Source organism: Pseudorhodoferax sp. Leaf265, from assembly GCF_001422365.1.
In the GTDB taxonomy this organism is placed as follows: domain Bacteria; phylum Pseudomonadota; class Gammaproteobacteria; order Burkholderiales; family Burkholderiaceae_C; genus Pseudorhodoferax.
This window is the reverse complement of record NZ_LMMT01000036.1, coordinates 166000-391018: the sequence shown is the minus strand read 5'-3', so window position 1 is coordinate 391018 and position 225019 is coordinate 166000. Positions and strand designations below refer to the sequence as shown.

The following is a 225019-nucleotide window of genomic DNA, read 5'->3' as shown; positions in this document are numbered from 1 at the left end:
GCCGCGGCGGCCACGCAGCACATCGTCGCCGGGGCCGATGCGACGCTCCGTGCGCTGGAAGTAGGGCAGCAGCTCGGTGTGGCTCCAGCCCGGGTTGCCCTGGGCGGCCCAGCCGTCGTAGTCCTCCGGCTGGCCGCGGTTGTAGACCAGCCCGTTGATGGCGGTGGAGCCGCCCGCCGTGCGGCCCTGCGGCAGCGGGATGCGGCGCCCGCCCGTCCAGTCCGTGGGCTCGGAGCTGAACTGCCAGGTGAAGTCGGGGTTGAACAGCACCTTGATGAAGCCGGCCGGCACATGCAGCCAGGGATGCCAGTCGCGCGGGCCGGCCTCCAGCACGCAGATGGACAGCAGCGGGTCTTCGCCCAGCCTCGCGGCGAGGATGGCCCCGGCCGCGCCGCTGCCGACGATGACGTAGTCGAAGGTGTCCATCAGTGCCGCCCGGCCGCCCGAAGGCGCTGGTGCGCCCCCCCGGGGGGCAGCGATACGCGAAGCGATGAGCGTGGGGGTTTCATGTCAATGCTTGCCCAGGTAGGCCGCCCGCACCTGCGGGTCGCGCCGCAGCGCCCGGCCTTCGCCTTGCAGCGTGATGCGGCCGGTCTCCAGCACGTAGCCGCGCTCGGCCACGGCCAGGGCCTGGTTGGCCATCTGCTCCACGAGCAGGATGGTCACGCCCTGGGTCTTGAGGCCGCGGATGATGCCGAAGATCTCCTTGACGATCAGCGGCGCCAGGCCCAGCGAAGGCTCGTCGAGCAGCAGCAGCTTGGGGCGGGCCATCAGCGCGCGCGCGATGGCCAGCATTTGCTGCTCGCCGCCCGACATGGTGCCCGCCATCTGGTCCTGGCGTTCGCGCAGCCGCGGGAAGGCCGCGAACTGTGCCTCGATGTCGGCCTCGATCTCGGCCCTGGATGCCGTGCGGTGGTAGGCACCCAGCATGAGGTTGTCGCGCACGCTCTGGTCGGAGAACACCTGCCGGCCCTCGGGCGACTGCGCGATGCCCAGCGCCACGCGGCGGTGGCCCGGCACACGCGTGATGTCCTGGCCGGCGAAGCGGATGCAGCCCGCGAAGGCCGGCTCCAGGCCGGAGACCGCCTTCATGAGCGTGCTCTTGCCGGCGCCGTTGCCGCCGATGATGGTCACGACCTCGCCGGCGTGCACCTGCAGCGAAATGCCTTTCAGGGCCTCGATGGCGCCGTAGCGCACCTGCAGCGCGTCGATCTGCAGCAGCGGCTCAGACATGGCCGGCCTCCAGTTCCAGGTCGTCCTCGTCGGGCTCGTCGGTGCCCAGGTAGGCCGCGATCACGCGCGGGTTGTTCTGCACGTCGGCAGGCTTGCCCTCGGCGATCTTCTCGCCGTAGTCCAGCACGATCACGTGGTCCGAGATGGCCATGACCAGGTCCATGTGGTGTTCGATCAGCAGCACGGTGATGCCCAGGTCGCGGATCTTGGCGATCACGCCGACCAGGTCCTGCGTCTCCTGCGGGTTCAGGCCGGCGGCCGGCTCGTCCAGCAGCAGCAGGTGCGGGTGCGTTGCGAGGGCACGGGCCAGCTCCAGCCGGCGCTGCAGGCCGTAGGGCAGGCTGCCGGCCACCTCGTCGGCCTTGTCCAGGAGGCCCAGGAAGTCGAGGATCTGCAGCGCCTCGTCGCGCGCGGCCCGTTCTTCGCGCTGTGCGGCGGGCAGGCCCAGCAGGCAGGACCAGAAGCCGGCGTGGATGTGACGGTGCAGGCCCACCTTCACGTTGTCCAGCACCGACATGTCGCTGAACAGCTTGAGGTTCTGGAAGGTGCGGCCCAGGCCGATCGCACAGATGCGGTTGGGCACCATGTCCACGATGCTCCGGCCCGCGAAGTCGATGCTGCCGCGGTCGGGCGGAACGATGCCCGAGAGGATGTTGAGCAGCGTGGTCTTGCCCGCGCCGTTCGGCCCGATCAGCGAATGGATGTGGCCGGTGCGGATCTCCATGTCGATGTTGTTCGTGGGCACGACACCGCCGTAGGCCTTGTAGACGGCACGCGTCTGCAGCAGGGGCTTGTCTGCGCCGAGCCGTTCGGTGGCGCGCAGCTTCCAGCCGGTGGTGGGCGCGGGCAGCACCGGCTTGCGGGCCAGGGCCGGCACCAGCTTCTTGGCCAGCCGGCCGAGCGCGCCCGACAGCCCGTCGGGCATGGCGTACAGCGCGAACAGCAGCAGCGCGCCGTAGGTGAAGTGCTGGGCCGTGGGCCAGCGCGCGAGGAAGGCGTCCAGCAGCGTGAGCACCACGGCGCCCACCAGCGGGCCGTAGACCGAGCTGCCACCGAACAGCACGATCAAGAGGAAGAAGATCGACAGGCTGAAGTTGATGAAGTCCGAATTGATGTACTGGTTCTGCTGCGCGATCAGCGCGCCGGCCAGCCCGCAGGTGACGGCACTGATCACGAAGGCCAGCACCTTGAACTTGTAGACCGACACACCCACGCTCTCGGCCGCCACCTCGGCCGTGTTGACGGCCATGAAGGCGCGGCCGTACTTGCCCTTGAGCAGTGCGCGGATGCTCAGGTGCGCCACGATGCCCAGCGCACCGACGAACCAGACCCATTGGCTGTCGTTGAGAGCGCTCCCGGCGATGGAGGGCGGCACCACGCCGTAGATGCCGGCCTGGCCGCCGAACACGTCCTGCCATTCCGAGACCACCTTTTCGACCACGATGCCGAAGCCGATGGTGACCATGGCCAGCGCCGGGCCGCGCACGCGCAGCGCCGGCAGCGCGATCAGCACGCCGAACAGGGCGGCCATGGCGCCGGCCGCGACGAAGGCCAGCCAGGGGTTCCAGCCCAGGCGAGCGGTCAGCAGCGCGGCGGTGTAGGCGCCCACCGCGAACAGCCCCGCATGGCCCAGCGATTTCTGGCCGGTGTGGCCCACCAGCACGTTGAGCCCGGCGGCGGCCAGGTAGTTCACGCCGATCAGGAACAGCACCTTGAGGTAGAAGCCGTTGGTGACCAGCACCGGCGCCAGCGCCACGGCGGCGACGGCGATTGCCACGCCGATGGCATGTCCTTTGCCTTGCGCCATCAGACCTTCTCCACCACACGGCGGCCGAGCAGGCCTTCCGGTTTGAGCACCAGAACCAGTATGATCAGCATGAAGATGCTGATCTCGCGCAGCTCGGCCTGCCACAGACCGACCAGGGCCTCGATCAGCCCCAGCAAAAAGCCGCCCAGCATGCAGCCGCGCGCGTTGCTGAGCCCGCCCACGATGGCGGCCGAGAAGGCCTTGAGCGCCAGCGTGAGCCCCATGAAGACGGAGGCCGTGGTGATCGGCGCGATCAGCAGCCCCGCCAGGCCGGCCAGCGCCGAGCTGATCACGAAGGCCAGCACCACGATGGCCGAGACGTTGATGCCCATCAGCGTGGCGGCCGGGCCGCTGTGTGCCACGGCGCGCACGGCCTTGCCGATCTTGGTCTTGCGCATCACGAAGTCCAGGCAGACCATGACCAGGATGCTGGCTACCAGCACCAGGATCTCCTGCGGCAGCACGCCGGCGCCGCCGATGCGGATCACCGCGTTGCCCAGCGGCGAGGGCATGACCAGCGGCGCCGGGCCCCAGATCGCGAGGGCCGTGTTCTGGATGATGATGCCGAAGCCGATGGTGCTCATGACCCAGGCCATTCCGCCGCGGCCCACGAAGGGCTTGACGGCCGCGTGGTACAGCAGCACGCCCAGGGCGCCGAGCACGACGATGGAGACGATGAGCGCCGCGAAGTAGCGGCCCGGCGTGACCTCGATCTCCGACAGCGCGCCCGTGATCGGCTTGCCGGCCAGCAGCAGCACGGCCGATACGGCCACGTAGGCGCCCGCCACCAGGAACTCGCCCTGGCCGAAGTTGAAGGTCTTGGTCGTGTTGTGGGTGATGTTGAAACCCAGCGCGACCAGCGCATAGATGCTGCCCAGCGCCAGGCCGCTGAAGACGGCCTGCAAAAGTGACGCGCTCATGTCCGCCTTTCGAGAACCACGCGAGAGAGAAAGCCCACGCCGCGTGGCGTGGGCGGTGCCGGCCGGGAGGGCTTACTTCTTCAGGTCGGCCGGCGTCAGTGCCTTGGTGAACTGGTCTTCATAGCGCACCGGGGCGCCGTTCTTCCAGCGGGCCAGGTAGAAGTCGGCCACCGACAGGCCTTCGTGCGCGGTCTTGGTGAAAGGCTTGTTGTAGGTCTTGATCACGCCTTCCACGCCGGTCACGTTTTCCAGCGCGGCGGCGACCTTCTCGCCGTCGGTGCTGTTCGCCAGCTTCATCGCGGCGGCGATCAACATCACCGAGTCATAGGCCTGCGCCGAGCAGGGGAAGGTGGTCAGCGTCGGGAAGTTCTTGCGCACACGCTCGCCCAGCGCCTTGGTCTTGGCGTTGGTGTCTTCGGTGGTGGACGCGGCCAGGATCAGGTGCTCCGAGAGCTTCTCGCCGGCCATCTTGGGCAGCAGCGAAGACAGGTTGCCCCAGGTGCCCAGGGTGACCGGCATGTAGTTGATCTTCTCCATGCTGCGCAGCACCTGGGCCGTGCCGTCGGCGATGCCGTAGATGATCACCGTGTCGGCGCCGGCGGCCTTGATCTTGGACAGCTGCGAGGTGATGTCGGTGTCCTTGGGGCCGTACTTCTCGGTCGCCACGGGCGTCACGCCGTGCAGCGCCAGGATGTCGGTGGCGTCCTTGATGCCGCCCTGGCCGTAGCCGGTGGAGTCGGCCAGGATGGCGATCTTCTTGTCCTTGGAGGCCTTGACGGCGTAGGCGCCCAGCAGCGCCACCTGCTCGCGGTCGACCATGGACACGCGGAACAAATAGTTCTGCGGCTCCTTGGCGTAGCGCGTCGTGATCTCGGTGGCGGTGCCGATGGGCACGACGACCGGGATCTTCTTTTGCTGCGGCAGGTGCAGCCAGGCCAGCGCATTGCCCGAGTTGGCCGGGCCGACGACGGCGTGCACCTTCTCGGCGTCGATCAGCTCGGTCATGTTCTGGATGGCCTTGGGCGGCGTGCCCTGGTCGTCGCGGACCACGCCCACCACCTTGCGGCCCATGATGCCGCCAGCCTTGTTGATGTCCTCGATGGCCGCTTCGAAGCCCCAGCGGCCCGCGATGCCCAGTTCGGCCACGCCGCTGGCGGATTGGTCGGCCGTGTAGCCGATCTTGATGTCCTGGGCGTAGGCGGCGGCACCGGCCCACAGGGACCCGGCGATGGCGCCGGCGACGGCGAGCTTGGCGAAACGGTGGACCGATGGCATGGGTTTGTCTCCTTGGGAATGGACGTTGGGACGGGCGGCCCGGCTCTTGTCGTTGGCCCGGTGCTGCAGCCCCACTGTAGGGGAACTGTATCCGTGGAAGTAGGTACAGTTTGCCGGGACAGCGGCGACGGGCGGCGGGGGTGAACCCTGATGGATCAGGCGGCCTGCAGGACCAGCTCGGCCGCCTTCTCGGCAATCGCCATGGTCGGCGCGCCGGTGTTGCCCGAGGGCATGGACGGCATGATGGACGCATCGGCCACGCGCAGGCCGGCCAGGCCGTGCACGCGCAGCTGCGCGTCGACCACGGCGCCGGGGTCGCTGGCCGGGCCCATGCGGCAGGTGCCCATGAAGTGCCAGGCCGTGCCGCCGCGCTGGCGGGCGTGTTCGAGCAGGGCTTCGTCGCTGGTGGCGTCGGCCTTCGGCGCCTCGTCGGCCTGGACGTAGGGCGCGAGCTGCGGGCTGTGCAGCAGCCGGCGCGCGAGGCGCAGCGCATCGAGCAGGACCTCGCGATCACGCGCATCGTCGAGGTAGTTGGGCTGGATCTCGGGCGGCGCGAACGGGTCGCTGGAGCGCGCGTGCACGAAGCCGCGGCTGTGAGGACGCAGCTGGTACACGCCCAGCGTCATGCCCGGGAAGCTGTCGAGCCGGCCGGCGATGCCGGACGCGTAGCTGCCGGGCGAGAAGTGGAACTGCAGGTCTTCGATGGCCACCTCGGGCCGCGAGCGCGCGAAGGCGTACGCGACCGAGGGGCTGATGGCCAGCACGCTGGGCCGGCCCAGCGCCCAGCGCGCGATCTGGCCCAGCAGCGGCAGGCCGCGCGCCGTGCGGTTGATGGTGTCCACGCCCTGCACGCGCACGGTGGAGCGCACCATGAAGTGGTCCTGCAGGCCCTCGCCGACGCCGGGCAGCGCGTGCTGCAGCGCGATGCCCAGCGATTGCAGCAGCGCAGGCCCACCCACGCCCGACAGTTCCAGCAGCTTGGGGCTGTTGAGCGCGCCCGCGCACAGCAGCACCTCGCGCGTGGCGCGCACCGTGTGTTCGGGCGCGCCCGGCCCGGCGCGCCAGCGCACGCCGACAGCCCGCTTGCCCTCCAGGACGATGGACTGCGCATGCGCATGGGTGCGCACCGTGAGGTTGGAGCGCCCGCGCGCCGGCCGCAGGAAGGCCTTGGCCGCGCTCACACGCCAGCCTTTGTGGATCCAGCGCTGGTAGTAGCCCGCGCCGCCCTGCTGACCGCAGTTGTAGTCGTGCTGGCGCGGCGCGTTCAGCAGGGCCGCCGCGCCATCGATGAAGGCATCGCACAGCGGGTGGCGCCAGTCGCAGTCGGTGATGGGCAGCAGCCCCTCGCCGCCGCGCCACTGCGGGTCGAAGGCGCCGATGCGGCGCTCGGTGCGCTTGAACAGCGGCAGCAGCGCGGCATGGTCCCAGCCCGGGTTGCCGGCCGCGGCCCAGGCGTCGTAGTCGGCCGGCACGCCGCGCGTGTAGTTGAAGCCGTTGATGGCACTGGAGCCGCCCAGCGTGCGGCCGACCTGCACAGTCACCGCACGCCCGGCCGTCCAGTGCGTGGGCGCGGTCTTGAAGGGCCAGGTGTAGCGCGGGTCGTAGCCGACCTTGATGAAGCCGGCCGGGATGTGGATGAAGGGGTTGCGGTCGGGCGGGCCGGCCTCCAGCAGGCAGACCGTCAAGCGGCCGTCCGCGCTCAGGCGGTTGGCCAGCAGGCAGCCGGCCGCGCCCGCGCCGACGATCACATAGTCGTAGCTCTCTTGCATCTGCGCTTGTCTCCTGGGGCCGGCCTACACTGCGCCGGCTTTTTCTGTGTCAACCGGAAAACCATACCACCCGCCATGGACTGGCCCCTGATCACCGGCTGGGCGTTCTACGCCACGGCCATCCCCGCGACGCTGCTGATGGGCCTGTCCAAGAGCGGCTTCGGCGCCGGGCTGGGCTCGCTGGCCGTGCCCCTGATGGCACTGGCCATCCCGGTGCCGCAGGCCGCTGCCTTGCTGATGCCGGTGCTGCTGCTGACCGACATCCTGAGCGTGGCCGCGTTCCGGCGCGACATCGACAAGGCGCTGCTGTGGCTGCTGATCCCGTTCGGGCTGCTCGGCACCCTGGTCGGCACGGCGCTGTTCCGGGTGCTCGACGGGCGCACGGTGTCCACGCTGGTGGGGGTGTTCACGCTGCTGTTCCTGGCGCAGCGCTGGCTGTTCCCGCCGCGTGCCGACAGCCCGCCGCCGCCACGCTGGGCCGGCCGCTTGCTGGCCACGGTGTCGGGCTTCACGAGCTTCGTCTCGCACACCGGCGGGCCGCCGCTGAACGCCTACGTGATCCCGTTGCGTCTCGCGCCCGTGCAGTTCGCGGCCACGCTGGCCGTGTTCTTCTTCTGCATCAACCTCTCGAAGTGGGTGCCGTACACCTGGCTCGGCCTGTTCGATGCGCGCAACCTGGCCACCTCGTTGCTGCTGCTGCCGTTCGCGCCGCTGGGCGTGTGGGCCGGCGTGCGCATCGCGCGGCGCATTCCGGCGTCGCTGTTCTACAGGCTCATCAACATCGGCATGCTGCTGACCGGCCTCAAGCTGCTGTGGGATGGGCTGCGCTGAGGCTCAGGCGCTCGCACCGCGCCGCAGCGCGCTCTCCACGTTGCGCTGGGTGCTGCGGATGTGCTCGGCCAGCAGTGCGCAGGCGGTGTCGGCGTCGCGCTTGAGCGTGGCGTCCATCATGCGCCGGTGTTCGCTCGACTTGCGGCGCGCGCTCTGGCGGTTGCGCGCCGAGAAGCGGCGGTAGCGCTCGGCCTGGTCGAACAGGCTGGCGCTCCAGCGGCGCTGGCGCTCGGACGGGCAGGCCGCCAGCAGTGCCATGTGGAAGGCGCGGTGCACTTCGCTCCACTCCTCGTCCAGCACCTGCGGGCCGTCGGTGAGTCGCGATTCCACCTTCTCCAGCCGGTGGAAGGCCGAAACGATGGCCGCCTCCCAGGCGTCGTCGCCGGACGCGATGGCGCCGCGCAGCGCCTCCACGTCCAGCATCAGCCGCATGTGCGTGATGTCGTCCAGGTCGGCCTCGGAAAGCGCCGCCACGCGGAAGCCGCGGCGCTCGTCCGCGCGCACCAGGCCTTCCTGCGCGAGCCGGCTCAGCGCCTCGCGCAACGGGCTGCTGGAGTAGCCGTAGTGGCGCTGCAACTCGTCGAGCTTGAGCTTGTTGCCCGGCGCGAAGGTGCCGGCCAGCACGTCGTGGCGCAGGCTGCGGAAGGCTTGCTCGGTGAGCGGGGCACCGGCTTCTGTCGTGGGGGTGGTGGCGGTGTTCACGCCGGAATTTTATGCAGGCTGGCGGGTTTTCGTGCACGGTCTGGAAAACCAGCTGCTTCAGGGTAAACGAGCATAAAACTATAACTATGCTTAAAAATAGTTTTGTGCATAAAATTTGCCGCGTGCCACGGCTTTGCCGCCAACGGCATCTCCCCCATCCACGTCGAAGGTTCCTTTCCATGAAACTCCTGTCCTACCACCTCGCCGGCCGCGACACCTGGGGCGTCGTGCTCGGCGACGGCGTTGCCGAACTGGCGCAGCGCACCGGCCACGCCACCTTGGCCGACTTCATCGCCAGCCCGGATTTCGCGCGCCGCGACGCGTTGGTCGCGGGCCTCAAGGCCGAAGCGCAGCTGGGCGACATCCGCTTCCTGCCCGTGATTCCCCAGCCCGAGAAGATCGTCTGTGCCGTGCGCAACTACATGGACCACCACCAGGAGGTGCTGGCCGCCGGCATGCAGCGCGAGCTGTCGGAGCAACCGCCCATCTTCCTGCGCGTGTGGCGCTCGCAGACACCGCACAACGGCCCCATCGTGCGCCCACGCGTGTCCGAGTCGCTGGACTGGGAGGGCGAGCTGGCGGTCATCATCGGCGAAGGTGGCCGCGACATCGCCGAGGCCGATGCCTTCCAGCACGTGGCCGGCTACAGCTGCTACAACGATGCCAGCGTGCGCGAGTGGCAGTTCCATGCCAAGCAGATCGCCTCGGGCAAGAACTTCGAGTCCACCGGCGGCTTCGGCCCCTGGATGGTCACGGCCGACGAGATCGAACCGGGCCGCCAGCTGAAGCTCGTCACGCGCCTGAACGGCGAGACCGTGCAGTCCAGCCACACCGGCCACATGATCTTCAGCATCCCCAAGCTGATCGCCTATGCGTCCACCATCTTCACGCTGGTGCCGGGCGACGTGATCGCCACCGGCACGCCGGCCGGCGTGGGCTGGAGCAAGAAGCCGCCCCAGTTCATGAAGCCCGGCGACGTGGTGGAGGTGGAGATCGAGGCCATCGGCACACTGCGCAACCCCGTGGTCGCGCAGGACTGAACCCACCTTCCACCACAGGACGGCCCGCACGACGGGCCGCCGCGGAGACAAGCATGCACCGACGCGAACTTCTCGCCCTGGGCGCCGCCTTGGGCGCCAGCGCAGCCCTGCCGGCACGGGCCCAGGCCTGGCCCGAGCGGCCCATCAAGATCTACCAGGGCTTCGCCCCGGGCGGCAACGCCGATGCCATCGCCCGCGCCGTCGGCGTGGAGCTCGGCAAGACGCTGGGCCAGCCCGTGGTGGTGGAGTCGCAGGCCGGTGCCGGCGGCACCATCGCGGCCGGCAGTGTGGCGCGCGCCAAACCCGACGGCTACACACTGCTGCTGGCCACGGGCGGCCACGCGGTGGCGGGTGCGCTGTACCAGCACCTGCCCTACAAAACGGTGGCCGACTTCGAGGCCATCTCCACCGTCACCTTCTTCCCGTTCCTGGTGGTGGTGCGCGCCGACGCACGCTACCGCGGCTTCGGCGACCTGCTCGAGGCGGCGCGCGCCAGGCCGGATGCGGTGTCGTACGGCTCGGCCGGCATCGGCTCCACCCACCATCTGGCCGGCGAACTGCTGACCAAGATGGCCAAGGTGCCCATGCTGCACGTGCCCTACCGCGGCGACGCGGCAGCGGTCACCGCGCTGCTGTCGGGCGACGTGCCCTTCATCATCGCGCCGCCCACGGCCGTGATGTCCAACATCCAGGCGGGCAAGCTGCGCGCGCTGGCCACCACCGGCCCGCAGCGCTGGCCAGGCCTGCCGAACGTGCCCACCGTGGCCGAGCAGGGCGTGCCGGGCTACGACGTGCGTTCCTGGGCCGGCCTGCTGGCACCCGCCGGCACGCCGCGCTCCATCGTCGACCGGCTGAACGCCGACACGCAGAAGGCTCTGCTGGCACCGGCGGTGCGCCAGCGGCTGGAGGACATGGGCGGCGAGGCACGCGGCAGCACGCCCGACGAGATGAAGACCATGGTCGCCCGCGAACTCGAAAAATGGACCATGGTCGTGGCCGAATCGCAGATTCCACGCCAATGACCCAGATTCCCAAGCAATGACGCCGACGAAAGCTCTTTCATGTCCCTGATCGCCATCCGCAAACGCAGCCTGACCGTCGAGACGGTCTTTCACGAGGGCGGCCCGCCGCCCGCCGTGCCACTGAAGCTGGCCGCCGCCTGCGCCGTCATCCGCAATCCCTACGCCGGTCGGTACGAACCCGACCTGCTGCCCTTCATGGCCGAGCTGCGCAGCCTGGGCACCTTGCTGGCGCAAGAGCTGGTCGACACGCTGGGCCGCGACCGGGTGGAGGTCTACAGCAAGGCCGCCATCGTGGGCGTCAGCGGCGAGATGGAGCACGGCGCCGTCTGGCACGAGGCGGGCGGCTGGGCCATGCGCGCGGTGCTGGGCGAGCCCAAGGCCATGGTGCCGGCGGCCAAGGCCGTCGCCGCCACGGGCTACCGGCTCATGGTGCCGTTGCACCACATCCATGCGTCGTACGTGCGCAGCCACTACAACAGCATGGAGATCGGCATCCAGGACGCACCGCGGCCCGACGAGATCCTGTTCGCGCTGGTGATGGGCACGGGCGGTCGCGTGCATGCCCGGCTGGGCGGCTTGTCGCAGGACAAGATCGCCGTGCACGACGGGCAACGCTGATGCGCGCGGTCCAATTGCAGGCCCCGGGTGGGCCAGAGGTGCTGGAGCTGGTCACGCTGGCACTGCCAGAGCCCGGTCCCGGCCAGGTGCGCGTGCGCGCCGCGGCCATCGGCGCGGGCGGGCCCGACGTGCTGATCCGCAACGGCAGCTACAAGTGGATGCCGCCGATGCCGGCCATCCCCGGCAACGAGATGGCCGGCACGGTGGACGCCGTCGGCGCCGGGGTGGACGCTGCGCGCATCGGCCAGCGCGTGCTGGTCAGTGCGCGCGAACTGCCGCAGCGCGGCGGCTGCTATGCCGAGGCGATCTGCGTGCCGGCCGAGGCGCCGTTCGCGCTGCCCGACAGCATCGCCTTCGACGACGCCGTGAGCCTCGGAAACTTCCAACTCGCTATCGCGCTGTTGGCCAGCAACGGCAACGCGCCGGCGCAGGCCATCCTGGTGCCGGGTGCGGCCGGCGGCGTGGCCACGGCCCTGGCCCAGGTGGCGCGCGAGCGCGGCCTGCGCGTGCTCGGCACGGCCTCGACACCCGAGAAGCAGGCCTTCGCGCTGGCCAACGGCGTGGACGTGCTGGTCGATGGCGACCCCGCACGCATCGCCGAGCAGGTGATGGCGCAGACCGGCGGCCGCGGCGTGGACCTGGCCTTCGACCACCTGGGCGGCGCGCTGTTCACGGCCTGCCTGCATGCGCTAGCCCCGTCGGGCATGCTGGTGTCCTACAACATCGTGCAGGGCCCGCCCAGCGCCGATGTGTTCGAGACGCTGCGCCAGCTGCTGGGCCGCAGCCTGGCGGTGCGCACCTTCTCGATCCACGCGGTGGACGCCGACCGCACGCTGCGCCGCAGCCTCATGGAGCAGGCCATCGCGCTGATGGCCGCAGGCCGCGTGCGTGCGCCCCAGGCCAGCCGGTTCCCGCTGGCGCAGGCACGCCGCGTGCACGAGCTGCTGGACCAGGGCAGCACGCTCGGCAAGATCGTGCTGCACCCCTGACAAGAAGCCGGAGACACCATGGACCAGAGCTACCAGCCCAACCTGTCGCACTGCGGCATCTTCTGCCGCGACATCTCCGCCATGACGCGCTTTTACTGCGAGGTCTTCGACATGCAGGAGACCGACCGCGGCGTGGGCTTCACCTTCCCGTTCACCATCGTGTTCCTGAGCGGGCGCAACGACCAGCACCACCAGTTGGCGCTGGCCTCCAGCCGCGGGCCGGACAGCCCCAGCACGGTGATGCAGCTGTCGTTCAAGGTGCAGACCATCGACCACCTGCGCGAGGCGCGCAAGCGCGCATTGGCGCTGGGCGCGACGAAGATGCGCGGCCTCAACCATGGCAATGCGTTGTCGATCTACTGCCTGGACCCGGAAGACAACACGGTCGAGGTCTACCTGGACACGCCCTGGTACGTGAGCCAGCCGCATGGCGATCCGCTGGACATCGATCTGGACGACGCCACCATCTGGCTGGAGACCGAGCGCATCGTGCGCAGCGACCCGAGCTTCATGCCGGTTGCCGAATGGAGCCGACGGTTTGCAGAGCGCAACGCCGCGGCCCAGTCCGCACTGCGCGGCTGAACCCTTCTCAGAGCCATGACGCACACACCGACTTCGCTGGAACAGATCTTCCTGGACGCCCGCACGGCCAACGGCTTCACCGACAAGCCCGTGCCGCTGTCGCTGCTGCAACAGGTCTACGCACTGGCCCGCATGGGCCCGACCTCGATGAACACGCAGCCCACGCGCTACGTGTTCCTGACCACGCCGGCTTCGCGCCAGCGGCTGCGCCCTGCGCTGTCGGAGGGCAACCTCGACAAGACCATGTCGGCGCCTGTCACCGTGATCGTGGCCACCGACACGCGCTTCTACGAATTCATGCCCGAGGTGTGGCACCGCGAGGGCGCGCGCGAGATGTTCGCGGGCAATGCGGCGCTGGCGCAGGGCACGGCCACGCGCAACGGCACGCTGGGCGGCGCCTACTTCATGGTGGCGGCGCGCGCGCTGGGGCTCGATTGCGGGCCCATGAGCGGCTTCGACATCGCCAAGGTCAACGCCGAGTTCTTCCCGGACGGGCGCTGGCAGGCCAACTTCCTGATCAGCCTGGGCTACGGCGACGCTAGCCTGCTGTTCGCACGCAACGCGCGGCTGTCGTTCGAGCAGGCCTGCCTGGTCCTGTAGCTCAATCGCGCCAGCCGGGGGGGCGGCGCTGCGCGCGCTCCTCGCGTTCGCGCGCCAGCTGGTCCTCGAGTTCGCGCCGGCCCTCGCGTGCCACGGCAATCGTGCGCGCGCGGTCCTGGTGGTGCGGGTGCATGCGCTCGAACAGCGCCAGGTTGTGGTCGCGAAAGCGCATCACGCCGTGGCGCGCCTCGTGCGGCGGCGCGCCCAGCACCTCGAGCACGTTGCGCGCGCTGCGCAGGCTGGACTCGAACAACTCGCGCTCCACGCGCTGCACGCCCAGGTCGCGCAATGCATTCCAGTGCGGCACGTCGCGTGCCCGCGCCACGATCTCCAGCTGCGGGAAATGTTCGCGCACGAGGGCTGCAACGCGCAGGCTCTGCGCCACGTCGTCCACGGCCAGCACCAGCACGCGGGCCTGCTCGGCGCCGGCCACGCGCAGGACATCGAGCCGTGTGGCGTCGCCATAGAACACGCGGAAGCCGAACGGGCGGATCGCCTCGATCATGTCGGCGTCGTGCTCCAGCACCGTGCAATGCAGGCCCTGGGCGAACAGCGCGCGGCCGACGATCTGCCCGTAGCGGCCGAAGCCGGCAATGATGATGGGCGCGGCCTGCGGTTCGGCGATGGTCTCGGCAGGGGCCACGCTGCTGCGGTTGAAGCGCGGCAGCCAGTAGCGGTCGGCCAGCACCAGCAGCAGCGGGCTCAGCAGCATCGACAGCGCGACGGCGCCGGTCAGCAGCGAGGCCGTGTCGGGCGCCAGCACGCGCGCGCCCACGCCGGCCTGGAACACCACGAAGGCGAACTCGCCGCCCTGGGCCAGCAGCAGCGTGAACACGGGCCGCTCGGGCACGGGCAGGCGCATGGCGACCGACAGGCCGTAGATCACGGCGAGCTTGATGGACAGGAAGCCCAGCACGATCAGCGCCATGGTGCCGGGCGCGCGCCAGAGCACGCCGAAGTCGATGCTCATGCCGACGGCGATGAAGAACAGGCCCAGCAGCAGGCCCTTGAAGGGCTCGATGTCGGCCTCCAGCTCGCGCCGGTACTCGCTCTCGGCCAGCAGCACGCCGGCCAGGAAGGCGCCCAGGGCCATCGACAGGCCCACGCTGTGCATGAGGTAGGCGATGCCGACGACCAGCAGCAGCGCGGCGGCCGTGAAGATCTCGGCCGTGCGGCTGCGCGCGATCCAGCGCAGCACGGGGCGCAGCAGCAGCCGGCCGCCCAGCACGATGCCGGCGATCACGGCGACCGTCTTGGCAGCTTCCAGCGCCGGGTGGCCGTTGTCGGCGTCGGCCGTGGCCACGCCCAGCAGCGGCAGCAGTGCGAGGATGGGGATGGCGGCCACGTCCTGGAACAGCAGGATAGAGAAGCCGGCCTGGCCGCCGCGTGTGCCGAGCAGGTTGCGTTCGCCCAGCACCTGCAGCGCGATGGCCGTGGACGACAGCGCCAGGCCCAGGGCGGCGACGAGCGCGGTCTTCCAGGCGATGCCGCAGGCCAGCGCCACGGCGTAGATGCCCAGCGCGCAGACCGCGACCTGGGCCGTGCCGCCGCCGAAAATGGGCCGGCGCAGGCTCCAGAGCCGGCGCGGCTCCAGTTCCAGGCCGACCAGGAACAGCATCAGCACCACGCCGAACTCGGCGAAGTGCAGCACGTCCTGCACATTGGGCACGAGCGCCAGGCCCCAGGGGCCGATGGCCATGCCGGCGGCGAGGTAGCCCAGGATGGCGCCCAGGCCCAGCGCGCGCGAGATCGGCACGGCCAGCACGGCCGCGGCCAGGTAGATGAAGCTGTTGGACAGCCAGGCGGGTGCGTGTTCCATGGCGGTCTCAGCCTCGGGCCCAGTGCGGGTAGCTGCGCAGGCGCTCGGCGAAGGCCTCGGCGTGCGCGTCGATGTCTTGCCGGCTGGCGCCGTGGGCGCCGTGCAGCACCAGCGGTGGCAGGAAGCGCATGCCGCACACCGCGGCGGTCTGGCGGTAGGGCGGCAGGTAAGCCTCGAACGGCTGGCCGTTGTAGCTCTCGGCGCTGTACGACTCGGCCGGACCGCCCGTGGTGGTGACGAGCCAGCAGTCCTTGCCGCGCAGCGCGGTGCCGGGCGTGCCTGCGGGCGCCTGCTCGTGCGAGCCGGCCTCGGATGTGGCCGGGCCGAAGGCCCAGCCGTAGGTCAGCACCTCGTCGAACCAGAGCTTCTGCAGCGCCGGCATGCTGTACCACTGGATCGGATGCAGCAGCACCAGCAGCCGGGCGCGGTCGACGCGCGCCTGTTCGGCCGCGACATCGATGTGGTAGTCGGGATAGCTGCCGTACAGGTCCTGGATGTCCAGCGGCAGGGCGCCGGCCAGGGCTTGCGCGGCCTCCAGCAGGCGGCTGTTCACGCGCGATTCGCGCCAGGCCGGATGGGCAGCGATGAGGTAGATGCCTTGCATGTTGTCGAAGGAGTGCGCAAGTCGGGGTGGGTAACATACCCGAGCGGAGCCGAGTCCGCGGACACAACGAGGAGAGCGCATGCCGGTCGTGGTCGTTGCCAACCCCAAGGGCGGTGTCGGGAAGTCGACGCTGGCCACCAACATCGCCGGCTATTTCGCATCGCAGGGCCATGCGGTGATGTTGGGCGATGCCGACCGCCAGCAGTCCTCGCGGCTATGGCTGGGCCTTCGGCCCGAGGCGGCCCGACCGATCAGCACCTGGGAGATGACGTCCGACATGATCGTGCGGCCGCCCAAGGGCACGACGCATGTGGTGCTGGACACGCCGGGCGGGCTGCACGGCTGGCGCTTCAACGACGTCATGAAGATGGCCGACAAGCTGGTCGTGCCCCTGCAGCCCAGCGTGTTCGACATCTTCGCCACGCGCGATTTCCTGGACAAGGTGGCCGAGCACCGCCATGCCGGCAAGCTGGCTGTGGGCCTGGTGGGCATGCGCGTGGACGCGCGCACCCTGGCGGCCGACAAGCTGCGCTCCTACATCGCGAGCCTTGGTTTGCCGGTGCTCGGCGAGCTGCGCAACACGCAGAACTATGTGCACCTGGCAGCGCGCGGTCTCACGCTGTTCGACGTGGCGCCGCAGCGTGTCGAGAAGGACCTGGAGCAGTGGCAGGACCTGTGCCGCTGGCTGGACACCCCCTGAATTTCAACAACGAGGAAGACGAGACAGCATGAAGACCTTCAGCACCCTGGACGAACTGACGGCCCTGGTGGGCCAGGACATCGCCACCAGCGAATGGACCACGGTCACGCAAAAGCAGATCGACCTGTTCGCCGAAGCCACGGGCGACCACCAGTGGATCCACGTCGACCCGGAGCGCGCCAAGTCCGGCCCGTTCGGCGCGCCGATCGCGCACGGCTACCTGACGCTGTCGCTGCTGCCGCTGCTGTTCGCGAGTGCCGTCAAGGTCGAGGGCACGCGCATGGGCGTGAACTACGGGCTCAACAAGGTGCGCTTCATCACGCCGGTGCCGGCGGGCAGCCGCGTGCGCGGGCACCTGAAGCTGGTCAGCAGTGAGCCGGTCGCGGGCGGCGGCGTGCAGCAGGTCTGGGAAGTGACGGTGGAACTCGAGGGCGCTGCCAAGCCGGCCTGCGTGGCCGAGTCCATCGTGCGGCGCTACGTCTGATCCGCAGCGCCTGAGAAGCCGCACTGGCGCCAGGCCTCGAATACCGTGACCGCCACGGCGTTCGACAGGTTCAGGCTGCGCTGACCGGCGCGCATCGGCAGGCGCAGGCGTTGCTCCGGCGGAAAGCTGTCGCGCAGCGCGGCCGGCAGGCCGCTGGTCTCCGAGCCGAACACGAACCAGTCGCCGCTGTGGAACGCGAGCGTGTGCGCGCTGCGCGAGCCGCGCGTGGTCATCGCGAACATGCGGTCCAAAGGCGGCTGCTCGCGTTCGACCAACGCGGCCCAGTCCTTGTGCAGGCGCAACTCGGCGTACTCGTGGTAGTCCAGGCCGGCGCGGCGCATGTGCTTGTCGTCCATCGAGAAGCCCAGCGGCTCCACCAGGTGCAGCGTGCAGCCGGTGTTGGCCGCGAGCCGGATGACGTTGCCCGTGTTGGGCGGGATTTCGGGGGCGACCAGGACGATGTGGAACATGGGGCCATTGTCCGTGTGTCAGTGCTCCACAGGCGCAGGCGTGCGTGCCAGCACCAGCGCGGTGAGGCGCGCCGCGCCGGCCTGGCGCAGCACCTCGGCCGCCGCGAACAGCGAGGCGCCGCTGGTCATCACGTCGTCCACGAGCACGGCATCGGCTCCGCGCAGGCGGCCTGCGCGCAGCGGTTCCAGCGCGAAGGCGCCGCGCACGTTGCGCCGGCGTTGCGCTGCGCTCAGGTCCAGCTGCGGTGCTGTGTCGCGGATGCGCAGCAGCAGGCGGGCGTCGGTCTTGTCGGGCGCGAGCCGGCGGGCCAGTTCCAGCGCCTGGTTGAAGCCGCGCTGGCGCAAGCGCGCAGCCGACAGCGGCATGGGCAGCACGAGCGTGCAGCGTTCCAGCGCTGGCTCCACCCAGGGCGTGTGGCGCAGCAGCTCGGCCAGGGCACCGGCCCAACCTGGCTGCGCGCGGAACTTGAACCGGGCGATGCAATCGGCCCAGGGGTAGGCGTAGTCCACCGCACAGATGCAGGCGTCCAGCGGCGGTGGATGGCGCAGGCAGGCGCCACATTGCAGGGCACCCCCGGTGAGGGGCAGGGCGCAGGTCCGGCAGCGCGGCTGCGGCTGGGCGAAGCGCTGGATGCAGGCTTCGCACAGCGGCTGGTCCTGCCAGCTGCGGCACACCGCGCACTGGCTCGGCAGGCGCGAGAGCAGGGAGGCGAGCCCGCGGCGCAGCATGGTGCGGCTCAATATACTCGTCGCGCATTGCCATGAGCCAGCACCGTCCCCCCACCATCGCCCCCGTGGCCGCCGCGCGTTGGGCGCAGCAGCCCGTCCAGTCCGCGCCCTGGCTGCACGACGAGGTGGCGCGCCGCATGGCCGAGCGCCTGCAATGGATCAAGCGCAGCCCCACGTCGTGGGCCCATTGGCAGGCGCTGCGCGGCGGCATGGCGGTCCATGCCGAGCTGCGCAAGCGCTACCCGGGCGCCGAGAGCTGGGTCGTGGAGTCTGTGCCCACCCTGGCCCGGCAGGTACTCGACGCCAGCACTGAGGCCTGGTGGAAGCCAGGTCGCTGGAGCGCCGCGGCCCAGCACGCCGGCATGCCCCCGGCCGGCAGCGTGCAGATGGTCTGGTCCAACATGCTGCTGCACCAGGTGGCCGATCCGCAGGCGTTGATCGCCGACTGGCACCGTGCGCTCGCGGTCGACGGCTTCCTGATGTTCTCCTGCCTCGGCCCCGATTCGCTGCTGGAGCTGCGCCGCGTCTATGCCGCCCTGGGCTGGCCGCCGCCCGGCCATGCCTTCACCGACATGCACGACTGGGGCGACATGCTGGTGCAGGCCGGTTTCGCCGAGCCGATCATGGACATGGAGCGCATCCGCCTGACCTACGCCACGCCAGACAAGCTGCTGGAAGACCTGCGCGGCCTGGGCCGCAACCTGCATCCCGGGCGCTTCGGCGCGTTGCGGGGCCGCCAATGGCATGCGCAGCTGCGCGCCGAACTCGCGCGGCAGCTGGCGGACCCGGCCGAGCAGGGCCGCCTGACGCTGACCTTCGAGATCGTCTACGGCCACGCATTCCGCCCCGCGGCGCGGGTGCCGGTGGCGGCGCAGAGCGCGGTTTCTCTGGAGGACATGCGCGGCCTGTTGCGCCATGGCAAAGGCGAGGGCCAGTGAAGGTCTTTCGGGTGTCCGGCAGCGGACATTCGTGCAATATTCACGGGCTACAATGAAGGGTTTTTAAACGCATTTCGGGCTTCCCCACGAATGAACCAGGCGTTGTTCCGGCGGGTGTCAATACCCGCGGCGCGCGCCGCATTGATGGTTGAACGTTGTCTGTGTCGAAACTGGTCTATCGCTTCGCCACCGTCTCGGGCCAAGGCATCCATTGGCTGCTGAAGCGCAACTGTTCCATCACGCCGGGCCAGTTGGGCGGCCTGTATGCGTCGATCTGTGTGGTGTCGCTCGGGATCGGGACATTCTTCTGGTTGCAAGGTGCCAGGCTGGTCCTGCCGTTTGCGTGGCTGGAAGTGGTTCTGGTGGGCGTTGCCTTTCTGGCGTACTCCCGGCACGCGACCGATGGCGAGCGCATCTCGCTGCAGGACGGCCGTCTGGTCGTCGAACTCGAGAACGCGGGGCGCCTGGAGCGGGCCGAGTTCCGCAGGGAGTGGGTTCGTGTCGAGCCCAAGACCAGCGACCATTCGCTGATCGAGGTGTCGGGGCAGGGGCGATGCGTGGAGGTGGGGCGTTACGTGCGCCCGGATCTGCGGCCGGTGCTGGCGCGCGAGATCCGGATGGCGTTGCGCGGGGCCTGAGCAGGGTGGTTCATAAAAGGTTGAAGAAGTAGAGGCGACGATGAAAATGATCTGGAACAAGCTGACTTCCCTGCTATCTCGCACCGCGCTCGTTTCGGGGGCCTGGCTCGCGACGGCGGCCCACGCGGTCAACGACCTTCCAGGCGGCCCGGCCGTACGCCAGCTCAATCTCGCGCCTCCTGTCACCAAGATCGCCGAAGAGCAGCAGTGGCTGCACTGGTTCATGCTGATCCTGTGCACGGTGATCTTCATCGCCGTGTTCGCGGTGATGTTCTATTCCATCTGGAAGCACCGCAAGTCGGTCGGCCACAAGGCCGCCAACTTCCACGAATCGGTGGTGGTCGAGGTGATCTGGACCATCGTGCCTTTCGTCATCGTGATCCTGATGGCGCTGCCGGCCACCAAGGTGGTGGTCGCGCTGAAGGACACCAGCAATGCCGACCTGACCATCAAGGCCACCGGCATGCAGTGGAAGTGGGGCTACGACTACATCAAGGGCGAGGGTGAGGGCATCTCCTTCGTCTCCACGCTGGACAGTTCGCACCGCGCCATGTCCAACGCCGGCGGCCCGCCCAAGGGTCAGGCCGTGGACGACTACCTGCTCAAGGTCGACAACGCGCTGGTGGTGCCCGTCAACAAGAAGGTCCGCATCATCACCACGGCCAACGACGTGATCCACGCCTTCATGGTGCCGGCGTTCGGCATCAAGCAGGATGCGATCCCCGGCTTCGTGCGCGACACCTGGTTCCGCGCCGAGAAGACCGGCGACTTCTACGGCCAGTGCGCCGAGCTCTGCGGCAAGGAACACGCCTACATGCCCATCCACGTGAAGGTGGTGACGGCCGAGCAGTACACGGCCTGGGTCGATGGCGAGCGCAAGAAGGCCGCCGCCAAGCTCGACGACCCGACCAAGGTCTGGACGCTGGACGACATCGTCAAGCGCGGCGAGCGCGTCTACGCCGCCAACTGCGCGGCCTGCCACCAGGCCAACGGCAAGGGCGCCGGCCCGATCAAGCCGCTGGACGGCTCGGCCATCGTGCTCGACACCGACCACGCCAAGCAGCTCACCATCCTGCTCAACGGCGCAGGCAACGGTGCCATGCCCTCCTGGAAGCAATTGAGCGACACCGACCTCGCGGCTGTGGCCAGCTACACCAAGAACAACTGGTCCAACAAGACCGGGCAGATCGTCCAGCCCTCCGAAGTCGTCGCGCTGCGCGCGAAGTAAACCGGCGCATTCCCGCACAGAAGGAAACAGAGATGAGCGCAGTCCTCCATCCCCACGGCGACCACGACCACGCCCACGACGAACACCACCACGCGCCGACCGGATGGCGCCGCTGGCTGTTCGCCACGAACCACAAGGACATCGGCACGCTGTACCTGCTCTTCAGCTTCACCATGCTGATGGTGGGCGGCGTGCTGGCGCTCTTGATCCGCGCCGAGCTGTTCCAGCCCGGCCTGCAGCTGGTCAACCCTGAGCTGTTCAACTCGCTGACCACCATGCACGGGCTGATCATGGTGTTTGGCGCCATCATGCCGGGCTTCGTGGGCTTCGCGAACTGGATGATCCCGCTGCAGATCGGCGCGTCCGACATGGCGTTCGCGCGCATGAACAACTTCAGCTTCTGGCTGATGATCCCTGCAGCCGCGATGCTGGTCGGTTCGTTCTTCATGCCTGGCGGCGCACCCGCTGCGGGCTGGACGCTGTACGCACCGCTGACGTTGCAGATGGGCCCGTCCATGGACGCCGGCATCTTCGCGATGCACATCCTCGGTGCCTCGTCCATCATGGGCTCGATCAACATCATCGTGACCATCCTGAACATGCGCGCCCCCGGCATGACGCTCATGAAGATGCCGATGTTCTGCTGGACCTGGCTGATCACCGCCTACCTGCTGATCGCCGTGATGCCCGTGCTGGCCGGCGCCATCACCATGACGCTGACCGACCGCCACTTCGGCACCAGCTTCTTCAACCCCGCCGGCGGCGGCGACCCGGTGATGTACCAGCACATCTTCTGGTTCTTCGGCCACCCCGAGGTCTACATCATGATCCTGCCGGCCTTCGGCATCGTGAGCCAGATCGTGCCGGCCTTCGCGCGCAAGAAGCTGTTCGGCTACGCGTCGATGGTGTATGCCACCTCGTCGATCGCGATCCTGTCGTTCATCGTCTGGGCGCACCACATGTTCACGACCGGCATGCCGGTCACGGGCCAGCTGTTCTTCATGTACGCGACCATGCTGATCGCGGTGCCCACGGCCGTGAAGATCTTCAACTGGATCGCCACGATGTGGCAGGGCTCGATGACCTTCGAGACGCCCATGCTGTTCGCCGTCGGCTTCATCTTCGTGTTCACGATGGGCGGTTTCACGGGCCTGATCCTGGCCATGGCGCCGATCGACATCCAGCTGCAGGACACCTATTACGTCGTGGCCCACTTCCACTACGTGCTGGTGGCCGGTTCGCTGTACGCCATGTTCGCCGGCGTCTACTACTGGCTGCCCAAGTGGACGGGCGTCATGTACAACGAGACGCGCGGCAAGGTGCACTTCTGGTGGTCGCTGATCGCCTTCAACGTGACCTTCTTCCCGATGCACTTCCTGGGCCTGGCTGGCATGCCGCGCCGCTACGCCGATTACCCGATGCAGTTCGCCGACTTCAACGCGATTGCCACGGTGGGCGCGTTCTTCTTCGGCATCGCCCAGGTCTACTTCTTCCTGTTCATCGTGCTGCCCTGCATGCTGGGCAAGGGTGCCAAGGCACCGCAAAAGCCCTGGGAAGCGGCCGAGGGCCTGGAATGGGAAGTGCCGTCGCCTGCCCCATTCCACACCTTCGAGAACCCGCCCAAGCTGGACGCCACCGCCACCCGCGTGGTGGGCTGAGGACGTAGGCCGATGACGCCCGACAAGAAGAAGCAGAACCTGCGGACCGGCCTGATCCTGCTGTCCGTGGCGCTGGTCTTCTTCCTCGGTTTCATGGTCAAGATGGTCTACCTGGGCCGCTCATGAGCATCCGGCGCGCCAACGTCCGCATGGTGGGCAAGCTGGCCGTGGTGACGGCCGGCATGTTCGCCTTCGGCTATGCGCTGGTGCCGCTGTACAACGCCATCTGCGAGATGACGGGCATCAACATCCTGTCGCTGTCCGAGCGCCAGGTGCCCGGCGTGGTCTCCAAGGCCACGCCCGAGAACACGCAGGTCGACCGCAGCCGCACGATCACGGTGGAGTTCGATGCCAACTCGCGCGGCCCCTGGGAGTTCAAGCCGGCGATGCGCTCGATGCAGGTGCATCCCGGCGAACTGGCCACCGTGATGTACGAGTTCCAGAACGTGCAGAACCGGCGCATGGCGGCCCAGGCGATCCCGAGCTATGCGCCGCGCCAGGCTGCGGCGCACTTCAACAAGCTGGAGTGCTTTTGCTTCACGCAGTACACGCTGGACGCGGGGGAGAAGAAGGAATGGCCGGTGGCCTTCATCATCGACCCCAAGCTGTCCAAGGATGTGACCACGATCACGCTGTCGTACACCTTCTTCGAGGTGGGCGGCAAGACGCCGCCGGCACCTGCCAGTGCCGACGCGGCGGCGCAAACCAATAAAGAAACCAGGAGCTGAGATGAGTGCCACGACCCACGGATCCACGCCGTACTACTTTGTTCCAGGACCTTCGCGGCATCCGATCATGGCCGCGATCGGCCTGTTCTTCGTGATCCTCGGCGCGGGGCAGTGGATCAACGGGCACGACTGGGGCAAGTGGTCGCTGGCCTTCGGCCTGCTGTTCTGGTGGGTGGTGCTGTACCAGTGGTTCCGCGATGCGGTGACGGAGAGCGAGGGCGGCCTGTACGGGCGCAAGATCGACCTTTCCTACCGCTGGAGCATGAGCTGGTTCATCTTCTCCGAGGTGATGTTCTTCGGCGCTTTCTTCACGGCCCTGTGGTGGATGCGCGTGCATTCGGTGCCGGTCCTTGGCAGCCTGGACAACGCGCTGCTGTGGCCCGACTTCAAGGCGGTGTGGCCCAGCATGGCGGCCGGCGTGACCGGCTCGCCCGCCAATATCGTCGAACCGTTCCAGGCCATGACGCCGTTCTGGCTGCCCACCATCAATACCGCGCTGCTGCTGACCTCGGGCGTGACGTTGACGATCGCCCACCATGCCCTGCAGCATGGCGAGCGCGCCAAGACCATCGCCTGGATGTGGGCCACCGTGCTGCTGGGCATCGTGTTCCTGTTCGTGCAGGGCTACGAGTACGTGCACGCCTACCGCGACCTGAACCTCAAGCTGAACTCCGGCCCCTACGGCTCCACCTTCTTCATGCTGACGGGCTTCCATGGCTTCCACGTGCTGGTGGGCATGCTGATGCTGCTGTTCATCACGCTGCGGCTGATGAAGGGCCACTTCACCAAGGAACGCCATTTCGGCTTCGAAGGCGCGGCCTGGTACTGGCACTTCGTGGACGTGGTCTGGCTCGGCCTGTACGTGCTGGTGTATTGGCTTTGAGGCTGCCAGGCCTCGCATCGAAAGGGCCGCGCAGCGGCCCTTTTCATTTTTCTTCTTCTCTTACTTGCCGGCGGGAATGCCCGTCGGATGCAGATAGCCCAGTTTCCAGCCGATGAGGATGCACAGGAACAGCAGGATGGACAGTCCCACGCGCACCGCGAGCGCGCGCGCCATGTGGTTGGGGCGGGTCTTGCCGTCGGCATCCTGGCCGCCGCGCAGCATGAAGTACAGGGCGGCGCCCAGGCTGCCGAGAATGGCGATGAAGGCAACCAGTGCGAAGTAGCTCATGGGTGGATTATCCGGCGCGGCGCTTCGGCTTGCGCTTCTGGCTGGTGACCTTGGCGGCGCTGGTGGGCATCGCCGTCACGGCCTCGCTGGGGCGCTGGCAGCTGTCGCGCGCGGCCGAGAAGGAGACCCTGCAAGCGGCCATCGACTCCCAGGGCCAACTGCCCGCGCTCGATGCGCAGGCCATGCTGGGCGCCCCCGATCCGCTGGCGCTGCTGCACCGGCCGGTGCGCCTGCGCGGCTTATGGCTCGCCGAGCGGACCGTGTTCCTGGACAACCGGCAGATGCGCGGCCAGCCGGGCTTTTACGTGCTGACGCCGCTGGCGCTGGAGAACAGCGCCAGCGTGGTGATGGTGCAGCGCGGCTGGGTGCAGCGCAATTTCGTCGACCGCACGGCGCTGCCCAAGATCCCCACGCCGGCCGGGCTGGTGGACATCGAAGGGCTGGTCGTCCCCGCGCCGTCCAGGCTTTACGAGTTCGCGGGCGAGGACAAGGGCACGATCCGGCAGAATCTGGACCTCGGCGCATTCGCCCAGGAGACCGGGCTGCCTCTGTGGCAGCAGTCGGTGCAACAGACGGGCGAGGACGGAGCAGGGCTGTTGCGTGAATGGCCAGTACCCAGGACCGGCGTCGAGAAGCACTACGGTTATGCCTTCCAGTGGTTCGGGCTCTGCGCCCTGCTGACGGGTCTTTATGTCTGGTTCCAATTTGTCCGACGTCCCGCCGTTCGGCGCCTCGCGCGCCATGGCTGAAGCCGACCAGCCGCTGGGCTTGACGGTCCATTCGTTGCCGTCGCCCGCCGAGGCCGAAGCCGCGGGTGAGGCGGCGCAGCGCACGCGCAGCGGGCGCTTGAAGATGCTGCTGGTGGTCCTGGTCTGCGCCGCGCCCGTGATCGCCTCGTACTTCACCTACTACGTGGTGCGGCCCGAGGGGCGCAGCGTGTTCGGCGAACTCATCGATCCGCAACGGCCGCTGCCGGACCTGCCGGCCGTGGGCCTGGATGGCCAGACGCTGCGCCTGCCCAGCCTCAAGGGCCAGTGGCTGCTGGTCAGCGTGGCCGGCGGTGACTGCGACGCGGCCTGCGAACGCAACCTGTACCTGCAGCGCCAACTGCGCGAGAGCCTGGGCAAGGAGAAGGAGCGCGTGGACTGGGTCTGGCTCGTCGACGATGGCGCGCCCGTGCGCGAGACGCTGCGCCCGGCGCTGCAGAGCGCCACCGTGCTGCGTGTCGACCGCGCGGGCCTGGCGCAGTGGCTGACCCCGGCGGCGGGCCAGGCTTTGCCGGCCCACCTGTACATCGTCGACCCCATGGGCAACTGGATGATGCGGCTGCCGCCGGCGCTGGACGCCGCGAGCGCCGCCAAGGCCAAGCGCGACATCGAGCGCCTGTTGCGCGCCTCGAACTCCTGGGACAACGCGGGCCGATGACGATGGATGTCGCTTCTTACGACTGGAGTCCGATCGCCCGCATGATGCTGATGGGCGTCGTGCTCGCGCTCGGCCCGCTGGCCTGGGTGGCCTTGCGCAACAGGGGGGCTTCGCCCGCCAGGCGGCGGCGCGCGCTGACCCTGCTGACCTTGTTCCTGACATTCGACCTGGTGCTGTTCGGCGCCTTCACGCGGCTGACCGATTCCGGCCTGGGGTGTCCGGATTGGCCCGGCTGTTACGGCAAGGCCAGCCCGATCGGCGCGCACGCGGAGATTTCCGCGGCCCAGACGGCCATGCCCACGGGCCCGGTCACCCACACCAAGGCCTGGATCGAGATGGTGCACCGCTATCTCGCGACCGCGGTGGGCGTGCTGATCCTGGCCCTGGCCGCCGTGAGCTGGGCGGCCTGGCGCCAGCGCCCGCGCGATCCGCACGCCATCCACCCGGGGTGGCCGACATTGACGCTGTTCTGGGTCTGCCTTCAGGGCGCCTTCGGCGCCTGGACCGTCACGCTCAAGCTGTTCCCGGCCATCGTCGTGCTGCACCTGTTGGGCGGGCTCGCATTGCTGGCCCTGCTGTGCGCCCAGGTTGTGCGCGACGCGCGCCGCACGGGTGCGCTGCAGCCCGTGGTGCTGCCGCCCGGCTTGCGCGGCCTGCTGTGGGGCACGGCGGCGCTGGTGCTGCTGCAGATTGCGCTCGGTGGCTGGGTCAGCACCAACTACGCGGTGCTGGCCTGCAGCGATTTCCCGACCTGCCAGGGCAACTGGTGGCCCGCGATGGACTTCGCGCAGGCCTTCCAGGTCTGGCGGCCGCTGGGCCGGCTGGCCGACGGCAGCCACATCGCCTTCCCGGCGCTCACCGCCATCCACTACGTGCACCGCCTCGCAGCCTATGCCGTGCTCGCGGCGCTGGCCGGCCTGGCCTGGCGCCTGTGGCGTGTGCCCGGGCTGCAGCGGCCGGTGCGCTGGCTCGCGGCACTGGCCGCCTGGCAGTTCGGCACCGGCCTGTCGAACGTCGTGCTGGACTGGCCGCTGGTGGCCGCCGTCTCGCACACGGGCGGGGCCGCCGGGCTGGTCGTGGTACTGACCTGGCTGCTCTGCGCCACCGAGTCCGTGCGCACGGCCGTGCCGGCTCCGCTGCAGCGGACCTTGGAGGCGGCTCGATGAGCGCCATCGATCCGCACCCCACCGCCGTCGCACGCCCCAGCATGTCGCGCTTCCAGCAGTTCTATGTCCTGACCAAGCCGCGCGTGGTGCAGCTCATCGTGTTCTGCGCACTGATCGGCATGGTGCTGGCCGTGCCCGGCCTGCCGTCCTGGATGCAGCTGCGCCAGATGGTCGTGGCCTGCCTGGGCATCTGGCTCGTGGCCGGCGCGGCCGCGGCCTTCAACTGCCTGGTCGAGAAGGGCATCGACGCGCGCATGAAGCGCACGGCCTGGCGCCCGACGGCCAAGAACGAACTCGGCGATGGCCAGACGCTGCTGTTCTCCGCGCTGCTGTGCACCGGCGGCTCGGTGCTGCTGTACTTCAGCGTCAACGTGCTGACCATGTGGCTGACCCTGGCGACCTTCGTCGGCTACGCCGTCGTCTACACCGTCATCCTCAAGCCGCTGACACCGCAGAACATCGTGATCGGAGGAGCCTCGGGCGCCATGCCGCCGGTGCTGGGGTGGGCTGCGATGACGGGCGATGTGGGCCCGGAGGCCATGATCCTGTTCCTGATCATCTTCCTGTGGACACCACCGCACTTCTGGGCGCTGGCGCTGTACCGGGTGGAGGACTACCGCAAGTCCGGCCTGCCCATGCTGCCCGTGACGCACGGCAACGAATTCACGCGGTTGCAGGTCTGGCTCTACACGCTGATCCTGTTCGCTGCCTGCCTGCTGCCCTTCGTCTACGGCATGAGCTCGTGGCTCTACCTGGCGGTGGCCGTGGTGCTCAGCATCGGCTTTTGCGCCTACGGCTTCCGGCTGTGGCGCAACTACTCCGATGCGCTGGCGCGCAAGATCTTCCGCTTCTCGCTGGTTCACCTGGCCGCCTTGTTCGCGGCGCTGCTGCTGGACCACTACCTGCTGTGAACATGCTCCACCGACGCACCTTGATCGCGCTGGCCGCCGCCGGCTGCCTGGCCGCCTGCACCGACACCAAGCCCAGCTTCACGGCGGTGGACATCACCGGGGCGGACTATGCCAAGGACTTCCGCCTGACCGACCACAACGGCCAGGAACGCAGCCTGCAGGACTTCCGCGGCAAGGTGGTGGTGGTGTTCTTCGGCTTCGCGCAGTGCCCGGACGTCTGCCCGACCTCCATGGCCGAGCTGGCCCAGGTCAAGCAGTCGCTGGGCGCGGACGGCGACAAGCTGCAAGGCCTGTTCGTGACGGTGGACCCGGAGCGCGACACACCCGAGGTGCTGAAGGCCTACATGGCGAACTTCGACCCGAGCTTCCTGGCCTTGCGCACCTCGCCCGAGGGCCTGGCCGCGCTGGCCAAGGACTTCAAGGTCTACTACAAGAAGGTCGAGGGCAAGACGCCCACCAGCTACACCATGGACCATTCGGCCGGCAGCTATGTCTACGACCCGCAGGGGCGGCTGCGCCTGTACGTGCGCTACGGCTCCGGGGCCGATGCGCTGCTGGCCGATGTGCGGCAGCTGCTCAAGCAGGCCGGTTGAGCGGGTTGCCCATGCGCGCACCGTCCAGCCGCAAAGGCAAGTCGAAAGGGCGTTGGCTGCATTGGCTGGCCGCGCTGATCCTGTGCGGCGGCCTCATCGGGCTGGCCATTGCCTGGTGGGCGTATCAGCGCGTCGGCCGCACGCCGGGCGAGTTGATGGACTACGCGGAGCGTCGGTTGCAGGGGCATCCCAAGCTCGAGACCGTGGCGCTGCCGGCCATGGGGCTGTTGCGCGGCTGGTTCGATGCACCATCCATCGCCGAGCGGCGGCGCACCGTGTTTGTCGTTCCACCGGTACCGGAGCGGGCGGCTCCGCCGCTCACGGAGCAGCCGCTGCCGCAGGGCACGGTCTGGCGGGTCGGGCCGCAAGAGGCGCTGCTCTCGATCGCCGCCGCGGCAAAGCTGGCGCGCAGTGGGGATACCGTGGAAGTTCAGGCAGGCACCTACCGGGGCGACGTGGCAGTCTGGGGCCAGAAGCAACTGACGATCCGCGCCGTCGGTGGCCGCGTCCGGCTGATCGCCGACGGCCGCAGCGCGCAGGGCAAAGCCATCTGGGTCATCCGCAACGGCGACTTCGACATTTCGGGCTTCGACTTCGTCGGCGCGAAAGTCGCGGACAAGAACGGCGCCGGCATCCGTTTCGAAGGCGGGCATCTGCGGGTTGCGCACTGCCTGTTCTGGGGCAACCAGAACGGCATCCTGACCATCGGCAACCAGCCCGACAGCCAGCTGGAAGTCGTGTCCAGCGAGTTCGGCTACAACGGCGACGGCGACGGCCAGAGCCACAACATCTACGTTGGCCATATCGGCCGCTTCAGCATCACGGGCAGTTACCTGCACCACGCCGACACGGGGCACCTGCTCAAGAGCCGGGCGGCGGTGAACGAGGTGTTCTACAACCGCCTGACCGACGAGGAAGGCGGCCGGGCCAGCTATGAAATGGACTTTCCCAATGGCGGGGTGGTCCGCCTGGTGGGCAACGTGGTGCAACAGGGGCGCAGGACGGAGAACTCCGTCATGGTGAGCTTCGGCGCCGAGGGACTGGCCCACCAGCGCAATACGCTGGAGCTCGCCAGCAACACCCTGGTCAACGACCACCCGCATGGCGGTACCTTCGTGCGCGCGGCGCCCGGAACCGAACGGATGCTGCTGGCCAACAACCTGCTGGTGGGTCGCGGCGGCTTGCAGTTTCCGGTGGAACACACCGATGTCAACACCCGCCACACCGACTGGAGCGTCTTCGTGCAGCCTGCACGCTACGACTACCGGGTCAACGACCGCGGCATGGCTTTGGCATACCAGGGCGTGCAGGCCGAGGCGGGCGTGCCTTCGGCGCAGTATGTGCATCCCTTGCAGGTCCAGCGCCTGAGCGGCCCGCCGGTGGTCGTGGGCGCGCTCCAGCCGGACACGCTGCTCGCCCGGCCTTGAATCCCTGAGCCCGGATCGTGCACCCAGAAAGCAAAACGCCAGCGCTGTTGGCGCTGGCGTTTTGCAGGAGAAAGGCGGTGGTCAGGCGTAGTACGCCAGTGCCTTCTTCATCTTCTTCATGGCCGCCGATTCGATTTGGCGGATGCGCTCGGCGCTCACGCCGTAATCGGCCGCCAGCTCGTGCAACGTCATGCCGCCCGAGCCGTCGTCGTTGACCTTGAGCCAGCGCTCCTCGACGATGCGCCGGCTGCGCGGGTCCAACTCGGCCAGGGCCGTGCTGATGCCGTCGCTGGCCAGCCGGTCGCGCTGGCGCGACTCGATCAGCGCCGTCGGCTCCTGCTTGGCGTCGGCCAGATAGGCGATCGGGCCGTAACTGTCCTCGCCGTCGTCGGATGGGCCGGGATCGAGCATCACGTCGCCGCCCGACAGCCGGGCTTCCATCTCGATCACGTCCTCGCGCTTCACGTTGAGCTGCTCGGCCATGGCCTCGATCTGGCCCTCGCTGAGCGAGTCGCGGTGGGTCTCGCCCTCGGCCGCATCGGCCTTGAAGCCCTGCTTCATCGAGCGCAGGTTGAAGAACAGCTTGCGCTGGGCCTTGGTGGTCGCCACCTTGACCATGCGCCAGTTCTTCAGGATGTACTCGTGCATCTCGGCCTTGATCCAGTGCAGCGCGTAGCTGACCAGGCGCACACCCTGGTCCGGGTCGAAGCGCTTGACGGCCTTCATGAGGCCCACATTGCCTTCCTGGATCAGGTCGCCGTGCGGCAGGCCATAGCCCAGGTATTGGCGGGCCACGGACACCACCAGGCGCAGGTGCGACAGCACCAGCTTTCCTGCGGCTTCCAGATCGTTCTCGTTCTTGAGCTTGCGCGCGTACTCCTGCTCCTGCTCGAGGCTGAGCATCGGCATGCGGTTGACCGCGGAGATGTACGCGTCCAGGTTGCCCAGCGGCGGGACCAGCGACCATGGGTTCGCCGTGGCAAGCGCAACGGACGTGGTTCCAGTTTGAAAACTCATACCAGATTCCTTTCCTTCAGGGGAAATACTAGCACTCTCCGGTGGTGAGTGCTAAGAGCGCTGTCTGCGCCCTTGACGGGGGTGTGGATAACCCCCTTCCCGACCGAGGTTGGATGCCGGCGGACGCTGTTCGGTTCCGCGCCTTCAGCCTGGCTTAAGCCAGGGCGAAGCGGTAGACCCCGTCTTCGCCACGTCGGCGTTGCAACTGGCCGTCGAACCAGAGCTTGTGCAGGTGGGCCACGGCCTCGCCCATGGCGAAGGTGGTCTGGTGCAGGTCCAGCTTGCGCGTGAACAGCACGGGCAGCAGGTCGGCGCCGGTGCGCGGGCCCAGCGTGCGGCAGGCCTCCATGACGCGCTCCAGGTGCTGGCGGTGGTGATCGTGCAACTGGTCGACGCGGGTGTGCAGCCCCCGGAACGGCTTGCCGTGGGCTGGCAGCGTCAGGGTCTCGGGGGGCAGCGGCCGGAACTTGTCGATGGAGTCGAGGAACAGCTGCAGCGCATTGGCTTCGGGCTCGTTGTCGTAGACGCTGACGTTGGTCGAGATGCGCGGCAGCATCATGTCGCCGCCCACCAGCACGGCGGCCTCTTCGCAGTACAGCGCGATGTGTTCGGGCGCGTGCCCGTAGCCGCTGATGCAGCGCCAGTCGCGCCCGCCGATGCGCAGGTGCATGCCGTCCAGCAGGCGGGTGTACTGGCGCGGTACGTCCGGCACCATGTCGGCGTAGTAGTTCGTGCGGCCGCGCACCTGCTCCAGCGCTACCGGGTCCGTCAGCCCATGGCTGCGGAAGAAGTCAGCGGCCGCTTCGCCGCCGTTGCCGCTGGTGCCTTGGGTATTGAGACGGGCCACGTGGTAGTCGGTGGCACTGATCCACAGCGGCGCGTTCCAGCGCGTGCACAGCCAATGCGCCAGGCCGATGTGGTCAGGATGCATGTGGGTGACGATCACGCGCAGGATCGGCAGGCCCTGCAACTGGGTGGCGAACACCTCCTCCCACTGCGCCTTGGCCTCGCCGCGCGCGATGCAGCAGTCCACTACGGTCCAGCCGGCGCGGCCGTCGATTTCGTCGCGCAGCAGCCAGAGGTTGATGTGGTCCAGTGCGAACGGCAACGCCATGCGGATCCAGCGCATGCCGGGCACCACCTCCATGGTCTTGCCCGGCTCCGGCATCTGATCACCAAAGGGGTAGTGCAGCTGGCGTTCGAGTGCGTTCATGGGGTGTCTGCCGGTTGGGTTGACGTTGACGTAAACGTCATCTGTAATCCGGCGTCATTCTAGGAATGCGCCCGCTCTTTCACCTGTCACCTCCGTATGACCAGCCGATGACCGCCGATGCCTCCTGCCCCCCGCCGTCCGAAGAGACCGCCGCCGATGCCGGCACCTACAGCATCGGCGACCTGGCCCGCGAGTTCGACCTGACCACCCGCGCCATCCGCTTCTACGAGGACATGGGCCTGCTGCAGCCGCAGCGCAGTGGCCCGGGCGGCCGCGTGCGCGTCTACGCCGCGCGCGACCGCACGCGGCTCAAGCTCACGCTGCGGGCCAAGCGCCTGGGCCTGTCGCTGAACGAGGCGCGCGAGATCCTGGACATGTACGACAGCCCGCGCGACACAGGTCCCCAGTTGCGCAAGTTCCTGGACGTGCTGGCCGCGCACCGCCAGGCGTTGGAAGCACAGCTGACCGAGCTGCACGCCAACCTTGATGAAGTGAAGGCACACGAACGCGAGGCGCGCGCGCTGCTGGCGCGTTCCAGTTGAGCTGGCTATGATTGACGTTTACGTAAACGTCAATTCAAACCTGTCTGGAGCGCAGCGATGAGCACCCCCGTCTTCGAACCCCAGGTGGCCGACTGGTCCGCGCGCGTGCGCGACAGCTTCGCCCGCCAGGGCGCGATGCAGACGCTGGGCGCGCGGCTGGCGCAGGTCGATCCGGGCCTGGTGGCGATCGAACTGGACTGGGCGCCCGGGCTCACGCAGCAGCACGGTTTCCTGCATGCCGGCATGCTTGCCACGGCGCTGGATTCGGCCTGCGGCTACGCCGGCTTCACGCTGATGGCGGCCGATGCCGCCGTGCTGACCATCGAATTCAAGATCAACCTGCTCGCGCCGGCCAAGGGCCAACGCTTTCGCATGGAGGGGCTGGTGCTCAAGCCCGGCCGCACCATTAGCGTGGTCGAGGGCCGGGCGCTGGCCTTCGACGGCGGGCGTGAGAGGCTGGTCGCCACGATGAACTGCACGCTGATGGCCGTGGTCGGCCGCGAGGGCATTCGCCACTGAGTTCCAAGCCCCGTCCGCGAGCGCGGAAAATGCGGGGTTTGCTGCGGCGCAGCAGATCCATTCCAGATTCCACAGCTTTGCAAAGGGAACGATCCACATGAGCAACTCTCTCGAACACCTCCTCGCCAACAACCGCGCCTGGGCTGCCCGGGTCGAGCAGGAGCGTCCGGGCTTCTTCACCGGCCTCATGGCGCAGCAAAAGCCGCGCTACATGTGGATCGGCTGCGCCGACAGCCGCGTGCCGGCCAACGAGATCACGGGCCTGGACCCGGGCGAGGTGTTCGTGCACCGCAACGTGGCCAACGTGGTGGTGCATTCGGACCTCAACGCGCTGTCGACCATCCAGTTCGCCGTGGACCACCTGCGCGTCGAGCACATCATGGTGACCGGCCACTACGGCTGTGCCGGCGTGCGCGCCGCGCTGCTGGGCCAGCGCGTGGGCCTGGCCGACAACTGGCTGGCCCACATCGCCGATCTGCGGCTGCGCCACCGCAAGCGCATCGACCACCTGCCGACCGAGCAGCAGCGGCACGACGTGCTGTGCGAGATCAACGTGATCGAGCAGGTCGGCAACGTGGCCTTGTCCACCGTCGTGCAGGACGCCTGGGCGCGCGGTCAGCAACTGACCATCCATGGCTGGTGCTACGGCCTCAAGGATGGTCTGGTCAACGACCTCAAGGTCAGCATCAGCGATCCGGACTCCGTGCTCGACACCTTCCGCGCGGCCATCAAGCGCTATCCCCGGCACGACAGCGGCCAGCCGCTGCAGCCCGAGGAAGACGACGAGTAAGCCCACCGTTTTCTCAACCCCCATCCACCTTTGAAGGAGACCGCCATGTCCAGCACACAAGAAGATCCCATCGTCATCCTCGGCGCCGCGCGCACGCCCATGGGCGGGTTCCAGGGCGACTTCGCCGGTCTGGCGGCGCACGACCTGGGCGGCGTGGCCATCAAGGCCGCCGTCGAGCGCGCCGGCATCTCGCCCGACGTGGTCGGCGAGGTGCTGTTCGGCAACTGCCTGATGGCCGGCCAGGGCCAGGCGCCCGCGCGCCAGGCCGCGTTCAAGGGCGGCCTGCCCAAGGGCGCTGGCGCCGTCACCTTGTCCAAGATGTGCGGCTCGGGCATGAAGGCGGCCATGTTGGCGCACGACATGCTGCTGGCCGGCACGCACGAGGTCATGGTGGCCGGTGGCATGGAGAGCATGACCAACGCGCCGCACCTGCTGCCCAAGGGCCGCAGCGGCATCCGCATCGGCCACGACCGCGTGATGGACCACATGATGCTGGACGGCCTGGAAGACGCCTACGAGGCCGGCCGCTCCATGGGCACCTTCGGCGAGGACTGCGCCGCCAAGTACGGCTTCACGCGCGAGGAGCAGGACAAATTTGCCGTCGCCAGCGTGCGGCGTGCCCAGGAGGCCACGGCCTCCGGTGCCTTCCAGGCCGAGATCGCGCCCGTGACGGTCAAGACCCGCGCCGGCGATGTGCTGGTCGCCGTGGACGAAGGCCCGGGCAAGATCAAGCTGGACAAGATCCCCACGCTCAAGCCCGCGTTCAAGAAGGACGGAACCATCACCGCCGCCTCCAGCTCGTCGATCAACGACGGCGCCGCCGCGCTCGTGCTGGCCCGTGCCTCCACGGCGCAGCGCCTGGGCGCCAAGCCCATCGCGCGCATCGTGGCCCACACCACCCACGCGCAGGAACCCAACTGGTTCGCCACCGCCCCCGTGGGCGCCACGCAGAAGCTGCTGGCCAAGGCCGGCTGGAGCGTGGCCGATGTGGACCTGTGGGAGATCAACGAGGCCTTCGCCGTCGTGCCCATGGCGCTGATGACCGAGCTTGGCCTGTCGCACGACATCGTCAACGTCAACGGCGGCGCCTGCGCGCTGGGCCACCCGATCGGCGCCAGCGGCGCCCGCATCATGGTCACGCTGATCCATGCGCTGCAGGCCCGGGGCAAGAAGCGCGGCGTCGCCACGCTGTGCATCGGCGGCGGCGAGGCCACGGCGCTCGCACTCGAACTGCTCTGATGGCCACGGTCCTCGTGATCGGTGCCTCGCGCGGCATCGGCCTGGAGTTCGTGCGCCAGTACCGCACGGCCGGCGACCGCGTGATCGCCACCGCGCGCGACGACGCGGGCCTGGCCCGCCTGAAGGCCCTGGGCGCCACGCCGCTGCGCGTGGACGTGGCGAATCCAGCCAGCGTGAGCGGCCTGGCCTGGCAGCTGGACGGCGAGAAGATCGACACCGCGCTCTACGTGGCCGGCGCCTGGGTCACGGCCGATGCGCGCACGCCGCCCACGCGCGAGGACTTCGACCGGCTCATGCACACCAATGTGCTGGGCGCCATGCAGGCCATCCCGCAGGTGGCGCCGCTCGTCGAGGCCGCGCCGCGCGGGCGCTTTGCCTTCGTCACGAGCGAGATGGGCCGCATCGCAGGCGTGGACGACAGCATGGCCTGGGTTTACCGCGCCAGCAAGGCCGCCCTGAACATGGCGGTGGCTTCTGCGCAGCACGACTATCCGCAGGCCATCCTGGTCGCGCTGTCGCCCGGCTGGGTGCAGACCGACATGGGCGGCGCGGCCGCTCCTTTGCGCGTGGACCAGAGCGTCGCCGGCATGCGCGCCGCGCTCGACGGGCTCGGCCCCCAACACAAGGGCGCATTCCTCGACTACGACGGCAGACCTTTCGAAGGGTGGTGATGATTCAAACCTTGGAACAACTGCGCGGCCTGTACGCCGCGCCCGGCGAACGCGCGCTGCGCAAGCAGCTGGACCATGTCGATCCCCACGCGGCGCGGTTCATCGCGCTGTCGCCGTTCTGCATGGTCGCCACGGGTGGCGTACACGGAGCCCTGCTCGACGCCTCGCCGCGCGGCGGCGTGCCCGGCTTCGTCAAGCTGGCCGACGAACGCACGCTGCTGCTGCCCGATTCAGGCGGCAACAACCGGCTCGACACGCTGGAGAACCTGATCGTCGACCCGCGCATGGCGCTGATCTTCCTGATCCCCAACGTGCAAGAGACGCTGCGCGTGAACGGCCGCGCCCGGCTGCGCGACGAGGCCGAATTCACCGACCGCTTCGCCGAGGAGCGCCAGCGCCCCAAGCTCGTGGTCGAGCTGCAGATCGAGGAGGTCTACCTGCACTGCGCCAAGGCCTTCATGCGCTCGCAGCTTTGGCAGCCCGACACCTGGCCCCAGCGTTCCGCGCTGCCCACCATGAACCAGATGATCCACGACCAGATCGGCGCTGGCGCGCCGACCGAAACCCAGGAGCAGATGCTGGCGCGCTACCGCGACCAGCTCGCGCTGGAAACCCAAGCCTCCGCCTGAGACAACGGAACCGACCATGCTGCTGACCCCCGACCAGGAAGCCATCCGCGACGCCGTGCGCGCCTTCGCGCAGGCCGAGCTGTGGCCCCATGCTGCGCAGTGGGACCGCGAACACCATTTCCCCAAGGCCGCCCACCAGGGCCTGGCCGCGCTCGGCGCCTACGGCATCTGCGTGCCCGAGGAGCATGGCGGCGCCGGCCTGGACTACCTCACCTTGGCGCTCGTCCTCGAGGAGATCGCCGCCGGCGACGGTGGCACCAGCACGGCCATCAGCGTGACCAACTGCCCCGTCAACGCCATCCTGATGCGCTATGGCAACGCCGCGCAGAAGACGCGCTGGCTCGAACCCCTGGCCCAGGGCCAGATGCTGGGCGCCTTCTGCCTGACCGAGCCGCATGTGGGCTCCGATGCATCGGCCCTGCGCACCACGGCGCGGCGCGACGGCGACGGCTACGTGATCGACGGCGTCAAGCAATTCATCACCAGCGGCAAGAACGGCCAGGTGGCCATCGTCATCGCCGTGACCGACAAGGGCGCCGGCAAGAAGGGCATGAGCGCCTTCCTCGTGCCCACCGACACGCCGGGCTACCAGGTCGCGCGGCTGGAGGACAAGCTGGGCCAGCACAGCAGCGACACGGCGCAGATCAACTTCGAGGGCTGCCGCATCCCGGCCGACCACCTGATCGGCGCCGAGGGCGAAGGCTACAAGATCGCGCTGGGCGCGCTCGAAGGCGGGCGCATCGGCATCGCCGCGCAGAGCGTGGGCATGGCGCGCAGCGCCTTCGAGGCCGCGCTGGCCTACGCCAAGCAGCGCGAGAGCTTCGGCCAGCCGATCTTCCAGCACCAGGCGGTGGGCTTCCGGCTGGCCGACTGCGCGACGCAGATCGAGGCGGCGCGCCAGCTGATCTGGCATGCCGCGAGCCTGCGCGATGCGGGCTTGCCGTGCCTGAAGGAGGCCGCCATGGCCAAGCTGTTCGCCAGCGAGATGGCCGAGCGCGTCTGCAGCGCGGCGATCCAGACGCTGGGCGGCTACGGCGTGGTCAACGACTTCCCCGTGGAGCGCATCTACCGCGACGTGCGCGTGTGCCAGATCTACGAGGGCACGAGCGACGTGCAGAAGATTTTGATCGCGCGCGCGCTGGCGTGACGGCCTGTCCCTGCGGCCGCATGGATGCGCGCCAGCGTGCGCTGGCCTATGCCGACTGCTGTGGCCGCTACCTCGACGCCTTCGAGGCCACGCCCGCGCCCGATGCCGAGTCGCTCATGCGCTCGCGCTACACCGCCTTCGTGCGCGAACGGGCCGACTACCTGCTGGCGACATGGCACGCCAGCCACCGGCCCGCGCAGCTCGACCTCGACGCCGGCATGCGCTGGTTGGGCCTGCAGGTGAAGGACCGCAAGCAGATCGATGCCGAGCATGCCGAGGTCGAGTTCGTCGCCCGCCAGCGCGACGCCAGCGGTCGCGCGCACCGCCTGCACGAGCGCAGCCGCTTCGTGCGCGAGGGTGGGCGCTGGTACTACCTGGACGGTACGCTGCACTGAACGGCCCCAGACGCGTGGTCCAATGGTGGCCATGCGATTCGAAGCCATCTTGTTCGACTGCGACGGCGTGCTCGTCGATTCCGAACCCATCACCCACCGCGTGCTCGTCCAGGTCCTGGGCGAGCGCGGCTGGCAGATCACGCAGGAAGAGTGCATGCGCATCTTCATCGGCAAGGCCGTCAAGGACGAGGCCGCGTTGATCGAGCGCCACACCGGCCACCCCGTCACGCAGGAATGGCTGCAGGCCTTCTGGGCCCGGCGCAATGCGGCGCTGGTGAACGACCTCGTGGTCATCCCCGGCGCCGAGACGGCGGTGCCTGCACTGCATGCCGCGACGGGCGGGCGCATCGCCTGCGCTTCCGGCGCAGACCGCGCCAAGGTCGAACTGCAACTGCGCAAGGTCGGGCTCCACGGCTATTTCGAAGACCGGATCTTCAGCGGCCACGAGATGCCGAAATCCAAGCCCGCGCCCGATGTCTATCTTGCGGCCGCAGCCGCCCTGGGCGCCGATCCGCGGCGCTGCGCCGTGGTCGAGGACACCGTCACGGGCGTCACGTCCGGCGCAGCAGCGGGCGCCACGGTGTTTGGCTACAGCCCCGGGGGGCCGGGCCACAGCCCGGCCGAAAGCCTGCGTGCGGCCGGCGCCGTCCATGTGTTCACGGACATGGCCAGCCTGCCGGATCTGCTGGCGAACTGGGCTTGAGCTGCACGCTGACCCGGGCCTGCACCGCGCCTGTACCATGCGCCGCTTTCTTGTTCTGACCAGCCGGCACCGCGCCCCCTCGACCAATCTGGCACTGGGCCTGCTGCTGGCCTTCAACGCCGGTGCCATCAACGCCGGAGGCTTCCTGGTGCTGCACCAGTACACCTCGCACATGACGGGCTTCACCTCGCAGCTGGCCGACGGGCTGGCGCTGGGGCAGGGCCGGCTGGTGCTCACGGCGCTGGGCGCGCTGCTGGCCTTCGTCGCGGGCGCGGCGGCCACGGCCATGCTGGTCAACTGGGGCCGCCAGCGCCGGCTGGACAGCATCTACGCGCTGCCGCTGCTGTGCGAAGCGCTGCTGATGTTCCCGTTCGGCCTCATGGGCGCGATCACGCTGGGCTGGCAGACACCGTTCACGGTGCCGCTCACCGTGCTGCTGCTGTCCTTCATCATGGGGCTGCAGAACGCCGTGAGTTCCAAGACCTCGGGCGGCCGCGTGCGCACCACGCACATGACCGGCAACGTGACCGACCTGGGCATGGAACTGGGCAAGCTGCTGTATTTCAACCGGTCGGCCGCACGGCACGGCCCGGTGCGCCACGACCGCACCAAGCTGCGCCTCACGGGCGGGCTGCTGGCCGCCTTCGTGCTGGGCGGCATCGCTGGCGCGCTCGGCTTCACGCACCTGGGATTCGTCTGCGTCGTGCCGCTCGCCGCGCTGCTGCTGACGATCTCGCTGCCACCGCTATGGCGCGACCTGCACAAGCTGCGTCCGCTGCTGGCGCGGCCGCGCAGGCTCTAGGGGATCAGAACAGCACGCGCGTGCGGATGGTGCCGGGCACCTGGGCCAGCTTCTCGAGCGCGCGCTCGGAGGAACCGGCGTCCAGGTCGATCACCACATAGCCGATCTTCTCGTTGGTCTGCAGGTACTGGGCCGAGATGTTGATCTGGTTGTCCGAGAAGATGCGGTTGATCTCCGACAGCACGCCCGGCACGTTGTGGTGCACGTGCAGTAGCCGGTGCTTGCCCGGGTGCGAGGGCAGCGAGACCTCGGGGAAGTTCACCGACGAGGTGGTGGCGCCCGTGTCGCTGTAGCGCACCAGCTTCTCGGCCACCTCCAGGCCGATGTTGGCCTGGGCTTCCATGGTCGAGCCGCCGATGTGCGGTGTCAGGATCACGTTGTCCATGCCGCGCAGCGGCGACAGGAACTCGTCCTTGTTGCCGCGCGGCTCCACCGGGAACACGTCGATGGCCGCACCCAGCAGCTTGCCGGACTGGACCGCCTCGGCCAGCGGGTCGATCTCGACCACGGTGCCGCGCGAAGCGTTGATCAGGATGGCTCCCGGCTTCATGGCCGCGATCTGCTCCGCGCCCACCATCCATTGGGTGGACGGCGTTTCGGGCACGTGCAGGGTCACGATGTCGCTGGTGGCCAGCAACTCGGCCAGGCCGACCTGGCGCGCATTGCCCAGGGGCAGCTTGGATACGATGTCGTGGAACTGCACATGCATGCCCAGGGCCTCGGCCAGCACCGACAGCTGTGTGCCGATGGCGCCGTAGCCCACCACGCCCAGCGTCTTGCCGCGGATCTCGTAGGCGTTCTCGGCTGTCTTGAGCCAGCCGCCGCGGTGTGCGGCCGCGTTCTTGGCCGGCACGCCGCGCAGCAGCAGGATGGCCTCGGCGATCACGAGTTCGGCCACCGAGCGCGTGTTGGAGTAGGGCGCGTTGAACACCGCGATGCCACGCTCGCGCGCCGCTGCAAGGTCGACCTGGTTGGTGCCGATGCAGAAGCACCCGGCGGCGACCAGCTTGTGCGCGTGTGCGAACACCTCGGCAGTCAGCTGCGTGCGCGAGCGGATGCCGATGAAGTGCACGTCGGCGATCCGGCGCTTGAGTTCTTCGTCGGGCAGCGCCGAGGGCAGGGACTCGATCTGGCTGTAGCCGGCGGCGCGCAGCACCTCCACGGCGGAAGGGTGGATGCCCTCCAGCAACAGGAACTTGATCTTGGCCTTGTCCAGGGAAGTCGTCGGAAGCGTCATGGATGCGGTGGCGCCAGGGCGGAAAAAAGGAGCGCGATCCTACTATGGGGCCCTGCGGCTACCGGGCTGTGGCGGTGTTTGCCAATGCCGCCAATGCGGTCAAGGCCGGCGAACCGGCGTCGTACGCGTCAAGATTGAATTTTCAGTAATTACTGAAAATTCGATATGATCGCGTACCGTGCGCAGGCCCTCGACTTCTTCCCTATCTGCCAGCCCGGCCGGCATTGCCCTGCATGTGATGGCTGCCCTGCTGTGGTTGCCGCAGGCCGGGCTGCTGGCCTGGGCCGTGCAGCGGCTGGCCGACGGGCGGGGCGTGGCCGGCGTGCTGGTGCCGGCGGCCGGCGTACTGGCCCTGGGCCTGCTGCGCGCGGTCTGTGAGGGCGCTGCGCTGCGCCGGCTGTTCGATGGCGCGCGCGCCGAGATCGCGCAGCTGCGCGCGCAACTGGGCCGGGCCCTGGCACGCCGATCGCCGCTGGATGGCGCGCGTGCATCCTCGGGTCTGGCCGCCAGTGCCATGGCCGAGCAGGCCGATGCGTTGGCGCCGCAGCTGCTGCGCTATGTGCCGGCGCGCTGGCGCGTGGCCTGCGTGCCGCTGGCCATCGTGGTGGCGGTGGCGCCGCTGTCGTGGGTGGCGGCGTTGATCCTGGTGGCCACCGCTCCGCTGATCCCGCTGTTCATGGCCCTGGTCGGCTGGCGCGCCAAAGCGGCCAGCGAGGCGCAGCTGGCTGGCCTGGGCGACATGCACGGCTTCCTGCTCGACCGCTTGCGCGGTCTGGCCACCCTGCGCGCCCTCGGGGCCGTGGAGACGACCGCCCTGCGCCTGCGCGCCAGTGCCGAGCTGCTGCGCCAGCGCACCATGGCCGTGCTGCGCGTGGCCTTTCTGTCGTCCGCCGTGCTGGAACTGTTCTCGGCCCTGGGCGTGGCGATGGTGGCGGTCTACGTGGGCTTTCACCTGCTCGGGTCCTTGCCGTTCGGCGCCTGGGGAGGGCGGCTCTGCCTGGGCGAGGGCGTGTTCATCCTGCTGCTGGCGCCGGCCTTCTTCGAGCCGCTGCGAGAGCTGTCCGCCGCCTGGCACGACCGTGCGGCTGGCGAGGCGGCGCGCCAGTCCATCGTGCAGTGGTCCGCACCGGCGCCCACCTTGCTGGGGGCTTCGCAGGGCGCGGCCTGTCCGGCCGGTGCCGGTGCTGTGGCGCTGCGCGTGGAGCGGCTGCGCTTCACCCACGCTGGTGCGGCGCGGCCGCTGTTCGACGGCCTGTCGTTCGCGCTCGCGCCGGGCGAACAACTGGCCGTGGTCGGTGCCAGCGGGGCCGGCAAGTCCACGCTGCTCGCGCTGCTCGCGGGCCTGGCACCGACCGATGGCGGCCACATCGCCATCGACGGCATGGCCTTGGGCGAGGCCACGGCCGCGGGCCTGCGCGCGCGCATGGCCTGGGTCGCGCAGGCGCCGCACGTGTTCGCCGGCAGCGTGCGGCACAACCTCCTGCTGGGCCGCGACGAGGTGCCGGCGGCGGGGCGGGTGCTGGCGCAGGCGGCGTTCGCCGGTGCCGGCCGGCCGGCGCTGGCGCGCGCGATGGGCGAAGGCGGTGCAGGCCTGTCGGGCGGCGAACTGGTGCGCCTGGCGCTGGCGCGGGCAAGCCTGCAGGTTGGCGCGGGCCTGGTGCTCGCCGACGAACCCACGGCCCACCTGGACCGCGCCACCGCCGACGCCGTGATCGACGCGCTGCTCCAGCTGGCCGAAGGCCGCACGCTGGTGGTGGCCACGCACGACCCGGCGCTGCTGGCGCGCCTGCCGCGCCGCCTCGTTCTCGGAGCCGCCGCGTGACGCGCCGCCACCGTCCCGGCGCGCTGCGCGCCGTGCTGCAACTGCTGTGGCGCGACCGGGCGCGCGCGCTGCTGGCAGGCGCCGCGCTGGCCGCCACCACGGCGCTGGCGGGCATGGCGCTGCTGGGTCTGTCGGGCTGGTTCATCAGCGCCACGGCCTTCGCCGGCCTGAGCGCCGCCACGGCGTTGGCGTTCGACGTGTTCGCGCCTTCCGCCGGCATCCGCCTGCTGGCGCTGGGGCGCACCGGCCTGCGCTACGCCGAGCGGCTGGTCACGCACGACGCCACGCTCGCCGTGTTGGCCGGGCTGCGCGAGCGGCTCCTGCGCGGCTGGGCACAGCCCCGCGTGGCGCACCGGTTGTTGGCCCGGCCGGCGCGGCTGCTGTTCCGGCTCACAGCCGACGTGGACGCGCTGGACGCGCTGTACCTGCGCGTGGCCGTGCCGCTCGCCACCCTGGCCGCCACGGGCCTGGCGGCCGCGCTGGTCTGGGCGTTCGCGGCACCCTGGGCCGGACTGGGGCTGGGCGTGGCCGTGTCCGGTGGCGGCCTGCTGCTGGCCTGGCGCTGTGCGCGGCAGGCCCGCCGGCCCGCGTACCGGCGCGCCCAGGCCCAGGAACAATTGCGCGCCATCGCCATCGATCTCGTGGCCGGCCAGACGGAACTGGCCATGGCCGGCCGCCTGCCCGCGCAGTGCGCGGCCCTGGCGCAGGCCGATGCCCGGCTGGCCGTGGCGGAGCGGGCACTGAATCGGCTGGAGGCGCGCACCGCCACGGGCCTGGGCGCCCTGGCCGCGGCCGTGCTGACGGCGGGCCTGTTGCTGGCGGCCTGGTGCGTGGAGCAGGGCCGCACCGGCATGCCGGCCGCCGTCGGCCTGCTGCTCGTGGCGCTGGCGGCCACCGAGCCGCTGGCCGGGCTGCGCCGCGGCGCGCTGGACCTGGGCCGCGCGCTGCTGGCAGCGCGGCGCGTCGGCCCGCGGCTGGCCGAGGAGCCCGCAACCGCCGTTCTGCGCACTCCGCCAGCCGGCGTCGCATTGCACCTGGACGCCGTGGACGCCGCGCCTGCCGGCGCGGCGGCGCCGGTGCTGCACGGCATCGGCCTGCAACTGCGCGCCGGTGAGCGCGTGGCCCTGGTCGGCGCGAGCGGCGCTGGCAAGTCCACGCTGCTGGCGCTGGCGGCCGGCGAGTTGGTGCCCCTGTCCGGCGCGTGCAGCGCACGCACGGCCTGCCTGATGACCCAGCGCAGCGAACTGTTCGCCGACAGCCTGCGCGACAACCTGCTGCTGGCCCGCCCTGGCGCGGACGACGCCGCGCTCTGGCAGGCGCTGCACGCGGCCGGCCTGGACGGCCTGGTGCGCGGGCTGCCCCGCGGGCTGGACACCGTGCTTGGCGAGGGCGGCCTGGGCCTGTCCGGCGGCCAGGCGCGGCGGCTGGCGCTGGCGCGGCTGCTGCTGCGCGATGCGCCGCTGTGGCTGCTGGACGAGCCGACCGAGGCCGTCGACGCCGCCACCGCGCGCGACGTGCTGGCGCGCCTGGCCACGGCCGCTGCCGGCCGCAGCCTGCTGGTCGCCACGCACCTGCGCCGCGAAGCGGAACTGGCCGACCGGCTGGTGTGCCTGGCGCACGGCCGCATCGTCGCCGAGGCGCGCCGCGGCGAACCCCTTTTTGATCGGTTGCTGCAACAGCTGCGGCCGGACTAAGCTGTTCAACTGAACGAATCATCCAGAGAGACCCCCGCCATGGACCTCGACATCGTTTCGATCTCGCGGCTGCAGTTCGCAGTGACCGCGCTCTACCACTTCCTGTTCGTGCCGCTCACGCTGGGGTTGGCCATCCTGCTGGCGATCATGGAGACGGTCTACGTGATGACGGGCCGCACGGTCTGGCGCGACATGACCAAGTTCTGGGGCATCCTGTTCGGCATCAACTTCGCCATGGGCGTGGCCACCGGCGTGGTGCTGGAGTTCCAGTTCGGCATGAACTGGAGCTACTACAGCCACTACGTGGGCGACGTGTTCGGCGCGCCGCTGGCCATCGAGGGACTGATGGCCTTCTTCCTGGAAGCCACCTTCGTCGGCCTGTTCTTCTTCGGCTGGGACAAGCTGTCCAAGCGTGCCCACCTGGTCGTCACCTGGCTGATGGCGCTGGGCACCAACTTCTCGGCGCTGTGGATCCTGATCGCCAACGGCTGGATGCAGAACCCGGTGGGCGCGGCCTTCAACCCGCAGACCATGCGCATGGAGGTGGTGGACTTCTTCGCGGTACTGACCAACCCGGTGGCGCAGGCCAAGTTCGTGCACACGGTGTCGGCCGGCTACGTCTGCGCGGCGCTGTTCGTGCTGGGCATCTCGGCCTGGTACGTGCGCAAGGGCCGGCACCTGGCGCTGGCCAAGCGTTCGATGACGGTGGCCGCCTCGTTCGGCCTGGCGGCCTCGCTGTCGGTGGTGGTGCTGGGCGACGAGAGCGGCTACCTCTCGACCGAGCACCAGAAGATGAAGCTGGCCTCCATCGAGGCCATGTGGAAGACCGAGCCCGCGCCCGCCGCGTTCACGGCCTTCGGCTTCCCGGACCAGCAATCGCGTGAGACGCACTACGCCATCCACATTCCCTGGGCCATGGGCCTGATCGGCACGCGCTCGCTCACGCAGGAGATCCCAGGCATCGAAGACCTGGTCAAGAGCGCCGAAGGCCACATCCGCGAGGGCATCCTCGCCTACGACGCGCTGCAGCGCATCCGCGCCGCCGGTTCGGACGAGAAGATCGCGCCGAACGACCGCACGGCGTTCGAGGACCACGGCCAGCGCCTGGGCTACGCGCTGCTGCTCAAGCGCTACGTGGACGACCCGCGCCAGGCCACGCCCGAGCAGATCGCCAAGGCGGCCTGGGACACCGTGCCGCAGGTGGCGCCGCTGTTCTGGACCTTCCGCATCATGGTGGGCCTCGGGATCTTCTTCATCGTGCTGACGGCGGTGTTTTTCTGGCTGTCGGCGCGGCGCCGGCTCGACGCCCACCCCTGGTTGCTCAGGGTGGCGGTGTGGGCCATCCCGCTGCCATGGATCGCGGCCGAATGCGGCTGGATCGTGGCCGAGTTCGGCCGCCAGCCCTGGGTCATCGAGGGCGTGCTGCCCACCGCCGTGGCCGTCTCCAGCCTGGGCGTGCACACGGTGCTGTTCACGCTGGCGGGCTTCGTCGCCATCTACACCGTGCTGCTGGTGATCGAGCTCAAGCTGATGTTCAAGGCCATCCGCTCGGGCCCGCACGAAGAGCATCCGCCTGGCGTGGGGGCCGTGTCCGGCCCCGTCGTCCGCCCGTCTGCCACGCGGCTTGCCAAGGGAGCTTGAAATGGTCCTGCATGAATTGATTTCCTACGACGTGCTGCGCCTGGTCTGGTGGGCACTGCTGGGGGCGCTGCTGATCGGCTTCGCGGTGACCGACGGCTTCGACCTGGGCGTGGGCATGCTGCTGCCCGCCGTGGCCCGCACCGACCTGGAGCGCCGCGTGGCCATCAACAGCGTGGGCCCGGTGTGGGAGGGCAACCAGGTCTGGCTGATTCTGGGCGGTGGCGCCATCTTTGCGGCCTGGCCACCGCTGTACGCGGTGTCGTTCTCGGGCTTTTACCTGGCGATGTTCGCGGCGCTGGTGCCACTGATCCTGCGGCCGGTGGCCTTCAAGTTCCGCAGCAAGCGCGAGGAGCCGGCCTGGCGCGCGCGCTGGGACGCCGTGCTGTGCTTCTGCGGTCTGGTGCCCGCGCTGATCTTCGGCGTGGCCATGGGCAACGTGCTGCTGGGCGTGCCATTCCGCTTCGCGCCGGACATGCGCATCTTCTACGAGGGTGGCTTCTTCGGCCTGCTGAGCCCATTCGCCTTGCTGGCCGGCCTGGTGTCGGTGGCCATGGTGGCCATGCACGGCAGCGCCTGGCTGCTGCTCAAGACCGAAGGCCCGGTGGCCGAGCGCGCCCGCCGCATCGGCATGGGTGCGGCACTGGCCGCGCTGGTGCTGTTCGCGCTGGGCGGCGTGGTGCTGTGGAGCTTCGTGGAGGGCTACCGCATCACCAGCGTGATCGATCCGACGGGCCCGTCGGCGCCGCTGCGCAAGACGGTGGAGCGGGTGGCCGGCGCCTGGTTCACCAACTACGCGCAGCATGGCTGGACGATGGCGGCGCCCGCGCTCGGCCTGGCCGGCTGCGCACTGGCTGCGCTGGGCCTGGCCCTGCGGCGCGAGGTGCTGGCGCTGCTGGCCAGCGCGGGCGCCATTGTCGGCATCGTGCTGAGCGTGGGGGCCTCGACCTTCCCGTTCCTGCTGCCCTCGTCGCTGGACCCGCGCGCCAGCCTGACGGTGTGGGACGCCTCGTCGAGCCACCTCACGCTGTTCGTCATGCTGGTGGTCACCGCCGTGTTCCTGCCGCTCATCGTGGCCTACACCAGCTGGGTCTACACGGTGCTCTGGGGCAAGGTTGACGCCCGCGCCATCGCGGATGGCAGCGGCCATTCCTATTGAACCGAACCTGAGGAAACGCACATGTGGTACTTCTCCTGGCTGCTGGGCCTGCCGCTGGCCGCGGCCTTCGCGGTGCTCAACGCGATGTGGTACGAGCTGATGGACGACGAGGCCCAGCGCCGCGACAAGCTGGCCCGGCCCACGCCGGGCGAGGCGGGGCGGCAGGAAGCGCTCTGAGGGTGCTGCGGGGTCAGGGCTTGGGCGGCGGGGGCGGCTTGCGCCCGCGCACCGCGCCGGCCAGCCGGTCCTTGACGCCCAGCACCCGCGTGACGGCCGCTCCCATGCCCATGAGCTGCAGCGCCGTCTCGGGCGCCAGGCGCTGCACGTCGTCGAACCACTTCATGAGCCGGTCGATCAGATCGTGCATCTCGCGCATGCGCTGCTGGGCGTGGCGCTCCGCGTCGGTGGCGGGCGTCTCCAGCAGCGCGGCGCGCAGCATCGACAGCGTCGGCTCGATCTCGCGGCGGCGGCGCTCCTCGGCCAGGATGCGGAAGATGTCCCAGACATCCTGCGGCGCCTCGAAGTACTCGCGCCGGTCGCCGCTCAGGTGGCGCAAGCGCACCAGGCGCCACGATTGCAGTTCCTTGAGCCCCATGCTCACGTTGGAGCGCGAGAAGGCCAGCGCCTCGGCGATCTCGTCGGCGTTCATCGGGTTCTGCGCCACGTACAGCAGCGCATAGATCTGCCCCACCGTGCGGTTGATGCCCCAGCGGCTGCCCATCTCGCCGAAATGGGCGATGAACTGGCGGCTGAGCTCGGGCAGGTCGTCTGTGCGCATTCCTGAAATTGTATGGTTTTCAGGAATTTCTGAAACTCTTCGCCGGCGTGCGTGAGGTGCGCAGCCGGTGCGGCTCAGAGCCGCTTCTGGATCTTCACGCGGATCGCCACCACGTCCCAGCCGCGGTTGCGCAGCGCCTGCTGCAGCAGCGGCGCCAGGTGCCGCAGCTTGGCGGCAGCCGCACTGTTGTCCACCAGCAGGCACCAGCCGTTCTCGTCGATCGGACCCGGCCGGATGGCGGCCCGCATGGGGGGCGGGATCAGCGGCTGCACGGCGGCCAGGCGCTCGGCCGATTCGCGCACCAGTGCCGACAGCCGGGCCAGCGGCCCGGAATCGGCAACGGCCTGTTGCAGGGTGAACGAGCGGCGTGGGGCATGCATGGCCGGGGGATTATCGGGGTCGCCAGCGCCGCAGGACGCCCGGCATAAAATCGCCGGTTTGGCATGCGCCAGGCCCTGGGCCACCTGCGCACCTGCCGCCATTTCCGGATTCCACCGACACCAAGGGATTTCGGTCGCCATGCCACCGCGCCACGCCGGGCGGAGGCGGGCGATCTCGTATTCATGAACATCAATTTCCTGACCAAGATTTTCGGCAGCCGCAACGAACGGCTGCTGAAGCAATACCGCAAGTCGGTGCAGGCGATCAATGCGCTGGAATCCCAGTTGGAGAAGCTCTCCGACGACGAACTGCGCGCCAAGACCCAGGAGTTCAAGGACCGCGTGGCCGGCGGCGCCACACTGGATTCGATCCTGGTGGAGGCCTTTGCGGTGGTCCGTGAAGGTTCCAAGCGCGTCATGAAGATGCGCCACTTCGACGTGCAGCTGCTGGGCGGCATGGCCCTGCACATGGGCAAGATCGCGGAAATGCGGACGGGCGAGGGCAAGACGCTGACGGCCACGTTGCCGGTCTACCTCAATGCGCTGTCGGGCAAGGGCGTGCACGTGGTGACGGTCAACGACTACCTGGCCAACCGCGACGCCCAGTGGATGGGCCGGCTGTACAACTTCCTGGGCCTCACGGTCGGCATCAACCTGCCGCAGATGTCGCGCGAGGAGAAGCAGGCCGCCTACGCCGCCGACATCACCTACGGCACCAACAACGAATACGGCTTCGACTACCTGCGCGACAACATGGTCTACGAGGTGCGCGACCGCGTGCAGCGTGGCCTGAACTACGCCATCGTCGACGAGGTGGACTCCATCCTGATCGACGAGGCGCGCACGCCGCTGATCATCAGCGGCCAGGCCGAGGACCACACGCAGCTGTACCAGGCCATCCACAAGGCCGTGCCGACGCTGACGCGCCAGGAGGGCGAGGCCGACCCACGCACGGGCGAGGGCGTGACCAAGCCGGGCGACTTCACGGTGGACGAGAAGTCGCACCAGGTGTTCCTGACCGAGCAGGGCCACGAGAACGCCGAGCGCATCCTGTCCAGCCTGGGCCTGATCCCCGAGGGCGCCTCGCTGTACGACCCGGCCAACATCACGCTGATGCACCACCTGAACGCGGCGCTGCGTGCCCAGCACATCTACCACCGCGACCAGCACTATGTGGTGCAGGACGGCGAGGTGGTGATCGTTGACGAGTTCACGGGACGCCTGATGAGCGGGCGGCGCTGGAGCGACGGCCTGCACCAAGCCGTGGAGGCCAAGGAAGGCGTGGCGATCCAGCCCGAGAACCAGACCATGGCCTCGATCACCTTCCAGAACTACTTCCGGCTGTACGCCAAGCTGGCCGGCATGACCGGCACGGCCGACACGGAAGCCTTCGAGTTCCAGTCGATCTACGGCCTGGAGACCACGCTGATCCCGCCGAACCGCCAGAACCGGCGCGAGGACCAGCTCGACCGCGTCTACAAGACCACCAAGGAAAAGTACGACGCGGCCATCGCCGACATCCGCGAGTGCTACGAGCGCGGCCAGCCGGTGCTGGTGGGCACGACCTCGATCGAGAACTCCGAGATCATCGACCAGCTGCTGATCCAGGCCAAGTTGCCGCACCAGGTGCTCAACGCCAAGCAGCACGCGCGTGAGGCCGACATCGTGGCCCAGGCCGGCCGGGCCAAGATGATCACCATCGCGACCAACATGGCCGGTCGCGGCACCGACATCGTGCTGGGCGGCAACCTGGAGAAGGCCATTGAGGCGGTGCACGCGGCCAATCCGGGCCTGGGCGCTGCGGCTCTGCAGGCCGAGGAGGCCAAGGTGCGTGCGCAGTGGGAGAAGGATCACGAGCACGTCAAGTCGCTCGGCGGGCTGCGCATCATCGCCACCGAACGCCACGAGTCGCGCCGCATCGACAACCAGCTGCGCGGCCGTTCGGGCCGCCAGGGCGACCCGGGCTCCTCGCGCTTCTACCTGAGCCTGGACGATCCCCTGATGCGCATCTTCGCGGGCGACCGCGTCAAGGCCATCATGGACCGGCTCAAGATGCCCGAGGGCGAGGCCATCGAGGCCGGCATCGTCACGCGGAGCATCGAGAGCGCGCAGCGCAAGGTCGAGGCGCGCAACTTCGACATGCGCAAGCAGCTGCTGGAGTACGACGACGTCGCCAACGACCAGCGCAAGGTCATCTACACCCAGCGCAACGAGATCCTGGACGCGGGCGACCTGACCGAGCAGATCAAGGGCCTGCGCCACGGCTGCTTCACCGACCTGGTGCGCCAGTTCGTGCCGGCGGAGTCGGTTGAGGAGCAATGGGACCTGCCGGGCCTGGAGAAGACCCTGGCGGACGACTGGCAGCTGCAGGTGCCGTTGCAGGCGGCCGTCGAGGCGGCCAGCGACATCACCGACGAGGACATCGTCGAGAAGGTCATCACGGCCGCTGACGAAGCCTTCGCCGCCAAGGTGGCACTGGTCGGCGGCGAGCAGTTCACGCAGTTCGAGCGCATGGTGCTGCTGCAGAGCATGGACCAGCACTGGCGCGAGCATCTCTCGTCGCTGGACTACCTGCGCCAGGGCATCCATCTGCGCGGCTATGCGCAGAAGCAGCCCAAGCAGGAGTACAAGCGCGAGGCTTTCGAGCTGTTCGGGCAGATGCTGGACGCCGTGAAGAACAACGTCACCAAGCTGCTCATGACGGTGCGCATCCAGTCCAGCGAGGAGGCCGGCCAGGCCGCGCAGGACCTGGAGCAGCGCGGTGAGAACCTGGCCAACGTGACCTACACGGCGCCGACCGAGACCGGCGAGGTCCAGACGCGCACCGAAGGTCAGGCGGCCGGCGGCAACGCGCTCGCCTTCGACGGTCAGCGCGTGGGCCGCAACGATCCCTGCCCCTGCGGCAGCGGCAAGAAGTTCAAGCAGTGTCACGGGAAGCTGGCATAAGACGCCGACCCAAGGAGCCCCCATGCCCGTCCATCTCTCCCCCCCGAATCCCGCAGACCTGCACGCCGTCGCCGGCGTGCGCATCGGTGTCGCCGAAGCCGGCGTGCGCAAGGCCAACCGCAAGGACCTCACGGTCGTGCTGCTCGACGAAGGCGCGGCCGTGGCCGGCGTGTTCACGCAGAACCGCTTCTGCGCCGCGCCCGTGCAGATCTGCCGCAAGCACCTGGAAGCCGGTCACGGCATCCGCGCGATCCTCGTGAACACGGGCAATGCCAACGCGGGCACGGGCGACGACGGCCTGGCGCGCGCACAGGCGACCTGCGTGGCGCTGGCCCAGCAGCTGGACGTGGCGCCCGAGCAGATCCTGCCGTTCTCCACCGGCGTGATCATGGAGCCGCTGCCCAGCGAACGCATCATCGCGGGCCTGCCGGCCGCGCTGGCCGATGCCAAGGCGGACCACTGGGCGCGTGCCGCCGAAGGCATCATGACCACGGACACCGTGCCCAAGGCCTTCAGCACGCAGGTGCTGCTGTCGGGCGTGCCCGTGGCCATCACCGGCATCAGCAAGGGCGCGGGCATGATCCGGCCGAACATGGCGACCATGCTGGGCTACCTCGCGACGGACGCGAAGATCGCGCCGGCACTGATGCAGCAGCTGGCCAAGGACCTCGCCGACGCGTCGTTCAACCGCGTGACCATCGACGGCGACACCTCGACCAACGACTCCTTCGTCGTGATCGCGACGCAGAAGGCCGCACACCCGGTCGTCGAATCCTGGGACACGCCGGACGGCCGCGCACTGCGCGCCGGCCTGCTCGAGGTGGCGCAGAAGCTGGCCCAGGCCATCGTGCGCGACGGCGAGGGCGCGACCAAGTTCATCACCATCCGCGTCGAGGGCGGCAAGACCGCCGAGGAATGCCGGCTCGCGGCCTATGCGATCGCGCATTCGCCTCTGGTCAAGACGGCCTTCTTCGCGAGCGACCCGAACCTGGGCCGCATCCTGGCGGCCGTGGGCTATGCCGGCATCCATGATCTGGACCAGACGAGGATCGAACTGCACCTGGACGACGTGCACGTGGTCACGCGCGGCGGCCGCCGGGCCGAGTACCGCGAGGAAGACGGCCAGCGCGTGATGAAGCAAAGCGAGATCACGATCCGCGTGGGCCTGGGCCGCGGCGAGGCCGTCGACACGGTCTGGACCTGCGACCTCAGCCACGACTACGTGAGCATCAACGCCGACTACAGATCCTGAGCCGATGAACGAAGCCTTCGAACGCATGCTCGCGCGGGCCGAGCAGCTCATGGCGCGCATCGAGCGCGTGCTGCCGGCACCGTTGTCTGAACCCGACTGGAATGCTTCCATCGCCTTCCGCTACCGCAAGCGCAGCTCCGGCCACGCGCTGCTGGAGCCGGTGCGCCATGTGGGCGCGATGCGCCTTTCGGATCTGCAGGAGATCGACGGCCAGAAGGAAAAGATCCAGCGCAACACGCTGCAGTTCGTCGAAGGCAAGCCTGCCAACAACGTGCTGCTGACGGGCGCGCGTGGCACGGGCAAGTCCTCGCTGATCCGCGGCTGTTTGCACGAGTACGCGCCGCGCGGCCTGCGTTTGATCGAGGTCGACAAGGCCGACCTGGTAGACCTGCCCGACATCGTCGAGGTCGTGGCCCAGCGGCCCGAGAAGTTCATCATCTTCGCCGACGACCTCAGCTTCGAGGACGGCGAGCCTGGCTACAAGGCGCTCAAGTCCATCCTGGACGGGTCGGTGGCCGCGTCGACGCCCAACGTGCTGATCTACGCGACCAGCAACCGCCGCCACCTGCTGCCCGAGTACATGAAGGAAAACCTCACGTACAAGCACACGGACGACGGCGAGCTGCACCCGGGCGAGGTGGTCGAGGAGAAGATCTCGCTGTCCGAGCGCTTCGGCCTGTGGGTCAGCTTCTACCCGTTCACGCAGGACGAGTACCTCGTCATCGTGGCCCAGTGGCTGCGCTCCTTCGGCGTGCCGGATGCGGCTGTCGAGGCGGCGCGGCCCGAGGCCCTGGTCTGGGCGCTCGAGCGCGCTTCGCGCAGCGGCCGTGTGGCCTACCAGTTCGCGCGCGACTACGCGGGCCGGCACGCAGCGGCATGAGCAGAGCATTGGTTGCCGATGGCGACCGGCCCCGCGAGGGCGGGCCGGACCGCCAAGCCGTCGATGTCGCCGTGGGCGTGCTGCTCGATGCCGAAGGCCGGTTCCTGCTGACCTCGCGCCCCGAGGGCAAGGTCTACGCAGGCTACTGGGAGTTCCCGGGCGGCAAGCTCGAAGCGGGCGAGACCGTGGAGCAGGCACTGCGCCGCGAACTGCTGGAGGAGATCGGCATCGTGATCGCTGCGGCCGAGCCCTGGCGCGTGGAGCTCGTGGACTACCCGCACGCGCTGGTGCGGCTCAACTTCTGCAAGGTGTGCGCCTGGACAGGCCAGCTGGAGATGCGCGAAGGCCAGCGTTTCGCCTGGGCCACGCTGCCGGTGGCCCAGTCACCGGTGCTGCCGGGCGCGTTGCCGGTGCTCGACTGGCTGGCGGCGGAGCGCGGCTTCTCGGGCGCGACCTGCGCCTGAACGGCTACTGAAGCCGGGGATCGCCGAAGGGCTGGTCGTCCGGCGGCGTCGGATCGGGCACGGCGAAGCTCTCGCTGGCCCAGGCGCCAAAATCCAGATTCTTGCAGCGCTCGCTGCAGAACGGCCGGAAGGCATTGCTGGGTGCGTACAGGCTCTTGCCCTTGCAGGTCGGGCACGTCACCCAGCGTGCCGAAGGATCGCTGGCCATGTCAGGCGCAGAGCGCGACTTCGAAGGCGGCATCGTCGCTGGCCTGGTGCAGCTTGGCATCCTCGCCCAGGCGCATGAGCCGCACCGAGACCATGAGCCGGTTGCCGCTGATCTCGGGCACCAGGCCGAGCGTTGGGTCGATGCGCAGGCGCATGAGGTTGTAGGTCCGGCCTTGCGGCAGGTTCTGCTGGAACTGGCCCGCCAGCGCCATCACCTTCTGCGGCGCGCCGGAGTCGCGCAGCATCTTGAGCAGGTGCTGGATGGATTCGGCCAGCGGCGCCAGCGTGGTGCTCCACCCGGCGATGGCTTGGCGGCGTACGTCCGCAGGCTCGTGCTGCCAGGCATAGTAGGCCGGCAAGTCGAAGCCGCAGGTGCCGCCCGGAATGCTCACGCGGCTGCGTAGGCTCATGAGCCAGTCGTTCTCGGTCAACGGTTGGCCGGCCTTGCCAGGCTGCTCGTGCAGCGCCGTGAAGCACTGTTCCAACTGCCCGATCACGTCTTCGAGCACGCGCTGGTCGATGGCGGGGTTCTCGCGGTAGCCGGCCAGCTGGCTCTTGTGGCGCTCCAGGTCCTTGAGCACGTCGGACTTGAGGTCGGCGCGGGCCGCCACGTCCATGATCTCGAACAACGTGACCAACGCGAAATGGTGGTCGACAGGGTGCTCGCGCGGCATCAGTTCAACCAGACGGCGAAACAGGTGCTCCAGGCGCAGGTATGTGCGGACGCGTTCGTTGAAGGGGTACTCGTAAAGGATCACGCTCTGGACTTCCGTTCGCCGCCGATCATAGCCCGAAGGCCTCAGCGAACCGATGGACGGCATTCCGCAATGCGTCCAGGGAGATGCCATCGTTGTAAATGACTGTGTCGGCCGCGGCCAGCCGCTCTGCGCGGGAAGCCTGTGCGGCCATGATGGCGCGCACGGCCTCCTCGGTGAGGCCGCTGCGGGCCATCACGCGCGCGACCTGCGTCTCGGGCCTGCAGTCGACCACGAGCACGGCATCGAGCAGGGCGCGCCAGCGGCCCGACTCGACCAGCAGCGGGATGTCGTACACCACGCAGCCGTGGCCGGCCGCGCGCGCGGCCTCCAATTGCTGGCGGCCCAGCTCGCCGACGAGCGGGTGCACGATGGCTTCGAGCTGGCGCTTGGCGGCCGGATCGCGGAAGGCGAGTTCGCGCATGCGGGCGCGGTCGAGCGCGCCATCGGCGGTGATCAGTGCGTCGCCGAACTCCGCGCGGATGGGCGCGATGGCCGCGCCGCCCGGCGCCGTGACGCTGCGGGCGTTGGCGTCGGCATCGATCAATGCAGCGCCGCGCTCGACCAGCATGCCAGAGACCGTGCTCTTGCCGCTGCCGATGCCGCCCGTCAATCCGAGGGTCTTCATGTCAGCCCCAGGGGAAGGCGAACGGCGCGAGATGCCGGACCTGGTTGGGGCCCAGCACCAGGCACAGAAGGCCAGCGCCGGCAAGGAAGGGCCCGAACGCGATGGGCACGTCCTTGTGCGCGAGCCGGCCACGCAGCAGCAGCGCGCCGCCGAGCAGCGCTCCGACGATGGACGACAGCAGCAGGATGGCCAGCAGATGGTCGGCGCCCAGCCAGCCACCCAGGGCCGCGAGCAGCTTGAAGTCGCCATAGCCCATGCCTTCCTTGCCCGTGAGCAAGCGGTAGGCGTGGAAGAAGCCCCAAAGCACCAGGTAGCCGGCTGCCGCGCCCCAGACGGCCGCCGACAGCGGGATGGTCCAGCCCAGCACGCTGGCCAGCAGGCCCGCCCACAGCAGCAGGTAGTTGAGTTGGTCGGGCAGCAACTGCGTGTCCAGGTCGATCAGGAACTGGCACAGCAGCAGGGCAGCGAACAGGGCCCAGGCCGCCGCCACCGGGCCCAGGCCCCAGCGCCAGGCGCACAGCGCGAAGACGGCGCCGGTCGCCAGTTCGACCAGCGGGTAGCGCCAGCCGATGCGGGTGCCGCAGGCCGAGCAGGCGCCGCGCAGCGCGAGCCAGCTCAGCACTGGCAGGTTCTCGTACCAGCGGATCTGGTGGCCGCAGGCGCGGCAGCGTGAGCGCGGGCGCACGAGGTCCAGCGGCGCCAGCGCGTCCAGTGCCTTGCCGGCCGCCTCGGCGCTGGCGTACAGGTGCGGCGGCGGGGTGGCCTTGCCGCCGAACACGAGGTCCCACAGCGAGGTGGGCACGCCCATCTGCGGATCGGCCGCCATCAGGTTGTCGGCAGATTCGCGCAACCAGCCGCGGTACATCATGGCCGGCACGCGGTAGACCACCACGTTCAGGAAACTGCCGATGAGCAATCCCAGGACGCCGCCGAGCGCGGCGTCCAGCCAGGCGGTACCGGGCATCAGACGACTTGGCCGAGCTTGAAGATCGGCAGGTACATCGCGATCACGATGCCACCGATCAGCCCGCCCAGGAACACGATGATGATGGGCTCCATGAGGCTGGACAGGCCGGCCACCATGTCGTCGACCTCTTCCTCGTAGAAGTCGGCGGCCTTGCCGAGCATGTGGTCGATGGAGCCCGATTCCTCGCCGATTGCGCACATCTGCAGCACCATGCTCGGGAACACCTTGGCGTTGGTCATGGCCGCAGTGAGGCTGGTGCCGACCGAGACCTCCTGCTGGATCCTCTCGGTGGCCACGGCATAGACCGAGTTGCCGGAGGCGCCCCCGACCGAGTCCAGCGCTTCCACCAGCGGCACGCCGGCGGCGAACATGGTGGCCAGTGTCCGCGTCCAGCGCGCGATGCAGGACTTCTCGATCAGCACGCCGAAAACGGGCGCCTTGAGCAGCAGGCGGTCCATCACCTGCTGCACACGCTCGTTGCGTCTCCAGGCCTGCATGAAGAAGTACAGGCCGCCGCCGATGCCGCCGAAGATCAGCCACCAATACGAAACGAAGAACTCGCTGATGGCGATCACGAGCAGCGTGGGCGCCGGCAGGTCTGCGCCAAAGGAGCTGAACACTTCCTTGAACGCCGGGATCACGAAGATCATGATGACGGAGACCACGACGAATGCCACCACGATCACCGAGATCGGGTACATCAGCGCCGACTTGATCTTGGACTTGATGGCCTCGGTCTTCTCCATGTAGGTGGCCAGCCGGTCCAGCAGCGCCTCCAGGATGCCGGCGGCCTCGCCGGCTTCGACGAGGTTGCAGTACAGGCTGTCGAATTGCAGCGGGAACTTGCGGAAGGCCGCGCTCAGCGAGCTGCCGGTCTCCACGTCCATGCGCACGTCGTTGAGCAGCTTGGTCACGCTGGCGTTGGCATTGCCGCGGCCCACGATGTCGAAGGCCTGCAGCAGCGGCACGCCGGCCTTCATCATGGTGGCCAGCTGGCGCGTGAAGATGGCGATGTCCTTCGGCTTGATCGACTTGCCGCCCCGCATGCGGCGCTTCTTGATCTTGGTCGGGAACACGCCTTGGCGCCGCAGCGAGGCCTGCACCTGGTTCTCGCCGGCCGCGCGGGTCTCGCCGCGCACCTGCTTGCCATTGCGGTCCTTGCCCTCCCACTCGAAGACAAACTCCTTGACGTCCCTGGAAACTGCGGTGGCCATAGATTCTCTCGGCGGTGGACGTGCTTACTCGTTGCTGACGGCCAGCACTTCCTCGAGCGAGGTGATGCCTTGCTTGACTTTGTGCAGCCCCGATTGCCGCAGCGAGCGGACGCCCTCGCGCTTGGCCTGCCGATCGATGTCCAGCGCACTGCCGTCGGCCAGGATGATTTGCTGGATATCCTCGCTGATCGGCATGACCTGGTAGATGCCGACACGGCCCTTGTAGCCGTTGTTGCACTGGTTGCAACCGACCGGGTGGTAGGGCTTCCAGCTGCCGTCCAGGTCCTTTTCTTCGAAGCCGGATTGCAACAGCGTCTCGCGCGGCACCTCGATGGGCTGCTTGCAGTTGTTGCACAGCCGGCGCGCCAGCCGCTGGGCCGTGATCAGAATCACGCTGGAGGCGATGTTGAACGGCGCAATGCCCATGTTGCGCATGCGCGTGAGCGTGGTGGGCGCGTCGTTGGTGTGCAGCGTGGACAGCACCAGGTGGCCGGTCTGCGCCGCCTTGATCGCGATGTCGGCGGTTTCCAGGTCGCGGATTTCGCCGACCATGATGATGTCCGGGTCCTGCCGCAGAAAGGACTTCAGTGCGGCGGCGAAGGTCAGGCCCGCCTTCTCGTTGACGTTGACCTGGTTGACGCCCGGCAGGTTGATTTCCGAGGGGTCTTCGGCCGTCGCGATGTTGACGCCGGGCTTGTTCAGCAGGTTCAGGCAGGTGTACAGCGACACGGTCTTGCCCGAACCGGTCGGCCCGGTGACCAGGATCATGCCGTAGGGACGGCCGATGGCGTGCATCAGCCGCGCCTTCTCCTCGGGGTCGTAGCCCAGGGCGTCGATGCCCAGCTTGGCGCTGCTCGGATCCAGGATCCGGATCACGATCTTCTCGCCGAACAAGGTGGGCAGCGTGCTGACGCGGAAGTCGATCACGCGCTCCGGACCGATCTTGAGCTTCATGCGGCCGTCCTGCGGCACGCGCTTCTCGGAGATGTCCAGCCGCGAGATGACCTTGATGCGCGAGGCCAGCTTGTCCTTGATGGCCACCGGCGGCGCGGCGATCTCGCGCAACTCGCCGTCGATGCGAAAACGCACGCGGTAGTTGTGCTCGTAGGGTTCGAAGTGCAGGTCGGACGCGCGCATGCCGAAGGCATCGAGCAGCATCTTGTGCAGGAACTTGACGACCGGGGCGTCCTCCACCTCGGACTGCGCCGCCGTGTCGGTGGTCTCGGTCGCGGCGGCCACGCTCGCCTCGTCGAACTCGAAGTCCCCGCCGACCAGGTTCTGCAGCGTCGTGTCGACGCGGCCCACGCCGGACTCCAGCATGCGCGAGAGCTTGTCGTACTCGGCGATGACCCAGTCCACCACCAGTTGGGTGGCGAACTTGATCTTTTCGGCCGCTTCCTGGTCGGACGGGTCGGCCGTGGCCACGGCCAGGCGGTTGCCGCGCTTGGACAGCGGCACCACCCGGTACGCGTGGCAAATCTTCGCGTCCAGCAGATCCTTGGGCAGGCGCTGCGGATCCAGCGCATCCAGATCGAGCACCGGCGCGCCGAAGGCCGACGACATGGTGTGGGCCAGGTCGAACGGCGACACGGCACCCGAGCCGGTCAGCTCGGCGATGAAGCTGGTGCGGCCGCTTTGCGCCTTGCGGTACAGGTCTTCGGCCGCCTTTTGCCCCAGTTTCCCTGCGGCGATCAAGGCCCTGCCAAGCCCGGGCAGGGCCACACCGGGAGCGTTCTTTGCCGTGTCGACTGCAGCCATAGCCTCAAAATGTAGCAAAAGCCCGGTGGTCCAGACGCATCTTCGCCGTTAGGATCTGTGCTGTAAACGAGCAGTGTTGCCGGCGAACCTCACCATTTTGTGAGCGAGTCCACAGATTTGACGGTGGTCGTGGCGCTTGTGTACGGGGTGGTCGCTATGCTCGGCTTCTGCCGACGCCAGCACCCGGAGCCTTCGATGTCCAGACTCAACCTTGCCGACAACTTCAACCGCTTCTTTTCCGTCGCTCCGGCGTTGACGGAAAAGGAGGAGAACGACGTCTTCTTCATCCGCCACGATGTCTATGCGCGCGAGCTGGGCTTCGAGCCGGTGCGGCCGGACCAGCGCGAAACCGACGCCTACGACGTGCGCTCCATGCATTGCCTGATGCGCACCGCCGAGACCTCGCCGCGGCTGGTGGGCTGCGCGCGCGTGATCCTGACCGACCCGGCTGCGCCGGATTCCCTGCTGCCGTTCGAGAAATCTTGTCGCGATTCCCTGTTCCGCGACCAGATCGATCCTTCGCGCCTGCCGCGTGACCGGATCGCCGAGGTGTCGCGGCTGGCCGTGCTGTCGGATTTCCGGCGCCGTCGTGGCGAGGACCACAAGGAGGTGGCGCTGGACGTGAGCGACTTCGGCGATGCGCAGCAGCCCCGCTTCCCGTACATCCCGGTCGGCCTGTACATGGCTTCGGTGCTGATCGCCCGGCGCCACAACATCGAGTACCTCTTCACGCTGACGGAGCCGCGACTGGCCGAGCACTTCGCCAAGCTGGGCGTGGAAATCGTGCCCATCGGGGCGCCGGTCGAGCACCGGGGGACGCGGGTGCCGTCCTTGATTCGTGCGGTCACCGTGGAAGCCGGGTTGCGCCTGATGATCCGCCCCTTGTGGAAGGCCATCGAGACCCAGTTGGACAGTGCCTATGCGCAAGGAGGCCAGGCGTGAAAGTTCTGGTGACGGGGGCGGCGGGCTTCATCGGTGCGCATGTGGCACAGCGTCTGCTGGCACGCGGGGACGAGGTCGTGGGCCTGGACAACCTGAACGACTACTACGACGTGTCGCTCAAGGAGAGCCGCCTGGGGTTGCTGCAGGGGCTGCCCGGTTTTTGTTTCGACCGTCTGGACGTGGCCGACCGCGACGGCATGGCGTCCCTGTTCGCGCGGCATGGGTTCGATGGTGTGGTCCATCTGGCGGCGCAGGCCGGTGTGCGCTACTCGCTGCGCAATCCGCATGCCTATGTGGACAGCAATCTGGTCGGCTTCGTCAACGTGCTGGAGGGCTGCCGCCACCACAAGGTGCGCCATCTGGTCTATGCGTCCAGCTCCAGCGTCTATGGTGGCAACACCAAGATGCCGTTTGCCGAGGCCGATGCCGTGGACCATCCCGTGAGCCTGTACGCCGCCACCAAGAAGGCCAACGAGTTGATGGCCCACACCTACAGCCATCTGTACGGGTTGCCGACCACGGGGTTGCGCTTCTTCACCGTCTATGGACCCTGGGGGCGCCCCGACATGGCGCTGTTCCTGTTCACCAAGGCCATCCTGGAGCAGCGGCCCATCGAGGTCTACAACTTCGGGCAGATGCAGCGCGACTTCACCTATGTCGACGATGTCGCGGACGGCGTGCTGCGGGTGCTCGACCGGCCGGCAAGCCCGGACGCTGCGTTCGATGCCGCGCACCCGAATCCGGCCACCAGCCAGGCGCCCTACCGCGTGTTCAACATCGGCAACCGCAATCCTGTGCCCTTGCTGGATTTCATCGGCTGCATCGAGCAGGCGCTGGGGCGGACGGCGGAGAAGCGCCTGCTGCCGCTCCAGGATGGTGATGTGCTCGCCACCTATGCCGATGTGCAGGCGCTGGGCGACTGGGTGGGGGCGGTGCCGGCAACGCCGCTGGAGCAGGGCATCGCCCGCTTCGTTGCCTGGTACCGAAGCTACTACCGCGTGTGAGCCAGTGCGCCGTTGCGCGGCGCAACATACTTGGCACTTATGTGCATTTGTCGCGCGAATCGCGCGTGCTGCGCGCAGAGAATCGATGGCTTCGCCGCTGGTCACAGCCTGTGAACCGCTGGCCGGAACGTCGCAATCGTGCGGGGGGAAGTGCGCTATAGTGCCCCGCTCGAAGAACTGTTGCCCGAATACTGTAGGGGATTTGCCTTGAAACTTCATCACGCTGCGATTCGAGGCTTGATCAGCAAGCTTGGACTTTTCCTCACGGCGATCATTCTCGTGGGATGCGCCTCCAATAGATACCCAGCCGCGCCGACATTGGCCGCATCTGGCGACTATAACTACATTATCGGTCCGGGTGATTCGCTCAATATCATCGTCTGGCGCAATCCGGAGTTGTCGATGAGCGTTCCGGTGCGGCCCGATGGCAAGATTTCCACGCCGTTGGTCGATGAATTGATTGCCCAAGGCAAAAACTCCACAGAGATTGCGCGCGAAATCGAGCAGTTGCTGGGCAAGTTTGTGCGCGATCCGGTGGTGACCGTGATCGTGACGTCGTTCGTCGGCCCCTACAGTGAGCAGATTCGTGTGGTTGGTGAGGCTGCCAAACCCCAGTTCCTGCCATACAAACAGAAGATGACGCTGCTGGACGTCATGATCGCCGTGGGCGGTCTGACCGATTTTGCCGATGGCAACGCGGCTTCGATCCTGCGCACTTCGGAAGGTGGAAAGCAATATTCAGTGCGTTTGCGTGATCTGGTCAAACGCGGGGAGATTTCTAACAACGTCGAGATGAAGCCCGGTGATATTTTGGTGATTCCGCAAAGCTGGTTCTGATCGATGGACGAGTTAATCAACCAGATTTCCACGTTCGCCAAAGGCGCGTGGAAGCATCGGTGGTGGGGGTTGCTGGCGGCGTGGGTTGTTGCCATTATTGGCTCGGCCGTCGTGCTGCGAATTCCTGACAAATACGAGGCTTCTGCGCGGATATTCGTCGATACCCAATCGATCTTGAAGCCGCTCATGTCGGGCCTGGCGGTGCAGCCCAATGTGAACCAGCAGGTCGTCATGTTGAGCCGCACGCTCATCAACCGGCCCAACGTCGAGAAGCTGGTTCGCATGGCCGACCTGGATCTCAACATCGACTCCCCGGCGGCGCGCGAGCGCTTGATCGATACCTTGATGAGCACGCTGGAGATCCGGGGCGCGGGCCGCGACAACCTGTACACGATCACCTACCGTGACTCCGTGCCACCGCGTGCACAGAAGGTCGTCCAGTCGCTGGTGTCGATCTTCGTCGAATCCAGTCTGGGCGATTCCCGCAAGGACACGGCGGCTGCACAGAAGTTCATTTCCGAGCAGATCCGTATGTATGAAACGCGACTGGAGGAAGCCGAGACGCGTTTGAAGGAATTCCGGCTGCGCAACATCGAACTACAGTCCGCGGCGGGCCCGGATGTCGCCTCCCGGATTGGCGAGTTGGGCGCCCAGTACAACAGCGCCAAACTCGAATTGGTGGAAGCCGAACGCGCGCGCGATTCCGCCAAGCGCCAGCTTGAGTCGGAGCGTGCACAGGTCGCCAAAGCGGCCAAGAGCGGTGATGCTGAACGCCTGTTTCCGACGCCGGAAATCGATGGCCGGCTGACCGAGCAAAAACGCAATCTCGACAACCTGCTGCAGCGCTACACGGAGCAGCATCCCGACGTCACAGCGACGCGGCGCTCGATCAAGGAGCTTGAAGAGCAGAAAAGCAAGGAGGTCGAGGCATTGCGCAAGGCGGCCGTGTCAGATCCGATCACGGGCTCCAACAGCAGCTTGGCGGTCCAGGAACTGGGGCGTTTGCTCGCCACGGCCGAAGTGCGGGTGGCGTCGCTGAGCGCGCGCGTCGCCGAGTTTGGCGCACGCTACGCCAGGGCGCAGGAACAGGCGAAGACGGCGCCACAGATCGAGGCAGAGTACGCGCAGCTGAACCGGGACTATGCGGTCAACAAAAAGAACTATGAGGATCTGGTGACGCGGCGCGAGTCCGCTTCCATGACGGGCAATCTGGATTCCGTCGCTGGCGTGGCGGATTTCCGCTTGATTGATCCACCGCGCGTGTCGCAGCGCCCGGTGGCGCCCAACCGGTCCTTGTTGCTGGTTGGGGCGTTGGTCGCCTCCTTGGCGGTCGGTGTGGCGGTGGCCCTGGCCCTGAGCCAGCTGCGTCCCGTGTTCCACAACGCGCATGCACTGCGCAACGCTGTCGCCTTGCCGCTCTTGGGGGTGGTGACCTTGGTCGTCAGCGACGAAGCCAAACGCAGTGAGCGCAGGAACCTTTGGAAGTTTGCGGCGGCTTCGGGCAGCTTGGTTGTCTGTTTCGCGCTGGGCATCGGCCTGATGGCCTTCATGGCCAGCAGGGCCGCTTGAGGATGGCATGAGTAGTCTGATCGAACAAGCGTCGCGGCGCCTAGAGCAGTTGCGGCAGGCGGGCGTGGCGGTGCCGGACATCGTCGCCGCCCCTGCTGCCGCTGCGGCACCGGTTGCGCCCGAGCCTGCGGCCCCGGCCCCGGCCCCGGCACGTCCCTCCGTGATCTCGCGCCAGGTGGATCTGGATCTGGATGCGCTGACGGCCGCCGGCTTCGTGAGCCCCAATGCGCCACGGTCCCAGATCGCCGACCAATACCGCGTGATCAAGCGTCCGCTCATTGCCAACGCGATGGGCAAGGGCACGACGCCCATCGTGAACGGCAACCTGATCATGGTCACGAGTGCGGTGGCGGGGGAGGGCAAGAGTTTCAACGCCCTGAATCTGGCGCTGAGCATCGCCACCGAATTGAACAACACGGTCATGCTGGTGGACGCGGATGTGGCACGCCCGTCGATCCTGCGCATGCTGGGATTGCCTGCCAGCCGCGGCCTGCTCGACCTGCTGGTCGACGACAAGGCTGACCTGTCCCAGGTGCTGCTGCGGACCAACATCGACAAGCTGACCCTGCTGCCCAGCGGTACGCCGCATCCGCGAGCCACCGAGTTGCTGGCCAGCGATGCCATGAACACGCTGATCGCCGACATTGCGCGGCGCTACTCGGACCGCATTGTCATCTTCGACTCGCCACCGCTGCTGCTGACAACGGAGTCCCGCGTGCTGGCCACGCACATGGGGCAGATCGTGGTGGTCGTCCATGCGGAGAAAACCTTGCGCAACGACGTGCAGCACGCCCTGGCCACCATCGAGTCCTGCCCTGTCAAGATGATGGTGTTGAACCAAGCCAAGGCGGGCGCCGGCGAGGGCTATGGCTACGGCGGTTATGGCCAGGGCTATGGCTATGGCTATGGCTATGGCAGCTGAGGCCGGTTGTCCATGCGGCAAGGCCTTCCCCTGATGCAGTTTCTTCGTCCAGCTTTCGCGCGGGAAAGTGGGTTGGCGCAGGCCTTGGTCGTGGCGGGGCTGTTTGGCGCTGCTTCGTTTGCCCACGGGCAAACCTCCAACGGGTTGTCGTCTGCGGCACCGGAGCCTTTGTCGGGGCGGCAAACGCCTGCAACCGAAGGCAGTGGGCAGAGCGACCGCCGACAGATGTCCCTGGTTCCCCGTGTTTCTGTGCAGGGCACCTGGACCGACAACGTCCACTCGCGTGGAGGCGTGGAGAAGGTCGCAGACTTCGTGACCTCGGTGAGCCCTGGCCTGCGTTTCACGGCCGAGGGCGATCGCCTGAAAGCGAATGTCGACTATTCGCTCACCCGGCTGCTGCACGCGCGCGAGCGGTCGCTGGACCGCAACCAGAATGCGCTGCGGGCGCTCGGCAGCCTGGAGGTGGCGGACAACTTCGCCTTTGTGGATTTCACCGGCAACATCTCACAGCAAACGATCTCGGCCTTCGGTACGCGTTCGGGCAGCGACGTGACGGACAACCAGAACCGGACTGAGGCGGCGCTGTATCGTGTGTCGCCCTACGTGCGGGGCCGGTTCGGCGACTGGTCCCAGTATGAGCTGCGCTATGGACGCACCGCTTCACGGACCAAGTCGAGTCTGGTCGCGGCGGACTACGACCTCGACGATCTGTCTTTGCGCCTGGCGAGCAACAACCAGCAGCGCGTGATCGGCTGGTCGCTCGATGCCAACCACCAGAAGCAGGACTACGCTTCGGGCCGCTCGTACGAATCCGACCGGGTGCGCGCGTTCCTGACCCATCCCTTCTCGCCGCAGCTGTCGATCTCGGTGATCCCGGGTTGGGAGTCGAACAACTACGCCTCGCAGGACAAGGAGAGCCACGCCACGTTCGGCGGGCAGGTCCAGTGGGCATTGTCCGAGCGCACGCGCTTTTCGGCCTTGCTGGAGAAGCGCTTCTTCGGCCGCGCCTACAACGTCAACTTCGAGCACCGCACGCCGCGCTCGGCATGGCGCTTCTCCGATTCGCGCGATGCGAGTTCGACGCCGAGCCAGGCCGGCTCCTTCAGTGTCGGCACGTTGTACGACCTGTATTTCTTCCAGTTCACCTCGCTCGAGCCCGATCCCGTGCGCCGTGCGCAGCTGGTCAATTCCTTTCTGCTGGCCAATGGCCTGGATGGCAGCACCAGCGTGGACCTGGGCTTCCTCAGCTCCTCCGTGACGCTGACGCGGCGCCGGGATGCCTCGTTCTCATTGATCGGCCTGCGTGACACGCTGAGTTTTTCGGTGTCGCAATCGGAGACCAGCCGCCTGCGGCAGGTGACCGCCGACACCGGTGAAGACCTGGGCAGTTCAAACTATGTGCGCCAGCACGGCTTGAACATCGTCTATTCGCGCCGCCTGACGCCGCAGTCCTCGCTCAGCGTTCTCGGCTCGATGACGCGGGCAGCCGGCCAGCAGAGCGGCGCGCAGAGCAGCGACCTGCGCTCGCTCAACATCAGCCTGTCGACCAAGCTCGGGCCGCACACGACCGGAACCCTGGGGCTGCGCCGGACGGTGTCCAGTGGCAGCCTGTCCTCCTACTCCGAATCCGCGCTGCGTGGCGGGCTCAGCTTGCAGTTCTGACTGATGTATGAAGCCTACTACGGCTTGAGCGGCAAACCGTTCCAGCTCAACCCCGATCCCACGTTCTACTTCGCCAGCAAGCAGCACCGGCGGGCCAAGGCCTACCTGGACTATGGCGTGCTGCGCAACGAGGGCTTCATCGTCATCACCGGCGAGATCGGTGCCGGCAAGACCACCATCGTGCGCGGCTTGCTGGACAGCCTGGACCCGAGCAAGGTCGTCGCCGGCAACGTGGTCAGCACCCAGCTGGAGGCCGAAGACACCTTGCGCATGGTGGCCGCGGCCTTCGGCGTGCGCACCAAGGACGCGAGCAAGGCCGATCTGCTGATGTCTCTGGAGGCCTTCCTGGTCGGCCAGACCGTGCAGGGCAAGCGCTGCCTGCTGATCGTGGACGAGGCGCAGAACTTGACGCAGTCCGCGGTGGAGGAATTGCGCATGCTGTCCAACTTCCAGTTCGGCAACCAGGCGCTGCTGCAGAGCTTCCTGGTCGGCCAGCCGGAGTTTCGCGACATCCTGCAGCATCCGCAGATGCAGCAGCTGCGCCAGCGCGTGATCGCGGCCTGCCACATCGGTCCGCTCGACCAGGAAGAGACGCAGGGCTACATCGAACACCGGCTCAAGTGCGCCGGTGGCACCGGGCGGCCGCATTTCGAGCCCGAGGCCTTCGTCGAGATCTTCAGCGCCAGCGGCGGCATTCCTCGGCGCATCAATGCGATCTGCGATCGGCTGTTGCTGCTGGGTTTCCTGAACGAAAAAGACACATTGACCGCCGAAGATGTGACCTCGGTGGCGCGGGAGATTCGCGAAGAATCCGGGCTGACCCAGTCGGGCCCGGCACCGGCGCAGCGGAGTTGGTCGACCACCCCGGTCGGCGATGAGGTCGTCGGCGGCCTGCAGTTCGATGCGGACGCCCTGGACGGCATGGAAGCGCAGATTTCCGGCCTGGACCAGGAGCAGCAGGGCGATCGCCTGCAGCGCCTGGAACGCAGCTTGCTCCGCCTGGAGCGGATCAACCTGGAGGTGCTTGCGATGCTGAAGAAACTCGTCGTTGCTGCGCGTCGTGGGGCAGAGGACAAGACACCATGACCGCCGCAGCACCGATCACCAATGCCCTGACCATCGACGTGGAGGACTATTTCCAGGTCTCTGCGTTCGCCCCCTACATCCGCCGCGACGAGTGGGAGACGCGCGAGTGCCGTGTCGAGCGCAATGTGCACCGCATTCTGGACATGCTGTCCGGCCATGGCGCCAAGGCGACCTTCTTCACGCTGGGCTGGATCGCGGAGCGCTATCCCCAACTGGTGCGCCGCATCGTCGCCGAAGGCCATGAGCTGGCCAGCCACGGGTACGGCCACGAACGCGCGAGCGACCAGAGCGAGCCGGACTTCCTGGCCGATATCCAGCGTGCCAAGCAGATCCTGGAAGACCTGGGCGGTGTGGCGGTTCAGGGCTACCGTGCGCCCAGCTTCTCGATCGGCACGCGCAACCTGTGGGCCTTCGATTGCCTGCAGGCCGCCGGTTACCAGTACAGCTCCAGCATCTACCCGATCCAGCACGACCACTACGGCATGCCGGACGCGCCGCGCTTCGCCCATGCCGTGCGCGACGGGCTGTTGGAGATTCCGGTCACCACGCTGCGCATGCTGCAGCGCAATCTGCCCTCCAGCGGTGGCGGCTACTTCCGCCTGTTGCCGTACGGCCTGTCGCGCTGGATGCTGCGCCGTGTGAACGCACAGGACCGCGAGGCCGCGATCTTCTACTTCCATCCCTGGGAGATCGATCCGGAGCAGCCGCGCGTGGCCGGCATCGATGCCAAGGCACGCTTTCGCCACTACGTGAACATCGACCGCATGGAAGCGCGCCTGGACCGCCTGATGGGCGACTTCAAGTGGGGCCGCATGGACGAGATCTTCCTGCGTCCTGCGGCCACGCCGGCCTGACCGTTCCCATGCTGACCATCCAACGATTGCAGCCCGGCGATGCCGAGGCGTACCGCCGCTGGGATGCCTTCGTGCACCAGTGCCCCGAAGCCAGTTTCTTCCACCGCGCCGGCTGGCAGACCCTGCTGCGCGACATCTTTCGGCACGACAGCCATTTCCTCTACGCCGAAGACGGCGGTGCGATCGTGGGCGTGCTGCCACTCGGCCACGTCAAGAGCCGCTTGTTCGGCAATGCGCTGGTCAGCCTGCCCTTTGGCGTCTATGGCGGCGTGGCGGCCAGCGATCCTGCGGCCGCGCAGCTGCTCGAGCAGGAGGCGCAGAGCCTGGCGCGCCGGCTTGGCGTCGACCATCTGGAGATGCGCAACGTGCAGCGCCGGCATGCCGACTGGCCGCTGCAGGACCTGTACGTCACGTTCCGCAAGAACATCGTCGCCGACGACGAGGCCAACATGCTGGCCATCCCACGCAAGCAGCGCGCCATGGTGCGCAAGGGCATCAAGAACGGCTTGCAGAGCAGCATCGATCCCAACGTGGACCGCTTCTTTGCGCTCTATGCCGACAACGTGCACCGCCACGGCACGCCGGCCATGTCCAAGCGCTACTTCCAGGCTCTGCTGACGACCTTCGGCCAGGACTGCGAGGTGCTCACCGTCACTTCACGCGAAGGCAAGCCGCTCAGCAGCGTGCTGAGCTTTTACTTTCGCGACGAGGTGCTGCCCTACTACGCCGGCGACGACGAGGCCGCGCGCGACCTGGCCGGCAACGACTTCAAGTACTGGGAGCTGATGCGCCATGCCGCGGCCCGTGGTGCGCGCGTGTTCGACTACGGCCGCAGCAAGCAGGGCACGGGCTCCTTCGCGTTCAAGAAGAACTGGGGCTTCGAGCCGCAGCCGCTGCACTACGAGTACCAGCTCTACAAGCGTGACGCGGTGCCGCAGAACAACCCGTCCAACGCCAAGTACCAGTTCGTGATCCGCACCTGGCGCCGCCTGCCGCGTGCGCTGGTCAATTTCGTCGGCCCGCACATCGTGCGCAATCTGGGCTGAACTCCGATGGCCACGCTGCTGTACCTGGTGCACCGCATGCCTTACCCGCCCAACAAGGGCGACAAGGTGCGCTCGTACCATCTGCTGCGGCACCTGCAGTGCTCGCACCGCGTGCTGCTGGGCACCTTCATCGACGATCCACAGGACGAAGCCCACCTGCCCGCGCTGCGCGCGATCTGCCCCGAACTGCATGTGGCGCCGCTGCAGCCGCGCCGGGCCAAGCTGCGCAGCCTGTCCGGCCTGCTGCGCGGCGAGGCGCTGACACTGGCCTATTACCGCGATGCAGGCCTGGCGCGCTGGGTGCGCGAGACGCTGGCGACCGAGACCATCGACGCGAGCGTGGTGTTCTCCTCGGCCATGGCGCAATACGCACCGGCGAACCTGCCGATGCTGGTGGATTTCGTCGATCTGGATTCGGCCAAGTGGACCCAGTACGCGGCGGCGCGCCCCTGGCCGATGTCCTGGCTGTACCGGCGCGAGGGCGAACGCCTGCTCGCGTTCGAGCGTGCCGTGGCGCAGCGCGCGCGGCGCTCGTTCTTCGTCACCCCGCAGGAGACGGAGCTGTTCCGCAGCCAGGCGCAGGGCAGCGGCGCAAACGTCGAGCCGCTGTGCAATGGCGTGGACGCGCAGTTCTTCTCTCCCGACCCGCAGCGCGCCTCGCCCTATGCGGCCGACGAACTGCCGCTGGTGTTCACCGGTGCCATGGACTACTGGCCCAACATCGATGCCGTCAGCTGGTTCTGCGCCGACATGCTGCCGGCACTGCGCCTGCGCTGGCCGCGCCTGCGCTTCTACATCGTCGGACGCAATCCCGCGCCGGCCGTGAGCGCGCTGGCGTCCGAGGCCGTGACCGTGACCGGCACCGTGGACGACGTGCGCCCTTACCTGCAGCACGCAGCGCTGGTGGTGGCACCGTTGCGGGTGGCACGCGGCATCCAGAACAAGATCCTCGAAGCCATGGCCATGGCCAAGGCAGTGGTGGCGACCGCGGAGTGCGCGCAGGCCATCGGTGCGCGCGCTGGCGTCGAGATGTTTCCGGCCGTTGACGCCGCCGGCTTCGTCGCCGAGGTCGAGACTTTGCTGGCCGATGCGCCGCAGGCCGCCGCCGCCGGCGTGGCGGCACGCGCCAAGGTGCTGGCCAGCTTCAGCTGGGACGCCCACCTCGCCGGCATCGACCGGCACCTTCCGACCACACCGGCCGCGACGGCCGTGACGGCCCCACCGGCACTGCTACCGACATGAGCGCCAGCATGGCTCCATCTTCCTCCGCGCCGGGCCTGCCCGCGCATTGGCGGCGGCCCCTGGCGCTGCTGGTCCTGACGCTGGTGGCCTTGTTGTTGCTGTACCGCGAGACGGCCTCTGCCATGGTCGCCATCTGGCTGCGGTCGGACACCTATGCCCATGGCCTGCTCGTGCCCCCGATCGTGCTGTGGCTGGTGTGGCGGCAACGGCGCCGGCTGGCCGGCCTCGTGCCGGAGCCCAGCCCCACGGCCGTCGTGCTGATGCTGGGCGCGGCGCTGCTGTGGCTGCTGGGCGACCTGGTGGCCGTCAACGCGGCGACGCAGCTGGCGCTGACCATGCTCGTCGTGCTGGCCGTGCCGGCGGTGCTGGGCTGGCAGGTGGCCTGGGCCCTGCTGTTCCCCTTGGGCTTCCTGTTCTTCGCCGTGCCCATCGGCGACTTCATGATGCCGCGGCTGATGGAGTGGACGGCCGACTTTACCGTGCTGGCCCTGCGCATGAGCGGCATCCCGGTGTATCGCGAAGGCCAGCAGTTCGTGATCCCGTCGGGCCACTGGTCCGTGGTCGAGGCCTGCAGCGGCATCCGCTACCTGATCGCCTCGGTCACCGTCGGCGCGCTGTTCGCCTACCTGAACTACCAGTCGCCGCGCCGCCGCGTGCTGTTCGTGCTGGTGTCCATTTTGGTGCCCATCGTGGCGAACTGGCTGCGCGCCTACATCATCGTGATGCTGGGCCACTACTCGGGCAACACCATCGCCACGGGTGTCGACCACCTGATCTATGGCTGGCTCTTCTTCGGCATTGTCATCATGCTGATGTTCGCGATCGGCGCGCGCTGGTCCGAGCCGTCGCCCGACATGAAGCAGCCGCTGACCGCGACCGGCGGCGCAGCCGGTCGGTTCCGCCCTGCCGTGCTGCTGGCCTTGGTCCTCGTGGTGTTGGCGCCCCACGGTGTCGTCTGGGGATTGCAGCACGCACAGAACCACGCGCCGCCGCAGCTGGTCCTGCAAGGCAGCCTGCAAGACGGCTGGCAGGCCGCCGAGCGGCCGTCGGCCGACTGGAAGCCGGCCTTCCAGAATCCCTCGGCCGAGCTGTTCCAGGGGGCTGTCAAGAATGGCCAGCCGGTCGGCCTGTACATCGGCTACTACCGTAGCCAGAACACCGAGCGCAAGCTGGTGTCTTCCTCGAACCAACTGGTCACCTACTCCGACAAGGACTGGGCAGAAGTCGGCGCGGGCACGGCCAGCGCGCCCTGGCCCGGTGGGACTGTGCCGGTGCGGCAGGCCGAGCTGCGGGCTTCGCTCGTCGGCAGCGCGGGCGCGGTGCGCCTGCTGGCCTGGCAGGTCTACTGGGTCAACGGCCGCCTGGTCGCCAGCGATGCGCTGGCCAAGGTCCATGGGGCGCTCTCGCGCCTGCTCGGGCACGGCGACGATTCGGCCGTGGTCGTGGTGTACACGCCGATCGCAGACACCGGCGCGCGGGCGCAGGAAACCCTGACGGCATTCGTCCAAGCCAACGGCCAGGCCATCGTGGCCGGCCTGCAGCAGACGCGGCAGCGCTGAGGCAAGGAGCAGCAGCATGTGCGGAATCTCCGGCCTGTTCGACCTGCGCGGCGCACGCGCGTTCTCGCCTGCGCTGATGTCGGCCATCAACGACATCCAGGCCCACCGCGGTCCGGACGAGGCCGATCTGCACCTGGAGCCGGGGTTGGCCATGGGCCACCGCCGGCTGTCGGTGATCGACCTGGCGACCGGCATCCAGCCGCAGTTCAACGAGGACGGCTCGGTCGTCATCGTGTTCAACGGCGAAATCTACAACTACCGCGAGCTGACCGCCGAGCTCAAGGCGCTGGGCCATGTGTTCAAGACGCGCAGCGACACCGAGGTCATCGTGCACGCCTGGGAGGCCTGGGGCGAGGACTGCCTGCACCGGTTGCGCGGCATGTTCGCGTTCGGGCTCTGGGACCGCAACCAGCAGGTGCTGTTCCTCGCGCGCGACCGCATGGGCGTCAAGCCCATGCACTACGCGCTGCTGCCGGACGGCAGCTTCGTGTTCGGCTCCGAGCTCAAGGTCATCACGGCCCATCCTGCGTTCGCGCGCAAGATCGATCCGCTCGCCGTCGAGGAGTACTTCGCGCTGGGCTATGTGGCGGATCCGCGTTGCATCTACGAGGGGGCGTTCAAGCTGCCGCCCGGTCACAAGCTGCTGCTGCGCCGTGGCATGGCGCGCATTCCAGCGCCGCAAGCCTATTGGGACGTGCGCTTCTCGCTGGACAATCCGATCAGCCTGCAGGACGCACAGGCCGAGTTGCTGCAGCGCATCGACGAATCGGTGCGCCTGCGCCTCGTGGCGGACGTGCCCCTGGGCGCCTTCCTGTCCGGCGGCGTGGATTCCAGTGCTGTGGTGGCCTCGATGGCCCAGGTGGATGGCAGCCGGATCAAGACCTGCGCCATCGGTTTCGACGATCCGCGCTTCAACGAATCGCAGTTCGCCCAGATGGTGGCCGACCGCTACCGGACCGACCACAGCCTGGACATCGTCGGCAGCAACGACTTCGACCTGATCGACACACTGGCCTGGCTCTACGACGAGCCCTTCGCCGACAGTTCGGCCGTGCCGACCTACCGCGTCTGCCAGATGGCGCGCAAGCATGTGACGGTGGCGCTGTCCGGCGATGGCGGTGACGAGAGCTTTGGTGGCTACCGGCGCTACCGCCTGCACCTGGCCGAGGAAAAGGCCCGGCGCGCGCTGCCGCTGGGCCTGCGCCGGCCGCTGTTCGGCGCATTGGGGCAGCTCTATCCCAAGGCCGACTGGGCCCCGCGCGTGTTCCGCGCCAAGACCACCTTCCAGGCCCTGGCATTCGACTCGGCCCAGGCCTACTTGCACAGCGTGTCGGTGCTGCGCGCGGACGAGCGCGAGCGGCTGTACTCGGCCAGCTTCAAGCGCCGGTTGGGCGGCTACAGCGCGCTGGACATGTTCCGCACGCACGCCGAACGCGCTGGCACCGATGACCCGCTGGCCCTGGTGCAGTACCTGGACTACAAGACCTGGTTGGTCGGCGACATCAACACCAAGGTCGACCGCGCCGGCATGGCGCATTCGCTGGAGGTGCGCGAGCCGCTCATGGACCACCAACTGATCGAGTGGCTGGCCACGCTGCCCAGCGCGCTCAAGGTCCAGGGCCAGGAAGGCAAGTACCTGCTCAAGAAGGCGTTCGAGCCGCGCCTGCCGTCCGATGTGCTGTACCGGCCCAAGATGGGCTTCTCGGTGCCGCTGGCGAGCTGGCTGCGCGGCCCGCTGGCCGAGCGCACGCGCGAGGCGTTGCTGGGCCCGCGCATGGCGGATGCGGGCTACTTCGATCCCGACCAGCTGCGCAGCATGGTGCGCCAGCACCAGAGTGGCCAGCGCGATTTCTCGGCACCGCTGTGGACGCTGCTGATGTTCGAGGCCTTTCTGCGCCAGCTGGAGCAGCGCCCGGTGGCTGATGCTGCCGCGGCCAGCAGCGAGGTTGCGGCTTGAGCCCCCTCGCACCCGCAGGCAAGGACCACGCGCCGTTGCGCATCCTGCTGTTCTCCAGCCTGTTTCCCAGCACTGCGCGGCCGATCCATGGGATCTTTGTCGAGACGCGCTTGCGCGAACTGCTCAAGACCGGGGCGGTGCAGGCCCGTGTGGTGGCACCGGTGCCCTGGTTTCCCCTGCGCGGCGAGCGTTTCGGGGAGTACGCGAAGTTTGCCGCCACGCCATCGTTCGAGGTGCGCAACGGCATCGAGGTGCACCATCCGCGCTATCTGTTGCTGCCCCGCGTGGGCATGAGCAGCGCGCCGTTCGCCATGGCGCTGGGAGCCTTGAAGACCATCCGCCGCCTGCAGCGCGAAGGCTTCGACTTCGACCTGATTGACGCGCACTACTACTACCCCGATGGCGTCGCGGCCAGCCTGCTGGCGCGCTGGCTGGGCAAGCCTTTTGTAGTCACGGCGCGGGGCACCGACCTGAACCTGATTCCCGACTACGCGGTGCCGCGCCGCCTGATCCAGTCGACCGAGCGGGCGGCCAGCGCCTCCATCGGCGTCTGCCAGGCTTTGATGGACCGTCTGCAGGAGCTCGGCGGTGACGCGAGCAAGCTGCACACCCTGCGCAACGGCGTGGACCTGCAGCGTTTCGTGCCCGAACCGCGCGCCGCCGCGCGTGCGCGGCTGCAGCTGCCGGTCGAGGGCCGCATGCTGCTGTGCGTCGGCCACCTGATCGAACGCAAGGGCCAGTACCTGGCCATCGACGCCCTGCCGTTGCTGCCGGCCGATGTGCGCCTGGTGCTGGCCGGCGAAGGTCCCGACCGCGCCGCGCTGCTGCGGCAGGCCGAGCGCCTGGGCGTGCGCGAGCGCGTGCACTTCGCCGGCGTGGTGCCGCAGACCGAACTCAAGTGGTGGTACAGCGCCGCGGACGCCTTGGCCCTGTGCTCCAGCCGCGAAGGCTGGGCCAACGTGTTGCTGGAGGCCATGGCCTGCGGCACGCCCGTGATCGCAACCGACATCTGGGGCACGCCCGAGGTTGTGAGCCAGCCGGCCGCCGGCGTGCTGATGCCCGAGCGCAGCGGTGCCGGCCTGGTCGCGGCCTGGAACCGGCTGTTCACCCAGCTGCCCGACCGCGCCGACACGCGCCGCCATGCCGAGACCTTCTCCTGGGACGCGACCACCCAGGGCCAGTTGCAGCTGTTCCGCCAGATCCTGGCCACGCGAGAGGCGGTTGCCCATGCCGGCTGAGCGCGCTCCGCTGCACATCGTGCATTTCGTCTACCGCTTCAGCATCGGTGGGCTGGAGAACGTGATCGTCCAGTTGATCAACCGCCTGCCCGCAGAGCGCTACCGCCACACCGTGGTGTCGCTGACCACCATCGACGACTTTCGCCAGCGCGTGGAGCGGCCGGACGTGGAGTTCATCGCGTTGGACAAGCCGGTCGGCCATGCGATCCCGCTGTACCGGCGCATCCACACGCTTCTGCGCCGCCTCCGGCCCCAGGTGCTGCACACCTGCAACCTCGCGGCGCTGGAGATCGTGCCGCTGGGCTGGTTGGCGCGCGTGCCGCTGCGCGTGCATGCCGAGCACGGCTGGGACGCGCACGACCCGCACGGGCAGAGCGTGCGCTACCGGCGTTTGCGCCGCGCGTACCGGCCGTTCGTGTCGCACTACGTCAGCGTGTCGCAGGACCTGGACGATTACCTGGCGCGCGCCATTGGCGTGCCCGCGCGGCGCCGCTCGCTGATCGCCAACGGCGTGGATACGGACCGCTTCGCCCCGGCAGCGGCGCCGGTGGCCGCGGTGGCCGGCTGCCCCTTCACGCCGGGCCAGCATTGGCTGATCGGCACCGTCGGCCGGCTGCAGACCGTGAAGAACCAGCAGGCCCTGGCCCGTGCCTTCGTGGCACTGCTGCAGGCGCGGCCGGACCTGGCCGACCGCGCCCGCCTGGTGTTCGTCGGCGACGGGCCGCTGGCGGCCGAGATCGACGCCATCCTCACCCGGGCCGGCCTGCGCGAACTGGCCTGGCTGGCCGGTGCGCGCAGCGACGTGCCCGAGGTGCTGCGCATGCTCGACTGCTTCGTGCTGCCCTCGCTGACCGAAGGCACCTCGTGCACGCTGCAGGAGGCCATGGCCTGCGGCCTGCCCATCGTCGCCACCGCGGTCGGCGGCAATCCCGAGGTCGTGACCGACGGCGCGACTGGCAGCCTGGTGCCCTCCGAGGACGACGCGGCCATGGCCCGGGCGCTGGCCGCCTATGCCGACGATGCCGACCGGGCACGGCGCCACGGGCAGGCGGCACGCAGCCAGGCGCAGGCACGCTACGGGCTGTCGGCCATGGTGCAGCGTTACGACACCTTGTTCTCGGGCGCTGCCGCCTGAGCTTCTTCCATGCGCATCCTGCACATCTTCGACCACTCACTGCCACTGCACAGCGGCTACACCTTCCGCTCGGCGGCGCTGCTGCGCGAGCAACGCGCGTTGGGCTGGGAAACCTTCCACCTGACTTCGCCCAAGCAGGAGGGAGATGTGCATGCCGTGGAGGAATCCGAAGGCTTCTCCTTCTTCCGCACCCCGCCGCAGCCGTCCGTGCTGGACCGCTTCCCGGTGGCGCGCGAATGGGCGCTGATGCGCCAGCTCGAGACGCGCATCGACCAGGTGGTGCAGGAGGTCAAGCCCGACCTGATCCACGCTCATTCGCCGGTGCTCAACGTGCTGCCGGCGCTCAAAGTGGGGCGCCGGCGCGGAATTCCCGTCACCTACGAGATCCGCGCCTTCTGGGAGGATGCGTCCGTCGACCATGGCACCACGCGCGAGGGCAGCCTGCGTTACCGGCTCACGCGTGCGCTGGAGACCCACGCCGTGCGCCAGGCCGACCATGTCTTCACGATCTGCGAGGGCCTGCGCGCCGACATCGTGGCGCGCGGCATTCCCAGCGCCAAGGTCGGCGTGGTGCCCAACGCCGTGGATGTGGAATCGTTCCAGCTCTCCAGCCCGCCGGACGCGGCCCTGCAGCAGCGCCTGGGCCTGGTGCCCGGCGCGCCGGTGGTCGGCTTCATCGGCTCGTTCTATGCCTACGAGGGGCTGGACCTGCTGGTCGCTGCCATGCCGCGCTTGCTCGACAAGGAGCCCGCGCTGCGCATGTTGCTCGTCGGAGGTGGGCCGCAGGACGATAATCTGCGGGCCCAGGCCGCGCAGCTGGGGCTGGCGGACCGCATCCTCTTCACGGGCCGGGTCCCGCACAAGGACGTGAGCCGCTACTACGACCTGATCGACGTGCTGGCCTATCCGCGACATTCGATGCGCCTGACCGAACTGGTGACGCCGCTCAAGCCGCTGGAAGCCATGGCGCAGGGGCGCTTGTTTGTGGCGTCCGACGTTGGCGGACACAAGGAGCTGGTGGAGCATGACCGCACCGGCGTGCTGTTCAAGGCGGACGATGCCGGTGCATTGGCCGAGGCCGTGCTGGACCTCTTGCAACAGCGCGAGCGCTGGCCCGCATTCAAGGCCGCCGGGCGCCGCCATGTCGAGCAGGTGCGCAACTGGCGCAACAGCGTTGCCAACTACAGGGAGCCGTTCGAGCGGCTGACGCGGAAAGGGAGTCGATGAAGGTCTTGATCGTGTTCGGAACCCGCCCGGAGGCCATCAAGATGGCACCCGTGGTCAAGGGCTTCCAGGCGGCAGCCGACCGGCTGCAGACCGTGGTCTGCGTGACCGCCCAGCACCGCGAGATGCTCGACCAGGTGCTGCGCCTGTTCGAGATCGTGCCGCAGCACGACCTGAACGTCATGAAGCCCAACCAGGATCTGTACGACGTGACGGGCAACATCCTGGCGGGCCTCAAGAGCGTGCTGGCGGCCGAGAAGCCCGACCTCGTGCTCGTGCACGGGGACACCACCACCACGCTGGCGACCAGCCTGGCCGCCTACTACGCGCGTGCTGCGGTCGGCCATGTGGAAGCGGGCCTGCGCACCGGCAACAAGTACGCGCCCTTCCCGGAGGAGATCAACCGCAAGGTGACGGGGGCGGTGGCCGACCTGCACTTCGCCCCGACCGCCATGTCGCGTGACAACCTGCTGCGCGAGGGCGTGGCGCCCGCGAGCATCGTCGTGACAGGCAACACGGTGGTGGACGCATTGCTGACCGTGGTGGACAAGCTGCGCACCGACGCGGCCCTCAAGCAGCAGATGCAGGAGCGCTTCAGCTTCCTCGACCCCTCGCGCCGGCTGATCCTGGTGACCGGCCACCGCCGCGAGAACTTTGGCGAAGGCTTCGAGAACATCTGCCACGCGCTGGCCGATATCGCTGCCGGCCAGCCGGACGTGGAGGTTCTCTACCCGGTGCACATGAACCCCAACGTGCGCAAGCCGGTGCAGGAGATCCTGGCCACGCGCGGCCTGTCCAACGTGCACCTGATCGAGCCGGTCGACTACCTGCCCTTCGTGCACCTGATGGACCGCGCTTATTTGATCATCACCGACTCAGGTGGCGTGCAGGAGGAAGCGCCTTCGCTGGGCAAGCCGGTCCTCGTCATGCGCGACATCACCGAGCGGCCGGAGGCCGTGCAGGCGGGCACCGTTCGGCTGGTGGGCACCTCGCGCGAGGCCATCGTGCGCGAGACCCTGCACCTCTTGAACGATGCCGAGGCCTACACGCGCATGTCCCGGGCCCACAATCCCTACGGCGACGGCCAGGCCGTCGGCCGCATTCTTGAAGCTGTTTTGTCCTGGAAAGAGAGCCGCTGATGGCCCACGTACTGCAGAAAATCATCGTCATGGGCCTGGGCTACATCGGCCTGCCCACCGCCTCCATGCTGGCCACCAAGGGCCACAGCGTGCTGGGCGTAGACGTCAACAAGTCCGCCGTGGACACCATCAACTCCGGCCGCATCCACATCATCGAGCCCGACCTGGACGTGCTGGTGCGCTCGGCCGTCAACAGCGGCAATCTCAAGGCCTCGCTGACACCGGAAGAGGGCGACACCTTCATCATCGCCGTGCCCACGCCGTTCAAGGAAGAGAACGGCAACCCCAAGGCGCCGGACCTGTCGTACGTGGAAGCCGCCACCAAGGCCATCACGCCTTTCCTGCGCGAAGGCAACCTCGTGATCCTCGAGTCCACCTCGCCGGTAGGAACGACCGAGTTCATCGAGAAAACCATCGTCGAGGCGCGTCCCGAACTCCAAGGCAAGGTGCATGCCGCGCACTGCCCCGAGCGCGTGCTGCCCGGCCACATCCTGCGCGAACTGGTCGACAACGACCGCATCATCGGCGGCACCAGCAAGGCGGCCGTGGCCAAGGCGCGTGAGCTCTACAAGACCTTCTGCAACGGCGCGATCCTGGAGACCGACAGCCGCACGGCCGAGCTGTCCAAGCTCGTCGAGAATTCGTTCCGTGACGTGAACATCGCTTTCGCCAACGAGCTCTCGCTGGTCTGCGACCACCTGGGCGTGAACGTCTGGGAAACCATCGCGCTGGCCAACCGCCACCCACGTGTGAACATCCTGCAGCCGGGCCCCGGTGTGGGTGGCCACTGCATCGCGGTCGACCCGTGGTTCATCGTGTCCAGCGCGCCGGTGCAGTCGCGCCTGATCAAGACCGCACGCGAGGTCAACGACGCCAAGCCGCACTGGGTCATCGAGCGCGTCAAGGCCAAGGCCGAGCGCTTCAAGTCGCCCGTGATCGGTTGCCTGGGCCTGACCTTCAAGGCCAATATCGACGATCTGCGCGAATCGCCCTCACTGGACATCGTGCGCGACCTGATCGCCGAGAACGTGGGCCAGGTGCTGGCCTGCGACCCCAATGTCGCGGCTGACAAGACCGACATTCCGCTGCACGACCTCAAGCACGTGATGAAGAACGCCGACATCCTGTTGCTGCTGGTCGACCACGAGGAGTTCAAGGCGATCGACAGGGAGGCGATCAAGGACAAGATCGTGATCGATACGCGCGGGATCTGGCGCTGAGGGGCGCAGAGCACCCACATGGAAGCCGCGCTGTTCACGCTGGATGTCATCTTCCTGGTGCTCCTGATCCTGGCCGTCCGCCGCGCGGACCGAAAGCCCGCGCAGGCGCGTGATCTGGGCGTGCTGTCCTACCTGAACGCCAAGACGGACGACGTCCAGCGCGGTCTGCGAGCACAGAAGGGCGCCCCCGATGCGTGACCTCATGATGCTGGGGATGATGATGATCATCGTCCCCATCGCGTTGTCCAATGCCTTCGCGGCTTACCTTGTCTGGGGCTGGACTTCGGTGATCGCCGTTCCCTACTACATGTGGGGATTCATGGGGTCGCTGCGCTACAACCTATTTTTTGCGCTGGTCACCTTGCTGCTGCTTGTGGTCGGCAAAAGCGTCGACAAGAGTCCGTTCCGGCTCAACAGGACTTCCGTCCTGATCTTGCTGTTCGTGGCCCACGTCACGGTCAGCGCCGTGCTGGCGGATGCCAGCGCGCGCAACAATTTCTCGATCTACACGGACCTGCTGAAGTCGATCACGTACTGCCTCGTGATGTTCTTATTCGTGAACTCGCGCCTGCGCCTGCACGCGATGCTCATTGCGATCGCACTGGGTCTGGGCTTCCATGGCTTGGCCGAAGGCCTGAAAACGCTGGTCACGGCGGGCGGCCACAAGATCATCGGCTTGCCAGGCACCAAGATGAGCGACAACAACCATTTCGGTGTCGCCCTCGTGATGGCCTTGCCCATCCTGCTTTATCTGTACCAGTACTCGAAAGTCCGGCTGGTACGGTGGGGGTTTCTCGGGGTCTTGCTGGCCACCGTGCTCGCGGTCATCGGTTCCAGGTCGCGCGGCGCCTTTCTTGCCATGGCGTTGCTGGCATTCATGCTGATGCTGACCTCGCGGCGCAAAGGGATGGCTTCCTTGTTCGTGATGCTGGGCGTGGCTCTGGTGCTCGTACTCAGTCCCGAGTCGTGGTTCCAACGGATCGAAACCATTGGCAGCGCAGACCAGGATGCGTCATTCATGGGGCGTGTGGAGGCCTGGAACGTCGCCACGGCGCTTGCATTGCAGAACCCGGTTTTCGGCACGGGCTTCCATGCAATGCAGTCCGGGGAACTTTGGTTTGGGGTGCGACCGTCCGATGGGCTGTTGGGGGGCCTACTGGGATCGGCGAGTCTGTCGACCCATGCGCGTGCTGCGCACAGCATCTATTTCGAGGTTCTCGGAGACCATGGGTTTGTGGGGCTGTTGCTGTTCCTGGCCATCATGGGCAATGCCTTTGTCACGGCGTTGCAGATTCGTCGGATGACGGCCTACAGGAGCGACCTTCTGTGGGCCCGGGACATGTCCGACGCCCTGGCCCTGTCCTGCTTTGCCTTTACCGTGGGCGGCGCTGGTGTGAGCCTGGCCTATTTCGAAACGTACTACGTCGTGGTCTGCCTCCTGGAGGCGCTGCGTCAGTACGTGCTCGCGCAATTGCGCCCGGCGTCGGGACGCTCGCTCCCCGGGGTGCGCGTTGCGTCAGAGCCGGCTGGAGCGGACAAGCGCCTGCAGGCGCCGTAGCGCCATCGACGGCGCCCGCCTACCGGGCGTCGAGCAGATGCTGGTGGACCCACGAAGTGATGCGTGCGCAGCGTGCACCCGAAAACTGGCGATCGATCAAGTCGCGTCCATCTTGTTGGGCCACCGCGTCCGGTGTGGTCGCTCGTTCGATGGCCAACTCCAGTTTGGCTGCCAGAGAAGCGGCAGACCCGGGCGTGAAGAGGAAACCGGTCGTTCCGTCCTCAGTCACCTCGCAGGCGGCGCCGAAGGCCGGCCCGACGAACAGGCAGCCGTGCGCGAGCGCTTCCAGCATCACCAGGCCAAGCGGTTCGGGCGAAGTCGACGCCGATACACAGATGTCAATTTGCGGCAACAGGGACTGCAGGTCGTTGCGGCGCCCCAGAAACCGAACCCGATCTCTTAGTCCCAGTTCGTCTGCTTGCGCATGCAGCCCGCGCGCATAGCTGGCGTCTCCCCGCTCCGGCGTGTCTCCGACGACCAGTGCGACGAGTTGGGTTGTGGAGGAGGGCTTGACGGCGGCCAGGGCGTCGAGGAACAGGTCCTGCCCCTTCCAAGCCACCAACATGCCCACCATCGCAATGAGAATGGTGTCCTCGGGAAGGCCGAGTTCGGCGCGCAGGTCCGACGCCGTCTCCGACGTCGGACGTTCCTGAAGATCGATCCCGTCGTAGATGTGCCGTATCCGCTCGGCGGGAACGCCGCTGCGCAGCAATTCGCCTGTCAGCCACCTCGACACCGGAATGAAGGTCGCCGGCCCGTTGCGCATCATCGGCAGCGCCAGGCTGTCGTTCACCGACCCGCGCACATGCTGGATGTAGGGAATGCCCAGCAATCTGGCGGCCATCATGGCCTCGCGATTGGCACTGGGATCGTTGTTGCCGTGGACGATCGCGGGCCGCACCTTCAGCAGGTGCGCCACCAGCCGCACGAAGTACGGTAGCCGGTTGGTGAGGTCGTCGGCCCGTCCTAGCGCGAACAGCACGCCCCTGGCAAGCGGGCCCGAACCCAGGCGAGCCCGGACGCGGCGAGCGATGGCGCGGTAGTCGACAGCACGGTCCGGAATCACCACCGACCGCTCGGCGGTCTGCGTGAAATCGCCAACAGGCATGTTGGTCACGACGTGGTAGCGGTACCCGGTTGCATTGGAGTTGCTCAGCAGCGTCTGCAGTGCCACCACGGCGCCGCCGAATCCCGCCCCGTTTTCCACGAACGCGACCAGCGGCCGGGTGTCGCGCCCGCCCGCCACTGTTGCGTCCTGAGCCGGTATGCCGCCCGGCGCCACCAACACGCGGCGTGATTTGGTCATCAGATTGCGCGCCATTTGGACGCCCATCTGCACGTCCGACGGCCCCCATGGTGTGAACCTGGGAATCTCGAAAACGGACGTCTGCCGATTGGCCGCCCCGCCCTCGGTGGTCACTGCGTGGGTATAGCCGGCTGCCTGAACCATGCGCACGTGTTCAGCACGGAAATCCACGCCGGGACGGCCGTTGGGATAGGCAAACGCCTTGACCGGTGCATGCAGAAGGTGCTCCAGCACTTCGCGCGCTCCGCCGATCTCTTGCATGGCGGCGTCGTCGTCGCAGAGGGAGAGAATGGGATGGCGCACCGTGTGCGCTCCTATGCCAAAGCCTTGCGCATGCAGATCGCGCAACTGTTCCACGGTCATGCGGCAAAGCTGGTCTTGCCGTGTTCCGGCGGAGGCTTCCAGCGCGTGCAGAAGCTTGTCGCGCACATCCAGCGGCTGGTACTTGAGCAACTGCTCCACCATGCTCAATGCCCGACGCCTCTCCGAAAGTTGCCCCAACGGCACCTGAGGCAACCCGAAGCCGGGCAGATCGAGTACAGGGCCTGCGTGGTTGGTCAATGCATGGGCAACGCGCTCATGCCACATGCGCTCGTCGTCGAATTGGCCTGTTGTGATGAAAAATGTGGCGTGCAGGTTGCGTTGGCGCAGCAGGGGCGCTGCGCCGCTCAGCCAGCTGTCATAGCCATCGTCGAACGTGATGCAGGCGGCCCTGCGGGGCAGACGTCCTGTCTTCAACGCCCCGGCGGCCTCGTCCAGCGGCACCACGGTGAAGTGCTCGCTGACGTAGTCGATCACCCGTTCAAAAGACGCAAGCGTCAGGTCATTGACCAGCTCAGTGGTCGTGCTCGGTACCGCGTGAAACAGCAGGACCGACAATTTTTCCTGTGCAAGAATCTTGAGTGCCAAGTCGCCGAACTGCATTTTCTTCCCTTTGCCCGGGCGAGGATAGCATGCGCAGCTGCGGCTGCATGTCGATGTTCGTTTTGACCATTTGCGAGGAATAATTGCTGAAGCTGTTTTACTACCGGGATGGGCGAGGTAATTTTGGCGATGACCTCAATCCCTGGATTTGGTATTCCCTGTACCCTGGGATATTCGACGATCAAGCGCCAGACCATTTTCTCGGCATTGGAACGCTGATCAATGACCGAGCACCCCGTGATGGCAAGATCTGGGTTTGTGGCTCGGGGGCCGGATACCACGGCGCTGCGCCGGTCAGTGAGGATTGGAGTTTTGTGTTTGTGCGCGGCCCCAAAACCGCGGCCCGCATGAATCTACCGGTCGACAAGGCGATCACAGATCCGGGAATTCTGGTTGCCGATTTGCTTGACCGGCGGCCGCGGCAGGCGTCATCCATTTGCTACATGCCTCACCACGACAGTATTTGGCGAGCCGACTGGCGCGCGATATGCAAGAAGCTCGGCCTGGTTTATCTCGATCCGGCAGATGACATCCACGAGACCATGTTCAAGATGTGCCGTAGCAAGTTTGTGATTGCAGAGGCCATGCATGCCGCCATCGTTGCCGATGCGCTGCGGATACCCTGGGTTCCGGTCAAGGCATATTCCCACATCCTGGATTTCAAATGGCAGGATTGGGCGGAATCCCTGGCATTGGATTACCAGCCGGAGACATTGCCGGAGGTCTGGGATGTCGAGCAGTTCCGCAGTCGCGAGGAGGTTTTCAAGAGCAACCTGAAAAAGAAGCTCATGCGGGTCGGCATGGACGGGTCGAAGTGGACTCCGCCGCTGCCGGACAACAATGCCGACCAGGCCATGGGGCCGTTGCTCGAGCGCCTGGCGGATTGCCGTGACAGGGCTGGGGTGGTGCTGAGTCCGGACCATGCCCACCACGAAGCCCGGCGGCGCATTCTTGCGACGATGGACGAGTTTGCCGCGGGCCAACATGTCGCCTGACAGTTGCGGCCGGTGCGGACGCCGGTGATGCAGCCGGCCGCCGACGAGGGGCGGGGAGTGCCGCCGACAGGCGGGCCGCGCTTGGAGATCCTGGTCGATTTCGTGCAAATGCGCGGCTTCCTGATGCCTTCCCCCACTGCGCAGGCGCCAGCGGCCGAGGTATTCCAGACCGTCGAGTGGCTGCAGCATCTGGCTCGGCACGGTTTCGAGGCAGCGCCTAGGTGCTGGTTTGTCGGGATGGCGTCCGGCTTGCAAGGCGCGCGCTGCGCGCTGGCGCTGACCTTGACGGAAAACGGTGTGCGCGGCCTGAGCAACTACTACAGCAGCGTGTTCGGTCCGGTCGGCGAGGGCGCAGCGTTGGCGGCCTGGTCATTGCTCGCCGAAGCCCTGCGCGGCCATCCTTCAGGCGCCGTGGTCGATCTTCAGCCGCTCGATGCCGAGGCGCCTTGGGTGGACTCGATGGCCACGGCCTTGCGTGCTGCGGGTTACCGGGTCGATCGCTACTTCTGCTTCGGCAACTGGTATCTGCCAGTCGCGCATGCCTGTTTTTCCGATTACCTGCGCGAGCGGCCGTCCCCCTTGCGCCACAGCATCGAGCGCGGCCGCCGGCGGCTGCAGCGGGCAGGCCATGTGCTGCGCATCCTGGCCGATGCCGGCCCGGAGCTGGAAGAGGAGATCGCCGCTTTCGAAAGCGTGTACCAGCGCAGTTGGAAGGTCCCCGAGCCTTGCGCCGCGTTCATGCCAGGGCTGATCCGCCTGGCGGCCGCACAGGGCTGGCTGCGCCTCGGTGTGCTGCGCGTGCAGGGCGAGCCCGTCGCGGCCCAGGCCTGGCTGGTCCATGCGGGCAAGGCCAACATCTACAAGCTGGCCTATGTCGAGGGATTCGAGCGTTTTTCGCCGGGGTCGGTGTTGACGGCAGCGTTGATGGCGCACGTCATGGACGTGGACCGCGTCCGTGAAGTGGATTATTTAACCGGCGACGATGCGTACAAGAAGGACTGGATGAGCCATCGGCGTGAGCGCATCGGCCTGATTGCGTTCCACCCCAGGCGCCTGCGGGGCTTGCTGGCAGCGGCGCGGCATTTCGGTGGCAAGGCGTTGCGCAGCCTGCGACCGTCTGTACCGCGGTAAGGTCGGCCGGTCAGCCCAGGTCGCGTAGCCAGGCGAGCGTCGATTCCTCGGCTGCCATGCGGGCAGGTGCTGCCGACAAGGTGTGGTCAGCCCCTTCGATAGGACGCCACACGACACCATGGCGTCCGCGCGCCTGGGACCACGCCTCGTCGTTGCGGTACTGCTCTCCGAACTCGCGGGCGGTCCAGTCGGTGTCGCTCAGAAGGACCAGCAGGCCGCCGTCGAAGCCCTGCCATCCGCTGGCCATGCGCTGTTGGAAGCTGCGCTGCGTCGCCTTGGGCTGCCGGCGCTGGCGCCTCAGGTTGCGCAAGAGATCCTGGATGGCCCGCAGGCCGACGCCGCCGCGCAGCAGCTTGCTCCAGAACGCGCGCTGCAGCAGGCGCTGGCGGTAGTAGTGCTTGACATGCGTTTGCGCCAGACTCTGTTCCGAACGGACCCACGGGTTCAGCAAGGCCAGCCCCGCGATGCGGGCGTCGCGTGCCGCATCCACATACAGCAGGCAGGCCGAGGCGCCATCGCACAGGCCCCATAGAACGACACGATCGACGCCAGGCGTGGCCAGCAGGGCATCGATGCCAGCGGCGATGTCGTCGTGCAGATCCTCGAAGCTGCGCGGCATGCCGGTGCTGTCGCCCATGCCGCGGACGTCGAAGCGCAGCGTGGCATGGCCCTGCGTCGCCAGTCGGCGTGCAAGTGCCACGAACTGACGGTGGCTGCCAATGCGCACCTGCGGCCCCCCGACCACGATGAGCACACCCAGGCCGTGGACAGGCGTATCGGCCGGCGTGGCGAGGACGCCTTGCAGCGTCTCGCCGGCACAGCCGAACGACAGAGCCGATTCTCGAAACGGGCCCGTGGGTGTCATGGGGTGGGCACCGCCGACAACGCCGCGGTCGTCGTCCTCAGCAGCAAGGGCGCTTCCTCCATCTCTGCGGACTGCCAGAACGCGGGACCCTGCACCGCCTCGCCGTGCGTCTGCCAGCCGGCCTGCTTCCAGCGTTCCAGCATTCTTGTGCCGAGAGGGCTCAGGGAGGGCTGGGCCGCCATCGTCGTCTCGAGCCAGACCAGCCGGCGGCCGCTCCCGTTGGTGAGGGGAGGGATGAGCCGGCTTGCCTCAAGCCCAGCGGCCAGAGCCGGGTGCAGCGCATAGCCTGCGATCTGCAGTGTCTCGCCCTGCGCGAGCTGTTGACGCAAGGCCTCCATTGCACCATTGCGTCGGCCCGCTGCGGCCGAGGCCGCCAGCATGTCCGCTGCCAGCCGCAAGCGCAGGAATTGCTGCAACTGCGCTGCGCCGTCGGCGAAGGCCGGCTGCCACAACAGCAGATGGCAGGGGCGGTCCAAGGCACGGGCGACATCCGCCGCGAGCAAGCTGCCGGCGCGCACTCCCCAAAGCCACAAGGGCAGCGCAGCGTGCCGCGGGTCAGCGTCAGCGAGCCAGCGGCAGGCCTGAAGCACGTCCCCGATCCAGATGTCCCAGCGGGCGTCGACGAAGTCGCCCTCGCTGTCGCCGCAGCCCAGCAGGTCGATCTGCAGCACGGCAAACCCGGCAGTTGCAAGAGTGCGTGCCTGCAGCGCCGCCATGCGACGCGTCTTGTTCAGCTCCTCGGCAAAGGGGTGTACATGCAGCACGAGGCCGCGCGGCACGCCGTGCGCAGTGTGAAACAGGCAATAGCGCTGGCCGTGGAGGGCCGACAGAAAGAAGGCCTCGGGACCGCGCAATGTCATGCGTCGCGCTGCAGCACGTCGTCGACAAATGCTGCCAGCGATCCGACCGTCGCAAACACGCCGCCGTCGAGTTCGTCGTCGGGCAGCATCACGCCGAAATGCTGCTCCAGCGCGGCGATCAGCGACACGACGGCCATCGAGTCGAGTTCGGGCAGCGCGCCGAGCAAGGGCGTATCGGCATCGAAGTTTGCGCTGCGGCCGGCAAGGGCCAGGGCTTCGTCCAGCACCTGCAGTACGTCGGGCAATACAGACATCGTGACAGCGGGAAGGAGAGGGAGGGCCATTCTAGGTGGGGGGCATGCGATACTTTTTCGATGCACACCCCCGCGCTGCTCCCGGACCTGTTGGCGCAGTCCGCCGAGCGCTGGCCTCACGCCGATGCGCTGCGCAGCGATGGCCGCACCATCGCGTACGGGACCTTGCAAGCAGCCGTGACGGCCCATCGGGACGGGCTGCTGGGGCTGGACGTCGGCCGCGCCGACCGCGTTGCCATCTGGCTTGACAAGTCGCCCGAAACGGTCATCGCGTGTTTTGGCGCGGCGGCAGCTGGCGGGGTCTTCGTGCCGGTCAACCCTGTACTGAAGCCCGGGCAGGTCGTGCATGTGCTGGCCGACAGCGGCGCGAAGGTGCTCGTGACGTCCTCCCAGCGCATGGCCCTGCTCGCGCCGTTGCTGCGTGGCTGTCCTGCCTTGAAGCATGTCGTGCTGACGGACCCCGCGAATGCCATGCCGGATGGGCGCCCGGAGGGCGTGGCGCTGCATGGCTGGCATGCCCTGGCAAGTGGAAAGGCGCGGCCGGCGCATCGCGTGATCGACACCGACATGGCCGCCATCCTGTACACGTCCGGCAGCACAGGCCTGCCCAAGGGCGTGGTGCTGTCGCATCGCAATCTGGTGGCCGGGGCGACAAGCGTTTCTTCCTATCTCGAGAACCATCCCGGTGACACCTTGCTGGCGGCGTTGCCGCTGTCCTTCGATGCCGGCTTCAGCCAACTGACGACCGGCTTCCATAGCGGTGCCTGCGTGGTGCTGCTCAACTACCTGCTGCCGCGCGACGTGCTGCGCAGCATGGAGCGCGAGCGCGTGACAGGCATCACCGCGGTTCCTCCGCTGTACATCCAACTGGCATCGCTCGATTGGCCACCGGCCATCGGTGAGCACTTGCGCTACTTCGCCAACACCGGTGGCCACATGCCGCGCGAGACCCTCGCCGCGCTGCGCAGGCGGGTGCCGCAGGCCCGCCCCTTTCTCATGTATGGGCTGACGGAGGCCTTCCGGTCGACCTATCTGCCGCCGCACGAGGTGGAACGGCGGCCCGATTCGATCGGCAAGGCCATCCCGAACGCGGAGATCCTGGTACTGCGAGAGGATGGCACGCCCTGCGCGCCCGATGAACCCGGTGAACTGGTGCACCGCGGCGCGCTCGTCAGCATGGGGTACTGGAACGATCCGGAGCGAACGGCCGAGCGCTTCCGGGTGCTGCCCGCCATGGCATCCGGCCTGCCGCTGCCCGAAACCGCCGTGTTCTCCGGCGACACCGTGCGCATGGACAGCGATGGCTTCCTCTACTTCATCGGTCGACGCGACGAAATGATCAAGTCGTCGGGTTACCGCATCAGCCCGACCGAAGTCGAGGAATTGCTCTACGAGACCGGGCTCGTGGGGGAATGCGCTGCTTTGGGTGTCGCGCACCCTGCGCTGGGACAGGCGGTCCATGTCGTTGTCACGCCCACGTCCGGTGGCGGGCTCGACGTGGAGCAGTTGATGGCCGCCTGCCGCGCGCGCATGCCGGCCTACATGGTGCCCGCGCATGTCTACGTCAAGGAGGGGCCATTGCCGCGCAATCCCAATGGCAAGATCGACCGCAAGCTGCTGGCGGCCTACTCGGAACAGTTCCATGACCACTGAACGCCGTGCTCCGGTGCGGCCACCGCTCCAGCATGCAGAGATGTCGCAGTTTCCGGTGCGCGAGGGCGAGCTCGTCGTGGGGGGCATGCCGCTCACGCGGTTGGCGGCCAGGGTGGGACAGACACCGTTCTATGCGTATGACCGGGGGCTGCTTCGCGCTCGCGTCGCCGAACTGCGGTCGGCCTTGCCTGCGGCGGTGAAGCTGCATTACGCGATGAAGGCCAATCCCATGCCGGCATTGGTGTGCTTCATGGCAGGCCTTGTCGATGGAATCGACGTCGCCTCTGCAGGTGAGTTGCAGGTGGCACTCGATGGGGGCACCGATCCCCAGGAGATCAGTTTTGCGGGGCCTGGCAAGCGCGACGCAGAACTGCGCCAGGCCGTGGCGGCCGGCATCCTCGTGAACCTGGAGTCGGCACGCGAGATCCGGCCGTTGGCTGCGGCCTCGCAGGAACTCGGTTTGCCGGCGCGGGTGGCGGTGCGCGTGAATCCCGATTTCGAGCTCAAGGGTTCCGGCATGAAGATGGGCGGCGGCCCCAAGCCATTCGGCGTCGATGCCGAGGCCGTGCCCGCGCTGCTGCGCGACATCGCCGCGGCGGGGCTGCAGTTCGAGGGCTTTCATCTGTTCGCTGGTTCGCAGAATCTCAGGGCGGAGGCGATCTGTGAGGCGCAGCGGCAGTCTTATGCGTTGGCCGTACGCTTGGCCGCTGGGGCGCCTGCACCGGTCCAGACGGTGAACCTGGGGGGCGGATTCGGAATACCGTACTTTCCTGGCGAGAGCCGACTGGATCTGGCACCGATTGGCGACAACTTGTCTGTGCTGGTCGAGCGAGCGGCGCGGGAGCTGCCTGCGGCAACACTGGTGCTTGAGTTAGGGCGTTTTCTGGTCGGTGAAGCGGGTATCTATGTTTGTCGTGTGATCGACAGCAAGATCTCGCGAGGCGAAAGATTCGTCGTCACGGAGGGGGGGCTGCACCACCATCTCGCGGCGACCGGCAACTTTGGCCAGGTTGTGCGAAGAAACTATCCAATCGGGCTCGGGTGCCAGATGACTGCGCCGCCAAATGGGTTGGCCACTGTAACGGGCCCTTTGTGTACACCGCTTGACAGGCTGGCGGACCAAGTGCCACTGGCCGAGGTGTCGATTGGCGAGCTGATCGTTGTTTTCCAGTCCGGAGCGTATGGCGCCAGCGCGAGCCCCGAGCGGTTTTTGCTACACCCTACTTGCGTAGAGGTGCTGGTCTAGCACAGTGCGGGGGCCATGGTCCGCCTCTGACCGACCATGCGCGTGCGTATGATGCGGCTTGCGATTTTTACCTGTACCTGCATGAGTTGCCAGTCCCGGTCTTGCTGCATGTGTGCAGAACAGCGTGCCAGCCCCCTCATCCGTTCCAACACAGCCCTGTTGTTCGTGACGAGGCCATGTGCGGAGGGCGTATGTCCATGGCGCGCTCGTTCCCCTAACTGACCGATGTCTTCTCCTAGAAACCGTTCCCTGTCCGGCGCGCTAATCCAGGGGTCTGTTTGGGCGATTGCGATCCGCTGGGGATCGAAGTTCATGGGCCTGATCAGCCTGGGCATTTGTGCCCGCATTCTTACGCCCGCGGACTACGGACTGGTCAACATGGCAATGGTGGTCGTCGGATTCTCCCAGGTGTTGGTGGAGTTCGGTATGGACTCAGCGTTGATCCGCAGCCGCGATGCCACCACCGGCCACTACGACACGGCTTGGTCTATCAAGGTCCTGCAGACGGTGCTGATCTCCCTGATCATCTTCTCGACGGCACCATTCGCTGCACAGGCATACGACGACAGCCGAGTGATGCCCATCATGTTTGCGGTTGGGGCTGCAGGCCTGGTGGGGGGCATGCAAAACATCTACGTTGTCAACTTCCGCAAGGAGCTTGATTTCCGGCGAGACTTCCTGTTCTCATTTGTGCCCCGGCTGGTTTCATTCGTCGTGAGCATCAGTGCAGTGTTGGCACTGCGCAGTTACTGGGGCCTCGTACTTGGCATCTGCTCAGCAGAGGTCGCTCGCAGCCTGCTCAGTTACCGTCTGATAGCGCAGCGTCCGCGCTGGTCATTGCAGCACTGGCGGGAACTCACCGGCTTCTCGCTCTGGTACTTCTTGGACGGTCTGGCGCAGTACGCCGTCAACCATCTAGACCGGGCTTACATCGGAAAGGCCGGCGGCTCTGAGCAGGTTGGAATTTACGCGGTGGGACGTGAGGTCGCCACATTGCCTAGTACGGAGCTGGTGTTGCCGATCGGACGCGCGCTCATGCCGACGCTGGCCAGCCTCAACAACCAGAGGGATCGGCAGATCGCCGCAATTCAGAAGGCGATCGCCGGCGTCAGCCTGATCGCGGTGCCGCTGGCCGTCGGCTTTGCATTGGTGGCCACCGAGATCGTGCGCATCCTCTTTGGCGACAAATGGATGGACGCCACCCCCATCGTAGCGATCTTCAGTCTGACCGCCATGACATCAGGCTTCCGATACACGGCCCAGCAGACCTTGGTCGTGCTGGGATACGTGCGCGTCAATGCGGCGCTTTCTTGGGCGTATGCCATCACGGTGCTGGCGCTGATTGTTCCGGCCTTTTCCTGGAACGGCGTGTTGGGCGTCGCTTGGCTGTATTGCGCGTGGACGTTTGTCAGCACCGCAGCGTTTGGCTTCTATATGGTCCGGCTCAAGGTGCTGCAGGGCAGCGAAGTGTGGTTCGCGCTGCTGCGTGTTGTTTGCTCGGCCACCATTATGTTCGTCGCCGTGTCAGCAGCCGCGAAGTATGTCGACGCCTCCGCCATCGTGGTTCTTGTGCTCAAGGTGGTGCTGAGCGCCCTTGTGTATGGTGTATCGGTCTATTCCTTGTGGGTGCTGGCCGGTCGACCCGATTCCAGTGAAAGAATCATCTTGGGGCATGCCGCCGCTGCGTGGAAGAAGATCTCTAGATTCGCCAATAGGCTCTCTTGACCATGACGCGCCCTGCTTCTCGCCCGCGAATCCTGTTCATCACACCTTACTTGCCCTCTGTCTCGGGCGGCGGGGCGCAATTGCGAATTCGCGCGTCCCTTGAGGCCCTGGCGGCCACTGGGGAGGTTCATCTATTGTTGTGTAATGCCGCGCAGGACGGGCGTGTGCAGATCGAAGTCGAAGCGCCGTTTCAGCCGCTGGTCTGCAGTGTGACGGCGTTGAGCGCGGTCATGCAGGCCAAGCCGGCGATCTGGGCCAGTCAGTTGCGGCCTTCGGCTTTGCGCAAGCTGCTCTGCCTGGCGTGGGTGACTACTGGCAGGATCAATCGCGCCACGCGGAAGCAGTCCGCGGAACTCGTCGCCGCAGTTCGTGCGAACACGTGTGTCGAGCGCTTCGACCTCGTGTTTGCCATGCAGGCGCACTGGGCCGCCCTGGTGTCGCCGGCACTTGCCCAGTTGCTTCGGCCAGGCGGCGTCAGCATGCTCGATTGGGACGCAGCCGAGGCACCGGCCATGCGTGCGATTGCCGCGCGTTCGCGGTTTGGCAGCCAGCCGCTCCAGTTCCTTTCGGCTTGGGCCAATGTACTGAAACTTCAATTCCACGAACAGGCCTTGCTCCGACGCTGGCAGCACGCGTTGTACGCCTCGCCGATGGACGTTGACTATTTCCGCCGGCGCTCCCCGGGCAGCAAACTCTATTGCTTGGTCAATACCGTGGGCATGCCGGAGCTGCGGCCGGACGCTGCCGGCCGTGCGGGCACAGCGCCTCAGGTGGTGTTCGTCGCCAGCATGAGCTATTGGCCCAACAACCTGGGCATCCTGATGTTTCTGCGCGATATCTGGCCGGCGGTGCGGGCGGCGCAGCCGCACGCGGAACTCAAGGTGGTCGGTCGGGGGCCCTCATCTGAACTGAAAAGCTTCGATGGCCGCGACGGCGTGGCGGTGGTCGGGGAGGTGGCATCGGTGGAGCCCTTCTACCGGGGCGCAGATGTGGCGATCGCGCCCATGCAGTTCAGTGTCGGTTCGGCCATCAAGATACTGGAGGCTTTGGCGTACGGGACACCGCTGGTCGGCTTCGAGTTGTCGACCATCCGGCACGGCCTGTGCGATGGCGTTCATGCGGCTGTGGCTAAGAACAAAGTCGACTTCGAACAAAAGCTGATCGGCTTGCTGCAGGATGCTGACGCGCGCCAACGGTTGGCGCAGGCGGGGCGTGCCTACGTGCAACAGCGTTTCGCCCGAGATAGCGTGGTGCGCGACTTTCGGACTTACTTAGACGGTGCCCTCGCTCGCCCTGAGCCACATGTGCACCCTGCTTCGGCAAAGAATGGATGGCAATGAAGTCAGCTTCCTTGAATTCCGGTGCGACGGATGGCTCCCTGGTCGATGTGGTCCGCGGCGGTTATTGCGTGGGCTGTGGCGCTTGTGCTGCAGTGGCCGATCCGCCGGTCGCCATGAAGTTCGACCGGTTTGCCCGGTACACGCCCGAACGCGTCTCCGCAGCGCGCGGCACCGCGTCCGAGCAGGTATGCCCATTCTTGGCGGGGCCGAACGAGGACGTCCTGGCCGCGCAGCAGTTTGGGGAACTCGGGGGCGGTCACGATGCAAGGCTCGGCTGGTATCAAGGGCTCTATGCAGGCCATGCGCTGGAGCGCAGGCATCGGGACGAGGGCAGCTCCGGCGGCCTGACCAGTTGGCTGCTGGCGGAACTGCTGCATCGCGGACTGGTCACCGGCGTGATCCATGTCCGACCGCTCGAAGAGAACGGCCGGCCGCGCTTTGCCTACACAGTGTCAACGTCGATCGACATGGTGGCGGCGAATGCGAAGACGCGGTACTACCCGGTCGAAATGTCCGAGGTAATGGCCCACGTGCGAGCCACGCCCGGACGCTACGTCTTTGTCGGCGTGCCGTGCTACGTCAAGGCTGTCCGTCGGCTGATGCGGGACGATGCGGTTCTCAAGGAGCGCATCGTCTATGCCTTGAGCCTGTTCTGCGGCCATATGAAGAGCGGAAGATTCGCTGAGAGTCTGGCTTGGCAGATGGGTGCCAAACCAGACGATTGGAAGACGGTTGATTTCCGAAGAAAGCTGTCTGATCGCCCCGCGAGCTCTTATGGCTTCGCGGTACAGCCGCACGATGGCGCCGCCGAGAGTGTGACGCCCATGGGCAAACTGGAAGGCTACGATTGGGGTATGGGCGTCTTTCGACTCTCGGCTTGCGACTACTGCGATGACGTGGTTGGCGAGACTGCAGATGCGAGCTTTGGCGATGCTTGGCTACCAGCTTATGTGAACGACAGCGCGGGCACTAGCCTCGTGATCGTTCGCCATCCCGAGTTGCAGCAGTTGTTCGTCGAAGCGGGGCGCGATGGGCGCATCGCGTTGGATGCCAGCAGCGTGGACGACATGGTCAAGTCGCAGGATGCGAGTTTCCGCCACCGCCGCACCGGGCTCGCCTACCGCCTGTGGTTGAAGGATAAGAAGGGACAATGGCGGCCCACCAAGCGTGTGCAGGCCGACGCAAGCCACGTGGTTCCGATCTACCGCCTGATCTTTCGGTACCGGATGTTCATGAGTTGGAGCAGCCACTTGGTGTTCGCTATTGCCCGGGACATGAAGATGCTGCCGGTCTACACGCTGTATGTGCGTGTGTTGGCGCGCCTGAACAAGAGCTTGGTGGGGCTGAGCCGGTCGCCGCGCTTCTCGCGGCGAGGTTGATGGCCTTCGGGCTGAGAGCGGAGGAATATCGTGAATGCATTGCAAGGTCGATTGAGGCGGGTCATGCGCCGTCTGCAGGCGCAGTTGCGCCAAGCATTGCGGGGCATGTCGGGAGGGGCGACCCGCCGCGATGACGCGCTGGTTGTCATGAGCGCGGCGGCAGGCAGCCTGGGCGACCAAGCCATGCTGCAATCGGTGGCGGACAACCTGCAGCTCATGGGGCTGCGCTATGTGCGGCAGGTGTTGATGCCCAACTGGGGCGAATTTGCCGTCAAAGGGCCGATGCTCCCAAGCCTGCGTTTCAGCGTCGAAGAGGTGGAGGCAAAGTCCGCACGCGTGGTGGCCGCCGTGCGCGATGCCGGGGCGGTGCTCGCCGTTGGCGCCGACATCATTGATGGCTATTACGGCCTGCATCCGGTGCGCTATCAGATCGGCATGCTCCGCATCGCTGCCGAGCAAGGCCGGCCGGCGATCCTGCTCGGCCACAGCATCAGCGAACAACCGCATCCCGAAGCCGTCCAGATGATTGCATCTCTGCCGTCATCGGTTGCGATCTATGTGCGCGATCCCATCAGCCATGCGCGCTTCGAACGATTCATCGGGCGCAGGGCGACACTGGTTGCCGATGTAGCCTTCCTGGTGCAGCCGGACCGCACGTCGACCGATTGCCGCCAGGCTGCGCAATGGATCGCTGCTCGCCGGTCCGCTGGCGATTTGGTGCTGTGTCTCAACGTGAGCGGCTTGAATGCCGAGAAACAGTCGGGCGGTCTTGGCGTGCGCGAGTACTGGAGCGCTTTCGTGCAGGCGTTTCTGGGTCATCACCCCTGCACCAGTTTCCTGTTTCTGTCGCATGACAGTCGCAGCAACAGCTCCGATGCATCGATGCAGCGCGAGGTCATCGCCTCCCTGCCACCTGCGGTGCGCCAGCGCGCCCACGCGGTGGATACCCCTGAGACTGCAGCGATTGCCAAATCCATCTCTGGCATGGCCGACATGGTGTTTGCGGGCCGCATGCACTTGGCGATTGGCGCGTTGTCCCAAGCCGTGCCGACCTTTTGCATCGCTTATGTCGGGAAGTACGAAGGTTTGGCGGAGCATCTGCAAATTGCCGATTTCATTCCGGACGCGCAAGTGCTTGAGCAGCCGGACACCTTGGCCGCCTGGCTGGCAGCCAAGGTACCGGATCTCCCGCAGCGCCGGACTGCCCTGGAGAACCGCCTGCCGGTCGTCAAGGCCATGTCCAGGATGAACTATGCGTCGGTGACCCAGCATCCGGTTGCCACTTCAGGCGCGGCTGGCTAGCGTGAGGTACTTGGGCCGGTCCTTGAAGTTGATGCGCTGGCTTTTGATGATTCGGTCCAACTGGTCCATGGCATCGGTGACGTTGTCTCCGCATGCAAGGTGGTAGGCCACGGCACCGCGGATGTTGGCGGAGTAGCCAGAAGGGCTGTTGGGCGGGCTGAATGCGAGGTCTGGTCTGAAATCCTTGAGTTGAGCAAAGCAGTCGGTGATCACCACGCTTTCCGGGAAGCGGATCGGCGGTCCATTGGGTTTCAGCGCGAGCTGGAACGTCTGGCCCTCGCACTTCACCGCGAAGAAGAGGCGGTAAGGGCTCATCTCCGGAAAGCTCTTGAGCAGATCCATCGGCTTTCCTGCGAAGGAAAAGCGGTCGCCGTCATGCGCGCTCCAGGCGCCATTGGTCTTGTCTTTGGCTGGCGCAATCGTGATGCGTGACGTCGCGGCATCGAAGTTCAGGTTGCAGCGTAAGCTGCCCAGCACGCCATTCATGTTATCGACCAGGTTGCCGGCCTCATCGCGATAGCTGCAAGCCATGGCCACGAGGCAGGCCATGTCGGCTTGGCGAGCAAATCCGTTCCAGAAGCGGCTGAGGTGGCCACGGACGTAGGCCGCATCGGCGGTGCCGAGGATGTCGGCCTGGTGGCACACCGACCAGGACATGTAGGCGATCTGCCAGGGCAAGCCATTGCCTTTGTCCTGCATGAACAGGCCGGCCTCGCGGAAACTCGCGGGCACATGGGACATATAGTCCTTGAAAGCCGCATACGAGGATCCGAGCACATCGTTCAGGTACTGGCGTACGGCGGCGCCATCGGGCGCCACGTCGGGCGCCAGAGCCGCAGCCTGCGCTACGTCGCGCGAACGCCAGGCTGCCATGCGCTGGCCACCGATGCCGTAGAGCAGCACGCCGCTTCCCTTGTAAAGCTTTCCTCCCGCACCGACGCGGATGCCGCGCTCGCCGCCCCATGCTCCTTCCAGTAGCTGCTGCCGCGGAAACGTGGTGCCCCAGACGGTTCCGTTGCCCTGGTTGAGCTCTAGCACATGCGCGAAGGCGTGCTCAGTCAGCAGGTCCAGGTACTGAGGCTCGCCGGTAAAGAGGTAGGGCCAGTAAGTGCAACCGGGCCGGTGCGCCGTGTCCTCTCGCCACAGCGATTCGTTGGGCGTGGGTTTGACCATGCCACTCATGTAAATGTAGCCGCGCCAGGTTGGCTCAGCGTCGCCGAGTCCCTGGTACGTTGCGCGGATGTCTACACATGGCACCGGTTGCAGCGTCGCACGCTTGCGGAAGGTCAGCCGGAATCCCGCGGCGGATAGCCCGTTCACGCGCGCCACCCGTTCGTGGTCTTCGGACTGCTTGAGCAGGTGGCGCACGTTCCATTCAGGCAGCAGACCGATGTCACCGCGTTCGCCTGTGGTACCCATCGCGCGGTTGATGCTTCCCTTGCCCATGGGGTTGTAGTCGATTCGTTCCGCGGCGTTGATGGGAACCTCGGGATCATACGGGGGGACAAGACCGCTGCGCCGCAAGTTGTCACCATCGAGAGTCACGCGAACATGGGCGTCTGCAGAGCTTGTACCGCTGCCCTGCACATAGTCCCAGCGACCGTCCTGCCCGGCGGAAAAGAAAGACGCGTAGTGCGGCAAACGGATGGCGTCACCCGGCGTCTCGGTGGTCGTGTGGCCCTGCAGCTTGCGCAGCACTTGCGCGCCGGCGCGCAGGCTGGCGGAAAACTCTCGGTGCTCTGCCTTGGGTTGCTCCACGTCGGTCCAGGGCTGCGCAACGCGCGCCAGGTAGCGCAAGCCTGCGAACTCGTCATTGGCACCGGTAAGGGCTAGGACGTAATGCCAGCAGTACAGCTGCCCATGGGCTTTGCCAGCACGATTGCGGAACTCTGAGCCAATGCGCCATAGTGTGCCGGCAGGTCCGGCGGCCAGTTGGACGATGTTGGCGCGGCTGTGGATACCGTCGTTTAGCGCTGCTGTCCAAGTGCCTTCCAAAGCGACGAGCCCTTCGAGCACGACCGACAGCTCTGCCGACTGCAGGTCGGTGGTGGTGCGCTTGCCAATCTGGCGTTCGGCGCTGCCGCCCGCCCGCACCTCCAGCTCCAGAGCGGCGCCAGCGGCAACGGAAGCCGGAACCCGGGCGATGGCGCCGCAGAACTTCATCGAGCCGTCGGGCCAGCTTGTGATGCCCCACAGCGTGGCCGGACAGTCCGTGCCATCGGCCAGCGTGAAACGCGGGCGCTCGCCCGCAGGCATGTCGCCCTGCCTGAAAGCTTGGCCGAACATGGGCGTGACGAAGTGCGCGCCCTGCCGTCGCTCGGCGTGCGTGTTGTGCAGCCGTACCACACACAGCCGCTTGCCAGCGGGCTGTGTGGCCTTGGAAGAGCTTGGGGCTGCCACCGCACGCGTGAGCCAGCCGGGCAGCAGCAGCCACGCCAGCAATCTGCGCCGGCCGTGCACCGCCCGTGCCGACGGCGGCCGCTGCGACTTCGCAAGAACCAGCAGGAGACCGACACCGATGGCTGCGGAGCAGGCCAGCGCAAGATCCAGGGAATCCATGAACATCTCACATCTCCACAAAGGGCGAGGTGTCCGCGGACCATACGGACACTCCAGCCGGGGAACACGATGCTTGGTGTGCCGCACCGGGCAGTGGTTCAAGCCCGCTGGTTTCAGCCTGTAGCCAGGCTGCGAAGGAACGCTGCGGTCTCGCGTTCGTAGCGGCGGTTGCGAAAGCGAACCGAGCCGATGAAGTGGAAGAACACTGAATTGGCATCCGTTTGGTGCGCTGACGCGTACTTCGGGAACGGCAGCACGCGCGCATCCGTCTGGTTGGCCACTACGAAGTTGGAGGTCACCTGCTCCGTGCCCCAGTCGCGCCAGCGATCACCGAGCTTGCTGCGCATTCGTTCGGAGAAATCGAGCAGGCAGCCACGCATGTCCGCGCCGGTGCGGAATCCCGTGAAACCGGAGCAGCCTCGCACATAGAGCGTCTCCGGCGGCAGGCCGATGCCGTCGAGCGACGCCTCGGCCAACGCCTGCACATGGCCGCTGGTCCAGGTGCGCGCGGTGGCCGCAAACACTGCCAGCGGATCGATGCGCTGCGCCAGCACCTCGCCGATCACAAAAGGGCGATTGGCCAAGATGCTGTCGCAGACTTCCGGCAGCGGCCCCGTGGCCAGCGTGTCGGCATCGAGTTGCACGGTGAATTGCCGCGTCGCGTACTCCGAGATGGCGAACAGGCGTTCCCAGGTACCCCCGCGCGGAATGGACGGGTGCGTGAATTCCTCGGCGTCGCGCAGTTCCAGGTGTGGGATGTGCGCACGCAGTGTGGCTCGATCAGCCGGCGTGATGCTGGGGTCACAGACCACGACGGCACGCTGCCCCGTGGCCTGACGGTGGAACGACTTGAACGCGACAAGGTACGGGACGACGTCGCGCGTATGGACCATTGACAGCGTTGTCAGCGGCAAGGTGCCGGGCTGCACAGGGGGCGTGCGCAAGACGCCCTTGGCCTGCTGCATGTAGAGCGCTTTGTAGTAGGTTCTCGCGCAGCGCTCGCGAAGGGCTTTGAGTGTCGGCATGCGGATCTTTGTTTGATGTGTGCTTGGCGCAGTGTTCAGGGCATCGGCTTGCACGCCAAACCCGGATCGTAACGGCTCGCCGGGGCAGCCATCAGCGCGCCAGAGACTGCGCAGCGGCTGCCATGGCCAGGTGCAGTCCCATGGGGTTCAGGTGGCCATCGTATGGGCCGACCGCGAGCGAGCGCTGCGACCTGGCTGCATGCGCCGCATAGAGCGGCTCGAGGTCATGCACGGTCGCACCCTGTTCGCGCAAGCGCAGGATCAGGTGCGCGCGCTCCAGCTCCGCCAGTGTCCGGGGCGCAGCCTGGCTGGTGCGGCGACCGTCGACGAGAAAGACGAGCTGTCGGATCTGCGCGCGCGGAACGGTGGCGAAGAACTGCTGGACGACGGCATCGACCATGGCTTGCGCGCGTGCCAGCTGCTCCGGGTCGGGCGCGGTTGGTGCGACCTTGCCGGCCCCGGCGCCGGCCTCTTCCGGCGGCTTGCGTGTGAACATGGCCTTGACCACCGTTGCGGGCTTGAAGCGCAGCTGGCTCATGAGGTACTGCGCAAGCGCCGAATGCCGGGCCAGGTCGGTCCAGGCCGAAGCACGCGGGTGCCGCGCCGTACGGGGTTCCAGCGTCTCCGGGTCGAGGCACCGGCTCACGATGTTGCCGCTGCCGCACAGCGCCTGCCGGGCGTCCGCACCCTCCATGAGCACGACGAAATCACGGATCTGGAAGCGTTCGTTGGCGAAACGGATGCGCTGCGCGTAGTCGAGCATTGCGGTTCCGGGTGTCCCCATGGCGTAGACCTTGCGCTGCCCCGGGAGCAGCGCTTCCAGCTGAGCGGCCGGGCGATCGCGCGGCGCCAGCATGGAGGCCTCGACATAGCTGTCCCCGATCAGTGCGACAGCCTCGGGGGCGGCGGTGAATTCGTGCTCCGCCGCAAAGCCCCAGTTGTTGGCCCGCAGCGTGTGCGGGTTGCGCAGATCCCAGCCCGTGGCCATGGTCCACGTGTGGTGGGCCGGATAGGCCAGGATGTCGGGGTCTTGGTAGTAGCCCGTCATCGTGCCCGTGGACACGGGCAGCCCGCGCAGCACGATTTCCGCACAGACTGCGGTGGCGACAATGCCACCGAGGAACAGGAGCGGTGCGCGGCCCATCAGAAATTGAAGTAGATGAATGCGCTGGACGAACTGCGCGTGGTGTTCACGACGACGAGGGCCACGGCGCTGGCCAGCGCGGCACCGGCCAAAGGTGCGCGCCAGGCTGGCCGTGCCTGCATGGCGGCGAGCAACCGTTCCCCGATCTGGTTGCTGTTGCGCAGGGCGACGGCCACCACGGCGAGTACCAGGCACCAACCCATGGCCACCCGCGGTTGGAGACCTGCGTTCCACCACAGCAGGCCTCTGTCCGTGCTCTGCGGAACCCATCCCGCCATGGACTGCAGCATGCGCGACGCGCCATGCATCGTCTCGGCCCGGAACAGCACCCAGGCTGCCACGACCGACAGGAAAGTGAGCGACCAGGCCAACAGCCGGAACGCTGCGCTCGCGTCCAGTGCGGCGCGCCAGCCGAGCTTCTCCGTCAGCGCGCGGAACGCGTGGTTGACCATGAGGTAGACGCCGTGCATGGCTCCCCACAGCACAAAGGACCAGCTGGCCCCATGCCAGAGGCCGCCCAGCACCATGGTGGCGCCCAGGTTCAGGTAGCGCCGCATGCGGCCCTTGCGGTTGCCACCGAGCGGGACGTAAAGGTAGTCGCGCAGGAAGGTGGACAGCGAAATGTGCCAGCGGCGCCAGAAGTCGCTGATGTTCAGTGCCTTGTAGGGCGAGTCGAAGTTGAAGGGCAGTCGGATGTTGAACATCCAGGACAGGCCGATGGCCATGTCGGAGTAACCCGAGAAGTCGAAGTACAGCTGGAACGTGTACGCGAGTGCGCCGATCCAGGCTTCGGCCATGTCCGGGTGCGCACCGGCGTCAACCGGCACGAACACAGCGTCGGCATAGGGCGCGATGCCATCCGCCAACACGATCTTCTTGAACAGGCCGATGCAGAAGATCGCCAGGCCGGCGGTGAAATGGGCGGCATTGAAGCGATAGACGGCGGGATTGGCGAACTGCGGCATCATCTGCGCGTGGTGCAGCACCGGGCCCGCGATCAGGTGGGGAAAGAAGGTGACGAACAGGCCGTAGTGCACAGGCCGCGCCTCCCGCACCTTGCCCTGCCATGTGTCCACGAGGTAGGCGATCTGGGTGAACGAGTAGAACGAGATGCCGATCGGCAGGATGATGCGCGCGACGCTGAATTGCGCACCCAGCAGCGCCTCGAGGTTGTCGATGAAGAAGTTGGCGTACTTGAAGTACGCCAGGGTGGCCAGGTTCAGAACAATGCCCACCGTCAGCCAGGTGCGGCGCGCAGGCCCCTGGCGGGCTGCGATCCGTTGGCCGATGAAGAAATTGACGCCGATCGAGCCCAGCAGCAGCAGCGTGAACTCCGGCATCCAGTAACCGTAGAAGAACACGGACGCGGCGAACAGCCACAGTGCCGAGAGCGCCGGTTCGCGCCTGCCAAGCGCAAAAAAGCCGATCAGAACGATCGGCAGATAGAGGAAGCTGAACGTCGCGGTGGTGAACAGCATGGCAAGCCGGGCAGCACGCGGGGTACTGCCTACTGGCTGTGGTGATGTCGTTCAGCGGCCGATCGGCAGATAGGTGAGCCCGGCTGCGCGCACGAACTTGGGGTCGTACAGGTTGCGCCCGTCGAAGATCACCGGAGCCGAGAGCTTGGCCTTGATGACGTCGAAGTCCGGGCTGCGGAATTCCTTCCACTCCGTCACGATGACCAGCGCATCGGCACCCTCCAGGCAGGCCGTGGGGCTGTCGCCGTAGCGCAGGCCTTCGGTGGCGCCGAAGATGCGCTGGGCCTCGTGCACGGCCACCGGGTCGTAGGCCGTCACGGTGGCGCCGGCGGCCAGCAGGTCGGCGATCAGCGTGCGGCTGGGGGCGTCACGCATGTCGTCGGTGTTGGGCTTGAACGCCAGGCCCCACAGCGCGAAGTGCTTGCCTTTCAGGTCACCGAAATGGGCCTTGATCTTGCCGGTCAGCACGTGCTTCTGCAGGTCGTTGGCCTCCTCCACGGCGCTGAGCACCTTGAGGTCGATGCCCGCCTTGTCCGCGGCGGTCTTGATGAGCGCCTTGACGTCCTTGGGGAAGCAGGAGCCGCCATAGCCGCAGCCCGGGTACAGGAAGTGGTAACCGATGCGCGGGTCCGAGCCGATGCCCTGGCGCACCATCTCGATGTCGGCGCCCAGCTTCTCGGCCAGGTTCGCCAGCTCGTTCATGAAGCTGATGCGCGTGGCCAGCATGGCGTTGGCGGCGTACTTGGTCAGTTCCGCGCTCTTCACATCGGTGACGATCAGGCGCTCGTGGTTGCGCTGGAACGGCGCGTACAAGGCCTTCATGAGCAGGATGGCCTGCTCGTCCTCGGCGCCGACGACGATGCGGTCCGGGCGCATGAAGTCCTCGACGGCCGCGCCTTCCTTGAGGAACTCGGGGTTCGACACCACGCTGAAAGGCACTTCGGTGCCGCGCTTCTTGAGCTCTTCCGCCACGGTGGCGCGCACCAGATCGGCCGTGCCCACGGGCACCGTGCTCTTGTCGACGACGACCTTGTAGTCCGTCATCAGGCGACCGATGTTGCGCGCCGCAGCCAGCACGTACTTCATGTCGGCCGAGCCGTCCTCGTCCGGCGGCGTGCCGACGGCGATGAACTGGATGGTGCCGTGGTCCACCGCCTTCTCGATGCTGGTGGTGAAGTGCAGGCGTCCGGCCGCGACGTTGCGGCGCACCATTTCCTGCAGGCCCGGTTCGTAGATCGGGATGCCGCCTTCTTCCAGGATGCGGATCTTTTCCGGGTCCACGTCCAGGCAGAGCACGTCGTTGCCGACTTCGGCCAGGCAGGTTCCACTCACGAGGCCGACATAGCCAGTTCCAACGACGGTGATTTTCATGGTGTGCAGAGATTGGGCGAGGACAATGCCGCCCCCATGGCGGCAAAGTCGCGATCTTAACGAGCAGATGCGGCGATGTTGCGGCGCAGCAACCACTCTTTCCCTTCCGGGCCCAATTTGTCGGCAAAGTTTGATGCAGTTTCCGCTGCGCCCGCGACCCGGCGCGGCGATCTGCGCTGGATGGCCCGGCGCGGGGCGAATGCCCTGGCGGCGTTGGTGTGCGGTGCGCTGGCCCTGTGGCTGGCCAGCCGGCACCCGCTGGCGCCGGTCCTGGCGTGCGCCTTGTGCCTGCTCTGGCTGGGCGTGGCCTGGCGCTGGCCGCGGCTGTGGCTCATCGTCGTGCCGGCGGGCATGCCGTGGCTGAGCCTGGCGCCCTGGACGGGCTGGATCGCCGCGGACGAGACCGACCTGCTGGTTCTGGTGGCGCTGGCGGCTGGCCACGCACGCCTGGCCATGCAGGGCCCGCCGGCGTCGGCGCCGCCGGCCCGCTGGCCCTGGCGCGACGCGCTGCTGCTTGCGCTCGGCCTGTCGCTGCTGGCCGGGATGTGGTTGGCCTGGGCCGATCTGCAGCGGCTGCCGCCGCATCCGTCCGGCCCCTACACCTCTTTCGAAAACAGTCTGCGCGTCGGCAAATCGCTGGCCTATGCCTTGCTGGCCGTGCCCTTGCTGCGCGCTGCCTTGCAGCACTCGGCCGTGTCGGCGCAGCGCGGGCTGGCGGCCGGCCTGGTGGCCGGGCTGGCCGTGTTCGCACTGGGGGTGCTCTGGGAGCGGGAGGCGCTGCCGGGCCTGCTCAACTTCGCCTCGGACTACCGGACAGCGGGGCTGTTCTGGGAGATGCACGTCGGCGGCGCCGCCATCGATGGCTACCTGGCGCTGGCGGTGCCGTTCGCGGTCTGGGCCGTGGTGTCGGCACGGCGCCCCCTGGCATGGGGCGCGGCCGCGCTGCTGGCGCTCGTGCTGGCCTACGTCTGCCTGACCACCTTCGCACGTGGCGTCTACGGCGCGGTGGCTGGCAGCCTGGTTGTGGTGGGGCTGCTGTTGCATCGGCAGCCGCGCGGCGCCCCGGCCGATGCAGGGCCGCCGTGGCGCCGACGCGCCAACGCCGTGCTGCGGGTGCTGCTGGTGGCCCAGGTGGTGCTGATGGCACTGGCCAGCAGTTTCCTGTTCGACCGGCTGGGCGACACCAAGGAGGATTTCGGCAGCCGTCTGTCGCACTGGATGCGGGGGGTGTCGGTCCTGCAGACGCCGTCCGCATGGCTCGCCGGCATCGGCCTGGGCCGCCTGCCCGAGCACTATGCCGACATCGACCGTGCCGGTGAATTCCCGGGCGCCGCCGTGGCGCTGGCCGATCCAGAGCGGCCCGGCGGACAGTTCCTGCGTCTGTACGGCCCGCCGACACGTCCGCAACTGGCGGGCCGGTATGCGCTCACGCAGCAGGTCGCGCTGGTGCCTGGCGCGCGCTACCGCGTCGGTCTGGACGTGCGCATGGCGCAGCCGACGCGGCTGCGCATCCTGGTGTGCGAGCGGCACCTGATCTACGAGGGCGATTGCCAGATCCGCCATCTGACCGTGCGCCGCGGGAGCGACGGCGCCTGGCAGCATGTGGAACTGGACTTGGCCGGACCGTCGCTCGCGGCCGGTGCGGCATGGGCGCCGCGGCGCGTGAGCCTGGAGCTGGCCGTGACACGGCCCGGCGGTGCGGTCGATCTGGACAACCTGTCCCTCACGGCCGGTGGGCAGCCGGTCGCGCTGCGCAATGCCGGCTTCGAACAGGGGCTGGCGCAGTGGTTTCCGGTGGTCGACAGCTACTTTCTGCCGTGGCACATCGACAACCTGTACCTGGAGTGGTTGATCGAACGGGGCGTCCTGGCCTTGCTGGTGTTCGCTGCCCTCGTGGCCTGGGCACTGTGGCGGGTGTCATTCGGCGCGGCGCGTGGGCAGCCGCTGGCGCCCTACCTGGCAGCGGGGCTGGCTGGTGCCTGCGCGCTGGGCTTGGTGAGCAGCATCATGGACATGCCGCGGGTGGCGTTCCTGTTCCTGCTGCTGTTGTTCTTCTCCCTGCATCTGCCGCGCACGGCGGCTGTGGCCAGCCCGCCTGCCCACGTATAGTGGCGGCCCACCCCGCTGGCCGCGCACGACCCTGGTTGGCGGCGACGGGTGCGCAGTTGCCCAGTCCGTGAGGTATTTTGTGCCCCTTGACGACGACACCGCCCGCCGCCTGCACGCGCCCCCTTTCCAGGCCTATGCGGCCGGCGCACCGCTGATCGATGCGATGCCCGTGCGCCGCAGTGCGGCCATGCGCCGGCGCGTGCTGGTGTTCTTCAGCGTGTTCCTGCTGTCGGCCATCGCCGGCCTGGCCTACACCTACATGCGGCCGGCGGTCTACCTGGCCAATGCGCGTGTGCAGCTGACGCCATCGGCGCTGGGCGCGTCGATCGCGGCCTCGGCGCCGCGCGATGCGTCGCAGGATTTCCTGACCGAACTGCAGAACCTGGGCAGCCGCCCGGTCCTCGAGAAGGTGGCCCAGCGCCTGGCCGGGGGGCAGCTGCAGGGCGCGGCCCTGGACGAGCGCGTGCAGCAGCTGCAGGACATGTTGAGCCTGCGGGCCGTGGACGGCACGAATATCGTGCGCATCGAGGCGCGCGGTCCGGACCGGCAGGGCGTGGCGCGCCTGGTCAACACCCTGGTGGAGGTCTACCGCGACGAGCAAGCCGCCCAGGGCGACAACGCGGTGCAGCAGCAACTGGCGCAAGCCCGCGAGACAGCGCGCGAGATGGACGAGCGGGTGCGGGCGCGCCAGCGCGAGGTGGAGGCGTTCCGTGTCAATTCGGCCATCGTGTCGGCCGAACGCAGCGAGAACCAGACGCTGGCACGGCTCAAGGGCCTGGGCGATGCCGTCGCCAAGAACGACGAGCGCGCCGCAGCCGCAGAAGGCCGTGTGCGTGCACTGGAAGAAGCGGTGGCCCAGGGGCGGCGCGCGCCCTCGGCCAAGGACAATCCCACCGTCGCCAGCATCGAGGCGCGGCTGTCCCAGCTGCGCGAGGACTACAAGGCGATCGAGCGCCAGTTCACGCCGCAGTACCTGGACATGGACCCGAGCGCCCGGGCGGCCCGCAACCGCATTGCCGACCTGCAGCAGCAGCTCGACAGCGAGCGGCGCAAGGGCGTGCAGAACGCGTTGACCGAGGCGCGCGAGGAACTGGCCGGTGCCAAGGCCACGGCGCAGCGCCTGCAGCAGCAGTTCGGCGAAGACCGGCTGAAAGCGCAGAACTTCACGCGCCGCTTTGCCGAGTTCGAGGCCATGAAGGAAGACCTCAAAGGTCTGGAGCAGGTGCGCCAGGGCGCGCGCCAGCGCCTGCTGGCACTGGAGGCCACGGCCCGCGAGCGCAAGCCACGCCTGCTGGTCGTGGAGCCGGCCGCGGTGCCTGAGACGGCCTGGCGCCCGCTGTACACGCGCGACGCCGCGATCGCGGTAGGCGCCTCGCTGCTGTTGGGCTTCCTGGCCGTGTGGTTCGTCGAGTTCTTCAACCGCACCGAGCCCGTGGCGCCAGGGCCGTCCACGGTCATCGTGCCGCAGCCCTGGATGCAGCCCCATCCGATCGGGCCCGTGCTCGGCGCAGCGCCGCAGATGGCGGCCGTGGCGCACCAGCAGAGCGCGCCGCCCAGTGCCATGGCTACCCCGCTGCTGGCGCAGGCCTTGCCGCGCGAACTGGAGCAGCACGAGGTCGGACAGTTGCTGGCGGCGACGGCGCCCGAGCACCTGCCTTTGCTGGCGTGCCTGCTCTGCGGGCTGTCGGCCGAGGAGGCCGGGGCCTTGCGCGTGGGCGACCTGGATGGCGCCGCGGGCCGTTTGACGGTGCCAGGCGAGGCGCCTCGGGTGCTGGCGCTGTCGGCGCCGCTGCTGACTTTGCTGGTCGCCAGTGCCGGCTCCGGGGCGTCACCGCAGCAGCCCTTGCTGTCCGTGTCCGGCCAGGCGCTCGCGGTGGCGGATGTCGCCAGCGTCGTGACGTCCAGCGCTTTCGACGCGGGCCTGGAGCAGCCCCAGTCGGTGACGCCCGAAAGCCTGCGCCACACCTACGTGGCCTTCCTCGTGCGCCAGGGCCTGCGGTTCGGTGATCTGGGGCGCCTGGTCGGCAGGCTGTCGTCCGAGCAGCTCAACGCCCTGGGGCCGCTGGCGCCGCCCGGTGAGCGCAGGCCGCTCGCCGAGATCGAAGCGCTGATGCCGGCCGTGGCGGCGCTGCGCTGAAGTTCAGCGTCCAGCGCGCAGAGCGGCCGTCCGACCGGCCAAGTCCTGCCAGGCCGGCTTGTCCGGCGCATGGCGCTGCCGCAGATACCCCGCCAGCGTGGCGATCTGCTCATCGGAGAGGTTGTCGGCAAACCCCGGCATGAAGCCGACCTGCGGCCCCGCCGCCTCGCGCACGCCTTCCAGGATCACGCGCAACAGGTTGTCGGGCCGGTCGCTGTGCAGCTTGGTCGACAGCGCCAGCGGCAGGTTCAGGCCCAGCAGCTTGGGGCCGTCGCCGTCGTGGTGGCAGGCGCCGCAGGCGTTCTCGAACAGGCGTTGCGCCGGGCCGGGCAGTGCGTCCGTGCGTGTGGCCACGGGGCGCGCCGGCGTGGCCGGCAGCTGGAACGAGGCCAGGTAGAGCGCCATCGCGCGGATGTCGGCATCGGGCAGCGCGGCAAGCTCTTGCACCACAGGCGCCATCGGTCCGGCGGCTGCGCCGTGCTCGGGGCTGTGGCCGTGGCGCAGGTAGGCGTAGAAGCTGTCCGCGCTCCAGGGCACGGGCGCCTTGGACAGGCCGGTCAGCGCCGGCGCTTCCCAGCCATCGATCAGCGCGCCGGACAGGAAGGCCTTGCCGCTGCGCTCCGCCCCCAGCGCATCGCGCGGCGTGTGGCAGGCGCCGCAATGGCCCACGCCGTTGACGAGGTAGGCGCCGCGGTTCCATTCCGGCGTCTGGAGGGGGTCGGGCTTCCAGGCGCCTGCCTCCAGGTTCAACGCATTCCAGCCGGCCAGCAACGGGCGCAGGCCGAACGGGAAGGGCAGCTGCGTGGCGGGCGGCTGGTGCGCGATGGCCGGCTGCGCCATCAGGTAGGCGTAGAGCGCCGTCAAGTCCTCGTCCGTCATCTTCGTGAAGGCCGTGTACGGGAAGGCCGGGTACAGGTGGCGGCCGTCGCGCGAGATGCCTTCGCGCATGGCGCGCTGGAAGGCGGCCAGCGACCAGGCGCCAATGCCGCTGGCCGGGTCGGGCGTGAGGTTGGTGGTGTAGACCGTGCCGAACGGCGTGTCCATGCCGCGCCCGCCCGTGTTGGGCTGGCCGCCCGGCGCGGTATGGCAGACCACGCAATCACCGGCCGCCGCGAGCAGGCGCCCGCGCTCGATGGTGGCGGCACTGTAGGTGTCCAGGGCAGGGCGCGCCACGGGCGCGATGGCGCTGCGCCAGCCGGCCACCCCGGCCACGGTGGCGATGCCGCCGACCACCAGGGCCAGCGCCATGGCCCACAGCGGCTTGCGGCGCGGCAAGCGGGCGTCGGGCGGCAGGCCGGCCGCCGGGGCGGGCATCGCCGCCTCGGCGTGGGGCGTGGGTGCGGGCGGTGGCGGCGGCAGCTGGCCCTGGTGCAGCGCCGCGCGCACGACCTCGGGCGTGAACGGCGGTGCGCGCAGGCGCACGCCGGTCGCGTCGAAGATGGCGTTGGCGATTGCCGCCGTGCCAGGCACCGAGGCCGATTCGCCCGCACCCAGCGGCGCCTCGCCAGGGCGCGGCATCAGCATGACCTCGACGACAGGCACCTCGCGGAAGGACAGCAGGGGGTAGCTGCCCCATTCGCGGTTCAACGTCACGCCGGTGCCGGGCTCGACCTGCACGTGCTCCTTGAGCGCGCGGCTTGTGGTCTGCAGCACGTTGCCGTGCACCTGGTGTTGCACGCCAGCCGGGTTGACCATGAGACCCGCGTCGTGCCCCACGACGACACGGCGCACGTGCACCTCGCCTGTGCGCCGGTTGACCTCCACGTCGGCCACCCAGGCGGCCCAGGCGGCCCCGAAGCCGGGGAACTTGCTGTGGATGTAGCGCGCGTACGCGAACCCCTGGCCCTTGAGGATCTCTCCCTCGGTGGCTTGCGATTGCGGCGCAGTGTGCCGCTTCCAGCCGGCCTTGGCGGCCGTGGCGCGCACGAGATCGGCCGCGCGCGCATCGGGCAGGTGGCGCAGCCGGTAGTCCACCGGGTCGACGCCGGCGGCCGTGGCCAGCTCGTCGATGTAGGACTCGTGCGCGAAGGAGTTGGGCAGGGCCGACACGCCACGCAGCCAGGAGGCCCGCAGCATCGGTGCCATGTCGTTGGCGGCCACGCGCAGGTGGGCGTAGGCATAGGGCGGCACGGCGGTGCGGTCGCCCATCTCGAAGGCCTTGGCCACGGGCTCGACGGTGCGCGTGAGCAGCAGCGCCAGCGTGGGCGCGCCATTGCTCGGGTAGGAGGTCTCGAAGTCGTAAGCGGCCGGCGTGCCGTCGGCGTTGAGGCCGCCGTCGACCTGCATGAGCTGGGCCGCGCCCTTGGGCTCCCAGGCGCTTTCCTGCGCGCGCGTGAGCTGCACGCGCACGGGCCGGCCGACGGCGCGCGAGAGCAGCAGCGCATCGGCCGCTACGTCATCGGCGCCGTTGCGGCCGTAGCAGCCCGCCGCCTCCATGCGGACCAGGTCGATGCGCGCGTCGGCCACGCCAGCCAGCAGGGCCAGGTCGGCGCGCAGCACATGCGGGTTCTGCGTGCCGGCCCAGACCGTGGCCACCGTCTGGGTCGCCTCGCCGTGCCAGTGCGCGAGCGCGCAGGACGGGCCGATGGACGCGTGCAGCTGGTACGGCCAGACGTAGGTGCGCGGCATGTGGGCGGCCGCACCCGCGATGGCCTGGTCCACCTTGCCCTGCTCCAGCAGCAGCCGGCGCGTGGACGGGTTGGCGCGCAGGGCCTGCTCGGTCTGGTCCACGCCGGCCATGCCGGGCCAGGGCTTCCAGCGCACGGCGAGAGCGGCCATGGCGGCCTCGGCCATCTCCTCGCGTTCGGCGACGACACCGACAAAGTCGCGTTGCACCACGACCGCGACCACGCCAGGGATGTGGGCGACGGAGCTTTCGTCCACGCCGTCCAGCGTGTTGCCGACGAATTCGCCCGCGTCGAGGCCGGCGTAGGGCGGGCGCACGACGCGGCCGTGCAGCATGCCGGGCACGCGCATGTCGTGCACGAAGACCAGCTCGCCATGCACCTTGGCCGGGATGTCCACGCGCGGCACGGACTGGCCGACCAGGCGGTAGTCTTGCACCGGCTTGGTGGGCGTTTGGGTGTCGAGCCGCAGTTCGACATGCCGGCCCGCGAGCGCTGCGGCGCCGCCATTCGCCTGTAGCCAGACCCGGGCCTGGGCCGCGGCCAGGCGCAGCGGCTGCGCATGGATCTGGATCGAGGCGCTGGCGATGGTGGCACCCTGGTTCGGCGCGCTGGCCGTGCTGCCCATCTGCATGCGCACCTGCGCGGGCGCCACGTCCAGTTCCTCGGCCACGATCTGCGTGAGGGCCGTGCGCAGGCCGGTGCCCAGGTCGACGTGGCCGGCGAAGCCAGTGGCGCTGCCGTCATCCCAGCAGGCCAGCAGCAGCTCGGGACCTTCGGCCGGGTTGCCGGCCACGGCAGGCGGCTGGCCCGGGGACGGGGCGGGCGGCGGTGGCACCTCGCGCAGCACCAGCAGCACGCCGTCGGCACTGCGCAACGCCGCGCGCGATGCCGGAACACCTTCCGCACGCATCAGAGGCCGGCCTCCGCCTGGAGGCTGGCCGCGCGCTGCACGGCGTCCAGGATTTCCAGGTGCGTGCCGCAACGGCACAGGTTGTGCGAGAGCTCGGCGCGCACCTGCGCAGCGGTCGGGTGCGGCAGGCGCCGCAACAGCGCCACGGTGGCCATGACCATGCCGTTCAGGCAGTAGCCGCACTGCGCGGCCTGCGCGTCGATGAAGGCCTGTTGCACCGGGTGCGGCGCTTCGCGCGTGCCCAGCCCTTCCAGCGTGGTGATGCTGCGCCCGGCCGCGCCGTGCGCGGGTACCACGCAGCTGCGCGTGGCCACGCCGTCGACCAGCACCGTGCAACTGCCGCATTGGCCCAGGCCACAGCCGTACTTGGGGCCGTTCAGGCCGCAGTCGTTGCGCAGCAGGTGCAGCAGCGAGGTGGCGCGCGGCACGTCGAAGTGCCGTTCGCTGCCGTTGACATGCAGGCTATAGGCCGTCACACGCCTTCCACGTCGCCGGACTGGATGCGCTTGACGCCCTTGGCCGCCATCTGCTTCCAGGCCGCGGCCAGCGAGCCGTTGAGGTCGATGGCGCGCGTGGCGTCCTCGATCACATAGGCCTCGAAGCCGGCGGCACGCGCGTCCAGCGCGGTCCAGGCCACGCAGAAGTCGGTCGCCAGGCCGGTGATGTAGACGGTCTTGATGCCGCGCGCCTTCAGGTAGCCGGCCAGGCCCGTCACGGTTTTGCGGTCGGCCTCCTGGAACGCGGAGTAGCTGTCCACGCCCTTGTTGAAGCCCTTGCGGATGATCAGCTGCGTGGTGGGCAGCTGGAGGTCCTTGTGCAGCGCCGCGTCTTCCGTGCCCTGCACGCAGTGGTCGGGCCACAGCACCTGGTCGCCGTAGTTCAGCTTGATGCTGTCGAAGGGCTTCTTGCCGCCGTGCGCGCTGGCGAAGGAGGCGTGGCCCTGGGTGTGCCAGTCCTGCGTGACGACGATGTTCTGGAACGCCAGCGAGAGCTTGTTGATGACGGGCACGACCTCGGCTCCGCCCTTGACCGGCAGCGTCCCGCCGTCGATGAAGCAGTTCTGCACGTCGACGACGATCAGCGCGGCACTGGCGCCCGGCTTCAGCTTTGCGGCGGCGAACAGCGGCGGGGCCAGGGCGACGAGACCCAGCGCGGCGGCGGAGTGGAGGACGGTTCTGCGTTGCATGGAAAGCTCCCGGTGGTGGAGGAAATCAGACGCTCAGGTAGGCGCGGCGCACTTCTTCGTTGGCGGCCAGTTCGGCCATCGTGCCCTCGAAGCGGATCTGCCCCTTCTCCAGCACGTAGGCGCGGTCGCTCACGAGTTCGGCGAAGTGCATGTTCTGCTCGGACAGCAGGATGGACACGCCCTGGCGCTTGAGCTGCAGGATCATCTGCGCCATCTGCTCGACGATGACGGGCGCCACGCCCTCGGAGGGCTCGTCCAGCAGCACCAGGTAGGGGTTGCCCATCAGCGTGCGCGCCACCGTCAGCATCTGCTGCTCGCCGCCGCTCATGCGGCCGCCGGGGCGGTTGGGCATCTCGCCGAGGTTGGGGAACAGCTTGAACAGCTTCTCGGGCGTCCACAGCGGCGCCTCGGTGCCGTCGGCCCAGCGCCGCCCGGGCTGCTTGCCGACCTCCAGGTTCTCCATGACCGTGAGGTCGGTGAACACGCGCCGGTCTTCCGGCACGAAGCCCAGGCCCAGGCGCGATGCATGGTGCGGCTCGGTGCGCGAGATGTCGTGGTCCAGAAAGCGGATGGCGCCCGCGCGCTTGGCCAGCATGCCCATGATGGCCTTGAGCGTGGTGGACTTGCCGGCGCCGTTGCGGCCCATCAGCGCCACCACCTCGCCGCGGCGCACGGACAGGTCCACGTCGTACAGGATCTGGGCGGCGCCGTACCAGGCGCGCAGGGCCTTGGTTTCGAGCAGGGTCGTCGTCATGCGTGGGCTTTCTCGAAGGTCTTGCCGCTGCCGAAGTAGACCTCCTGCACCTTGGGGTGGTCGCGGATCTCCAGCGGCTTGCCCTGGGCGATCAGCCGGCCACGGGCCAGCACGATCATGCGGTCGGCATAGGCGAACACCACGTCCATGCTGTGTTCGGTGAACAGCACGGCCATGCCGCGCTCGATCACCAGCTGCTTGGTCAGCGCCATCAGGTCGTTGCGCTCCTTGGGCGCCATGCCGGCGGTCGGCTCGTCCATCAGCAGCAGCTTGGGGTCGTTGGCCATGGCGATGGCCAGCTCCACGCGCTTGACGTCGCCGTAGGCCAGCTCGCTGCACGGCCGGTCGGCCTGGGCGCGCATGCCGACCTGCTCCAGCAGCGCCAGCGCGGCCTCGCGCCGGTGGTCGGCGGCGCGGCGCCACATGGCGAACAGCTTGCCGTCGTGCGAGAGCAGCGCCATCTGCACGTTCTCCACCACGGTCAGCGAGGCGAAGGTCTCGGCGATCTGGAAGGTGCGGCCCACGCCCAGGCGCCAGATGTCGCGCGGCTTGCGGCCCACGAGTTCTGCGCCGGCCAGCCGGATGGATCCGCGGTCGGCACGCAGCTGGCCGTTGACCATGTTGAAGGTGGTGGTCTTGCCGGCGCCGTTCGGGCCGATCAGGGCCAGCAACTCGCCGGCCTGCAACGTGAAGTCGATGCCGTCCACGGCCTTCACGCCGCCGAAGGATTTGCCCAGGCCCTGGACCTGGAGAAGGGGCGCGCTCATGCTTTGGCCTTGCGGTCGAACAGCTGTTTGGCGAAGCCGGCGATGCCCTGCGGGAACAGCAGCACCAGCAGCAAGATGGTGCCGCCCAGCACGGCACGCCAGTAGTCGGTGTTGCGCGCCACGGTGTCGTGCAGCCAGGTGAAGGTGACCGCGCCCACCACGGGCCCCGCCAGCGTCTGGATGCCGCCCAGCAGCACCATGACCAGGCCGTCGATGGACTTGGTCACGTTGAGCGACTCGGGCGAGATGCTGCCCTTAGAGAACGCGAACTGCGCACCGGCCAGGCCGCCCGCCGTGCCGGCCACGACGAAGGCGGCCCACTGCATGCGCTTGACGTCGATGCCGATGGCGTCGGCCCGCAGCATGGAGTCGCGGCCCGCGCGCAGCGCATAGCCGAACGGCGAGAACAGCACGCGGCGCAGCCACCACAGGCCCAGGCCGACGAGCACCAGCGTGAGCCAGTAGTACATGCGCTTGTCGGCGAACGTGTCCGAGGGCCACACGCCGGTGAGCCCGTTGCTGCCGCCCGTGAAGCTGTCCCACTGGTAGGTGATGGCCCAGGTGATCTGCGCGAAGGCCAGCGTGAGCATGGCCAGGTACACGCCCGACAGCCGAACCGCGAACCAGCCGAAGACGATGGCGCCGATGCCGGCGGCCAGCGGTGCCAGCACCAGCGCCGCTTCCATCGGCATGCCGGTGGTGCGCACGAGCAGCGCGGCCGCGTAGGCGCCCAGTCCGAAGTAGGCCGCGTGGCCGAACGAATGCATGCCTGCAGGGCCCATGATGAAGTGCAGGCTGGCGGCGAACAGCGCGGCGATCAGCAGGTCGATCAGCAGCACCGTGGTGTACGAGGAGGCTTCCGTCAGCAGCGGCACCGCGGCCAGCGCCAGTGCCAGCACCGCGGCACTGGCGATGGCGGCCTGGCCGGGCCTGCGCAGCGGCGCCTCGGGCATGCCCACGTAGCGGCTGGGCGCCTGTGGCCGTCCCAGCAGGCCCCAGGGGCGCCAGACCAGCACGGCGGCCATGACCAGGAAATCGACCATCAGCGTGAGCTTGGAGAAAGACACGCTGATGCCCAGCACGTCCACCACGCCCAGCCAGATGCAGACGGCCTTGAGCTCGGCCACCAGCAGCGCGGCCAGGTAGGCGCCCGGCAGCGAGCCCATGCCGCCCACCACCACGACCACGAAGGCCGCGCCGATGGTGTGCAGGTCCATCTCCAGCGTGGCGGGTTCGCGCGGCAGCTGCAGTGCACCGCCCAGGCCGGCCAGCAATGCGCCGAGCGCGAACACGGCCGTGAACAGCCATGCCTGGTTCACGCCGAGTGCGCTGACCATCTCGCGGTCTTGCGTGGCGGCGCGCACCAGCGTGCCGAAGCGCGTGCGCGTGAGCAGCAGCCAGACCAGGCCCAGCACCACCGGGCCCACGACGATCAGGAACAGGTCGTAGGCGGGGAACTGCCGGCCCAGGATCTCGACCGCGCCGCGCAGCCCCGGGGCGCGCGGGCCCAGCAGCTCGTCGGGGCCCCAGAGCCACAGCGCGGCGTCCTTGATCACCAGCACCAGCGCGAAGGTGGCCAGCAGCTGGAACAGCTCGGGCGCCTTGTAGATGCGCCGCAGCAGCAGCACCTCGACGATGGCGCCGAGCACCCCCACGGCCACGGCTGCGAGCACCAGCGCGGGCCAGAAGCCCAGCACGTCGCCGAACCGGTCGACCAGCATGTAGGCGGTGTAGATGCCCACCATGAAGAACGAGCCGTGCGCGAAGTTGACGATGCGCGTGACACCGAAGATCAGCGACAAGCCGGCCGCGACCAGGAACAACGAGGACGCCGAAGCGAGCCCGTTGAGGAGTTGGACGATCAGTCCCGAGAAGCTCATGGGAAATGCCCTGGAAGCTGCCGCCGCGGCGAGGCGGCGGCATCGCGCAGGGGCGCCGTGCTGCCGGCGCCCGACGCAGTGGTGGGGATCAGTCCGGTGCGCGCGACTTCTTGATGTCGGCCGCCGAGGGCTGGAAGCGCGCATCGGCGCCGTCCAGGTAGACGTAGTCCACCATCACGCCCTTGCCGCCCTCGTTCTTGGTCTTGCCGACGAACGCCCCCATGGTGGATTGGTGGTCTTCGGCGCGGTAGGTGATCTTGCCGAAGGGGCTGGGCACCTGCAGGCCCTTGAACGCGGCGACCAGCTTGTCGGACTCGGTGCTCTTGGCCTTGGTGATGCCCGCAGCGGCCGACATGATCATGCTGTAGCCCACCACCGAGCCCAGGCGCGGATAGTCCTTGTACTTGCCGTGGTAGGCCAGGAAGAAGGCCTTGTGCTCGGGCGTCTGGATGCCGTACCAGGGGTAGCCGGTGACGATCCAGCCGTTGGGTGCCTCGTCGCGCAGCGGGTCCAGGTACTCGGGCTCGCCGGTCAGCACGCTGATCACGGCGCGGTCCTTGAACAGGCCGCGCGTGTTGCCCTCGCGCACGAAGCGGGTCAGGTCGGCGCCGAACAGCACGTTGAAGATCGCGTCGGGCTTGGCGTCGGCCAGGGCCTGCACCACGCTGCCGGCGTCGACCTTGCCCAGCGGCGTGGCCTGCTCGGCGACGAACTCCACATCGGGCTGCGCGGCCTTGAGCAGGTTCTTGAACGCGGCCGTGGCCGACTGGCCGTATTCGTAGTTGGGGTAGACGATGGCCCAGCGCTTCTTCTTGAGCTTGACGGCCTCGGGCACCAGCATGGCCGCCTGCATGTAGGTGCCGGGGCGCAGCCGGAAGGTGTATTGGTTGCCGCCCTGCCAGGTCATCTTGTCGGTCAGCGGTTCGCCGGCGAGGTAGAAGAACTTCTTCTGCTTGGCGAAGTCCGCCAGCGCCATGCCGGTGTTCGACAGGAAGGCGCCGGCCAGCAGGTCGACCTTCTCGCGCGAGACCAGTTCCTCGGCCATGCGCACGGTATCGCCCGGGCTGCCGTTGTCGTCGCGCGTGATGAGCTCGAGCTTGCGGCCATTGATGCCGCCCTTGGCGTTGATCTCCTCGACGGCCAGGTCCATGCCCTTCTTGTAGGGCTCCAGGAAGGCGGGCTGGGCCTTGTAGCTGTTGATCTCGCCGATCTTGATCACGCCCTGGGCGTGTGCCGGAACGAGCGCGGACAGCGCGAGGACCGAGGCGGCGCTGAACACGTGGCGCATGGATTTCATGGAGTGGCTCCTTGGGAACGGTGGAAACATTCTGGGCGGGACGGCGCGCGCCTCAGCGCAGGCCGTCCTGGCCTTGGACCTCTGACACCTGCAGGCCGCCGACGCGCGGCAGCGGCCGGCCGCCGGCCGTGACCGACACGGCCACGACGATCTCGTTCGCGCGCGGCGCATCGGGCACGCGTGCCTCGATCGCGTCGAAGTGGCTGCGCACGAAGGCCGCATCCTTGTGGCCCAGCGGCACGTCGATGGCGCAGCCCATGCCGCCGACCTTCTTGGCCGATGGCACGAGGGCGGCGCCTTTCTCGACGGCGCGGCGCAGCGGCGCGCCGAGCTTGGGATGCAGGATCGCCGCCGCATGCTCCAGCTCGCCGGCCTCGCCGACGATGGCGGCCTTGCCGTAGCCTTCGGCCTCACCGGGCGCGATGCCCAGCGCGGCCACGCACTTGTCGCCGAGCAGGCCGCCGAGTTCCTCGCCGATGGCGACCAGCGCATCGAGGTTCTCTTCGTACCGGCCGGCGAAAGGGTTGGTGATCACCGCCATCGCCAGTGCACGGCGCACCGGTGGTGTGACTGGACGCCCCATTTCGAGGCGCGTTTCGTCGACTTGAACGATCAGTTTGCGGATCTCTGCGGGCATGGCTGCGGTTCAGGTTGCGAAGAGGTGGGCATTGTGCGTGCGGGGCCAGGGCTTGCGTTTAGGTACTTTCATTAAGCAATTACTGCACCAACGGCCGCCCGGCCGTCGCGTCGGTGCTGCGCCAGCGGTCCTGGCAAACCAGTGCAGCATGCCAGATCAGACCTTGCGCGCGCAAAGCCTCGGCACGCGCCAGACCGGCCTGCAGCGCCTGGTCGACCAGCGCGGCGGGCAGGGGCGGCACGTCGACCGTGACGAGGCGCGCGCCGAGGTCGCTGTCGTCCTTGATCTCGTCGGCCGGACGGCGCGTGATGCGTGCATCGGACACGTCCACGGCGTTGGCGATCACGGTGGCCGCGGCGTCGGCGGCTGCCGCACTGTGCGCCAGCACGGTCACGCTGTCGGCGATGCCCAGCGAGAAACTGCGGCCGCGCCAGCCGCTGGTGGCCACGCCGCGTACCGGCAGATCGGCTGTGACCGTGAACTGCGCGTCGGTCGGCAGTGGGTGGGGGGCCGCGCGCGGGCGGAAGCGGGCGAGGTCGGCCCACAGGCCCACGCGCACCTGCTGCCCCTGCGCCAAGTGGATCGCGATGTCGCCGCCGTTGTTGACCCAGGCGCGTGCGATGCCGGAACCGGTGTAGTGCGCGAGGATCTCCTGGGCCACGGCGCCGGCCACCGCGGCCATGGACGTGATGAAGCCGCTGCGGTAGGGCGCGCAGGCCTGCCACATGCGGCACGCGACGGGGCCTTGCAGGGGGCAGTCGGTGCCGATCGGTGCGCGCAGCAGTGGCAGTTCGGCCACGAGTTCGGGCAGCACCGTGGCGAAGCGTTGCCAGGCCGCGTCGTGCGCAGCCTGCACCGCATGGACATGGCCCTCGGCGGCGATGACGAGGTCGATGGGGCCGTGCTGGAAATGCTCCCGGCCGTTGGGCAAGGTGCTGCGGCTCGGCCCCATGGCGGGTGGCCCTCAGCCGAGCAGCGGCGCCTGTCCGATGGGCCAGCCGTTGCTGGCCGCGGGCGCCAGCATGCGGCGCGCGCGCGGCGCACCGTCGTTGTGCCAGGCACCGTGGCGCAGGGTGTCCGCCAGCGAGCGCACCTGCTCCATGTGACCACCCAGGCGCTGGTAGTCCGCCAGCCGCATCGTGAATTCCAGCGGCGCGACGATGGCCGGCGTGGGCACCGTGCCGAAGCTGTTGTCGGGCATGCGCATCACGTCGACCATGACGGTGATGCCGCCGCCGGGCCAGACATAGCCCGGCGCGCCGCCCAGCGTCACGTTGACGACGGACTGCTTGATGGCCTGCGTCAGCAGCACCGGGTTCTCGCTCACGCCCGCGCGCAGGCTGCCGCCCGCGCCGCCCAGGAACAACACGGTGGTCAGCGAGGGCTCGCAGTTCTCGCCGATGCGGGCGACCACGCGTACGACCTCGTCGGGCATGGGCTGGGGCTGTGGCACCAGTTGTGCGTCCAGCACGTACCAGGCCGCGTGTTCGCCGGTGGTGGAGACCATCAGCAGGCGCAGGCCGGGCCAAGCGGTGTCGGCTTCGCACGCCTCGATGATGGACAGCGGGTCGGCGATGTCGGTGCCGCCCCAGCCCGTGCCGGGATTGGCGACCTGGAAGTAGCGTCCGGGCGTGGACTTGCGGCCCCGCACCTTGATGCCGGCCGGGCGCATGTCCAGGCAGCGGCCGGCCTGGTGTTCGGTCAGCACGCCGGTGATGTGGTCGTCCACCACGATGACCTCGTCGCAGATGCCGAAGAACTGCCGCGCGAAGATGCCCACCGTGGCCGAGCCGCAGCCCACGCGCATGCGTTGCTCCCGCACGCCGTTGACGATGGGCGCCTGGCCGGCCTGCACCGTGAGTTGCGCGCCGCCATCGATCGTGAGATCCACCGTCTGTTTGTTGCCCAACAGCTGCATCGCGTCCAGCGTGACGCGGCCTTCCTTCTTGCTGCCACCTGTGAGGTGGTGCACGCCCCCCAGCGACAGCATCTGCGAGCCGTACTCGGCCGTGGTCACGTGGCCGATCACCTCGCCCTTGCAGCGCACATTGGCCTGCTCGGGGCCGAGCCAGCGGTCGGTGTCGATCTTCAGCTTCAAGCTGCAATAGCTGAAGATGCCTTCCGTGACCACCGTGACCATGTCCACGCCATCGGCCTCGGAGGCGACGATGAAGGGTGCGGGCTTGTAGTCGGGGTAGGTGGTGGAGGCGCCGATGCCGGTCACGAAGACCTGGGGGGCAGGCGTCAACGGCGCGGCGTCGTCGGCGGCACGAGCCGTGAAGGGCACCAGCGGCTGCTCTGCATCCACTGTTCTTTGCAGCAGCACCACCGGATCCACGCGCACCAACACGCCGTCGGCGTTGGCGTAGCGGTCGCAGGCGCCTGTGCGGCCGCGGCCGATCTGGCACAGCACGGGGCAGGCGTTGCACTCGACCTTGTCGCCGGCCATGCGCTCGTTGCGCGGCTTGGCGCGCTCCAGGCCCTGGGGCAGCACGACCTCCGGCATCTCGGGAAGGCCATCGGTCTTGGTGTGCTCGTTCAACATCGTGGGGCTCCGTTTGCGCTGCTGCGCCTTGCCGCAATTCAGCGTTTCATGTAGTATTCACTTAACGTGAGTGCGGCAGATGCTACTCAGAATTGCACCCCGCCGCAAGCATCCGGACAGGCAATAGCCATGCCGTTCGCATGCCGGAGACACCAGCGGCCGCAGCGGCATGTGAAAAAATCAGCCGTTTCACTTTTGCATCCAACCGTCCGAACGTCATGAGCGCATTCAACGAAGAGAAGGTCCTCTCCGTCCACCACTGGACCGACCGCTTGTTCAGCTTCACCACGACGCGTGATCCGTCGTTGCGCTTTTCGAACGGGCACTTCACGATGATCGGCCTGCGCGGCGACAACGGCAAACCGCTGCTGCGCGCTTACAGCATCGCCAGCGCCAACTACGAAGACCATCTGGAGTTCCTGTCGATCAAGGTGCCGGACGGCCCGCTGACCTCCAAGCTGCAACACATCCAGGTCGGCGATTCGGTGATCGTGGGCCGCAAGCCCACCGGCACGCTGGTGACCGACTACCTGCTGCCGGGCAAGCGCCTGTACCTGTTCGGCACGGGCACCGGCCTCGCACCCTTCCTGAGCATCGTGCGCGATCCGGACACCTATGACCGCTACGAGCAGGTCATCGTGGTGCACGGCGTGCGCCAGGTCGACGAGCTGGCCTACCACGACATGCTGACCGAGCACCTGCCCGCGCACGAGGTGCTGGGCGAACTGGTCAGCAGCAAGCTGCGCTACTACCCGACCGTCACGCGCGAGTCCTACCGCAACATGGGCCGCATCACCGACCTCATCGAGAACGGCAAGATGTGCGGCGACCTCGGCCTGCCGCAGATCAACGCGGCGGAAGACCGCGTGATGCTGTGCGGCAGTCCGGCCATGCTGCGCGACCTCAAGGCCATGCTGGAGCACCGCGGTTTCAAGGAAGGCAACACCACGACGCCGGGCGACTTCGTCGTCGAACGCGCCTTCGTCGAGCAATAAGACCGGCGCTGCGCACATGGCCCGGCCCGCGAAGACTGTCGACGGCCAGCGCAAGCCGGGGGTGCGGGAACAGGCGGTCATCACCTCGCGCGCCAACCTGTTGCGCGCGGCCACGCGCGTCTTCGCCAAGCACGGCTTTGCCGGCGGGCGCGTGGGCCAGATCTCCAAGGCCGCCAAGTCCTATGACCGCATGATCTACTACTACTTCGGTAGCAAGGAAGGTCTGTACATCGCGGTCATCGAGGACATCTACCGGCGCATGAACGAGGCCGAGGAGGCGCTGGCGCTGGACGAGCACCGGCCCGTGGAATCGCTCGAGACCGTGGTGCGCTTCGTCTGCGGCTACTACCGCAAGCATCCCGAGTTCGTCACGCTGCTCAACAACGAGAACCTGCTGCAGGGGCGCCACATCGCCAAGATGCAGTCGGCCCGGCAGTATTCCTCGCCCGCCATCTCGGTGCTGCAGCTGCTGCTGGCTGCGGGCAGCGCGCAGGGCGTGTTCCGCGACGACGTGGCGGTGCACGACGTCTACATGATGATCGCCGCGCTCGGCTACTTCCCGCAGTCCAACCGCTTCACGCTGTCCGAATTCCTGGGCCAGCCCATCGACGATCCGGCGGCGTCCGCGCGCTGGGAGGCCTTTGTCGTCGATGCCGTGCTGCGCACCGTGATGCGCGAGCCCGCGCCGAACAACGAATCCCCCAGCCCCCACGGAGAAACCCCCTCATGGCAGAAGCCGCCGCCACCGCCGCCTCCGGCAAAGTCGTCATCCGCAACATCGGACTGATGCTGTCTGGCGACATCGACCAGCCCATCCTCGAAGCCGACACCATCGTCGTCCACGACGGCCTGATCACGGCTCTCGGCAAACTCAAGGACTGCGATGTCGAGGGCGCCACCACGGTCATCGACGCGAAGCAGACCTGCGTTGCGCCCGGCCTCATCGACAGCCATGTGCACCCGGTGTTCGGCGATTGGACGCCGCGCCAGAACCAGCTGGGCTGGATCGAGTCCACGCTCAACGGCGGCGTGACCACCATGATTTCGGCCGGCGAGGTGCACCTGCCGGGCCGGCCCAAGGACATCGTGGGCCTGAAGGCCCTGGCCATCACGGCGCAGCGCGCCTTCGACAACTTCCGCCCCGGCGGCGTGAAGGTGCTGGCCGGCGCGCCCGTGATCGAGAAGGGCATGGTCGAGAGCGATTTCAAGGAGCTGGCCGCGGCCGGTGTGGGCCTGCTCGGCGAGATCGGCCTGGGCTCGGTCAAGGGCGGCACCGAGGCGGCGACCATGGTCAAGTGGGCGCGCGCGGCCGGCATCCAGAGCACCATCCACACGGGCGGCCCCTCGATCCCGGGCTCGGGGCTCATCGACAAGGACGTGGTGCTCGAAGCCGACGCCGACGTGATCGGCCACATCAACGGCGGCCACACGTCGCTGTCCGAGGCCCATGTCTGCGAACTCTGCGAGAAGTCCAGCCGCGCGATCGAGATCGTGCACAACGGCAACGAGAAAGTGGCTATCGCTGCGGCGCAGATGGCGCTGCAGCTCAAGTGCCCCCACCGTGTGATCCTGGGCACGGACGGGCCGGCCGGCTCGGGCGTGCAGCCGCTGGGCATCCTGCGCATGGTGGCCATGCTGTCCAGCTTGGCCAACATCCCGGCCGAACTGGTGTTCTGCTTCGCGACTGGCAACACCGCGAAGATCCGCAAGCTGAATTGCGGGCTCATCGAAGTCGGCCGTGCGGCGGACTTCGTGTTCATGGACCGGGCCCAGCACACGGCCGGCCGCACGCTGCTCGAAAGCGTGCAGCTCGGGGACGTGCCAGGCATCGGCATGGTCATGATCGACGGCATCGTGCGCTGCGGGCGCAGCCGCAACACGCCGCCGGCGACCGAAATTCCTGTCGTCGTTTCTGGCGCGCATTGAAAACTGCGCTATACTTTATGGCTTCGCGGCTGTAGCTCAGCTGGATAGAGTACTTGGCTACGAACCAAGGGGTCGTGGGTTCGATTCCTGCCAGCCGCACCAAACCGAATGGGTCGGTCCTCACAAGGGACCGGCCCATTTTCTTTTCCGGGTTCCAAATCTTTTCAGAGTCGCAGAAATTCGGTATATACTCTAAGGCTTCGCGGCTGTAGCTCAGCTGGATAGAGTACTTGGCTACGAACCAAGGGGTCGTGGGTTCGATTCCTGCCAGCCGCACCAAATGGATGGGCCGGTCCTTGCAAAAGGACCGGCCCATTTTCTTTGGGGCCGCCCTGTCGGTCATCGACTACAGCGGCACGCGCCATCCGACGATGCGGCTTGGCCGCCGATCCCCCGAAGATGCGGGTTCCTTTGATTGGGAGACGCATGCTCGACACCCTTTCCCCTTCGCTCCGGTCCCGGCGCCTGGCCTCCGTGCCAACGCCGCACCCGGTTCCGCCCGTGCCGCCGCCGGTCGGTCCGTTCGACGACGAAGATCCCGTGAGCCCGGAACCCGGCACGCCCGTGCAGGAGCCGCCGGACGAGGGCGACGTGCCCACGCGCCTGCCTGGCCATCCCGGCCGGCCCGTGCATGTGCAACGCCGCCACAGTGCGCGCCATGAACATCCAGGTGCGTGAAGGCCCGGCCCATGTAGTGACCGGGGTCGAGCTGGACGCGCGCGGCGAGGTGCGGCGCGTGCGCTGGTACCTGGCGGACGGCAGCGAGGTCGGCCTGGCGGCGGGCGCAGCGCCGCGCCCGCTGTCAGGCGAGAGTGTGGTCGACACGCTCGAGGTGGTGGACAAGCTGCTCGAGGCGGAGCCCGTTGTCCCTCTGTTCCCGGGCCGCGGCGCTGGTGCGACGCCGCAACTGGTCAAGGTCCATGTCCAGGCCGATGGAACGGAGCGGATCGAGGTCGATCCTTCGCTGCCCGGGCGCACGCTGCGCGACCTGCCGCGGCTGTAGTGCGGTCGGCGGCCCGCTGCCGCTTTTGCCGGACACTAGGCCCCATGAGCAAAGCCTTCACCAAGGAAAGCGACAGCGACGACGAGGACGAGCTGGCCCTGCCTGCGCTGCCAGCCGGCGGCAAGAACTACATCACGCCGCAGGGCTACGCCCGCCTGCGCAACGAGTTGCTGGACCTGATCGACAACGAGCGCCCCAAGGTGGTCGAGGTCGTGCACTGGGCCGCCAGCAACGGCGACCGCTCCGAGAATGGCGACTACCTCTACGGCAAGAAGCGGCTGCGCGAGATCGACCGCCGCATCCGCTTCCTGACGCGCCGTCTGGAGATCGCCGAGGTCACCGACCCCAGCGTGCACCATGGCAGCGACCAGGTGTTCTTCGGCGCCACCGTGACCTATGCCGACGCGCAGGGCGAGGAGCAGACCATCACCATCCGCGGCATCGACGAGGCCAACAGCGCGGCCGGCGAGGTCAGCTGGATCGCGCCGATCGCGCGGGCCCTGCTACGCGCGCGCGTGGGTGACGAGGTCCGCCTGCCCACGCCCGCAGGTGTGCGCGACCTGGAGGTGCTGGAGGTGCGTTATCCGGCGCCAGCCGCGGCCTGATAAGGAGCGGGTGCGGCGCGCACGGCACGCAGCACCGCCGGCATGCGCTTCAGGTTGCGCAACGCCGTTTCCAGGTGCGTGCGATCGCGCACGGCCACCACGAAGCGCAGGTCCGAGGCGTCCTGCGCCTCCTCCTGGCCCATGTCCATGTGCGTGATGTCGACCTCGGAGGAGGCCAGTGCCGCCGCCACGCGCGCCAGCACGCCCTTGCCGTTGTTGACGGTCACGACGATGCCGGTCTCGAAGGTGCGCACGGGCTCGTCGGACCAGGCCACGGCGATGAAGCGCTCGCTGTCCTTGTACTGCAGGCGCTTGGCCGTGGCGCAGTCGGCCGTGTGCACGAACAGGCCCTCGCCGCGCCCCAGGTAGCCGACGATTTCGTCGCCCGGCACCGGCCTGCAGCAGCGTGCGAACTGCACCGAGGCGTTCTCGCTGCCGTCGATCAGCACGCCGCCCTGCGACACGGTTTCGTGCGCCGTGTAGCGCTCGCGCGTCATGAGCAGCGGGTCGGTCTTCACGCTGCCGCCCTCGGTCATGAGCACCTTGAGCCGCTTGGCGACGATGCTGGCGATGCGCTTGCCCAGGCCGATGTCGGTCATGAGCTCGGCGCGCGTGCGGTTGCCCGAGAAGCGCAACAGCTTGTCCCAGATCGGCTGGCCGTCGGCGTCGTGGTCGGGCAGGGCTTCGATGCCCTCGGCGCGCACGGCCTGGGTCAGCAGTTTTTCGCCCAGGTCCTCCGACTCGGTGATGGCCCGGCTCTTGAGGTGGTGGCGGATCTTGGAGCGCGCCCGGCCCGTGCGCACGAAGCCCAGCCAGGCCGGGTTGGGCGCCGAGATCGGCGCGGTGATGACCTCGATCACGTCGCCGTTGTGCAGTTCGGTGCGCAGCGGCGCCTGGTCGCCGTTGATGCGGGCGGCCACCGTGCGGTCTCCCACGTTGCTGTGGATCGCGTAGGCGAAGTCGACCACGGTGGCGCCACGTGGCAGCGCCATGATCTGGCCCTTGGGCGTGAACACGTAGACGGCGTCGGGAAACAGGTCGACCTTGACGTGGTCCCAGAACTCGGAGGCGTCGCGCGTTTCCTGCTGGATGTCCAGCAGCGACTGCAGCCACTGCGTGCCCATGCGGTCGGTGGTGGTGCTGCCTGGATGGTTGGCCTTGTAGAGCCAGTGCGCCGCAACCCCCGATTCGGCCACCACGTGCATGGCGTCCGTGCGCATCTGGAACTCGATGTTGATGTTGGATGGCCCGACCAGCGTGGTGTGCAGGGACTGGTAGCCGTTGGCCTTGGCGATCGCGATGTGGTCCTTGAAGCGGCCCGGCACCGGCTTGTACAGCTGGTGCAGCACACCGAGCGCGGTGTAGCAGTCGGTCACGCCGGGCACGATCACGCGAAAGCCGTAGATGTCGTTGACCTGGGCGAACGACAGATGCTTGTCGTCCATCTTGCGAAAGATGGAGTAGAGCGTCTTCTCGCGGCCCGCGATGCGCACCTTCATGCCGACATTGGCGAAGGCCGTCTCGAGCTCCTGCTGCACCTTCTGCACCAGGTCGCGGCGCCGGCTGCGCGCCTTGGCCACGGCCTTGGCCAGCACGCTGTGGCGCCAGGGCATCAGGTGCTGGAACGCGAGCTCCTGCAGCTCGCGGTAGGTCACGTTCAGGCCCAGCCGGTGGGCGATGGGCGCGTAGATGTCCAGCGTTTCCTTGGAGATGCGGGCCCACTTGCTGCGCGGCATGTCGCCCATGGTGCGCATGTTGTGGGTGCGGTCGGCCAGCTTGATCAGGATCACGCGCACGTCGCGCGCCATGGCCAGCAGCATCTTGCGGAAAGACTCGGCCTGGTTCTCCTCGCGGGTGTTGAACTGCAGCTTGTCCAGCTTGGTCAGCCCGTCCACGAGCTCGGCCACCGGCGCGCCGAAGCGCTCGATGAGCTCGGGTTTGGTCACGCCGCAGTCTTCCATGGCATCGTGCAGCAGCGCGGCCATCAGTGCCTGGGCGTCGAGCTTCCAGGCCGCGCATTGCGTGGCCACGGCGATCGGGTGCGTGATGTAGGGCTCGCCGCTGGAACGCAGCTGACCCAGATGGGCCTCGTCGGCGAAGCGGTAGGCCTGGCGCACCTGCTCGACGCCCTGGGCATCCAGGTAGTCCAGGCTGGCGGTCAGGGCGGCAAAGCTGGCCGCGGCGGCGTTCGCCGCGGCGGGGGTGGCGGGCGCAAGAGCCGGCGGCGGTGTCCTGTCTGCAGTGGTGGGCAACGCGGCATTCATGCGCTTACTGTAGCGTGCAGGCCCGCGAGAGCAGGCCGACAAACAAAAAGGCACCGCCACGCGGTGCCTTTTTGCTGCCTTTCAGCGCAGGCGGATGCCGCTCAGCTCGGCACCTTCTTGAGCATTTCCAGGCCGACCTTGCCGGCTGCGATTTCGCGCAGGGCCGTCACGCCGGGCTTGTTCTTGCTCTCGATCTTCGGGGCATGGCCCTGGCTCAGCATGCGGGCGCGGTAGGTCGCGGCCAGCACCAGCTGAAAGCGGTTGGGGATCTGCTCGAGGCAGTCTTCGACGGTGATGCGGGCCATGGTGGACTCCAGTCCTCTCAGAGGATGTGCAGGGATTTGAAGGTGTCGGCCCTGGCGCGCACCTGCGCCAGGTATTTGAGTCGCTGGGCGTGCACGATGGTTTTCAAGTCGAAAACGGCCCGGTCGAACAACTCGTTGATTATAACGAAGTCGAAGTTTTCGGCCTGGGCCATCTCCACGGCGGCGTTCTTGAGCCGCAGCTCGATCACCTCCGGTGCATCTTCGCCACGGCGCTCCAGGCGCGAGCGCAACTCTTCCCAGCTCGGCGGCAGGATGAAGACCAGCACCGCATTGGCGAAGGTCTTCTTGATCTGCATGGCGCCCTGGAAGTCGATCTCCAGGATCACGTCGGCGCCCTGGGCGATGCGGTCCTCGATGGCCTTCTTGGAGGTGCCGTAGCGCCGCCCGTGCACATTGGCCCACTCGACGAAGCCGTTGGCGGCCACCATGGCGTCGAAATCGGCGTCGGGCACGAAGAAGTATTCGCGGCCATGCTTTTCCTGGCCGCGTGGCGCCCGCGTGGTGTGCGAGACCGAGGGCTGGATCTGCGCGTCGATTTCCAGGAGTGCCTTGACCAGGCTGGACTTGCCGGCCCCACTCGGGGCTGCGACGACGATCAGGTTGCCGGGATAGTCCATGGCGAACGGAGGCTGAAAAGGCGCCAGAGTTTAGCAGTGTGTCCTACAGGGGCAGTGACAGCTGCAGGTCGGCCGTGGCGTAGGCCACGCAGGGCAGGATCCAGCCCTCGCGCTTCTCGTCCAGCGACAGGCCCGGCCAGGCGATGCGGTAGGCCACGCTGCCGGCGTCCATGAAGCAGATGCAGCTGCGGCAGGTGCCGTTGCGGCAGGAGCTCTCCATGGTCAGGCCGGCGCGCTCGGCCGCCAGCAGCACAGGCAGGTCGGCCGGTGCCTCGAATTGCAAGGGGTCCGCGCCGGGCCGCTGCAGCCGCACGGTGAAGGTGCCAGACATGGGCGGCGAGTGTAGGGCGCGGCTTGCGGCGACAATGGAGGGCTTTTTCAGTCTCTCGCACCCACATGTCGTTCTACGAAGTCCGTCCCGCCGAGAAGCGCGACGCCCAAGCCATCGTCGATGTCCACGCCGCTGCCACGTTGGCCGCCTATGCCGGCATCGTGCCGGAGGAACTGCTGAACGCGCAGCCCGTGGCCAAACGCCTGCAGCAATGGCGCGAGGCGATCGAGTTCGGCGACCCGCAGGTCTACCTGGCCCGGGCCGACGGCAAGGTGGTGGGCTTCGTCGCCTTCGACCGTTCGCGCGACAAGGGCACCAAGCCCACCGTGGGCGAGGTCTGGGCCATCCACGTGCTGCCCGAGCACTGGGGCAAGGGCGCGGGCCTGGCCCTGTGGGACGCTGCGCGCGAAGGCCTGGACGACGAAGGCTGCACCAGCGTGACGGTCTGGATCCCGCTGCGCAACGAGCGCGCACTGCGCTTCTTCGACCTCGCCGGCTTCAAGCGCGAACTGAACACCGCGCGCACCACGCCGTTCGGCGACATCCGCATCGAAGAGATGCGGCTCAAGCGCGCCGTCGACTGAGCGTCTAGGTTCCGACCAGCCCGCCATCCTCGCGGCGGATCGCGAGCACGGCCGAGCGCGGCCGGCCACCTTCCGGCCAGGTCGAATACTTGGTGACCTCGTCCGGCACGCTGCGGTCCGAGGGCGGCTCGCCCGGGTGCTGGATGTTCACGAACAGCGTGCGGCCGTCCGGCGCCATCGTGGCACCCGTGATCTCGCAGTGCACCGGGCCGGTCAGAAAGCGCCGCACCTCGCCCGTGGCCGGGTCGCAGGCCAGCATCTGGTTGTTGCCCATCGCCTGCATCTCGCCGCGGCGCATCTCGCCGGCCGCCGCGTCGGTCTGGATCCAGAGCAGGCCGCGCGCATCCAGCAGCAGGCCGTCGGGGCAGGCGAACAAGTCGCCGCGGATGTTGCCGCGCGCATCGGGCCGCGTGTTGGCCGGGTCGCCGGCCAGCAGCAGGTGATCCCAACGCATGCGTTCGCTGTCGAAATCGCCCTCCTCCTGCCAGCGGATGACCTGGCCCATCACGTTGTTGGCGCGGGGGTTGGCTGCGTCCACGCCCGGCTGGCCCGGCGCACCCCGCGCGCTGTTGTTGGTCAGCGTGCAATAGACCGTGCGGCGCGCCTGGTCGATGGCCAGCCACTCGGGCCGGTCCATGCGCGTGGCGCCCAGCAGGTCGGCCGCCTGTCGCGTCCTGACCAGTACCGCGCCCTGGTCGGCGAAGCCGGCCGCGTCCGTGAGCGGGCCCTCGCCATGCACCAGCGGCAGCCAGCGGCCGGTGCCGTCCGCGTCGAAGCGGGCGGCGTACAGCGTGCCGTGGTCCAGCAGCGCACGGTTGGCCTGTGCCGCGCTCTGGCCGGCGGAGGCGGGCGCGATGCGGTCCCGGCTCACGAACTTGTAGAGGTACTCGAAGCGCGCGTCCTCGCCAGAGTAGACCACGGCGCGGCCGTCCTCGGTCGTGGCCACCCAGGCGCCCTCGTGCGCCCCCCGGCCCAGGGCCGTGCGTTTGACGGGCGCGGCGTTCGGGTCCATCGGGTCGACTTCCAGAATCCAGCCGAAGCGGTGGAACTCGTTGGGATGCTGGCGCGCATCGAAGCGCGCGTCGTGCTCGGGCCAGCGGAAGAAGGCCTGCTCCGTCATGCCCCAGCGCCGCTGGTCGGCGTCGCGGTCGCGGCCGCCCGCGAAGTAGAAGCGGAAGTTCTCCTCGCCCGCGAGGTAGGTGCCCCAGGGCGTGGTGCTGCCGGCGCAGTTGTTGAGGGTGCCGCGCACGGTGCGGCCGGCCGGATCGTCGGCCGTGCGCAGCAAGGCGTGGCCGGCCGCCGGGCCCGCCACCGTGCAGGGCGTGCTGGCCGTGATGCGGCGCGCGAAGCGGCTGGGCCGCTGCAGCTGCCAGCGGCCGTCGCTGAGCGCGACCTCGACCACCGACAGCCCGTGCGCGGCCTGCGACTTGCGCACCTTCTCGGCGGTCCAGGGCACCATGCCGCCCGGGTGCAGCATGCCGTCGTCGGTGTACTCGTGGTTGATGACCAGGAGGCCGCGCTGCCCGCCGTCCAGCGCGAAGTGGCCCATGCCGTCGTGGTGCATGCCCAGCTGCAGCGCCTGCTCCTCGGCGCTGTTCGACAGGTCATCGCGGAAGGCCGGCATGGCGCCGGCCACGCCCACGGGCTCGCCCCAGGGCGCCAGGACCTGGGCGACGTAGCCGCGCGGCACCACCACGCGGTCGGCGGCCGAAGCCGGGATGCCTTCGAAGCCGATGCGCCCGTGGGTCCCGCCGATGCCACTGGCTGCAGCGGCGCAGCCCGCCAGCGGTGCCAGCAACGCGGCCGTCGCCGCACCCAGGCCGCCCTGCAGCCAGCGCCGCCGCGCCGGATCGGACACCGCGTCCAGGGCCGGATTGCCCGAGCGGTTGCTGTGTTCCATGCGGCTGAAGTCCTTGGCCATCGTGTTCCTGCTGGTTCCTGCCCCTGTGGCATGCTGCGCGTCCGATTGTCACGCGCCCCGTTGTCCCGCCCGATGTCCCCGCTTCCTTCCGACCCCGGACGCAGCCCACTGGCCCAGGCTGCCATCTGGCGCGCCGTGCAACTGATCGAGGAGGAAGGCCGGCTCGAAGATGGCCAGGCCATGCGCCAGGCCTTCAGCGCCCGGCCAGACGGCGCCGGCCGTGTGCTGGAGCGCGCCTGGCTGCTCGGCGAGCGCCTGGGCCTGCAGCGCGAATGGCGGCGCTGGCGCCAGCTGGGCGGTGCGGTGCTGCTGCTGCTGGTGCTCGGTGTCGTCGGCAGCGCCTGGGCGCTGGCGCGCGGGGTGCTCGGCGATGCGCGCGAGATCAACGTGGTCGCCGCCTTCGTGTCCGTGCTGGGCCTGCACGCGCTGACGCTGCTGCTGTGGCTGGCCAGCCTGCTGCTGCCCTGGGGCTCGGGGGCCGGCGGCGCCCTGGGCCGCTGGGCGCTGCAGCTCACGGCCCGGCTGCCGCTGGACCGTGGCCCGCATGCCGTGCAGCTGGCGCGCGCCACCACCGACGTGCTGGCCCGCGCGCGGCTGGCGCCCTGGGCCTTCGGCGGCATCAGCCATGCCATCTGGACGCTGGCCTTCGTGCTGCTGCTGGCCGCGCTGGCGCTGGGACTGTCGTTGCGGGCCTACCGGCTGACCTGGGAGACCACGCTGCTGACGCCGGACTTCTTCGTGCACTTCGTGCAGGCCACGGGCTGGCTGCCGCAGCGGCTGGGCTTTGCCATGCCGGATACCGCCACGCTGCTGCAGCCCGCGCTGGCCGGCGCCGACGCGCAGCGCGCCTGGGCCTGGTGGCTGCTGGGCTGTGTGGCCGTTTACGGCCTGGCTGTGCGCCTGGCCTGCGCGCTGCTGTGCTGGGCCGCCTGGCGACGCGGCCAGGGCCGGCTGGCGCTGGACCTGGCCGACCCCGGCGTGCGCGCGCTGCTGTCGCGCTTCGAGGCCATGGAGCCGGTGCTGGTGGTGGATGCCGAGCAGCCCGGCGCCGCATCGGCCGCCGCGCCCGCTGCGCTGGTGGCCGATGCCGGCACGCGGCTGCTGCTGGGCTTCGAGTTGCCGCCCGAGTCGCCCTGGCCGCCGTTCACTCCGCCCGCGGCAGTACAGGTGCAGCGCATGGAAGGCAGCCAGCGCGAGCGCGCCGACCTGCTGCAGCGCCTGGCCGCCGCGCCGGCGCACCGCCTGCTCGTGGCCTGCCACGCGGCGTCCAGCCCCGACCGCGGCACCGAGCGTTTCCTGCGCGAGGCCTGCGGCCGCAGTGCTGCCTGCGCGGTGCTGCTGGGCGGTGCGCGGCAGGAGTCCGACGCGGCACGCTGGCGCGACTGGCTGCAGCGCAGCGATCTGGTGCAGCTCACGGTACTGACCGAACCCGAGGCCGCGCTGGCCTGGCTGGAGGCGCCATGAAGCCGCCCATCCCCGGCGCCCAGACTCCTGACGACGCCCTGGCCATCGCCGTGGTCGGCCACACCAATGCGGGCAAGACCTCGCTGCTGCGCACGCTCACGCGCAAGCGCCGCTTCGGCGAGGTGTCCGACCGCCCGGGTACCACGCGCCATGTGGAGGTGGTGGAGCTGCGCATCGCCGGCCGTCCCGCGCTGCGCTTCTTCGACACGCCGGGCCTGGAAGACTCCGTCGCGCTGTGGGACTTCCTGCAGGGCGCCGGTGCCGACGCCGGCATGAACCGCCCCGCCCGCGTGCGCGCCTTTCTGCAAGGGCCGGAGGCACGCGGCAGCTTCGAGCAGGAGGCCAAGGTGCTGCGCAAGATGCTGGAGGTGGATGCGGCCTTCTACGTCATCGACAGCCGCGAGCCCGTGCTGCCCAAGCACCGGGCCGAGATCGAGATCCTGAACTCCTGCGCGCGCCCGGTCATGCCCGTGCTCAACTTCGTGCGCGACCCCGCCAGCCGCCTGGCCGACTGGCAGGCCGTGCTGGCCGGCAGTGGCCTGCACGCCCAGGTGCGCTTCGACGCCGTGGCGCCCTTCGTCGGCGCCGAGCAGCACCTCTACCAGGACCTGGCCACGCTGTTGCCCGGCCAGCGCGCGCGTCTGCAGCAGGTCGGCCAGCACCTGCAGCAGGAAGCCAGTGGCCGGCGCGATGCGGCCAGTCGGGCGATTGCCGACGTGCTGCTGCGGCTGGCGGCGCTGCGCCGCGGCATCGGCGAGGTGGTCTACGCCGAGCCGGCCGCGCGGGCACGCGCCGAGCAGGACTTCCAGCAGCTGGCGCGCGTGCTCATGCGCGGCTGCGCCGACCAGTTGCTGGAGATCCAGGGCTTTGCCGAGGACGACGCACGGCTCGCCGCGCTGCCCTGGCAGGACGGCCGCTGGGACAACGACCTGTTCCACCCCGAGGCCCTGCGCCAGGCCGGCCGCCGGCTGGGCATGGGCGCGGCGGTGGGTGCTTCGGTCGGCGTGATCGCCGACCTGGCCGTGGGCGGGCTCTCGCTGGGCGCCGGTGCTGCGCTGGGCGGCGCGCTGGGCAGCATCGTCTCGCAGGGCTGGCGCCAGATCGGCGGCAAGCTGCTGAACCAGCTCAGCGGCGTGCGCGAGCTCACGCTGGACAACGCCCTGTTGTTTCTCGTCGCGCTGCAGCTCGTGGGCCTGGCGCGCCAGCTCGACCGGCGCGGCCACGCGGCACTGGCCCAGCTGGAGCAGGGCACCGCGTCCGACGCTGCGTTGGATGCCCCGTTGCGCCGCGTGGTGCAGGCCGTGCAGCCCGCGCGCAGCCGGCCCGATTGGGAAAAGCCCGGCAGCAGCTCGGACCGACGCCGACGCGTGCAGGACGAGGCCGCGGCGCTGCTGCGCCCGCTGCTGGAACCGACCGACTGACGCGGTCCGCGCTGTCGCGCGCCCGTCGCCGGGTCGCGCACAATGGCCCGGTCATCCACTCCGCTACGACCCCATGGCCTCCAGCCTGCTCGCACTGCTCGACGACATCGCCTCCATCCTTGACGACGTCTCGGTCCTGAGCAAGGTCGCGGCCAAGAAGACGGCCGGCGTGCTGGGCGACGACCTCGCGCTCAACGCCCAGCAGGTCACGGGCGTTCAGGCCGACCGCGAACTGCCCGTGGTCTGGGCCGTGGCCAAGGGCTCCATGCTCAACAAGGCCATCCTGGTGCCGGCGGCGCTGGCCATCAGCGCGTTCGCGCCCTGGGCCGTCACGCCGCTCCTGATGCTGGGCGGTGCCTTTCTGTGCTACGAGGGCTTCGAGAAGCTGGCCCACAAGTTCCTGCACCGCCCGGAAGACGACGCGGCGCACGCGGTCCAGCACAAGCAGGCCGTGGCCGACCCGACGGTCGACCTCGTGGTGCTGGAGAAGGACAAGATCAAGGGCGCCGTGCGCACCGACTTCATCCTGTCGGCCGAGATCATCGCGATCACGCTGGGCACGGTGCAGCAGAGCCCGTTCCTGACCCAGCTGGTGGTGCTGGTCGGCATCGCCGTGGCCATGACCATCGGGGTCTACGGCCTGGTCGCCGGCATCGTCCGGCTCGACGACGCGGGGCTGCACCTGAGCCGCCTCGGCGGCGCGCGCGCCGCGCTGGGCCGCGCCATCCTGGCGGCGGCGCCCTGGCTCATGAAGGGCTTGTCGGTGGTCGGCACGGCTGCCATGTTCCTGGTCGGCGGCGGCATCCTCACGCACGGCGTGGCGGTGCTGCACCACGGCATCGAGGAGATGGCGCACGCCACGGCGATCTGGCCGGGCGGACCGTTCTGGGAGGCCATCACGCCGGCACTCGCGAACGCGGGCGTCGGCATCGTGGCCGGCGCCGTGGTGCTGGCTGCCGTTACGCTGGTGCAGAAGCTGCGCGGTCAGGCGGCGTCTTCGTAGAGCTCCAGCGGCAGCCCGTCGGGGTCGGCGAAGAAGGTGAAGCGCCGGCCCGTGTACGCGTCGGTGCGGATGTCCTCGACGGCCACGCCCTGCGCTTCGAGTTCCGCTTTGCAGCGCGCCACATCGGGCACCGCGAACGACAGGTGGCGCAGCCCCTGGGCTTCCGGCCGCGAAGGGCGCGGCGGCGGGGCCGGGAAGCTGAACAGCTCGATCTGGCTGCCATCGGGCAGCGCCAGGTCCAGCTTGTACGACTGGCGCGCCGCGCGGTAGTGCTCGGCCACGACGCGCAGGCCCAGCACCTCGGTGTAGAAGCGTTTGGAGCGCGCGTAGTCGGCGCAGATGAGGGCGGCGTGGTGGATGCGCAGCAGTTCCATGGTGTTCACAAGGCCGCGTGGACCAGCCGGCCCAGCGTGGCGAGTGCAGCCTCGCTGCGCGCGTTCCAGGCATGGCCGTAGTTGAGCCGGATGCAGTGCGCGAAGGCACGGCTCGGCGAGAAGATCGGCCCCGGCGCGATGCTGATGCCCTGGGCCAGCGCCTGGCGGTGCAGTGCCAGCGCGTCGACCTGCGGCGGCAACTCCACCCACAAAAAGTACCCACCGGCCGGTCGCGTGGCGCGCGTGCCGGGCGGGAAATGCCGGCCCAGCGCCTGCATGAATTGCGTTTGCTGCTGGGCCAGGGTCTGGCGCAGCTTGCGCAGGTGCTTGTCGAAGCCGCCGCGCTCCAGGTAGCGCGCCAGCGCCATCTGCGTGGGGACGGCCGTGGCCAGCGTGGACATCAGCTTGGCACGCGCCACGGCCTGGGCGTAGCGCCCCGGCGCGGCCCAGCCGATGCGCCAGCCCGGCGCCAGCGACTTGGAGAACGAGGAGCAGTGCAGCACCAGGCCCTGGCTGTCGAAGGCCTTGGCCGGCGGCGGGCGCCTGTCGCCGAAGTAGAGTTCGGCATAGACATCGTCCTCGATCAGCGGCAACTGGTGGCGCGCCAGCAGTTCCACGAGCGCGCGCTTGCGCTCTTCGGGCATCAGGCTGCCGAGCGGGTTCTGGAAGTTGCTCATGAGCCAGCAGGCCTTGGGCCGGTGGCGCGCGATGGCCTGCTCCAGCGCGGAAAGAATCATGCCCTCGCGCGGATGCGTGGGCACCTCCACGGCCGACAGGCCCTGGCGTTCGAGCGCCTGCAGCGCGCCGTAGAAGGCCGGGGCTTCCACGAGCACCGTGTCGCCCGGGCGCGTGACGACCGACAGGCACAGGTTCAGCGCCTCCAGTGCGCCGTTGGTCACGACGATGTCGTCCATCGACATGGGCATGCCGGCCGCCAGGTAGCGCAGCGCGATCTGCCGGCGCAGGGCGGTGTTGCCGGGTGTCAGGTCGTCCACCGTGCTCCAGGGGTCCAGCGCCTGCGCACTGGCCGCCAGCGACTGGCCCAGCCGCGCCAGCGGGAACAGCAGCGGGCTCGGGAAAGCCGAGCCGAAGGGCACGACCTCTCGCACCATGCTCGCGTCCAGGATCTCGAACACCAGCGCACTGACGTCCACGGGCACCGAGCCTTCCTGTGGCTGCGAGGCGGTCTCGGGCTCGGGCGGCACCTGCTGCGCATGCGGCGCCACGTAGTAGCCCGAGCGCTCGCGCGCCTGCACCAGGCCGCGCGCTTCGAGCAGGTAATAGGCCTGGAACACCGTGGACGGGCTCACGCCGCGGCTGGCGCTGGTGTGGCGCACCGAGGCCAGCCGGTCGCCCGGGCGCAGCACGCCGGCGCGGATGGATTCCGCGATGTCGTGGGCCAGGGCTTCGTAGCGCTTCATGGGTGGGGCGGCGGCATTGTCATGCATCTGATCCGGTGCTCTGCCGCGCAACTGGTGGTGTTCGGCCGTCGCCGCATGCACTAGCATCGCCGCCCCATGCTGTACGCCATCGCCACCCTGTTCCTGTTGCAAGCGCTGGGCGATGCCCTGGTGCGCCTGGCCGGCTGGCCGTTGCCCGGCTCGGTGGTCGGCATGCTGGCGCTGTTCGGCGCCCTGCTGGTGCTGCGCCGCGTCCCTGCCGGGCTGGACCAGGGCGCCAAGGCCTTGCTGCCGCACATGATGCTGCTGTTCATCCCCTCCGTGACCGGTGTGATGCTGCACTTCGAACGCGTGGCGCGCGAGTGGCGCCCGTTCCTGCTGGCCAGCGTGTTCGGCGCGGTGGTCACGCTGGTCGTCACGGCGCTGGTGCTCAAGTGGCTGCTGGGCCGGCAGGCGGCGGCATGACCGCGGCCTGGAGCGCGCTGGCGGCCTCGCCAGTCTGGTGGCTGGCGTTGACGGTGCTGGTCTACGCGGGCACGCTGGCGCTGTACCGACGCAGCGGCGCACATCCCGCGTTGATCCCGGTGCTGACCTCGGTGCTGGTGCTGGTCGGCCTGCTGCTGGCCAGCGGCACACCCTATGCCGACTACGCGCGCGGCACCCAGCCGCTCACGCTGCTGATCGGGCCGGCCACGGTGCTGCTGGCCGTGCCGCTGTTCCACCAGTGGCCGCGCGTGCGCGCGATCTGGCGGCCGCTGGCGATGGCGCTGCTGGTCGGCTCGGCCACGGCCATCGTCTCGGCCGTGGGCATCGCCTGGGCGCTGGGCGGCTCCTGGGAGACGCTGGCTTCGCTGGCGCCCAAATCGGCCACCATGCCCATCGCCATGCCGGTGGCCGAGCGCATGGGTGGCCTGACGGCGCTGGCCGCCGTGGCCGTGGCGATCACGGGCATCGCCGGCACCATGGTGTCGCAGCCGCTGCTGCGCTGGCTGGGCGTGGACCAGGACCCGGTCGTGCGCGGCGTGGCGCTGGGCCTCACGGCGCATGCCATCGGCATGGCGCGCGAACTGCAGCTGAACCCGGTGGCGGGTGCGTTCGCGGCGCTGGCCATGGGCTTGAATGGCATCCTGACCAGCCTGCTCGTGCCGCTGCTGCTGGCGTGCGTGTGATGCCTGCTACGCTTGCCGCATGCACAACTGCTGCTGTTCTCTGAAGCCGGTCTGCGGCACAGTCGGGCCATGAACAAGTTGCTGCGCACCGTGCGCGCCGTGCTCTGGAGCTTCATCGGCCTGGGCGGGCGTCGATCCGAGGCCGACAAGCGCACCGAGCAGGTGGGCTTTCTGCCGCTCATCCTGGTGGCCTTCGTGATCGTGCTGCTGCTGGTCGTGGGGTTGGTCGCGCTGGCCCGCTACGCCGCGGGTTTGTAGAGCGCTCCGCCGTGCCGCAGGCGCGGGCGCGGCCCGGGCCGCCGTATTCCTCCAGGTGCCAGCGCCGGCTGGCACCACCAGCCGCGGCATGCCGTTGCGGGCCAGCAGCGCGCCGTCCACGGCGTACATGCCCTGCAGCGATGCAAGTGCGCGTGGACGCCAAGAAGCTCCTCGTTCTTCGCTGTGTTCATTGTGGAATAGCGAAGACGTCGGTGAGCATCTGTCGATCTGTCGGTGTTCTTCCAGTCAATTGATTGGTAGGAGCGCCGCATGTGCCGGCGAAAAAATGGCATCTGTCCTTCACTGTTATATTTGTCAGAGCACAGCGAACGTCTTTTCCTTCTGCCGTCCGTCCAAGGAGTCTTCTGCATGCGTTCCTTCACCGTCGCTTCGCTGGTTCTGGCCCTGGCCTTGCCGGTCGCATCCGGGGCCCAGCAGATCACCGTGTCTGCCGCAGCCAGCCTGACCGACGCGTTCAAGGAACTGGCGCCCAGATTCGAGGCCGGCAAGCCCGGCACCACGGTGCGCTTCAACTTCGCGGCCTCGGGCGTGCTGCTGCAGCAGATCAACCAGGGGGCGCCGGTGGACGTGTTCGCAAGTGCCGACCAGGAGACCATGAACCGCGCCGATGCGCAACAGCGCATCGACACCGCGTCGCGCAGGAACTTCGTGACCAACAGCCTGGTGTTGATCGAGCCGGCCCAGGGCGGCGTGGGCATCACGGGCCTGGTGGACCTCCATGGCGCGGCGGTCAGGAAGATCGCCGTGGGCAAGACGGCCACCGTGCCCGTGGGCCGCTATACCAAGGAAGTGCTGGAGGCCGCCAGCCTGTGGAATGTGCTGGAGCCCAAGTTCGTGCAGGCAGACAGCGTGCGCCAGGTGCTGGACTACGTGAGCCGGGGCGAGGTGGAGGCGGGCTTCGTCTACCGCACCGATGCCACCATTGCCGGCGGCAAGGTCAAGGTGGTGGCCTTGCCGCAGGGCGCGACGCCGGTGTCCTACCCGATCGCCGTGGTGGCCGACAGCAAGAACAAGGCCGCGGCGGCCGATTTCATCGCCTTCGTCAACTCCAGCGCCGGCCAGCAAGTGCTGGCACGCTACGGCTTCGGCAGGCCCTGAGGCGCATTCCCACGAAGGTCAGCGCCGGCAACGTCCTGCCCGGCGCCGTGGTCGTCCTCCCGGGTGGCCCGACCAACACCGAGGTGACCCTGGAGGTCTCGCGCGGCCTCAGGGCCTGGCATGGCCGTCGATGTTGCGCGCGGTGCCCAGCAGCGTCGCGCACAGCGTCTCCGTCCCCTCGTGGACCGCGAACACGTCGGCGGCGCACACCGTGAGCAGGCGCGCGGCCTGCACGACGCGGCCGCGTGCCACCAGGTGGCTGCCGCGTGCGGGCGCGACGATCTTCAGCGAGGCGTCGATGGTGGCGTTCACGCTGCCCTGCGGCAACAGCGTGCCCGCCGCGGCGACTGCCGCGAAGTCGGCCGCCGCGAAGATGGCGGTGGCCTGCAGTTGCCCGGGGCGAAAGCACCAGGCCTCCTGCACCGGTATCTCGAGCTCCGCACGGCCCGGTGCGAGCTGGCGAAACGCGAGCTGCAGCGTCTGCGCCATCGGCATCGCGAGCACCGCGCGCCGGACCTGTTCGAGCGCGGATTCTGTGCGGCTCATCGCTGGCTCCTTCGTGCCGTGTTCCACGGGGTGGCGGGTTTGCCGCGTGCCGGTTGCTGTTCGGACGCGCGCCTGCGCCTTTCCAGCCAGGCGATGTGGGAGACCAGCTTCCTGCGCAGCGCGCGCTGGCCGGCGATCTGCTGGTCGACTTCGGCGATGCGGCTGCGCATGCTCTCGACCATCTGGTCGATGGTCAGCGTGCCCGCGCGGTAGCGGGGCAGCGTCTCTGCGATGTCCTTCAGCGAGAAGCCGAGATCGCGGCTCATCGCAATGAAGACGACCTCGCGTACCGTGCGGTCCGCGAAGTCGCGGTAGCCCGAGCTGCTGCGCAGCGCCTGGATCAGGCCCGAGGCCTCGTAGTGCCGCAGCCTATGGGCCGACACGCCGGTGCGTTGCGCGAGTTCCGAAACTCTCATGCGGCCAGCTTAGCAAGCTTCGCACAGTGCGAAGCTTGGACGGCCGTGCATGCAATGCGGCGCCTGGGTGTCAGACCGCGCCGTGCGCCTCGACGTAGAGCGCGTACAGCGAGTGGCTGCTCGCCATGTAGAGCCGGTTGCGCTTGGGGCCACCGAACTCCAGGTTGGCGCAGCGCTCTGGCAGGCGGATGAAACCGATCGGCTTGCCGTCCTTGTTGAAGACCTTCACACCGTCCATCTCGTCGGACCTGGCCAGCGGCAGGTGCGCCTTCATGCCGCCGCCGATGTCCGTGGGCTCGGGCGCGAAGGCACCGCTGAAGCCCCAGCCGCACCACAGGTTGCCATCGCGGTCCACGCGGAAGCCGTCGAACGCGCCCGGGCCGCCGGCGTCGATCAGCTTGGTCTTGTTCGACAGCGTGGCGCCGTCGGCCGCGACGTCGTAGCTCCACATGCTGCGGTTGGGCGTGCCCTTCCACTCGACCACGTAGAGCTTCTTCTCGTCCGGCGAGAAGGCCAGGCCGTTGGGGTTCACGAGGTCGGTGATCACGGCCGTGATCTTGCCGTCCTTGGCGATGCGGTAGACGTTGGTCGTGGCCTGCTCGGGCGTGGCGCGCGAACCCTCCCACTCGCCGTTGATGCCGAACAGCGGGTCGGTGAACCAGATGCTGTCGTCGGACTTGACGACGATGTCGTTTGGCGCGTTCAGCCGCTTGCCCTCGAAGTTGTCGGCCAGCACCGTGGTGCGGCCGTCCTTCTCGGTGCGCACGATGCGGCGCGTGACCGAATGCTCGCAGCTCACGAGCCGGCCCTGGCGGTCGCGCGTGTTGCCGTTGGCGTAGTTCACGTTCTCCTTGTGCACCGAGAACTTGCCGGTCTTCTCCTCGTACTGCATGAGCCGGTTGTTCGGGATGTCCGACAGGATCAGCGTGCCGGTCTCCGGGAAGTAGGCCGGCCCTTCCGCCCAACGCATGCCGCTGCCCAGCTGCTCGATGGTGCTGCTGTAGATGCGGTACTTGGCGAAGCTCGGGTCGAGGATGAAGACGTTGGGGTCGGGGTAGCGCTGGGCCGGCTTGAAGTCGAACGATTGGGCACCGGCCAGGCCGGCGGCCGTGGTCAGGGCGCCGCTGGCGGCGGTCTTCAGAAAGCGTCTGCGGCTGTCTTGGTGCATGGGTGGGTCTCCTCCTTGGTTGTGGAATTCAGTAGCCGCTGCCGGGCTTGGCCGGTGCCTGCGCGCGCATGGCGGCTACCACCTGCTGCGCGCCGGCCGCCATCAGCCGCGCATCCGAGCTGACGGTCAGGAACTGGAACCCTTGGGCGATGCGCGCGAGCGCGCCCTGCGGGTTGCCGTTGTGGATGCCGGCCACGATGCCGTGCGCCTTGGCGCGCGCCAGGATGTGGTCGATGGCCTGCTGGGCCTTCGGGTCCACATCGTCGAACACCGGCCGACAGCCCAGCGACAGCGACAGGTCGGACGGGCCGATGTAGACCGCGTCCAGCCCTTCGACGGACAGGATGTCGTCCAGGTTGTCCAGCGCCTGCGCGGTCTCGATCATCGCGAAGCGCACGACGAAGTCGTTGGCCTGCGCGGGGTAGTCGGCGCCGTGTACCAGCAGCGCGCGGATCGGACCGAAGCTGCGCGTGCCGCGCGGGGCGTAGCTGGTCCAGGCGACGAGCTTCTGCGCGTCCTCGCGCGTGTTGACCATGGGGCAGATCACGGCCTGGGCGCCGGCGTCCAGCGTCTTCATGAGGATGCCGGGCTCCAGCCAGGGCACGCGCACCACGGGCACGGTGTCGGTGGTGGCGATGGCCTGCAGCATGGGCAGCATGGCCTGGTAGTCCACCACGCCGTGCTGCAGGTCGATGGTCAGCGAATCCCAGCCCTGGTGGGCCATGGTCTCGGCCGAGAAGCTGTTCGGGATGGCCAGCCAGCCGTTGACGGCGGCGCCGCCGGACTGCCAGAGGGTGCGCAAGCGGTTGGGTGTCATGTTGTCTCCTTGGTTTTCCGCGTGCCGGGTGGGCTGTCAGTCCGGGGCCACCGGGTGGTGCGCCATCAGTTCCAGCGCCTTGACCAATGCCGAGTGGTCCAGCTGGTCCCAGCCCTGGGCCGCGCAGGTCTGCATGAGCTGCGCTGCGCCGGCGGTCTGCGGCAGCGCCACGCCCATGGACTTCGCGCCGGCCAGTGCCAGACCCAGGTCCTTCTGGTGCAGGCCGATGCGGAAACCCGGGTTGAAGGTGCGCTTGATCATGCGCTCGCCGTGCACCTCGAGGATGCGGCTGGCCGCGAAGCCGCCCATCAGCGCCTGGCGCACCTTGGCCGGGTCGGCGCCGGCCTTGCTGGCGAACAACAGGGCTTCGCCCACGGCGGCGATGTTCAGCGCCACGATGATCTGGTTGGCCACCTTGGTGGTCTGGCCGTCGCCCACGCCGCCCACGTGCGTGATGTTCTTGCCCATCTTCTCGAACAGGGGCTTGGCCTTGGCGAAGGCTTCCTCGGTGCCGCCGACCATGATGGTCAGGCTGGCGGCCTTGGCGCCGACCTCGCCGCCGCTGACCGGCGCGTCCAGGTAGTCGCAGCCCAGCGCCGCGATCTTCTCGGCGAAGGCCTTGGTCTCGATGGGCGAGATCGAGCTCATGTCGATGACCGTCTTGCCCTTGGTCAGGCCCTCGGCCACGCCGCTCTCTCCGAACAGCACGGCCTGCACGTCGGGCGTGTCGGGCAGCATCAGGATGACGACGTCGGCCGCCTGCGCGACCTCCTTGGCCGTGGCGACGCCCTTCGCGCTGCTGGCGGCGATCTCCGCGTTGACCTTGCTGCGCTTGACGTAGGTCACGTCGTGGCCGGCGCTGACGAGGTGCAGGGCCATGGGCGCGCCCATGATGCCCAGGCCGATGAATCCGATCTTCATGCTGTCTCTCCTTGAGGTTTCAGGTCACGGGTGCGGGGTTGAACAACACCAGCGCGTTGTGCAGCTTCCATTGTTCCGCCCAGGTCTTCTTGCGGCCACTGGCGACATCCAGCATGAGCTGGAACATCTCCCAGCCCACGTCGGCAATCGTCTTCTCGCCGGTGGCGATGGTGCCGGCGTTGATGTCCATGAGGTCGTGCCAGCGGCGCGCCAGGTCGTCGCGCGTGGCCACCTTGATCACGGGCACCTCGGCCAGGCCGTAGGGCGTGCCGCGGCCGGTCGTGAACACGTGCAGGTTCATGCCGGCGGCCAGCTGCAGCGTGCCGCAGATGAAGTCGCTGGCGGGTGTGGCGGCGTAGATCAGGCCCTTCTGCTTGAGCTTTTCGCCCGGAGAGATCACGCCCGTGATGGGGGCGCTGCCGCTCTTGACGATGGAGCCCATGGCTTTCTCGACGATGTTCGAGAGGCCGCCCTTCTTGTTGCCCGGCGTGGTGTTGGCGCTGCGGTCCACGCGGCCCTTGTCCAGGTAGGCGTCGTACCAGGCCATCTCGCGGATCATGGCCTCTGCCACCTCGGGTGTGCTGGCGCGGGAGGTGAGCTGGTCGATGCCATCGCGCACCTCGGTCACCTCGCTGAACATCACGCTGGCGCCGGCGCGCACCAGGAGGTCGGTGCAATAGCCCACGGCCGGGTTGGCCGTCACGCCGCTGAACGCGTCGCTGCCGCCGCACTGCACGCCGACCACGAGTTCGCTGGCCGGCACGGTCTCACGGCGGCGCGCGTTCAGGCGCTCCAGGTGCTCCTCGGCTTGCCGCATGATGGACTGCACCATGGACATGAAACCCACGTGCGCATCGTCCTGCAGGCAGACCACGTCGAGCTTGGCCTCTGCCGTATCACCCACATCGGCCACGTTGCGCTCGTCCACGATGGGGATGGAGCCGGGCGGCAGCAGCCGCTCGGGCTGCAGCTTCTCGCAGCCCAGGCTCACAACCATGACCTCGCCGCCGAAGTTCGGGTTCAGGCTGATGTTGCGCAGCGTGCGGATCGGAATGATCGCGTCCGGCGCGTCGATGGCCACGCCGCAGCCATAGGTGTGCTCCAGCGCCACCACGTCGTCCACGTTCGGGTACTTGGGCAGCAACTCGGCCTTGATGCGCTGCACCGCGAAGTCGGTCACGCCGGCCACGCACTGCACGGTCTGCGTGATGGCCAGGATGTTGCGCGTGCCGACCGAGCCGTCCGGGTTGCGGAAACCCTCGAAGGTGTAACCCTCCAGCGGCGTTTGCTCTGGCGGCTGCACGGTGGCGATGGGCAGGCCGACCAGCTCGCGCGCCTCGGGCATCTGCAGCAGGCGCTCGTGCACCCAACTGCCGCGCGGCAGGTCCTTGAGCGCGTAACCGATGGTCACGTTGTAGCGGCGCACGGCGCCGCCCGCGGGGATGTCGACCAGCGCCACCTTGTGCGCCTGCGGCACCTTGTCGACCAAGGTCAGGCCGCCTTCGAAGACGGTACCGGCCGGCAGGCCGCCGTCGTTGGCCACGATGGCCACGTTGTCGGCCTCGTGCATGGTGATGTAGAGGGGCTTGCTCATCGTGGTTGCTTCGTTGTTTCAGGCGCGTTGGCCGATCTCCGCCGTCTCGCGCGTCCAGCCGCGCGCCTGTTCGGACAGCGACAGGCCCAGGCCCGGCCGCGTCGGCACCAGCATACGGCCGTCCCTGGTTTCCAGGCGTTCGTTGAACAGCGGCTCCAGCCAGTCGAAGTGCTCGACCCAGGGCTCGGTGGCGTAGCAGGCGCCCAGGTGCACGTGCAGCTCCATCGCGAAGTGCGGGCCCAGCGCGATGCCGGCGTGCTCGGCCAGCGCGGCGATCTTCAGGAAGGGCGTGATGCCGCCCACGCGCGGCGCGTCGGGCATCAGGTAGTCGGCCGCGCGGTGGCGGATCAGGTCGTAGTGCTCCGACAGGCTGGTCAGCATCTCGCCGGTGGCGATGGGTGTGTCGAAGGTGGCGGCCAGCGCGGCGTGGCCTTCGTGGTCGTAGGCGTCCAGCGGCTCCTCGATCCAGACCAGGTTGTACTGCTCGAAGATGCGGCACATGCGCTGGGCCGTGGGCCGGTCCCACTGCTGGTTGGCGTCCACCATCAGCGGCACGTGGTCGCCCAGGTGCTTGCGTACGGCCTCCACGCGCTGGATGTCGATCTTGCCGTCGGGCTGGCCGACCTTGAGCTTGATGCCGCCGATGCCGCGCTCGATGGAGGCGGCAGCGTTCACAGACAGCTGGTCGATCGGCGTGTGCAGGAAGCCGCCCGAGGTGTTGTAGCAGCGCACCGAGTCGCGCTGCGAACCCAGCAGCTTGGACAGCGACAGCCCGGCGCGGCGCGCCTTCAGGTCGTACAGCGCCACGTCGAAGGCGCCGTAGGCCTGCACCGCCAGACCGCTACGGCCGACCGAGGCGCCGGCCCAGCACAGCTTGGTCCAGAGCTTGGCGATGTCGCTGGGGTCTTCGCCGATCAGCGCGGGCGCCACTTCCTTGGCGTGCGCGAACTGACCGGGGCCGCCCGCGCGCTTGGAGTAGGAGAAGCCCAGGCCCTTGTGGCCGTCCTTGGTCTCGATCTCGGCGAACAGCATCGCGATCTCGGTCATGGGCTTCTGGCGCCCGGTCAGCACCTTGGCGTCGCTGATCGGGTTGGCCAGCGGCAGGTAGCAGGAGGAGAGGCGGATGTGGGCGATGCTGTCGTGTGTCATGGCAATCAGGGGGCTGGGTGACGCCCTCTCCCGCGGTGGGAGAGGGGCGATCGGGGGCTTACTCGATCGTGATCTTTCCGGTCTCGATGACCTGCTTCCACTTCGCGTATTCCTTCTGCTGGAAGGCTGCGAACTCGGCGGGCGTGTTGGCCACCATCTCGAAGCCGATGCTCGTGAACTGGTCCTTGACCTTGGGGCTGTTCAGCGCCTCGACGAAGGCGGCATGGGCCTTCTCGCGCACGTCGGGCGGCAGGCCCTTGGGTGCCACGATGGCCTGCCAGGAGGTCACCTCCACGTTAGCCACGCCGGCCTCGGCCATGGTGGGCACGTCGGGCAGGACGGGCGAGCGCTTGGTGCTCGTCACGGCCAGCGCGCGCATCTTGCCGCCCTTGATGTACTGCAGCACCGAGTTCACGTTCTGGAACGAGGCGTCGACCTGCCCGCCCATGAGGTCGGTGTGGGCCGGGGCGCCGCCCTTGTAGGGCACGTGGATGCCCTTGACACCGATCTGCTGCCAGAACAGCTCGGCCGTCAGGTGGTCGCTGGAACCGTTGCCGGCCGAGGCGAAGGTCATCTTGCCCGGGTTGGCCTTGTTGAAGGCCACCACGTCGGCCAGGCTCTTGAACGGCGAGCTCGGGTGCACCACCAGCACGTTGGGCGACTGCACGGCCACCGTGATGGTGTCGAAGTCCTTGAGCGGGTCGAACTGCATGCCCTTGAGCAGGTGCGGCACGATGACCAGCGGGCCCAGCGAGGTGACCAGGAAGGTGTAGCCGTCGGCCGGTGCGCGCTTGACGAACGTCGCGCCGATGGTGCCGGTGGCGCCGGCCTTGTTGTCCACCAGGAAGGACTGCTTGAGCTTGTCGGTCAAGAGCGGGCCGACGGCGCGCGCCACCTGGTCGGTGGAGCCGCCGGGCGGGAAGGGCACGACCATGGTGACGGCCTTGCTGGGCCAGGTGTCGGCGGCGGCGGCGAAGGCCAAGCTGGCCAGGGCAGCGGCGAAAAGCTTCTTCATAGAGTCTCCAAAGCGGTCTGTGGGGCGAATGACATCGTTGTCATTCGGCGTGATGTCGGACGTCTACGTGCAATCTTGGTGTTTTTCGCATTGTTGTACGACGACCTGGACGGATGCGGATGATATCGTTGTCATTTCTGCCGTCAAGCGGGTTGTTTCCCGCACGTGCCAGCCGCCATGAACGTCGCGCCACCTGCTGCCAGATCTGCCAAGCCCGCCACGCTGCACGATGTCGCCCGCGCCGCCGGCGTGTCGTTGATCACGGCCTCGCGCGCGCTCGGCAACCCGGGCGTGGTCTCGGCCAAGACGATCGCGCGCGTGCAGCAGGCCGTGCAGGCCACGGGCTACATCCCCAACCTGCTGGCGGGCGGCCTCAAGTCCAAGCGCAGCCGCATGGTGGCCGGCATCGTGCCGGCGCTGGCCGTGGCGCAGTTCCTGCCCTCGGTGCAGACGCTGACCGAGACGCTGGCGGCCGAGGGCTACCAGGTGCTGCTGGGCCAGACCGGCTACGACCTCGCGCGCGAGGAGGTGGTGCTCAACACCATGATCAGCCGCCAGCCCGACGGCATCGTGTTCACGGGCTTGGTGCAGGACCCGGCCGTGCGCGAGCGCTTGCGCCGCACCGGCATTCCGGTGGTCGAGACCTGGGATCTGTCGGACGCGCCGGTGGACATGCTGGTCGGCTTCTCGCAGGACAGCGTGGGCCGCGCCGTGGGCGACTTCTTCCGCGCCAAGGGCTGGCAGCGCGTGGGCATCGCCACGGCCGGCGACCCGCGTGCGCTGCTGCGCAAGGCCGGCTTCGAGGCCGCCTATGGCCGCGCCGTGCCCACGGCCATGGTGGCCGCGCCCAGCAACCTGGAGCGCGGCCGCCAGGCCCTGGCCGAACTGCTGGCGCGTGAGCCCGGCCTGCAGGCCGTGGCCTGCAGCTCCGACCAGCTGGCCCAGGGCGTGCTGGTCGAGGCCCAGGCGCGCGGGCTGCGCGTGCCGCAGGATCTCGCGGTCTGCGGCTTCGGCAATGCCGATTTCGCGGCGCACCTGTGGCCGTCGCTGAGCACCGTGCTCATCGACGGCCCGGCCATCGGCCGCCTGGCCGCGCAGCTCGTGCTGACGCGCTGCCGCGGCGAGGCGGTCGTGCAGCCGGTGGTGGACGTGGGGTTCCGCATCGTCGAACGCGGATCGACGGCCTGAGGGGTAACCGTCCTACCGGACGCGTCGCCGTGCACCGCTATGCTGTGGCATGGCCCTTGCAATGGGGGCCGCACAGCCCGAAGGACCCTATGAGCGCCCATCTGCATCCTCTTGCCGGCAAGCCCGCCCCCGCCGAGACCTTGATCGACCTCGCCGCCCTGCGCGGCGCCTACGCCGACGACCAACCCGATCCGGGCGTGGCGGCCCAGCGCGTGGCCTTCGGCACCTCCGGCCACCGCGGCTCCTCGCTCGACCGCTCGTTCAACGACTGGCATGTGCTGGCCATCACCCAGGCCATCTGCGACCACCGCAAGGCCCAGGGCATCACCGGCCCGCTGTTCCTGGGCGCCGACACGCACGCGCTGTCGGCACCCGCGGTGGCCAGTGCCATGCAGGTGCTGGCGGCCAACGGCGTGACGGTGCTGCTGTCCGCGGGCGACGAGCCCACGCCCACGCCGGCCGTCTCGCATGCGATCCTGGTCCACAACAAGGGACGGACCGAAGGGCTGGCCGACGGCATCCTCGTCACGCCCTCGCACAACCCGCCACGCGATGGCGGCTTCAAGTACAACCCGCCCAACGGCGGCCCGGCCGGCGGCGAGATCACAGGCCCCATCGAGGCGGCGGCCAACAGGTACCTCGAAGCCCGGCTGGCCGGCGTGCGCACCATGCCGCTGCGCGCCGCGTTGGACGCCGCGACCACGCAGCGCCACGACTTCCTGAACACCTACGTGGCCGACCTGGCCAGCGTGCTCGACTTCGACCTGATCCGCGGCTCCGGCCTGCGCCTGGGCGTGGACCCGCTGGGCGGTGCCGGCGTGCACTACTGGCGTGCCATCGCCGAGCGCTACAAGCTGAACCTGACCGTGGTCAGCGAGACGGTGGACCCGCGCTTCGCCTTCATGACGCTGGACTGGGACGGCCAGATCCGCATGGACCCGTCCTCGCCGCACGCCATGCAGTCGCTGCTGGCCATGAAGGACCGGTTCGACGTGGCCTTCGCCTGCGACACCGACCACGACCGCCACGGCATCGTGACGCCCAGCACCGGCCTCTTGCCGCCCAACCACTACCTGGCGGTCTGCATCGACTACCTGTTCCGCAACCGTCCGCAGTGGAGCGCGCAGGCCGCCATCGGCAAGACCGTCGTCAGCACCAGCGTGATCGACGGCGTGGCCGCGCGGCTGGGCCGGCGCCTGCACGAGGTGCCCGTGGGTTTCAAGTGGTTCGCCGACAGCCTGTTCGACGGCTCGCTGGGCTTCGGCGGCGAGGAGAGCGCGGGCGCGAGCTTCCTGCGCCGCGACGGCACGGTCTGGACCACCGACAAGGACGGCATCACCGCCGCGCTGCTGGCGGCCGAGATCACGGCGCGCAGCGGGCGTGACCCGGGCCAGCTCTACGCCGCGCTCGCGGCCGATTTCGGCAACCCGGTCTTCAGCCGCAAGGACGCCCCGGCCACGCCCGCGCAGAAGAAGCTGCTGGGCAAGCTCACGCCGGAGCAGATCACCTCGTCCGAGCTGGCCGGCGAGCCCATCACCAGCGTGCAGAGCAAGGCGCCGGGCAATGGCGCGGCCATCGGCGGCATCAAGGTCAGCACCGCGGGCGGCTGGTTCGCGGCCCGGCCCTCGGGCACCGAGAACGTCTACAAGATCTACGCCGAGAGCCTGCGTGGCGAGGCGCATCTGCAGCGCATCTTCGCCGAGGCCCAGGCCGTGGTGGACGGCGCCATCGCCGACGCGTAGGCACGCGCCGCTCCGATGGGGTGTGGCCGTCAGGCCGCTTTCAATGGGGTCAGGCCGCATCGTCCGATGCGGCTGCACACCAACGAAGGAGAGCACATGAGCACCCCCGAAGACCGCCAGCAGCTGTGGGAACTGATCAAGGACATCAAGTTCGCCATGTTCACCACGCGCCATCCCGCCAATGGCCACCTGCATGCGCGGCCCATGACCACGCAGAACCAGCAGCTGGACGAAGACGACCGGCTGTGGTTCTTCATGTCGCGCAAGGGCGATTCGGTCGAAGACCTGGCGCGCGAGTCCACGGTCAACGTGAGCTACGCCGACCCCGGCAAGGACAGCTACGTCTCGGTGAGCGGCACCGCAGCCGTCAGCGACGACAAAGCCAAGGCGCGCCAGCTGTGGAACAAGATGACCGAGGCCTGGTTCCCGGGTGGCGTCGACGATCCGGACGTGGCCCTGGTCGAGGTGCGCATCACCCACGCGCACTTCTGGGACGTCAAGGAGAACAAGCTCACGCAGCTCTACAAGATGGCCAAGGCCGCGGCCACGGGCAAGCCGCCCAGCGGCATGGGCGAGAGCCGCGAAATCCGCATGCACGCGGACTGATTCAGCGCATGCCGGGCCGCGGCCGCGTCGCCAACTGGTGGCGCGGTGTTCACGCGGCCCATCTGCGCGTGCGCCGGCGCCAGGCCAGCCAGCCCGAGCCGAACCACAGCGCCAGCGTGAACAGCGCCAGCCCGCCCGCGATCGGCCGCTCGACGAAGGCCAGCCAGCTGCCTTCGGACTTGATCATCGAGGTGATGAAGTTCTCCTCCAGCATCTTGCCCAGCAGCATGCCCAGGATGGCTGGCGCAATGGGAAAGCCGTTGTCCTCCAGCACCCAGGCCGCCACGCCGAAGGCCAGCAGGATCCACAGGTCGAACAGCGCGTTGTTGATGGCGAACGAACCGACCAGGCAGAACAGCAGGATGATGGGCATCAGGATGTTGCGCGGCATGCGCAGCATGCGCGAGGACGCCTTGATGCAGGCCCAGCCCAGCGGCAGCATCAGCAGATTGGCGGCGATGAAGACCAGGAACACGGCGTAGACGCTGGGCGCGTTGTTCATGAAGATCATCGGCCCCGGGTTCATGTTCTTCATGTAGAGCACGCCGATCACGATGGCCGTGATCGAGTCGCCCGGGATGCCGAACACCAGCGCCGGCACCCAGGCACCGGCCAGCGCGCTGTTGTTGGCGGCGCCGGCCTCGACCAGGCCTTCGGGATGGCCGGTACCGAACTTCTCGGGCTCCCTGGAGAGCTTCTTGCTCATCGCGAACGACATCCAGGCCGCGATGTCGGCGCCCGCGCCGGGCAGGATGCCCACCGCCGTGCCCAGCACGCTGCCGCGAAGGGTCTGCTTGGGGTACTTGCAGATCAGGCCCCACATGCCCTTGAACACCGAGCCGAGTTGCTGGTTGAAGCGGCCGATCTGCTCGGTCGTCACGGTGAAGCGCAGGATCTCGGAGATCGCGAACATGCCGATCATGGCCGGGATCAGGCTCACGCCGCCAAGCAGGTCGGCGCTGCCAAACGTGAAGCGCGGATGGGCGGCCGGGTTCTCCAGGCCCACGCAGCCGATCAAGAGGCCCAGGAACAGCGTGATCAAGCCCTTGAGCGGCGCATCGCTGGTGATGAACACGGCGCAGGTCAGGCCCAGCGCCACGAGCCAGAAGTACTCGAACGAGCTGAATCGGATGGCGAACTCGGCGAGGGACGGCGCAGCCACGATCAGCACCGCCGTGCCGAACAGCCCGCCGATGCACGAGAACACCAGGCCGATGCCCAGCGCCTTCTCGCCCTCGCCCTTGCGCGTCATGGCGTAGGACTCGTCGGTGTAGGCGGCCGAGGCCGGTGTGCCCGGAATGCGCAGCAGCGCCCCGGGGATGTCGCCGGCGAAGATCGCCATCGCCGTGGCGGTGACGATGGCGGCAATCGCCGGCACCGGTGGCAGGAAGAAGGTGATCGGCACCAGCAGGGCCGTGGCCATGGTGGCCGTCAACCCCGGGACCGCGCCCACGAACATGCCGAACATGCCGGACAGCAGCATCACCAGCGCCACCTGCGGCGTGGCGACGAGCGCGAAGGCTTGCAGAACCGCGTCCATCAGGCGTCCTTCACCAGGCGATGGGTTGCAGCCAACCCCAGGGCAGCGGCACGCGCAGCAGCTTGTAGAAGCAGGCGTGGATCACCAGCGTGGCCAACAGCGCCACGGCCAGCGCCACCACCGGGCGCACGCCCAGTGCCCACTGCAGCGCCAGCAGCACCAGCGCGCTGCAGACGATGAAGCCCAGCGTGTCGACGCACAGGATGTAGAACACCATGCCGCCCAGGGCCACCAGCAGGCTGGCCAGGTGGCGCGGCGAGCGCAGGCCCGCCCCGACCGAGACCAGCGGCTGGCCGGAGCGCAGGCCCTGCCAGGCCAGCAGCAGCGAGGCGATGGCCAGGCCGCCCGCAATCAGGCCAGGAAACAGCGCCGGTCCGTACTGCTGCCCCGCTGCGGGCGGAAAGCCCTGGATGTGCCAGAGCACGGCCAGCGACAGCAGCAGCAGGACCGCGCCGATCAGGCTGTCGTGGATGCGCATGCGCTGCTACTTGGCGATGCCCACGGCCTTCATGGCGGTCGCGAAGTCGGCGTCCTTGTCGGTCATGAACTTGCCGAACTCCGCCGGCCCGGCGTAGAGCGCGCCGAAGCCGCGCGACTTCAGGAAATCCTGGTAGCCGGCGCCGTCGAAGATCTTCTTGAGCGCGGCCGAGAGCCGGTCGCTCACGTCCTTGGGCAGGCCCTTGGGGCCGGCGATGCCGCGCCAGGCGCCGGCGTTCCACATCTTGCCGCTGGCATCCGTGTACAGCGGCACCTGCGGGAAGATGCCATCGGGCTTGGAGCCCAGCAGCACCAGCGGGCGCACCTTGCCGCCTTCGATCAGCGCGCGGGCCTCGGGCAGCGAGCACGAGACCACGTCCACCCCGCCGGCCAGCAGGTCCTGCAGCCCGGGCGCGGCACCCTGGCTGGGCACCCAGCCGATGGCGTTGCCGGGCAGCTTGTTGTCCACCAGCCACTGCGCCAGGCCCAGGTGCCAGATGCCGCCCTGGCCGGTGCCGCTGGCCTTCATCTTGCCGGGGCTGGCCTTGGCTGCGGCCAGCAGGTCGGCGGCGGTCTTGATCGGCGAATCGGCGCGCACCAGCACGGCGTTGGCGTCGAAGTTCATGAGGCCCAGCGGGGTGTAGTCCGCACCTGAGAGCTGCGTCAGGCCGGCGTGCCGCATCATGCCGATCTCCACCGTCAGGATGCCGATGGTGTAGCCGTCCGGCGCGGCCGAGGCGATGGCCTGGTGGCCGACCACGCCGCTGCCGCCGGTGCGGTTCGCGACGTTGATGGGCTGCTTCAATTCCTTCTCCAGCTCCGCGCCGATGATGCGGGCCACCGCATCGGTGCCGCCGCCCGCACCCCAGGGCACGATCAACGTGATCGGGCGCTCGGGCCAGGCGGCCAGGGCCGGCAGGGCCAGGGCGAGGGTGGCGATGGCGCCGGCCGTGCGGGCCAGAACGTGGCGTCGTTGCATGCGTGTCTCCTCGTGGTTTCGAAGTGGGCGCGATTGCAACATTGGTCGGGTGGTCTGACCACTCTGGATGACCCTAACCTGACAACTTCGTCCGTTCCGACGATGCCGCCCCACGGTGGCGGCGCCAAGATGCCCCATCGAACATGGCTGGCCTGCGCCGGCTGGAGAGGCATACGAGATGGCAGGACCTTTGCAGGGACTTCGGGTGGTGGAGATGGCGGGCATCGGCCCGGGACCGTTTTGCGCGATGCTGTTCGCCGACATGGGCGCCGAGGTGCTGCGCGTGGAGCGGCCCGGCACCAGGCGCAACCCGCACGACATCCTGGCGCGCGGCCGCACGGTGCTGCAGCTGGACCTGCGCGCCGAAGGCGCGGCCGAGCAACTGCTGCAGACCATCGCGCGGGCCGACGTGCTGATCGAGGGCTTTCGCCCCGGCGTGATGGAGCGCCTGGGCCTTGGGCCGGACGTTTGTCTTGCCCGCAACCCGCGCCTGGTCTATGGCCGCATGACAGGCTGGGGCCAGCACGGCCCCTTGGCGCAGGCGGCTGGCCACGACATCAACTACATCGCCATCAGCGGGGCGCTGCATGCCATCGGCCGCGCGGGCGAGACGCCGGTGCCGCCACTCAACTACGTGGGCGACTTCGGCGGCGGTGCCATGCTGCTGGCCTTCGGCATCCTCGCGGCGCTGCACGAGAGCAAGGGCTCGGGTCAGGGCCAGGTGATCGACGCCGCGATGACCGACGGCGCAGCGCTGCTGTCGTCCATGATGTACGGCATGAAGGCCGCCGGCCAGTGGAACAACCAGCGCGGCGAGAACCTGCTCGACGGCGCCGCGCACTTCTACGACACCTACGCCTGCGCCGATGGCAAGTACGTGGCCATCGGCGCGATCGAGCCGCAGTTCTACGCGCTGCTGCGCGAGCGCTGCGGCATCGCCGACGACCCGGCCTTCGACGCGCAACTGGACCACGCGCGCTGGCCGCTGCTCAAGCTGCGCATGGCCGACCTGTTCCGCACGCGCACGCGCGACGCTTGGTGCACGCTGCTCGAAGGCACGGACGCCTGCTTCGCCCCCGTGCTCGACTGGGACGAGGCGCCGGCCCATGCCCACAACCGCGCGCGCGGCACCTTCGCCGAAGCCGGCGGCCTGGTGCAGCCCGCGCCCGCGCCGCGCTTCAGCCGCACGCCGCCCGAGCTGCCGCCGGCCCAGTCGCCGCACGACGCGGCGGCGCTGCTGGCGCGCTGGGCCGCACGCTGAATTCCAGAACCAGGAGGAGACACCCATGCAACTGACCCAGGCCCTGCACAAGGCACTGCGCGAGAAACCGCAGGCCACGGCCGTCGTGTTCGGCGAACGCCGCACCAGCTTCGCTCGGCTGCACGAGCGCGTGGCGCGCGTGGCCGCCGTGCTGCGCGGGCTCGGCATGGCACCCGGCGACCGCGTGGCCATGCTGGCCATGAATTCGGACCACTATGTCGAGTACCTGTTCGGCACCTGGTGGGGCGGTGGCGCGATCAACCCCGTCAACGTGCGCTGGAGCCCGCAGGAGATCGCCTACTCGCTGGACGACTGCGACACGCGCATCCTGCTGGTCGACAAGTTCTTCGCCAAGCAGGTCGCTTCGCTGCGCGACCTGTCCAGATCGCTCCACACGCTGATCTACGTCGGCGAGGAGGCTGCGCCTGAAGGCATGCTCTCCTTCGAGGACCTGCTGGCCGCGGCCGAGCCGGTGGAAGACCTGCGCCGCCAGCGCGACGACCTGGCCGCCGTGATGTACACGGGCGGCACCACGGGCCGGCCCAAGGGCGTGATGCTCACGCACAGCAACCTGTACCTGAACGGCCTGGCCTCGGCCGCCGCCGTACCGCGTGCCTGGCAGGTGCAGGCCCTGGTCACAGCGCCGTTCTTCCATGTCGCGGGCTGCGGCTTGTCGCTGCAGATGGTGCTGCGCATGGCGACCCAGGTCGTCATTCCGTTCTACGAGGAGGTGGCGGTGCTGCAGGCCATCGCGCGCGAGCAGGTGACCGAGACCTTCCTCGTGCCCACCATGGTCAAGCGGCTCATCGAGCACCCGCGCTTCGCCGAGTTCGACCTGAAGAGCCTGCGCATGGTGCTGTACGGCGCCGCGCCCATCGACGCCACCTTGCTGGGCCAGGCCATGGCGGCGTTGCCTGGCGTGCAGTTCTGCCAGGCCTACGGCATGACCGAGCTGGCGCCCACCATCGCCGTGCTGCTGCCCGAGGACCACCTGCCCGGCCCCAACCAGGCCAAGCGCCTGCGCTCGGCCGGCAAGTCGGTGCCGATCGCCGAGATCAGCATCCGCGACCCCGAGAACAAGGAGCTGCCGCCCGGCCAGGTCGGCGAGATCTGCGCGCGCGGCCCCATGGTCATGCAGGGCTACTGGAACAAGCCGGCCGAGACCGAAGCCGCGTTGCGCGGTGGCTGGATGCACACCGGCGACGGCGGCATGATGGACGAAGAGGGCTACCTCTACGTGGTCGACCGCATCAAGGACATGATCGTGAGCGGCGGCGAGAACGTGTATTCGGCCGAGGTCGAGAACGCGCTGGCGCAGCTGGACGGCGTGTCCATGTCGGCCGTGATCGGCGTGCCCGACGACCAGTGGGGCGAGCGCGTGCACGCCGTCATCGTGCTGCGCCCGGGCGCGGACCTGGACGAGGCCGCCGTGATCGCCCATTGCAAGACGCTGATCGCGGGGTACAAATGCCCGCGCAGTGTGGAGTTCCGTACCGAGCTGCCGGTCTCGCCGGCCGGCAAGCTGCAGAAGTTCGTGCTGCGCGAGCCCTACTGGAAAGACCGCGCCCGCAAGGTGAACTGAAAGAAAGAGACAAGCATGAGCATCGATTTCCGCCGCTCCTGGATGGACGAAGACCTGGCGCTGTTCCGCGACAACGTGGTGCGCTTCATCGAGACCGAGGTGCAGCCGCAGGACGAGGCCGCGCGCAAGAACGGCCATGTGGGCCACGCGCTGTGGCGCAAGGCCGGTGAGCTGGGCCTGCTGTGCACGGACATTCCCGAGGAGTACGGCGGCGGTGGCGGCGATTTCCGCCACGAGGCCATCATCCACGAGGAGATGGCGCGCCGGGCGCTGTCGGGCATGAGCGTGGGCGTGCACTCCATCGTCGCGCACTACTTCCTCAACCACGGCACGGACGCGCAGAAGCGCCACTACCTGCCGCTGCTGGCCCGCGGTGAGATCGTCGGCGCCATCGCCATGACCGAGCCCGGCGCGGGCTCGGACCTGCAGGGCGTGCGCACGCGTGCCGACAAGGTCGAGGGCGGCTACGCTTTGCACGGCTCCAAGACCTTCATCTCCAACGGCTACCTGGCCGGTGTGGTGCTGGTGGTGGCCAAGACCGACCCGAACCTGGGCGCCAAGGGCACCTCCATCCTGGTGGTCGACACGGCCGATGCCAAGGGCTTTCGCGTCGGCCGAGTGCTCGACAAGATGGGCATGAAGGCGCAGGACACCTCCGAGCTGTTCTTCGACGATGTGCGCGTACCCGCCAGCGCGCTGCTGGGCGGCAAGGAAGGCCAGGGCTTCTTCCAGCTCATGGGCGACCTGCCCTACGAGCGCCTGATCATCGGCGTCGCGGCGCTGGCCGCGATGGAGGGTGCCTACCACGCCACGCTGGACTACGTGCGCGAGCGCAAGGCCTTCGGTAAGCCCGTGGCCGAGTTTCAGAACACCAAGTTCAAGCTCGCCGAGATCGCCACCCAGATCAAGGTCGGCCGCGCCTTCATCGACCGCTGCGTGGAAGACCTCGTGGCAGGAAAGCTCGACACCGCGACGGCCTCCATGGCCAAGCTCTGGGGCTCGGAGACACAGGGCCGCGTGATCGACGAATGCGTGCAGCTGTTCGGCGGCTACGGCTACATGAACGAGTACCTGGTCACGCGCATGTACACCGACGCCCGCATCCAGCGGATCTTTGGCGGCACCAGCGAGATCATGAAAGAAGTGATCTCGCGCGCGCTGTGACGGTGCTCACCGTCGAGGAGCGCGGCAGCGTCGCCTGGCTCACGATGAGCCGGCCCGAGCGCCTGAACGCGCTCGACTCGGCCCTGACCGACGCGCTGCGCCACTACTTCGAGGGCCTGAACGCGCGCAGCAGCGCGCGCGTGGTCGTGCTGCAGGGCGCGGGCCGTGCCTTCTGCGCCGGGCTGGACATCAAGGACGCCACGGCGCAAGGCGGCGGCCAGCGCGGCGTGGAGGAGATGCTGGACAAGCAGAAAAGCATCCGCGACATCATGCTGGCCATGCGGCGCTGTCCACAGCCCATCATCAGCGTGGTGCAGGGCGCGGCCAGCGGCGGCGGCTTCGCGCTCGCGCTGGCCTCGGACATCCGCCTGGCCACGCCCGACGCGCGCATGAACGCGGCCTTCATCCGCATCGGCCTGTCGGCCTGCGACGTGGGCGTGAGCTACTTCCTGCCGCGCATGGTCGGCAGCTCGGTCGCGGCCGAGTACCTGCTGACCGGCCGCTTCATGGACGCACAGCGCGCCTATGCGCTGGGCCTGGTCAGCCGCGTCGCGCCGCTGGCCGAGTTGCAGGCCGACGCCCAGTCGCTGGCGGACGACATGCTGGGCGCCACGCCGGTGGCGCTGCGCCTGACCAAGGACGCACTGGGGCTGGCCATCGACGCGCCCAGCATGGAGGCCGTGATCGCGCTGGAGGACCGCAACCAGGTGCTCTGCACGCAGACCGGCGACTTCCGCGAAGGCATGCAGGCCTTCCTCGAAAAACGCACGCCCAGGTACACCGGGCGCTGAAGGAGACACACCGATGACCCTGGACGACCTCATGTACAAGCCTGGCCTGCTGGCCGGCAAGCGCTACCTCGTGACGGGCGGCGGCAGCGGCCTGGGCCGCGTGATGAGCGAGGCCCTGGTGCTGCTGGGCGCCACGGTCTACATCTGCGGGCGGCGCGAAAGCGTGCTGGAGGACACTGCGCGCGAACTCAGCGCGGCAGCCGGCCCGCAGGGCGGCCGCGCCGTGGGCGTGGCCTGCGACATCCGCAAGGAGGAGCAGATCACCGCCATGCTGGACCGCGTCTGGGCCGACGGCGGCGCCATCGATGGCCTGGTCAACAACGCGGCCGGCAACTTCGTCAGCCGCACCGAAGACCTCTCGCCGCGTGGCTTCGACGCGATCGCCAACATCGTGTTCCGCGGCAGCTTCATGATGACGCTGGACTGCGGCAAGCGCTGGCTGGCCGAGGGCAGGAGCGCGGCCGTGGTCTCCATCCTGACCACCTGGGTCTGGAACGGCTCGGCCTTCACCGTGCCGTCCGCCATGTCCAAGGCCGGCCTGCACGCGATGACCCAGTCGCTGGCCGTGGAGTGGGCCGGCCGCGGCATCCGCTTCAACGCCATCGCGCCGGGCCTGTTCCCGACCGAGGGCATGAGCGCGCGCCTGAACCCGGGCGGCGGCGAGCACAAGACCGAGGGCAACCCCATGGACCGCAACGGCCGCATGCCGGAACTCGCCAACCTCGCGGTGCTGCTGCTGGGACCGGGTGCCGACTACATCAACGGCCAGACCATTGCCATCGACGGCGGCCAGTACCAGGCCACGGGCGGCAACTTCTCGCGCATGCGCAGCTGGACTGGCGAGGACTGGCAGCGCGCCCGCGAGAACATCGCCGGCCAGGACGCCAAGGACAGGAGGCAACGCCTTGCTTGAAGAACAACTGCTGCATGGCCGCGTGGCCGTGCGCGTGGACGCCGATGGCGTTGCGCAGGTCCGGCTCGCACGGCCGGACAAGATGAATGCGCTGGACATGGACATGTTCGACGGCCTGGTCGCGGCCACCGAGTTGCTGCAGGCCACCCGCGGCGTGCGCGCCGTGGTGCTGCACGCGGAGGGCCGGGCCTTCTGCGCCGGGCTGGACATGTCGCGCTTCGGCAAGATGCGCGACGGCGCCCAGCTGGACGGCCTGTCGGCGCTGCAGGCGCGCACGCACGGCCCGGCCAACCGGCCGCAGCAGGTGGCCTGGGGCTGGCGCGCACTGGCCGTGCCCGTGGTCGCGGCCGTGCAGGGCGTGGCCTTCGGCGGTGGCCTGCAGGTGGCGCTGGGCGCGGACGTGCGCCTGCTCGCGGCCGATGCACGCATGTCGGTGATGGAGATGCGCTGGGGCCTGGTGCCCGACATGGCCGGCATCGCGCTCATGCGCGAATTGGTGCGGGCCGACATCGCGCGCGAACTCGTCTACAGCGCGCGCATCGTCGAGGCCGAGGAGGCCTGCCGCATCGGCCTGGGCACCCGCGTGGCGGCCGACCCGCTGGCCGAGGCCCTGGCCATGGCGCGCGAGATCGCCGGCCGCAACCCCGACGCCGTGCGCGCCGCCAAGCGGCTGCTGAACCAGATGGCAGACGGCGACGACGCCCAGTTGCTGCTGGCCGAGTCGGTCGAGCAGCAGCGGTTGATCGGTAGCCCGAACCAGCGCGAGGCGGTGGCTGCGTCGATGGAGAAGCGCGCGCCGCGCTTTGACGACGCTGCCTGAGGACCTCAGTTCTTGAGGGACTTGTCGTTCTTGGCGACTTCCTTCCAGCGCTGGATGTCGTTGTCGATGAAGCGCTGGAACTGCTCTGCCGTGCCGGCCTTGAGCACGATGCCGCTGCGCGTCGTCAGGCTGTCCAGGATGGCTGGATCCGCCAGCACGTCGTTGATGGCCGCGTTCAGTTGGTGCACGACCGCATCGGGCATGCCGGCTGGCCCCATGATGCCGTAGTAGACCCCGATGTCATAGGCTGGGTAGCCGGCCTCGGCGAACGTGGGCACGCCAGGGGCGAGGGCGGAACGGCTGGCGCCCGTGATGGCCAACGAGGTGATGCGCTCCGATGCGGTGTCGCCCAGCAGCGGGTTGATCAGTACGTCGACCTGCCCGCCCAGCAGCGCGGTCAGCGCATCGGCACCGCCCTTGTAGGGGATGTGGGTCATCTCGATGCCGGCCACCTTGCCGAACAGCACGGTCGCCATGTGCGGCGTGCCGCCGACGCCCGAGGAACCGTAGTTCAGCTTGCCGGGGTTGGCCCTGGCGTACCGGACCAGGTCGGCCAGCGTGTGGAAGCCGCGGTCCTTGTGCACCTTGAGGATCATCGGGCCGACGCCGACGTAAGCGATCGCGCGCAGGTCGCGCTGCACGTCGAACTTGAGTTCGGGGTAGATCGCAGGTGCCATCGCGATGCTGTTGGCCACCACCAGCAGCTGGTAGCCGTCCGGCGTGGCGCGCGCGACCTGGCCAGCGGCCACGTTGCCACCGGCACCGGCCTTGTTGTCCACGATCACGGTCTGCTGCAGCTTGTCGCCGAGTTTTTGCGCCACGGCGCGCGCCACCATGTCGATGCTGCTTCCAGGTGAGAAGCCCACGACCATGGTCACGGGTTTGTCGGGATAGGCCGCGGCGGCGGGGCCGCCGAGCGACAGGCTGGCCGCGGCCAACAGGGTGGTCAAAAGCGTCTTGAATGACATGGTGCGAACCTCTGCAATGGAAAACTAGGCGGCCGACGCGCCGGCTGGTTGCCGGGCGGTGACGTAGCCGGCCAGCAGGTCCTGTGCCAGCGCGGCGTCCGCGCGCTCGCCACCCGGGCCGAAGCCGCCGCCGCCCGGCGTGCGCAGCGTGACTTCGTCCCCAGGCTGCAGCACCTGCGGCACGCGCGAATCGATGGCCTGGCCGTTGATCAGCACCGCGCCACATTGCCCTTCGGCGCCGCCGTGCAGGCCGGGTGCGCCGAACTTGATGCGCTCGGTCAGGAACACCACCGACAGCGGCGTCTCGTGCCGGTTGACGAAACAGATCTCCTCGCCGAGCCCGCCGCGGTGGCGGCCAGCGCCGCCGGAGTCCGGCAGCAGGCGCTTGCGGCGGAACAGCAGCGGCGCGTCGCGTTCGGCGATCTCGATCGGCGTGGGCGAGATGTTGCTCGGCCAGGACATGACCGAGGCGCCGTCCTTGCCCGCCGTGGCGCCCATGCCGCCGTTGTAGAACAGCACGGTGGCGAACGGCTTGCCGTTGGCGCGCCGGCCGTTCAGGTTGGTGATCCACACCGGCGAGCCGACACCGGCCATCACGCGCTCGGGCAGCACGGCATGCAGCGCACCGAAGATCGCGCTCGGCACATAGTGGCCGGTGCAGGAGCGGCCGCCCACGGGCGCGGGAAAGCTCGGGTTCAGGATGGAGCCCTCGGGCGCGCGCGTGTGCACAGGGCGGAACAGCCCGTGGTTGTTGGGCAGGTCCGGCAGCAGCAGGCTCTTGACCGCATAGGCCGTCATGGCGTGGGTGTAGGCCAGAACGCAGTTGATGGCGCGTGGCTGCTGTGGCGACGAACCCTCGAAATCGCAGGTGATCTCGCCGCCTTCGATGCGCACCGCGACCTCGAACTGGAAGGGCTCGGCAAAGCCGTCGGTCGGCATGCTGTAGCGGAACACGCCCTGCGGCAGCGCACGGATGGCCGCGCGCATGGCCTGCTCGCTGCGGTCGAACAGCGCGTCGGCCAGGTCGTCGATCTGCGTGAGCCCGTATTCCTGCAGCAGCGCGTCCACGCGCCGCGCGATCAGCTCGGTGGCGCTGGCGTGGCACCAGATGTCGCCCGTGGTCTGCTCCGGCGTGCGCACGTTGGCCTGCAGCAGGCGCAGCAGCGACGGGTCGCTCTGGCCCGCGCGCAGGAAGTGCATGGGCGGGATGTGGAAGCCTTCCTCGAACAGTTCGCGCGCGTCGACCGAGCGGATCTTGCCGCCGATGTCGGGCACATGGCCGGTGGTGGCGGCAAAGCCGATCACCTTGCCGGCGTGGAACAGGGGCTTGACCAGGCAGACGTCGTTCAGGTGGCCGGTGCCGATCCAGGGGTCGTTGGTGATGTAGATGTCCCCGGGCTGCATCGCCGCGATGCCGAAGACCTCGACCATGGCGCGCACGGTGTTGCCCAGCGTGCCGATGAAGGAAGGGATGGCGCCCGCGTTCTCGGCGATGGTCTGGCCGCGCGAATCCGTCGTGACCACGGCGAAGTCGTTGGCCTCGGAGGACAGCGTGGAGAACGAGGTGCGCACGATGAGCTTGGCCGCCTCGTTGACGATGGAGCGCACCCGCGTCCAGAAGACTTCCAGGAAGATGGCGTCGCTGCCGCGGTGGGTGGTGGGGGTGGTCATGTGCGGGCTTCCTCGATCTGGATCACAAGATTGCCCTGGGCGCTGACGCTTGCGCGGGCGAGCGGGCCGACGACCACGGTGGTCGTCTCCTCTTCGATCAGGGCTGGGCCGGCCAGCTGCACGCCGGGGTGCAGCAGCGCGCGCTGGTAGACGGGCGTGTCGACGAAGCCCTGGCGCTCGGCGAAGTAGACGGGGCGGCGTCCGGTGGGCGCGGCCGTGCCGGCCTGCACCTGCAGGGCGGGGGCCTGGAACGGGTGCAAGGGCGCGGCCTCGCCCGTCACCTGCAGGTTGACCAGCTCGACCGGCACGTCGGGCGGGGTGCGGCCGAACTTGTGGGCGTAGGCGCTGCGGAAGGCCTGGTCCAGCTGCTGGCGCCAGCGGGCTTCCTGCTCCGCATCCTGTGCTCCCTGCACGGTGTAGGGGCCGTCCGGCAGGTCGACGCCGAGGTTGAACCCCTGGCCGATGAAACGGCCGTCGGCACGCCGGCGCAGGTGGATCGGGCCGAAGTCGGCCTGCAGCGCCTGCAGCGGGCCGCGCACCTCCTGCTCCAGCGCGGCGAAGACCTGCTCGAGGCCGGCGACGGCGTCGGTGGCGGGCTTGAAGCCGAAGCTGCGCGAGCGGTCGGCCCGGGCCCGGGCCACCAGCAGCCCGAAGGCCGAGGCCACGCCGGCCTGTGGCGGGCAGACGATGGTGGCCACGCCGATCTTGCGCGCCACGTGGTAGGCGTGCAGCGGGCCGCCGCCGCCCGTGGCCACCAGCACGAAGCGGCGCGGGTCCTGGCCGCGCTCGGCCACGTGCACGCGCGCCGCGGCCGCCATGTTCTCGGCCACGATGTCGTGCACGCCCCAGGCCGTCTGCACCGCGTCGTGGCCCAGCGTGGCGCCCAGGCGTTCGAAGCCGGCGCGGGCCAGCGCGGGCTGGATCCGCAGGGAGCCGCCCGCGAAGAAGTCCGGGTTCAGGTAGCCCAGCAGCAGGTTGGCATCGGTCACGGTCGGTGCGTCGCCGCCCTGGCCGTAGCACATGGGGCCGGGCTGCGAGCCGGCGCTCTGCGGGCCGACCTTGAGCAGGCCCAGCGCGTCACGCGAGGCGATGCTGCCGCCACCGGCACCGATCTCGATGAGGTCCACCGTGGTGATGCCGATGGGCATGCCGCTGCCCTCGGCGAAGCGCTTCTGGCGCGCCGCCTCGAAGCCGAAGGTGATCGAGGGCTTGGCGTCGTTGACCAGACAGAGCTTGGCCGTGGTGCCGCCCATGTCGAAGGCCAGCAGATCGCCCTGGCCTTCGCGCAGGCTGTGGTGGGCGGCCGAGATCGCTCCCGCGGCCGGGCCGGATTCCAGCAGCGCGATGGGTTGGGCGCGCGCCTCGTCCAGGTGCGCCAGGCCGCCGTTGGACAGCATCATGAGCACGTCGCCCGGCAGGCCCAGGGCGGCGAGCTGGCGCGCGAGCCGGTCCAGGTAGCTGCGCGCCATGGGCTTGATGTAGGCGTTGGCCAGCGTGGTGGTCAGGCGCTCGTACTCGCGGATCACGGGCGCGGTCTCGCACGACAGTGTGAGCGTGAGCCCGGGGTGGGCCAGGGCGATGGCCTGCGCCAGGCGGCGCTCGTGCATGTCGTTGCGGTACGCGTGCAGCAGGCAGATGGCCAGGGAATCGACGCCCGCTTCGACCAGGCGCGCAACCTCGGCCAGGGCCTGTGCCAGGTCCAGCGGTTCGATCTCGCATCCCTGTGCATCCAGGCGCCCGACCGCCTCGCCGCGCAGGTGGCGCGGCGCCAGCGGCCGGCTGCGCTCGATGCGCAGGTCGTACAGGTCGTACTTGCGCTCGTTGCCCATCTCGACGATGTCGCCGAAGCCCTGGGTGGCCAGCAGGCCGGTGCAGGCGCCGCGCCGCTCGATCAGCGCGTTGGTGAACAAGGTGGTGGCGTGCACGACGCGGGCCACATCGGCCGGTGCGATGCGGTGGTCCGCCAACAGCTGCGCGGTGCCGCGCACCACGCCCTCGGTCGGATCCTGGTGCGTGGTGAGAACCTTCAGGCTGCGCTGTTCGCCGCGCGCCAGGTCCAGGGCGACGAGGTCCGTGAACGTACCGCCGATATCGATGCCAACTGTCCAATGGGCCACAACACTGCCTTCTTGATTTGCATGGAACATGCCTGCGGCGCCGGGGCGGCAGGAAACAGCGGAACGCCGCGCACACCACCGTGCGGGAATGTCCAACCGTGGGGGGAATGTAACGAGACCGGGTGGGGCCGGCGCGCAAAGGGCGATCCTGTGCGCCGCGCCGCGATCAATGCAGCAGGGGCGGTAGTCTACGAGGCGACCTGCGCAGGACGAAGGACAGATTCGTCATGAGCTCATGCCGCGACGGCTCAGCGGATCACCCCCAGCTTGCGCGCAATCGCCACCGCCTGCGTGCGGCTCTTGGCGTCCAGCTTCATGTTGATGTTGCGCAGGTGCGTGCGCACCGTGCTGTCCGAGACGAACAGCTTCTCGGCCATGGCGCTGTTGGAGTAGCCCTCGGCCAGCAGCTGCAGCACGCGGATCTCCTTGCGCGTGAGCGGCTCCTCGCTGCCGCCTCCAGCCGCGGCGGGGGTCTCGGGCTCGGGCGCGGCGAGCGGACCGATGGCGTGCAGCAGGCGCTGCAGGTACTCGGCCTGGATCGGGTCGCCTGCATCCGGCATGGCCGCGGCGTGGCGCTGCAGCAGCCGGCCCACGGCCGGGCCCTCGTCCAGGATCAGGCGCATGAAGCCTTCCTGGCTGGCCGTCTGCAGCACGCTGCCGATCTCGGCCACGGCGGCGGCGGGGTCGCCAGCACGCTGCTGCGCCAGCGCGCGCAGCACCTGCAGCTTGAGCACGCGCCGCGTGCGCGCGGCCGCGGTGGCGGCGTGGATCTCGGCGTCCAGCAGCTGCAGCGCGGCGCGCGGGTCGCCGAAGGCGACCTCCCAGCGTGCCTTGGCCAGCGCCAGGTAGTCCAGGTCGTGGGCGGGCAGGCGCATGCGGCGCTCGCGCTCCCAGATCGCGGGGTCGTCGGCGCGCTGCAGTTCGTCGCGCGCGGCCGGGCCGTTGCCCTGCAGCAGCAGCATGCGCGAGCGTTCCAGCTTGGCCCCGGCCACCACGCGCGGCAGCTGGCGCGCATGGCCCAGGTACTCCAGCTCGGTCAGGGCCTGCAGCGCGGCCTCCACATCGCCGCTGTGGAAGGCGATGCGCGAGCGCATCACGTGCGACAGGATCATGTGGTCGGGCAGGCCCACGTCGCGCGCCAGCGGCAGGTAGACGTTGAGCAGGTGCTCGGCCTGGGGCAGCTGGTTGGCCTCGTAGACCACGCCGGCGTACAGCACGCCGGCCCAGGCGTTGCCGTGGCTGTGGTTGTAGGTCACCGCATGGGTGGAGTCCACGGCGATGCGAAAGCGCGCCGTGGCCTGGCGCAGGCGGCCGGCCTGCAGGTCCAGCATGCCCTCGGAGGCCTCGGTGTACATGCGGTGGAAGGTGCCGTCGCGCTTGGCATGGCCCTGTTTGCTGCGCGCGGCATCCAGCAGGCGCAGCGAGGCGTTCTGGTCGCCCATCACCGACAGGATGTGGGCCATGGCGTTGAGCAGCGCGCTGTCGGCGAAGGCCAGGCCCGTGGGCAGGCGGTTCAGGCAGGCGCGGCCGGCCTCGTAGGCCTCGTCGTAGCGGTCCTGCATGGCCCACAGCAGCGGGTACAGCGTGTGGGCGCAGGCGCGCACCTCGGGCACCGGGCTGTGGATGCAGTCGGAGGCTTCCAGCCGGGCCATCGCGTCCCAGGGGCCGTGCGTGAAGCACTCGGCCCACAGCGCGATGAGCTGCAGGAAAGGGTGCTGGCGCAGCTGGTGCTCAGGGATCGCCGCGAACCAGCGCGCCAGCAGCCGCATGCGGCCCTGTTCGAGGAACTGCTCGGCCCAGATGTCCAGCAGCGTCAGCGCGTGCGGGTGGTCGCCGCCTTCGATGGCGTGGTCGATGGCCGGCACCGGCCGGCCTTGCGATTCGTACCAGCCCGAGGCGGCCAGGTGCAATCGCGCGAGCTCGTCGGGCTGCTCGCGCACGAGTTGTGTGCGCAGGAAGTCGGAGAACAGGCTGTGGTAGCGCCAGGCCCGCGGTTCGTCGCCGGCCTCGCTGCTGATGGGGGTGAGGAACAGGTCGGCCGCGGCCAGCTGCTCCAGGATGGCGGCGCTGTTGCCGCGCGGGATCAGGGCCTGGCAGACCGACGGGTCGAGCTGGCGCAGGATGCTGGTGCGCAGCAGGAAGTCGCGGATGGCGCCGGGCTGGTGGGCCAGCACGTCCTCGGCCAGGTACTCGGCCACAGCCCGGTTGGAGCCCGAGAAGCGCTCGACGAAGTCCGGCGCCACGCCCGGGCGTTCCAGCGCCATCGAGGCCAGCCAGATCGCCGCCACCCAGCCCTCGGTCTTGCGGTGCAGCTGGGCCAGCCGCTCGGCCGACAACACCGGCATGGCGCGCTGGCCCAGGAAGGCACCGGTCTCTTCCAGGCTGAAGCGCAGCCGGTCGGTGTCGATCTCCAGCAGCTGGCCGCGCGCGCGCAGCCGGCCCAGGCCCAGATCGGGCAGGCTGCGCGAGCCGATCACGATGCGGCCGCCGCGCGGCATGTGCTCGACGATCTCGCGCACCAGACCCAGCACGGCGGGCTCGTGCACCACCTCGAATTCGTCCAGGAACAGCGCGAACGGTGCGTCGTGCGCGGCCAGAACGGCCACGGCGTCGAAGGGCGCATTGCCGCGCGGCCCCTCCATGCCCAGGCGCAGCACCACCTCGCCCAGGCAGCTGACGAAGCGCGACATGTCGTTGTCGGCCCGGTCCAGCGTGAGCCAGGCCGTGGCGATGCCTTGCTCGTCCAGGCGCTGGCGTGCCTGCGCCATGGTGGTGGTCTTGCCGAAGCCGGCCGGCGCACGCACCAGCACCAGGCGCGCGGCGGTGCCGGCGATCTCGTCGCTGATGGCGGCACGCAGCACCTGGGTCGGCGCGGCCGAGGGCGGGTTGAGCTTGGCTTCGAGGATGCGGGTGGCGGAGGGCGGCATCGCAGACGGAGGAGGGCGGATGTGCGGCGGGCGGGCGCGAAGTGTCGGCGGCAACGGGTGCCGGGCGTGTCTCCTAGGGCGCAGGGGGCGGTGGCGTTCCGTCGCTTCCGACGATGCGAAGGCCGGATTCTGCTGCCTAAACTGCCCGCCAACCGCCCCGGCCGCCGGGGTGCCGCCCAAGTGACAGGCCTGCGCGCTGCGCCCCGGCGCGTGGGCGATCATCGACCGCATCTGCCTGAAGGAATTTCCATGGACCGCATGCACACCCGCGTCACCGAACAACTGGGCATCCGCTACCCCATCATCCAGGGCGGCATGCAATGGGTCGGCCTGGCCGAACTGGCCTCGGCCGTCTCCAACGCCGGCGGCCTGGGCCTCTTGACCGCGCTGACCCAGCCCACGCCCGAAGCCCTGCGCGAGGAGATCGCGCGCTGCCGCGGCATGACCGACCAGCCCTTCGGCGTGAACCTGACCATCCTGCCGGCAATCAAGCCGCCGCCCTACGCGGAGTTCGTGCGCGTGATCATCGACAGCGGCATCAAGATCGTCGAGACCGCGGGCAACAGCCCCAAGGAGTTCATCGCCCAGTTCAAGGCAGCGGGCGTGACCATCGTGCACAAGTGCACCACGGTGCGGCATGCGCTGTCGGCCGAGCGCAATGGCGTGGACATCGTCTCCATCGACGGCCTGGAGTGCGCGGGCCACCCGGGCGAGGACGATGTCGGCGGCCTGGTGTTGATCCCGGCCGCCGCGCGCGCGCTCAGGATCCCTGTGGTCGCCTCGGGCGGCATCGCCGACGGCCGGGGCATGGCGGCGGCGCTGGCGCTGGGCGCCGAGGGCATCAACATGGGCACGCGCTTTTGCGTCACGCAAGAGGCGCCGATCCACGCCAACATCAAGCAGGCCCTGGTGCAGGCCAGCGAGCGCGACACCGCGCTGCTGTACCGCACGCTCAAGAACACGGCGCGCGTGTTTCGCAATGCGATCGCCGAGGAGGTCGTGGGCATGGAGCGGCGCCCCGGCGGTGTCGCCTTCGAGGAGATCCGCCCGCTGGTGGCCGGCGTACGTGGCCGCGCCGCGCTGCAATCGGGTGAGGTCAATGGCGGCATCGTCTCGGCCGGCCAGTGCATCGGCCTGATCGACGACGTGCCCAGCTGTGCCGAACTGCTGGCGCGCATGGTGGCCGACTGCCGCCGCGAACTCGAGCGCGCGCGGGGCTACTTTGGGTGAAATGAAACCACCCCGTTTGAACGGCGCACTTCGTGTCGCCATTCCATCGCCCTCCAGGGGCGGCGCCAGCGCCCGGGCAGAGCCCGTTCGCGGCGTCTGCTGGCATGGCCTGCTCCGCGGCCTCTCGATCACTGGCCTGCGCGCCAGTGCAATGGACAACTGACATGAACCGCGAAGAACTGCGCAAAGAGGCCCTGCGCGCGCTGGTCGAGCAGCTGAGCCTGGAGCAGCTGGAAAAGAACCTGTTCCGCGGCACCAGCAGCGACCTGGGTGCGCCGGCCGTGTTCGGCGGCCAGGTGCTGGGCCAGGCGCTCATGGCGGCGGCCCGCACCGTGGACAACGGCCATGCCGCACATTCGCTGCATGGCTACTTCCTGCGGCCTGGCGACAAGGCCGCGCCCATCGTCTACGACGTGGACCGCATCCGCGACGGCGGCAGCTTCACCACGCGGCGCGTGGTCGCCATCCAGCACGGCGAGGCCATCTTCCACATGTCGGCCTCGTTCCACCGGCGCGAGAGCGGCGTGGAACACCAGCGCGCCATGGTGCCGGTGCCGGCGCCGGAGTCGCTGCCGGAGCAGCAACGGCTGGCGCTGGCGCTGCCCATCGAATTCCGCTTCGCCGACGGCCGCCCGCCGCTGGGCGAGGGCAAGTGGGGCCCGAGCGGGCAGACCTGGCTGCGCACGGTGGACGCCTTGCCCGACGACCCGCTGCTGCACCAGGCCATGCTGGCCTATGCCTCCGACTACAGCCTGCTCGGCGTATCGATGCAGCCGCATGGCCTGGATTTTCGCAAGCCCGGCGTGCAGGGCGTGAGCCTGGACCACGCCATGTGGTTCCACCGCGACTTCCGCTGCGACGACTGGCTGCTGTACGAGGCCGACTCGCCTTCGGCCTATGGCGCCCGCGGCTTCTGCCGGGGCAGCCTGTACAGCCGCGACGGCCGGTTGGTGGCCTCGGTCGCGCAGGAAGGCCTGGTGCGCGTGCGGACCTGATCCAGGGAAGCATCCTGTAAGGGAATAAGGGTATTCAGGGACTCCTCAGCTTACAGTGCCGGCCGCCGTGGGAGCGGCGTATGCAGTACAACGAGGAACCATGGACTTTCTGACATCCCCCGCCTTTTGGGTCGCCCTCGGGCAGATCATCATCATCGACATCCTGCTGGGTGGCGACAACGCCGTCGTGATCGCGCTGGCCTGCCGCAAGCTGGCACCTGCGCAGCGCACCAAGGGCATCATCTGGGGCACGGCCGGTGCCATCGTGCTGCGCGTGATCCTGATCGCGTTCGCGATGACGCTGCTGAACGTGCCCTTCCTCAAGCTGGTCGGCGCCATCCTGCTGGTCTGGATCGGTGTCAAGCTGCTCGCGCCCGACGAAGAAGGGCACGGCGACGTGGCCGGCAGCGACAAGCTGTTTGCCGCCATCAAGACCATCATCGTGGCCGACCTGGTCATGAGCGTGGACAACGTGATCGCCATCGCCGGTGCCGCGCAGAACGCCGGCGAGCATTCCATGCTGCTGGTGGTGCTGGGCCTCTTGATCTCCATCCCCATCATCGTCTGGGGCAGCCAGCTGGTCATCAAGCTCATGGAACGCTACCCGCTCATCATCACGGCTGGCGGCATGCTGCTGGGCTGGATCGCCGGTGGCATGCTGGTGACCGACCCGGCCCTGGCCAACCCCGACAAGTGGCAGTGGATGCTCAAGCTGCCGCAGACCGACGTCGTCAAGTACGGCGCATCCGTCGCCGGTGCGCTGCTGGTGCTGCTGATCGGCAAGGCCATCGCCAGCCGCAAGCCGGCCGGAGGCGGTCACGCCTGAGCGCCAGGCGCCGCCTGCGCGGCGCCGCTGAAGATCCCGGGCGCCAGCCCGGGCCGCCAAAGCCCTGCGGCCACCGGCCGGCAGGGCTTTTTGCTGCGCAGACGGTCTGCGGCGCAGGGCGTGGCGAGAGGGGGAGAGGGCAGGCCGGCGTCGTGACGGTGCCGGCCGCGGGGTGTTGGAGCAGCCTTCGCACCGCTGAAGAAGCGCGCCCGGGCGGGCGCGCCGGGCAACAGGGCAAAGCCGCCTTGTTGCCGTTGCCGGCTTACTTGCTGGCCGGCGGCGGGGCCTTGGTCTGGCCGACTTCGCCATCCGGTTGCTGCTTGATCGCCTCGGCGCCTTCGGCCTTGCGCTTGGCGCGTGCCGCGGCACGCTCTTCGGCCGAAGCACGCGTCGCGCTGGGCGGGGCCTTGGATTGGCCGGTTTCCCCCACCGGTTGCTGCCTGATGGCCTCGGCGCCCTCAGCCTTGCGCTTGGCCTTGGCAGCGGCGCGTTCTTCGGGAGAAGCCTTGGCGGCCGGCGGCGGCGCCTTGGAGGCGCCGACCTCACCCTGGGCGAAGGCGCTCACGGCGAACACCTGTGCCAGGGCGATGCCAATGGAAAAAATCGGATGCTTCATGGATGACTTTCAGGTTTGCAGGTCTGGGAGAACACGCATGCCGAAAAAACGACCTGCGCGCCGGAGCCATTGGTCCGACAAAAATTGTATGAACTTGTCGAATGAACAATAAGAATTGCCTCCTGTATGTGTTTATCGGGCGACACGTTGATTCGATGGATTGTGTCCAATTTGTGTGTTGAGGAATCCGGTGTCGCCGGTTTCGCTGTCCGAACTCGTCCGATTGGACGATGGCCCGGCGCGGGGCCGCACTCCTAGCATGGGTGGTGACCCACTGGAGACCCCGATGCCCCTGTCAAGACGCCGATTCTCCGCGCTGCCCCTGGCCGCCTGCCTGCCGCTGCCGGGGCACGCCAACGCCTACCCCGACAAGCCCGTGCGCCTGGTCATGCCGTTCCCGGCCGGTGGCATGGGCGACATCCTGGCGCGCCACCTGGCGACCGACCTGGCGAAGCTCTGGGGCCAGCCCGTCGTGGTGGACAACCGCGCCGGCGCCTCCGGCATGATCGGCAACGAGCACGTGGCCCGTTCGGCGCCGGACGGCAGCACGCTGCTGCTGGGCATCAGCCAGCTGGCGCTGGCGCCTTCGCTCTATCCCAAGATGGCCTACGACGTGGAGAAGGACTTCGTGCCGCTCGCGCGCGTGGCCGACGCGGTGTCGGTCTTCGTCACCAACGACGCGCGCATCGGCTCGGTCAAGGACTACGTGGCGTTGGCCAGGGCCAACCCGGACAGGCTCAGCTACGGCACCTATGGCGCGGGCACCTCGGCCCACATCTTTGCGGAGATCTTCAACCGGGCCAACGGCATCCGCACCGTGCATGTGCCCTACAAGGGCGCGGCCCCGCTCATCAACGACCTGCTGGCCGGCCATGTGACGCTGTCGTTCACCGACCTCGCCTCGCCGCTGCCGCACATCCTGTCGGGCAGGCTCAAGGCCTATGCGGTCACGGGCACGCGCCGTGCGCCGCTGCTGCCCGAGGTGCCGACCTTCGCCGAACTGGGCCACGCGGGCCTGGACGTGCCGGGCTGGTATGCGCTGTTCGCGCCCGCCAAGACGCCGCCCGAGACCGTGCGCCGCATCCGCGAGGGCGTGGCCCAGGTGCTGCAGGCGCCCGAGACGCAGGCGCGGCTCACGCAGCTGGGCCTGCTGCCCGTGGTGGAGCAGCCGGCCGCGTTCGAGCAGCGCCTGCGCGACGACATGGCCTACTGGAAGAAGGCCATCACCGAGAACAACATCCGGCTGGACTGAAAGCCGATTCGTCCGTTCGGACGATGGCCCGGCCCAGGCCCGTTCCCTAGACTTTCCCGGCACGCGGGCAGGGGCCCGCAGGGAGAGTGTTCTTGTTCCAAGGCCAAAGCATCCAGGTCCTGCCGATCGCCGCGTCGGACATCGAAGGACTGGTCGAACTGCGCTTCGACCGCCAGGGCGATGCCATCAACAAGCTCGACGCACGCACCGTCGACGAGTTCCGCCAGGCCATCGATGCGATCGCCGCTGTGCCAGACGTGCGCGGCGTGCTCGTGACGAGTGCGAAGGACGTGTTCATCGTCGGCGCCGACATCACCGAGTTCGGCACCAAGTTCCAGCAGAGTCCGCAGCAGATCGCGGCCGGCGTGCGCGAGAGCAACGCCATGATCAACCGCTTCGAGGATCTGCCCGTCCCCAGCGTCGTGGCCATCAACGGCTTCGCGCTGGGCGGCGGCCTGGAGTTGGCCTTGCTGGGCGCCCTGCGCGTCATGTCCGAGACGGCGCAGGTCGGCGTGCCCGAGGTCAAGCTGGGCCTGTTCCCGGGCTTCGGCGGCACCGTGCGCCTGGTGCGCGTGGCGGGCCTGGCCACCGCCTTCGATTGGGTGGCCAGCGGCAAGCCGGCCAAGGCCGCGCAGGCGCTGGCCGCCGGTGTCGTGGACGAAGTCGCCGCGCCCGATGCGCTGCGCGCGCGCGCGCTGGCGTTGCTGCAGTCCGCCGTCCGTGGTGAGGTCGATTGGGCCGCGCGCCAGCAGCGCAAGCGCGCGGCGCTGCCGCTGGCGGCCGATGCCGTCGCCACCGAGCTGGCCAAGGCGCTGGAGACCGCGCGCCGGGGGGCGCCGCACCAGCCGGCCGCGCAGATCGCGCTGGAAATGATGGCCGAGGGCGCAAGCCTGGGCCGCGACCGCGCCATCGACCTCGAATCCCTTGCCTTCGGCCGCGTCGCCAAGACCCAGGCCGCGGCCTCGCTGGTGCGCGCCTTCCTGAACGACCAGGCCGTCAAGAAGCTGCACAGGCGCCACGCACGCGAAGGCCGGCCGGTGGCGCGCGCGGCCGTGCTCGGCGCCGGCACCATGGGCGGCGGCATCGCGTTCACGAGCGCGCTGCGCGGCGTGCCCGTGCGCATGAAGGACATCGCCCAGAGCGCGCTGGACCTGGGCCTGGCCGAGGCCGACAAGCAGTTGGCCCGCCAGGTCAGGAGCGGCCGCCTCCAGCCCGAGAAGGTACAGGCCGTGCGCGCCGCGATCACCGCGCAGCTCGACGAGGCCGGCTTCGCGCAGCTCGATTGCGTGATCGAGGCCATCGTGGAAAACCTCGACGTGAAGCGCCGCGTGCTTGCCGCGCTGGAAGGCAGCGTGGGGGCCGAGACGGTGATCGCCTCCAACACCTCCAGCCTGCGCATCGACGACATCGCCCAGCCGCTCGCGCGGCCCGAGAATTTCGTCGGCATGCACTTCTTCAACCCGGTGCCCGTGATGCCGCTGGTCGAGGTGATCCGCGGTTCGCGCACCATCCCGCAGGCCGTGTCCACGGCCGTCGCCTACGCCGCCGCCATGGGCAAGGTGCCCATCGTCGTGCAGGACGGCCCGGGCTTCCTGGTCAACCGCATCCTCACGCCCTATGTGAACGCCTTCGTCCAGCTGGTCGCCGACGGCGCCGACTTCGAGCAGGTCGACCGCGCCATGGAGGCCTTCGGCTGGCCCATGGGCCCGGCCTACCTGCAGGACGTGGTCGGCATGGACGTGGGCGCGCATGTGTTCGACGTGATCGCGGCCGGCTACCCCGAGCGCATCCGCCCGGTCGAGCGCAACGCCATCCGCACGCTGGTCGCCGCGGGCCGCTTCGGCCAGAAGAGCGGCGGCGGCTTCTACGACTACCAGGCCGACCCGGCCGGCAAGCCGCGCAAGACCTCCTCGCCCGCAGCGCGTGCGCTGGTGGCCGTGCTGCAGACCGGCGGCGCGCGCGACTTCACGGACGCCGAGATCGTCGAGCGCATGATGTTGCCCATGGTGGTGGAAGCCGCGCACGCGTTGGAGGAGGGCGTCGTCGCCACGCCGGCCGAACTGGACACTGCCATGCTGCTGGGCGTGGGCTTTCCCGCCTATGCCGGCGGTCCGCTGCAGTACGCCGACTGGCTGGGCCTGCCCCAGGTGGTGGCGCTGTGCGAGAAGTACACGGCCTTCGGGCCCCCCTACCAACCCACGGCGCGCATGCGTGCCATGGCGGCGCAAGGCGGCCGTTACCACAGCCTCTGAACAACACAAGCAAACCAGGAGAGAACTCATGCAACTCAATTCCAGCATCGCAGCCGTCGTCACCGGTGGTGCATCGGGCCTGGGCGCCGCCACCGCGCGCCGCCTGGCCCAATCCGGCGTCAAGGTCGCGCTGTTCGACATGAACGCCGACAAGGGCGAGGCCCTGGCCAAGGAACTCGGCGGCGTGTTCTGCAAGGTCGACATCACGAGCGAGGAGCAGGTCGACGCGGCCTTCGCCAAGGCCCGCGCCGCGCACGGCCAGGAGCGCATCCTGATCAACTGCGCCGGCATCGGCGGCGCCGTCAAGACCGCCAGCCGCGACAAGACCACGGGCGACATCAAGCACTTCCCGCTGGCCAACTTCGACCGCGTGATCCAGGTCAACCTGGTCGGCACCTTCCGCTGCATCGCCAAGAGTGCGGCCGGCATGCTGACGCTGGAGCCGCTGCAGGACGCCGACAACTCGGGCGAGCGCGGGGCCATCGTCAACACCGCCTCGGTCGCGGCCGTGGACGGCCAGATGGGCCAGGCCAGCTACTCGGCCAGCAAGGGCGGCATCGTCGGCATGACGCTGCCGATCGCGCGCGACCTCATGGCCGAAGGCATCCGCGTGAACACCATCCTGCCGGGCATCTTCAACACGCCGCTGCTGCAGGGCGCGCCCGAGAACGTGAAGGCCGCGCTGGCCGCCTCCGTGCCCTTCCCCAAGCGCCTGGGCAACCCCGACGAGTACGCCCAGCTGGCCGAGACCATGGTCACCAACGGCTACTTCAACGGCGAGTGCGTGCGCCTGGACGGCGCCATCCGCATGGCGCCGCGCTGAGCGCGGATTGCGCGGTCCGGGCATGTGCCCGGCCGCATGCCAAGGACATGGTGATCTCGGGCGGCGAGAACATCTACCCGATCGAGGTCGAGAACGTGCTGGCCACGCACCCGGCCGTGGCCGGCTGCGCCGTGATCGGCGTGCCTGACCCGACCTGGGGCGAAGCGGTGCAGGCCTGCGTGGTGCTGCGCCCCGGCATGCCCGCCGACGCCGAGGCCATCGCCACGTTCTGCCGCGAACGCGTCGCACGCTACAAGTGCCGGCGCCGCGCGGTGTTTCTCGACGCGCTGCCGCGCAACCCCAGCGGCAAGGTGCTCGAGAGCAGCTGCGCGAACGGTCCCAGCCCGTGGACTGAGCTGCCGTCGCGCCGGATCAGCCGCCGCGCAGCACCTCGCCGAAGCGTCGGATGCCCTGCTGCACGAGGGCCTGCGCGGCCGGCGACCAGCGCCCCATGTCGTAGAAGCCGTGCACCATGCCGGGCCCGGCCAGGTAGTCGACCTGGTTGCCGGCGGCCCGCAGTGCCTCGGCATAGGCCGCGCCGCTGTCGCGCAGCGGGTCGAACTCGGCCGTCACGACCACGGCCGGCGGCAGCCGCGTGAGGTCGGTGTGGCGCAGCGGCGCCAGGCGCGGGTCCAGCGGGTCGGCAATGGTGCCGGCGTAGTGCCCGTAGAACCAGGCCATGGTAGTAGTCTCCAGGAAGTAGCCCTTGGCGTTCTGCGCCAGGCTGGCGTAGTCGGCCTGGGCATGGTCCACCGCGGGATAGATCAGGAACTGCGCGGCCAGCGCGGTGCCGGCATCGCGCAGCTGCTGCGCGACCACGGCCGAGAGGTTGCCGCCCGCGCTGTCGCCGGCCACGCCCACGGTGGGGTTGCCGCCGAGTTCGGCCGCGTGCGCGACGACCCAGCGCGTCGCGGCCGCGGTGTCGTCGACCGCGGCGGGAAATGGGTGCTCGGGTGCGAGCCGGTAGTCCACGGCCACCACCACGGCCCGTGCGCCGCGGCAGAGGTCGCGGCACATGTTGTCGTGCGTATCGAGGTCGCCGATGACCCAGCCGCCCCCGTGAAAGTAGGCCACGGTGGGGAAGGGCCCCGCGCCCTCCGGGCGGTAGATGCGGGCCCGCAGCGGCCCGGTGGCGCCGTCGACCGTGCCGTCCTGCACGCTGGCCACGGGCACGACCTCGTGGGGCTTGCGGGTGCCCAGCGTCAGTGCAAGGTAGCCCGCACGGCCCTCGGCGGGCGTGCCTTCGGAGGTGGGCTTCCTGCCCGTTGCAGCCATCATTTGCAGCACGCCGGCGAGGTGGGGATCGAGGGGCATCGGATGGGCTCCTTGGGCGTTCAACGGTAGGCGAGCGCGTTCTCGTCGGCGCGCACGGCGGGCAGCAGGCTGCGCTCTTCGTGGTATTCGAGGTTGTGCCGCCACGGGTCGCGGTCGCCCTGGCCAAACATGCGGTGCTGCGCGCGCAGGATGTAGCCCGCGTTGAAGTTCTGCGGGTCCATCCAGGGCTGGCGCGGCATGCCGGCATCTTCTGCGCGCAGCCGCGGCTCGACCACGGTGTGGCCACGGGCCTGCATGTGCTCCAGCACGCGGCACACGAGGTCGCAGACCAGATCCAGCCGCAGCGTCCAGCTCGAACGGAAATAGCCCATCACATAGGCCAGGTTGGGCAGGCCTTCGAGCATGACGCCGCGCCACGTCACGCGCTGCGTGAAGTCCACCGGCATGCCGTCGATGGCGAAGGGCACGCCGCCCAGCACCTGCAGGTCGAAGCCGGTCGCCGTGACGACCACGTCGGCCGCAAGGTGCGCGCCGCCGGCCAGCCGGATGCCGGTGGCGTCGAAGCACGCGATGCCGTCGGTGACGACCGAGGCCTTGCCGCTGCGGATGGCGGCGAACAGGTCACCGTCGGGCACCACGGCCACGCGCTGCTGCCAGGGGCGGTAGCGCGGGTTGAAGTGCCGGTCCACGTCGAAGTCCGCGGGCAGCTGGCTGCGCGCCTGCTCGATCAGGTTGGCACGCAGGTCTTCCGGGCGCTCGAAGGACATGCGCACCACCTCGCTGTTGCGTGCGATGTGGGCGCGGCGCAGGATCTCGTGCGTCCACTCGGCCGGCAGGTCCAGCGCGCGCAGCGGGGCCTCCAGCGGATGGGCACGCGGCAGGGCCGAGAAGAAGGTCGGCGAGCGCTGCAGCATGGTCACGTGCGCCACCTGCTCGGCCAGCGCCGGGATCAGCGTGGCGGCCGTGGCGCCCGAGCCGACCACCACGACGCGCTGGCCCGTGCAATCGAGGTCCTCGGGCCAGTGCTGCGGGTGCACCACGCGGCCCTGGAAGCGGTCCAGCCCCGGCCAGTCGGGCGTGTAGGGCTGGCCGTGGTCGTAGTAGCCGGCGCACATCCAGAGGAAGCCGGTGGTCAGCACGAGCGGCGCGTCGGTGCCCTTGCGCGCGATGCGCAGGGTCCAGCGCCGGTCCTGCGACGACCAGTCGGCCGACAGCACGCGGTGGCCGTAGCGGATGTGCGGCGCCAGGCCGTTCTCTGCGATGGTCTCGGCCAGGTAGCGGCGGATCTCGTCGGCCGTGGCGATGGCGCTGCCCATCCAGGGCTTGAAGGCGTAGCCGTAGGTGTGGAGGTCGCTGTCGGAGCGCGCGCCGGGATAGCGGTGCGTCCACCAGGTGCCGCCGAAACCGTCCATGGCCTCGAGCACGGCGAAGCGGCGTTCGGGCCAGCGCGCGCGCAGGTGGCGCGCTGCGCCGATGCCGGAGATGCCAGCACCGATGACCAGGAAGTCGAAGTGCGCGCCGCCGACGTTCTGGCCGTCGATCTGGCTCTCAGTCTGGCTCTGGGCGATGGCCATGGCTTGTCTCCTTGTCGCGGTGCACAGGGTGCCTCGCGGGCCATCTTAGGCGTGCGGCTGCAGCGGCCGCGTCGTCCAAGGGACAGTCAACCCACCTTGCGCTGCTGCCCGTCCCAGAATGGCGCGCGCAAGGCTTTCTTGTCGACCTTGCCGAGTGCCGTGAGCGGCAGCGCATCCACGAAGTCCACGCGCTTGGGCGCCTGCTGCGCGCCCTTGTGCTGCTTGACGAGCGCCATGAGCGCCTGCGCGTCCACCTGCATGCCGGGCCGGCACACGACCATGGCGGCCACGGCCTCACCCCAGGTCGCATCGGGCACGCCGATCACGGCTGCAATGGCCACGGCCGGGTGGGTGGTCAGCACGTCCTCCACCTCGCGCGGGTAGACGTTGAAGCCGCCCGAGACCACCATGTCCTTCTTGCGGTCCACGATGTAGAGGTAGCCTTCGTCGTCCTGGCGTGCGATGTCGCTGGTGTGCAGCCAGCCGCCGGCCAGCGTCTCGGCCGTGAGCTCGGGCCGGTTCCAGTACAGCGCCATGGCGCTGTCGGCGCGCACGCAGATCTCGCCGGGCTCGCCTGGGGCCACCTCTGCGCCGTCGTCGCCCAGCAGGCGCACGTCGCAGCCGGCCAGCGGCATGCCGCAGGAGGCGAAGCGCTCGGGCCGGCGCGCGTCGTGGTCGGCCTTGCGCAACAGGCTGATCGGGTAGCACTCGGTCTGGCCGTAGAGCTGCGAGAACACCGGGCCGATGCGCTCCATGCCCTCCAGCAGCCGCGTCGGCGACATCGGCGAGGCGCCGTACAGCAGCAACTCCAGCGCGCCGAGGTCGGTCGCGTCCAGGCCCGGATGGTCCAGCAGCTTGTAGACCATGGTCGGCACGAGCAGCGTCATGTTGATGCGCTCGGCCTGCAGCGTGGCCAGCAGCCTGTCTGGGTCGAAGCCGCGCTGCAGGTGCACGGTGCCGCCGCGCAGCAGCGTGGGCAGCACCTTGGTGCCGGCCACATGGCTGATGGGCGCGGCCGCCAGGTAGCGCGGCGTGGCCGGCAGCTCGAAGTCCGCGAGGATGGCGCGCGTGATCGCGGCCGCCTGGTGCTGGTGGCGCAGCGCGGCCTTGGAGCGGCCCGTGGTGCCGCCCGTGTAGCCCAGGCTGGCGACGGTGTTCGCCTGCGAGAAGTCGCGCGGGCTGTGCTCACCGGCCACTGCCATGGCCGCGAGCAGGTCTTGCCCGTAGCCGGCCGGCCCCAGCGTCCAGACCTGGCGCAGCTGAGGGCAGCCGGCCGCCAGCGCGCCGCCGCGCTCGGCGTAGGTCTCCGCGTCCACCACCAGCAACTCGGCCTGGGCATCGGCGATCTGGAACTGCTGCTCGGGCAGCGCGGCGAGCGGGTGCAGCCAGGTGGTGCTGCCGCCCAGCGCCTGCACAGCGATCTCGGCGGCCCAGGCCTCTGCGCGGTTGGCGCTCAGCAGCGCCACGCGCGGCGCTGCCGTGTCGCCGGCCGCCAGCACGGCCTGGATGCGGCCGATCAGCGCCAGCGTGCCGGCGTAGGAGAGCTGGCGCCCGTCCTCGGCGAAGGCGATGCGGTCCGGATAGCGGCGCAGCGCGCGCAGTGCCAGGGCGGGGGCGGTCGGACCGTGCATGGGCGTGCCGCTCAGAACAGGCTGCCCACGGGCTCGTAGCGCGTGCCGTTGAAGCGGATCAGCTGCATCTTCTCGATCGGGAAGAAGTCGCTGGGACCGGTCTTCACGTCGATGCCGGGGTACAGCATGGGCAGCGTCATGGACAAACTCAGCGCCTGCTTCATGACGTTCTCGCGCGTCAGGTTGTCACCGGCCTGCTTGAGCGTCTGCACCAGCGTCTGCGCGGCCGAGTAGCCGATCAGGTTCAGCGAGTCGTACGGGTCGCCCTGCGGATAGTGCTGCTGCATGAAGGCCAGATACTGCTTGACCTCGGGTGTGTCCTTCTGGCCCGGGTCGGACGGGTCGCGGAAGTAGGTGGCGCTGATCACGCCCTCGGCGTTCTGCAGGCCGGCGGGTTTCAGCACCGCGCCGACCGATTGCGCCACGCTGGCCACGTAGCGCTGGGCGTTCCAGCCCATTTCGGCCGTCTTGCGGATGGCCATGGCGGCGAACTTGGGCGTGGCCAGGATGATCAGCACGTCGGCACCCGCCGCACGGGCCGAGACGATCTGGCTGTCCACCGTGGGGTCGGTCACCTCGAAGGTCTGGGTCGAGACGATGTGCGCCTTGGCCTTGTCGCCCAGGCCATCGAGCAGGCCCTTCTGGAAGTCCTTGCCAAAGTCGTCGTTCTGCATCAGCACGGCGATCTTGGCGTTCGGGTTGCTGGCCAGCGCGTGCTGGCCGAACACCCGGCCCTCGGTGTGGTAGGTCGGCTGCCAGCCCAGCGTCCACGGAAATTTCGTGATGTCGCCCCAGCGCGTGGCGCCCGAGCCCACGAACAGCTGCGGCACCTTCTTGGCGTTCATGTAGCGCTGGATGGCCTGGTTGTGGGCCGTGCCCACCGGCAGGAACAGCGCCAGCACCTCCTCCTGCTCGACCAGCTTGCGCGCCTGCTCCACGGTCTTGGACGGCGTGTAGGCGTCGTCCAGCGACAGGTACTCGATCTTGCGGCCGTTGATGCCGCCTTCGGCATTGACCTTGGCGAAATAGGCGCCCGCCGATTTGCCGATGGTGCCGTAGGCCGACACGGGGCCCGAGTAGGCGACCAGGTTGCCAATCTTGATGCTGGTGTCGCTGGCGCCGGGGTCGTACTTCTTCTGGGCCAGCACGGAGCCGGTGGTGAGAGCGGCGGCCAGGGCGATCAGCGTGGTTCTGCGGGAGGCGAAGGTGGTCATGGGCAGTGAGGAGGCAGCAGCAGGCCAGGCCCATGGCGCGTGGCCATGGGCTGGAAGGACGAAAGGGGAGCGCTTAGACGCGCTCGATGATGATGGCCGGTGCCATGCCGCCGGCAGCGCACATCGTGACCAGGCCGCGCTTGAGGTCGCGCCGCTCTAGCTCGTCCAGCAGCGTGCCGATCAGCAGCGAGCCTGTCGCGCCGATGGGGTGGCCCAGCGCCATGGCGCCACCGTTGACGTTGACCTTGGCGCGGTCCAGCTTCAGGTCGCGGATGAACTTCTCGGCCACCACGGCGAAGGCTTCGTTGATCTCCCACAGGTCGATGTCGTCCACGGTGAGGCCGGCCTTGGCCAGCACCTTGCGCGCGGCCGGCACCGGGGCGTTCAGCATCAGCGTGGCGCTGTCGCCCACGTTGGCCATGGCGACGATGCGCGCGCGGGGTTGGAGCCCGCGCTTCTTGGCGTAGGCGCCAGAGGCCAGCAGCAGCGCGCCGGCGCCGTCGACCACGCCCGAGCTGTTGCCGGCGTGGTGCACGTAGTTGATCTTGAGTTCGGGGAAGACCTGGCGGATCAGGCCCGCGTAGGTGTTGCCCTGCGCGTCGATGGGGCGCTCGGCCATGACCTCGAAAGCCGGCTTGAGCGAGGCCAGGCCCTCCAGCGTGGTCTGCGGGCGCGGGAACTCCTCGCGGTCCAGCGCCAGGCTGCCATCTTCGCGGTAGACCGGCACCAGGCTGCGTTGGAAGTGGCCGCCCTCGATGGCGGCGGCGGCGCGCTGCTGGCTCAGCAGCGCCAGTTCGTCCAGCGCGCTGCGCGGGATGCCTTCCAGCGTGGCGATGGCGTCGGCGCAGACGCCCTGGTGCGACTGCGGCACGTTGCGGCGCAGGCGCAGGTTGCCGGCGTCCATCATGCTGGGGTTGGCGGGGTCGGCCAGCGTGGCGGTGTAGCTCATCATCTCGCAGCCGCCCGCGATGACCAAGTCTTCGAAGCCGGCGGCCACGGTGGCGGCCGCCAGGTTGACCGAGGTGATGCCCGAGCCGCAGAAACGGTCCAGCGTCACGCCGCTGGCCAGGTGGCTGTAGCCGGCGTCCAGCAGCGCCATGCGGGCCATGTCGTTGCCCTGCTTGCCGCGCTGGGTCGAGGTGCCCCAGATCACGTCGTCCACCTCGGCGGTGTCGAGCTGGTTGCGCTCGGCCAGCGCCTTGAGCACGGTGGCGGCCAGGTGCTGGGGGTGCTGGTCGGCAAGGGCGCCCTTGCCGACCTTTCCGATGCCGCGCGGCGTGCGGCAGGTGTCGATGATGTATGCGTCGGACATGGTGGTGGTCTGTGCGTTGCGAGAACCCGCAGCCTAGCGGCGCAGCGCGCCGCCGTCATCGTCCGAAGCGACGAGTCGGGGTTTACCCAGCCTGGGTGCGGCCCCGGGCCTGCACCTCTTCGCGCCGGGCGCGCAGTTGGGCGGTGTCCAGCGACTCGGCCCAGCGGCGCGAGGCGGCCTTCTCCTCCACCAGGCCATCGGCCAGGCTGCCGGCATAGCCACCGTCGATCAGCTGCTTGTAGATCTGCACCACATCGGGCAGCGCGCTGGCCATGTCGGCGGCCAGCGCGAAGGCCTGGGGCAGCAGTTCCTCGGGCGCCACCACGCGGTTGACCAGGCCCCAGCGCTCGGCCTGCTCGGCACCGATGAAGTTGCCGCTGAAGGACATCTCCTTGGCCCGGCCGATGCCGATCAACCGCGGCAGCTTCTGCGACAGGCCCCAACCCGGCACCACGCCCACGCGCGCATGGGTGTCGGCGAAGCGCGCCTGGGTCGAGGCGATCAGCACGTCGCAGGCCAGCGCCAGTTCCAGCCCACCCGTGACGGCCGCGCCATTGACGGCGCCGACGATGGGCTTCGGAAAGCGCCGCAGCGCCAGCACCGGGTCGGCCTTGGCGTTGCCCAGCGCGTTGCCATCGATCTCGCGCAGGTCCAGCCCGGCGCAGAAGGCGCGGCCGGCGCCGGTCAGCACCAGCACACGGACCGCGGGGTCGGCCGCCAGGCGGTCGACGGCATCGGCGATGGCCTGGCGCAGCGCGAGCGACAGCGCGTTCATGGCCTGCGGGCGGTTCAGCGTGAGGCACGCGACGCCGGGCGAGGGCGTGCTGAGCTGCAGCAGTTCGTCGTTGGCGCTCATCGTGCGCGCTCCAGTGCGGCCCGCACGAGGGGCAGGTGGTCGTTGCCAAAGTACATGTCGTCTCCCAGAAAAATGGTGGGGGTGCCGAAGCCACCGCGCGCGATGAGTTCCTCGGTGTTGGCGCGCAGCTGGTCCTTGATCTCCTGCACGCCGATGGCTGCCAGCAGCGCATCGGCATCGACGCCAGCACGCGCACAGACCTCGCGCACCACGCTGTCCTGCGAAATGTCGAGGTCATCCCTCCAGTAGGCCTCGAAACCCGCCTTGGCGAACGCCGGCAGCTGGCCTTGCGCGTCCAGCACCAGGCAGCCGCGCATGAGCTTCACGCTGTTGACCGGGAACACCTTGGGCGGGAAGTTGATCTGCACGCCGGTCCAGCGCGCCCAGTCCGCCAGGCTCTTGCCCAGGTAGGCCTGCTTGGCCGGCACCGGCGTGCGGCGCGATTCGTAGACCGTGGGATTCACGGTGTTGAACACGCCGCCGACCATGAAAGGCTTCCAGTGGATCGTGGCGCCAAGCTCGGCGGCCATGGGCTGCACATTGGTGAAGGCCAGGTAGGTCCAGGGGCTGGAGATGTCGAAGAAGAATTCGATGTCGGGCATGTCAGTCCTTGTTGGCTGCGGCCGTGCCGCGAAACAGGTGGCGGCGTGCGCCGTCGTCCATGGCCTTGCCGGGCCGGCCCAGTTCCTTGCCGACCGCCAGGCCGGCCTGCACCTGGGGCCGCGCGCGCACCTCGGCGTACCAGCGCTTCACGTGCGGGAAGTCGTCCAGGCTGATCTGCTGGGCCTTGTGCGTCATGGCCCAGGGGAAGCTGGCGATGTCGGCGATGGAGTAGTCGCCAGCGATGTAAGCGCCCGTGGCCGCGAGCTGGCGGTCCAGCACGCCGTAGAGCCGGCGCACCTCGGCACCGTAGCGGTCGATGGCGTAGGGGATCTTCTCGGCCGCGTAGAGCAGGAAGTGCCCGTTCTGCCCTGCCATGGGGCCCAGGCCGCCGACCTGCCAGTAGACCCATTGCAGCACGCGGTAGCGTTCGGCCGTGGCCGTGGGCAGCAGCCGGCCGGCCTTTTCGGCCAGGTACTGCAGGATGGCGCCGCTCTCGAACAGCGCCAGCGGCGCACCACCGCCCGGCGGTGCATGGTCAACGATGGCCGGAATCCGGTTGTTGGGGCTGATGGCCAGGAAGTCCGGCGCGAACTGCGCACCCGCGCCGATGTTGACGGGCACGACGCGGTAGGGCAGGCCGCATTCCTCCAGCAGGATGCTGATCTTCCAGCCGTTGGGTGTCGGCCAGTAGTGCAGGTCGATCATGGCGCGCTTGTCTCCTTGGCGGCTTTGTAAAGCGGATGCGGGGCCATGGCTGTCCCGCAGGTGGCTGTGCTTGCACAAATCGTCGTTCCGGACGAGGGGGCCGGCCGCCCCCCGGCCTAGGATTTCGCGCCGACGGGGCCGCCCTGGCCTTGCAGGTCACGACAACCACCAGGAGACAAGAGCATGAAGAAAGACGGAGACCGCGCCGGTCTGTCGCGGCGTGCGACGCTGGCCTTGGGGCTCGCCACTGCGCTGCCATCGCGCGCGCACAAGTCCTACGGCCCCGGCGTCAGCGACACCGAGATCAAGATCGGAAACATCCTGCCGTACTCGGGGCCGGCGTCCTCCTACGGCACCATGGGCAAGGCGCTGCAGGGCTACTTCAACAAGGTCAATGCGCAGGGCGGCGTCAACGGCCGCAAGCTCAGGCTGCTGTCGCTGGACGACGGCTACAACCCCTCCAAGACCGTGGAGCAGGCGCGCAAGCTGGTCGAGCAGGAAGAGGTGCTGTTCATCGGCGCCGTGCTGGGCACGGCGACCAACCTCGCGATCCAGAAGTACATGAACGCCAGGAAGGTGCCGCAGCTGTTCGTGCAGAGCGGCGCGAGCCGCTGGAACGATCCCAAGGCCTTTCCGTGGACCATGGGCTTTCAGACCTCCTACCAGGTCGAGGCCGCCATCCACGCCCGCCACATCCTGCAGCACCAGCCGAACGCGCGCATCGGCGTGCTCTACCAGAACGACGACCTCGGCAAGGACTATCTCAAGGGCTTCCTGGACGCGCTGGGCGACAGGGCCAAGGCCATGGTCGTGGCCCAGCTCAGCTACGAGTTCAGCGACCCGACCATCGACAGCCAACTGGTGCAGCTGCGGGCCGCCGGCGCCGACACCTTCTTCAACGTGAGCACGCCCAAGTTCGCGGCCATGGCGATCCGCCGCAGCGCCGAGATGGGCTGGAAGCCCATGCACTACCTGGCCAGCGTGTCGGCCTCGCTGCAGTCGGTGATCAAGCCGGCCGGCATCGACAACGCGCAGGGCGTGATCACGGCTACCTTCATGCGCGACCCCTCGGAGACGGCCGAACGCGACACACCCGAAGTGCGCGAGTTCACGTCATTCATGGCCACGTACTACCCCGATGGCAACCCCTACGAGACGCTCAACGCCCTGGCCTACAGCATGGGCCAGCTCATGGAGAAGGTGCTGCAGCAGGCCGGCGAGCAGCTCACGCGCGAAAACGTGATGCGCCAGGCCGCGGCGCTCGACCTGACGCTGCCCATGGTGCGCGCCGGCATGCGCGTGAGGACCAGCCCCAGCGACTACGCCCCGCTCGAGCAACTGCAGATGCTGCGCCTGAAGGGCGACACCTACGAACGCTTCGGCCCCGTCCTGCCGTCCTGAAAGGAGACTCCATGCGCTTGCGCCAGACCCAATCGCTGCACCGTGCCGTGCAGCAGTACCCCGACCGCGTGGTCACCGTCTACCAGGGCCGCCGCCAGACCTTCCGCCAGCTGCATGCGCGCGTCGCCCGGCTGGCCGGTGCGCTGCAGGCGCAGGGCATGCGTGCGGGCGACCGCGTCGGCATGCTCGCGCTGAATTCCGACCGCACGCTGGAGTTCTACCTGGCCGTCTGGTGGGCCGGTGGCGTGGTCAACCCGGTCAACACACGCTGGAGCGCCGCCGAGATCGCGTATTCGCTGCAGGACTGCGAAACCGCGATGCTGTTCGTGGACGACAGCTTCGTGGCCATGGTCCCCGCGCTGCAGGCCGAGGCGCCCTGCCTCAAGACCGTGTTCTACGTGGGCGACAAGCCCGCGCCGGCCGGCTTTCTGGACACCGAGCAGATGATCGCCACGGCCAGGTCCGTGGACGACGCGCTGCGCAGCGGTGACGACCTGGCCGGCGTCTTCTACACGGGCGGCACGACGGGCCGGCCCAAGGGCGTGATGCTGAGCCAGGAGGCGCTGGCCGCCAACGCGGCGCTGTCGCTGATCGCCTCGCCGCTGGACCGTGACGCCGTGCTGCTGCACAGCGCGCCGCTGTTCCACCTCGGTGGCCTGTCCGCGCTGATGCGCAGCCTCGTTGTGGGCACGACCAACGTGTTCCTGCCGGGCTTCACGCCAGGCGGTGTGCTCAAGGCCATCGCCGAGCACCGCATCACCAGCCTCATGCTGATCCCGGTGATGCTGCAGTTCCTGCTCGACGACCCGGCCGCGCGCGAGGCCGATCTGTCCAGCGTGCGCGTGATCGGCTATGGCGCCTCGCCGATCTCCGAGGCCCTGCTGGAGCGGGCGTTCGAGCGGCTCCCGCACGCGGACTTCGTGCAGGGCTACGGCATGACGGAACTGGCCGCTGGCGTGACCTACCTGACCGCGGAGTACCACGCGGCCGAAGGCCGCAAGCTCGGCAAGCTGCCCTCGGCGGGCCGGGCGCTGAACGGCGTGGATGTGCGCATCGTGGACGTGGAGGGCCGAGAGGTGCCGCGCGGCCAGGTCGGCGAGATCGCGGTGCGCAGCCCCTGCGCGATGTCGGGCTACTGGAACCTGCCCGAAGCCACGGCCCAGGCGCTGCGCGACGGCTGGATGTTCACGGGCGATGCCGCGCGCATGGACGAGGATGGCTTCGTCTTCATCGTCGACCGCTTCAAGGACATGGTGGTCTCCGGCGGCGAGAACGTCTACTGCGGGGAGGTCGAGGCCGCGCTCACGCGGCATCCGGCCGTGGCGGCGGCGGCCGTGATCGGCGTGCCGCATGCGCAATGGGGCGAGGCCGTGCACGCCGTGCTGGTGCTCAAGCCCGGCATGCAGGTCGAGGCCGAGGCGATCCAGGCCCACTGCAAGGCGCTGATCGCCGGCTACAAATGCCCGCGCAGTGTGGAGTTCGTGGCGGCATTGCCGATCAGCGGGGCGGGCAAGGTCATGAAGTACAAGCTGCGCGAGCCGCACTGGAAGGACCACCGGCGGGCGGTGGCCTGAAGGGAGGCGCGCGTCAAGCCGGCCCCTGCACGGCCTCGATCCGGTTCCTGCCGTTCTTCTTGGCCGCATAGAGCTGCCGGTCCACGGCTTCGATGAAATCGGAGGCTTCCAGCTGCTCGCTCGGTGTGACGGTGCCGACGCCGATGCTGACGGTGATGCACTGGTCGTTCGGGGAGTGTGCATGGACGATCGCCTGCTTGCGGATCAGCCGTTGGCAGCGTTCGGCCACCTTCAGCGCCACCGTGCGGTCGGTCTGCGGCAGCAGGATGACGAACTCCTCGCCGCCGAAGCGCGCGACCAGGTCACGCGGGCTGTCCACCGCCAGGCTCAGCGTGCGGGCGATGTCCACGATGCACCTGTCGCCCTGGATGTGGCCATACAGGTCGTTGTACTGCTTGAAGAAGTCGATGTCGATCAGCAGCACGGACAGCGGCTCGCCCTGGCTGCGCGCAGTGTCCCATTCGCGCGCGAAGCTGGCATCGAACTGGCGCCGGTTGGCGATGTGGGTCAGCCCGTCCTGGAACGACAGCGCTTCGAGTTCCTTCTGCAGCGCGAGCAGTTTCTCCTCGGTCTTCTTGCGCTCGGTGATGTCGAACATGAAACCCACCAGCGCCTCGACCTCGCCCTGGCCGTTGCGCACCACGTGGACGACGTCGCGGATCCACACGTAGCCGTTGTCCTTGGTGAGCGCGCGGTAGTCCGCCTCATGGTCGACGCCGGACTGTGACTGCGCTACGCAGAAGTTCACCACATCGTCGCGGTCTTCCGGGTGCATGCGCATGGCCCAGTCCTCGACGCCGCCCCAGCTCTCCGCGCTCCAGCCAAGCAAGGCCTCGATCTGCGGGCCGATGTAGCTGAAGCGCTTGGTGGCCCAGTCGATCTTCCAGGGGATGGCCCGGGTGGATTCCAGCAGCGTGCGGTAGACGGCGCTGTCGCTGTTCAGGTCGTCGGCATCGGAGTGGTGGGGGCGCTTGGTGGTCACTGTCGGTGCAGGGCTGGTGGGCGGTCGGGTGGGCCATCCAGGTGCTGCCACGACAGGGACGCCCGCCCTGGGGTGAAGAGACGGCCGGCCCGGCCCGCCGACACCTGGTTACAAAAAGTATAGCCAGGGGTGGTGAACGCGCCGGTGGGGCCGTGACGTGCCCCGCGCTCGGGGGGGCGATGCTCAGAGCTTGCGCGCAATCAAATCCCGCTGCACCTCGCTCGTCCCGCCATAGATCCGGTTCACCCGCATGTCCACGAAGGCCCGCGCCACCGGGTACTCCAGCATGTAGCCGTAGCCGCCATGCAGCTGCACCATGGTGTCCAGCGCGCTGCCCAGCGTCTCGGTGGCGAACAGTTTGGCGACGGCCGCCTCTTCGAGCGTGATGCGCCGGCGCATGTGCTCGCCCAGGTAGTGGTCGACCAGCGTGCGCACGGCCAGCGACTGGGCCTTGATGTCGGCCAGCTTGAAGCGCGTGTTCTGGAAGTCCCAGACGCTGTGGCCGAAGGCCTGGCGCTCCTTGACGTAGGCCAGCGTGTGGGTAAGGCAAGCCTCCAGCGCGCGCGCCGCGCCCAGCGCGATCAGGAAGCGCTCCTGCGGCAGCTCGTGCATGAGCGCGTACATGCCCTTGCCTTCCTCGCCCAGCAGGTTGCTGACGGGCACGCGCACGTCGTCGAAGAACAGCTCGGCCGTGTCGGCCGCGTGCTGGCCCACCTTGTCGAGCTTGCGGCCGCGGCGAAACCCGGGCCGGTCGGTTTCCACGAGGATCAGGCTCATGGCCTTGGAGCCCTGCGCCTGCGGGTTGGTCTTGGCCACGACCACCACGAGGTCGGACAGCAGGCCATTGCTGATGAAGGTCTTGGCGCCGTTGATGACGTACTCGTCGCCCTCGCGCCGCGCCGTGGTGCGGATGCCCTTGAGGTCGCTGCCCGTGCCCGGCTCGGTCATCGCGATGGCGGTGATGGTCTCGCCAGCCGCGCAGCGCGGCAGCCATTTGTCCTTCTGCGCGGGCGTGCCCAGCCGGTGCAGGTAGGGCACGATGATGTCGGAGTGCAGGCCGAAGTTGATGCCCGTGAGGCCGCGCGCGGCCATCTCCTCGGCCAGGATGGCCGAGTGGCCGAAGTCGCCGCCGCCACCGCCGTACTCGGTCGGCAGCATGGTGCAGAGCAGGCCCTCGCGGCCGGCCTTGGCCCAGACGCCGCGGTCGATGGCGCCGGCTGCGTTCCAGGCCGCCATGTGGGGCACGCATTCGCGGTCCAGGAAGCGCTGGACCGTGGTGCGGAATTGTTCGTGGTCTTCGCGGTAGACCGTGCGTTGGATGTCCATGGGGTGTTTCAGTGGGGTTGGAGCATGACGCGGCCGACGACCTTGCCGGCTTCGAGATCCTGCAGCGCCGCCTCGGCCTGGTCCAGGGGCCGCGCATCGATGGGCAGCGGCACCAGCTTGCCGGCCCGGGCCAGCTCGATCAGCGCGCGCAGCTGGCCCAGGTTGCCGACGTAGGAACCCTCGTAGCTCACGGCGCGCATGGGCATGGAGGGCGTGGAGATCTCCACCTTGCCGCCGAACAGGCCGACCTGCACGAACTGCCCGCCCTTGGTCAGCATGGCGATGCCGGTGCCCACGGTCTGCTCGGTGCCCACGCAGTCGAGTGCCGCCCAGACGGCGCCACCGGCCGCCGCCTTGGCCTGCTCGGCCGCATCGGGCGCGGCGCTGTCGATGGCGTGCGCGGCGCCGGCCTTGAGCGCGGCGGTGCGCTTGGCGGCGTCGGGCTCGATGACGATGGCACCCGGGTTGCCCAGCGCCTTGAGCAGGCCCACGGCCATGAGGCCCAGGCCGCCCGCACCGAACACCACCACATGCTCGTCCTTGAGCACGGCCGGGTCGATCTTGCCGATGGCGCTGTACATGGTCAGGCCCGAGCAGGCGCAGGGCGCGGCCTGTTCGGGCGCCATGTCGCCGATGTCGACCAGGTAGCGCGCATGCGGCACGACGATGTGGTCGGCGTAGCCGCCCGGCGCGAACACCCCCAGCGAGCGGCCCTTCATGCACAGGTTCTCCTGGCCGCGCGCGCAGACCTTGCACTGGCCGCAGCCCAGCCAGGGGTAGACCACCACGCGCTGGCCGATCTGCACGCCCTTGGCATCGGGGCCGGCCGCGACGATCTCGCCGGCCGTCTCGTGGCCCATGGTCAGGGGCAGCACGGCGCCGCGGTCGCCCATGTTCAGACGCTTGCCGTTGCCCATGTCGTAGTAGCCGTGGCGGATGTGGATGTCGCTGTGGCAGACACCCGCCGCCAGCACGCGCACCAGCACCTGGCTGCCCGTCGGCGTGGGCGTGGGCTGCTCGTTGCGCGCGAGCGGGGCGCCGAACGCGGTGAGGTCGTAGCTGATCATCTCAAGTTCCTTTCGCCAATCGGCATTCGCTTTGGGACAGGGGGCGGAAGGCGGTGGCCCCCGGTGTCGTGCCGACCACCTTGTACAGGTCCCATTCGCCCTTGGATTCTGCGGGCGTCTTGACCTGATAGAGGTGCATGTCGCGCACCACGCGGCCGTCCACGCGCAGTTGGCCGCCCGCGGTCATGAAGTCGTTGATGGGCGTGGCGCGCATCTGGGCCATGACCTTGTCGGAATCGCGCGTGCCGGCCGCCTTCACGGCGTTCAGGTAGTGCGTCACGGCGCCGTAGGTGCCGGCCTGGGTCATGGTGGGCATCACGCCGTTGCGCTTGTGAAAGCGCTGCGACCAGGCGCGCGTCTTGTCGTCCTGGTCCCAGTAGAAGGCCTCTGTCAGCAGCAGGCCCTGGGCCTGGCGCAGGCCGATGGCCTTCACGTCGGTCAAAAAGGCCAGCAGCGCCGCAATCTTCTGGCCGCCTTGCACGATGCCGAACTGGCTCGCGGCCTTGATCGAGTTGATGGTGTCGCCGCCGCCGTTGGCCAGGCCGATGATCTTGGCCTTGGAGCTCTGCGCCTGCAGCAGGAAGGAGGCGAAGTCCGAGGCGCCGAGCGGGTGCTTGGCGCTGCCCAGCACCTTGCCGCCCATCTCGTTGATCACGTCGGTGGTGTCCTTCTCCATGGCCTGGCCGAAGGCGTAGTCGGCCGACAGGAAGAACCAGCTGTCGCCGCCGGCCTTCACGGCCGCCGCGCCCGTGCTGCGCGCCAGCGCATAGGTGTCGTAGGTCCAGTGCACGGTGTAGGGCGTGCAGCTCTTGCCGGTCAGCTCCGAGGTGGCGGCGCTGGTCACGATGACGATCTTCTTCTTCTCCTCGCCGAGCTTGCTCACGGCCAGCGCCAGGCCCGAGGAGGGCAGGTCGGTGACCATGTCCACGCCCTGGGTGTCGAACCACTCGCGCGCCTTGGAGGCCGCCACGTCGGCCTTGTTCTGCGTGTCGGCGAAGACCATTTCGATGGGCGCGCCCAGCACGCTGCCGCCGAAGTCCTCGATGGCCATGCGCGTGGCGTCGACCAGGCCCTTGCCGCCGATGGCCGCGTAGATCGAGGTCAGGTCGGTCAGCACGCCGATCTTGACGGGCGCCGGCCTGGGCTGCGCGGCGGCGTTGCCGGACCACAAGGCGATGGCGCCGGACAGCGCCAGCGCCAGGATGGATGTCCTGTTCTGCATTTTTGTCTCCCCGTGTTGGTGGAGCGGGCATCCTGCCGTGCCGCGCCCGCAGCGGCATCGTCCGTTCCGACGAGCCGGGGCGCCTGTGCGACACCGGGTTTCCCCTGATCGGTGGTGGTCCTCCCGGCCACCGGGTTCGGGCGCTTCGGCCATGATCGGCTGGAGGTGCGCTCGAGGCGATTGCTACAGGCGTGACCTGCCGTGCACGCGCAGGTTCGGCCTGTCGTTCCAGTGGGGAGCTGGGCGCTGCGCGGCGGCCGGTGCGGCCGCCGCGCGCCATTCACTGCACCTGCACCTCGATGCGGCGCGGCTGCGCGTGCGCCGCCTTGGGGATGCGCAGCGTCAGCACGCCATTGGCCAGCTCGGCCGAGACCTTCTCGGAGTCCAGCTCCTTGCTGAGCGTGAAGGCGCGGCGAAAGCGCGCCAGGCCCACCTCGGTGTGGCTGGAGACCAGGTCGGGCGGCACGGCCAGGCCGCTCTCGGCCTCGATGGTCAGCGTATCGGCCTCCACCTGCAGCTGCAGCTTGTCGCGCGTGACACCGGGCAGGTCGGCATACAGCGTGATGCCGCCCGCGTCCTCGATCACGTCCACCGGGGGCGTGAGTGCGTCCGACGCATAGCGCGCACCGGCGTCGCGTGCCGCGCCGGTCTTCTGTACCTCGTGTTGCTTGTCCATGGTGTTGCTCCTTGGTGGCTGCGGGTTCATTGCACGGCGATGCGGCGCGGCTGGGCCGAGGCCTTGCGGCGCACGGTGATGTGCAGCACGCCGTCGCGCAGGCGGGCTTCCACGCCGTCCGGGTCGGCGTCCTCGGGCATGCTCAGTGCGCGCCGGAACCGGCCCGCGAAGCGTTCGTTGATGTGCACGGCCGCCTTGCTGTCGGCCTGCGGCAGACTGCTCTTGCGCTCGCCGGCGATGCTGAGCAGGCCGCGTTCGAGGTGGACCTCGAGCGATGCCGGTTCCAGCCCTGGCGCGAACGCGTAGATCTCGATGGCACTGGGCGTGCCACCCACGTTCAGGGCCGGGTAGCCGTTGCGGGCCAAGCCGCGGATGCTGGGGGACAGATCGAAGGCCTGCTGCATCTCGCGCTGCAGGCGATCCATCTCGGCGACCATGTCGCGGGGAAAGAGTGATCGGTACATGCGAAACCTCCATGGGATGAAACGGATGGAACGCCGGAGGCGTCCTCCGGCGCTTCCGGTGACGATGTAGGGGTCGCCGCGTGGCGTTTCAAGAGGGTCGCTGTGGCGCTTTGTGCCAACATGCTTGGACGATTCCGCCATGGCCGCGCGCGGCCGGCGCGGCGATAGTCCTGGCTGGCCGGCGCGCCCCGCCGGCCCCCACCAACAGGAGACAAGGACATGGCAGGACCCCTGGAGGGCATCCGCGTGCTGGACCTGTCGGCTGTGTTGTCCGGCCCCATCGCGGCCGGCATGCTGGCCGATCAGGGCGCCGACGTGGTCAAGATCGAATCGCCGGACGGCGACACCTCGCGCCGCATCGGCCCGCGCAAGGCCGACATCTCGGCCATGTTCCTGGCCGCCAACCGCGGCAAGCGCTCGCTGGTGCTGGACCTCAAGCAGCCGGCCGCGCAGCAGATCGTGCGCGAACTGGCGCAGCGCGCCGACGTGCTGATCGAAAACTTCCGCCCCGGCGCGATGGACCGCCTGGGGCTGGGCCACGCAGCACTGCTGGCGCTGAACCCGCGCCTGGTCTACCTGTCGATCAGCGGCTTCGGCCAGACCGGCCCGAACGCTGGCGAGCGCGCCTACGACGCCGTGATCCAGGCCGTCTCGGGCATCAGCGCCTCGCACCGCAACCAGATCAGCGGCGAGCCGCAGGTGCTGGCCGCCGCGCTGTGCGACAAGCTCACCGCGCTGACGGCTGCCCAGGCCATCTGTGCGGCGCTGCTGGCCCGCGCGCGCACGGGCCAGGGCCAGTGGGTGGAACTGGCCATGCTGGATGCGGCCATCTCGTTCCAGTGGCCGGACGCCATGTACAACCACCTGTGGCTCGACGACGCGCCGCCGGCCTCGCCCGAGTTCGGCGTGAGCCAGAAGCCCTGGAAGACCGCCGACGGCTACGCCGTGGCCTCGGGCCCGCAGCCGGTCGAGTTCGCTGCCCTGTGCGCCGGCTTCGGCCGGCCCGAACTCGCCAAGGACCCGCGCTTCGCGAGCGTGGACAGCCGCTTCCGCCATGCGGCCGCGCTGCGCGAGGAGCTCGATCCCTGCGCTGCCGCCATCGACACCGCCACCATGCTGGAACGCATGCGCACGCAGAACTGCCCGGTGGGCCGCGTGAACGAGCGCCACGAGGTGCTGGTCGACCCGCAGGTGCGGCACAACGGCACGCTGGTCGAGGTGGACCACGGCGAACTGGGCCGCGTGCGGCTGCCGCGCTCGCCCGCGCAGTTCAACGGCACGCCGGCCGCCCACCCTGGCCCGGCGCCGCACCTGGGCCAGCACGCGGCCGACGTGCTGGCCGAGCTGGGCCACGACGCAGCGCAGCAAAATGCCTGGCGCGAGGCCGGCGTGCTGGGCCCCGCGCCCGTGTTTGGAAAATCGTCCGTTCCGACGACGCCCCGCTGAGGCACCGCCGCGAACATCCCGCCCAGCCACCTGATCGCTAAGGAGACATTCGCATGGCAGAAGCATTCATCGTCGCAGCCACCCGCACCGCCGGTGGCCGCCGCAACGGCCGGCTGGCCGGCTGGCACCCCGCCGACCTGGCCGCCCAGGTGCTGGACGCGCTGGTGGCCCGCACCGGCGCCGACCCGGCGCTGGTGGAAGACGTGATCATGGGCTGCGTGGGCCAGGCCGGCGAGCAGTCCACCAACGTCGCGCGCAACGCGGTGCTGGCCTCGCGCCTGCCCGAGTCCGTGCCCGGCACCTCGATCGACCGCCAGTGCGGCTCCTCGCAGCAGGCGCTGCACTTCGCGGCCCAGGCCGTGATGTCCGGCAGCATGGACGTGGTGATCGCCGCCGGCGTGGAAAGCATGACGCGCGTGCCCATGGGCACGCCCGGCATCCTGGCGGCCAAGGCCGGCCTGGGCACCTACATGAGCCCCGCGATGCAGCAGCGCTACCCGGGCGTCCAGTTCAGCCAGTTCACGGGCGCCGAGCAGATCGCGGTGAACTACAACCTGTCCAAGGACATGCTGGACGCGTTCGCGCTGCTGAGCCACCAGCGCGCCATCGCGGCGACGAAGGCCGGCCACTTCAAGGACGAGATCCTGCCCGTGGCCGTGCGCATGGCCGACGGCACGGAGCCCGGCGAGCAGCACCTGGCCGACGAAGGCATCCGCTACGAGGCCACTTTGGCAAGCATCGCTGCGGTCAAGCTGATCGCCGAAGGCGGCCGCTGCACGGCTGCCAGCGCCAGCCAGATCTGCGACGGCGCCAGCGGCGTGATGGTCGTCAACGAGCGCGGCCTCAAGGCCCTGGGCGTGAAGCCGCTGGCCCGTATCCACCACATGAGCGTGCTGGGCCACGACCCGGTCATCATGCTGGAAGCACCGATCCCGGCCACGCAGCGTGCGCTCAAGAAGGCCGGCATGTCGATCTCCGACATCGACCTGTTCGAGGTCAACGAAGCCTTCGCGCCCATCCCGCTGGCCTGGCTGCAGGCCACGGGCGCCGACCCGGCCCGCCTGAACGTGCACGGCGGCGCCATCGCGCTGGGCCACCCGCTGGGCGCCTCGGGCACCAAGCTCATGACCACGCTGGTGCATGCACTCGGCACGCACGGCAAGCGCTACGGCCTGCAGACCATGTGCGAAGGTGGCGGCATGGCCAACGTGACCATCATCGAACGGCTCTGAGCCGCGCACCCGGTGGGTGCGCAGCAGTGCCCGCCGTTCCGAACCACAAGAACCAAGGACCGACGCATGGCACAAGACCATCGTGGAGACAAACCCCTGCTGCACATCGAGGGCGTGACGGTGCGCTTCGGCGGCATCGTGGCGTTGGACGGCGTGTCGTTCGACGTCGCGCGCGGCCAGATCTGCGGGCTGATCGGCCCCAACGGCGCCGGCAAGAGCACGCTGTTCAACTGCCTGTCGCGGCTGTACACCTTCAGCAGCGGCCGCATCGAATTCGAGGGCCGTCCGCTGGCCAGCCTGCCGCGCCACCAGATGGCAGGCCTGGGCATCGGCCGCACCTTCCAGAACCTGGCGCTGTTCCGGACCATGACCGTGCTGGAGAACGTGTTGATCGGCTGCCACAGCAAGCATCATGCAGGCTTTCTGCGCAACGCCTTCCGGCTGCCCGGCGTGGCCCGCATCGAGGCCGATGCGTTGGCACGTGCGCGTGACTTGATCGACTTCCTCGAACTGGGCCCCGTGGCCGAGCGCATCGTGGCCGACCTGCCGTTCGGCACGCAGAAGCGCGTGGAGCTCGCGCGTGCGCTGGCCTCCGAACCGCAGCTGCTGCTGCTCGACGAGCCGGCCTGCGGCCTGAACCACGAGGAGCTCGAAAGCCTGGGCGCGCTGATCCTGGACATCCGCAACCGGCGCAAGGTCACGGTGCTGCTGGTGGAGCACCACATGAGCCTGGTCATGGGCGTGTCGGACAAGGTCGTCGCGCTGAACTTCGGCAAGAAGATCGCCGAAGGCACGCCGGCCGAAGTGCGCCGGCATCCGGAGGTGATCCGGGCCTACCTCGGTGAAGATGAGGAAGCAGGAGCGACCGCATGACGAAGCTTTTGGAAGTCCGCGGCTTGCATGCCGCCTACGGTCCCACGCGCGTGCTGCAGGGCATCGACCTGGATGTGTCCGAAGGCCAGGTCGTCGCCCTGCTGGGCGCCAACGGTGCCGGCAAGACCACGACGCTGCGTGCGCTGTGCCAGATGATGGTCAGCACGCAGGGCACGATCACGCTGGCGGGCCAGCGCATCGACGGCCGTGCCACCGAGCAGATTGCCAAGGCCGGCGTGGGCCATGTGCCCGACGGCCGTGGCACCTTCCTGGGCCTCACGACCGAGGAGAACCTGCGCCTGGGCGCCTACGCCCGCGCGAGCCGCGCCGGTGTGGAAGATGACCTGGCCAAGGTCTACGGCTACTTCCCGCGCCTGAAGGAGCGCCATGCCCAGCAGGCCGGCACGCTGTCGGGCGGCGAGCAGCAGATGCTGGCCATCGGCCGCGCGCTGATGGGCAAGCCGCGCCTGTTGCTGCTGGACGAGCCCTCGTTCGGCCTGGCGCCGCTGATTGTGAAGGACATCTTCTCCATCATGCGGCGCATCAACCAGGAGGAGCGCGTCTCCATCCTGCTGGTCGAGCAGAACGCCAAGCTGGCGCTGGAGCTGGCCAGCACCGCCTACCTGATCGAGACCGGGCGCATCGTGCTGTCCGGGCCCTCGGCCGACATTCGCAACAACGACGCCGTGCGTCGTGCGTACCTGGGGGATTGAGCGACATGGATGCATTTCTGCACCAACTGCTGGCGGGCCTGGCCACCGGCGGCATCTACGCCAGCGTGGCGCTGGCCCTGGTCATGATCTACCAGGCCACGCACCACATCAACTTCGCCCAGGGCGAGATGGCGATGTTCTCCACCTTCATCGCCTGGAGCCTGATCCAGGCCGGCCTGCCGTACTGGGTGGCGTTCGTGGCCACGGTGGTGCTGTCCTTCATCCTGGCCGCGGTGGTCGAGTTCACCGTCATCCGGCCCATGCACGACAAGCCCGTGCTGTCGGTCGTGGTGGTGTTCATCGGGCTGCTGGTGATCTTCCACAGCGTGGCGGGCTGGCTGTTCGGCTACACGATCAAGCAGTTCCCGAGCCCCTTCCCCTCGGACGCCTGGTTCGCCAGTTCCATGATGTCGGCGCACGAGGTCGGTGCGATCTTCGTCACGCTGTGCGTGGTGGCCTTGCTGTTCAGCTTCTTCCGCTTCACGCCGCTGGGCCTGGCCATGCGGGCGGCGGCGCAGAACCCGGTGTCTTCGCGCCTGGTCGGCATCAACGTGGGGCGCATGCTGATGCTGGGCTGGGGCCTGGCCGGCGCCATCGGTGCCGTGGCCGGCATGATGGTCGCGCCGGTCGTGTTCCTCGATCCGCACATGATGACGGGCGTGCTGCTCTACGCCTTCGCCGGCGCGCTGATCGGCGGCATCGACAGTCCGGTGGGCGCCGTGCTCGGCGGCTTCATCGTGGGCGTGCTGGAGAACCTGGTCGGCACCTATGTCGTCGGCACCGAACTGAAGCTGTCTGTCGCGCTGGTGCTGATCATCGGCGTGCTGATCGTCAAGCCTTCTGGCCTCATGGGCCGCACCATCGTCACGCGGGTCTGAACGCCATGAACACGCAAGTCTCTTCCGCTTTGCCGATCGCCCCTGGCGCGGTGTCCAGTGCCGCGGCGTCCCGGCCGGCCGCTTCGCGCAAGACCCTGGTCTGGGTCAGCCTGCTGGTGCTGATCGCCATCGCGCTGACCTTCGTCCTGAAGGGCTACCAGCTGTTCCAGGCCACTATGGTGCTGTCGTACGCGATCGCGCTGCTGGGCCTGAACATCCTGACCGGCTACAACGGCCAGATCTCGCTGGGCCACGGCGCCTTCTACGCCATCGGCGCCTACACCACGGGCATCCTGATGGAGCACGCCAGCATGCCGTACTTCCTCACGGTGCCCTCGGCGGCCGTGGTCTGCCTGGTCGTGGGCTACCTGTTCGGCCGGCCTGCGCTCAAGCTCGAAGGCCTGTACCTGGCGCTGGCCACCTTCGCGCTGGGCGTGGCCATGCCGCAGCTGCTCAAGTACAAGCACCTGGAGCAGTGGACCGGCGGCGTGCAGGGCATCGTGCTCATGAAGCCGGGCGCACCGTTCGGCCTGCCGCTCACCGAAGACCAGTGGGTCTACCTGTTCTCGCTGCTGGTCACGGTCATCATGTTCGTGATCGCCCACAACCTGCTGCAAAGCGGCAGTGGCCGCGCCATGCGTGCGATCCGCGACCACGCCATGGCGGCTGAGGCCATGGGCGTGGACAACAGCCACTACAAGGCCATGACCTTCGGCGTGTCGGCCGCGTTCACGGGCGTGGGCGGTGCGCTGTCGGCCATCGCGGTGCAGTTCGTCGCGCCGGATTCGTTCACGCTGTTCCTGTCGATCTCGCTGCTGGTGGGCATCGTGGTCGGCGGCGTGGGCACGCTGTACGGCGCGATCTTCGGCGCCATCTTCATCATGTTCGTGCCGACCTTCGCCGAGAAGGTCTCCAAGGCTGCGCCCTGGGCCGTCTACGGCGTGGTGCTGATCATCTTCATGTTCGCCATGCCGGGTGGCGTGGTCGGCCTGCTGCGCAAGATCCAGGCGCGCTTCGGCCGTGCCGGATGAGCGGGAACAGCTGCTGGACGCCTTGCAGGCACTGGCCGACCGGCTGGTGCGGGGGGGCGGCCCGGTAGCGGAACTGCGCCGCCTCTCAGGCGGTGCGAGCCAGCAGACCTGGGCCTTCACGGTGGGCGGCACACCGCTGATCCTGCGCCGCGCGGCCACCGCGGAACACGGGCGCAACCATGGCTCCGCGGGCCTGGCCAACGAGGCGGCGCTCATCACCGCGGCACATGGCGCCGGCGTGCCGGTGCCGGCCGTGCGCCGTGTGTTGCGGCCCGAGGACGGTGCCGGCGATGGCTTCGTGATGGACCGCCTGGAAGGCGAGACGCTGGGCCGGCGCATCGTGCGTGACCCGGCGCTGGCCGGTGCCCGCAGCGTGCTGGCGCGGCAGTGCGGCGCGGCCATGGCACGCATCCACGGCCTGGCGACCGCGCAATTGCCCCATCTGCGCACGGCCTGCGCGCGTGCCGAGCTGGATTTCCAGGCCGGCCTGCACCGCAGCCATGGCACGGTGCGGCCGGTGTTCGCGCTGGCGCTGCAATGGCTGGCGCGCCATGCGCCCGCCGATGTGGACCGGCCCGTGCTCGTGCATGGCGACTTCCGCAACGGCAACCTGATGGTCGATGCCGACGGCCTGTGCGGCGTGCTCGACTGGGAGCTGGCGCACCTGGGCGATCCCATGGAAGACCTGGGCTGGATCTGCGTGCGCTCCTGGCGCTTCGGCGGCGGCAAGGCGCTGCCCGTGGGCGGCTTCGGCACGCGCGAGGCGCTCTGCGCGGGCTACGTGGAGGCCGGTGGCCGGCTCGACGCCGCGCGGCTGCGCTGGTGGGAGATGCTGGGCACGCTCAAGTGGGGCATCGTCTGCGAGTCCATGGTGCAGTCCTGGATCGACGGCTCCGAACCCGAACTCGAGAAGGCGGCCATCGGCCGGCGCGCCTCGGAAGTCGAGTCCGACCTGCTGGCCCTGCTGGCCGAGGAGAGCACCTGATGCAGGACCGACCGCACGCGCCCGAGCTGCTGCAGGCCGTGGCGCAATTCCTGCGCGAACGCGTGCTGCCCGCCACCGAGGGCGCGCTGGCCTACCAGGTGCGCGTGGCCGCCAATGCGCTGGGCATCGCGCAGCGCGAGGCGGAGCAGGGTGCGGCTGCCCAGGCACGCGAGGCTGCGGGCCTGCGCGCGCTGCTTGGAGTGGACGCGCCCGCCGAACTGGAGGCCGCCAACCGCCTGCTGTGCGAACGCATCGCCGCGGGTGCCATGGACCTGGCCACGCCGGGCCTGCTCGCGCATCTGCAGGCCACGACCGCCGACAAGCTCGCCATCGACCAACCAGGGTATTCGGACGAACCATGAACTTCGATCTTCCCGCCGACCTCGTGGCCTACCTGGCCGAACTCGACGCCTTCATCGACCGCGAGATCGTGCCGCTGCAGCAGCAGGACGACAACCAGCGCTTCTTCGACCACCGGCGCGAATGGGCGCGCACCGACTTCGAGAACGGCGGCCTGCCGCGCCACGAATGGGAGGCCCTGCTGGGCGAGGCGCGTCGGCGCGCCGACCGCGCCGGCCACCTGCGCTTCGCGTTGCCCAGGGAATTCGGTGGCCAGGACGGCAGCAACCTGTGGATGGCCGTGATCCGCGACCACTTCGCGGCCAAGGGCCTGGGGCTGCACAACGACCTGCAGAACGAGCACTCCATCGTCGCCAACAACCCCTTCGTGCTGATCCTGCGCGACTTTGGCACAGCAGCCCAGCAGCAGGAGTTCACGCAGGGCATGCTGGACGAGCGCTTCAAGATCGCCTTCGGCCTCACGGAGCCCAACCACGGCTCGGACGCCACCCACATGGAAACCCGCGCCGTGCGCGAGACGCGCGGCGGCCGCGCGGGCTTTCGCATCGATGGCGAGAAGATGTGGACCACGGGCATGCACGTCGCCACGCACTGCCTGGTGTTCGCACGCACGAGCGGCGCGGACGGTGCGGCCAAGGGCATCAGCGCGTTGATGGTGCCGTCCAAGACGGACGGCGTGAAGGTGGAGGAATACCTCTGGACCTTCAACATGCCGACCGACCACCCGCGCGTGAGCTTCACGAACGTCTGGGTGCCCGAGGACGCGCTGCTGGGCCCGCTGGACGGCGGCCTGGCCATCGCCCAGCACTTCGTGCACGAGAACCGCATCCGCCAGGCCGCCTCCAGCCTGGGCGCGGCCGACTACTGCGTGCGCGAGAGCGTGCGCTATGCGCGCGAGCGCAAGCCCTTCGGCGAGGAGCTGGCGCGCAACCAGGGCATCCAGTTCCCGCTCGTGGAACTGGCCACCCAGGTGGAGATGCTGCGCCTGTTGATCCGCAAGACCGCCTGGCAGATGGACCAGATGCCCAAGCCCGAGGTCGAGAAGCGCCTGTCGGACAAGGTGTCCATGTGCAACTACTGGGCGAACCGGCTGGTCTGCGAGGCGGCCGACCGGGCCATGCAGGTGCACGGCGGCATGGGCTATTCGCGCCACAAGCCCTTCGAGCACATCTACCGCCACCACCGCCGCTACCGCATCACCGAGGGCTCGGAGGAGATCCAGATGCGCAAGGTGGCCGGGCACCTGTTCGGCTACATGGGCGCCGGCAAGCACTGAGTTCCTTTCACCACCCAAGAGCGAGACGAGGAGACAAGCATGCAGATGAACAGACGGCAGATCGCTTTGGCCGGCGCGGCCATGCTGGCCCCGGGCCTGGCCCTCGCGCAGAAGAAGTACGACGCTGGCGCCAGCGACACCGAGATCGTGCTGGGCATGCCCATGCCGCTGTCGGGCCCGGTCTCGGGCTATTCCATCGTCGGCAAGGTGGCCGAGGCCTACTTCAAGCAGCTCAACGAGCAGGGCGGCATCAACGGCCGCAAGGTCAGGCTGTTGATCTACGACGACCAGTACTCGCCGCCCAAGACCGTGGAGGTGGCGCGCCGCATGGTCGAGCAGGACCAGATCCTGGCCATGTTCGGCAACCTGGGCACGGCGCCCAACCTGGCGATCCAGCGCTACATGAACGCCAAAAAGGTGCCGCAGCTGTTCGTGCAGAGCGGCGCGGGCCAGTTCAACGACGGCGAGAAGTTCCCGTGGACCTCGCCCTTCCTGGGCAGCTACCAGGGCGAGGGCCGCGTGTTCGCGGCCCACATCCTGGCCAACAAGCCCGACGCCAAGGTGGCGCTGCTGATGCAGAACGACGACCTGGGCCGCGAGATCCAGAAGGGCCTGCAGCAGGGCCTGGCCGGCAAGAGCGCCAAGCTGGTGGCCCAGGCCAGCTTCGAGGTGACCGATCCCACGGTGGACTCGCAGATCGTGCAGCTCAAGACCGCCGGCGCCGACGTGCTGGTGCTGGCCGCCACGGCGCGCACCGTGGCCCAGGCCCTGCGCAAGGCGGCCGAGCTCGGCTGGGAGCCCGACCGCTACGTGAACCTCGCGGGCTCCTCGGTCAAGATGGCTTTCGAGCCGGCTGGCGCCGACAAGGCCAAGGGCGCGATCACGCTGTCGGCCTGGAAGGAGCCTGCGGCCAAGCGTTGGGCCGCCGACCCCGAAATGCAGGCCTACCTGAACCTGCTCAAGACGCATGCGCCCGGCGTGGACCCGAACAACTCCTCGGGCGTCTCGGGCTATGTGGTGGGCCAGCTCATGGCCCACATCCTGCGCGAGTGCGGCGACGAACTCACGCGCGACAACGTGCGGCGCATCGCCAGCAGCCTCAAGCAGCCCAAGATCGCGATGCTGCTGCCCGGCGTGAGCATCAGCACCTCCACGCAGGACCTGCACGTGTTTGCCGCGCTGCAGCCCGTGCGCTACAACGGGGTCGACCTCGACCCCATCGGTTCCGTCCTCAGCTTGAAATGAGACCACCCCCGTTTGGATTTCTCACTGCGTGTGGAAATCCCATCCCCCCTCCAGGGGTCGCCGCCAGCGGCCGGGCAGAGCCCGTTCCGCGGCGTCCGCTGGCATGGCCTGCTCCGCGGCCATCGGAACGGCGGCTTGCGTGCCGCCCAGCGTCGTCAGTGCGGCGCGCTCGTGCAACCGAAAGTTGAAAGGTATCCATGACCATCGAAAACCCCTTGCTCGAAGAGCGCCACGGCGACGTGCTCGTCATCAGCCTGAACATCCCCGAGCGGCTGAACCCGATCGCGCGCGAATTGCAGCACGCGCTGCGCGCACGCCTGGCCGCGCTGCGCGAAGACCGCAGCGTGGCCGCGCTGGTGCTGACCGGCGCGGGCCGCGCCTTCTGCGTGGGCGCCGACCTGTCCAGCAACATGGCCGGCAACGGCACCTCCGTCGGCCAGGCCAGCTACGAGACCATGGAGTCGCTGTCCAACCGCATCATCGAGGACTTGCGCACGCTGCCCATGCCGGTGGTCAGCGCCGTCAACGGCCCGGCGGCCGGCGCCGGCGTGGGCATCGCGCTGGCGGCCGACGTGGTGGTGGCCGCGCGCTCGGCCTACTTCTACCTGCCCTTCATGCCCAAGCTGGGCATCGTGCCCGACCTGGGCACGACCTGGTTCCTCGAACGCTTCGTCGGCCGCGCGCGCGCGGTCGGCATGACCATGCTGAACGAGAAGCTGTCGGCCGAGCAGGCCGCGCAATGGGGCCTGGTCTGGTCCGTGGTGGACGACGCCGACCTGCGCACCCAGGCCCTGGCGCTGGCCCAGCGCCTGGCCAAACTGCCGGCACACGCGGCGCGCGAGGTGCGTGCGGCCTACGACTCGGCCGGCCGCGTGTCGCTGGTGGAGCAGATGCGCTACGAAGCCGAGCGCCAGCGCGAGCTGCTGGACGCGCCCTCCTTTGCAGAGGGCGTGAAGGCGTTTCGCGAGAAAAGAGATCCAATCTTTCCAAGAAATTGATCGATTTCCGGACATGTTGTCCGGATAAGCGAGAATGCGCGCTGTCATGCTCAAGCGCGTTCCCGTCGCCGATCTGACCCTCGGCATGTTCCTGCACCGTTTCGACGGTGCCTGGATGGACCATCCGTTCTGGCGTCAGAACTTCCTGCTCGAATCCGCAGAGGATTTGGGGCGCATCCGTGCCTCTGGCGTTCAGGCCGCCTGGATCGACATGGCGCGCAGCGTGGTGCCCGAGCTTGCGTCTGGGCCCCAGACGCCGGAACCTGCAAAGCCCGCCATCGCGGCGCCGCCGCGGCGCACGCCGACCGGGATGGACGACGAGTTGCGCACCGCCGTCAAGCTCTGCGGCCAGGCGCGCGAATGCATCACCACCGTGTTCGAGGCGGCGCGCATGGGCCGCCTGGCCGATTCGTCGGCCGCGCGCGGTCTGGTGGAGGATGTCTGCGACTCGGTGCTGCGCAACCCAGGCGCGCTGATCAGCCTCGCGCGCTTGAAGACCGCCGACAGCTACACCTACATGCATTCGGTGGCCGTCTGCGCGCTGATGGTCTCGCTGGCCGCCCAGTTGGGCCTGGACGAGGCGCAGACGCGCGACGCCGGCCTGGCCGGCCTGCTGCACGACATCGGCAAGGCCAAGGTGCCGCTGTCCATCCTGAACAAGCCCGGCAAGTTGACCAACGAGGAATTCGACATCGTGCGCAGCCACCCGGAGCACGGCCACGCCATGCTGCTGGCCTGCGGGGACGTGGGCGAGCCCGTGCTCGACGCCTGCCTGCACCACCACGAGAAGATGGACGGCAGTGGCTACCCGCGCCGCCTGCAGGGCGAAGGCATCAGCCGCATCGCGCGCATGGCGGCGATCTGCGATGTCTACGACGCCGTGACCTCCGACCGCCCCTACAAGAAGGCCTGGGATCCGTCCGAGGCCGTGCGCCGCATGGCCGAGTGGAGCGGTGGGCATTTCGACAAATCGCTGTTCCAGGCCTTCGTCAAGAGCGTGGGCATCTACCCCGTCGGCTCGCTCGTGAAGCTCAGCTCGGGCCGGCTCGCGGTGGTGGTGGAGCAGTCGCCCGCGCTGACCACGCCCAAGGTCAAGATCTTCTTCTCGACCAAGGCGCAGCTGCGCCTGGTGCCCGAGGTGCTGGACCTGTCGCGCACCGTGAACGAGAAGATCGTGGCGCGCGAGGACCCGGCGCAGTGGCACTTCACCGATCTCAACGAACTGTGGGCGGGCTTTCCCGTGCAGCCATGGTGAGCCAGGGCCGTCCCGCGCTGCGCACGGTGGCGCTGTTCGAAGCCGCCAAGGGCCTGCTGGCCCTCGTCGGCGCCTCCGGCCTGCTGGTGTTCGCGCACCGCGACCTGCAGGCGCTGGCGCTGCGGCTGCTGGAGCACATGCACCTGAACCCGGCGGCGCGCTATCCGCACATCTTCGTGCAGGCCATCGAACACCTGCAGGACCAGCGGCTGGCGCTGCTGGCCCTGGGCGCCGCGGCCTACGCGCTGCTGCGCCTGGCCGAGGCCTATGGCCTGTGGACCGGCCGGGCCTGGGCCGAATGGCTGGCCGCGGCCAGTGGCGCCATCTACCTGCCGTTCGAGGTGGCCGAACTGCTGCGCCGGCCGGGCTGGCTCAGCGCCTCGTTGCTGCTGCTCAACGCAGGCATCGTGGTGCTGATGCTGCGCGCGCTGCGCCAGCGTGGCGCGCGGCCGCGCTGGCGGTCCTGAACCGGCGGGACACCCGGGCGGTTGTGGCCGCGCCGCCGGGCGGCATACTCGCCGCGATGCAAGCCCTGTCCGTCCCCATCGAAACCCTGCAACGCCGCTTCGTCGCGCAGACGCCCCAGATGGCCGACATTGGCCTTCAGATCACGTCCGCCAGCGTCGGCCAGGCTGCCATGCGCCTGCCCGACCGGCCGGACTGGCTCGGTGATCCGGCGCGCGGCCTGCTGCACCCCGGCCCGCTGATCGTGCTGGCCGACTCCTGCTGTGGCCTGGCCGTGGGAACGTCGCTGAGCGAGCGCCAGCCCATTGCCACGCTGGACCTGCGCATGGACTACCTGCGCCGCGCCGGGCCGGGCCAGGACCTGCACTGCGCCACGCACTGCTATCGCCTGACGCGCAACGTGGCCTTCGTGCGCGGCGCGGTCTGGCAGGCCGACCCGGAGCAGCCCGTGGCCAACGTGCAGGCCGCCTTCATGCTGGCCACGCCGGCGCGGCGCCAGGCCCCGCCGGCCGGCCCCGCCGCGGCCGAGTCGGTACCCTGGAGGCCGCCCACCGGCGACGCGGCCGTGCTGGACGGCGTGGAGATCCCCTATGCCGACTACCTGGGCATTCGCCTGGCCGAGGCCGGCAGCGCGCCGGTCTACCGGCTGCCCTTCCAGCCCAAGCTGGTCGGCAACCCGCAGCTGCCCGCGCTGCACGGGGGCGTGGTGGCCGGCTTTGCCGAAAGCGCGGCCACACTGCACCTGATCGAGGCCATCGGCGGCGCCAAGTTTCCCAAGTGCATCGACTTCTCGATCGACTACTTGCGCAGTGGCCGGCCCGAGGACACCTACGCGGCCTGCGAGATCGTGCGCCTGGGCGCGCGCGTGGCGCTGGTGCAGGTGCGCTGCTGGCAGGGCAAGGGGCCGGAACACCCGATCACGGTGGCGCGCGGCAATTTCCTGTTGACGGAGGCGAACCCATGAAAGCCGAGGACAGGAAGCAGCTGCTGCACACCCTGCAGACGCGGTTCGAGGCCCACATGCAGCGGCATGCGGGCCTGGCCTGGGCCGATGTGCTGGCGCGGCTCGATGCCAACCCCGCGGCGCTGAACCCGTTGCACGCCATGGAAGCGACGGGCGGCGAGCCCGATGTCGTGGGCCTGGATGCGGCGAGCGGCCGCTACAGCTTCTGCGACTGCGCGGCTGAGAGCCCGGCCGGGCGCCGCAGCCTGTGCTACGACCGCGCCGCACTCGATGCGCGCAAGGAGAACAAGCCGCAGGGCTGCGCCGAGGACGTGGCCGAAGCCATGGGCATCACCCTGCTGACGGAGGCGCAGTACCGTGCGCTGCAGCAGCTGGGCGAGTTCGACCTCAAGACCTCCAGCTGGATCCAGACGCCGGCCGGCATCCGCGCGCTGGGTGGCGCGCTGTTCTGCGACCGGCGCTACGGCCAGGTCTTCGTCTACCACAACGGTGCGCCGTCGTACTACGCGGCGCGCGGTTTTCGCGGCCTGCTGCAGGTGTAGGTCGCAGGGCTCAGGGCAGGGCCAGCGGCGACAGCGTGGCGCGCAGCCGGTCGGCCTGCGAGAACCCGGCCTGCTCGGTCTGCAGAGCCTCTTCCACGTTGCCGATGTGGGCCAGCATGCGCTGGCGTGCCTCGCCCATGTCGCCGCGCTCCATCGCGGCCACGATGGCGGCGTGCTCGGCGCAGGACTGGCTGGCGTCGTGGCTGGATTGGTAGAGCGTGGCGGCCAGCGTGGTGCGGGCGGTCAGGTCGCGCAGCACGTCCGACAGCAAGCGGTGGCCCATCTCCTGGGCCAGGCAGACGTGGAAGTCGGCCAGCAGGAAGGCGCGCGTGGCGGCATCGGCGCCCTCGATGGCCTGCTGCTCCTGTGCGATGTGCTGACGCAGCGCGCGGATGGTCTGGGCCAGCGGTTTGCCCTCGGCGCCGAGGATGCCGGATTCGACGATGCGCCGCGCGGCGAAGGCGTCGCGCGCCTCCTCGGCCGAGGGCTGCACCACATACCAGCCGCGCTTGGGCTGCACCTCGACGAAGCCGCGCGCCTGCAGCTGCATGAGCGCCTCGCGCACCATGGTGCGGCTCACGCCGAACAGGTCGGCCAGTTGCTGCTCGCCGAGCCGCTCGCCCGGGGCGAGCTTTTGCGCGAGGATGGACTGGACCACGCGCTCGGCGATGGTCGTGGGGCTGACTTCGGTGGGCATCGCGCTAGTGTGCAGCAGCGCGTCCCGGGTAGGCCGATGGCACCTCGGCCTGTGCCGCCACGTCGTCGTCGACCGGCTCGCCGTTCAGCACCGCATGGGCGCGGGCCCGGTCGATGTCGCCCTCCCAGGCGGCCACGGCCACGGTGGCCACGCAGTTGCCGATCAGGTTGCCCAAGGCGCGCGCGATGCCCATGAACCAGTCCACCGACAGCACCAGCACCAGGCCGATGGCCGGGATCGCGGGGATGGCGTGCAGCGTGGCGGCCAGCACCACGATGGCCGAGCCCGGCACGCCATGCGCGCCCTTGGAGGTGACCAGCGCCACGGCCAGGATGGCCAGCAGGTCGGTCATGCTGACGGGCGTGTTGGTGGCCTGGGCGATGAACACCGCGGCCAGCGTGATGTAGATCGAGAACGCGTCGAGGTTGAACGAGTAGCCCGTGGGAATCACCAGGCCCACCGTGGAGTCGCGGATGCCCATGCGGCGCAGCTTGGCCATGATCTGCGGCAGCACGCTGTCCGACGAGGTGGTGGCGAACACCACGGCCAGTTCCTCGCGCAGGTAGCGCAGCAGCTTCCACAGGCTGAAGCCCGAGATGCGCATCACCGTGCCCAGCACCACGAACACGAACAGCAGCACGGCCACGTAGAACAGCCCCACCAGCATGCCGAGCTGCTTGAGCGAACCCACGCCGTACTTGCCGACCGTGAACGCGATGGCGCCCAGCACGCCCAGCGGCGCGAGCTTGATCAGGATGCCCATGATCTTGAACAGCACCAGCGACATCGTGTCGACCAGCTGCGCCACCGGCTTGCCCACATCGCCCAGCAGCGCCAGCGCGCAGCCGAACAGCACGGCGAACAGCAGCACCTGCAGCACGTCGCCGGTGGCGAAGGCGTTGACCACGGTGGTCGGGATCAGCTTCATGAGGAAGTCCACTGTGCCGCCGCTGGTCAGTTTGTCGGCGTTGCTCGCGTAGGCTGCCATGGCGGCCGGGTCCAGCGCCTTGGGGTCCACGTTCATGCCCACGCCGGGCTCGAACCAGTAGCCCAGCACCAGGCCCAATACGAGGGCCAGCGTGGTCAACACCTCGAAGTAGATCAGCGCCTTGACGCCGACGCGGCCCACGCGCTTCAAGTCGCCCGCGCCCGCGATGCCGTGCACCACGACGCAGAACACCAGCACCGGGATGATCATCTTGATCAGCTTGATGAACGCATCGCCCAGCGGCTTGAGCTGGACGGCGAACTCGGGATGGGCCAGGCCGAGTGTGGTGCCGACCACCAGCGCGATCACGACCTGGCCGAAGAGGGAACGGAAAAAGCGCATGGCAGCTCCTGTTGAATGCAAGATCATCAAAATCTTGCATGCAAGAAATATAGACAAGATGTGCGAGTCAGCGACATCGGGTTATCCATGAGGGCGGGTTCCGAGGCTGCCGCGGCGCGGCGCGAGAATGGGCCGATGCCCGCCACGCTTGCCGACTACCGCTCCCTGTTCCTGAACGCCGTGCCCATGATGGATGTGCGGGCGCCCGTCGAATTCGCGCAGGGCGCCTTCCCCGGGGTGGTCAACCGGCCGCTCATGGACGACGGCGAGCGCCAGCAGGTCGGCACCTGCTACAAGCAGCGAGGCCAGCAGGCCGCCATCGCGCTGGGGCACGAGCTGGTGTCCGGCGACACCAAGCGTTCGCGCATCGCGGCCTGGGCCGCGTTCGCCCAGGCCCATCCCGAGGGCGTGCTGTACTGCTTTCGCGGCGGCCTGCGCTCGCAGATCGTGCAGCAGTGGCTGCAGAGCGAAGCCGGCATCGCCTACCCGCGCGTGGAGGGCGGCTACAAGGCCATGCGCGGCTTCCTGCTGCAGACCACGCAGGCGGCCGCGGCGCAGTGCGACTTCTACGTGCTGAGCGGCCTGACAGGGAGCGGCAAGACCGAGGTGCTGGCGGCGCTGGCCGGCGGTCTGGACCTGGAAGGCCATGCCAACCACCGTGGCTCCAGCTTCGGCGCGCGCGCCACGCCGCAGCCGGCGCAGATCGACTTCGAGAACCGGCTTGCCGTCGACATCCTGCGCCAGCGCGCTGGTGGGCAGCATCGCTTCGTGGTGGAGGATGAAGGCCGGCACGTGGGCACCTGCTCGGTGCCATTGGAGCTGCGGCTGCGCCTGGAACAGGTGCCGCTGGTCTGCCTCACCGACAGCTTCGAGGCCCGCGTGGAGCGCATCCTGAACGACTACGTGCTGCAGCAGGCTGCCGATTTCGTGGCCGTGCACGGCGCGGAGCAGGGCGCGGAGCGCTTCGCGGCGCGGCTGCTGGAGAGCCTGGCCAGGCTGGCCAAGCGCCTCGGCGGCGCGCAGTACCAGCGGCTGCAGGGTGTCATGCAGGAGGCCCTGGCCGAGCAGCGGGACAGCGGCCGTGTCGACGGCCACCGCGCATGGATCGCGGTGCTGATGCGCCAGTACTACGACCCCATGTACGCCTACCAGCGCCAGAGCCGGGCCGAGCGCGTGGTCTTCGAAGGCGAGCGCGCGGCCGTGCTGGACTACCTGCGCGAGCGCCTGGCGGCCCGCTGAGGCTCAAGCCACCTGGCGCCCGCGCCCGGCCCAGTGCTGCTCGCGCAGCTTGTACTTGAGCAGCTTGCCGGCCGGTGACAGCGGGATCGCCTCGACGAACTCCACGCTGCGCGGGCACTTGTAGCCTGCGATCTGGCCCTTGCAATGCGCGATGAGCGCCTCGGCTGTCAGCGCCTGGCCCGCGCGCAGCACCACCACGGCGTGCACGCGCTCGCCCCATTTCTCGTCGGGTACGCCGATCACGGCGCACATGGAGACCTCCGGCAGCTGCGCGATGGCGTTCTCGACCTCGGCCGAGTAGACGTTCTCGCCGCCCGTGACCACCATGTCCTTGAGCCGGTCGACGACGTAGACGAAGCCGTCGGCGTCCATCACGCCGCCGTCGCCGGTGTGCATCCAGCCATCGCGCAGCACCTCGGCGGTCTGCCCGGGCTTGTTCCAGTAGCCCTGCATGACCATGGGGCCACGCGCGGCGATCTCGCCCACGGTGCCGTTCGGCACGGGCCGGCCGGCGCGGTCGACGATGCGCACCTCGGCGATGGGCACGGGCCGGCCGGCCGAGCGCCGGCGCGCCGCCGGCTGGTCGGGCGCGTGGCACCAGGCCGGCAGCGCCGTGACCACGGGCGAGAGCTCGGTCATGCCGTAGAGCTGGCAGAACTGTGCGCGCGGCAGCTTGTCCAGCGCCTGCAGCAGCAGCGCGTCGTCGATGGGGGCGGCGCCGTAGAGCACCAGTTGCAGGCTGCTGGTGTCGAAGTCGGCGAAGCGCGGGTGCTCGACGAGGCGCTTGAGCATGGTGGGCACCATGAAGGTCTCGCTGCAGCGCTCGTTCTGCAGCGCCTGCAGCACGGCCAGCTCGTCGAAGGCCGGGATGATGACCTGCCTGGCCAGCCGCATCATGAGCTGCAGCGTGAGGCCCGCGCCGCCGGCGTGGAACATGGGCGCCATGTTCAGGCCCACGGCCTCGTCGGGCCGGCGTGCGGCCATGTTGGCCGACAGCTGGCCGGCGTAGAGATTGGTGTGCGAGAGCATCACGCCCTTGGGCAGGCCCGTGGTGCCGCCGGTGTACATCACGGCCGCCAGGTCGCTGCCGTTGCGGCGCGCATCGGGCCCGGGGTGCGCGGCTGCCATCAAGGCCTCGGCATCGGCGAAGCCCTCGGGGGCCGGGCCGTCGCCGAAATGCACGAGGGTCTTGAGGCTCCTGGAGAGCTGGCGCTGCTCGGCCGCCACCGCGCCGAAGTGGCCGTCCGCGATCAGGATGCGCGTGTCGCAGTCGTCCAGCGAGTAGGCGACCTCGCGCGGGCTCCAGCGGATGTTGACGGGGTTGACGACGCCGCCGGCCCACCAGGTGGCGTAGAGGTACTCCACATAACGGTCGGAATTGAGGGCCAGCAGGCCCACGCGATCGCCCGGCGCCAGGCCGAGGTCGCGCAGCACGGCGGCCAGGCGGGCCACACGGTCGACGAATCGGGCGAAGGTGCTGCGGCGCTGCCCGCAGACCAGGGCCTCGGCGTCAGGGCGTTCCTGCAGGGCCTTGTGCAGGGGCTGGGTCAGTTCCATGGGGATGTCTCCGTTGTGCGGGCGGCAGTATGCGAAGCGGCCGCGCACGCGGCATCGTCCAAAACGACGGAATCGCGATGGCAGGCCACCGCAGCGCCGTCTGTAATTGATTACATAATCGGCCCCGATCCCTCAACCGCCGCCGGAGAAACCGTCTTGGAGAGCAAACCGCGCCGTCCGCGTGTCATGGACGTGGCCCGGGCCGCCGGCGTCTCGGTCGCCACCGTCTCGCGTGCCTTCAACCTGCCGCACACCGTGCGTGACGAGGCCCGCGACCACGTGCTCGATGTGGCCCGCCGGCTGGGCTACACGCCCAACCCCGCGGCCAAGGCGCTGCGGCTGCAGCGCAGCGGCATGGTGGGCGCGGTGTTCCCGACCATGGACTACGGCCTGTACGCGCGCATGGTGTCGAGCTTCCAACGGCGCATGAGCGGCTACGGCTATTTGTCGGTGCTGCTGACGGTGGGGTTCGACAACTCGCGCGTGTTCGAGCCTGTGCGTCAGCTGGTGGACCGCGGGGTCGAAGGCCTGGTGATGGTCGGCCGCATCGACGATGCCAAGCTGATGTCCTACCTGATCGACAAGCATGTGCCCACCGTGTGCACCTACTCGGCGCTCACGCACACGCCGTTCCCCTCGATCGGCTACGACAACTACGTGGCCACCGAGAAGGTGATGCAGCACCTGCTCGGGCTGGGCCACCGCGCGTTCGCGATGTTCTCGGGGCCGGTGAAGGGCAACGACCGCCAGCAGGCGCGCCGCCGCGCATTCACCGATGCGCTGGAGCGTGCCGGCATCCCGGGCGAGCCGCGCATCTACGAGGACACGCACGGCTACTCGCTCGACTATGCGATCCGCAGCTTCCGCGCGATGCGCGAAAGCCACCCCGAGGTTACCGCAGTGGTCTGCAACAGCGACGCCTACGGTCTGGCCGTGATGGGCGAAGCGCGCCGCATGGGTCTGCGGGTGCCGCAGGACATCTCGATCACGGGATTCGACAACGACGACTTCGCGCCGCTGTCCGATCCGCCGCTGACGACCATCAGCACGGCGGCCGACCGCATGGGCGAGCTGGCGGCCGAGGCGTTGTTCGGCGTGCTCGACAGCGGGCGGCCGGTCGAGGACGTGGTGCTGCCCTCGGAGTTGGTGATCCGCGGCTCGACCGCCGTGGTGCGCAGCGCCGCCTGACCCGCGGTGCCGCGCGGCGGCTCACTTGGTCGCGGCGACGATCTTCTCGTACCAGGGCTTGGCCATCGGGAATTCGCCCAGCAGGTCGCCGTGCACCGAGCGGCCCACTTCCATGAAGGGCTTGAGGTCCGGCTCGACAATCTTGACGCCGGTCTTCTTCATCGCGGCGAACGCGTCTGCGTAGTCCTTCTTGTATTGCGCGGTGGCGAACGCGATGGCCTCGGCCGTGGCCTCCTGCACCACCTTCTGCATCTCGGGCGACAGTGCGTCGTACTTGGCCTTGGACATCACGATGACGGCCGGCATGTACATGATCTTGAGGTTGGCGTAGGTCTTGGAGACCTCGATGAAGCGGTCCTGCAGGAACACGTCGGGCGAGTTCTCGGCGGCGTCCACCGCACCGTTCTGCAGCGCCGTGTACAGCTCGGTGTAGGCCATGGGCGTGGGCTGTGCGCCCAGGGCCTGGTAGGCCTTGACGTAGCCGGGGCCCTGGATCACGCGGATCTTCAGGCCCTTCATGTCGGCGATCGTGTTGACCACCTTGCCGTTGGTGAAGATGTTGCGCTCCAGTGCCGAGATGAAGCCCAGGCCCACCAGGTTGTACTTGGGGAGGAGGTCTAGCATGCCGCGACCGATGGGGCCCTGCAGTACGCCGTTGATCTGGTCTACGCTGCTGAACAGGTAGGGGAACGAGAACACCGCGAATTCCTTGACGAAGCCCTCCAGCGGGGCTTCGCCGGTGACAACCACGTCCAGCGTGCCGGTCCGCGCGGACTGCAGCATCTTGACCTCCCCGCCGAGCTGGCCGCCCGGAAACACCGTGGCCTTGATCGCGCCCTTGGACTTCTGGTTCACCACTTCGGAGAATTTGGCGGCGGCGGCGTGGTAGTGGCTGGCGGTGGCTAGCACGTGGCCGACCGACATCTCGGCGGTCTGCGCGGTGGCCAGGCCAGTCAGGCCGAAGGCGCAGGCCAGCGTGCCCACGAGGTGTGCAAAACGGAAGGTCATGGATCGTTCCTTGTGAAGGGGAGGGAGGGGCGAAGGGAAAAGCCGGCGACGGGTTCAGAGCAGGCCCAGCGAGAGCGCCGGCACGAAGCTGATGACCAGCGCATCAAGCGTCAGCACGGCGAGGAAAACCAGCAAGGGCCGCGTCATCGCGTCCATCGAAACGCCGGAGATCTGGCTGGCGATGGTCAGGTTGACGGCCACCGGCGGGGTGACCATGCCGGTGGCCACGTTGATGATCATGACGATGCCGAAGTGCACCAGGTCGATGCCGTAGGTCTGCGCGATCGGCGCCAGGATGGGGGCCAGGATCAGGATCGTCGCCAGCGCCTCCATGAAGGTGCCGATCACGAACAGCAGCACGTTCACGAGCAGCAGGAACACGACGGGCCCGCTGGCGATGTGGCCGATCAGCTCGCCCAGGTGGTGTGGCACGCGGTTCACGGTCAGTGCGTAGCCGAACAGCGCGGCGAAGCCCACGATCAACATGACCATGCCGGTCATGACGGCCGATTCGTTGAAGATCGCGACCAGGTCCTTGGGCCGGATCTCCTTGTAGACGAAGGCGCCGATCACCAGGCCGTAGACCACGGCGACCACCGAGGCCTCGGTCGCGGTGAACACGCCCGAGTAGATCCCGCCCAGGATGATGACCGGCATCAGCAGCGCCAGCACGGCTTCGCCGCCCGTCGTGGCCAGGCCGTGCAGCCATTCGCGCGGCGATACGCGCTTGACCTCGTCGAAGTTCTTCAACTTGGCCATCATGCAGACCGCCAGCATCAGCGTGAGACCGACGAAGATGCCGGGCAGGATGCCGGCGATGAACAGGCTGCCGATCGAGACGTTGGCGACCAGCCCGTAGATGACCATGGGCAGCGAGGGCGGGATGATGGCGCCGAGTTCGCCGCCGACCGCGACCAGCGCGGCCGCGAAGGGCGTGGGGTAGCCCTTGTCCTCCATCGCCGGGATCATGGTGCCGCCCACCGCCGCGGTGGTGGCCGAGGAGGAGCCCGACATGGTCGAGAAGAACATGCAGGTCAGCACCGAGGCCGCGCCCACGCCGCCACGGATCCAGCCGACCAGGGCGATGGCCAGCGCAATCAGCCGGCGCGAGATGCCGCCGGATTTCATGAGGTTGCCCGCCAACACGTAGAACGGCACGGCAAGCAGAGCAAACGAATCCAGCGCTTCGAACACGTTCTGCGGCACCGTGATCAGGTCCATCTTGACGTTGTGCAGCGCGAGGATGGCGCAGATGCCCATCACCGCGAAGATCGGGATCGACAGCGCGAGCGTGATCGCCATGGAGCCGAAGATCAGCATGGGGTTCTCCTGGAAAGCACGGGGTGGGTTCAGACCAGCGAGGGCTCGCCGGCCGGCGGTGCGACCGGCTCGACCTGCGGCGCATCGCCCTGCGCGCGCTGGCGCACCACGCCTTCGAGCAGGCGGGTCAGGATGTTCACGATGGTCAGTGCCGCGCCCACCGGCAGCGCGAGGTAGACCCAGGACATCGGTAGGTTCATGACGGTGGAGCTCTCGCCCTCGCCGAACTCGACCCAGCGCCAGCCCAGCCACACCAGCGTGGCCAGGAATGCGATGGTGGCGACGTAGGCGACCATCTTCAGGCGCCAGCCGATGCGCGCGGGCAGGGCATCGACAAGCGACTCCACCGCGATCAGGTCGCCAGCGCGCGAGGCCACGGCAGCACCCAGGAAGATGCACCACACCATGAGGTAGCGCGCCAGCTCTTCCGACCAGGGCACCGACACAGTGATGCCCAGGCGCGGCAGCAGGAAGCGCACGAGGATCTGCGCGAACACCACCAGCACCATGGTGCAGAGCATGGCACCCACCAGGTGGCGCAGGCCGGTGTTCATCCAGCGGCTGGCGCGGAACAGCACGCGCAGCGCCAGCCCGATGGACAACTGCTGAAGCGGCACGGGCGGGACGGCTGTGTTGGCGGTGGCACGCATCACTGACCTTTCAATGCATTTCGTGTCGAAATGCTGTAATCGATTACAGAGTACCGCAAGAAACAGACCAGGATTTCTGGCGACTACGTTGCGCGCAAAAAAGCGCTGGCCTTGAGGCGGCTGGGCCGCGTGGCGTCGGAAACTGGAGTTGTAAAGGATTACAAGCTTAAGAAGCTCGAAGCAGATTTGGTGCCAGTGCTTGCCACCTTGCGCAGGTACCGGTTTTGCGGCAGGCACGCGTGGTGTCGGCGGTCGTTCTCCAATGGGTGGCGTGTTCCTTTTGGTGCTCCGGCACCAACGGCGGGCGCACTGCGCACCGGAAGGGGACGCACAGAGAAATGCTTGCACCCATGCTGTGTAATCGATTACATTGAGTCGTCGAACCAACAGGCTTTGCGCCGCCATGCACCCTGCCGATCCCGCTCCTTCCGAATCTGTCTCTCCGCCGCTGGCATTCGAGTCCGTGGGCGCCGGGTCCACGCTGGTGCTCGTCGCCGGGCTGGGCGGGTTGGGCCGCTTCTGGCGCCCCGTGGCGCAAATCCTGTCGCGTGACTGGAATGTGCTGAGCTTCGACCACCCAGGCGTCGGCGGCTCGGCACCGCGTGGCGCGCAGGCCATCGGCACGATCGCGGCGGCGGTGCTGGAGCTGCTGGACGCACAGGGCATCCGCCAGTTCAGCTGCGTCGGCCATTCCACCGGCGGGCTGGTGGCGCAGGCGCTGGCGCTCGATGCGCCAACGCGCCTGCAGTCGCTGGTGCTCAGCAGCACCTGGGCCCGGCCCGACCGCCATTTCCGCGACCTGTTCGCGCTGCGCCGCGTGGTGCTGGAGCGCGCGGGTGAGGGCGCCTATGCCGTGCTGGGCCAACTGCTGGGCTATCCGGCGACCTGGTACGACCGCGAACTGGCCGGGTCCGATGTGCCGCCTTGGCTGTTGGGTGATACCGCCCGCAACGCGCTGACCGCCGAGCGCATCGACATGCTGCTCGGCTACGAACGCGCAGACGAGCTGTCCCGCATCGGGCAACCGACGCTGATCGTTGGTGCCGCGGACGACCAGATCGTGCCTTTCCACCATGCGAACGACCTGGCGCAGCGCATGCCGCACGCGCAGCTGGTGCAGCTCGACGGCGGGCATTTCGTGCCGGCCACGCGTCCTGCCGACTACGCCGAAGCGCTCGCCTGCTTCCTGCGCGGCCATGGTTGAACGGCAGCCTCAACGCATCGCCTTGCTGGGCCGCGGCGCCATCGGCCAGCGCGTGGCCGCGCTGCGGGCGCGGCTAGCCCCGGATGCGGCTCTGGCGGCGCTGTTGCGGCCGGGCACGAACGCTCCGGCCGATGGCGCGGTACTGGCCGTCTTCTCCGAGCTGGAGCCATTGCTCGCCTGGGCCCCTGAGCTCGCCATCGAATGTGCCGGCCATGCGGTCGTCGCGCAGGCCGTGCCGGCGCTGCTGCGCGTGGGCTGCGACGTGGTGATCGCCTCGGTCGGCGCGCTCGGCGACGCCGGCCTGCGCAACGCCATCGACGAGGCCGCCCGCGCGGGCCAGGCCCGGCCCATCGTGGTTTCCGGCGCCATCGGCGGACTCGACACGCTGCGCGCCGCGCGCCGTGCCGGGCTGCACAGCGTGCGCTACACCGGCCGCAAGCCGCCGCTGGCCTGGGCAGGCACGCCGGCCGAGGCGCGCTGCGTGCTGGCCGAGGTGCGTGAAGCCGCAGTCATCTTCGAAGGCAGCGCCGCCGAAGCCGCGCGCGCCTACCCGAAGAACGCCAACGTGACGGCTGCCGTGGCGCTGGCCGGCATGGGCTTCGAGCGCACGGCCGTCACGCTGGTCGCCGACCCGCACGTGGACGCCAATGTGCACGAGCTCCACGCGGAAGGCACCTTCGGCAGCCTGTCGCTGCGGCTGGCCAACACGCCGCTGCCCGACAACCCCAAGACCTCCTGGCTTGCCGCGCTGAGCATCGAAGCGGCGCTGCACGCGCACTTCAACCCCTTTTCCATCCATCCCTCTGACTGGAGCTGAACGCATGCGACTTCACAACAAGGTGGCGCTGATCACGGGCGCCGGTGCCGGCATCGGCGAGGCCACCGCCGAACTCTTCGTCAAGGAGGGTGCCAAGGTGCTGGTGGCCGACCGCGACGGCGCGCTGGCCGAGCGCGTCGCGGCGCGCCTGGGCGACAACGCGCTGGCCTGCACGGCCGACGTGTCCAGGTCGGCCGAGGTGCAGGCCATGGTCGAACTCTGCGTGGCGCGTTTCGGCGGGCTCGACGTGCTGGTCAACAACGCCGGCTTCGGCTGCCTGGGCACCGTGGAGACGCTCGAGGAAGATGCCTGGGACGCGCTGATGGCGGTCGACCTCAAGGGTGTGTTCCTGTGCTCCAAGTACGCCGTGCCGCACCTGCGCCGGCGTGGCAGTTCCTCCATCATCAACATGGCCTCGACCATCTCGGTCGTCGGCATCAAGGACCGCGCCGCCTACGTGGCAGCCAAGGGCGGCGTGGCCGCGCTCACGCGGGCGATGGCGCTGGACCATGCGGTCGATGGCATCCGCGTGAACAGCGTGGCTCCCGGCGTGATCGCCTCGAGCTACTACGACCGCATGTTCGAGCAGGTGCCCGATCCGGTGGCCTTCAGGAAGGGGCTGGAGGCGCGCTCGCCGATCAACCGCATGGGCCAGCCCGTCGAGATTGCCACCATGATGCTGTGGCTGGCCTCGGACGAGGCGTCCTTCGCGACCGGCGCCATGTTCACGGTGGACGGTGGCTTCACCGCCTGGTGAGCCGCGCATTCCAGGAAGACCACGATGACCCAGACCCCATGCCTGTCCTTCGACGAGCCGCACGGCGATGCGCTGGCGGTGCCGGCCGGTGCCGCGCCGACCTTCTGGCAGCCGGTGCCGGCCAACGGCCACGCCGAGTGCATCCTGTCGGAGAAGAACATCCGCAGCTTCCACCGTTTCTCGATGGGCACGCAGACGCTGCCACCCGGCGGCCGCGTGCGCCTGCATGCCCACGACACCAGCGAAGAGGTGTTCTACGTGCTGCGCGGCCAGGGCCGCGCCGAGATCGGCGGCGAGACCCACCGCATGCTGCCGGGCGCCACGCTGTACATGGGCCACAACGTGCCCCACACCTTCATCAACGACGGCGACACCGAGCTGCAGTGGGTCTGGTTCTTCATGCCCGGCGGGCTGGAGGACTTCTTCGCCGCGATCGGGCGTGCGCGACAGCCCGGCGAACCCGCGCCCGAGCCCTTCGCGCGCCCGTCGGACGTGCTGCAGATTGAGGCCAACACCGTCTTCGCTCCGCCACCCCAGGCTTGATTTCTCCAACCAACAGGACACATGCATGACCAAGATCGAATGGAAAGGCGTCTTCCCCGCCGTCACCACCAAGCTCAAGCCCGACTTCTCACTCGACGAGGCCGCCATCCGCGCCGGCCTGGAGCGCCTGATCGCCAACGGCGTCGCCGGCGTGGTGCTGATGGGCATGGTGGGCGAGAACGCCTCGCTCTCGCCCGAAGAGAAGCTCGCGGTGCTGCGCATCGGCAAGGAGACCGTGGCCGGCCGCGTGCCGGTGATCTCCGGTCTGGCCGAGACCAGCACCGAGCGCGCCGTCGCCTTCGCGAAGAAGGCCGAGCAGATCGGCGTCGACGGCCTCATGGTGTTCCCCGGCCTGACCTACAAGTCGGATGCGCGCGAGACCGTGGCCTTCTACCGTAGCGTGGCGCAGGCAAGCGGGCTGCAGATCCTGCTGTACAACAACCCGCGCGGCTACGGCGTGGACCTCACGCCCGACCTGCTGGTGGAAATGCTGGAGGAGCCCACCATCGTGGCGATCAAGGAAGAGAGCTACGACACCACGCGCGTGACCGACTTGCTGGCGCGCTTCGGCACGCGGCTGAACGTGGTCTGCGGCGTGGACGACCTGATCGTCGAGAGTGCCGCGCTGGGCGCCCAGGCCTGGGTTTCGGGCATGGCCAATGCGCTGCCCAGGGAGTCGGTGCGGTTGTTGGACCTGGCCAACGCGGGCGACTTCGCCGGTGCGCGCAAGCTCTACCAGGCGTTGATTGCGTTGTTCCACCTCGATACGCACGTCAAGCTGGTGCAGTACATCAAGCTGGCCGAGAACGTGATCGCCGGCCATCCCGAGACCGTCAAGCCGCCGCGCCTGCCGCTGGTGGGAGAGGAACGCGAACGCACGCTGGCCATCGTCCGCAAGACGCTGGACGACCTCGAGGCCCTGCGCCGCGCCTGAGCTTGGACGCGGGCCTCACTCCAGCCGGATGTTCTTTTCCTTGATGACCCGGCTCCACACGGCCTGGTCGGCACGCATGGTTTGCGCCAGCTGCGCGGGTGTGCTGCCGACCGGGATCACGCCCAGGGCCTCGATGCGCGGCTTTTGCGCCGGGTCGCGGGCGACCTCGGCCACGGCCTCGGAGATGCGCTGCACGATGGGCGCCGGCGTGCCGGCCGGCACGAACATGCCGAACCAGCCGACCAGGTCCATCGCGGCGTAGCCCTGCTCGCGGAAGGTCGGCACATCGGTGGCCAGCGGCGCGCGTGCCGTGCCGACGACCGCGATGGACTTCGCCTTGCCGGCCGCCACGTGCGGCGACACGCCGCGCGCGGAAACGAACACCGCGTCCACGCTGCCGCCCAAGAGATCGGTGATGGCCGGTGCCTCGCCCTTGTAGGGCACGTGCAGCAGCTGGATGCCGGCGGCATCCTGCAGCAGCTCCATGTACATGTGGGCGCTCGATCCCGCGCCGAACGAGCCATACGACAGCTTGCCCGGTGCGGCGCGCGCCTTCTCGACGAAGCCGGCCAACGAATCCACCCCCAGCTTCGTGCTGACCGTGAAGACGATGGGCAGGCGGCCGACCTCGGACACAGGCGCGAAGTCCTTGAACGGGTCGTAGCCCACGTTGGCGTAGAGCAGCGGGTTCTGCACGATGGAGGTCAGCGTGAACAGCACCGTGTAGCCGTCGGCCGGCGCGCGCTGCACGGCCGTGAGGCCCAGGCCGCCGTTGGCGCCGGGCCGGTTGTCCACCACCACGCTCTGGCCCAGGCGCTTGCCCACGCCCTCGGCGACGATGCGGGCGAAGCCGTCGGTGGCGCCGCCAGCCGCATACGGCACGATGAGGCGGATCGGCTTGTCGGGCCAGGCGCCCTGGGCCAGCGCGCCAGTGCAGGCCAAGGTTGCGGAAAGTGCCAGCAGCGTGCGGCGGCTTGGGTTCATGGGGTCTCCCTCTCGTTGTTGTTGTCGGCGCACTCAGATGCCGTGGAAGCTCGCCAGCTCCGCCAGCGGCGCGCGCGCGGTCACCAGCGCATCCACCGCATGGCTGCGGTCCGCGTAGCCGATGGCCATGCCGCAGAACAGCATGCGGCCCTCGGGCAGATCCAGGAAGTCGCCGATGGTCTGGGGGTACAGCGCCCAGCATTCCTGGGCGCAGCTGTCCAGGCCTTCCTCGCGCAGCAGCAGCATCACGCTTTGCAGCAGCATGCCCAGGTCGGACCACTGCGGCGGGCCCATCAACCGGTCGACCGTGCAGAACAGCGCCAGCGGTGCGTCGAAGAACTGGAAGTTGCGCGCGAACCAGCGCAGCCGTGCGGGCTTGTCGTCGCGCGGGATGCCCAGGCTGGCGTACATGGCCTCGCCCACCGCGAAACGGCGGTCGCGGTACGGCGAGGGCAGGTTCTCGGGGTAGACGTTGTATTCCTTGGCCTCGCCGCCGGGCGCCTGCAGCACGCGCTCGCGCATCGTGGCCTTGAGCGCGTCGAGGCGGTCGCCGCCCACGGCGTGCAGGTGCCAGGGCTGCAGGTTGCCGCCCGATGGTGCGCGCAAGGCGCGTTCCAGCACACGGCGGATCACCTCGCCGGGCACCGGCGTGGGCTGGAAGGCGCGCACCGAACGGCGGCTGGCAATGGCTCCGGACACATTCATTTCTTTTCTCCACGGGCGGGCAGGGCCACACCCAGTTCGCGCGCCAGTTCGGCGCTGTGTTCGCCGGCATGCGGCGCATGGGCGCGCGGGGCGCAGTCGTAGGCAGAGAAGCGGACCGGCGGGCCCACCTCCAGGTAGTCGCCCTCGGTCGGATGGGTGCGCGTCCTGAACAGGCCGCTGGCGATGAGCTGCGGATCGTTCGGCAGGTCCTGCACCTCGTTCACGCGCATGGCGGGCACATTGGCGTCGCGCAGGATCTCCAGCCATTCGGCGGTGCTGCGCTCGGGCAGGATGCGGGCGGCGGCCTGGTACATCAGGTGCATGTTCTTTCGCCGCAGTTCCTTGTCGGCCAGTTCGGGCCGGTCCAGCGCTTCGGGATGGCCGGCCGCGGCGAAGAAGCGCAGCCAGCGCTCGTCCAGGTAGGGCGCAATCGCGATCCAGCCGTCCCGGGTCGCCATGGGCTGGCGGCTCGGGTCGATCTGGCGCGGGTACAGCGCGGGCCCCGTGGGCGGCACGAAAGTGGCGTCGCACAGGTGCTCCAGCAGGTTGAAGCTGGCGATGGATTCGAACATCGGCACCTCGATGCGCTGGCCCTCGCCGGTGCGCAGGCGGTGGATGACGCCGGCCATCACGGCGTAGGCCGCGTGCAGGCCCGAGACCTTGTCGGCCATGGTCATCGGCACGAAGCGCGGCGCCGGGTTGCCATCGACCTTGGGCGGCAGCGAGGCCACCCCGGCGGCGGCCTGGATGATGTCGTCGTAGGCCTGCAGGCCCGCGTAGGGGCCGCGCTGGTCGAAGCCGGTGCAGTGCACGTACAGGATGTCGGGCTTGATGGCCTTGACCTCCTCGTAGGACAGGCCGGCCCGCGCGATCGCCTCGCTGCGCACGTTGTGCACGAAGATGTCGGCCGTCTTCAGCAGCGCGCGCATGGCGGCGCGGCCGTCCTCGCTCTTCAGGTTCCAGTCGACCGAGCGCTTGCCGCGGTTCAGGCGCAGGTGCACCGGGCTCATGCCGGGCGTCTTCGCCGGCGTGCCGATGATGCGGGTGTGGTCGCCGTCGGCAGGCTCGACCTTGATCACTTCGGCGCCCAGGTCGGCCAGGATCTGGGTGCAGTAGGGGCCGAAGATCACGGTCGTCAGGTCGACGACGCGCAAACCTTCGAGCATGCGGGGGGAAGCGGACATGGGTCTCCTCGAAACAGTGTTGCGGGGATCATCGCCGCAGCGCTGAAGAGTCCCTGTCGCGGGTGCATCCTAGGGACAACCCGCTGGTGCATTCAATCGTCCGTTCCGACGATGTGCCCCCCTGAGGGGCCTGCCTACGATGCGGCCGATTCCCTGGGCAGCCCGCCCGGAACACCCTCAGAACAGCGGGAGATTTCGAAGATGAACCATGGTGTTTCGCGGCCGCTGCGCCGTTTCCTCAAAGCCGGCGTGGCCTTGGCGATGGGCGTGGCATTGGCCGGCACGGCCCAGGCACAGAAGAAGTACGACACGGGCGCCACCGACACCGAGATCAAGATCGGCCACCTGGTTCCCTACAGCGGCCCGGTCTCGGCCTACGGCACCATCGGCAAGGCCGTCAACGCCTACTTCTCCAAGCTCAACGCCGAGGGGGGCATCAACGGGCGCAAGATCAACTTCCTGTCGCTGGACGACGCCTACACGCCTTC

Annotated in this window: 211 protein-coding genes, 2 tRNA genes and 2 pseudogenes (2 of these 215 running past the window's edge); 127 read left to right on the top strand and 88 right to left on the bottom strand. The window is 68.7% G+C overall.

The window, feature by feature from the left end:
• The 6 genes from ASF45_RS25400 to ASF45_RS25375 form a co-directional block, all read right to left on the bottom strand.
• Positions 1-426, bottom strand: the start of a protein-coding gene (locus ASF45_RS25400; RefSeq protein WP_200932206.1) for a GMC family oxidoreductase. It extends 1194 nt beyond the left edge of the window; the window shows 426 of its 1620 coding nt (coding positions 1-426); its start codon is at positions 424-426; the stop codon falls past the left edge of the window.
• A gap of 84 nt (positions 427-510) precedes the next feature.
• Entirely contained in the window at positions 511-1233 is a 723-nt protein-coding gene (locus ASF45_RS25395) for an ABC transporter ATP-binding protein (protein ID WP_056669871.1), read from the bottom strand.
• Positions 1226-3040, bottom strand: coding sequence for an ATP-binding cassette domain-containing protein (locus ASF45_RS25390; RefSeq protein ID WP_056669868.1), 1815 nt, complete (start codon positions 3038-3040; stop codon positions 1226-1228). The genes ASF45_RS25395 and ASF45_RS25390 overlap by 8 nt, the downstream gene beginning before the upstream one ends.
• Positions 3040-3960, bottom strand: coding sequence for a branched-chain amino acid ABC transporter permease (locus ASF45_RS25385; protein WP_056669865.1), 921 nt, complete (start codon positions 3958-3960; stop codon positions 3040-3042). Before ASF45_RS25385 ends, ASF45_RS25390 begins: the two co-directional genes overlap by 1 nt.
• A 72-nt stretch (positions 3961-4032) precedes the next feature.
• Positions 4033-5235 carry an ABC transporter substrate-binding protein gene (locus tag ASF45_RS25380; RefSeq protein ID WP_056669861.1) on the bottom strand — a complete coding sequence of 401 codons (1203 nt, stop codon included), beginning with the start codon at positions 5233-5235 and terminating at the stop codon, positions 4033-4035.
• A 155-nt stretch (positions 5236-5390) separates the two neighbouring features.
• On the bottom strand, positions 5391-7004 hold the full coding sequence (locus ASF45_RS25375) for a GMC family oxidoreductase (RefSeq protein WP_056669858.1): 1614 nt from the start codon (positions 7002-7004) through the stop codon (positions 5391-5393).
• 75 nt (positions 7005-7079) lie between these two features.
• On the opposite strand from ASF45_RS25375, the gene ASF45_RS25370 reads away from it, so the two are divergent.
• A complete protein-coding gene (locus ASF45_RS25370; RefSeq protein ID WP_056669855.1) occupies positions 7080-7835 on the top strand; it encodes a sulfite exporter TauE/SafE family protein in 756 nt (251 codons plus the stop codon).
• Between the two features lie 3 nt (positions 7836-7838).
• Here ASF45_RS25370 and ASF45_RS25365 read toward each other — a convergent pair whose 3' ends face one another.
• On the bottom strand, positions 7839-8537 hold the full coding sequence (locus tag ASF45_RS25365; protein ID WP_056669853.1) for a GntR family transcriptional regulator: 699 nt from the start codon (positions 8535-8537) through the stop codon (positions 7839-7841).
• A gap of 179 nt (positions 8538-8716) precedes the next feature.
• Between ASF45_RS25365 and ASF45_RS25360 the strand changes: the two genes are divergently transcribed.
• Genes ASF45_RS25360 through ASF45_RS25335 form a run of 6 tightly spaced genes read left to right on the top strand, consistent with a single transcriptional unit; the run spans position 8717 to position 13388 of the window.
• Positions 8717-9577, top strand: a complete 861-nt coding sequence (locus ASF45_RS25360) for a fumarylacetoacetate hydrolase family protein (protein ID WP_056669849.1) — start codon at positions 8717-8719, stop codon at positions 9575-9577.
• A gap of 53 nt (positions 9578-9630) precedes the next feature.
• Positions 9631-10599 (top strand): tripartite tricarboxylate transporter substrate binding protein, encoded by a 969-nt coding sequence (locus ASF45_RS25355; protein WP_056669847.1) that lies wholly within the window; start codon positions 9631-9633, stop codon positions 10597-10599.
• Between the two features lie 39 nt (positions 10600-10638).
• Entirely contained in the window at positions 10639-11217 is a 579-nt protein-coding gene (locus ASF45_RS25350) for an amino acid synthesis family protein (RefSeq protein ID WP_056669843.1), read from the top strand.
• Complete coding sequence (locus ASF45_RS25345; RefSeq protein WP_056669840.1) at positions 11217-12206, top strand: zinc-dependent alcohol dehydrogenase family protein; 990 nt, start codon at positions 11217-11219, stop codon at positions 12204-12206. The genes ASF45_RS25350 and ASF45_RS25345 overlap by 1 nt, the downstream gene beginning before the upstream one ends.
• A gap of 18 nt (positions 12207-12224) precedes the next feature.
• Entirely contained in the window at positions 12225-12788 is a 564-nt protein-coding gene (locus tag ASF45_RS25340) for a VOC family protein (RefSeq protein WP_056669838.1), read from the top strand.
• Between the two features lie 15 nt (positions 12789-12803).
• Positions 12804-13388, top strand: a complete 585-nt coding sequence (locus ASF45_RS25335; RefSeq protein WP_056669835.1) for a malonic semialdehyde reductase — start codon at positions 12804-12806, stop codon at positions 13386-13388.
• A 1-nt stretch (position 13389) separates the two neighbouring features.
• Here the strand turns inward: ASF45_RS25335 and kefC are convergent, their stop codons facing one another.
• Together kefC and ASF45_RS25325 are read right to left on the bottom strand one after the other, a co-directional pair.
• Positions 13390-15207 (bottom strand): glutathione-regulated potassium-efflux system protein KefC, encoded by a 1818-nt coding sequence (gene kefC, locus ASF45_RS25330; RefSeq protein WP_056669832.1) that lies wholly within the window; start codon positions 15205-15207, stop codon positions 13390-13392.
• Positions 15208-15214: 7 nt separating this feature from the next.
• Positions 15215-15811, bottom strand: a complete 597-nt coding sequence (locus tag ASF45_RS25325) for an NAD(P)H-dependent oxidoreductase (RefSeq protein WP_056669829.1) — start codon at positions 15809-15811, stop codon at positions 15215-15217.
• 79 nt (positions 15812-15890) lie between these two features.
• On the opposite strand from ASF45_RS25325, the gene ASF45_RS25320 reads away from it, so the two are divergent.
• Together ASF45_RS25320 and ASF45_RS25315 are read left to right on the top strand one after the other, a co-directional pair.
• A complete protein-coding gene (locus ASF45_RS25320) occupies positions 15891-16511 on the top strand; it encodes a ParA family protein (protein WP_056669826.1) in 621 nt (206 codons plus the stop codon).
• 28 nt (positions 16512-16539) lie between these two features.
• Positions 16540-16995 (top strand): MaoC family dehydratase, encoded by a 456-nt coding sequence (locus ASF45_RS25315; protein ID WP_056669823.1) that lies wholly within the window; start codon positions 16540-16542, stop codon positions 16993-16995.
• Here the strand turns inward: ASF45_RS25315 and trmL are convergent.
• Both trmL and ASF45_RS25305 read right to left on the bottom strand, forming a co-directional pair.
• Positions 16986-17465, bottom strand: a complete 480-nt coding sequence (gene trmL / locus ASF45_RS25310; RefSeq protein WP_056669820.1) for a tRNA (uridine(34)/cytosine(34)/5-carboxymethylaminomethyluridine(34)-2'-O)-methyltransferase TrmL — start codon at positions 17463-17465, stop codon at positions 16986-16988. The genes ASF45_RS25315 and trmL overlap by 10 nt on opposite strands.
• A gap of 18 nt (positions 17466-17483) precedes the next feature.
• Complete coding sequence (locus ASF45_RS25305; protein ID WP_056669817.1) at positions 17484-18194, bottom strand: ComF family protein; 711 nt, start codon at positions 18192-18194, stop codon at positions 17484-17486.
• Between the two features lie 32 nt (positions 18195-18226).
• Between ASF45_RS25305 and ASF45_RS25300 the strand changes: the two genes are divergently transcribed.
• The 7 genes from ASF45_RS25300 (at position 18227) to ASF45_RS25275 (ending at position 24267) form a co-directional block, all read left to right on the top strand.
• Positions 18227-19132, top strand: coding sequence for a hypothetical protein (locus ASF45_RS25300; protein WP_056669814.1), 906 nt, complete (start codon positions 18227-18229; stop codon positions 19130-19132).
• A gap of 161 nt (positions 19133-19293) precedes the next feature.
• Positions 19294-19770 (top strand): DUF2244 domain-containing protein, encoded by a 477-nt coding sequence (locus tag ASF45_RS25295; protein ID WP_056669810.1) that lies wholly within the window; start codon positions 19294-19296, stop codon positions 19768-19770.
• Positions 19771-19810: 40 nt separating this feature from the next.
• Positions 19811-20998 (top strand): cytochrome c oxidase subunit II, encoded by a 1188-nt coding sequence (gene coxB, locus ASF45_RS25290; RefSeq protein ID WP_056669807.1) that lies wholly within the window; start codon positions 19811-19813, stop codon positions 20996-20998.
• Positions 20999-21030: 32 nt separating this feature from the next.
• Entirely contained in the window at positions 21031-22656 is a 1626-nt protein-coding gene (gene ctaD / locus ASF45_RS25285; RefSeq protein ID WP_056669805.1) for a cytochrome c oxidase subunit I, read from the top strand.
• Positions 22657-22668: 12 nt separating this feature from the next.
• Complete coding sequence (locus ASF45_RS36645) at positions 22669-22782, top strand: cytochrome oxidase small assembly protein (RefSeq protein WP_235581031.1); 114 nt, start codon at positions 22669-22671, stop codon at positions 22780-22782.
• Positions 22779-23384: a cytochrome c oxidase assembly protein gene (locus ASF45_RS25280; protein ID WP_056669802.1), complete on the top strand. Its 606-nt coding sequence runs from the start codon at positions 22779-22781 to the stop codon at positions 23382-23384. Before ASF45_RS36645 ends, ASF45_RS25280 begins: the two co-directional genes overlap by 4 nt.
• Before the next feature lies 1 nt (position 23385).
• A complete protein-coding gene (locus tag ASF45_RS25275; protein WP_056669799.1) occupies positions 23386-24267 on the top strand; it encodes a cytochrome c oxidase subunit 3 in 882 nt (293 codons plus the stop codon).
• 60 nt (positions 24268-24327) lie between these two features.
• Here ASF45_RS25275 and ASF45_RS25270 read toward each other — a convergent pair whose 3' ends face one another.
• A complete protein-coding gene (locus tag ASF45_RS25270) occupies positions 24328-24555 on the bottom strand; it encodes a twin transmembrane helix small protein (RefSeq protein ID WP_056669795.1) in 228 nt (75 codons plus the stop codon).
• A 2-nt stretch (positions 24556-24557) separates the two neighbouring features.
• Between ASF45_RS25270 and ASF45_RS25265 the strand changes: the two genes are divergently transcribed.
• From ASF45_RS25265 to ASF45_RS25240, 6 genes are read left to right on the top strand one after another with little or no spacing between them, the layout of a single operon-like run.
• Positions 24558-25304 (top strand): SURF1 family protein, encoded by a 747-nt coding sequence (locus tag ASF45_RS25265; protein WP_056669792.1) that lies wholly within the window; start codon positions 24558-24560, stop codon positions 25302-25304.
• Positions 25246-25980 carry a hypothetical protein gene (locus ASF45_RS25260; protein WP_056669789.1) on the top strand — a complete coding sequence of 245 codons (735 nt, stop codon included), beginning with the start codon at positions 25246-25248 and terminating at the stop codon, positions 25978-25980. The genes ASF45_RS25265 and ASF45_RS25260 overlap by 59 nt, the downstream gene beginning before the upstream one ends.
• Entirely contained in the window at positions 25977-27146 is a 1170-nt protein-coding gene (locus tag ASF45_RS25255) for a heme A synthase (protein ID WP_056669786.1), read from the top strand. Before ASF45_RS25260 ends, ASF45_RS25255 begins: the two co-directional genes overlap by 4 nt.
• Complete coding sequence (gene cyoE, locus ASF45_RS25250) at positions 27143-28057, top strand: heme o synthase (protein WP_056669783.1); 915 nt, start codon at positions 27143-27145, stop codon at positions 28055-28057. The genes ASF45_RS25255 and cyoE overlap by 4 nt, the downstream gene beginning before the upstream one ends.
• Before the next feature lie 2 nt (positions 28058-28059).
• Entirely contained in the window at positions 28060-28650 is a 591-nt protein-coding gene (locus tag ASF45_RS25245) for an SCO family protein (protein WP_082551258.1), read from the top strand.
• An 11-nt stretch (positions 28651-28661) separates the two neighbouring features.
• Positions 28662-30077 (top strand): hypothetical protein, encoded by a 1416-nt coding sequence (locus tag ASF45_RS25240; RefSeq protein WP_056669780.1) that lies wholly within the window; start codon positions 28662-28664, stop codon positions 30075-30077.
• Positions 30078-30158: 81 nt separating this feature from the next.
• On the opposite strand, the gene rpoH is transcribed toward ASF45_RS25240, so the two are convergent.
• Together rpoH and ASF45_RS25230 are read right to left on the bottom strand one after the other, a co-directional pair.
• The gene (gene rpoH / locus ASF45_RS25235; RefSeq protein WP_056669779.1) at positions 30159-31094 is read right to left on the bottom strand and encodes an RNA polymerase sigma factor RpoH; all 936 of its coding nucleotides are present in this window, start codon (positions 31092-31094) and stop codon (positions 30159-30161) included.
• Between the two features lie 154 nt (positions 31095-31248).
• Positions 31249-32307 (bottom strand): MBL fold metallo-hydrolase, encoded by a 1059-nt coding sequence (locus ASF45_RS25230; RefSeq protein WP_056669775.1) that lies wholly within the window; start codon positions 32305-32307, stop codon positions 31249-31251.
• A gap of 107 nt (positions 32308-32414) precedes the next feature.
• On the opposite strand from ASF45_RS25230, the gene ASF45_RS25225 reads away from it, so the two are divergent.
• The 10 genes from ASF45_RS25225 (at position 32415) to ASF45_RS25180 (ending at position 39744) form a co-directional block, all read left to right on the top strand.
• Positions 32415-32849, top strand: a complete 435-nt coding sequence (locus ASF45_RS25225) for a MerR family DNA-binding transcriptional regulator (RefSeq protein WP_056669771.1) — start codon at positions 32415-32417, stop codon at positions 32847-32849.
• 57 nt (positions 32850-32906) lie between these two features.
• A complete protein-coding gene (locus ASF45_RS25220; RefSeq protein WP_056669768.1) occupies positions 32907-33368 on the top strand; it encodes a PaaI family thioesterase in 462 nt (153 codons plus the stop codon).
• A gap of 97 nt (positions 33369-33465) precedes the next feature.
• The gene (gene can, locus ASF45_RS25215) at positions 33466-34158 is read left to right on the top strand and encodes a carbonate dehydratase (RefSeq protein WP_056669765.1); all 693 of its coding nucleotides are present in this window, start codon (positions 33466-33468) and stop codon (positions 34156-34158) included.
• 45 nt (positions 34159-34203) lie between these two features.
• Positions 34204-35397, top strand: a complete 1194-nt coding sequence (locus ASF45_RS25210) for an acetyl-CoA C-acyltransferase (protein WP_056669762.1) — start codon at positions 34204-34206, stop codon at positions 35395-35397.
• Positions 35397-36068 (top strand): SDR family oxidoreductase, encoded by a 672-nt coding sequence (locus tag ASF45_RS25205; RefSeq protein ID WP_056669759.1) that lies wholly within the window; start codon positions 35397-35399, stop codon positions 36066-36068. Before ASF45_RS25210 ends, ASF45_RS25205 begins: the two co-directional genes overlap by 1 nt.
• A complete protein-coding gene (locus ASF45_RS25200) occupies positions 36068-36697 on the top strand; it encodes a pyridoxamine 5'-phosphate oxidase family protein (protein ID WP_056669756.1) in 630 nt (209 codons plus the stop codon). Before ASF45_RS25205 ends, ASF45_RS25200 begins: the two co-directional genes overlap by 1 nt.
• A gap of 16 nt (positions 36698-36713) precedes the next feature.
• Positions 36714-37844, top strand: a complete 1131-nt coding sequence (locus ASF45_RS25195) for an acyl-CoA dehydrogenase family protein (RefSeq protein ID WP_056669753.1) — start codon at positions 36714-36716, stop codon at positions 37842-37844.
• Positions 37845-37864: 20 nt separating this feature from the next.
• Entirely contained in the window at positions 37865-38239 is a 375-nt protein-coding gene (locus tag ASF45_RS25190; RefSeq protein ID WP_056669750.1) for a YchJ family protein, read from the top strand.
• A gap of 22 nt (positions 38240-38261) precedes the next feature.
• Positions 38262-38942 (top strand): HAD family phosphatase, encoded by a 681-nt coding sequence (locus ASF45_RS25185; RefSeq protein WP_056669748.1) that lies wholly within the window; start codon positions 38262-38264, stop codon positions 38940-38942.
• Between the two features lie 37 nt (positions 38943-38979).
• The gene (locus ASF45_RS25180; protein ID WP_056669745.1) at positions 38980-39744 is read left to right on the top strand and encodes a YoaK family protein; all 765 of its coding nucleotides are present in this window, start codon (positions 38980-38982) and stop codon (positions 39742-39744) included.
• 4 nt (positions 39745-39748) lie between these two features.
• Here ASF45_RS25180 and serA read toward each other — a convergent pair whose 3' ends face one another.
• Complete coding sequence (gene serA / locus ASF45_RS25175) at positions 39749-40981, bottom strand: phosphoglycerate dehydrogenase (RefSeq protein WP_056669742.1); 1233 nt, start codon at positions 40979-40981, stop codon at positions 39749-39751.
• A gap of 178 nt (positions 40982-41159) precedes the next feature.
• Here serA and cydD point away from each other — a divergent pair, with 178 nt between their 5' ends.
• The 5 genes from cydD to cydX are packed head-to-tail and all read left to right on the top strand — an operon-like array spanning position 41160 to position 47471.
• The gene (gene cydD / locus ASF45_RS25170) at positions 41160-42803 is read left to right on the top strand and encodes a thiol reductant ABC exporter subunit CydD (RefSeq protein WP_056669739.1); all 1644 of its coding nucleotides are present in this window, start codon (positions 41160-41162) and stop codon (positions 42801-42803) included.
• The gene (locus tag ASF45_RS25165) at positions 42800-44497 is read left to right on the top strand and encodes an amino acid ABC transporter ATP-binding/permease protein (protein ID WP_056669736.1); all 1698 of its coding nucleotides are present in this window, start codon (positions 42800-42802) and stop codon (positions 44495-44497) included. The genes cydD and ASF45_RS25165 overlap by 4 nt, the downstream gene beginning before the upstream one ends.
• Before the next feature lie 39 nt (positions 44498-44536).
• On the top strand, positions 44537-46138 hold the full coding sequence (locus tag ASF45_RS25160) for a cytochrome ubiquinol oxidase subunit I (RefSeq protein WP_056669733.1): 1602 nt from the start codon (positions 44537-44539) through the stop codon (positions 46136-46138).
• Position 46139: 1 nt separating this feature from the next.
• A complete protein-coding gene (cydB, locus tag ASF45_RS25155) occupies positions 46140-47294 on the top strand; it encodes a cytochrome d ubiquinol oxidase subunit II (protein WP_056669730.1) in 1155 nt (384 codons plus the stop codon).
• 21 nt (positions 47295-47315) lie between these two features.
• The gene (gene cydX / locus ASF45_RS34125) at positions 47316-47471 is read left to right on the top strand and encodes a cytochrome bd-I oxidase subunit CydX (protein WP_063887778.1); all 156 of its coding nucleotides are present in this window, start codon (positions 47316-47318) and stop codon (positions 47469-47471) included.
• Between the two features lie 13 nt (positions 47472-47484).
• Here cydX and ASF45_RS25150 read toward each other — a convergent pair whose 3' ends face one another.
• Together ASF45_RS25150 and ASF45_RS25145 are read right to left on the bottom strand one after the other, a co-directional pair.
• On the bottom strand, positions 47485-48072 hold the full coding sequence (locus ASF45_RS25150; protein WP_056669728.1) for a GbsR/MarR family transcriptional regulator: 588 nt from the start codon (positions 48070-48072) through the stop codon (positions 47485-47487).
• A 74-nt stretch (positions 48073-48146) separates the two neighbouring features.
• On the bottom strand, positions 48147-48452 hold the full coding sequence (locus ASF45_RS25145) for a DciA family protein (protein ID WP_056669724.1): 306 nt from the start codon (positions 48450-48452) through the stop codon (positions 48147-48149).
• A 183-nt stretch (positions 48453-48635) separates the two neighbouring features.
• Here ASF45_RS25145 and secA point away from each other — a divergent pair, with 183 nt between their 5' ends.
• From secA to ASF45_RS25125, 4 genes are read left to right on the top strand one after another with little or no spacing between them, the layout of a single operon-like run.
• Positions 48636-51398 (top strand): preprotein translocase subunit SecA, encoded by a 2763-nt coding sequence (gene secA, locus ASF45_RS25140; RefSeq protein ID WP_056669721.1) that lies wholly within the window; start codon positions 48636-48638, stop codon positions 51396-51398.
• Positions 51399-51420: 22 nt separating this feature from the next.
• A complete protein-coding gene (argJ, locus tag ASF45_RS25135) occupies positions 51421-52650 on the top strand; it encodes a bifunctional glutamate N-acetyltransferase/amino-acid acetyltransferase ArgJ (RefSeq protein WP_056669718.1) in 1230 nt (409 codons plus the stop codon).
• 4 nt (positions 52651-52654) lie between these two features.
• Entirely contained in the window at positions 52655-53530 is an 876-nt protein-coding gene (locus ASF45_RS25130) for an ATP-binding protein (protein WP_056669715.1), read from the top strand.
• On the top strand, positions 53527-53994 hold the full coding sequence (locus tag ASF45_RS25125) for an NUDIX domain-containing protein (protein WP_056669712.1): 468 nt from the start codon (positions 53527-53529) through the stop codon (positions 53992-53994). The genes ASF45_RS25130 and ASF45_RS25125 overlap by 4 nt, the downstream gene beginning before the upstream one ends.
• Positions 53995-53998: 4 nt before the next feature.
• Here the strand turns inward: ASF45_RS25125 and ASF45_RS25120 are convergent, their stop codons facing one another.
• From ASF45_RS25120 to pilB, 6 genes are read right to left on the bottom strand one after another with little or no spacing between them, the layout of a single operon-like run.
• Positions 53999-54202, bottom strand: a complete 204-nt coding sequence (locus ASF45_RS25120; protein WP_056669709.1) for a DNA gyrase inhibitor YacG — start codon at positions 54200-54202, stop codon at positions 53999-54001.
• A 1-nt stretch (position 54203) separates the two neighbouring features.
• Positions 54204-54959 (bottom strand): cell division protein ZapD, encoded by a 756-nt coding sequence (zapD, locus tag ASF45_RS25115; RefSeq protein WP_056669706.1) that lies wholly within the window; start codon positions 54957-54959, stop codon positions 54204-54206.
• Positions 54960-54984: 25 nt separating this feature from the next.
• Positions 54985-55584 (bottom strand): dephospho-CoA kinase, encoded by a 600-nt coding sequence (coaE, locus tag ASF45_RS25110; RefSeq protein ID WP_056669703.1) that lies wholly within the window; start codon positions 55582-55584, stop codon positions 54985-54987.
• 1 nt (position 55585) lies between these two features.
• Positions 55586-56548 carry an A24 family peptidase gene (locus ASF45_RS25105; protein WP_056669700.1) on the bottom strand — a complete coding sequence of 321 codons (963 nt, stop codon included), beginning with the start codon at positions 56546-56548 and terminating at the stop codon, positions 55586-55588.
• Positions 56548-57765: a type II secretion system F family protein gene (locus tag ASF45_RS25100; RefSeq protein ID WP_056669696.1), complete on the bottom strand. Its 1218-nt coding sequence runs from the start codon at positions 57763-57765 to the stop codon at positions 56548-56550. Before ASF45_RS25100 ends, ASF45_RS25105 begins: the two co-directional genes overlap by 1 nt.
• Before the next feature lie 24 nt (positions 57766-57789).
• Complete coding sequence (pilB, locus tag ASF45_RS25095) at positions 57790-59523, bottom strand: type IV-A pilus assembly ATPase PilB (protein WP_056669693.1); 1734 nt, start codon at positions 59521-59523, stop codon at positions 57790-57792.
• Positions 59524-59646: 123 nt separating this feature from the next.
• Here pilB and ASF45_RS25090 point away from each other — a divergent pair, with 123 nt between their 5' ends.
• The 19 genes from ASF45_RS25090 to ASF45_RS25000 all read left to right on the top strand — a co-directional run bounded on the left by ASF45_RS25090 (position 59647) and on the right by ASF45_RS25000 (position 81717).
• Positions 59647-60465, top strand: a complete 819-nt coding sequence (locus tag ASF45_RS25090; protein WP_235581034.1) for a PEP-CTERM/exosortase system-associated acyltransferase — start codon at positions 59647-59649, stop codon at positions 60463-60465.
• Positions 60462-61469, top strand: a complete 1008-nt coding sequence (locus ASF45_RS25085; RefSeq protein WP_056669687.1) for an NAD-dependent epimerase — start codon at positions 60462-60464, stop codon at positions 61467-61469. The genes ASF45_RS25090 and ASF45_RS25085 overlap by 4 nt, the downstream gene beginning before the upstream one ends.
• Positions 61470-61697: 228 nt before the next feature.
• Complete coding sequence (locus ASF45_RS25080) at positions 61698-62306, top strand: XrtA/PEP-CTERM system exopolysaccharide export protein (protein ID WP_369802166.1); 609 nt, start codon at positions 61698-61700, stop codon at positions 62304-62306.
• Between the two features lie 3 nt (positions 62307-62309).
• Positions 62310-63875, top strand: coding sequence for an XrtA system polysaccharide chain length determinant (locus ASF45_RS25075; protein WP_056669684.1), 1566 nt, complete (start codon positions 62310-62312; stop codon positions 63873-63875).
• Between the two features lie 7 nt (positions 63876-63882).
• A complete protein-coding gene (locus tag ASF45_RS25070) occupies positions 63883-64797 on the top strand; it encodes an XrtA-associated tyrosine autokinase (protein ID WP_056669681.1) in 915 nt (304 codons plus the stop codon).
• A 225-nt stretch (positions 64798-65022) separates the two neighbouring features.
• Positions 65023-66459, top strand: a complete 1437-nt coding sequence (locus ASF45_RS25065; protein ID WP_162244054.1) for a TIGR03016 family PEP-CTERM system-associated outer membrane protein — start codon at positions 65023-65025, stop codon at positions 66457-66459.
• A 3-nt stretch (positions 66460-66462) separates the two neighbouring features.
• On the top strand, positions 66463-67545 hold the full coding sequence (locus ASF45_RS25060; protein ID WP_056669675.1) for an XrtA/PEP-CTERM system-associated ATPase: 1083 nt from the start codon (positions 66463-66465) through the stop codon (positions 67543-67545).
• A complete protein-coding gene (locus ASF45_RS25055; protein WP_056669672.1) occupies positions 67542-68399 on the top strand; it encodes an XrtA system polysaccharide deacetylase in 858 nt (285 codons plus the stop codon). Before ASF45_RS25060 ends, ASF45_RS25055 begins: the two co-directional genes overlap by 4 nt.
• Before the next feature lie 8 nt (positions 68400-68407).
• Positions 68408-69445: a FemAB family XrtA/PEP-CTERM system-associated protein gene (locus ASF45_RS25050; RefSeq protein WP_056669669.1), complete on the top strand. Its 1038-nt coding sequence runs from the start codon at positions 68408-68410 to the stop codon at positions 69443-69445.
• Positions 69446-69451: 6 nt separating this feature from the next.
• The gene (locus ASF45_RS25045; RefSeq protein ID WP_056669667.1) at positions 69452-70687 is read left to right on the top strand and encodes a TIGR03087 family PEP-CTERM/XrtA system glycosyltransferase; all 1236 of its coding nucleotides are present in this window, start codon (positions 69452-69454) and stop codon (positions 70685-70687) included.
• Between the two features lie 8 nt (positions 70688-70695).
• Positions 70696-72246: an exosortase A gene (xrtA, locus tag ASF45_RS25040; protein ID WP_235581028.1), complete on the top strand. Its 1551-nt coding sequence runs from the start codon at positions 70696-70698 to the stop codon at positions 72244-72246.
• A gap of 16 nt (positions 72247-72262) precedes the next feature.
• Complete coding sequence (locus ASF45_RS25035) at positions 72263-74203, top strand: XrtA/PEP-CTERM system amidotransferase (RefSeq protein WP_056669661.1); 1941 nt, start codon at positions 72263-72265, stop codon at positions 74201-74203.
• A gap of 35 nt (positions 74204-74238) precedes the next feature.
• A complete protein-coding gene (locus ASF45_RS25030; RefSeq protein ID WP_056669658.1) occupies positions 74239-75441 on the top strand; it encodes a glycosyltransferase family 4 protein in 1203 nt (400 codons plus the stop codon).
• Entirely contained in the window at positions 75431-76576 is a 1146-nt protein-coding gene (locus ASF45_RS25025) for a TIGR03088 family PEP-CTERM/XrtA system glycosyltransferase (RefSeq protein ID WP_056669655.1), read from the top strand. The genes ASF45_RS25030 and ASF45_RS25025 overlap by 11 nt, the downstream gene beginning before the upstream one ends.
• A 9-nt stretch (positions 76577-76585) precedes the next feature.
• The gene (locus tag ASF45_RS25020; RefSeq protein WP_056669652.1) at positions 76586-77803 is read left to right on the top strand and encodes a TIGR04063 family PEP-CTERM/XrtA system glycosyltransferase; all 1218 of its coding nucleotides are present in this window, start codon (positions 76586-76588) and stop codon (positions 77801-77803) included.
• A complete protein-coding gene (wecB, locus tag ASF45_RS25015; protein WP_156473178.1) occupies positions 77800-78939 on the top strand; it encodes a non-hydrolyzing UDP-N-acetylglucosamine 2-epimerase in 1140 nt (379 codons plus the stop codon). The genes ASF45_RS25020 and wecB overlap by 4 nt, the downstream gene beginning before the upstream one ends.
• Positions 78939-80159: a UDP-N-acetyl-D-mannosamine dehydrogenase gene (gene wecC / locus ASF45_RS25010; RefSeq protein ID WP_056669649.1), complete on the top strand. Its 1221-nt coding sequence runs from the start codon at positions 78939-78941 to the stop codon at positions 80157-80159. The genes wecB and wecC overlap by 1 nt, the downstream gene beginning before the upstream one ends.
• Before the next feature lie 18 nt (positions 80160-80177).
• Complete coding sequence (locus tag ASF45_RS25005) at positions 80178-80357, top strand: hypothetical protein (RefSeq protein WP_056669645.1); 180 nt, start codon at positions 80178-80180, stop codon at positions 80355-80357.
• Positions 80350-81717: a putative O-glycosylation ligase, exosortase A system-associated gene (locus ASF45_RS25000; RefSeq protein WP_056669642.1), complete on the top strand. Its 1368-nt coding sequence runs from the start codon at positions 80350-80352 to the stop codon at positions 81715-81717. The genes ASF45_RS25005 and ASF45_RS25000 overlap by 8 nt, the downstream gene beginning before the upstream one ends.
• A gap of 19 nt (positions 81718-81736) precedes the next feature.
• Here the strand turns inward: ASF45_RS25000 and ASF45_RS34120 are convergent, their stop codons facing one another.
• Complete coding sequence (locus ASF45_RS34120) at positions 81737-83947, bottom strand: glycosyltransferase (RefSeq protein WP_063887777.1); 2211 nt, start codon at positions 83945-83947, stop codon at positions 81737-81739.
• 83 nt (positions 83948-84030) lie between these two features.
• Here ASF45_RS34120 and ASF45_RS35600 point away from each other — a divergent pair, with 83 nt between their 5' ends.
• A complete protein-coding gene (locus ASF45_RS35600) occupies positions 84031-84942 on the top strand; it encodes a polysaccharide pyruvyl transferase family protein (RefSeq protein WP_156473177.1) in 912 nt (303 codons plus the stop codon).
• 81 nt (positions 84943-85023) lie between these two features.
• On the top strand, positions 85024-86073 hold the full coding sequence (locus ASF45_RS24985) for a GNAT family N-acetyltransferase (RefSeq protein ID WP_235581027.1): 1050 nt from the start codon (positions 85024-85026) through the stop codon (positions 86071-86073).
• A 10-nt stretch (positions 86074-86083) separates the two neighbouring features.
• Here the strand turns inward: ASF45_RS24985 and ASF45_RS24980 are convergent, their stop codons facing one another.
• The 3 genes from ASF45_RS24980 to ASF45_RS24970 are packed head-to-tail and all read right to left on the bottom strand — an operon-like array spanning position 86084 to position 88052.
• Entirely contained in the window at positions 86084-86938 is an 855-nt protein-coding gene (locus ASF45_RS24980) for a hydrolase 1, exosortase A system-associated (RefSeq protein ID WP_056669636.1), read from the bottom strand.
• Positions 86935-87798, bottom strand: a complete 864-nt coding sequence (locus tag ASF45_RS24975) for a hydrolase 2, exosortase A system-associated (protein ID WP_056669633.1) — start codon at positions 87796-87798, stop codon at positions 86935-86937. Before ASF45_RS24975 ends, ASF45_RS24980 begins: the two co-directional genes overlap by 4 nt.
• The gene (locus ASF45_RS24970; protein WP_056669631.1) at positions 87795-88052 is read right to left on the bottom strand and encodes an acyl carrier protein; all 258 of its coding nucleotides are present in this window, start codon (positions 88050-88052) and stop codon (positions 87795-87797) included. Before ASF45_RS24970 ends, ASF45_RS24975 begins: the two co-directional genes overlap by 4 nt.
• Positions 88053-88112: 60 nt before the next feature.
• Here ASF45_RS24970 and ASF45_RS24965 point away from each other — a divergent pair, with 60 nt between their 5' ends.
• From ASF45_RS24965 to ASF45_RS24940, 6 genes are all read left to right on the top strand, one after another.
• Positions 88113-89705 carry an acyl-CoA ligase (AMP-forming), exosortase A system-associated gene (locus ASF45_RS24965; protein WP_056669627.1) on the top strand — a complete coding sequence of 531 codons (1593 nt, stop codon included), beginning with the start codon at positions 88113-88115 and terminating at the stop codon, positions 89703-89705.
• Complete coding sequence (locus ASF45_RS24960) at positions 89695-90951, top strand: pyridoxal-dependent decarboxylase, exosortase A system-associated (RefSeq protein WP_200932204.1); 1257 nt, start codon at positions 89695-89697, stop codon at positions 90949-90951. Before ASF45_RS24965 ends, ASF45_RS24960 begins: the two co-directional genes overlap by 11 nt.
• A 225-nt stretch (positions 90952-91176) precedes the next feature.
• Entirely contained in the window at positions 91177-92676 is a 1500-nt protein-coding gene (locus ASF45_RS24955) for a lipopolysaccharide biosynthesis protein (protein WP_082551254.1), read from the top strand.
• A gap of 2 nt (positions 92677-92678) precedes the next feature.
• On the top strand, positions 92679-94016 hold the full coding sequence (locus ASF45_RS24950) for a glycosyltransferase family 4 protein (protein ID WP_056669619.1): 1338 nt from the start codon (positions 92679-92681) through the stop codon (positions 94014-94016).
• Positions 94013-95395 (top strand): Coenzyme F420 hydrogenase/dehydrogenase, beta subunit C-terminal domain, encoded by a 1383-nt coding sequence (locus tag ASF45_RS24945; protein WP_162244053.1) that lies wholly within the window; start codon positions 94013-94015, stop codon positions 95393-95395. The genes ASF45_RS24950 and ASF45_RS24945 overlap by 4 nt, the downstream gene beginning before the upstream one ends.
• Positions 95396-95458: 63 nt before the next feature.
• Positions 95459-96697, top strand: coding sequence for a polysaccharide pyruvyl transferase family protein (locus ASF45_RS24940; RefSeq protein WP_056669613.1), 1239 nt, complete (start codon positions 95459-95461; stop codon positions 96695-96697).
• Here the strand turns inward: ASF45_RS24940 and ASF45_RS24935 are convergent.
• The 5 genes from ASF45_RS24935 to ASF45_RS24915 form a co-directional block, all read right to left on the bottom strand.
• Entirely contained in the window at positions 96680-99262 is a 2583-nt protein-coding gene (locus ASF45_RS24935) for a hypothetical protein (protein WP_056669611.1), read from the bottom strand. The two genes, ASF45_RS24940 and ASF45_RS24935, sit on opposite strands and share 18 nt — an antisense overlap.
• Before the next feature lie 107 nt (positions 99263-99369).
• The gene (locus ASF45_RS24930; protein WP_156473176.1) at positions 99370-100281 is read right to left on the bottom strand and encodes a hypothetical protein; all 912 of its coding nucleotides are present in this window, start codon (positions 100279-100281) and stop codon (positions 99370-99372) included.
• A gap of 91 nt (positions 100282-100372) precedes the next feature.
• Positions 100373-101425, bottom strand: coding sequence for a hypothetical protein (locus tag ASF45_RS24925; RefSeq protein WP_056669608.1), 1053 nt, complete (start codon positions 101423-101425; stop codon positions 100373-100375).
• Entirely contained in the window at positions 101425-102903 is a 1479-nt protein-coding gene (locus tag ASF45_RS24920) for an MBOAT family protein (protein WP_056669606.1), read from the bottom strand. The genes ASF45_RS24925 and ASF45_RS24920 overlap by 1 nt, the downstream gene beginning before the upstream one ends.
• Before the next feature lie 51 nt (positions 102904-102954).
• Positions 102955-104274, bottom strand: a complete 1320-nt coding sequence (locus ASF45_RS24915; protein WP_056669604.1) for a UDP-glucose/GDP-mannose dehydrogenase family protein — start codon at positions 104272-104274, stop codon at positions 102955-102957.
• Positions 104275-104454: 180 nt separating this feature from the next.
• Here ASF45_RS24915 and ASF45_RS24910 point away from each other — a divergent pair, with 180 nt between their 5' ends.
• Both ASF45_RS24910 and ASF45_RS24905 read left to right on the top strand, forming a co-directional pair.
• Positions 104455-106383 carry a hypothetical protein gene (locus ASF45_RS24910; RefSeq protein ID WP_056669602.1) on the top strand — a complete coding sequence of 643 codons (1929 nt, stop codon included), beginning with the start codon at positions 104455-104457 and terminating at the stop codon, positions 106381-106383.
• 79 nt (positions 106384-106462) lie between these two features.
• Entirely contained in the window at positions 106463-108520 is a 2058-nt protein-coding gene (locus ASF45_RS24905) for a Wzz/FepE/Etk N-terminal domain-containing protein (protein ID WP_056669600.1), read from the top strand.
• Positions 108521-108523: 3 nt separating this feature from the next.
• On the opposite strand, the gene ASF45_RS24900 is transcribed toward ASF45_RS24905, so the two are convergent.
• The 10 genes from ASF45_RS24900 to ASF45_RS24855 form a co-directional block, all read right to left on the bottom strand.
• Positions 108524-112060 (bottom strand): molybdopterin cofactor-binding domain-containing protein, encoded by a 3537-nt coding sequence (locus ASF45_RS24900; RefSeq protein WP_369802165.1) that lies wholly within the window; start codon positions 112058-112060, stop codon positions 108524-108526.
• Positions 112057-112533, bottom strand: a complete 477-nt coding sequence (locus tag ASF45_RS24895) for a (2Fe-2S)-binding protein (RefSeq protein ID WP_056669595.1) — start codon at positions 112531-112533, stop codon at positions 112057-112059. Before ASF45_RS24895 ends, ASF45_RS24900 begins: the two co-directional genes overlap by 4 nt.
• Positions 112530-113243: a bifunctional nicotinamidase/pyrazinamidase gene (pncA, locus tag ASF45_RS24890; protein ID WP_056669593.1), complete on the bottom strand. Its 714-nt coding sequence runs from the start codon at positions 113241-113243 to the stop codon at positions 112530-112532. The genes ASF45_RS24895 and pncA overlap by 4 nt, the downstream gene beginning before the upstream one ends.
• Before the next feature lie 25 nt (positions 113244-113268).
• Positions 113269-113997, bottom strand: a complete 729-nt coding sequence (locus ASF45_RS24885; RefSeq protein ID WP_056669590.1) for an ABC transporter ATP-binding protein — start codon at positions 113995-113997, stop codon at positions 113269-113271.
• Positions 113994-114764, bottom strand: a complete 771-nt coding sequence (locus ASF45_RS24880; protein WP_056669588.1) for an ABC transporter ATP-binding protein — start codon at positions 114762-114764, stop codon at positions 113994-113996. Before ASF45_RS24880 ends, ASF45_RS24885 begins: the two co-directional genes overlap by 4 nt.
• Complete coding sequence (locus ASF45_RS24875; RefSeq protein ID WP_056669585.1) at positions 114761-116644, bottom strand: ABC transporter permease; 1884 nt, start codon at positions 116642-116644, stop codon at positions 114761-114763. Before ASF45_RS24875 ends, ASF45_RS24880 begins: the two co-directional genes overlap by 4 nt.
• 88 nt (positions 116645-116732) lie before the next feature.
• Positions 116733-117941, bottom strand: coding sequence for an ABC transporter substrate-binding protein (locus ASF45_RS24870; RefSeq protein WP_056669582.1), 1209 nt, complete (start codon positions 117939-117941; stop codon positions 116733-116735).
• A gap of 52 nt (positions 117942-117993) precedes the next feature.
• On the bottom strand, positions 117994-118578 hold the full coding sequence (locus ASF45_RS24865; protein WP_056669579.1) for an amino acid synthesis family protein: 585 nt from the start codon (positions 118576-118578) through the stop codon (positions 117994-117996).
• Between the two features lie 79 nt (positions 118579-118657).
• A complete protein-coding gene (locus tag ASF45_RS24860; RefSeq protein WP_056669576.1) occupies positions 118658-119530 on the bottom strand; it encodes a UPF0280 family protein in 873 nt (290 codons plus the stop codon).
• Between the two features lie 12 nt (positions 119531-119542).
• A complete protein-coding gene (locus tag ASF45_RS24855; protein ID WP_056670036.1) occupies positions 119543-121120 on the bottom strand; it encodes a hypothetical protein in 1578 nt (525 codons plus the stop codon).
• Positions 121121-121341: 221 nt separating this feature from the next.
• Between ASF45_RS24855 and ASF45_RS24850 the strand changes: the two genes are divergently transcribed.
• The 8 genes from ASF45_RS24850 (at position 121342) to greB (ending at position 125652) form a co-directional block, all read left to right on the top strand.
• Positions 121342-122118: a ferredoxin--NADP reductase gene (locus ASF45_RS24850; RefSeq protein ID WP_056669573.1), complete on the top strand. Its 777-nt coding sequence runs from the start codon at positions 121342-121344 to the stop codon at positions 122116-122118.
• Positions 122119-122134: 16 nt separating this feature from the next.
• Positions 122135-122905: a TetR family transcriptional regulator gene (locus ASF45_RS24845; RefSeq protein WP_056669570.1), complete on the top strand. Its 771-nt coding sequence runs from the start codon at positions 122135-122137 to the stop codon at positions 122903-122905.
• Entirely contained in the window at positions 122845-124044 is a 1200-nt protein-coding gene (locus ASF45_RS24840; RefSeq protein ID WP_056669567.1) for an amidohydrolase family protein, read from the top strand. Before ASF45_RS24845 ends, ASF45_RS24840 begins: the two co-directional genes overlap by 61 nt.
• A gap of 25 nt (positions 124045-124069) precedes the next feature.
• Positions 124070-124146, top strand: a tRNA-Arg gene (locus ASF45_RS24835).
• A 100-nt stretch (positions 124147-124246) separates the two neighbouring features.
• A tRNA-Arg gene (locus tag ASF45_RS24830) sits at positions 124247-124323 on the top strand.
• 261 nt (positions 124324-124584) lie between these two features.
• Positions 124585-124722, top strand: a complete 138-nt coding sequence (locus tag ASF45_RS35890) for a hypothetical protein (protein ID WP_162244051.1) — start codon at positions 124585-124587, stop codon at positions 124720-124722.
• Positions 124703-125047, top strand: a complete 345-nt coding sequence (locus ASF45_RS24825; protein ID WP_156473174.1) for a hypothetical protein — start codon at positions 124703-124705, stop codon at positions 125045-125047. Before ASF45_RS35890 ends, ASF45_RS24825 begins: the two co-directional genes overlap by 20 nt.
• Before the next feature lie 44 nt (positions 125048-125091).
• Positions 125092-125652 (top strand): transcription elongation factor GreB, encoded by a 561-nt coding sequence (greB, locus tag ASF45_RS24820; RefSeq protein WP_056669560.1) that lies wholly within the window; start codon positions 125092-125094, stop codon positions 125650-125652.
• On the opposite strand, the gene ASF45_RS24815 is transcribed toward greB, so the two are convergent.
• The 4 genes from ASF45_RS24815 to ASF45_RS24800 form a co-directional block, all read right to left on the bottom strand.
• Complete coding sequence (locus ASF45_RS24815; protein WP_056669557.1) at positions 125628-127916, bottom strand: bifunctional (p)ppGpp synthetase/guanosine-3',5'-bis(diphosphate) 3'-pyrophosphohydrolase; 2289 nt, start codon at positions 127914-127916, stop codon at positions 125628-125630. The genes greB and ASF45_RS24815 overlap by 25 nt on opposite strands.
• Before the next feature lie 101 nt (positions 127917-128017).
• Positions 128018-128221 carry a DNA-directed RNA polymerase subunit omega gene (gene rpoZ / locus ASF45_RS24810; protein ID WP_056669554.1) on the bottom strand — a complete coding sequence of 68 codons (204 nt, stop codon included), beginning with the start codon at positions 128219-128221 and terminating at the stop codon, positions 128018-128020.
• Between the two features lie 17 nt (positions 128222-128238).
• Positions 128239-128859 (bottom strand): guanylate kinase, encoded by a 621-nt coding sequence (gene gmk / locus ASF45_RS24805; RefSeq protein WP_056669551.1) that lies wholly within the window; start codon positions 128857-128859, stop codon positions 128239-128241.
• Positions 128860-128902: 43 nt separating this feature from the next.
• The gene (locus ASF45_RS24800) at positions 128903-129190 is read right to left on the bottom strand and encodes a 2Fe-2S iron-sulfur cluster binding domain-containing protein (RefSeq protein ID WP_056669549.1); all 288 of its coding nucleotides are present in this window, start codon (positions 129188-129190) and stop codon (positions 128903-128905) included.
• Positions 129191-129255: 65 nt separating this feature from the next.
• On the opposite strand from ASF45_RS24800, the gene ASF45_RS24795 reads away from it, so the two are divergent.
• Complete coding sequence (locus tag ASF45_RS24795) at positions 129256-129774, top strand: GNAT family N-acetyltransferase (RefSeq protein ID WP_056669543.1); 519 nt, start codon at positions 129256-129258, stop codon at positions 129772-129774.
• Between the two features lie 4 nt (positions 129775-129778).
• Here the strand turns inward: ASF45_RS24795 and ASF45_RS24790 are convergent, their stop codons facing one another.
• Entirely contained in the window at positions 129779-131695 is a 1917-nt protein-coding gene (locus tag ASF45_RS24790; RefSeq protein WP_056669540.1) for a PhoX family phosphatase, read from the bottom strand.
• A 72-nt stretch (positions 131696-131767) separates the two neighbouring features.
• Between ASF45_RS24790 and ASF45_RS24785 the strand changes: the two genes are divergently transcribed.
• The 3 genes from ASF45_RS24785 (at position 131768) to ASF45_RS24775 (ending at position 135583) form a co-directional block, all read left to right on the top strand.
• Complete coding sequence (locus ASF45_RS24785) at positions 131768-133159, top strand: DUF2868 domain-containing protein (RefSeq protein WP_056669537.1); 1392 nt, start codon at positions 131768-131770, stop codon at positions 133157-133159.
• Positions 133156-134580: a GTPase/DUF3482 domain-containing protein gene (locus ASF45_RS24780; RefSeq protein ID WP_056669536.1), complete on the top strand. Its 1425-nt coding sequence runs from the start codon at positions 133156-133158 to the stop codon at positions 134578-134580. The genes ASF45_RS24785 and ASF45_RS24780 overlap by 4 nt, the downstream gene beginning before the upstream one ends.
• Positions 134581-134653: 73 nt before the next feature.
• Entirely contained in the window at positions 134654-135583 is a 930-nt protein-coding gene (locus ASF45_RS24775) for a DUF808 domain-containing protein (protein WP_056669534.1), read from the top strand.
• Here ASF45_RS24775 and ASF45_RS24770 read toward each other — a convergent pair.
• Both ASF45_RS24770 and ASF45_RS24765 read right to left on the bottom strand, forming a co-directional pair.
• Complete coding sequence (locus tag ASF45_RS24770; RefSeq protein ID WP_056670034.1) at positions 135565-135957, bottom strand: VOC family protein; 393 nt, start codon at positions 135955-135957, stop codon at positions 135565-135567. The two genes, ASF45_RS24775 and ASF45_RS24770, sit on opposite strands and share 19 nt — an antisense overlap.
• Before the next feature lie 5 nt (positions 135958-135962).
• Positions 135963-137378 (bottom strand): PLP-dependent aminotransferase family protein, encoded by a 1416-nt coding sequence (locus tag ASF45_RS24765; protein ID WP_056669531.1) that lies wholly within the window; start codon positions 137376-137378, stop codon positions 135963-135965.
• A 96-nt stretch (positions 137379-137474) separates the two neighbouring features.
• Between ASF45_RS24765 and ASF45_RS24760 the strand changes: the two genes are divergently transcribed.
• From ASF45_RS24760 to modA, 4 genes are all read left to right on the top strand, one after another.
• Positions 137475-137822 (top strand): CidA/LrgA family protein, encoded by a 348-nt coding sequence (locus ASF45_RS24760; protein WP_056669529.1) that lies wholly within the window; start codon positions 137475-137477, stop codon positions 137820-137822.
• Positions 137819-138526 (top strand): LrgB family protein, encoded by a 708-nt coding sequence (locus ASF45_RS24755; RefSeq protein ID WP_056669526.1) that lies wholly within the window; start codon positions 137819-137821, stop codon positions 138524-138526. The genes ASF45_RS24760 and ASF45_RS24755 overlap by 4 nt, the downstream gene beginning before the upstream one ends.
• A 69-nt stretch (positions 138527-138595) precedes the next feature.
• Complete coding sequence (locus ASF45_RS24750; protein ID WP_056669524.1) at positions 138596-138784, top strand: DUF2970 domain-containing protein; 189 nt, start codon at positions 138596-138598, stop codon at positions 138782-138784.
• A gap of 369 nt (positions 138785-139153) precedes the next feature.
• Entirely contained in the window at positions 139154-139903 is a 750-nt protein-coding gene (gene modA / locus ASF45_RS24745; protein ID WP_056669519.1) for a molybdate ABC transporter substrate-binding protein, read from the top strand.
• Positions 139904-140011: 108 nt separating this feature from the next.
• Here the strand turns inward: modA and ASF45_RS24740 are convergent, their stop codons facing one another.
• From ASF45_RS24740 to ASF45_RS24705, 8 genes are all read right to left on the bottom strand, one after another.
• Positions 140012-140449 (bottom strand): PaaI family thioesterase, encoded by a 438-nt coding sequence (locus ASF45_RS24740; protein ID WP_056669516.1) that lies wholly within the window; start codon positions 140447-140449, stop codon positions 140012-140014.
• Positions 140446-140865, bottom strand: coding sequence for a MerR family transcriptional regulator (locus ASF45_RS24735; protein ID WP_056669512.1), 420 nt, complete (start codon positions 140863-140865; stop codon positions 140446-140448). The genes ASF45_RS24740 and ASF45_RS24735 overlap by 4 nt, the downstream gene beginning before the upstream one ends.
• A gap of 70 nt (positions 140866-140935) precedes the next feature.
• Entirely contained in the window at positions 140936-142033 is a 1098-nt protein-coding gene (locus ASF45_RS24730; RefSeq protein ID WP_056669507.1) for an SMP-30/gluconolactonase/LRE family protein, read from the bottom strand.
• A gap of 28 nt (positions 142034-142061) precedes the next feature.
• On the bottom strand, positions 142062-142850 hold the full coding sequence (locus tag ASF45_RS24725) for an HpcH/HpaI aldolase/citrate lyase family protein (RefSeq protein WP_056669503.1): 789 nt from the start codon (positions 142848-142850) through the stop codon (positions 142062-142064).
• Positions 142851-142886: 36 nt separating this feature from the next.
• Positions 142887-143771 (bottom strand): 2-hydroxy-3-oxopropionate reductase, encoded by an 885-nt coding sequence (locus ASF45_RS24720; protein WP_056669500.1) that lies wholly within the window; start codon positions 143769-143771, stop codon positions 142887-142889.
• A gap of 19 nt (positions 143772-143790) precedes the next feature.
• Positions 143791-145365, bottom strand: coding sequence for a galactarate dehydratase (gene garD / locus ASF45_RS24715; RefSeq protein WP_056669497.1), 1575 nt, complete (start codon positions 145363-145365; stop codon positions 143791-143793).
• 18 nt (positions 145366-145383) lie between these two features.
• A complete protein-coding gene (locus ASF45_RS24710) occupies positions 145384-146514 on the bottom strand; it encodes a mandelate racemase/muconate lactonizing enzyme family protein (protein WP_056669494.1) in 1131 nt (376 codons plus the stop codon).
• A 58-nt stretch (positions 146515-146572) separates the two neighbouring features.
• Positions 146573-147529, bottom strand: a complete 957-nt coding sequence (locus ASF45_RS24705) for a tripartite tricarboxylate transporter substrate binding protein (protein WP_056669491.1) — start codon at positions 147527-147529, stop codon at positions 146573-146575.
• A gap of 177 nt (positions 147530-147706) precedes the next feature.
• Between ASF45_RS24705 and ASF45_RS24700 the strand changes: the two genes are divergently transcribed.
• From ASF45_RS24700 to ASF45_RS24690, 3 genes are all read left to right on the top strand, one after another.
• Positions 147707-148717 carry a LacI family DNA-binding transcriptional regulator gene (locus ASF45_RS24700; protein WP_056669488.1) on the top strand — a complete coding sequence of 337 codons (1011 nt, stop codon included), beginning with the start codon at positions 147707-147709 and terminating at the stop codon, positions 148715-148717.
• Positions 148718-148806: 89 nt separating this feature from the next.
• Entirely contained in the window at positions 148807-150459 is a 1653-nt protein-coding gene (gene pgm / locus ASF45_RS24695) for a phosphoglucomutase (alpha-D-glucose-1,6-bisphosphate-dependent) (protein WP_056669485.1), read from the top strand.
• Positions 150460-150555: 96 nt separating this feature from the next.
• Positions 150556-151065 (top strand): pyridoxamine 5'-phosphate oxidase family protein, encoded by a 510-nt coding sequence (locus tag ASF45_RS24690; RefSeq protein WP_056669481.1) that lies wholly within the window; start codon positions 150556-150558, stop codon positions 151063-151065.
• Positions 151066-151114: 49 nt separating this feature from the next.
• On the opposite strand, the gene ASF45_RS24685 is transcribed toward ASF45_RS24690, so the two are convergent.
• The 3 genes from ASF45_RS24685 to ASF45_RS24675 are packed head-to-tail and all read right to left on the bottom strand — an operon-like array spanning position 151115 to position 154061.
• The gene (locus ASF45_RS24685) at positions 151115-152608 is read right to left on the bottom strand and encodes a tripartite tricarboxylate transporter permease (protein WP_156473173.1); all 1494 of its coding nucleotides are present in this window, start codon (positions 152606-152608) and stop codon (positions 151115-151117) included.
• 7 nt (positions 152609-152615) lie between these two features.
• Positions 152616-153083, bottom strand: a complete 468-nt coding sequence (locus tag ASF45_RS24680) for a tripartite tricarboxylate transporter TctB family protein (RefSeq protein WP_056669476.1) — start codon at positions 153081-153083, stop codon at positions 152616-152618.
• A 6-nt stretch (positions 153084-153089) separates the two neighbouring features.
• A complete protein-coding gene (locus tag ASF45_RS24675; RefSeq protein ID WP_056669473.1) occupies positions 153090-154061 on the bottom strand; it encodes a tripartite tricarboxylate transporter substrate binding protein in 972 nt (323 codons plus the stop codon).
• Between the two features lie 178 nt (positions 154062-154239).
• Between ASF45_RS24675 and ASF45_RS24670 the strand changes: the two genes are divergently transcribed.
• From ASF45_RS24670 to ASF45_RS24645, 6 genes and pseudogenes are all read left to right on the top strand, one after another.
• Complete coding sequence (locus ASF45_RS24670; RefSeq protein ID WP_056669470.1) at positions 154240-155322, top strand: CaiB/BaiF CoA-transferase family protein; 1083 nt, start codon at positions 154240-154242, stop codon at positions 155320-155322.
• A gap of 22 nt (positions 155323-155344) precedes the next feature.
• Positions 155345-156904: pseudogene (locus ASF45_RS24665) on the top strand (long-chain-fatty-acid--CoA ligase); the annotation flags it as partial.
• Positions 156905-156919: 15 nt separating this feature from the next.
• The gene (locus ASF45_RS24660) at positions 156920-158068 is read left to right on the top strand and encodes an acyl-CoA dehydrogenase family protein (protein ID WP_056669462.1); all 1149 of its coding nucleotides are present in this window, start codon (positions 156920-156922) and stop codon (positions 158066-158068) included.
• Entirely contained in the window at positions 158065-158859 is a 795-nt protein-coding gene (locus tag ASF45_RS24655; protein WP_235581026.1) for an enoyl-CoA hydratase/isomerase family protein, read from the top strand. Before ASF45_RS24660 ends, ASF45_RS24655 begins: the two co-directional genes overlap by 4 nt.
• 13 nt (positions 158860-158872) lie before the next feature.
• Entirely contained in the window at positions 158873-159772 is a 900-nt protein-coding gene (locus tag ASF45_RS24650) for an SDR family oxidoreductase (protein ID WP_056669457.1), read from the top strand.
• A 7-nt stretch (positions 159773-159779) separates the two neighbouring features.
• Positions 159780-160592, top strand: coding sequence for a crotonase/enoyl-CoA hydratase family protein (locus ASF45_RS24645; RefSeq protein ID WP_200932210.1), 813 nt, complete (start codon positions 159780-159782; stop codon positions 160590-160592).
• Positions 160593-160597: 5 nt separating this feature from the next.
• On the opposite strand, the gene ASF45_RS24640 is transcribed toward ASF45_RS24645, so the two are convergent.
• The 4 genes from ASF45_RS24640 to ASF45_RS24625 all read right to left on the bottom strand — a co-directional run bounded on the left by ASF45_RS24640 (position 160598) and on the right by ASF45_RS24625 (position 168275).
• Complete coding sequence (locus ASF45_RS24640) at positions 160598-161560, bottom strand: tripartite tricarboxylate transporter substrate binding protein (RefSeq protein WP_056669454.1); 963 nt, start codon at positions 161558-161560, stop codon at positions 160598-160600.
• 24 nt (positions 161561-161584) lie between these two features.
• Positions 161585-163231, bottom strand: coding sequence for a hydantoinase B/oxoprolinase family protein (locus ASF45_RS24635; RefSeq protein ID WP_056669451.1), 1647 nt, complete (start codon positions 163229-163231; stop codon positions 161585-161587).
• Complete coding sequence (locus tag ASF45_RS24630; protein WP_235581025.1) at positions 163228-165348, bottom strand: hydantoinase/oxoprolinase family protein; 2121 nt, start codon at positions 165346-165348, stop codon at positions 163228-163230. Before ASF45_RS24630 ends, ASF45_RS24635 begins: the two co-directional genes overlap by 4 nt.
• A gap of 248 nt (positions 165349-165596) precedes the next feature.
• Positions 165597-168275, bottom strand: coding sequence for a LuxR C-terminal-related transcriptional regulator (locus tag ASF45_RS24625; RefSeq protein WP_056669442.1), 2679 nt, complete (start codon positions 168273-168275; stop codon positions 165597-165599).
• A 258-nt stretch (positions 168276-168533) separates the two neighbouring features.
• On the opposite strand from ASF45_RS24625, the gene ASF45_RS24620 reads away from it, so the two are divergent.
• The 3 genes from ASF45_RS24620 (at position 168534) to ASF45_RS24610 (ending at position 171326) form a co-directional block, all read left to right on the top strand.
• A complete protein-coding gene (locus tag ASF45_RS24620; RefSeq protein ID WP_056670025.1) occupies positions 168534-169505 on the top strand; it encodes a nitronate monooxygenase family protein in 972 nt (323 codons plus the stop codon).
• 164 nt (positions 169506-169669) lie between these two features.
• Complete coding sequence (locus tag ASF45_RS24615) at positions 169670-170500, top strand: acyl-CoA thioesterase II (RefSeq protein ID WP_056669439.1); 831 nt, start codon at positions 169670-169672, stop codon at positions 170498-170500.
• 100 nt (positions 170501-170600) lie between these two features.
• Positions 170601-171326: a TerC family protein gene (locus ASF45_RS24610; RefSeq protein ID WP_056669436.1), complete on the top strand. Its 726-nt coding sequence runs from the start codon at positions 170601-170603 to the stop codon at positions 171324-171326.
• Between the two features lie 262 nt (positions 171327-171588).
• Here the strand turns inward: ASF45_RS24610 and ASF45_RS24605 are convergent, their stop codons facing one another.
• Positions 171589-171942 carry a hypothetical protein gene (locus ASF45_RS24605; protein ID WP_056669433.1) on the bottom strand — a complete coding sequence of 118 codons (354 nt, stop codon included), beginning with the start codon at positions 171940-171942 and terminating at the stop codon, positions 171589-171591.
• A 286-nt stretch (positions 171943-172228) separates the two neighbouring features.
• Between ASF45_RS24605 and ASF45_RS24600 the strand changes: the two genes are divergently transcribed.
• The 4 genes and pseudogenes from ASF45_RS24600 to ASF45_RS34790 form a co-directional block, all read left to right on the top strand.
• Complete coding sequence (locus ASF45_RS24600) at positions 172229-173194, top strand: tripartite tricarboxylate transporter substrate binding protein (protein ID WP_056669429.1); 966 nt, start codon at positions 172229-172231, stop codon at positions 173192-173194.
• Between the two features lie 86 nt (positions 173195-173280).
• Positions 173281-175446: a fatty acid oxidation complex subunit alpha FadB gene (gene fadB / locus ASF45_RS24595; RefSeq protein WP_235581024.1), complete on the top strand. Its 2166-nt coding sequence runs from the start codon at positions 173281-173283 to the stop codon at positions 175444-175446.
• 28 nt (positions 175447-175474) lie between these two features.
• A complete protein-coding gene (locus tag ASF45_RS24590; RefSeq protein ID WP_056669425.1) occupies positions 175475-176269 on the top strand; it encodes an SDR family NAD(P)-dependent oxidoreductase in 795 nt (264 codons plus the stop codon).
• Between the two features lie 47 nt (positions 176270-176316).
• Positions 176317-176568, top strand: a pseudogene (locus ASF45_RS34790) (fatty acid--CoA ligase); the annotation flags it as partial.
• Between the two features lie 73 nt (positions 176569-176641).
• Here the strand turns inward: ASF45_RS34790 and ASF45_RS24585 are convergent.
• The 8 genes from ASF45_RS24585 to ASF45_RS24550 all read right to left on the bottom strand — a co-directional run bounded on the left by ASF45_RS24585 (position 176642) and on the right by ASF45_RS24550 (position 185439).
• Positions 176642-177583 (bottom strand): alpha/beta hydrolase, encoded by a 942-nt coding sequence (locus tag ASF45_RS24585; protein WP_056669422.1) that lies wholly within the window; start codon positions 177581-177583, stop codon positions 176642-176644.
• 20 nt (positions 177584-177603) lie between these two features.
• On the bottom strand, positions 177604-179118 hold the full coding sequence (locus ASF45_RS24580; protein WP_056669419.1) for an NAD(P)/FAD-dependent oxidoreductase: 1515 nt from the start codon (positions 179116-179118) through the stop codon (positions 177604-177606).
• An 86-nt stretch (positions 179119-179204) separates the two neighbouring features.
• Positions 179205-180749 carry an AMP-binding protein gene (locus tag ASF45_RS24575; protein ID WP_056669416.1) on the bottom strand — a complete coding sequence of 515 codons (1545 nt, stop codon included), beginning with the start codon at positions 180747-180749 and terminating at the stop codon, positions 179205-179207.
• A gap of 11 nt (positions 180750-180760) precedes the next feature.
• Positions 180761-181963: an ABC transporter substrate-binding protein gene (locus ASF45_RS24570; protein WP_056669412.1), complete on the bottom strand. Its 1203-nt coding sequence runs from the start codon at positions 181961-181963 to the stop codon at positions 180761-180763.
• 73 nt (positions 181964-182036) lie between these two features.
• Entirely contained in the window at positions 182037-183275 is a 1239-nt protein-coding gene (locus ASF45_RS24565; RefSeq protein ID WP_056669408.1) for an acetyl-CoA C-acetyltransferase, read from the bottom strand.
• A gap of 82 nt (positions 183276-183357) precedes the next feature.
• Entirely contained in the window at positions 183358-184131 is a 774-nt protein-coding gene (locus ASF45_RS24560; RefSeq protein ID WP_056669405.1) for an enoyl-CoA hydratase, read from the bottom strand.
• The gene (locus ASF45_RS24555; RefSeq protein ID WP_056669403.1) at positions 184128-184733 is read right to left on the bottom strand and encodes a 2-hydroxychromene-2-carboxylate isomerase; all 606 of its coding nucleotides are present in this window, start codon (positions 184731-184733) and stop codon (positions 184128-184130) included. Before ASF45_RS24555 ends, ASF45_RS24560 begins: the two co-directional genes overlap by 4 nt.
• 1 nt (position 184734) lies before the next feature.
• Positions 184735-185439: a glutathione S-transferase N-terminal domain-containing protein gene (locus ASF45_RS24550; protein WP_056669400.1), complete on the bottom strand. Its 705-nt coding sequence runs from the start codon at positions 185437-185439 to the stop codon at positions 184735-184737.
• A 183-nt stretch (positions 185440-185622) separates the two neighbouring features.
• Between ASF45_RS24550 and ASF45_RS24545 the strand changes: the two genes are divergently transcribed.
• Entirely contained in the window at positions 185623-186840 is a 1218-nt protein-coding gene (locus tag ASF45_RS24545) for an ABC transporter substrate-binding protein (RefSeq protein ID WP_056669397.1), read from the top strand.
• A gap of 17 nt (positions 186841-186857) precedes the next feature.
• Positions 186858-188414, top strand: coding sequence for a long-chain fatty acid--CoA ligase (locus tag ASF45_RS24540; RefSeq protein ID WP_156473183.1), 1557 nt, complete (start codon positions 186858-186860; stop codon positions 188412-188414).
• A 13-nt stretch (positions 188415-188427) separates the two neighbouring features.
• On the opposite strand, the gene ASF45_RS24535 is transcribed toward ASF45_RS24540, so the two are convergent.
• The 6 genes from ASF45_RS24535 to ASF45_RS24510 form a co-directional block, all read right to left on the bottom strand.
• Entirely contained in the window at positions 188428-189396 is a 969-nt protein-coding gene (locus ASF45_RS24535; protein WP_056669391.1) for a sensor domain-containing diguanylate cyclase, read from the bottom strand.
• Positions 189397-189579: 183 nt separating this feature from the next.
• On the bottom strand, positions 189580-190722 hold the full coding sequence (locus ASF45_RS24530; RefSeq protein WP_056669388.1) for an acyl-CoA dehydrogenase family protein: 1143 nt from the start codon (positions 190720-190722) through the stop codon (positions 189580-189582).
• Positions 190723-190730: 8 nt separating this feature from the next.
• Positions 190731-191789 carry an alcohol dehydrogenase gene (locus ASF45_RS24525; RefSeq protein ID WP_056669386.1) on the bottom strand — a complete coding sequence of 353 codons (1059 nt, stop codon included), beginning with the start codon at positions 191787-191789 and terminating at the stop codon, positions 190731-190733.
• A gap of 1 nt (position 191790) precedes the next feature.
• The gene (locus tag ASF45_RS24520) at positions 191791-193011 is read right to left on the bottom strand and encodes an ABC transporter substrate-binding protein (RefSeq protein WP_056669383.1); all 1221 of its coding nucleotides are present in this window, start codon (positions 193009-193011) and stop codon (positions 191791-191793) included.
• Positions 193012-193291: 280 nt separating this feature from the next.
• The gene (locus ASF45_RS24515; protein WP_056669379.1) at positions 193292-193687 is read right to left on the bottom strand and encodes an Hsp20/alpha crystallin family protein; all 396 of its coding nucleotides are present in this window, start codon (positions 193685-193687) and stop codon (positions 193292-193294) included.
• A gap of 26 nt (positions 193688-193713) precedes the next feature.
• Positions 193714-194151 carry an Hsp20/alpha crystallin family protein gene (locus ASF45_RS24510; protein ID WP_056669377.1) on the bottom strand — a complete coding sequence of 146 codons (438 nt, stop codon included), beginning with the start codon at positions 194149-194151 and terminating at the stop codon, positions 193714-193716.
• A 219-nt stretch (positions 194152-194370) separates the two neighbouring features.
• Here ASF45_RS24510 and ASF45_RS24505 point away from each other — a divergent pair, with 219 nt between their 5' ends.
• The 15 genes from ASF45_RS24505 to ASF45_RS24435 all read left to right on the top strand — a co-directional run bounded on the left by ASF45_RS24505 (position 194371) and on the right by ASF45_RS24435 (position 208414).
• Positions 194371-195597: a CaiB/BaiF CoA-transferase family protein gene (locus ASF45_RS24505; protein WP_056669375.1), complete on the top strand. Its 1227-nt coding sequence runs from the start codon at positions 194371-194373 to the stop codon at positions 195595-195597.
• 53 nt (positions 195598-195650) lie between these two features.
• Complete coding sequence (locus ASF45_RS24500; protein ID WP_056669369.1) at positions 195651-196829, top strand: acetyl-CoA C-acetyltransferase; 1179 nt, start codon at positions 195651-195653, stop codon at positions 196827-196829.
• A 66-nt stretch (positions 196830-196895) separates the two neighbouring features.
• Positions 196896-197702, top strand: coding sequence for an ABC transporter ATP-binding protein (locus ASF45_RS24495; protein ID WP_056669366.1), 807 nt, complete (start codon positions 196896-196898; stop codon positions 197700-197702).
• Positions 197699-198415, top strand: a complete 717-nt coding sequence (locus tag ASF45_RS24490) for an ABC transporter ATP-binding protein (protein ID WP_056669365.1) — start codon at positions 197699-197701, stop codon at positions 198413-198415. Before ASF45_RS24495 ends, ASF45_RS24490 begins: the two co-directional genes overlap by 4 nt.
• Positions 198416-198420: 5 nt before the next feature.
• Positions 198421-199293: a branched-chain amino acid ABC transporter permease gene (locus ASF45_RS24485; protein WP_056669361.1), complete on the top strand. Its 873-nt coding sequence runs from the start codon at positions 198421-198423 to the stop codon at positions 199291-199293.
• Between the two features lie 5 nt (positions 199294-199298).
• On the top strand, positions 199299-200324 hold the full coding sequence (locus tag ASF45_RS24480; RefSeq protein WP_056669358.1) for a branched-chain amino acid ABC transporter permease: 1026 nt from the start codon (positions 199299-199301) through the stop codon (positions 200322-200324).
• A complete protein-coding gene (locus tag ASF45_RS24475) occupies positions 200314-201309 on the top strand; it encodes a phosphotransferase family protein (protein WP_235581023.1) in 996 nt (331 codons plus the stop codon). The genes ASF45_RS24480 and ASF45_RS24475 overlap by 11 nt, the downstream gene beginning before the upstream one ends.
• On the top strand, positions 201309-201671 hold the full coding sequence (locus tag ASF45_RS24470) for a DUF6285 domain-containing protein (RefSeq protein ID WP_056669351.1): 363 nt from the start codon (positions 201309-201311) through the stop codon (positions 201669-201671). The genes ASF45_RS24475 and ASF45_RS24470 overlap by 1 nt, the downstream gene beginning before the upstream one ends.
• Positions 201668-202945 (top strand): acyl-CoA dehydrogenase family protein, encoded by a 1278-nt coding sequence (locus ASF45_RS24465; protein ID WP_056669347.1) that lies wholly within the window; start codon positions 201668-201670, stop codon positions 202943-202945. Before ASF45_RS24470 ends, ASF45_RS24465 begins: the two co-directional genes overlap by 4 nt.
• A gap of 39 nt (positions 202946-202984) precedes the next feature.
• On the top strand, positions 202985-204190 hold the full coding sequence (locus tag ASF45_RS24460) for an ABC transporter substrate-binding protein (RefSeq protein WP_056669344.1): 1206 nt from the start codon (positions 202985-202987) through the stop codon (positions 204188-204190).
• 197 nt (positions 204191-204387) lie between these two features.
• The gene (locus ASF45_RS24455; protein WP_056669341.1) at positions 204388-205188 is read left to right on the top strand and encodes an enoyl-CoA hydratase-related protein; all 801 of its coding nucleotides are present in this window, start codon (positions 204388-204390) and stop codon (positions 205186-205188) included.
• A gap of 46 nt (positions 205189-205234) precedes the next feature.
• The gene (locus ASF45_RS24450; RefSeq protein WP_056669338.1) at positions 205235-206443 is read left to right on the top strand and encodes an HD-GYP domain-containing protein; all 1209 of its coding nucleotides are present in this window, start codon (positions 205235-205237) and stop codon (positions 206441-206443) included.
• Entirely contained in the window at positions 206437-206910 is a 474-nt protein-coding gene (locus ASF45_RS24445) for a DUF2127 domain-containing protein (RefSeq protein WP_056669334.1), read from the top strand. The genes ASF45_RS24450 and ASF45_RS24445 overlap by 7 nt, the downstream gene beginning before the upstream one ends.
• Positions 206911-206966: 56 nt before the next feature.
• Complete coding sequence (locus tag ASF45_RS24440) at positions 206967-207872, top strand: PaaI family thioesterase (RefSeq protein ID WP_056669331.1); 906 nt, start codon at positions 206967-206969, stop codon at positions 207870-207872.
• Positions 207869-208414, top strand: a complete 546-nt coding sequence (locus ASF45_RS24435; RefSeq protein WP_056669328.1) for a DUF4256 domain-containing protein — start codon at positions 207869-207871, stop codon at positions 208412-208414. The genes ASF45_RS24440 and ASF45_RS24435 overlap by 4 nt, the downstream gene beginning before the upstream one ends.
• A gap of 10 nt (positions 208415-208424) precedes the next feature.
• Here the strand turns inward: ASF45_RS24435 and ASF45_RS24430 are convergent, their stop codons facing one another.
• Complete coding sequence (locus ASF45_RS24430) at positions 208425-209111, bottom strand: GntR family transcriptional regulator (RefSeq protein ID WP_056669325.1); 687 nt, start codon at positions 209109-209111, stop codon at positions 208425-208427.
• A gap of 4 nt (positions 209112-209115) precedes the next feature.
• Positions 209116-210441 carry a C4-dicarboxylate transporter DctA gene (locus ASF45_RS24425; RefSeq protein WP_056669323.1) on the bottom strand — a complete coding sequence of 442 codons (1326 nt, stop codon included), beginning with the start codon at positions 210439-210441 and terminating at the stop codon, positions 209116-209118.
• A gap of 135 nt (positions 210442-210576) precedes the next feature.
• Between ASF45_RS24425 and mnmH the strand changes: the two genes are divergently transcribed.
• On the top strand, positions 210577-211680 hold the full coding sequence (gene mnmH, locus ASF45_RS24420; RefSeq protein ID WP_056669320.1) for a tRNA 2-selenouridine(34) synthase MnmH: 1104 nt from the start codon (positions 210577-210579) through the stop codon (positions 211678-211680).
• Positions 211681-211683: 3 nt separating this feature from the next.
• Here mnmH and ASF45_RS24415 read toward each other — a convergent pair whose 3' ends face one another.
• Entirely contained in the window at positions 211684-213237 is a 1554-nt protein-coding gene (locus ASF45_RS24415; RefSeq protein WP_156473172.1) for a long-chain-fatty-acid--CoA ligase, read from the bottom strand.
• Positions 213238-213393: 156 nt separating this feature from the next.
• Between ASF45_RS24415 and ASF45_RS24410 the strand changes: the two genes are divergently transcribed.
• Positions 213394-214425 carry a substrate-binding domain-containing protein gene (locus ASF45_RS24410; protein ID WP_156473171.1) on the top strand — a complete coding sequence of 344 codons (1032 nt, stop codon included), beginning with the start codon at positions 213394-213396 and terminating at the stop codon, positions 214423-214425.
• A gap of 21 nt (positions 214426-214446) precedes the next feature.
• Here ASF45_RS24410 and ASF45_RS24405 read toward each other — a convergent pair whose 3' ends face one another.
• Genes ASF45_RS24405 through ASF45_RS35885 form a run of 3 tightly spaced genes read right to left on the bottom strand, consistent with a single transcriptional unit; the run spans position 214447 to position 217403 of the window.
• Positions 214447-215433: a TRAP transporter substrate-binding protein gene (locus ASF45_RS24405; RefSeq protein WP_056669311.1), complete on the bottom strand. Its 987-nt coding sequence runs from the start codon at positions 215431-215433 to the stop codon at positions 214447-214449.
• 54 nt (positions 215434-215487) lie between these two features.
• On the bottom strand, positions 215488-216753 hold the full coding sequence (locus tag ASF45_RS24400; RefSeq protein ID WP_056669309.1) for a TRAP transporter large permease: 1266 nt from the start codon (positions 216751-216753) through the stop codon (positions 215488-215490).
• Between the two features lie 29 nt (positions 216754-216782).
• Complete coding sequence (locus tag ASF45_RS35885; RefSeq protein ID WP_056669307.1) at positions 216783-217403, bottom strand: TRAP transporter small permease; 621 nt, start codon at positions 217401-217403, stop codon at positions 216783-216785.
• Positions 217404-217806: 403 nt separating this feature from the next.
• On the opposite strand from ASF45_RS35885, the gene ASF45_RS24390 reads away from it, so the two are divergent.
• Genes ASF45_RS24390 through ASF45_RS24370 form a run of 5 tightly spaced genes read left to right on the top strand, consistent with a single transcriptional unit; the run spans position 217807 to position 221658 of the window.
• Positions 217807-218607 (top strand): alpha/beta fold hydrolase, encoded by an 801-nt coding sequence (locus tag ASF45_RS24390; protein WP_063887776.1) that lies wholly within the window; start codon positions 217807-217809, stop codon positions 218605-218607.
• Positions 218600-219424, top strand: a complete 825-nt coding sequence (locus ASF45_RS24385) for an aspartate dehydrogenase (protein ID WP_056669300.1) — start codon at positions 218600-218602, stop codon at positions 219422-219424. The genes ASF45_RS24390 and ASF45_RS24385 overlap by 8 nt, the downstream gene beginning before the upstream one ends.
• Positions 219425-219428: 4 nt before the next feature.
• On the top strand, positions 219429-220181 hold the full coding sequence (locus tag ASF45_RS24380; protein WP_056669295.1) for an SDR family oxidoreductase: 753 nt from the start codon (positions 219429-219431) through the stop codon (positions 220179-220181).
• A gap of 24 nt (positions 220182-220205) precedes the next feature.
• Positions 220206-220724 carry a cupin domain-containing protein gene (locus tag ASF45_RS24375; protein ID WP_082551249.1) on the top strand — a complete coding sequence of 173 codons (519 nt, stop codon included), beginning with the start codon at positions 220206-220208 and terminating at the stop codon, positions 220722-220724.
• 25 nt (positions 220725-220749) lie between these two features.
• A complete protein-coding gene (locus ASF45_RS24370; RefSeq protein WP_056669292.1) occupies positions 220750-221658 on the top strand; it encodes a dihydrodipicolinate synthase family protein in 909 nt (302 codons plus the stop codon).
• A 15-nt stretch (positions 221659-221673) separates the two neighbouring features.
• Here the strand turns inward: ASF45_RS24370 and ASF45_RS24365 are convergent, their stop codons facing one another.
• Genes ASF45_RS24365 through ASF45_RS24355 form a run of 3 tightly spaced genes read right to left on the bottom strand, consistent with a single transcriptional unit; the run spans position 221674 to position 224531 of the window.
• Complete coding sequence (locus tag ASF45_RS24365; protein ID WP_056669289.1) at positions 221674-222642, bottom strand: tripartite tricarboxylate transporter substrate binding protein; 969 nt, start codon at positions 222640-222642, stop codon at positions 221674-221676.
• A 33-nt stretch (positions 222643-222675) separates the two neighbouring features.
• Positions 222676-223347, bottom strand: coding sequence for a nitroreductase (locus ASF45_RS24360; protein ID WP_056669285.1), 672 nt, complete (start codon positions 223345-223347; stop codon positions 222676-222678).
• Positions 223344-224531, bottom strand: coding sequence for a CaiB/BaiF CoA-transferase family protein (locus tag ASF45_RS24355; RefSeq protein ID WP_056669282.1), 1188 nt, complete (start codon positions 224529-224531; stop codon positions 223344-223346). The genes ASF45_RS24360 and ASF45_RS24355 overlap by 4 nt, the downstream gene beginning before the upstream one ends.
• Before the next feature lie 201 nt (positions 224532-224732).
• Here ASF45_RS24355 and ASF45_RS24350 point away from each other — a divergent pair, with 201 nt between their 5' ends.
• On the top strand, positions 224733-225019 hold the start of the coding sequence (locus tag ASF45_RS24350) for an ABC transporter substrate-binding protein (protein ID WP_056669277.1). It continues 934 nt past the right edge of the window; the window shows 287 of its 1221 coding nt (coding positions 1-287); its start codon is at positions 224733-224735; its stop codon lies beyond the right edge, outside the window.

Bases quoted from the DNA above. Each gene is read 5' to 3' on its own strand.
- ASF45_RS25395 (WP_056669871.1), bottom strand. From the start codon at position 1,233: ATGTCTGAGCCGCTGCTGCAGATCGACGCGCTGCAGGTGCGCTACGGC.
- ASF45_RS25390 (WP_056669868.1), bottom strand. From the start codon at position 3,040: ATGGCGCAAGGCAAAGGACATGCCATCGGCGTGGCAATCGCCGTCGCC.
- ASF45_RS25385 (WP_056669865.1), bottom strand. From the start codon at position 3,960: ATGAGCGCGTCACTTTTGCAGGCCGTCTTCAGCGGCCTGGCGCTGGGC.
- ASF45_RS25380 (WP_056669861.1), bottom strand. From the start codon at position 5,235: ATGCCATCGGTCCACCGTTTCGCCAAGCTCGCCGTCGCCGGCGCCATC.
- ASF45_RS25375 (WP_056669858.1), bottom strand. From the start codon at position 7,004: ATGCAAGAGAGCTACGACTATGTGATCGTCGGCGCGGGCGCGGCCGGC.
- ASF45_RS25370 (WP_056669855.1), top strand. From the start codon at position 7,080: ATGGACTGGCCCCTGATCACCGGCTGGGCGTTCTACGCCACGGCCATC.
- ASF45_RS25360 (WP_056669849.1), top strand. From the start codon at position 8,717: ATGAAACTCCTGTCCTACCACCTCGCCGGCCGCGACACCTGGGGCGTC.
- ASF45_RS25355 (WP_056669847.1), top strand. From the start codon at position 9,631: ATGCACCGACGCGAACTTCTCGCCCTGGGCGCCGCCTTGGGCGCCAGC.
- ASF45_RS25350 (WP_056669843.1), top strand. From the start codon at position 10,639: ATGTCCCTGATCGCCATCCGCAAACGCAGCCTGACCGTCGAGACGGTC.
- ASF45_RS25345 (WP_056669840.1), top strand. From the start codon at position 11,217: ATGCGCGCGGTCCAATTGCAGGCCCCGGGTGGGCCAGAGGTGCTGGAG.
- ASF45_RS25340 (WP_056669838.1), top strand. From the start codon at position 12,225: ATGGACCAGAGCTACCAGCCCAACCTGTCGCACTGCGGCATCTTCTGC.
- ASF45_RS25335 (WP_056669835.1), top strand. From the start codon at position 12,804: ATGACGCACACACCGACTTCGCTGGAACAGATCTTCCTGGACGCCCGC.
- kefC (WP_056669832.1), bottom strand. From the start codon at position 15,207: ATGGAACACGCACCCGCCTGGCTGTCCAACAGCTTCATCTACCTGGCC.
- ASF45_RS25325 (WP_056669829.1), bottom strand. From the start codon at position 15,811: ATGCAAGGCATCTACCTCATCGCTGCCCATCCGGCCTGGCGCGAATCG.
- ASF45_RS25320 (WP_056669826.1), top strand. From the start codon at position 15,891: ATGCCGGTCGTGGTCGTTGCCAACCCCAAGGGCGGTGTCGGGAAGTCG.
- ASF45_RS25315 (WP_056669823.1), top strand. From the start codon at position 16,540: ATGAAGACCTTCAGCACCCTGGACGAACTGACGGCCCTGGTGGGCCAG.
- trmL (WP_056669820.1), bottom strand. From the start codon at position 17,465: ATGTTCCACATCGTCCTGGTCGCCCCCGAAATCCCGCCCAACACGGGC.
- ASF45_RS25305 (WP_056669817.1), bottom strand. From the start codon at position 18,194: ATGCTGCGCCGCGGGCTCGCCTCCCTGCTCTCGCGCCTGCCGAGCCAG.
- ASF45_RS25300 (WP_056669814.1), top strand. From the start codon at position 18,227: ATGAGCCAGCACCGTCCCCCCACCATCGCCCCCGTGGCCGCCGCGCGT.
- coxB (WP_056669807.1), top strand. From the start codon at position 19,811: ATGAAAATGATCTGGAACAAGCTGACTTCCCTGCTATCTCGCACCGCG.
- ctaD (WP_056669805.1), top strand. From the start codon at position 21,031: ATGAGCGCAGTCCTCCATCCCCACGGCGACCACGACCACGCCCACGAC.
- ASF45_RS36645 (WP_235581031.1), top strand. From the start codon at position 22,669: ATGACGCCCGACAAGAAGAAGCAGAACCTGCGGACCGGCCTGATCCTG.
- ASF45_RS25280 (WP_056669802.1), top strand. From the start codon at position 22,779: ATGAGCATCCGGCGCGCCAACGTCCGCATGGTGGGCAAGCTGGCCGTG.
- ASF45_RS25275 (WP_056669799.1), top strand. From the start codon at position 23,386: ATGAGTGCCACGACCCACGGATCCACGCCGTACTACTTTGTTCCAGGA.
- ASF45_RS25270 (WP_056669795.1), bottom strand. From the start codon at position 24,555: ATGAGCTACTTCGCACTGGTTGCCTTCATCGCCATTCTCGGCAGCCTG.
- ASF45_RS25260 (WP_056669789.1), top strand. From the start codon at position 25,246: ATGTCTGGTTCCAATTTGTCCGACGTCCCGCCGTTCGGCGCCTCGCGC.
- ASF45_RS25255 (WP_056669786.1), top strand. From the start codon at position 25,977: ATGACGATGGATGTCGCTTCTTACGACTGGAGTCCGATCGCCCGCATG.
- cyoE (WP_056669783.1), top strand. From the start codon at position 27,143: ATGAGCGCCATCGATCCGCACCCCACCGCCGTCGCACGCCCCAGCATG.
- ASF45_RS25245 (WP_082551258.1), top strand. From the start codon at position 28,060: ATGCTCCACCGACGCACCTTGATCGCGCTGGCCGCCGCCGGCTGCCTG.
- ASF45_RS25240 (WP_056669780.1), top strand. From the start codon at position 28,662: ATGCGCGCACCGTCCAGCCGCAAAGGCAAGTCGAAAGGGCGTTGGCTG.
- rpoH (WP_056669779.1), bottom strand. From the start codon at position 31,094: ATGAGTTTTCAAACTGGAACCACGTCCGTTGCGCTTGCCACGGCGAAC.
- ASF45_RS25230 (WP_056669775.1), bottom strand. From the start codon at position 32,307: ATGAACGCACTCGAACGCCAGCTGCACTACCCCTTTGGTGATCAGATG.
- ASF45_RS25225 (WP_056669771.1), top strand. From the start codon at position 32,415: ATGACCGCCGATGCCTCCTGCCCCCCGCCGTCCGAAGAGACCGCCGCC.
- ASF45_RS25220 (WP_056669768.1), top strand. From the start codon at position 32,907: ATGAGCACCCCCGTCTTCGAACCCCAGGTGGCCGACTGGTCCGCGCGC.
- can (WP_056669765.1), top strand. From the start codon at position 33,466: ATGAGCAACTCTCTCGAACACCTCCTCGCCAACAACCGCGCCTGGGCT.
- ASF45_RS25210 (WP_056669762.1), top strand. From the start codon at position 34,204: ATGTCCAGCACACAAGAAGATCCCATCGTCATCCTCGGCGCCGCGCGC.
- ASF45_RS25205 (WP_056669759.1), top strand. From the start codon at position 35,397: ATGGCCACGGTCCTCGTGATCGGTGCCTCGCGCGGCATCGGCCTGGAG.
- ASF45_RS25200 (WP_056669756.1), top strand. From the start codon at position 36,068: ATGATTCAAACCTTGGAACAACTGCGCGGCCTGTACGCCGCGCCCGGC.
- ASF45_RS25195 (WP_056669753.1), top strand. From the start codon at position 36,714: ATGCTGCTGACCCCCGACCAGGAAGCCATCCGCGACGCCGTGCGCGCC.
- ASF45_RS25190 (WP_056669750.1), top strand. From the start codon at position 37,865: ATGGATGCGCGCCAGCGTGCGCTGGCCTATGCCGACTGCTGTGGCCGC.
- ASF45_RS25185 (WP_056669748.1), top strand. From the start codon at position 38,262: ATGGTGGCCATGCGATTCGAAGCCATCTTGTTCGACTGCGACGGCGTG.
- ASF45_RS25180 (WP_056669745.1), top strand. From the start codon at position 38,980: ATGCGCCGCTTTCTTGTTCTGACCAGCCGGCACCGCGCCCCCTCGACC.
- serA (WP_056669742.1), bottom strand. From the start codon at position 40,981: ATGACGCTTCCGACGACTTCCCTGGACAAGGCCAAGATCAAGTTCCTG.
- ASF45_RS25160 (WP_056669733.1), top strand. From the start codon at position 44,537: ATGGACCTCGACATCGTTTCGATCTCGCGGCTGCAGTTCGCAGTGACC.
- cydB (WP_056669730.1), top strand. From the start codon at position 46,140: ATGGTCCTGCATGAATTGATTTCCTACGACGTGCTGCGCCTGGTCTGG.
- cydX (WP_063887778.1), top strand. From the start codon at position 47,316: ATGTGGTACTTCTCCTGGCTGCTGGGCCTGCCGCTGGCCGCGGCCTTC.
- ASF45_RS25150 (WP_056669728.1), bottom strand. From the start codon at position 48,072: ATGCGCACAGACGACCTGCCCGAGCTCAGCCGCCAGTTCATCGCCCAT.
- ASF45_RS25145 (WP_056669724.1), bottom strand. From the start codon at position 48,452: ATGCATGCCCCACGCCGCTCGTTCACCCTGCAACAGGCCGTTGCCGAT.
- secA (WP_056669721.1), top strand. From the start codon at position 48,636: ATGAACATCAATTTCCTGACCAAGATTTTCGGCAGCCGCAACGAACGG.
- argJ (WP_056669718.1), top strand. From the start codon at position 51,421: ATGCCCGTCCATCTCTCCCCCCCGAATCCCGCAGACCTGCACGCCGTC.
- ASF45_RS25130 (WP_056669715.1), top strand. From the start codon at position 52,655: ATGAACGAAGCCTTCGAACGCATGCTCGCGCGGGCCGAGCAGCTCATG.
- ASF45_RS25125 (WP_056669712.1), top strand. From the start codon at position 53,527: ATGAGCAGAGCATTGGTTGCCGATGGCGACCGGCCCCGCGAGGGCGGG.
- ASF45_RS25120 (WP_056669709.1), bottom strand. From the start codon at position 54,202: ATGGCCAGCGATCCTTCGGCACGCTGGGTGACGTGCCCGACCTGCAAG.
- coaE (WP_056669703.1), bottom strand. From the start codon at position 55,584: ATGAAGACCCTCGGATTGACGGGCGGCATCGGCAGCGGCAAGAGCACG.
- ASF45_RS25105 (WP_056669700.1), bottom strand. From the start codon at position 56,548: ATGCCCGGTACCGCCTGGCTGGACGCCGCGCTCGGCGGCGTCCTGGGA.
- ASF45_RS25100 (WP_056669696.1), bottom strand. From the start codon at position 57,765: ATGGCCACCGCAGTTTCCAGGGACGTCAAGGAGTTTGTCTTCGAGTGG.
- pilB (WP_056669693.1), bottom strand. From the start codon at position 59,523: ATGGCTGCAGTCGACACGGCAAAGAACGCTCCCGGTGTGGCCCTGCCC.
- ASF45_RS25075 (WP_056669684.1), top strand. From the start codon at position 62,310: ATGGACGAGTTAATCAACCAGATTTCCACGTTCGCCAAAGGCGCGTGG.
- ASF45_RS25070 (WP_056669681.1), top strand. From the start codon at position 63,883: ATGAGTAGTCTGATCGAACAAGCGTCGCGGCGCCTAGAGCAGTTGCGG.
- ASF45_RS25065 (WP_162244054.1), top strand. From the start codon at position 65,023: ATGTCCCTGGTTCCCCGTGTTTCTGTGCAGGGCACCTGGACCGACAAC.
- ASF45_RS25060 (WP_056669675.1), top strand. From the start codon at position 66,463: ATGTATGAAGCCTACTACGGCTTGAGCGGCAAACCGTTCCAGCTCAAC.
- ASF45_RS25055 (WP_056669672.1), top strand. From the start codon at position 67,542: ATGACCGCCGCAGCACCGATCACCAATGCCCTGACCATCGACGTGGAG.
- ASF45_RS25050 (WP_056669669.1), top strand. From the start codon at position 68,408: ATGCTGACCATCCAACGATTGCAGCCCGGCGATGCCGAGGCGTACCGC.
- ASF45_RS25045 (WP_056669667.1), top strand. From the start codon at position 69,452: ATGGCCACGCTGCTGTACCTGGTGCACCGCATGCCTTACCCGCCCAAC.
- xrtA (WP_235581028.1), top strand. From the start codon at position 70,696: ATGGCTCCATCTTCCTCCGCGCCGGGCCTGCCCGCGCATTGGCGGCGG.
- ASF45_RS25035 (WP_056669661.1), top strand. From the start codon at position 72,263: ATGTGCGGAATCTCCGGCCTGTTCGACCTGCGCGGCGCACGCGCGTTC.
- ASF45_RS25025 (WP_056669655.1), top strand. From the start codon at position 75,431: ATGCCGGCTGAGCGCGCTCCGCTGCACATCGTGCATTTCGTCTACCGC.
- ASF45_RS25020 (WP_056669652.1), top strand. From the start codon at position 76,586: ATGCGCATCCTGCACATCTTCGACCACTCACTGCCACTGCACAGCGGC.
- wecB (WP_156473178.1), top strand. From the start codon at position 77,800: ATGAAGGTCTTGATCGTGTTCGGAACCCGCCCGGAGGCCATCAAGATG.
- wecC (WP_056669649.1), top strand. From the start codon at position 78,939: ATGGCCCACGTACTGCAGAAAATCATCGTCATGGGCCTGGGCTACATC.
- ASF45_RS25005 (WP_056669645.1), top strand. From the start codon at position 80,178: ATGGAAGCCGCGCTGTTCACGCTGGATGTCATCTTCCTGGTGCTCCTG.
- ASF45_RS25000 (WP_056669642.1), top strand. From the start codon at position 80,350: ATGCGTGACCTCATGATGCTGGGGATGATGATGATCATCGTCCCCATC.
- ASF45_RS34120 (WP_063887777.1), bottom strand. From the start codon at position 83,947: ATGCAGTTCGGCGACTTGGCACTCAAGATTCTTGCACAGGAAAAATTG.
- ASF45_RS24980 (WP_056669636.1), bottom strand. From the start codon at position 86,938: ATGACACCCACGGGCCCGTTTCGAGAATCGGCTCTGTCGTTCGGCTGT.
- ASF45_RS24975 (WP_056669633.1), bottom strand. From the start codon at position 87,798: ATGACATTGCGCGGTCCCGAGGCCTTCTTTCTGTCGGCCCTCCACGGC.
- ASF45_RS24970 (WP_056669631.1), bottom strand. From the start codon at position 88,052: ATGTCTGTATTGCCCGACGTACTGCAGGTGCTGGACGAAGCCCTGGCC.
- ASF45_RS24965 (WP_056669627.1), top strand. From the start codon at position 88,113: ATGCACACCCCCGCGCTGCTCCCGGACCTGTTGGCGCAGTCCGCCGAG.
- ASF45_RS24960 (WP_200932204.1), top strand. From the start codon at position 89,695: ATGACCACTGAACGCCGTGCTCCGGTGCGGCCACCGCTCCAGCATGCA.
- ASF45_RS24955 (WP_082551254.1), top strand. From the start codon at position 91,177: ATGTCTTCTCCTAGAAACCGTTCCCTGTCCGGCGCGCTAATCCAGGGG.
- ASF45_RS24950 (WP_056669619.1), top strand. From the start codon at position 92,679: ATGACGCGCCCTGCTTCTCGCCCGCGAATCCTGTTCATCACACCTTAC.
- ASF45_RS24945 (WP_162244053.1), top strand. From the start codon at position 94,013: ATGAAGTCAGCTTCCTTGAATTCCGGTGCGACGGATGGCTCCCTGGTC.
- ASF45_RS24940 (WP_056669613.1), top strand. From the start codon at position 95,459: ATGCGCCGTCTGCAGGCGCAGTTGCGCCAAGCATTGCGGGGCATGTCG.
- ASF45_RS24935 (WP_056669611.1), bottom strand. From the start codon at position 99,262: ATGTTCATGGATTCCCTGGATCTTGCGCTGGCCTGCTCCGCAGCCATC.
- ASF45_RS24930 (WP_156473176.1), bottom strand. From the start codon at position 100,281: ATGCCGACACTCAAAGCCCTTCGCGAGCGCTGCGCGAGAACCTACTAC.
- ASF45_RS24925 (WP_056669608.1), bottom strand. From the start codon at position 101,425: ATGGGCCGCGCACCGCTCCTGTTCCTCGGTGGCATTGTCGCCACCGCA.
- ASF45_RS24920 (WP_056669606.1), bottom strand. From the start codon at position 102,903: ATGCTGTTCACCACCGCGACGTTCAGCTTCCTCTATCTGCCGATCGTT.
- ASF45_RS24915 (WP_056669604.1), bottom strand. From the start codon at position 104,274: ATGAAAATCACCGTCGTTGGAACTGGCTATGTCGGCCTCGTGAGTGGA.
- ASF45_RS24910 (WP_056669602.1), top strand. From the start codon at position 104,455: ATGGCCCGGCGCGGGGCGAATGCCCTGGCGGCGTTGGTGTGCGGTGCG.
- pncA (WP_056669593.1), bottom strand. From the start codon at position 113,243: ATGCAACGCAGAACCGTCCTCCACTCCGCCGCCGCGCTGGGTCTCGTC.
- ASF45_RS24885 (WP_056669590.1), bottom strand. From the start codon at position 113,997: ATGACGACGACCCTGCTCGAAACCAAGGCCCTGCGCGCCTGGTACGGC.
- ASF45_RS24880 (WP_056669588.1), bottom strand. From the start codon at position 114,764: ATGAGCGCGCCCCTTCTCCAGGTCCAGGGCCTGGGCAAATCCTTCGGC.
- ASF45_RS24875 (WP_056669585.1), bottom strand. From the start codon at position 116,644: ATGAGCTTCTCGGGACTGATCGTCCAACTCCTCAACGGGCTCGCTTCG.
- ASF45_RS24870 (WP_056669582.1), bottom strand. From the start codon at position 117,941: ATGAAATCCATGCGCCACGTGTTCAGCGCCGCCTCGGTCCTCGCGCTG.
- ASF45_RS24865 (WP_056669579.1), bottom strand. From the start codon at position 118,578: ATGCCCGCAGAGATCCGCAAACTGATCGTTCAAGTCGACGAAACGCGC.
- ASF45_RS24860 (WP_056669576.1), bottom strand. From the start codon at position 119,530: ATGGGGCCGAGCCGCAGCACCTTGCCCAACGGCCGGGAGCATTTCCAG.
- ASF45_RS24850 (WP_056669573.1), top strand. From the start codon at position 121,342: ATGAGCGCATTCAACGAAGAGAAGGTCCTCTCCGTCCACCACTGGACC.
- ASF45_RS24845 (WP_056669570.1), top strand. From the start codon at position 122,135: ATGGCCCGGCCCGCGAAGACTGTCGACGGCCAGCGCAAGCCGGGGGTG.
- ASF45_RS24840 (WP_056669567.1), top strand. From the start codon at position 122,845: ATGGCAGAAGCCGCCGCCACCGCCGCCTCCGGCAAAGTCGTCATCCGC.
- ASF45_RS24825 (WP_156473174.1), top strand. From the start codon at position 124,703: ATGAACATCCAGGTGCGTGAAGGCCCGGCCCATGTAGTGACCGGGGTC.
- greB (WP_056669560.1), top strand. From the start codon at position 125,092: ATGAGCAAAGCCTTCACCAAGGAAAGCGACAGCGACGACGAGGACGAG.
- ASF45_RS24815 (WP_056669557.1), bottom strand. From the start codon at position 127,916: ATGAATGCCGCGTTGCCCACCACTGCAGACAGGACACCGCCGCCGGCT.
- rpoZ (WP_056669554.1), bottom strand. From the start codon at position 128,221: ATGGCCCGCATCACCGTCGAAGACTGCCTCGAGCAGATCCCCAACCGC.
- gmk (WP_056669551.1), bottom strand. From the start codon at position 128,859: ATGGACTATCCCGGCAACCTGATCGTCGTCGCAGCCCCGAGTGGGGCC.
- ASF45_RS24800 (WP_056669549.1), bottom strand. From the start codon at position 129,190: ATGTCTGGCACCTTCACCGTGCGGCTGCAGCGGCCCGGCGCGGACCCC.
- ASF45_RS24795 (WP_056669543.1), top strand. From the start codon at position 129,256: ATGTCGTTCTACGAAGTCCGTCCCGCCGAGAAGCGCGACGCCCAAGCC.
- ASF45_RS24790 (WP_056669540.1), bottom strand. From the start codon at position 131,695: ATGGCCAAGGACTTCAGCCGCATGGAACACAGCAACCGCTCGGGCAAT.
- ASF45_RS24785 (WP_056669537.1), top strand. From the start codon at position 131,768: ATGTCCCCGCTTCCTTCCGACCCCGGACGCAGCCCACTGGCCCAGGCT.
- ASF45_RS24780 (WP_056669536.1), top strand. From the start codon at position 133,156: ATGAAGCCGCCCATCCCCGGCGCCCAGACTCCTGACGACGCCCTGGCC.
- ASF45_RS24775 (WP_056669534.1), top strand. From the start codon at position 134,654: ATGGCCTCCAGCCTGCTCGCACTGCTCGACGACATCGCCTCCATCCTT.
- ASF45_RS24770 (WP_056670034.1), bottom strand. From the start codon at position 135,957: ATGGAACTGCTGCGCATCCACCACGCCGCCCTCATCTGCGCCGACTAC.
- ASF45_RS24765 (WP_056669531.1), bottom strand. From the start codon at position 137,378: ATGAAGCGCTACGAAGCCCTGGCCCACGACATCGCGGAATCCATCCGC.
- ASF45_RS24760 (WP_056669529.1), top strand. From the start codon at position 137,475: ATGCTGTACGCCATCGCCACCCTGTTCCTGTTGCAAGCGCTGGGCGAT.
- ASF45_RS24755 (WP_056669526.1), top strand. From the start codon at position 137,819: ATGACCGCGGCCTGGAGCGCGCTGGCGGCCTCGCCAGTCTGGTGGCTG.
- ASF45_RS24750 (WP_056669524.1), top strand. From the start codon at position 138,596: ATGAACAAGTTGCTGCGCACCGTGCGCGCCGTGCTCTGGAGCTTCATC.
- modA (WP_056669519.1), top strand. From the start codon at position 139,154: ATGCGTTCCTTCACCGTCGCTTCGCTGGTTCTGGCCCTGGCCTTGCCG.
- ASF45_RS24740 (WP_056669516.1), bottom strand. From the start codon at position 140,449: ATGAGCCGCACAGAATCCGCGCTCGAACAGGTCCGGCGCGCGGTGCTC.
- ASF45_RS24735 (WP_056669512.1), bottom strand. From the start codon at position 140,865: ATGAGAGTTTCGGAACTCGCGCAACGCACCGGCGTGTCGGCCCATAGG.
- ASF45_RS24730 (WP_056669507.1), bottom strand. From the start codon at position 142,033: ATGCACCAAGACAGCCGCAGACGCTTTCTGAAGACCGCCGCCAGCGGC.
- ASF45_RS24725 (WP_056669503.1), bottom strand. From the start codon at position 142,850: ATGACACCCAACCGCTTGCGCACCCTCTGGCAGTCCGGCGGCGCCGCC.
- ASF45_RS24720 (WP_056669500.1), bottom strand. From the start codon at position 143,771: ATGAAGATCGGATTCATCGGCCTGGGCATCATGGGCGCGCCCATGGCC.
- garD (WP_056669497.1), bottom strand. From the start codon at position 145,365: ATGAGCAAGCCCCTCTACATCACCATGCACGAGGCCGACAACGTGGCC.
- ASF45_RS24710 (WP_056669494.1), bottom strand. From the start codon at position 146,514: ATGACACACGACAGCATCGCCCACATCCGCCTCTCCTCCTGCTACCTG.
- ASF45_RS24705 (WP_056669491.1), bottom strand. From the start codon at position 147,529: ATGAAGAAGCTTTTCGCCGCTGCCCTGGCCAGCTTGGCCTTCGCCGCC.
- ASF45_RS24700 (WP_056669488.1), top strand. From the start codon at position 147,707: ATGAACGTCGCGCCACCTGCTGCCAGATCTGCCAAGCCCGCCACGCTG.
- pgm (WP_056669485.1), top strand. From the start codon at position 148,807: ATGAGCGCCCATCTGCATCCTCTTGCCGGCAAGCCCGCCCCCGCCGAG.
- ASF45_RS24690 (WP_056669481.1), top strand. From the start codon at position 150,556: ATGAGCACCCCCGAAGACCGCCAGCAGCTGTGGGAACTGATCAAGGAC.
- ASF45_RS24680 (WP_056669476.1), bottom strand. From the start codon at position 153,083: ATGCGCATCCACGACAGCCTGATCGGCGCGGTCCTGCTGCTGCTGTCG.
- ASF45_RS24675 (WP_056669473.1), bottom strand. From the start codon at position 154,061: ATGCAACGACGCCACGTTCTGGCCCGCACGGCCGGCGCCATCGCCACC.
- ASF45_RS24670 (WP_056669470.1), top strand. From the start codon at position 154,240: ATGGCAGGACCTTTGCAGGGACTTCGGGTGGTGGAGATGGCGGGCATC.
- ASF45_RS24660 (WP_056669462.1), top strand. From the start codon at position 156,920: ATGAGCATCGATTTCCGCCGCTCCTGGATGGACGAAGACCTGGCGCTG.
- ASF45_RS24650 (WP_056669457.1), top strand. From the start codon at position 158,873: ATGACCCTGGACGACCTCATGTACAAGCCTGGCCTGCTGGCCGGCAAG.
- ASF45_RS24640 (WP_056669454.1), bottom strand. From the start codon at position 161,560: ATGTCATTCAAGACGCTTTTGACCACCCTGTTGGCCGCGGCCAGCCTG.
- ASF45_RS24635 (WP_056669451.1), bottom strand. From the start codon at position 163,231: ATGACCACCCCCACCACCCACCGCGGCAGCGACGCCATCTTCCTGGAA.
- ASF45_RS24625 (WP_056669442.1), bottom strand. From the start codon at position 168,275: ATGCCGCCCTCCGCCACCCGCATCCTCGAAGCCAAGCTCAACCCGCCC.
- ASF45_RS24620 (WP_056670025.1), top strand. From the start codon at position 168,534: ATGCACACCCGCGTCACCGAACAACTGGGCATCCGCTACCCCATCATC.
- ASF45_RS24615 (WP_056669439.1), top strand. From the start codon at position 169,670: ATGAACCGCGAAGAACTGCGCAAAGAGGCCCTGCGCGCGCTGGTCGAG.
- ASF45_RS24610 (WP_056669436.1), top strand. From the start codon at position 170,601: ATGGACTTTCTGACATCCCCCGCCTTTTGGGTCGCCCTCGGGCAGATC.
- ASF45_RS24605 (WP_056669433.1), bottom strand. From the start codon at position 171,942: ATGAAGCATCCGATTTTTTCCATTGGCATCGCCCTGGCACAGGTGTTC.
- ASF45_RS24600 (WP_056669429.1), top strand. From the start codon at position 172,229: ATGCCCCTGTCAAGACGCCGATTCTCCGCGCTGCCCCTGGCCGCCTGC.
- ASF45_RS24590 (WP_056669425.1), top strand. From the start codon at position 175,475: ATGCAACTCAATTCCAGCATCGCAGCCGTCGTCACCGGTGGTGCATCG.
- ASF45_RS24585 (WP_056669422.1), bottom strand. From the start codon at position 177,583: ATGCCCCTCGATCCCCACCTCGCCGGCGTGCTGCAAATGATGGCTGCA.
- ASF45_RS24580 (WP_056669419.1), bottom strand. From the start codon at position 179,118: ATGGCCATCGCCCAGAGCCAGACTGAGAGCCAGATCGACGGCCAGAAC.
- ASF45_RS24575 (WP_056669416.1), bottom strand. From the start codon at position 180,749: ATGCACGGTCCGACCGCCCCCGCCCTGGCACTGCGCGCGCTGCGCCGC.
- ASF45_RS24570 (WP_056669412.1), bottom strand. From the start codon at position 181,963: ATGACCACCTTCGCCTCCCGCAGAACCACGCTGATCGCCCTGGCCGCC.
- ASF45_RS24565 (WP_056669408.1), bottom strand. From the start codon at position 183,275: ATGTCCGACGCATACATCATCGACACCTGCCGCACGCCGCGCGGCATC.
- ASF45_RS24560 (WP_056669405.1), bottom strand. From the start codon at position 184,131: ATGAGCGCCAACGACGAACTGCTGCAGCTCAGCACGCCCTCGCCCGGC.
- ASF45_RS24555 (WP_056669403.1), bottom strand. From the start codon at position 184,733: ATGCCCGACATCGAATTCTTCTTCGACATCTCCAGCCCCTGGACCTAC.
- ASF45_RS24550 (WP_056669400.1), bottom strand. From the start codon at position 185,439: ATGATCGACCTGCACTACTGGCCGACACCCAACGGCTGGAAGATCAGC.
- ASF45_RS24545 (WP_056669397.1), top strand. From the start codon at position 185,623: ATGAAGAAAGACGGAGACCGCGCCGGTCTGTCGCGGCGTGCGACGCTG.
- ASF45_RS24530 (WP_056669388.1), bottom strand. From the start codon at position 190,722: ATGGACATCCAACGCACGGTCTACCGCGAAGACCACGAACAATTCCGC.
- ASF45_RS24525 (WP_056669386.1), bottom strand. From the start codon at position 191,789: ATGATCAGCTACGACCTCACCGCGTTCGGCGCCCCGCTCGCGCGCAAC.
- ASF45_RS24520 (WP_056669383.1), bottom strand. From the start codon at position 193,011: ATGCAGAACAGGACATCCATCCTGGCGCTGGCGCTGTCCGGCGCCATC.
- ASF45_RS24515 (WP_056669379.1), bottom strand. From the start codon at position 193,687: ATGGACAAGCAACACGAGGTACAGAAGACCGGCGCGGCACGCGACGCC.
- ASF45_RS24510 (WP_056669377.1), bottom strand. From the start codon at position 194,151: ATGTACCGATCACTCTTTCCCCGCGACATGGTCGCCGAGATGGATCGC.
- ASF45_RS24505 (WP_056669375.1), top strand. From the start codon at position 194,371: ATGGCAGGACCCCTGGAGGGCATCCGCGTGCTGGACCTGTCGGCTGTG.
- ASF45_RS24500 (WP_056669369.1), top strand. From the start codon at position 195,651: ATGGCAGAAGCATTCATCGTCGCAGCCACCCGCACCGCCGGTGGCCGC.
- ASF45_RS24495 (WP_056669366.1), top strand. From the start codon at position 196,896: ATGGCACAAGACCATCGTGGAGACAAACCCCTGCTGCACATCGAGGGC.
- ASF45_RS24490 (WP_056669365.1), top strand. From the start codon at position 197,699: ATGACGAAGCTTTTGGAAGTCCGCGGCTTGCATGCCGCCTACGGTCCC.
- ASF45_RS24485 (WP_056669361.1), top strand. From the start codon at position 198,421: ATGGATGCATTTCTGCACCAACTGCTGGCGGGCCTGGCCACCGGCGGC.
- ASF45_RS24480 (WP_056669358.1), top strand. From the start codon at position 199,299: ATGAACACGCAAGTCTCTTCCGCTTTGCCGATCGCCCCTGGCGCGGTG.
- ASF45_RS24470 (WP_056669351.1), top strand. From the start codon at position 201,309: ATGCAGGACCGACCGCACGCGCCCGAGCTGCTGCAGGCCGTGGCGCAA.
- ASF45_RS24465 (WP_056669347.1), top strand. From the start codon at position 201,668: ATGAACTTCGATCTTCCCGCCGACCTCGTGGCCTACCTGGCCGAACTC.
- ASF45_RS24460 (WP_056669344.1), top strand. From the start codon at position 202,985: ATGCAGATGAACAGACGGCAGATCGCTTTGGCCGGCGCGGCCATGCTG.
- ASF45_RS24455 (WP_056669341.1), top strand. From the start codon at position 204,388: ATGACCATCGAAAACCCCTTGCTCGAAGAGCGCCACGGCGACGTGCTC.
- ASF45_RS24450 (WP_056669338.1), top strand. From the start codon at position 205,235: ATGCTCAAGCGCGTTCCCGTCGCCGATCTGACCCTCGGCATGTTCCTG.
- ASF45_RS24445 (WP_056669334.1), top strand. From the start codon at position 206,437: ATGGTGAGCCAGGGCCGTCCCGCGCTGCGCACGGTGGCGCTGTTCGAA.
- ASF45_RS24440 (WP_056669331.1), top strand. From the start codon at position 206,967: ATGCAAGCCCTGTCCGTCCCCATCGAAACCCTGCAACGCCGCTTCGTC.
- ASF45_RS24435 (WP_056669328.1), top strand. From the start codon at position 207,869: ATGAAAGCCGAGGACAGGAAGCAGCTGCTGCACACCCTGCAGACGCGG.
- ASF45_RS24430 (WP_056669325.1), bottom strand. From the start codon at position 209,111: ATGCCCACCGAAGTCAGCCCCACGACCATCGCCGAGCGCGTGGTCCAG.
- ASF45_RS24425 (WP_056669323.1), bottom strand. From the start codon at position 210,441: ATGCGCTTTTTCCGTTCCCTCTTCGGCCAGGTCGTGATCGCGCTGGTG.
- mnmH (WP_056669320.1), top strand. From the start codon at position 210,577: ATGCCCGCCACGCTTGCCGACTACCGCTCCCTGTTCCTGAACGCCGTG.
- ASF45_RS24415 (WP_156473172.1), bottom strand. From the start codon at position 213,237: ATGGAACTGACCCAGCCCCTGCACAAGGCCCTGCAGGAACGCCCTGAC.
- ASF45_RS24405 (WP_056669311.1), bottom strand. From the start codon at position 215,433: ATGACCTTCCGTTTTGCACACCTCGTGGGCACGCTGGCCTGCGCCTTC.
- ASF45_RS24400 (WP_056669309.1), bottom strand. From the start codon at position 216,753: ATGCTGATCTTCGGCTCCATGGCGATCACGCTCGCGCTGTCGATCCCG.
- ASF45_RS35885 (WP_056669307.1), bottom strand. From the start codon at position 217,403: ATGCGTGCCACCGCCAACACAGCCGTCCCGCCCGTGCCGCTTCAGCAG.
- ASF45_RS24390 (WP_063887776.1), top strand. From the start codon at position 217,807: ATGCACCCTGCCGATCCCGCTCCTTCCGAATCTGTCTCTCCGCCGCTG.
- ASF45_RS24385 (WP_056669300.1), top strand. From the start codon at position 218,600: ATGGTTGAACGGCAGCCTCAACGCATCGCCTTGCTGGGCCGCGGCGCC.
- ASF45_RS24380 (WP_056669295.1), top strand. From the start codon at position 219,429: ATGCGACTTCACAACAAGGTGGCGCTGATCACGGGCGCCGGTGCCGGC.
- ASF45_RS24375 (WP_082551249.1), top strand. From the start codon at position 220,206: ATGACCCAGACCCCATGCCTGTCCTTCGACGAGCCGCACGGCGATGCG.
- ASF45_RS24370 (WP_056669292.1), top strand. From the start codon at position 220,750: ATGACCAAGATCGAATGGAAAGGCGTCTTCCCCGCCGTCACCACCAAG.
- ASF45_RS24365 (WP_056669289.1), bottom strand. From the start codon at position 222,642: ATGAACCCAAGCCGCCGCACGCTGCTGGCACTTTCCGCAACCTTGGCC.
- ASF45_RS24360 (WP_056669285.1), bottom strand. From the start codon at position 223,347: ATGAATGTGTCCGGAGCCATTGCCAGCCGCCGTTCGGTGCGCGCCTTC.
- ASF45_RS24355 (WP_056669282.1), bottom strand. From the start codon at position 224,531: ATGTCCGCTTCCCCCCGCATGCTCGAAGGTTTGCGCGTCGTCGACCTG.